215 protein-coding genes, 2 tRNA genes, 2 pseudogenes and 2 riboswitches (1 of these 221 cut by a window edge) are annotated in these 224,159 nt (G+C 67.2%); of the genes and pseudogenes, 128 read left to right on the top strand and 91 right to left on the bottom strand.

Features of this window, described 5'->3' with window-relative positions; translation table 11 throughout:
* The first annotated feature begins 97 nt into the window (after window positions 1–97).
* Entirely contained in the window at window positions 98–1,960 is a 1,863-nt protein-coding gene (locus tag ATO6_RS02570) for a nucleoside-diphosphate sugar epimerase/dehydratase (protein WP_088622368.1), read from the top strand.
* A gap of 41 nt (window positions 1,961–2,001) precedes the next feature.
* On the opposite strand, the gene ATO6_RS02565 is transcribed toward ATO6_RS02570, so the two are convergent.
* Window positions 2,002–2,574 carry a carboxymuconolactone decarboxylase family protein gene (locus ATO6_RS02565; protein WP_088622367.1) on the bottom strand — a complete coding sequence of 191 codons (573 nt, stop codon included), beginning with the start codon at window positions 2,572–2,574 and terminating at the stop codon, window positions 2,002–2,004.
* A 149-nt stretch (window positions 2,575–2,723) separates the two neighbouring features.
* On the opposite strand from ATO6_RS02565, the gene ATO6_RS02560 reads away from it, so the two are divergent.
* Window positions 2,724–3,986 (top strand): FAD-binding oxidoreductase, encoded by a 1,263-nt coding sequence (locus ATO6_RS02560; protein WP_088622366.1) that lies wholly within the window; start codon window positions 2,724–2,726, stop codon window positions 3,984–3,986.
* Between the two features lie 3 nt (window positions 3,987–3,989).
* On the opposite strand, the gene ATO6_RS02555 is transcribed toward ATO6_RS02560, so the two are convergent.
* Window positions 3,990–4,994: an asparaginase gene (locus ATO6_RS02555; protein ID WP_088623377.1), complete on the bottom strand. Its 1,005-nt coding sequence runs from the start codon at window positions 4,992–4,994 to the stop codon at window positions 3,990–3,992.
* A gap of 187 nt (window positions 4,995–5,181) precedes the next feature.
* Between ATO6_RS02555 and ATO6_RS02550 the strand changes: the two genes are divergently transcribed.
* The gene (locus ATO6_RS02550; RefSeq protein WP_088622365.1) at window positions 5,182–5,691 is read left to right on the top strand and encodes an invasion associated locus B family protein; all 510 of its coding nucleotides are present in this window, start codon (window positions 5,182–5,184) and stop codon (window positions 5,689–5,691) included.
* A 59-nt stretch (window positions 5,692–5,750) separates the two neighbouring features.
* Here ATO6_RS02550 and ATO6_RS02545 read toward each other — a convergent pair whose 3' ends face one another.
* Entirely contained in the window at window positions 5,751–6,257 is a 507-nt protein-coding gene (locus ATO6_RS02545; protein ID WP_088622364.1) for a hypothetical protein, read from the bottom strand.
* Window positions 6,258–6,423: 166 nt separating this feature from the next.
* On the opposite strand from ATO6_RS02545, the gene ATO6_RS02540 reads away from it, so the two are divergent.
* Window positions 6,424–6,801, top strand: a complete 378-nt coding sequence (locus tag ATO6_RS02540; protein ID WP_088622363.1) for a DUF1304 family protein — start codon at window positions 6,424–6,426, stop codon at window positions 6,799–6,801.
* 59 nt (window positions 6,802–6,860) lie between these two features.
* Window positions 6,861–8,057 carry a 23S rRNA (adenine(2503)-C(2))-methyltransferase RlmN gene (rlmN, locus tag ATO6_RS02535; RefSeq protein WP_088622362.1) on the top strand — a complete coding sequence of 399 codons (1,197 nt, stop codon included), beginning with the start codon at window positions 6,861–6,863 and terminating at the stop codon, window positions 8,055–8,057.
* 366 nt (window positions 8,058–8,423) lie between these two features.
* On the opposite strand, the gene pcaF is transcribed toward rlmN, so the two are convergent.
* Window positions 8,424–9,617 carry a 3-oxoadipyl-CoA thiolase gene (gene pcaF, locus ATO6_RS02530; RefSeq protein WP_088622361.1) on the bottom strand — a complete coding sequence of 398 codons (1,194 nt, stop codon included), beginning with the start codon at window positions 9,615–9,617 and terminating at the stop codon, window positions 8,424–8,426.
* A 146-nt stretch (window positions 9,618–9,763) separates the two neighbouring features.
* Between pcaF and ATO6_RS02525 the strand changes: the two genes are divergently transcribed.
* The gene (locus ATO6_RS02525; protein WP_088622360.1) at window positions 9,764–10,108 is read left to right on the top strand and encodes a DUF2794 domain-containing protein; all 345 of its coding nucleotides are present in this window, start codon (window positions 9,764–9,766) and stop codon (window positions 10,106–10,108) included.
* Between the two features lie 6 nt (window positions 10,109–10,114).
* Here the strand turns inward: ATO6_RS02525 and ATO6_RS02520 are convergent, their stop codons facing one another.
* From ATO6_RS02520 to ATO6_RS02510, 3 genes are all read right to left on the bottom strand, one after another.
* Window positions 10,115–10,948 (bottom strand): NlpC/P60 family protein, encoded by an 834-nt coding sequence (locus ATO6_RS02520; protein ID WP_088622359.1) that lies wholly within the window; start codon window positions 10,946–10,948, stop codon window positions 10,115–10,117.
* Window positions 10,945–12,327 (bottom strand): M17 family metallopeptidase, encoded by a 1,383-nt coding sequence (locus ATO6_RS02515; RefSeq protein WP_088622358.1) that lies wholly within the window; start codon window positions 12,325–12,327, stop codon window positions 10,945–10,947. The genes ATO6_RS02520 and ATO6_RS02515 overlap by 4 nt, the downstream gene beginning before the upstream one ends.
* 87 nt (window positions 12,328–12,414) lie before the next feature.
* Window positions 12,415–12,798 (bottom strand): hypothetical protein, encoded by a 384-nt coding sequence (locus ATO6_RS02510; RefSeq protein ID WP_088622357.1) that lies wholly within the window; start codon window positions 12,796–12,798, stop codon window positions 12,415–12,417.
* A 162-nt stretch (window positions 12,799–12,960) separates the two neighbouring features.
* Here ATO6_RS02510 and ATO6_RS02505 point away from each other — a divergent pair, with 162 nt between their 5' ends.
* Window positions 12,961–13,611 (top strand): carbonic anhydrase, encoded by a 651-nt coding sequence (locus ATO6_RS02505; RefSeq protein WP_088622356.1) that lies wholly within the window; start codon window positions 12,961–12,963, stop codon window positions 13,609–13,611.
* Window positions 13,612–13,677: 66 nt separating this feature from the next.
* Here ATO6_RS02505 and ATO6_RS02500 read toward each other — a convergent pair whose 3' ends face one another.
* Entirely contained in the window at window positions 13,678–15,318 is a 1,641-nt protein-coding gene (locus ATO6_RS02500) for a DUF4139 domain-containing protein (protein ID WP_088622355.1), read from the bottom strand.
* A 149-nt stretch (window positions 15,319–15,467) separates the two neighbouring features.
* Between ATO6_RS02500 and ATO6_RS02495 the strand changes: the two genes are divergently transcribed.
* The gene (locus ATO6_RS02495; protein ID WP_176440800.1) at window positions 15,468–15,941 is read left to right on the top strand and encodes a hypothetical protein; all 474 of its coding nucleotides are present in this window, start codon (window positions 15,468–15,470) and stop codon (window positions 15,939–15,941) included.
* Here the strand turns inward: ATO6_RS02495 and ATO6_RS02490 are convergent.
* The 9 genes from ATO6_RS02490 to ATO6_RS02450 all read right to left on the bottom strand — a co-directional run bounded on the left by ATO6_RS02490 (window position 15,938) and on the right by ATO6_RS02450 (window position 27,058).
* Window positions 15,938–16,960 carry an aspartate-semialdehyde dehydrogenase gene (locus ATO6_RS02490; protein ID WP_088622354.1) on the bottom strand — a complete coding sequence of 341 codons (1,023 nt, stop codon included), beginning with the start codon at window positions 16,958–16,960 and terminating at the stop codon, window positions 15,938–15,940. The two genes, ATO6_RS02495 and ATO6_RS02490, sit on opposite strands and share 4 nt — an antisense overlap.
* 78 nt (window positions 16,961–17,038) lie before the next feature.
* The gene (locus ATO6_RS02485) at window positions 17,039–18,217 is read right to left on the bottom strand and encodes an MFS transporter (protein WP_088622353.1); all 1,179 of its coding nucleotides are present in this window, start codon (window positions 18,215–18,217) and stop codon (window positions 17,039–17,041) included.
* A 180-nt stretch (window positions 18,218–18,397) separates the two neighbouring features.
* Entirely contained in the window at window positions 18,398–19,135 is a 738-nt protein-coding gene (locus ATO6_RS02480; RefSeq protein WP_088622352.1) for a glucose 1-dehydrogenase, read from the bottom strand.
* A 12-nt stretch (window positions 19,136–19,147) separates the two neighbouring features.
* Window positions 19,148–20,602 carry an aldehyde dehydrogenase family protein gene (locus ATO6_RS02475; RefSeq protein WP_088622351.1) on the bottom strand — a complete coding sequence of 485 codons (1,455 nt, stop codon included), beginning with the start codon at window positions 20,600–20,602 and terminating at the stop codon, window positions 19,148–19,150.
* Between the two features lie 14 nt (window positions 20,603–20,616).
* Window positions 20,617–22,206, bottom strand: a complete 1,590-nt coding sequence (locus tag ATO6_RS02470) for an ABC transporter ATP-binding protein (RefSeq protein ID WP_088622350.1) — start codon at window positions 22,204–22,206, stop codon at window positions 20,617–20,619.
* The gene (locus ATO6_RS02465; protein WP_088622349.1) at window positions 22,203–23,087 is read right to left on the bottom strand and encodes an ABC transporter permease; all 885 of its coding nucleotides are present in this window, start codon (window positions 23,085–23,087) and stop codon (window positions 22,203–22,205) included. The genes ATO6_RS02470 and ATO6_RS02465 overlap by 4 nt, the downstream gene beginning before the upstream one ends.
* Entirely contained in the window at window positions 23,084–24,031 is a 948-nt protein-coding gene (locus ATO6_RS02460) for an ABC transporter permease (RefSeq protein ID WP_088622348.1), read from the bottom strand. Before ATO6_RS02460 ends, ATO6_RS02465 begins: the two co-directional genes overlap by 4 nt.
* A gap of 205 nt (window positions 24,032–24,236) precedes the next feature.
* Window positions 24,237–25,721, bottom strand: coding sequence for an ABC transporter substrate-binding protein (locus ATO6_RS02455; RefSeq protein WP_088622347.1), 1,485 nt, complete (start codon window positions 25,719–25,721; stop codon window positions 24,237–24,239).
* A gap of 38 nt (window positions 25,722–25,759) precedes the next feature.
* A complete protein-coding gene (locus ATO6_RS02450; protein WP_088622346.1) occupies window positions 25,760–27,058 on the bottom strand; it encodes an acetylornithine deacetylase/succinyl-diaminopimelate desuccinylase family protein in 1,299 nt (432 codons plus the stop codon).
* Window positions 27,059–27,172: 114 nt separating this feature from the next.
* On the opposite strand from ATO6_RS02450, the gene ATO6_RS02445 reads away from it, so the two are divergent.
* Together ATO6_RS02445 and ATO6_RS02440 are read left to right on the top strand one after the other, a co-directional pair.
* On the top strand, window positions 27,173–27,709 hold the full coding sequence (locus ATO6_RS02445; protein WP_254919049.1) for a PAS and helix-turn-helix domain-containing protein: 537 nt from the start codon (window positions 27,173–27,175) through the stop codon (window positions 27,707–27,709).
* A 123-nt stretch (window positions 27,710–27,832) separates the two neighbouring features.
* The gene (locus tag ATO6_RS02440; protein ID WP_088622344.1) at window positions 27,833–28,915 is read left to right on the top strand and encodes a sensor histidine kinase; all 1,083 of its coding nucleotides are present in this window, start codon (window positions 27,833–27,835) and stop codon (window positions 28,913–28,915) included.
* 7 nt (window positions 28,916–28,922) lie between these two features.
* Here ATO6_RS02440 and ATO6_RS02435 read toward each other — a convergent pair whose 3' ends face one another.
* The 6 genes from ATO6_RS02435 to ATO6_RS02410 all read right to left on the bottom strand — a co-directional run bounded on the left by ATO6_RS02435 (window position 28,923) and on the right by ATO6_RS02410 (window position 35,218).
* Window positions 28,923–30,104, bottom strand: coding sequence for a hypothetical protein (locus tag ATO6_RS02435; protein ID WP_088622343.1), 1,182 nt, complete (start codon window positions 30,102–30,104; stop codon window positions 28,923–28,925).
* A 32-nt stretch (window positions 30,105–30,136) separates the two neighbouring features.
* On the bottom strand, window positions 30,137–30,898 hold the full coding sequence (locus ATO6_RS02430) for an ABC transporter ATP-binding protein (RefSeq protein ID WP_254919048.1): 762 nt from the start codon (window positions 30,896–30,898) through the stop codon (window positions 30,137–30,139).
* Window positions 30,895–31,668, bottom strand: a complete 774-nt coding sequence (locus tag ATO6_RS02425) for an ABC transporter ATP-binding protein (RefSeq protein ID WP_088622342.1) — start codon at window positions 31,666–31,668, stop codon at window positions 30,895–30,897. Before ATO6_RS02425 ends, ATO6_RS02430 begins: the two co-directional genes overlap by 4 nt.
* A gap of 3 nt (window positions 31,669–31,671) precedes the next feature.
* Window positions 31,672–32,937, bottom strand: coding sequence for a branched-chain amino acid ABC transporter permease (locus ATO6_RS02420; RefSeq protein WP_088622341.1), 1,266 nt, complete (start codon window positions 32,935–32,937; stop codon window positions 31,672–31,674).
* A complete protein-coding gene (locus ATO6_RS02415) occupies window positions 32,934–33,866 on the bottom strand; it encodes a branched-chain amino acid ABC transporter permease (RefSeq protein ID WP_088622340.1) in 933 nt (310 codons plus the stop codon). Before ATO6_RS02415 ends, ATO6_RS02420 begins: the two co-directional genes overlap by 4 nt.
* A gap of 116 nt (window positions 33,867–33,982) precedes the next feature.
* Window positions 33,983–35,218 carry a branched-chain amino acid ABC transporter substrate-binding protein gene (locus tag ATO6_RS02410; protein WP_088622339.1) on the bottom strand — a complete coding sequence of 412 codons (1,236 nt, stop codon included), beginning with the start codon at window positions 35,216–35,218 and terminating at the stop codon, window positions 33,983–33,985.
* 143 nt (window positions 35,219–35,361) lie between these two features.
* Here ATO6_RS02410 and ATO6_RS02405 point away from each other — a divergent pair, with 143 nt between their 5' ends.
* The 10 genes from ATO6_RS02405 (at window position 35,362) to ATO6_RS02360 (ending at window position 46,089) form a co-directional block, all read left to right on the top strand.
* Window positions 35,362–36,570 carry an acyl-CoA dehydrogenase family protein gene (locus ATO6_RS02405; protein ID WP_088622338.1) on the top strand — a complete coding sequence of 403 codons (1,209 nt, stop codon included), beginning with the start codon at window positions 35,362–35,364 and terminating at the stop codon, window positions 36,568–36,570.
* Window positions 36,571–36,579: 9 nt separating this feature from the next.
* On the top strand, window positions 36,580–37,701 hold the full coding sequence (locus tag ATO6_RS02400) for an acyl-CoA dehydrogenase family protein (protein WP_088622337.1): 1,122 nt from the start codon (window positions 36,580–36,582) through the stop codon (window positions 37,699–37,701).
* A gap of 31 nt (window positions 37,702–37,732) precedes the next feature.
* On the top strand, window positions 37,733–38,572 hold the full coding sequence (locus tag ATO6_RS02395) for an SDR family oxidoreductase (protein ID WP_088622336.1): 840 nt from the start codon (window positions 37,733–37,735) through the stop codon (window positions 38,570–38,572).
* A complete protein-coding gene (locus tag ATO6_RS02390; RefSeq protein WP_088622335.1) occupies window positions 38,572–39,033 on the top strand; it encodes a MaoC family dehydratase in 462 nt (153 codons plus the stop codon). The genes ATO6_RS02395 and ATO6_RS02390 overlap by 1 nt, the downstream gene beginning before the upstream one ends.
* Window positions 39,030–39,959: an SDR family NAD(P)-dependent oxidoreductase gene (locus ATO6_RS02385; RefSeq protein WP_088622334.1), complete on the top strand. Its 930-nt coding sequence runs from the start codon at window positions 39,030–39,032 to the stop codon at window positions 39,957–39,959. The genes ATO6_RS02390 and ATO6_RS02385 overlap by 4 nt, the downstream gene beginning before the upstream one ends.
* Before the next feature lie 15 nt (window positions 39,960–39,974).
* Window positions 39,975–41,177, top strand: coding sequence for an acetyl-CoA C-acyltransferase (locus tag ATO6_RS02380; RefSeq protein ID WP_088622333.1), 1,203 nt, complete (start codon window positions 39,975–39,977; stop codon window positions 41,175–41,177).
* A gap of 65 nt (window positions 41,178–41,242) precedes the next feature.
* Window positions 41,243–41,911, top strand: a complete 669-nt coding sequence (locus tag ATO6_RS02375; RefSeq protein WP_088622332.1) for a histidine phosphatase family protein — start codon at window positions 41,243–41,245, stop codon at window positions 41,909–41,911.
* An 11-nt stretch (window positions 41,912–41,922) separates the two neighbouring features.
* Entirely contained in the window at window positions 41,923–42,951 is a 1,029-nt protein-coding gene (locus tag ATO6_RS02370) for a phosphotransferase (protein ID WP_088622331.1), read from the top strand.
* A gap of 13 nt (window positions 42,952–42,964) precedes the next feature.
* Window positions 42,965–43,375 carry a PaaI family thioesterase gene (locus tag ATO6_RS02365; protein WP_088622330.1) on the top strand — a complete coding sequence of 137 codons (411 nt, stop codon included), beginning with the start codon at window positions 42,965–42,967 and terminating at the stop codon, window positions 43,373–43,375.
* Between the two features lie 371 nt (window positions 43,376–43,746).
* Window positions 43,747–46,089 (top strand): Tex family protein, encoded by a 2,343-nt coding sequence (locus tag ATO6_RS02360; protein ID WP_088622329.1) that lies wholly within the window; start codon window positions 43,747–43,749, stop codon window positions 46,087–46,089.
* A gap of 16 nt (window positions 46,090–46,105) precedes the next feature.
* Here ATO6_RS02360 and ATO6_RS02355 read toward each other — a convergent pair whose 3' ends face one another.
* Together ATO6_RS02355 and ATO6_RS02350 are read right to left on the bottom strand one after the other, a co-directional pair.
* Window positions 46,106–46,768: a methyltransferase gene (locus ATO6_RS02355; protein WP_088622328.1), complete on the bottom strand. Its 663-nt coding sequence runs from the start codon at window positions 46,766–46,768 to the stop codon at window positions 46,106–46,108.
* 4 nt (window positions 46,769–46,772) lie between these two features.
* A complete protein-coding gene (locus tag ATO6_RS02350) occupies window positions 46,773–48,749 on the bottom strand; it encodes a lytic transglycosylase domain-containing protein (protein WP_088622327.1) in 1,977 nt (658 codons plus the stop codon).
* Window positions 48,750–48,850: 101 nt separating this feature from the next.
* Here ATO6_RS02350 and dapA point away from each other — a divergent pair, with 101 nt between their 5' ends.
* The 3 genes from dapA (at window position 48,851) to ATO6_RS25385 (ending at window position 50,752) form a co-directional block, all read left to right on the top strand.
* Window positions 48,851–49,726: a 4-hydroxy-tetrahydrodipicolinate synthase gene (dapA, locus tag ATO6_RS02345; RefSeq protein WP_088622326.1), complete on the top strand. Its 876-nt coding sequence runs from the start codon at window positions 48,851–48,853 to the stop codon at window positions 49,724–49,726.
* A 167-nt stretch (window positions 49,727–49,893) separates the two neighbouring features.
* On the top strand, window positions 49,894–50,568 hold the full coding sequence (locus ATO6_RS02340) for an FAD-binding oxidoreductase (RefSeq protein ID WP_088622325.1): 675 nt from the start codon (window positions 49,894–49,896) through the stop codon (window positions 50,566–50,568).
* A 49-nt stretch (window positions 50,569–50,617) separates the two neighbouring features.
* Entirely contained in the window at window positions 50,618–50,752 is a 135-nt protein-coding gene (locus ATO6_RS25385; protein WP_254919047.1) for a hypothetical protein, read from the top strand.
* A 19-nt stretch (window positions 50,753–50,771) separates the two neighbouring features.
* Here the strand turns inward: ATO6_RS25385 and ATO6_RS02335 are convergent, their stop codons facing one another.
* The gene (locus ATO6_RS02335; protein ID WP_088622324.1) at window positions 50,772–51,641 is read right to left on the bottom strand and encodes a glycosyltransferase family 2 protein; all 870 of its coding nucleotides are present in this window, start codon (window positions 51,639–51,641) and stop codon (window positions 50,772–50,774) included.
* 113 nt (window positions 51,642–51,754) lie between these two features.
* On the opposite strand from ATO6_RS02335, the gene miaB reads away from it, so the two are divergent.
* The 10 genes from miaB to ATO6_RS02285 all read left to right on the top strand — a co-directional run bounded on the left by miaB (window position 51,755) and on the right by ATO6_RS02285 (window position 60,806).
* The gene (gene miaB, locus ATO6_RS02330) at window positions 51,755–53,086 is read left to right on the top strand and encodes a tRNA (N6-isopentenyl adenosine(37)-C2)-methylthiotransferase MiaB (protein WP_088622323.1); all 1,332 of its coding nucleotides are present in this window, start codon (window positions 51,755–51,757) and stop codon (window positions 53,084–53,086) included.
* A gap of 249 nt (window positions 53,087–53,335) precedes the next feature.
* Window positions 53,336–53,698, top strand: coding sequence for a hypothetical protein (locus tag ATO6_RS02325; RefSeq protein WP_088622322.1), 363 nt, complete (start codon window positions 53,336–53,338; stop codon window positions 53,696–53,698).
* A gap of 252 nt (window positions 53,699–53,950) precedes the next feature.
* The gene (locus ATO6_RS02320) at window positions 53,951–54,487 is read left to right on the top strand and encodes an OmpA family protein (protein ID WP_088623375.1); all 537 of its coding nucleotides are present in this window, start codon (window positions 53,951–53,953) and stop codon (window positions 54,485–54,487) included.
* Window positions 54,488–54,499: 12 nt separating this feature from the next.
* Complete coding sequence (locus ATO6_RS02315) at window positions 54,500–54,844, top strand: hypothetical protein (protein ID WP_088622321.1); 345 nt, start codon at window positions 54,500–54,502, stop codon at window positions 54,842–54,844.
* Window positions 54,845–54,995: 151 nt separating this feature from the next.
* A complete protein-coding gene (locus ATO6_RS02310) occupies window positions 54,996–56,003 on the top strand; it encodes a PhoH family protein (protein WP_088622320.1) in 1,008 nt (335 codons plus the stop codon).
* A gap of 75 nt (window positions 56,004–56,078) precedes the next feature.
* Entirely contained in the window at window positions 56,079–56,579 is a 501-nt protein-coding gene (gene ybeY, locus ATO6_RS02305; RefSeq protein ID WP_088623374.1) for an rRNA maturation RNase YbeY, read from the top strand.
* 39 nt (window positions 56,580–56,618) lie between these two features.
* On the top strand, window positions 56,619–57,563 hold the full coding sequence (locus ATO6_RS02300; RefSeq protein ID WP_088622319.1) for a hemolysin family protein: 945 nt from the start codon (window positions 56,619–56,621) through the stop codon (window positions 57,561–57,563).
* Window positions 57,556–59,091, top strand: coding sequence for an apolipoprotein N-acyltransferase (gene lnt / locus ATO6_RS02295; RefSeq protein WP_088622318.1), 1,536 nt, complete (start codon window positions 57,556–57,558; stop codon window positions 59,089–59,091). Before ATO6_RS02300 ends, lnt begins: the two co-directional genes overlap by 8 nt.
* 31 nt (window positions 59,092–59,122) lie before the next feature.
* A riboswitch (SAM-SAH riboswitch) is annotated at window positions 59,123–59,171 on the top strand.
* A gap of 6 nt (window positions 59,172–59,177) precedes the next feature.
* Window positions 59,178–60,359, top strand: coding sequence for a methionine adenosyltransferase (gene metK, locus ATO6_RS02290; protein WP_088622317.1), 1,182 nt, complete (start codon window positions 59,178–59,180; stop codon window positions 60,357–60,359).
* A gap of 255 nt (window positions 60,360–60,614) precedes the next feature.
* The gene (locus ATO6_RS02285) at window positions 60,615–60,806 is read left to right on the top strand and encodes a hypothetical protein (RefSeq protein ID WP_088622316.1); all 192 of its coding nucleotides are present in this window, start codon (window positions 60,615–60,617) and stop codon (window positions 60,804–60,806) included.
* A gap of 71 nt (window positions 60,807–60,877) precedes the next feature.
* Here the strand turns inward: ATO6_RS02285 and ATO6_RS02280 are convergent, their stop codons facing one another.
* The gene (locus ATO6_RS02280) at window positions 60,878–61,306 is read right to left on the bottom strand and encodes a DoxX family protein (protein ID WP_088622315.1); all 429 of its coding nucleotides are present in this window, start codon (window positions 61,304–61,306) and stop codon (window positions 60,878–60,880) included.
* Between the two features lie 162 nt (window positions 61,307–61,468).
* Here ATO6_RS02280 and ATO6_RS02275 point away from each other — a divergent pair, with 162 nt between their 5' ends.
* From ATO6_RS02275 to ATO6_RS24960, 9 genes are all read left to right on the top strand, one after another.
* On the top strand, window positions 61,469–62,185 hold the full coding sequence (locus ATO6_RS02275) for a tRNA (guanosine(46)-N(7))-methyltransferase TrmB (RefSeq protein ID WP_088623373.1): 717 nt from the start codon (window positions 61,469–61,471) through the stop codon (window positions 62,183–62,185).
* A gap of 165 nt (window positions 62,186–62,350) precedes the next feature.
* A complete protein-coding gene (gene aroA, locus ATO6_RS02270) occupies window positions 62,351–63,703 on the top strand; it encodes a 3-phosphoshikimate 1-carboxyvinyltransferase (protein ID WP_088622314.1) in 1,353 nt (450 codons plus the stop codon).
* 70 nt (window positions 63,704–63,773) lie between these two features.
* Window positions 63,774–64,277, top strand: coding sequence for a hypothetical protein (locus tag ATO6_RS02265; RefSeq protein ID WP_088622313.1), 504 nt, complete (start codon window positions 63,774–63,776; stop codon window positions 64,275–64,277).
* A 49-nt stretch (window positions 64,278–64,326) separates the two neighbouring features.
* Window positions 64,327–64,941 (top strand): d(CMP) kinase, encoded by a 615-nt coding sequence (locus ATO6_RS02260; RefSeq protein WP_088622312.1) that lies wholly within the window; start codon window positions 64,327–64,329, stop codon window positions 64,939–64,941.
* 109 nt (window positions 64,942–65,050) lie between these two features.
* A complete protein-coding gene (locus tag ATO6_RS02255) occupies window positions 65,051–66,520 on the top strand; it encodes a UbiA family prenyltransferase (protein WP_254919046.1) in 1,470 nt (489 codons plus the stop codon).
* Window positions 66,517–66,936: a GtrA family protein gene (locus ATO6_RS02250; protein ID WP_088622310.1), complete on the top strand. Its 420-nt coding sequence runs from the start codon at window positions 66,517–66,519 to the stop codon at window positions 66,934–66,936. Before ATO6_RS02255 ends, ATO6_RS02250 begins: the two co-directional genes overlap by 4 nt.
* A complete protein-coding gene (locus ATO6_RS02245; protein WP_088622309.1) occupies window positions 66,933–68,258 on the top strand; it encodes an FAD-binding oxidoreductase in 1,326 nt (441 codons plus the stop codon). The genes ATO6_RS02250 and ATO6_RS02245 overlap by 4 nt, the downstream gene beginning before the upstream one ends.
* Window positions 68,255–68,989, top strand: a complete 735-nt coding sequence (locus ATO6_RS02240; protein ID WP_088622308.1) for an SDR family oxidoreductase — start codon at window positions 68,255–68,257, stop codon at window positions 68,987–68,989. The genes ATO6_RS02245 and ATO6_RS02240 overlap by 4 nt, the downstream gene beginning before the upstream one ends.
* A 151-nt stretch (window positions 68,990–69,140) precedes the next feature.
* On the top strand, window positions 69,141–69,302 hold the full coding sequence (locus tag ATO6_RS24960; RefSeq protein WP_176440799.1) for a hypothetical protein: 162 nt from the start codon (window positions 69,141–69,143) through the stop codon (window positions 69,300–69,302).
* A 4-nt stretch (window positions 69,303–69,306) separates the two neighbouring features.
* On the opposite strand, the gene ATO6_RS02235 is transcribed toward ATO6_RS24960, so the two are convergent.
* On the bottom strand, window positions 69,307–69,690 hold the full coding sequence (locus tag ATO6_RS02235; protein WP_088622307.1) for a DoxX family protein: 384 nt from the start codon (window positions 69,688–69,690) through the stop codon (window positions 69,307–69,309).
* Window positions 69,691–69,960: 270 nt separating this feature from the next.
* Between ATO6_RS02235 and rpsA the strand changes: the two are divergent.
* The 6 genes and pseudogenes from rpsA to rnhA form a co-directional block, all read left to right on the top strand.
* Window positions 69,961–71,658 (top strand): annotated as a pseudogene (gene rpsA, locus ATO6_RS02230) (30S ribosomal protein S1); the annotation flags it as partial.
* Window positions 71,659–71,953: 295 nt separating this feature from the next.
* Complete coding sequence (gene ihfB, locus ATO6_RS02225; protein WP_088622305.1) at window positions 71,954–72,238, top strand: integration host factor subunit beta; 285 nt, start codon at window positions 71,954–71,956, stop codon at window positions 72,236–72,238.
* A 4-nt stretch (window positions 72,239–72,242) separates the two neighbouring features.
* Window positions 72,243–72,584, top strand: coding sequence for a lipopolysaccharide assembly protein LapA domain-containing protein (locus tag ATO6_RS02220; protein WP_088622304.1), 342 nt, complete (start codon window positions 72,243–72,245; stop codon window positions 72,582–72,584).
* Between the two features lie 45 nt (window positions 72,585–72,629).
* Window positions 72,630–73,271, top strand: a complete 642-nt coding sequence (locus ATO6_RS02215; protein WP_088622303.1) for a phosphoribosylanthranilate isomerase — start codon at window positions 72,630–72,632, stop codon at window positions 73,269–73,271.
* Between the two features lie 2 nt (window positions 73,272–73,273).
* Window positions 73,274–73,734 (top strand): annotated as a pseudogene (locus tag ATO6_RS02210) (N-acetyltransferase family protein).
* A gap of 41 nt (window positions 73,735–73,775) precedes the next feature.
* Window positions 73,776–74,225, top strand: a complete 450-nt coding sequence (gene rnhA / locus ATO6_RS02205; RefSeq protein WP_088622302.1) for a ribonuclease HI — start codon at window positions 73,776–73,778, stop codon at window positions 74,223–74,225.
* 91 nt (window positions 74,226–74,316) lie between these two features.
* Here rnhA and ATO6_RS02200 read toward each other — a convergent pair whose 3' ends face one another.
* From ATO6_RS02200 to uraH, 3 genes are read right to left on the bottom strand one after another with little or no spacing between them, the layout of a single operon-like run.
* On the bottom strand, window positions 74,317–74,553 hold the full coding sequence (locus tag ATO6_RS02200) for a GlsB/YeaQ/YmgE family stress response membrane protein (RefSeq protein WP_088622301.1): 237 nt from the start codon (window positions 74,551–74,553) through the stop codon (window positions 74,317–74,319).
* 10 nt (window positions 74,554–74,563) lie between these two features.
* On the bottom strand, window positions 74,564–74,800 hold the full coding sequence (locus ATO6_RS02195) for a hypothetical protein (RefSeq protein ID WP_088622300.1): 237 nt from the start codon (window positions 74,798–74,800) through the stop codon (window positions 74,564–74,566).
* Window positions 74,800–75,159: a hydroxyisourate hydrolase gene (gene uraH, locus ATO6_RS02190; RefSeq protein WP_088623372.1), complete on the bottom strand. Its 360-nt coding sequence runs from the start codon at window positions 75,157–75,159 to the stop codon at window positions 74,800–74,802. The genes ATO6_RS02195 and uraH overlap by 1 nt, the downstream gene beginning before the upstream one ends.
* A gap of 73 nt (window positions 75,160–75,232) precedes the next feature.
* Here uraH and puuE point away from each other — a divergent pair, with 73 nt between their 5' ends.
* The 4 genes from puuE to ATO6_RS02170 are packed head-to-tail and all read left to right on the top strand — an operon-like array spanning window position 75,233 to window position 79,361.
* The gene (gene puuE, locus ATO6_RS25300; RefSeq protein WP_217898961.1) at window positions 75,233–76,654 is read left to right on the top strand and encodes an allantoinase PuuE; all 1,422 of its coding nucleotides are present in this window, start codon (window positions 75,233–75,235) and stop codon (window positions 76,652–76,654) included.
* On the top strand, window positions 76,651–77,469 hold the full coding sequence (locus ATO6_RS02180) for a bifunctional allantoicase/(S)-ureidoglycine aminohydrolase (protein WP_217898960.1): 819 nt from the start codon (window positions 76,651–76,653) through the stop codon (window positions 77,467–77,469). Before puuE ends, ATO6_RS02180 begins: the two co-directional genes overlap by 4 nt.
* The gene (locus ATO6_RS02175) at window positions 77,466–77,957 is read left to right on the top strand and encodes an ureidoglycolate lyase (protein WP_088622297.1); all 492 of its coding nucleotides are present in this window, start codon (window positions 77,466–77,468) and stop codon (window positions 77,955–77,957) included. Before ATO6_RS02180 ends, ATO6_RS02175 begins: the two co-directional genes overlap by 4 nt.
* 54 nt (window positions 77,958–78,011) lie before the next feature.
* The gene (locus tag ATO6_RS02170; protein WP_088622296.1) at window positions 78,012–79,361 is read left to right on the top strand and encodes a uracil-xanthine permease family protein; all 1,350 of its coding nucleotides are present in this window, start codon (window positions 78,012–78,014) and stop codon (window positions 79,359–79,361) included.
* A 7-nt stretch (window positions 79,362–79,368) separates the two neighbouring features.
* Here the strand turns inward: ATO6_RS02170 and lpxK are convergent, their stop codons facing one another.
* Genes lpxK through ATO6_RS02155 form a run of 3 tightly spaced genes read right to left on the bottom strand, consistent with a single transcriptional unit; the run spans window position 79,369 to window position 81,818 of the window.
* Complete coding sequence (gene lpxK, locus ATO6_RS02165; RefSeq protein WP_176440798.1) at window positions 79,369–80,349, bottom strand: tetraacyldisaccharide 4'-kinase; 981 nt, start codon at window positions 80,347–80,349, stop codon at window positions 79,369–79,371.
* The gene (locus tag ATO6_RS02160) at window positions 80,349–81,569 is read right to left on the bottom strand and encodes a 3-deoxy-D-manno-octulosonic acid transferase (RefSeq protein WP_088622295.1); all 1,221 of its coding nucleotides are present in this window, start codon (window positions 81,567–81,569) and stop codon (window positions 80,349–80,351) included. Before ATO6_RS02160 ends, lpxK begins: the two co-directional genes overlap by 1 nt.
* 9 nt (window positions 81,570–81,578) lie before the next feature.
* A complete protein-coding gene (locus ATO6_RS02155; protein WP_088622294.1) occupies window positions 81,579–81,818 on the bottom strand; it encodes a DUF4170 domain-containing protein in 240 nt (79 codons plus the stop codon).
* A gap of 154 nt (window positions 81,819–81,972) precedes the next feature.
* On the opposite strand from ATO6_RS02155, the gene aroC reads away from it, so the two are divergent.
* Window positions 81,973–83,076 carry a chorismate synthase gene (aroC, locus tag ATO6_RS02150; protein ID WP_088622293.1) on the top strand — a complete coding sequence of 368 codons (1,104 nt, stop codon included), beginning with the start codon at window positions 81,973–81,975 and terminating at the stop codon, window positions 83,074–83,076.
* Between the two features lie 83 nt (window positions 83,077–83,159).
* On the opposite strand, the gene ATO6_RS02145 is transcribed toward aroC, so the two are convergent.
* Both ATO6_RS02145 and recO read right to left on the bottom strand, forming a co-directional pair.
* Complete coding sequence (locus tag ATO6_RS02145; RefSeq protein WP_088622292.1) at window positions 83,160–84,638, bottom strand: CapA family protein; 1,479 nt, start codon at window positions 84,636–84,638, stop codon at window positions 83,160–83,162.
* Window positions 84,635–85,384 (bottom strand): DNA repair protein RecO, encoded by a 750-nt coding sequence (gene recO, locus ATO6_RS02140; RefSeq protein ID WP_088622291.1) that lies wholly within the window; start codon window positions 85,382–85,384, stop codon window positions 84,635–84,637. The genes ATO6_RS02145 and recO overlap by 4 nt, the downstream gene beginning before the upstream one ends.
* 92 nt (window positions 85,385–85,476) lie before the next feature.
* Between recO and ATO6_RS02135 the strand changes: the two genes are divergently transcribed.
* Window positions 85,477–86,052, top strand: coding sequence for a Pr6Pr family membrane protein (locus ATO6_RS02135; RefSeq protein WP_254919045.1), 576 nt, complete (start codon window positions 85,477–85,479; stop codon window positions 86,050–86,052).
* 1 nt (window position 86,053) lies between these two features.
* Here ATO6_RS02135 and ATO6_RS02130 read toward each other — a convergent pair whose 3' ends face one another.
* Complete coding sequence (locus tag ATO6_RS02130) at window positions 86,054–86,656, bottom strand: class I SAM-dependent methyltransferase (protein WP_088622290.1); 603 nt, start codon at window positions 86,654–86,656, stop codon at window positions 86,054–86,056.
* A 170-nt stretch (window positions 86,657–86,826) separates the two neighbouring features.
* Here ATO6_RS02130 and ATO6_RS02125 point away from each other — a divergent pair, with 170 nt between their 5' ends.
* Complete coding sequence (locus ATO6_RS02125; protein ID WP_369597059.1) at window positions 86,827–87,678, top strand: DMT family transporter; 852 nt, start codon at window positions 86,827–86,829, stop codon at window positions 87,676–87,678.
* 66 nt (window positions 87,679–87,744) lie between these two features.
* On the opposite strand, the gene ATO6_RS02120 is transcribed toward ATO6_RS02125, so the two are convergent.
* Entirely contained in the window at window positions 87,745–88,398 is a 654-nt protein-coding gene (locus ATO6_RS02120; RefSeq protein WP_088622289.1) for a peroxiredoxin, read from the bottom strand.
* A 170-nt stretch (window positions 88,399–88,568) separates the two neighbouring features.
* Here ATO6_RS02120 and ATO6_RS02115 point away from each other — a divergent pair, with 170 nt between their 5' ends.
* From ATO6_RS02115 to ATO6_RS02090, 6 genes are all read left to right on the top strand, one after another.
* Window positions 88,569–90,005: an aldehyde dehydrogenase family protein gene (locus ATO6_RS02115; protein ID WP_088622288.1), complete on the top strand. Its 1,437-nt coding sequence runs from the start codon at window positions 88,569–88,571 to the stop codon at window positions 90,003–90,005.
* A gap of 154 nt (window positions 90,006–90,159) precedes the next feature.
* A complete protein-coding gene (locus ATO6_RS02110) occupies window positions 90,160–90,591 on the top strand; it encodes a PACE efflux transporter (RefSeq protein WP_088622287.1) in 432 nt (143 codons plus the stop codon).
* Between the two features lie 153 nt (window positions 90,592–90,744).
* Window positions 90,745–91,392 carry a hypothetical protein gene (locus tag ATO6_RS02105; protein WP_088622286.1) on the top strand — a complete coding sequence of 216 codons (648 nt, stop codon included), beginning with the start codon at window positions 90,745–90,747 and terminating at the stop codon, window positions 91,390–91,392.
* Window positions 91,393–91,461: 69 nt separating this feature from the next.
* Complete coding sequence (gene modB / locus ATO6_RS02100; RefSeq protein ID WP_088622285.1) at window positions 91,462–92,157, top strand: molybdate ABC transporter permease subunit; 696 nt, start codon at window positions 91,462–91,464, stop codon at window positions 92,155–92,157.
* On the top strand, window positions 92,157–93,236 hold the full coding sequence (gene modC / locus ATO6_RS02095) for a molybdenum ABC transporter ATP-binding protein (RefSeq protein WP_088622284.1): 1,080 nt from the start codon (window positions 92,157–92,159) through the stop codon (window positions 93,234–93,236). Before modB ends, modC begins: the two co-directional genes overlap by 1 nt.
* Before the next feature lie 33 nt (window positions 93,237–93,269).
* Window positions 93,270–94,013, top strand: coding sequence for a tyrosine-protein phosphatase (locus tag ATO6_RS02090; protein WP_088622283.1), 744 nt, complete (start codon window positions 93,270–93,272; stop codon window positions 94,011–94,013).
* A gap of 273 nt (window positions 94,014–94,286) precedes the next feature.
* Here the strand turns inward: ATO6_RS02090 and ATO6_RS02085 are convergent, their stop codons facing one another.
* From ATO6_RS02085 to ATO6_RS02055, 7 genes are all read right to left on the bottom strand, one after another.
* Window positions 94,287–95,222, bottom strand: a complete 936-nt coding sequence (locus ATO6_RS02085) for an AEC family transporter (protein WP_088622282.1) — start codon at window positions 95,220–95,222, stop codon at window positions 94,287–94,289.
* Between the two features lie 4 nt (window positions 95,223–95,226).
* Window positions 95,227–96,024, bottom strand: coding sequence for an MBL fold metallo-hydrolase (locus ATO6_RS02080; protein ID WP_088623368.1), 798 nt, complete (start codon window positions 96,022–96,024; stop codon window positions 95,227–95,229).
* A complete protein-coding gene (locus ATO6_RS02075) occupies window positions 96,024–96,827 on the bottom strand; it encodes a TatD family hydrolase (RefSeq protein WP_088622281.1) in 804 nt (267 codons plus the stop codon). Before ATO6_RS02075 ends, ATO6_RS02080 begins: the two co-directional genes overlap by 1 nt.
* A 20-nt stretch (window positions 96,828–96,847) precedes the next feature.
* Window positions 96,848–97,969 (bottom strand): DNA polymerase III subunit delta', encoded by a 1,122-nt coding sequence (locus ATO6_RS02070; protein WP_088622280.1) that lies wholly within the window; start codon window positions 97,967–97,969, stop codon window positions 96,848–96,850.
* Between the two features lie 112 nt (window positions 97,970–98,081).
* Window positions 98,082–98,741, bottom strand: coding sequence for a dTMP kinase (gene tmk, locus ATO6_RS02065; protein ID WP_088622279.1), 660 nt, complete (start codon window positions 98,739–98,741; stop codon window positions 98,082–98,084).
* Window positions 98,738–99,919 carry a D-alanyl-D-alanine carboxypeptidase family protein gene (locus ATO6_RS02060; protein ID WP_088623367.1) on the bottom strand — a complete coding sequence of 394 codons (1,182 nt, stop codon included), beginning with the start codon at window positions 99,917–99,919 and terminating at the stop codon, window positions 98,738–98,740. The genes tmk and ATO6_RS02060 overlap by 4 nt, the downstream gene beginning before the upstream one ends.
* Before the next feature lie 104 nt (window positions 99,920–100,023).
* A complete protein-coding gene (locus ATO6_RS02055; protein WP_088623366.1) occupies window positions 100,024–101,061 on the bottom strand; it encodes an SPOR domain-containing protein in 1,038 nt (345 codons plus the stop codon).
* A gap of 353 nt (window positions 101,062–101,414) precedes the next feature.
* On the opposite strand from ATO6_RS02055, the gene ATO6_RS02050 reads away from it, so the two are divergent.
* Window positions 101,415–101,504: transfer RNA gene (locus ATO6_RS02050), tRNA-Ser, on the top strand.
* An 801-nt stretch (window positions 101,505–102,305) separates the two neighbouring features.
* Window positions 102,306–103,088, top strand: a complete 783-nt coding sequence (locus ATO6_RS02045; protein ID WP_141101917.1) for a hypothetical protein — start codon at window positions 102,306–102,308, stop codon at window positions 103,086–103,088.
* Window positions 103,089–103,744: 656 nt separating this feature from the next.
* On the opposite strand, the gene ATO6_RS02035 is transcribed toward ATO6_RS02045, so the two are convergent.
* On the bottom strand, window positions 103,745–104,632 hold the full coding sequence (locus ATO6_RS02035) for a LysR family transcriptional regulator (protein ID WP_088622276.1): 888 nt from the start codon (window positions 104,630–104,632) through the stop codon (window positions 103,745–103,747).
* Between the two features lie 143 nt (window positions 104,633–104,775).
* On the opposite strand from ATO6_RS02035, the gene ATO6_RS02030 reads away from it, so the two are divergent.
* The 9 genes from ATO6_RS02030 to ATO6_RS01990 all read left to right on the top strand — a co-directional run bounded on the left by ATO6_RS02030 (window position 104,776) and on the right by ATO6_RS01990 (window position 115,226).
* Window positions 104,776–105,675 (top strand): MaoC family dehydratase N-terminal domain-containing protein, encoded by a 900-nt coding sequence (locus tag ATO6_RS02030; RefSeq protein WP_088622275.1) that lies wholly within the window; start codon window positions 104,776–104,778, stop codon window positions 105,673–105,675.
* Entirely contained in the window at window positions 105,672–106,568 is an 897-nt protein-coding gene (locus ATO6_RS02025) for a CoA ester lyase (protein ID WP_088622274.1), read from the top strand. The genes ATO6_RS02030 and ATO6_RS02025 overlap by 4 nt, the downstream gene beginning before the upstream one ends.
* Window positions 106,565–107,818, top strand: coding sequence for a CaiB/BaiF CoA-transferase family protein (locus tag ATO6_RS02020; RefSeq protein WP_088622273.1), 1,254 nt, complete (start codon window positions 106,565–106,567; stop codon window positions 107,816–107,818). The genes ATO6_RS02025 and ATO6_RS02020 overlap by 4 nt, the downstream gene beginning before the upstream one ends.
* Complete coding sequence (locus ATO6_RS02015) at window positions 107,811–108,575, top strand: SDR family NAD(P)-dependent oxidoreductase (RefSeq protein WP_088622272.1); 765 nt, start codon at window positions 107,811–107,813, stop codon at window positions 108,573–108,575. Before ATO6_RS02020 ends, ATO6_RS02015 begins: the two co-directional genes overlap by 8 nt.
* 90 nt (window positions 108,576–108,665) lie before the next feature.
* Window positions 108,666–109,730, top strand: a complete 1,065-nt coding sequence (locus tag ATO6_RS02010) for a C4-dicarboxylate ABC transporter substrate-binding protein (RefSeq protein WP_088622271.1) — start codon at window positions 108,666–108,668, stop codon at window positions 109,728–109,730.
* A gap of 34 nt (window positions 109,731–109,764) precedes the next feature.
* The gene (locus ATO6_RS02005; RefSeq protein WP_088622270.1) at window positions 109,765–110,451 is read left to right on the top strand and encodes a TRAP transporter small permease subunit; all 687 of its coding nucleotides are present in this window, start codon (window positions 109,765–109,767) and stop codon (window positions 110,449–110,451) included.
* Window positions 110,452–110,453: 2 nt separating this feature from the next.
* Window positions 110,454–111,830, top strand: a complete 1,377-nt coding sequence (locus ATO6_RS02000) for a TRAP transporter large permease (protein ID WP_088622269.1) — start codon at window positions 110,454–110,456, stop codon at window positions 111,828–111,830.
* A 381-nt stretch (window positions 111,831–112,211) separates the two neighbouring features.
* Window positions 112,212–113,666 carry an NAD-dependent succinate-semialdehyde dehydrogenase gene (locus tag ATO6_RS01995; RefSeq protein WP_088622268.1) on the top strand — a complete coding sequence of 485 codons (1,455 nt, stop codon included), beginning with the start codon at window positions 112,212–112,214 and terminating at the stop codon, window positions 113,664–113,666.
* Between the two features lie 171 nt (window positions 113,667–113,837).
* On the top strand, window positions 113,838–115,226 hold the full coding sequence (locus ATO6_RS01990; RefSeq protein WP_088622267.1) for a M20 family metallopeptidase: 1,389 nt from the start codon (window positions 113,838–113,840) through the stop codon (window positions 115,224–115,226).
* Window positions 115,227–115,233: 7 nt separating this feature from the next.
* On the opposite strand, the gene ATO6_RS01985 is transcribed toward ATO6_RS01990, so the two are convergent.
* The 3 genes from ATO6_RS01985 to ATO6_RS01975 all read right to left on the bottom strand — a co-directional run bounded on the left by ATO6_RS01985 (window position 115,234) and on the right by ATO6_RS01975 (window position 118,750).
* The gene (locus ATO6_RS01985; RefSeq protein ID WP_088622266.1) at window positions 115,234–116,190 is read right to left on the bottom strand and encodes a DUF808 domain-containing protein; all 957 of its coding nucleotides are present in this window, start codon (window positions 116,188–116,190) and stop codon (window positions 115,234–115,236) included.
* Between the two features lie 104 nt (window positions 116,191–116,294).
* Window positions 116,295–116,960, bottom strand: coding sequence for a DNA-3-methyladenine glycosylase I (locus ATO6_RS01980; RefSeq protein WP_088622265.1), 666 nt, complete (start codon window positions 116,958–116,960; stop codon window positions 116,295–116,297).
* Between the two features lie 80 nt (window positions 116,961–117,040).
* A complete protein-coding gene (locus ATO6_RS01975) occupies window positions 117,041–118,750 on the bottom strand; it encodes a thiamine pyrophosphate-binding protein (RefSeq protein WP_176440794.1) in 1,710 nt (569 codons plus the stop codon).
* A 314-nt stretch (window positions 118,751–119,064) separates the two neighbouring features.
* On the opposite strand from ATO6_RS01975, the gene ATO6_RS01970 reads away from it, so the two are divergent.
* The 7 genes from ATO6_RS01970 to ATO6_RS01940 all read left to right on the top strand — a co-directional run bounded on the left by ATO6_RS01970 (window position 119,065) and on the right by ATO6_RS01940 (window position 126,607).
* Entirely contained in the window at window positions 119,065–119,457 is a 393-nt protein-coding gene (locus ATO6_RS01970; protein WP_217898959.1) for a response regulator, read from the top strand.
* A gap of 167 nt (window positions 119,458–119,624) precedes the next feature.
* Window positions 119,625–120,104, top strand: a complete 480-nt coding sequence (locus tag ATO6_RS01965) for an NUDIX hydrolase (RefSeq protein ID WP_369597058.1) — start codon at window positions 119,625–119,627, stop codon at window positions 120,102–120,104.
* An 82-nt stretch (window positions 120,105–120,186) separates the two neighbouring features.
* Window positions 120,187–121,671, top strand: a complete 1,485-nt coding sequence (locus ATO6_RS01960; RefSeq protein ID WP_088622263.1) for an inorganic phosphate transporter — start codon at window positions 120,187–120,189, stop codon at window positions 121,669–121,671.
* A gap of 121 nt (window positions 121,672–121,792) precedes the next feature.
* Window positions 121,793–122,950, top strand: a complete 1,158-nt coding sequence (locus ATO6_RS01955; protein ID WP_088622262.1) for a TAXI family TRAP transporter solute-binding subunit — start codon at window positions 121,793–121,795, stop codon at window positions 122,948–122,950.
* A 76-nt stretch (window positions 122,951–123,026) separates the two neighbouring features.
* Window positions 123,027–125,030: a TRAP transporter fused permease subunit gene (locus ATO6_RS01950; RefSeq protein ID WP_176440793.1), complete on the top strand. Its 2,004-nt coding sequence runs from the start codon at window positions 123,027–123,029 to the stop codon at window positions 125,028–125,030.
* A gap of 74 nt (window positions 125,031–125,104) precedes the next feature.
* Complete coding sequence (locus tag ATO6_RS01945) at window positions 125,105–126,136, top strand: histone deacetylase family protein (protein WP_088622260.1); 1,032 nt, start codon at window positions 125,105–125,107, stop codon at window positions 126,134–126,136.
* 171 nt (window positions 126,137–126,307) lie between these two features.
* A complete protein-coding gene (locus ATO6_RS01940; protein WP_088622259.1) occupies window positions 126,308–126,607 on the top strand; it encodes a hypothetical protein in 300 nt (99 codons plus the stop codon).
* 67 nt (window positions 126,608–126,674) lie between these two features.
* On the opposite strand, the gene ATO6_RS01935 is transcribed toward ATO6_RS01940, so the two are convergent.
* Genes ATO6_RS01935 through ATO6_RS01920 form a run of 4 tightly spaced genes read right to left on the bottom strand, consistent with a single transcriptional unit; the run spans window position 126,675 to window position 130,496 of the window.
* Window positions 126,675–127,700 (bottom strand): extracellular solute-binding protein, encoded by a 1,026-nt coding sequence (locus ATO6_RS01935; RefSeq protein ID WP_088622258.1) that lies wholly within the window; start codon window positions 127,698–127,700, stop codon window positions 126,675–126,677.
* A gap of 38 nt (window positions 127,701–127,738) precedes the next feature.
* Complete coding sequence (locus tag ATO6_RS01930) at window positions 127,739–128,542, bottom strand: ABC transporter permease (protein WP_088622257.1); 804 nt, start codon at window positions 128,540–128,542, stop codon at window positions 127,739–127,741.
* Window positions 128,529–129,428, bottom strand: coding sequence for an ABC transporter permease (locus tag ATO6_RS01925; RefSeq protein ID WP_088622256.1), 900 nt, complete (start codon window positions 129,426–129,428; stop codon window positions 128,529–128,531). The genes ATO6_RS01930 and ATO6_RS01925 overlap by 14 nt, the downstream gene beginning before the upstream one ends.
* Window positions 129,429–129,431: 3 nt before the next feature.
* Window positions 129,432–130,496 (bottom strand): ABC transporter ATP-binding protein, encoded by a 1,065-nt coding sequence (locus tag ATO6_RS01920; protein WP_088622255.1) that lies wholly within the window; start codon window positions 130,494–130,496, stop codon window positions 129,432–129,434.
* A 167-nt stretch (window positions 130,497–130,663) separates the two neighbouring features.
* On the opposite strand from ATO6_RS01920, the gene ATO6_RS01915 reads away from it, so the two are divergent.
* The 7 genes from ATO6_RS01915 to ATO6_RS01885 all read left to right on the top strand — a co-directional run bounded on the left by ATO6_RS01915 (window position 130,664) and on the right by ATO6_RS01885 (window position 139,602).
* Window positions 130,664–131,797 (top strand): zinc-binding dehydrogenase, encoded by a 1,134-nt coding sequence (locus ATO6_RS01915; protein WP_088622254.1) that lies wholly within the window; start codon window positions 130,664–130,666, stop codon window positions 131,795–131,797.
* A 91-nt stretch (window positions 131,798–131,888) separates the two neighbouring features.
* On the top strand, window positions 131,889–133,298 hold the full coding sequence (locus tag ATO6_RS01910) for a CoA transferase (protein ID WP_141101916.1): 1,410 nt from the start codon (window positions 131,889–131,891) through the stop codon (window positions 133,296–133,298).
* A 152-nt stretch (window positions 133,299–133,450) separates the two neighbouring features.
* A complete protein-coding gene (locus tag ATO6_RS01905) occupies window positions 133,451–134,635 on the top strand; it encodes a M24 family metallopeptidase (protein WP_088622252.1) in 1,185 nt (394 codons plus the stop codon).
* A gap of 13 nt (window positions 134,636–134,648) precedes the next feature.
* Window positions 134,649–135,818, top strand: coding sequence for an acetylornithine deacetylase (gene argE, locus ATO6_RS01900; RefSeq protein ID WP_088622251.1), 1,170 nt, complete (start codon window positions 134,649–134,651; stop codon window positions 135,816–135,818).
* A 114-nt stretch (window positions 135,819–135,932) separates the two neighbouring features.
* Window positions 135,933–137,636 carry an acetolactate synthase catalytic subunit gene (locus ATO6_RS01895; RefSeq protein WP_088622250.1) on the top strand — a complete coding sequence of 568 codons (1,704 nt, stop codon included), beginning with the start codon at window positions 135,933–135,935 and terminating at the stop codon, window positions 137,634–137,636.
* 1 nt (window position 137,637) lies between these two features.
* Window positions 137,638–138,675 carry a zinc-binding dehydrogenase gene (locus ATO6_RS01890; RefSeq protein WP_088622249.1) on the top strand — a complete coding sequence of 346 codons (1,038 nt, stop codon included), beginning with the start codon at window positions 137,638–137,640 and terminating at the stop codon, window positions 138,673–138,675.
* Window positions 138,676–138,687: 12 nt separating this feature from the next.
* The gene (locus ATO6_RS01885) at window positions 138,688–139,602 is read left to right on the top strand and encodes an SMP-30/gluconolactonase/LRE family protein (protein ID WP_088622248.1); all 915 of its coding nucleotides are present in this window, start codon (window positions 138,688–138,690) and stop codon (window positions 139,600–139,602) included.
* A gap of 9 nt (window positions 139,603–139,611) precedes the next feature.
* Here ATO6_RS01885 and ATO6_RS01880 read toward each other — a convergent pair whose 3' ends face one another.
* A complete protein-coding gene (locus tag ATO6_RS01880) occupies window positions 139,612–140,235 on the bottom strand; it encodes a hypothetical protein (protein ID WP_141101915.1) in 624 nt (207 codons plus the stop codon).
* A gap of 276 nt (window positions 140,236–140,511) precedes the next feature.
* Between ATO6_RS01880 and hemP the strand changes: the two genes are divergently transcribed.
* From hemP to ATO6_RS01865, 3 genes are read left to right on the top strand one after another with little or no spacing between them, the layout of a single operon-like run.
* Window positions 140,512–140,667, top strand: a complete 156-nt coding sequence (gene hemP / locus ATO6_RS01875; RefSeq protein WP_254919089.1) for a hemin uptake protein HemP — start codon at window positions 140,512–140,514, stop codon at window positions 140,665–140,667.
* Between the two features lie 5 nt (window positions 140,668–140,672).
* Window positions 140,673–141,164, top strand: a complete 492-nt coding sequence (locus tag ATO6_RS01870) for a hypothetical protein (protein WP_088623363.1) — start codon at window positions 140,673–140,675, stop codon at window positions 141,162–141,164.
* An 11-nt stretch (window positions 141,165–141,175) separates the two neighbouring features.
* Complete coding sequence (locus ATO6_RS01865; protein WP_088622245.1) at window positions 141,176–142,438, top strand: imelysin family protein; 1,263 nt, start codon at window positions 141,176–141,178, stop codon at window positions 142,436–142,438.
* Window positions 142,439–142,571: 133 nt separating this feature from the next.
* Here ATO6_RS01865 and ATO6_RS01860 read toward each other — a convergent pair.
* Window positions 142,572–142,645: transfer RNA gene (locus ATO6_RS01860), tRNA-Cys, on the bottom strand.
* A gap of 893 nt (window positions 142,646–143,538) precedes the next feature.
* On the opposite strand from ATO6_RS01860, the gene ATO6_RS01855 reads away from it, so the two are divergent.
* On the top strand, window positions 143,539–144,729 hold the full coding sequence (locus ATO6_RS01855) for a hypothetical protein (protein ID WP_141101914.1): 1,191 nt from the start codon (window positions 143,539–143,541) through the stop codon (window positions 144,727–144,729).
* On the opposite strand, the gene ATO6_RS24750 is transcribed toward ATO6_RS01855, so the two are convergent.
* Together ATO6_RS24750 and ATO6_RS01850 are read right to left on the bottom strand one after the other, a co-directional pair.
* Complete coding sequence (locus ATO6_RS24750; RefSeq protein WP_141101913.1) at window positions 144,705–145,040, bottom strand: hypothetical protein; 336 nt, start codon at window positions 145,038–145,040, stop codon at window positions 144,705–144,707. The genes ATO6_RS01855 and ATO6_RS24750 overlap by 25 nt on opposite strands.
* A gap of 32 nt (window positions 145,041–145,072) precedes the next feature.
* Window positions 145,073–145,528 (bottom strand): hypothetical protein, encoded by a 456-nt coding sequence (locus ATO6_RS01850; RefSeq protein WP_141101912.1) that lies wholly within the window; start codon window positions 145,526–145,528, stop codon window positions 145,073–145,075.
* Between the two features lie 516 nt (window positions 145,529–146,044).
* On the opposite strand from ATO6_RS01850, the gene ATO6_RS01845 reads away from it, so the two are divergent.
* The 3 genes from ATO6_RS01845 to ATO6_RS25380 all read left to right on the top strand — a co-directional run bounded on the left by ATO6_RS01845 (window position 146,045) and on the right by ATO6_RS25380 (window position 149,469).
* Window positions 146,045–146,695, top strand: coding sequence for a protein-L-isoaspartate O-methyltransferase (locus ATO6_RS01845; RefSeq protein WP_088622242.1), 651 nt, complete (start codon window positions 146,045–146,047; stop codon window positions 146,693–146,695).
* A gap of 31 nt (window positions 146,696–146,726) precedes the next feature.
* The gene (locus ATO6_RS01840) at window positions 146,727–148,139 is read left to right on the top strand and encodes a TolC family outer membrane protein (protein ID WP_088622241.1); all 1,413 of its coding nucleotides are present in this window, start codon (window positions 146,727–146,729) and stop codon (window positions 148,137–148,139) included.
* A gap of 73 nt (window positions 148,140–148,212) precedes the next feature.
* Window positions 148,213–149,469: a hypothetical protein gene (locus ATO6_RS25380; protein ID WP_088622240.1), complete on the top strand. Its 1,257-nt coding sequence runs from the start codon at window positions 148,213–148,215 to the stop codon at window positions 149,467–149,469.
* Here the strand turns inward: ATO6_RS25380 and ATO6_RS01830 are convergent.
* Together ATO6_RS01830 and ATO6_RS01825 are read right to left on the bottom strand one after the other, a co-directional pair.
* Entirely contained in the window at window positions 149,466–150,920 is a 1,455-nt protein-coding gene (locus ATO6_RS01830) for a cobyric acid synthase (protein ID WP_088622239.1), read from the bottom strand. The genes ATO6_RS25380 and ATO6_RS01830 overlap by 4 nt on opposite strands.
* A 99-nt stretch (window positions 150,921–151,019) precedes the next feature.
* Complete coding sequence (locus ATO6_RS01825; RefSeq protein ID WP_088622238.1) at window positions 151,020–151,340, bottom strand: DUF6280 family protein; 321 nt, start codon at window positions 151,338–151,340, stop codon at window positions 151,020–151,022.
* Between the two features lie 213 nt (window positions 151,341–151,553).
* Here ATO6_RS01825 and efp point away from each other — a divergent pair, with 213 nt between their 5' ends.
* The gene (efp, locus tag ATO6_RS01820; RefSeq protein WP_088622237.1) at window positions 151,554–152,117 is read left to right on the top strand and encodes an elongation factor P; all 564 of its coding nucleotides are present in this window, start codon (window positions 151,554–151,556) and stop codon (window positions 152,115–152,117) included.
* A 201-nt stretch (window positions 152,118–152,318) separates the two neighbouring features.
* Here the strand turns inward: efp and ATO6_RS01815 are convergent, their stop codons facing one another.
* Window positions 152,319–153,053 carry a folate-binding protein YgfZ gene (locus tag ATO6_RS01815; RefSeq protein WP_088622236.1) on the bottom strand — a complete coding sequence of 245 codons (735 nt, stop codon included), beginning with the start codon at window positions 153,051–153,053 and terminating at the stop codon, window positions 152,319–152,321.
* Window positions 153,054–153,137: 84 nt separating this feature from the next.
* Here ATO6_RS01815 and ATO6_RS24950 point away from each other — a divergent pair, with 84 nt between their 5' ends.
* A complete protein-coding gene (locus ATO6_RS24950) occupies window positions 153,138–153,674 on the top strand; it encodes a glycosyltransferase (protein ID WP_088622235.1) in 537 nt (178 codons plus the stop codon).
* 4 nt (window positions 153,675–153,678) lie between these two features.
* Here the strand turns inward: ATO6_RS24950 and ATO6_RS01805 are convergent, their stop codons facing one another.
* Window positions 153,679–154,365 (bottom strand): tyrosine-protein phosphatase, encoded by a 687-nt coding sequence (locus ATO6_RS01805; protein ID WP_254919044.1) that lies wholly within the window; start codon window positions 154,363–154,365, stop codon window positions 153,679–153,681.
* A gap of 133 nt (window positions 154,366–154,498) precedes the next feature.
* Here ATO6_RS01805 and ATO6_RS01800 point away from each other — a divergent pair, with 133 nt between their 5' ends.
* The gene (locus ATO6_RS01800; protein WP_088622233.1) at window positions 154,499–155,698 is read left to right on the top strand and encodes an alanine--glyoxylate aminotransferase family protein; all 1,200 of its coding nucleotides are present in this window, start codon (window positions 154,499–154,501) and stop codon (window positions 155,696–155,698) included.
* A gap of 11 nt (window positions 155,699–155,709) precedes the next feature.
* Here ATO6_RS01800 and ATO6_RS25375 read toward each other — a convergent pair whose 3' ends face one another.
* Together ATO6_RS25375 and ATO6_RS01795 are read right to left on the bottom strand one after the other, a co-directional pair.
* Complete coding sequence (locus tag ATO6_RS25375) at window positions 155,710–155,835, bottom strand: hypothetical protein (RefSeq protein ID WP_254919043.1); 126 nt, start codon at window positions 155,833–155,835, stop codon at window positions 155,710–155,712.
* Window positions 155,836–155,945: 110 nt separating this feature from the next.
* A complete protein-coding gene (locus ATO6_RS01795) occupies window positions 155,946–157,055 on the bottom strand; it encodes a pyridoxal phosphate-dependent aminotransferase (protein ID WP_088622232.1) in 1,110 nt (369 codons plus the stop codon).
* 118 nt (window positions 157,056–157,173) lie between these two features.
* Between ATO6_RS01795 and ATO6_RS01790 the strand changes: the two genes are divergently transcribed.
* Window positions 157,174–157,965: a crotonase/enoyl-CoA hydratase family protein gene (locus tag ATO6_RS01790; RefSeq protein ID WP_088622231.1), complete on the top strand. Its 792-nt coding sequence runs from the start codon at window positions 157,174–157,176 to the stop codon at window positions 157,963–157,965.
* Window positions 157,966–157,969: 4 nt separating this feature from the next.
* Here the strand turns inward: ATO6_RS01790 and ATO6_RS01785 are convergent, their stop codons facing one another.
* The 7 genes from ATO6_RS01785 to ATO6_RS01755 all read right to left on the bottom strand — a co-directional run bounded on the left by ATO6_RS01785 (window position 157,970) and on the right by ATO6_RS01755 (window position 165,971).
* Window positions 157,970–158,836, bottom strand: coding sequence for an NAD(P)-dependent oxidoreductase (locus ATO6_RS01785; protein ID WP_088622230.1), 867 nt, complete (start codon window positions 158,834–158,836; stop codon window positions 157,970–157,972).
* 69 nt (window positions 158,837–158,905) lie between these two features.
* Complete coding sequence (locus tag ATO6_RS01780) at window positions 158,906–159,745, bottom strand: MaoC family dehydratase N-terminal domain-containing protein (protein WP_088622229.1); 840 nt, start codon at window positions 159,743–159,745, stop codon at window positions 158,906–158,908.
* Window positions 159,746–159,749: 4 nt separating this feature from the next.
* Window positions 159,750–160,847 carry a CaiB/BaiF CoA-transferase family protein gene (locus tag ATO6_RS01775; RefSeq protein ID WP_088622228.1) on the bottom strand — a complete coding sequence of 366 codons (1,098 nt, stop codon included), beginning with the start codon at window positions 160,845–160,847 and terminating at the stop codon, window positions 159,750–159,752.
* A complete protein-coding gene (locus ATO6_RS01770) occupies window positions 160,847–161,995 on the bottom strand; it encodes an acyl-CoA dehydrogenase family protein (protein ID WP_254919042.1) in 1,149 nt (382 codons plus the stop codon). The genes ATO6_RS01775 and ATO6_RS01770 overlap by 1 nt, the downstream gene beginning before the upstream one ends.
* A 63-nt stretch (window positions 161,996–162,058) precedes the next feature.
* Window positions 162,059–163,009: a LysR family transcriptional regulator gene (locus tag ATO6_RS01765; protein ID WP_088622226.1), complete on the bottom strand. Its 951-nt coding sequence runs from the start codon at window positions 163,007–163,009 to the stop codon at window positions 162,059–162,061.
* 45 nt (window positions 163,010–163,054) lie between these two features.
* On the bottom strand, window positions 163,055–165,163 hold the full coding sequence (locus tag ATO6_RS01760; RefSeq protein WP_088622225.1) for an acetate--CoA ligase family protein: 2,109 nt from the start codon (window positions 165,161–165,163) through the stop codon (window positions 163,055–163,057).
* Between the two features lie 22 nt (window positions 165,164–165,185).
* Entirely contained in the window at window positions 165,186–165,971 is a 786-nt protein-coding gene (locus ATO6_RS01755; protein ID WP_088622224.1) for an IclR family transcriptional regulator, read from the bottom strand.
* A 126-nt stretch (window positions 165,972–166,097) separates the two neighbouring features.
* Here ATO6_RS01755 and ATO6_RS01750 point away from each other — a divergent pair, with 126 nt between their 5' ends.
* Window positions 166,098–167,264: an acyl-CoA dehydrogenase family protein gene (locus ATO6_RS01750; RefSeq protein ID WP_088622223.1), complete on the top strand. Its 1,167-nt coding sequence runs from the start codon at window positions 166,098–166,100 to the stop codon at window positions 167,262–167,264.
* A 4-nt stretch (window positions 167,265–167,268) separates the two neighbouring features.
* Window positions 167,269–168,861: an AMP-binding protein gene (locus ATO6_RS01745; RefSeq protein ID WP_088622222.1), complete on the top strand. Its 1,593-nt coding sequence runs from the start codon at window positions 167,269–167,271 to the stop codon at window positions 168,859–168,861.
* Here the strand turns inward: ATO6_RS01745 and ATO6_RS01740 are convergent.
* The 3 genes from ATO6_RS01740 to pcaC are packed head-to-tail and all read right to left on the bottom strand — an operon-like array spanning window position 168,858 to window position 170,918.
* The gene (locus ATO6_RS01740) at window positions 168,858–169,643 is read right to left on the bottom strand and encodes an N-acyl homoserine lactonase family protein (protein ID WP_176440792.1); all 786 of its coding nucleotides are present in this window, start codon (window positions 169,641–169,643) and stop codon (window positions 168,858–168,860) included. The two genes, ATO6_RS01745 and ATO6_RS01740, sit on opposite strands and share 4 nt — an antisense overlap.
* Before the next feature lie 13 nt (window positions 169,644–169,656).
* Window positions 169,657–170,532, bottom strand: coding sequence for an NAD(P)-dependent oxidoreductase (locus tag ATO6_RS01735; RefSeq protein ID WP_217898958.1), 876 nt, complete (start codon window positions 170,530–170,532; stop codon window positions 169,657–169,659).
* Window positions 170,532–170,918 carry a 4-carboxymuconolactone decarboxylase gene (gene pcaC / locus ATO6_RS01730; protein ID WP_088622219.1) on the bottom strand — a complete coding sequence of 129 codons (387 nt, stop codon included), beginning with the start codon at window positions 170,916–170,918 and terminating at the stop codon, window positions 170,532–170,534. The genes ATO6_RS01735 and pcaC overlap by 1 nt, the downstream gene beginning before the upstream one ends.
* A gap of 176 nt (window positions 170,919–171,094) precedes the next feature.
* On the opposite strand from pcaC, the gene ATO6_RS01725 reads away from it, so the two are divergent.
* Genes ATO6_RS01725 through ATO6_RS01715 form a run of 3 tightly spaced genes read left to right on the top strand, consistent with a single transcriptional unit; the run spans window position 171,095 to window position 173,719 of the window.
* The gene (locus ATO6_RS01725) at window positions 171,095–172,180 is read left to right on the top strand and encodes an amidohydrolase family protein (protein ID WP_217898957.1); all 1,086 of its coding nucleotides are present in this window, start codon (window positions 171,095–171,097) and stop codon (window positions 172,178–172,180) included.
* A gap of 13 nt (window positions 172,181–172,193) precedes the next feature.
* Window positions 172,194–173,300, top strand: a complete 1,107-nt coding sequence (locus ATO6_RS01720) for an amidohydrolase family protein (protein ID WP_088622218.1) — start codon at window positions 172,194–172,196, stop codon at window positions 173,298–173,300.
* On the top strand, window positions 173,300–173,719 hold the full coding sequence (locus ATO6_RS01715) for a Rieske (2Fe-2S) protein (protein WP_088622217.1): 420 nt from the start codon (window positions 173,300–173,302) through the stop codon (window positions 173,717–173,719). Before ATO6_RS01720 ends, ATO6_RS01715 begins: the two co-directional genes overlap by 1 nt.
* 3 nt (window positions 173,720–173,722) lie before the next feature.
* Here ATO6_RS01715 and ATO6_RS01710 read toward each other — a convergent pair whose 3' ends face one another.
* The gene (locus tag ATO6_RS01710; protein WP_088622216.1) at window positions 173,723–174,937 is read right to left on the bottom strand and encodes a polyhydroxyalkanoate depolymerase; all 1,215 of its coding nucleotides are present in this window, start codon (window positions 174,935–174,937) and stop codon (window positions 173,723–173,725) included.
* 101 nt (window positions 174,938–175,038) lie between these two features.
* On the opposite strand from ATO6_RS01710, the gene ATO6_RS01705 reads away from it, so the two are divergent.
* Window positions 175,039–175,692, top strand: coding sequence for a glutathione S-transferase family protein (locus ATO6_RS01705; protein ID WP_088622215.1), 654 nt, complete (start codon window positions 175,039–175,041; stop codon window positions 175,690–175,692).
* Here the strand turns inward: ATO6_RS01705 and ATO6_RS01700 are convergent, their stop codons facing one another.
* On the bottom strand, window positions 175,693–176,463 hold the full coding sequence (locus ATO6_RS01700; protein ID WP_088622214.1) for a hypothetical protein: 771 nt from the start codon (window positions 176,461–176,463) through the stop codon (window positions 175,693–175,695).
* 212 nt (window positions 176,464–176,675) lie between these two features.
* On the opposite strand from ATO6_RS01700, the gene ATO6_RS01695 reads away from it, so the two are divergent.
* The 4 genes from ATO6_RS01695 (at window position 176,676) to ATO6_RS01680 (ending at window position 184,664) form a co-directional block, all read left to right on the top strand.
* Window positions 176,676–179,657 (top strand): caspase family protein, encoded by a 2,982-nt coding sequence (locus ATO6_RS01695; RefSeq protein ID WP_176440791.1) that lies wholly within the window; start codon window positions 176,676–176,678, stop codon window positions 179,655–179,657.
* Window positions 179,654–181,321 carry an AmmeMemoRadiSam system protein B gene (amrB, locus tag ATO6_RS01690; RefSeq protein WP_088622212.1) on the top strand — a complete coding sequence of 556 codons (1,668 nt, stop codon included), beginning with the start codon at window positions 179,654–179,656 and terminating at the stop codon, window positions 181,319–181,321. Before ATO6_RS01695 ends, amrB begins: the two co-directional genes overlap by 4 nt.
* 58 nt (window positions 181,322–181,379) lie before the next feature.
* Window positions 181,380–183,200 (top strand): hypothetical protein, encoded by a 1,821-nt coding sequence (locus tag ATO6_RS01685; RefSeq protein ID WP_088622211.1) that lies wholly within the window; start codon window positions 181,380–181,382, stop codon window positions 183,198–183,200.
* A 63-nt stretch (window positions 183,201–183,263) separates the two neighbouring features.
* The gene (locus tag ATO6_RS01680) at window positions 183,264–184,664 is read left to right on the top strand and encodes an FAD-binding oxidoreductase (RefSeq protein ID WP_088622210.1); all 1,401 of its coding nucleotides are present in this window, start codon (window positions 183,264–183,266) and stop codon (window positions 184,662–184,664) included.
* Between the two features lie 317 nt (window positions 184,665–184,981).
* Here ATO6_RS01680 and ATO6_RS01675 read toward each other — a convergent pair whose 3' ends face one another.
* Complete coding sequence (locus tag ATO6_RS01675) at window positions 184,982–186,415, bottom strand: lytic murein transglycosylase (RefSeq protein WP_088622209.1); 1,434 nt, start codon at window positions 186,413–186,415, stop codon at window positions 184,982–184,984.
* Window positions 186,416–186,589: 174 nt separating this feature from the next.
* On the opposite strand from ATO6_RS01675, the gene ATO6_RS01670 reads away from it, so the two are divergent.
* Window positions 186,590–186,994, top strand: a complete 405-nt coding sequence (locus tag ATO6_RS01670) for a DUF1801 domain-containing protein (protein ID WP_088622208.1) — start codon at window positions 186,590–186,592, stop codon at window positions 186,992–186,994.
* On the opposite strand, the gene rnr is transcribed toward ATO6_RS01670, so the two are convergent.
* On the bottom strand, window positions 186,991–189,246 hold the full coding sequence (gene rnr / locus ATO6_RS01665; protein WP_088622207.1) for a ribonuclease R: 2,256 nt from the start codon (window positions 189,244–189,246) through the stop codon (window positions 186,991–186,993). The genes ATO6_RS01670 and rnr overlap by 4 nt on opposite strands.
* A 121-nt stretch (window positions 189,247–189,367) precedes the next feature.
* Between rnr and ATO6_RS01660 the strand changes: the two genes are divergently transcribed.
* Window positions 189,368–190,006, top strand: coding sequence for a hypothetical protein (locus tag ATO6_RS01660; protein WP_088622206.1), 639 nt, complete (start codon window positions 189,368–189,370; stop codon window positions 190,004–190,006).
* A gap of 49 nt (window positions 190,007–190,055) precedes the next feature.
* Here ATO6_RS01660 and ATO6_RS01655 read toward each other — a convergent pair whose 3' ends face one another.
* Window positions 190,056–190,913, bottom strand: a complete 858-nt coding sequence (locus ATO6_RS01655) for a TIGR00730 family Rossman fold protein (protein WP_088622205.1) — start codon at window positions 190,911–190,913, stop codon at window positions 190,056–190,058.
* A gap of 132 nt (window positions 190,914–191,045) precedes the next feature.
* Entirely contained in the window at window positions 191,046–191,444 is a 399-nt protein-coding gene (locus ATO6_RS01650; protein ID WP_088622204.1) for a hypothetical protein, read from the bottom strand.
* Window positions 191,445–191,554: 110 nt separating this feature from the next.
* Between ATO6_RS01650 and ATO6_RS01645 the strand changes: the two genes are divergently transcribed.
* From ATO6_RS01645 to ATO6_RS01635, 3 genes are all read left to right on the top strand, one after another.
* Entirely contained in the window at window positions 191,555–192,151 is a 597-nt protein-coding gene (locus ATO6_RS01645; protein ID WP_088622203.1) for a TetR/AcrR family transcriptional regulator, read from the top strand.
* Between the two features lie 82 nt (window positions 192,152–192,233).
* Window positions 192,234–193,061, top strand: a complete 828-nt coding sequence (dapD, locus tag ATO6_RS01640; protein WP_088622202.1) for a 2,3,4,5-tetrahydropyridine-2,6-dicarboxylate N-succinyltransferase — start codon at window positions 192,234–192,236, stop codon at window positions 193,059–193,061.
* A gap of 171 nt (window positions 193,062–193,232) precedes the next feature.
* Entirely contained in the window at window positions 193,233–193,709 is a 477-nt protein-coding gene (locus ATO6_RS01635) for a VOC family protein (protein ID WP_088622201.1), read from the top strand.
* A 48-nt stretch (window positions 193,710–193,757) separates the two neighbouring features.
* On the opposite strand, the gene ATO6_RS01630 is transcribed toward ATO6_RS01635, so the two are convergent.
* Entirely contained in the window at window positions 193,758–194,558 is an 801-nt protein-coding gene (locus ATO6_RS01630) for a crotonase/enoyl-CoA hydratase family protein (protein WP_088622200.1), read from the bottom strand.
* Between the two features lie 164 nt (window positions 194,559–194,722).
* On the opposite strand from ATO6_RS01630, the gene ATO6_RS01625 reads away from it, so the two are divergent.
* The 3 genes from ATO6_RS01625 (at window position 194,723) to dapE (ending at window position 196,616) form a co-directional block, all read left to right on the top strand.
* Entirely contained in the window at window positions 194,723–194,974 is a 252-nt protein-coding gene (locus tag ATO6_RS01625; protein ID WP_088622199.1) for a GlsB/YeaQ/YmgE family stress response membrane protein, read from the top strand.
* 79 nt (window positions 194,975–195,053) lie between these two features.
* Window positions 195,054–195,392, top strand: coding sequence for a hypothetical protein (locus ATO6_RS01620; RefSeq protein WP_088622198.1), 339 nt, complete (start codon window positions 195,054–195,056; stop codon window positions 195,390–195,392).
* A gap of 66 nt (window positions 195,393–195,458) precedes the next feature.
* The gene (gene dapE / locus ATO6_RS01615; RefSeq protein ID WP_088622197.1) at window positions 195,459–196,616 is read left to right on the top strand and encodes a succinyl-diaminopimelate desuccinylase; all 1,158 of its coding nucleotides are present in this window, start codon (window positions 195,459–195,461) and stop codon (window positions 196,614–196,616) included.
* Window positions 196,617–196,620: 4 nt separating this feature from the next.
* Here the strand turns inward: dapE and ATO6_RS01610 are convergent, their stop codons facing one another.
* Together ATO6_RS01610 and ATO6_RS01605 are read right to left on the bottom strand one after the other, a co-directional pair.
* Window positions 196,621–197,382, bottom strand: a complete 762-nt coding sequence (locus ATO6_RS01610; RefSeq protein ID WP_217898956.1) for a sulfite exporter TauE/SafE family protein — start codon at window positions 197,380–197,382, stop codon at window positions 196,621–196,623.
* Between the two features lie 155 nt (window positions 197,383–197,537).
* The gene (locus tag ATO6_RS01605; RefSeq protein ID WP_088622196.1) at window positions 197,538–201,152 is read right to left on the bottom strand and encodes a hydantoinase B/oxoprolinase family protein; all 3,615 of its coding nucleotides are present in this window, start codon (window positions 201,150–201,152) and stop codon (window positions 197,538–197,540) included.
* Window positions 201,153–201,259: 107 nt separating this feature from the next.
* Here ATO6_RS01605 and ATO6_RS01600 point away from each other — a divergent pair, with 107 nt between their 5' ends.
* The 4 genes from ATO6_RS01600 to ATO6_RS01585 all read left to right on the top strand — a co-directional run bounded on the left by ATO6_RS01600 (window position 201,260) and on the right by ATO6_RS01585 (window position 204,843).
* Complete coding sequence (locus ATO6_RS01600; protein WP_088622195.1) at window positions 201,260–202,219, top strand: TRAP transporter substrate-binding protein; 960 nt, start codon at window positions 201,260–201,262, stop codon at window positions 202,217–202,219.
* Between the two features lie 124 nt (window positions 202,220–202,343).
* Window positions 202,344–202,868 (top strand): TRAP transporter small permease, encoded by a 525-nt coding sequence (locus ATO6_RS01595; protein WP_088622194.1) that lies wholly within the window; start codon window positions 202,344–202,346, stop codon window positions 202,866–202,868.
* 1 nt (window position 202,869) lies between these two features.
* Entirely contained in the window at window positions 202,870–204,168 is a 1,299-nt protein-coding gene (locus ATO6_RS01590) for a TRAP transporter large permease (RefSeq protein ID WP_088622193.1), read from the top strand.
* Window positions 204,169–204,258: 90 nt separating this feature from the next.
* Window positions 204,259–204,843: a L,D-transpeptidase gene (locus tag ATO6_RS01585; protein ID WP_088622192.1), complete on the top strand. Its 585-nt coding sequence runs from the start codon at window positions 204,259–204,261 to the stop codon at window positions 204,841–204,843.
* A gap of 3 nt (window positions 204,844–204,846) precedes the next feature.
* Here ATO6_RS01585 and ATO6_RS01580 read toward each other — a convergent pair whose 3' ends face one another.
* A complete protein-coding gene (locus tag ATO6_RS01580; RefSeq protein WP_088622191.1) occupies window positions 204,847–205,362 on the bottom strand; it encodes a winged helix DNA-binding protein in 516 nt (171 codons plus the stop codon).
* Between the two features lie 171 nt (window positions 205,363–205,533).
* Here ATO6_RS01580 and rpsT point away from each other — a divergent pair, with 171 nt between their 5' ends.
* The gene (gene rpsT, locus ATO6_RS01575; RefSeq protein ID WP_088622190.1) at window positions 205,534–205,797 is read left to right on the top strand and encodes a 30S ribosomal protein S20; all 264 of its coding nucleotides are present in this window, start codon (window positions 205,534–205,536) and stop codon (window positions 205,795–205,797) included.
* A gap of 521 nt (window positions 205,798–206,318) precedes the next feature.
* Window positions 206,319–207,698, top strand: coding sequence for a chromosomal replication initiator protein DnaA (gene dnaA / locus ATO6_RS01570; RefSeq protein WP_088622189.1), 1,380 nt, complete (start codon window positions 206,319–206,321; stop codon window positions 207,696–207,698).
* 82 nt (window positions 207,699–207,780) lie between these two features.
* On the opposite strand, the gene ATO6_RS01565 is transcribed toward dnaA, so the two are convergent.
* On the bottom strand, window positions 207,781–208,473 hold the full coding sequence (locus ATO6_RS01565; protein WP_088622188.1) for a glutathione S-transferase family protein: 693 nt from the start codon (window positions 208,471–208,473) through the stop codon (window positions 207,781–207,783).
* Window positions 208,474–208,540: 67 nt separating this feature from the next.
* Window positions 208,541–208,879 (bottom strand): SH3 domain-containing protein, encoded by a 339-nt coding sequence (locus tag ATO6_RS01560; RefSeq protein WP_088622187.1) that lies wholly within the window; start codon window positions 208,877–208,879, stop codon window positions 208,541–208,543.
* A gap of 230 nt (window positions 208,880–209,109) precedes the next feature.
* On the opposite strand from ATO6_RS01560, the gene dnaN reads away from it, so the two are divergent.
* From dnaN to ATO6_RS01540, 4 genes are all read left to right on the top strand, one after another.
* Window positions 209,110–210,228 (top strand): DNA polymerase III subunit beta, encoded by a 1,119-nt coding sequence (gene dnaN / locus ATO6_RS01555; protein WP_088622186.1) that lies wholly within the window; start codon window positions 209,110–209,112, stop codon window positions 210,226–210,228.
* A gap of 319 nt (window positions 210,229–210,547) precedes the next feature.
* Window positions 210,548–211,657, top strand: a complete 1,110-nt coding sequence (gene recF / locus ATO6_RS01550) for a DNA replication/repair protein RecF (protein ID WP_088622185.1) — start codon at window positions 210,548–210,550, stop codon at window positions 211,655–211,657.
* Window positions 211,654–212,085, top strand: coding sequence for a VOC family protein (locus ATO6_RS01545; RefSeq protein WP_088622184.1), 432 nt, complete (start codon window positions 211,654–211,656; stop codon window positions 212,083–212,085). Before recF ends, ATO6_RS01545 begins: the two co-directional genes overlap by 4 nt.
* Window positions 212,082–212,702: a LysE family translocator gene (locus ATO6_RS01540; protein WP_088622183.1), complete on the top strand. Its 621-nt coding sequence runs from the start codon at window positions 212,082–212,084 to the stop codon at window positions 212,700–212,702. The genes ATO6_RS01545 and ATO6_RS01540 overlap by 4 nt, the downstream gene beginning before the upstream one ends.
* A gap of 3 nt (window positions 212,703–212,705) precedes the next feature.
* Here the strand turns inward: ATO6_RS01540 and ATO6_RS01535 are convergent, their stop codons facing one another.
* Window positions 212,706–213,320, bottom strand: coding sequence for a glutathione S-transferase family protein (locus ATO6_RS01535; RefSeq protein ID WP_176440790.1), 615 nt, complete (start codon window positions 213,318–213,320; stop codon window positions 212,706–212,708).
* A gap of 211 nt (window positions 213,321–213,531) precedes the next feature.
* Between ATO6_RS01535 and gyrB the strand changes: the two genes are divergently transcribed.
* Window positions 213,532–215,949 (top strand): DNA topoisomerase (ATP-hydrolyzing) subunit B, encoded by a 2,418-nt coding sequence (gyrB, locus tag ATO6_RS01530; protein ID WP_088622181.1) that lies wholly within the window; start codon window positions 213,532–213,534, stop codon window positions 215,947–215,949.
* A 414-nt stretch (window positions 215,950–216,363) separates the two neighbouring features.
* On the opposite strand, the gene ATO6_RS01525 is transcribed toward gyrB, so the two are convergent.
* Genes ATO6_RS01525 through ATO6_RS01505 form a run of 5 tightly spaced genes read right to left on the bottom strand, consistent with a single transcriptional unit; the run spans window position 216,364 to window position 221,480 of the window.
* Window positions 216,364–216,978, bottom strand: coding sequence for an adenosylcobinamide amidohydrolase (locus tag ATO6_RS01525; RefSeq protein WP_088623360.1), 615 nt, complete (start codon window positions 216,976–216,978; stop codon window positions 216,364–216,366).
* 47 nt (window positions 216,979–217,025) lie between these two features.
* Complete coding sequence (locus ATO6_RS01520; RefSeq protein WP_088623359.1) at window positions 217,026–217,775, bottom strand: ABC transporter ATP-binding protein; 750 nt, start codon at window positions 217,773–217,775, stop codon at window positions 217,026–217,028.
* Window positions 217,772–218,755, bottom strand: a complete 984-nt coding sequence (locus tag ATO6_RS01515; protein WP_088622180.1) for an iron ABC transporter permease — start codon at window positions 218,753–218,755, stop codon at window positions 217,772–217,774. Before ATO6_RS01515 ends, ATO6_RS01520 begins: the two co-directional genes overlap by 4 nt.
* Window positions 218,752–219,615: an ABC transporter substrate-binding protein gene (locus tag ATO6_RS01510; protein ID WP_088623358.1), complete on the bottom strand. Its 864-nt coding sequence runs from the start codon at window positions 219,613–219,615 to the stop codon at window positions 218,752–218,754. The genes ATO6_RS01515 and ATO6_RS01510 overlap by 4 nt, the downstream gene beginning before the upstream one ends.
* An 8-nt stretch (window positions 219,616–219,623) precedes the next feature.
* A complete protein-coding gene (locus ATO6_RS01505; RefSeq protein WP_088622179.1) occupies window positions 219,624–221,480 on the bottom strand; it encodes a TonB-dependent siderophore receptor in 1,857 nt (618 codons plus the stop codon).
* A 133-nt stretch (window positions 221,481–221,613) separates the two neighbouring features.
* Window positions 221,614–221,821: riboswitch (cobalamin riboswitch) on the bottom strand.
* A gap of 119 nt (window positions 221,822–221,940) precedes the next feature.
* Between ATO6_RS01505 and ATO6_RS01500 the strand changes: the two genes are divergently transcribed.
* Window positions 221,941–223,779, top strand: a complete 1,839-nt coding sequence (locus ATO6_RS01500) for a heavy metal translocating P-type ATPase (RefSeq protein WP_088622178.1) — start codon at window positions 221,941–221,943, stop codon at window positions 223,777–223,779.
* A 94-nt stretch (window positions 223,780–223,873) separates the two neighbouring features.
* Window positions 223,874–224,159, top strand: partial view of an NADP-dependent oxidoreductase gene (locus tag ATO6_RS01495; RefSeq protein ID WP_217898955.1) — the beginning only. Its footprint extends 749 nt past the window's final position; the window shows 286 of its 1,035 coding nt (coding positions 1–286); its start codon is at window positions 223,874–223,876; its stop codon lies beyond the right edge, outside the window.

Raw genomic sequence — 224,159 nt, 5'->3', positions numbered from 1 at the left:
CCGTGTCACATATATGTGCGATATTTCGGTCACTAAACTCCGTCTGAAACATGGGCTGCCTAGCCCTGGCGTAATACGGAGCTTCGAGGTCAACTAGATGCTGTTCGAGTGGGCAATAAAGCTGGATGCCTGGCACAAGCGGCTGATCCTCATCTCTGTCGATGCATTTCTGGTCCTCGTGGCCCTTTCCGTGGTGGCGATCCTGGTGCCGTCGAATGCGACGGGCCTGTATATCGACTGGCGTGTCGCAGCGACCTGCCTGGCGACCGGTGTCGGGATGACCATCTATCTCGAACTCGATCGCAAGAAGCTCCTGGCATACGAGGCCAACGGAATCACGGATACGGCGATTCTCGCCCTGGCGATCGGCGCGGCCTGCGGGCTGAGCAATTTCATCCCCGGCGTGCACGTGACGCTTCTGGAGGTGGTCATCACGACCATGGCCTTCATGATCCTGTCCGTTGGCGCACGCCTCGGGATGCTTCACACGCTGAAGTGGATTTATATGCGCCGCGGTCATCGCCGCCGCATCCTGATCTATGGTGCGGGCCAGACCGGGCGGCAGCTGGCAGCGGCCCTGACAACGGACGATGCCGTCGTGCCGGTCGCGTTCGTCGACGACAACCCCCGACTCCAGAGCCTGACGATCTCGGGCCTCAGGGTCCATTCACCGCTCCACATCAAGGAGATCGTGAAGCGGAACAGCGTCGATCGCATCATCCTTGCCATGCCGTCCGAAGGAAGGGCGGTGCAGGCCCGGATCTCTCGCCGGCTGCGCGAGGTCGGTTGCGAGGTCCAGTCGCTGCCTTCGTTTGCGCAGATGGTGGCGCAACAGGGCTTCGGTCATCAGAACGTCCTGACCTTCGACATTCAGGAAATCCTGGGCCGCAACCGGCTGGAAGAGGAACTGCCCGGTATCAGCGACGCTTATGGCGGCAAGAATATTCTCGTCACCGGGGCCGGCGGTTCGATCGGTTCGGAACTGTGCCGCCAGCTGACCGCATGTGGCCCGAAACGGCTGGTTCTGCTCGATCACAGCGAACTGGCGCTCTACAATATCGAACGCGAACTGGCCGAGCTCGAGCCTGATTTTCAGGTGATTCCGGTGCTTGGCTCGATCTGCGAGAAGTCGCTTGTCGTCTCGGTCATGGCCGAAAACGAAATCGACGTCGTTCTGCACGCCGCCGCCTACAAGCACCTGCCCATGGTCCAGACCAACGCGATCGAAGGGCTGCGCAACAACGTGCTGGGGACCAAGATCGTCGCCGATGCGGCGGGCGAGGTCGGAGTCGAACGCTTCGTGCTGATCTCGTCCGACAAGGCCGTCCGGCCCTCGTCCATCATGGGCTCGACCAAGCGTCTGGCCGAGGAAATCGTTCAGGACCTCGCCACCCGGTCGCGCCGCACGCGGTATTCGATGGTCCGGTTCGGCAATGTCATCGGGTCCTCCGGCTCGGTCATTCCGCTGTTCGAGGAACAGATCGCCCGTGGCGGACCCGTGACCGTCACCGATCCACGCGTCACGCGCTTTTTCATGACGGTGTCCGAGGCCGTGCGCCTTGTTCTGTCCGCCGACAGCTTTGCCCGCGGCGGCGACGTCTTCGTGCTGGATATGGGCGAGCCCGTGCCGATTTATCAGGTCGCGCGTCAGATGATCGAGGGGGCCGGATATTCCGTCCGGGACGAGAACAACCCCAACGGCGAGATCGCGATCGAGATCACCGGCCTGCGTCCGGGCGAAAAGCTGCACGAAGAGCTGCTGATCGGTTCCGACATGCTGACCACGCCGCATCCCAAGATCCTGCGGGCGCAGGAAAAGCATCTGTCCGAGATCGAGATGGCGGCCGCCCTGAACGAGATCCGCAAGGCCGTCGAGTCACGCGACGCGCCCGGCGCCGAGGCGGCCATGTGCCGTTGGGTCGAGGAATACAAGGGCGAGAGCGTCAGCGCCGTCGGCTGACTGTGCAGCCCGCGCGTGGCGCGCGGGCCGCAGGGTTCACGTCAGTCCTGAAGTTCCAGCGCGATGCCGTCTTCGGGCATGATGTTGAAGTTGTTCAGCGTCACCGAGACGAGGCTGTAGTAGCCGATCACCCCGACCAGATCGACGACCCGGTCGCGGCCCAGCACCTCCAACGCCTTGGCGAAGGTCGCATCGCTGACCTGCTTGCGCGGGTTGGTGAACGCCTCCAACGTGAAGCGCCAGACGATCTCTTCCTCGGCGTCCGAAAACGCGGGTTCCTTCCGGTCGCGGATCGCGTCGGCGATCGCGGGATCCAACCCTGCTTCGAGCGCGAGGCGTTTGTGTGCGAACCATTCGAATTCCGCGTCCCAGCACCGCGCCGTGGTGATGATCGCCAGCTCCGCCAGTTTCGGCCCGAGCGAGGTGCTGTAGCGCAGGTAGCCGCCCAGTGCCGAGGCATTGGCGGCCAGTTCGGGGCGGTTCAGCCACAGCGCCAGCGGTCCCACGACCCGTCCGCGCGGACCGGCGACGATCATCTCGTGCACCTCTTTCTGGCGCGGGGAATAGGACGCGGGATCGGGCGGGTCGAGCCGCAGCTTGTCTGGGTTCATCATGGCTTGGTGTCTCCTCCTCTGGTTCCGGGCAGGGCCGGACTGACCGGATGGTATGCCAGTCTACCGCCGCTTCGAAAGGCGAAAAGCCCCCCTCGCGCAGCCTGCACGGATGTGGTTCTGTCGCGCCGATCACCCAAGGAGCCGCCGGAATGAAGAACCTCTGGACCGACAGCAGCGCCGAACGGTTCGATGCCCCCGCGTTCAGCGGGCAGGCGGCCGCCGACCTCTGCGTGATCGGCGGCGGGTTCACCGGCTGCTCGGCGGCGCTGGCCGCCGCGGAGCAGGGGGCGAAGGTTGTGCTGCTGGAGGGCGCGACTGTCGGACATGGCGGTTCGGGCCGGAATGTCGGGCTGGTGAATGCCGGCCTCTGGACCCCGCCGGACAAGATCGAGGCGATCCTGCCGGGCGGCACAGGGGAGCGGCTGGTGACGATGCTGGGCGAGGCGCCTGCGCTGGTGTTCGACCTGATCGAACGGCATGGCATCGCCTGCGAACCCCGGCGTGCGGGCACGCTGCACCTCGCGCATGCCGCGTCCGGTCTGGCGGATCTGCGCGAACGGCACCGGCAGCAGTCAGGCCGTGGCGCGCCCGTCACCCTTCTGGACGCAGCCGAAACCGCCCGCCGAACCGGCAGCGACAGGTTCCACGGCGCCCTTCACGATACCCGTGCGGGCACGGTCCAGCCGCTGGCCTATTGCCGGGGGCTTGCCCGTGCGGCCGTGTCCGCTGGCGCTGCGCTGCATGAAAACAGCCCGGTCACCGGGCTACGCCGTGAGGGCGACAGCTGGATAGTCCGCACGGCAAATGGGCATGTGGTGGCCAATTCAGTAGTGCTGGCCTCCAACGCCTATCACACCGGGCTTGCCGACACGGTGCCCGGCCCGATGACGCCGGTGCACTACTTCCAGGCCGCAACGGACCCGCTGCCGGAAGGGGCGGCGGACCACATCCTGCCGGGTGGCGAGGGATGCTGGGACACCGCGATGGTCATGACCTCGGTCCGGCGCGACGCGGCGGGACGGATCATCATCGGTGCCATGGGATCGCTCGAGGCGCCGGGCCGGGCCCTGCACCTCGGCTGGGCGCGGCGGCGATTCCGGCGCTACTTCCCGGACCTGCCCGATCCGGTCTTCACCCATGCATGGTCCGGGCGCATCGGCATGTCGTCGGACAAGCTGCCCCGTATCCTGTACTTCGGCCCCTCGGCCTATGCCGCGTTCGGCTACTCGGGACGGGGGATCGCGCCGGGGACCCTGTTCGGCAAGGCGATGGCCACCGCCGCACTGTCCGGAGACGAAACTGGTCTGCCGCTGGTGCCGGTCGATACGCATGCCGAGGGTTTCACGAAACTGCGCGGCGCCTGGTTCGAAACCGGCGCCGCGCTGATCCACGGTCTGGGTGACCGGGTGTAAATCCTACCAGCCGGTGACGAGCGTGGCGGCAGGACGCACTTCGCCCGCGACCGCGCCGCGACGGCTCAGGATCGGCATGTGACCGAAGGCCCTGGCCGCCGGATGCCCCGGATCCAGCACGCCGAGGCCGATCAGGATCGCCGTGATCGCGCATTCGGAGGCCCGCGTGGTGCCGTCCTCGATCTTGACCGCGACACCCAGACCCTTCTCCGGCAGGATCGCCACGAAAACCGCCTCGGCCCCGGTCTTGACCGCCACGCGGCCCTCCATCGCGCGCATCAGGGCGGTGCAGGACCGCCCCTCGCCCGCGACCAGTTCCGGGTGCGCCATCATCGCCTGCACCAGTCGCGCCTGCGCCGTCTGCCGGGTGCCATGTCCCTCGCGTGCGCCCGCGAAGGCCGCCATCGCCCGCGCCAGCCCGGTCAGCGAAGTCGCGAAGTTCGGGGCCGAGCAGCCGTCGATGCCGTAGCCGGGGCTGGTTTCGCCCGTCACCTCCTCGAAGGCGGCACGGACGGCGGTCTGCACCGGGTGATCGGGTTCGTGGTATTCGCTGCCGCCGCCGATGTGCCGGTTCAGTGTCAGGAAGCCCGAGTGCTTGCCCGAGCAGTTGTTGTGATACTGGCAGGGCAGTTCGCCCGCGCGGATCAGCGCCTCCATCGCGGTTCGGTCGCCCGGCTCCTGCGGGCCGCAGCGCAGGGCGTCGTCGGTCAGGCCCAAGGTCGCCAGCCAGTCGCGCACGGGACCGGTGTGGATCGACGCCCCGTTGTGCGAGGCGCAGGACAAGGCGAGCTGGCGCGAGGTCAGCCCGGCCGCATCCGCCGCGCCGCTTTCGATCAGCGGCAGGGCCTGCACCATCTTGCAGGACGACCGGGGCAGGATCGTCAGGTCCGGATCGCCCCACGATCGGACGATCTGGCCCGAGGTGTCGCAGATCACCGCGTGCCCCCTGTGCTGGCTTTCGACAAATGGCCCGCGTGTGACCTCGACCAATGGCACTGCCGCGCTCATGATCCCCATCCTCAAATCTATGCGAATTTCTGCCATCCGGCCTTTCGCCGGAGGGTCGTTTCACGTTAATGTGCCGGCGTCGAGAAAGGAATGGCCTGCGGGGAACAAGTCCGGTTACACGGTCGCGCGGGTCTCATGAATGAGGCTGAGACAGCTTGGAGGCTGCAGTATGAAGGTTCGGGTTCCTATGGCGGCAGCGATGCTGGGGGCACTCACCATGGCGGGCGGCGTTTTCGCGCAGAGCGCGAGCGAAAATCAGGTCGCGGCCAAGACGGACTGGAGCGTTTTCGTCGAAAACGATCCCAAGGAATGCTGGGCGGTCTCCGCCCCCAAGGAAACGGTGAACACCAAGGACGGGCGCGTCGTTTCGGTGCGCCGGTCGGATATCCTGTTCATGGCGTTCTATCGCCCCGGCGCAGAAGTCGCCGGTCAGGTCACGTTCACCGGCGGCTATCCCTTCGCGGACGGGTCGACCGTGAACCTGAACGTGGACGGGACGGAGTTCGAGCTGTTCACCGAGGGTGAATGGGCGTGGTCCGCCTCGCCCGCCGAGGACACCAAGATCCTGACCGCGCTCAAGCGCGGGACCTCTGCCGTCGTGACCGGCGTGTCCGGGCGGGGGACCTCGACCAAGGACACGTTCTCGCTGTTCGGCTTCACCGCCGCGGTGGAAGAAGCGGAAAAGCGCTGCCAGTGACGCGCATCGGATGAGCGCTCGGGGCCTTCCGCACGCGGAGGGCCCTTCGCGTGCCAGGGTCAGCGTTCCATCTGACCTGGCAGGTTCCGAAATTCGAACCCGGCCCATTCGTAGTGAACTGTCTGCGCCGCGTCGCTGTCGGCGACCAGCGCAACGGTCCCGCTCCGCCGCTGCCCGCCATCGAGAACCGGCAGTGTGACGCCCAGCAGGTCGCCGTCGATGGACCATGAGCCCCTGTGCTCGGTATCCCCAAGCCACATCCGCACCGTGCCGTCCCTGTGAAACGTGATACGCCCGGCCTGCGCCTGCGGCACGGAGGCGGCGGTGAACTCCATCGTCTTCGCGGGCTTGCGAAGCTGAATCACCCGTGCGGAGCCATTGGTCAGGTCCACCGTGTCCAGAACGAGGGCATCGAGGATCTCCGTGCCTGTCAGCCTGAGCGGATTGGCCGGCATCTCGCCCTTCGAGAAGCGCAGAAGGTCGGGCAGGGGGGAAGAGGTCCGCCAGTCGGCAGCCGCCGGGAGCGGGCACAGGATCAGAGCGGGGATAAGGACAAGGTGTTTCAATGCGGCCTCCCTCGGCTGCTTCGATGTGTCGGGTCCAGCATGGCGCATTGGCCCGACCGGGTCGATCCGCAGTTTCGCAGGGCCATGACGTAGCGTTCGAATGGTGCGGAATTGACAGAAACCCGCCGCGCGCAGACCCTTGTCAGGCACAAGCGGAGGACCCTCGATGTCGACTGGCGTTACACTGATCCTGCTGCTGATCGCGGCGCTGCACGTGATCTTCTTCATCGGTGAGTCGTTCCTCTGGAAACGCCCGGATTTCAGCCGCCGGATGATGCGCCGGATGAAGCCCGACAGCGCGCTTGATCCCGCGGTCGAGGCGAAGGCGCTGGAGGTGCTGTTCTTCAACCAGGGGGTCTACAACCTGATGCTCGCCCTCGGCGCGGTCTGGGCGATTGTCGCGGGCTCGGTCGCCTTCGCGGCGTTCATCTGTCTGTTCGTCGTGGTCGCGGGTGCGACACTGGCGGCAACTTCGCGGCTCAGGGCAGGGGCAGTGGTGCAGGCGCTGCCGGGACTGATCGGCCTGATCCTGCTGGCGATCTGACGCCTGTTTCATTTCGCGACCGGATCCCATATATGGCCAGACTTCCACAGGAGCCCGCCATGTCCGATTCCGCGCCCGCGACGCCGATCACGCAAGACGTCCACACCATTCCGCGCAAATTGCCGGAAGGGGATGGCCGCGCGAACCTGATCGGCATGACCCGCGACCGGATGCGCGAGGCGCTGGTCGAGGCCGGTGTGCCCGAGAAACAGCTCAAGATGCGGCTGAACCAGCTGTGGCAGTGGGTTTATCACTGGGGTGTCCGCGATTTCGACGCGATGACCAACCTCAGCAAGGACTTCCGCGCGACGCTGGCCGAGCGGTTCGTGATCGAATTGCCCGAGGTCGTGTCGAAACAGATCTCGGCCGACGGGACCCGCAAGTATCTGGTGCGCATCGCGGGCGGGCACGAGGTCGAGACGGTCTACATCCCCGAGTCGGATCGCGGCACGCTTTGCATTTCCAGCCAGGTCGGCTGCACGCTGACCTGTTCGTTCTGCCACACCGGCACGCAAAAGCTGGTGCGCAACCTGACCGCGGGCGAAGTCGTCGGCCAGATCATGCTGGCGCGCGACGATCTGGGAGAATGGCCCGTGCCCGGCGCGCCCAAGCGCGAGGACCGGCTGCTGTCCAACATCGTGCTGATGGGGATGGGCGAGCCGCTCTACAATTTCGAAGCCGTCCGCGACGCGATGAAGATCGCGATGGACGGCGAGGGGATCGCCCTGTCCCGCCGCCGGATCACCCTGTCGACCTCCGGCGTGGTGCCCGAGATCGCGCGGGCCGCCGAAGAGATCGGCTGTCTGCTGGCGGTGTCCTTCCACGCGACCACCGACGAGGTGCGGGACAAGCTGGTGCCGATCAACAAGCGCTGGAACATCGAGACGCTGCTGAACGAACTGCGCGAATATCCCCGGCTGTCGAATTCGGAGCGGATCACCTTCGAATACGTGATGCTGAAGGGCGTGAACGATACGGACGCGGATGCACGGCGGCTGGTCAAGCTGATCTCGGGCATTCCGGCCAAGATCAACCTGATCCCGTTCAACGAATGGCCCGGCTCCCCCTACGAGCGGTCGGACTGGGACCGGATCGAGAGCTTTGCCGACATCGTGCACAAGGCCGGCTATGCCTCGCCGATCCGCACGCCGCGGGGCGAGGACATCATGGCCGCCTGCGGTCAGCTGAAATCGGCGACGGAACGCGCGCGGAAGTCGCGCCGCGAGATCGAGGCGGAGGCCGGGCTGAACGGCTGAGGCAAAGGGGTCGTCATCCTCGGGCTTGATCCGAGGACCTCCAAACGCCGCGCCGCCTCATGAGGTCCTCGGGTCAAGCCCAAGGATAACATGCGTTCCGAACAATCGAACCACAAGAAACCCGCCCGGAATCAAGCCGAAGGCGCCGGGCGAGCGCCTGCCCGTCCCGGCGGGCTGGTGCTTTGAGGCCCGCGCGCGACGCTCATATTGCGGAGGTTGGTGGCTGGCATAAATCGCCACCGTCCCCAGGTCAGCTGCGCCACCCCACGGGCAGGCGCCCCTCCCGGCTCCGCGCACCGCAAACGAAAAGGGCCGCCCCTCCGGACGGCCCCTTAGGGCGGGTCCACCCCGCCCATGTCATCAGGATCATACCGCTTCCAGCAGCATCGCGATCCCCTGGCCCACGCCGATGCACATCGTGCAGACCGCACGCTTGGCACCCATGTGGCCCATCGAGATCCCCGCCGTCAGCGCCAGGCGCGTGCCCGACATCCCCAGCGGGTGGCCGAGTGCGATCGCGCCGCCGTTGGGGTTCACCCAGTCCGCGTCGTCCGCGATCCCGAGCTGCCGCGTCACGGCGATGCCCTGCGCGGCGAAGGCTTCGTTCAGTTCGATCAGGTCGATGTCGCCGATCGACAGGCCATGCTGCGCCAGCAGCTTCTCGGTCGCCGGTGCCGGGCCGATCCCCATGATCCGGGGCGCCACGCCAGCCGTCGCCATCCCGACGATCCGCGCACGCGGCGTCAGGCCGTATTTCTCGACCGCCGCCGCAGAGGCCACGATCACCGCCGCCGCGCCGTCGTTCACGCCCGACGCGTTGCCGGCCGTCACCGTGCCGCCTTCGCGGAAGGGCGCGGGCAGGGCGCCCAGCTTTTCCATCGTCGTGGCGCGCGGATGCTCGTCCGTGTCCACGATGATCGGATCGCCCTTGCGCTGCTTGATCGTGACCTTCGCGATCTCCTCGCCCATGCGGCCCGAGGCGATGGCGTTCGACGCCCGCTCCTGCGAGCGATAGGCGAAGGCGTCCTGATCCTCGCGCTTGACCTGGAACTGCTCGGCCACGTTCTCGGCCGTTTCAGGCATGGAGTCGGTGCCGTAGTGCTTGTGCATCGCCTTGTTGACGAAGCGCCAGCCGATGGTGGTGTCATAAATCTCGGCCTTGCGCGAAAACGCGCTGTCGGCCTTGGGCATCACCAGCGGCGCGCGCGACATCGACTCGACCCCGCCCGCGATCAGCAGCTCCATCTCGCCCGACTTGATCGCCCGCGCGGCGGTCCCGACGGCGTCGAGGCCCGAACCGCACAACCGGTTGATCGTCGCGCCCGGAATGGTGTCTGGCAGCCCGGCCAGCAGGGTGGCCATGCGGGCGACGTTGCGGTTGTCTTCGCCCGCCTGGTTCGCGCAGCCGACATAGACGTCGTCCACCTCGATCCCCGGATTGCGCGCGACGAGCTGTTTCATCACGTCGGCCAGCATGTCGTCGGGCCGGACGGAGCTCAGCGAGCCGCCGTAGCGTCCGATCGGCGTGCGCAGCCCGTCACAGAGAAATGCCTCGGCCATGTCGTGTTCCTCCCATCCGGCGGTGTGTCATTTCGCGCGCACCGTGGGCAAAAGGCCACCTTCGGTCAAGGCGGCGGAACGCTTTTCCACAAGTCCGAAGTTGCAAGGGGCTTGATTTCATATCCTGTCGAGGCATGATTTTCCCCATGAACATGGTCACGCCCCCGCCCACTGGCGGACGCCAGCCTGCCGAGCAGGTGACGTTCCACAAAACCGAACTGAGAGAGATCGTCGGTCTCTATGGCCGTATGGTCGCCGCCGGGGAATGGCGCGACTACGGGATTTCCTTTCTCAGCGATGTCGCGATCTTCTCGGTCTTTCGCCGCGCGGCGGAACAGCCGCTCTACCGGATCGAGAAACGGCCCAAGATGCGCGAACGGCAGGGCATGTACTCGGTGGTCGGCATGGACGGACGTATCCTGCGGCGCGGGCATGACCTGAAGCAGGTCCTGCGCGTGCTGGAACGCAAGCTGATCCGCGCGGTCGAATAGCGCGACCTACAGCAGCCGCCGACGCGCCGTGACCTTGCCGTCGCCCTGCGCCTCGATCCGGGCGATGGCCGCGTCGATGCCTTCGTAGACCGTCGACATGTCGTGCCCGTTCGCGTGGAAGATGCGGCTCTCGTCCGCCACCCACGCGACGTGACCCTTCCAGAAGATCAGGTCCCCGCGCTGCAAAACCGCGTCTTCGGGCAGCGCCTCGCCCAGCTCGCGCGCCTGCATGTCGCTGTCGCCGGGGCAGGGAATGCCGCAGGCCGCGCATCCGGCCTGAACGAGGCCCGAACAGTCGATCCCGTTCCGGCTGTTCCCGCCCCAGAGGTAAGGCGTGCCGATCAGCCGTTCCGACACCGCCACGGGGTCGGCGTCGGGGGTCGAGATCGGCGACAGGTGCACCGTGGGGATGAAGCCTTCGGGCGTGACGGCGAACTTGCCCTCGGTGCCCGTGACCTCGACCAGCGCGCCGAGGCTCAGGGCCAGCCGTTCGGGCCGCTTGATGTCCGGTTCGGAATAAACATGGGTCGCCGCAGCACTGACACGATGGGTCGGGTCCGGGATGTCGACCAGCGCGAAGGCGTCGATATATCCGGTGTAGCCATCCTTCAGCGCCTCGACGAAGGCCCAGCCGTCGCGCTCCTCCAGCACGTCGAGCGCCTCGCCATAGAGCACCTGCCGGTCGCGACGCCCCTCGGGCGCGTTCAGCAGGTCGGCGACGGGCATCGCGACATGGCGGCGGATCGGATCGACGAAGCGATCGGCCACGACCTGCCCCTTCAGGCGGGAGGAGGCGACACGCCCGTTGCAGGGCCAGCGGCGGCGGTCAGGGGTGCTCAAAGCGACAGCGCCTCCGGCAGCGCGGCAAGGATCGCGCGCCAGCCCTGACCGGCGCCGCCCATGGGGAAGCCCGGCGAAGCCGCAGGTTTCCAGCCGTAGATGTCGAAATGGGCGTAATTCGTGTCCCCGGCAAAGCGGCGCAGGAACAGGGCGGCGGTGATCGACCCGGCGAAGCCGCCGCGCGGCGCGTTGTCGAGATCCGCGATCCCCGGTTCGATCATCGCCTCGTAGGGCTCCCAGAAGGGCAGCCGCCAGACCGGGTCCGCGACCCGCCCCGCCGCCGTCGTCAGAGCGGTGCAAAAGCCCTCGTCGTCGCTGTAGTACGGCGCAAGGTCCGGCCCGACCGCCACCCGTGCGGCCCCGGTCAGCGTCGCCATCGAGATCATCAGGTCCGGCCCCGCCTCGGCCCCGTAGGCCAGCGCGTCGCCCAGAACCAGCCGCCCCTCGGCGTCGGTGTTGTTGATCTCGACCGTCAGGCCCTTGCGCGAGGTCAGGATGTCGCCGGGGCGGAAGGCATCGCCGGAGATCGCGTTCTCTACCGCCGGGATCAGGACCCGCAGCTTCACCTTCAGCCCGAGCGCCATGATCGTCCGGGCGAGGCCCAGCACGTTCGCCGCGCCGCCCATGTCCTTCTTCATCAGCAGCATCGAGGCGGCGGGCTTGATGTCGAGCCCGCCGGTGTCGAAGCATACCCCCTTGCCGACCAGCGTCAGTGCCGGGCCTTCGTCGCCCCATGTCATCTCGATCAGCCGCGGCGCCTTGGCGGCGGCCCGGCCGACCGCGTGGATCATCGGAAAGTTCTGTTCCAGCAGCGCCTCGCCCGTCACGACGGTGATGGCCGCGCCGAATGCGCCCGCCACGTCCCGCGCCGCCATTTCCAGCGCATCAGGGCCCATGTCGCTGGCCGGCGTGTTGATCAGGTCGCGCACCAGCGCCTCGCCCGCCGCGATCGCCTCCTGCCTTGCGGAGTCGACGCCCTCGGGCGCGGCGAGCCGGGCCTTGGCCCCGCCACGGGCCTTGTACCGGTCGAAGCTGTAATGCGACAGCAGCCACCCGAGCGCGGCCTCGTCCAGATCGTCGCCGGCGAGCGCGCCGTCGATCCGCCATGTCCCCTCGGGCAGGGCGTCGGCGGCCTTGGCGAGGTGGAAGCGGCCCCGCTTGCGTGCGCCAGCCGTCCCCAGCCCGAACAGTGCGCCGCCCGGCGCGCCGTCGGCGCCCGGCAGGACCAGCACCTTGCCGAGCCCCGCGTCAAAGCCCATGCCCGCGATCCATGCGGCGACCGAGGCGTCCTGCCCCGCCACCCAATCCGTCAGCGTCTCGGGGGTCAGCAGGGTCAGCGTCAGGGCCTCGGCGTCGGAGGGGGCGAAGGTCAAAGGCATGTGGATCCTCGGGTTGATTTGCCCGGCCAGCCTAGCGGCGCGGCCCGGACCCGCAAGGGGCGACATGCGACCGGCGGCGGTGCAGGCTCAGACCGGCTGATCGTGCAAGTCCCAGATCGCGGTCAAAGACCCCTCGCCGATCCGCATGAGCCGGGCCAGCACCGCCGCCAGCGCCGTTTCGTCACCGCGATCGGCGCAGGCGATGACATCGCCCGCCACGCGCGCCACGGCATTCATGCCGATCTGGTCCGCGATGCCGACCAGCGCCCGCGCGCTTTTCCGCATCTCGATCCGCTTGCCGTGCCGGAACTGCCGTTCGGTGAAGGACAGCCGCACCGCCAGTTCCTCCATCGACCGGCTGACCATATCCTCGGCCTCCACCGCGCCGAGTTCCCGCACCAGCGCCACCAGCCGGTCGGTGTCCAGTCGCACCTTTTCCCGCCGTTCCAGAACGGCCACCTGTTCTGCCATCTCACCCTCGTTCGTATCGCCCCACAGCGCGACACTCTGCGCCCGCAATCTTCCCAAACCATTGAGGTCAAGCGCGGTAATGCGATGCTTTCGGTTCGAATACGTTTCATCCGGCCGACTTGCGCGCTATATGCGAATTCGAAGTCAGCAAGAGGACGCCCGATGGAGTTCGCCAAGCCCCTGCCAGCCTATCTCGCGAAACGGTATCGCGGGTGGAAAGCCACCGCCTTCGCCGAGAACCGCGCATGGTACCGACACCTTGCCGACGAGGGTCAGCATCCCCGCGCCATGATCATCTCGTGCTGTGACTCGCGCGTGCATGTCACCGCGATTTTCGGCGCGGATCAGGGCGAGTTCTTCATCCACCGCAACATCGCCAACCTCGTCCCGCCCTATGAGCCCGATGGCAAGCAGCACGGCACCTCGGCGGCGGTCGAATACGCGGTCACGGCGCTGAAGGTCGCGCATATCGTGATCGTCGGCCATTCCAACTGCGGCGGGGTGCAGGGCTGTCTGGACATGTGCACCGGCCATGCCCCCGCGCTCGAGGACAAGTCGAGCTTTGTCGGCCGCTGGATGGACCTGCTGCGGCCGGGCTATGACCGCATCAAGGACATCGAGGGTACGGACGCGCAGCGCCGTGCGCTGGAGAAGCAGGCGATCCTCGTCAGCCTCGACAACCTGATGACCTTCCCCTTCGTGGCCGAGGCGGTGAAGGCCGACAAACTGACGCTGCACGGCCTGTGGAACGACATCGGCGAGGGCGGGCTGGAAGAGTTCGACGCCGCGACCGGCAAGTTCGTCACGGTCTGACCCCTGAACGACCAAAGGCTCCGCGATCACCTCGCGGAGCCTTTTTCTTTCTCGAAACGCAGCGTGTCAGCGCAGCATGTTCGGCGCCAGCACCTTGTCGCGCGGCCAGTTCAGCGAGAGGTCGAGGTTGACGACCTTCGTCTCGCCCGCCGCCATTTCCAGATCCCACGCCAGGATCCCGCGCTTGCCGTCGACATCCGTGCGCGTCGGCATCGGCGAGGCGGTCCAGTCGATCTCCAGATCCTCCTGCTCGGTGAAGGGCACCTGGTCGATCAGCTCGACCTCCCATGCCTCGCCCGTCAGGTTGCGGATTTCGATCTCCACCCGCTCTTCCTGTTCGTTCGAGCGGCTGATGACGCCCCGGTCGCCCTCCATCCTGTTCAGCAGCGTGCGCTTCAGGCGCAGCCCCTCGATCGGGCCAAAGCTGAACTCCGCCTCGTCGCCCGCCGCGATCAGCGGGGTCGGGCGCAGGCCGACGAAGGTGCCGTTCAGGTAGAATTCGGACTGGTCGGACGGCAGGATGATCTCGTCCGCGCCATTGGTGAAGGAGGCCATCAGGTAGGCGGTTTCGTCCATGATCGGCACCGCGCGGGCCACCAGTTCCGGGTCCGCCGTGACGGTGCCGAGCGCGATGCGCAGCTCGTCGGCATCCGTGGCCAGCGTGACGGGCTGGTTATAGCTGTAGGTCACACTCAGGCCGTCGTACTGGGCGCGGGCCTCCTCCATCATGACCGGTTCCGGCGCGGGCGCGGCCTCGGCGCTGTCGGCGGCACCGGCGGCCGAGTAACGCTTGCTGGCACGCGCGAGGTCCTCGGGATCCACGATGCGGCGCTGGATCGGATAGAGCTCGCCCGGCTGGGTCTGGCCCGAGGGGCGGACGGTCGACAGCGTCATCGCGACGTCCTGCCAGTTCTCGCCGGTCCATTGCGAGACATAGGCGCCCCGCCCGATGCTGAGGCTGCTGTCCGCGCCATGGTCGAGGTGGATGTCGTAGACCGGCCGCCACTGGGCCGCACCGGTGACATAGCGCAGGGTCAGTTCGCCCGAGACCGCCTCGGGCACGTTGACGTTGATGGCGAGGTAGGCCCGGCGTTCGTCCTCGGTGTCGAGCGCGGCGAGGGCCTGTTTCGCGCGGGCGAGGTCCTCGACGATGGTCTTGGCGGCCTGCTCGGCCTCGCGCGCGCGGGCTTCGGCCTGCAACGCCTGACGTTCGGCGGTCAGCGTCTCGGCGGCCACCATGCGGGAGAGGTCGCGCAGGGCGTCAATGCCGGCCGAGAGCACGCCGTCGGAACTGGCCACCTGTTTCAGGAACTCGATCTGGGCGCGGGCGGCCTGCGCCTCGGCCCGGATCGACTGGGCGTCGTCGCGGGCCTCTTCGAGTGCCTGTTCCAGCCGCTCGACCTCGGCCTCGGCGGCTTCGATCTCGGCCGCTTTCGCGGGATCGCGGGGCGGGGTCATGTCGTCGCGGATGGTGACGGAGCCGAGGGTGACGCCATCGGCCTCGATCCGGAGGCCGCTGACATCCATGACGGGCATGTCACCGAGGATCAGCCGGTGCTGTCCGGCGGGCGCGTTGAAGGTCGCGACGCGGGTCAGGGCCGCGCCGGAGGGGAAGACGGTCGCGCCGGTGATCCGGCTGGGAATGGTGATGTCGTCGGCCAGGGCCGGGAACGGCAGAAGAAGCGGCAGGATGAGTGCGGCGCGCATGGGAACCTCCGGGGGTATTCATTCGGGCGGAGGATGGGCGGGCGGCGGCGGAGTGGCAAGTGACATTGCCGTTCATGAATCGCGACCGGCGGAGGCTTGCAGGCGGAAGGGTTTGATTAACCAAGCCGGTGGAGACTGCGGACATGGAGATGGAGCGACTCGAGCTGAAGATGCATGGGGAAATGCTGCGCTGGCTTGGTCGGCTGGCGGCGGAGCGGGACGTGACGGCGGGGCAGGTCGTCCGGGATCTCGTGGCGGCGGAGATCCGGCGCACGCGCGATGCGAGGCCGCCCGTCAGGGCGGATGAGCGGCTCCTCGCGCCCTTGCGCGCGCGCCTCGCCGATGACCTCGCCCATGCCACGGGCTGGGCTGATCTGACCCGCCGCCTCGCCAAGAAGGGCTACGAACTGCGCCCCGCCGGGGGCGGCATGACGATGCACGATCTGCGGAGCGGCGCGCGTCTCTGCAAGGCGTCCGAACTCGGCTTTTCCTACCAGCGCCTAATGCACCGCTTCGGCGCGCCACACCCGGATCATCCGCACACATGGCTGGCCGCCGGATACAGATCGGGCGGCCCCGAGGGACCGCCCGATGAAACCGACCCGCTGCTGGAGGACCCTTAGCCCTTCTTCAGCACCTTCGATCCCAGAACCTCGGCGATCTGCACCGCGTTCAGCGCCGCGCCCTTGCGCAGGTTGTCCGAGACGACCCACATGTTCAGGCCGTTCTCGATCGTGCTGTCCTGACGGATGCGCGAGATGAAGGTCGCGTAATCGCCAACGCATTCGACCGGCGTGACGTAGCCCTTGTCCTCGCGCTTGTCGATCACCATGCAGCCCGGCGCCTCGCGCAGGATGTCGCGCGCCTCGTCCTCGTCGAGGAACTCCTCGAACTCGACGTTCACCGCCTCGGAGTGGCCGACGAACACCGGCACCCGAACGCAGGTCGCCGTGACCTTGATCGAGGAATCGATGATCTTCTTGGTCTCCGCCACCATCTTCCACTCTTCCTTGGTGGAGCCGTCTTCCATGAAGACATCGATATGCGGGATCACGTTGAAGGCGATCTGCTTGGTGAATTTCTTGGGCTCGACGTCGGAAGTCGGGTTGTAGATGGCCTTGGTCTGGTCCCAGAGCTCGTCCATCCCCTCTTTCCCGGCGCCCGAGACGGACTGGTAGGTCGACACCACCACGCGCTTGATCGTGGCGCGGTCATGCAGCGGCTTCAGCGCCACGACCATCTGCGCGGTCGAGCAGTTCGGGTTCGCGATGATGTTCTTCTTGGAATAGCCGTGGATCGCGTCGGCGTTCACTTCCGGAACGATCAGCGGCACGTCGGGGTCGTAGCGGTAGAGCGACGAGTTGTCGATCACCACGCAGCCCGCCGCGGCCGCCTTGGGCGCGAATTCCTTGGTCGGGCCGGAGCCGACGGCGAACAGCGCCATGTCCCAGCCGGTGAAGTCGAAGGTGGCGAGGTCCTGGGTCTTGAGTGTCTTGTCGCCGAACGAGACCTCGGTCCCCAGCGACCGGCGCGAGGCCAGCACGGCAAGCTCGTCCACGGGAAATTCCCGCTCGGCGAGGATGTTCAGCATTTCGCGGCCCACGTTGCCCGTGGCGCCTGCGACGACGACTCGATAACCCATCGAAGAACTCCTTTCGTTCGGCGCGCCTAATAGATCAACGCCCGCCGCCGGAAAAGCGACTTTTGCTGATGGCCCGTATCAGTCGGTGCGATCAGGGGCAAAGAGATAGGCAATGAGCCCTATACCTAGGGCAGCCCCGTAGAAAAGGAACAGGGCATTGTAGGCTTCCGCCGGGGCGCCCCCGCCTTCGGTGATTGCCGTGTGGATCCGTCCGGTGATGATCTGCGATCCGCCGACCCCCAGCATCCCGCAGAGGTTCATCAGCGTCACCCCGCGCCCGATCAGGTGGGGCGGAAAGAACGCCCGCCCGTGCGAGATCATCAGCGGGTAGCAGGCCGAGAAGAAGCAGATCACCGCGATCAGGATCACCGACCGCCACATCGCGTCGTGCGGCAGGGCGATCAGGACAAAGCAGGTCGCGGCGGCGATCAGCGATCCGCCGAAGATCACCCATTTCCGCGTGCGCAGGATGCGCTCGGCCGGTCCGTAGGCCAGCGTTCCGGTGACCACCGCGATGCCGAGGATCAGTGCGACGACACCCACGGTGTCGAAATCCGCGCCGTAGAGCTCGTTCAGGTAGGGCCCGGTCCAGACGCCCCGGAACCCGCCGGCAGGCAGGTAACAGACGGTCATCAGGGGCAGCAGGGCCCACATCGCGGGGATCTTCAGGATGTCGAGCAGCGAGCCGTGGTTCTCCACCACCAGCCGCTGCGGGTCCCGCACGATGGCCAGCAGGCCGAGCGCGGCGGCGATGCTGAGGCCGGACAGTGCGGCCATCGTGCCGCGCCAGCCCATCAGGTCGACGGCCCAGACCAGCGGCAGCGAGGAAAAGATGCTGCCCGAGGTGCCGATGCCGACGATCAGCCCGGCTAGGACCGAGAACTGGCTGGAGGGGAAGTCGCGGGCGAGGATGTAGTAGGCTGCCATCAGCACCGGCGCGCAGCCGATCCCCAGCAGGGCCATGCCGACCGAGATGTGCCAGGGCGCGGTCGCGATCACGAACATCCCCGCACCCCCGCCGCCGCCCGCGAGCAGCAGCCAGGCCGCCGTCCGCCGCGGCCCGATCCGGTCGAGCATGGCGCCCACGGGGATCTGCGAGGCGGCGAAGAACAGGAACCACAGCCCCGAGGCCGAGGCGAGTTGCTCCGCCGTCGCACCGAGGTCGCGTTGCAGCGGAATGGTCAGAACCGACAGGAAGCTGCGGTAGAACTGGCTCAGGACGTAGGCCAGACCCAGCAGGATGATGTCCTTGCGCATCGCGCCTCCCCGCTTTGCCCGACGCCTTGGGTATTTCGGCGGCGTGGCAGAGGCAAGAGGCGCGGTGCGTCGAACAGAAGGGCGGTCGTCCTCGGGCTTGACCCGAGGACCTCCAGACGTTGCGCTTTGTCATGAGGTCCTCGGGTCAAGCTCGAGGATGACCGTTCCCCTGCCGAACCGTCAGATGCAGCGGCCGCCGTCGACCAGCATCGTCACGCCCGTAACCATGCTCGCTTCGTCCGACGCTAGGTAGAGCGTCGCGTTGGCGATGTCCTCGGGCGTCGAGAAGCGGCCGATCGGGATGGTGGACAGGAACTTGGCCCGCACCTCGGGCGTGTCCTCGCCCATGAAGCTCTTGAGCAGCGGGGTTTCACCGGCAACGGGGTTCACCGCGTTCACGCGAATGCCGAAGGGCGCAAGTTCCACCGCCATGGTGCGGGTCGCCGTGTTCACCCAGCCCTTGGACGAGTTATACCAGTTCAGGTTGGGCCGCGGGCTGATCCCGGCAGTGGACGAGATATTGACGATCGCCCCCGATTTCCGCGCCTTCATCAGTGGGACGAGGTGCTTTGCCGCCATGTAGATCGACTTGCAGTTCACCGCGAAAAGGCGGTCGAACATCTCTTCCTCGACATCCTCCATCGGCATCGGCAGGTGCGTCATGCCCGCGTTGTTGACCAGGATGTCGACCGGGCCCAGTTGCTCGCCCGCCTCGATCATCGCCTTGATCTGCGCGCCGTCACCCACGTCGACGGTGAAGGGCGTGCCCATCACCTCGTCCGCCACCCGCTTGGCCGCGTCGCCGTTCAGGTCCGCGACCAGCACCCTGGCCCCCTCGACCACGAAGCGCCGCGCGATTTCCGCGCCGAAGCCGGAACCGGCGCCGGTGACGATGGCTGTCTTTCCCTCGAGTCTCATGGCTGTCCTCCCCTAGCCGTGAAAGGCCGCGACGGTCTTGAGCGAGGTGAAGCCATACATCGCCTCGAACCCCTTTTCCCGTCCGTGCCCGGATTTGCCGACGCCGCCAAAGGGCAGTTCCACCCCGCCGCCTGCGCCGTAGTTGTTTATGAACACCTGACCGGCCCGGATCGCCTTGGCAAGCCGCATCTGCCGCGCGCCGTTCTGCGTCCAGATGCTGGCCACCAGCCCGTAATCGGTGCCGTTGGCGATGGCCACCGCCTCGGCCTCGTCGTCGAAGGGGATGACCACCTGAACCGGGCCGAAGATTTCCTTCTGCGCCAGCGCGTGATCGCCTTTGACGCCTGCAAAGAGCGTGGGCGCGACGTAGTAACCGCCCTCGGGCAGGTCGCGCAGCTCGGGACGCCCGGCGACCTCCAGATCGCTGCCCTGGTCGAGGAAACCCGACACGATCCCGCGCTGTTTGGCGGAAATCAGCGGCCCGACGTCCAGATCGTCCACCGCCCGCCCGACACGCAGCCCGGCGTAGCGTTCGGCCATCCGCGCGACCAGTTCGTCGTAGCGCGACCGCTCCACGAGGATGCGGGAGGAGGCCGAGCAGGTCTGCCCGCAGTTCTGGATTCCGGCGTTCACGAGGAACGGCAGGGCGGCGTCCAGATCGGCGTCGCCGAAGACCACCTGCGGAGATTTCCCGCCCAGTTCCAGCGTCACCGGCACCACGTTGGCCGCAGCCGCCGCCTGCACCGCCGCGCCTGTTGCGACCGATCCGGTGAAGCTGATGTGCTGGATGCCCGGATGCGCCGACAGCGCCGCGCCGGCCTCGGACCCCAGCCCCGGCACCACGTTCAGCGCGCCGTCCGGAAGTCCGGCCTCCTTCGCCAGCGCGGCGAAGGCCAGCGCGGTCAGGCAGGCGTCCTCGGCCGGTTTCAGCACGCAGGCGTTGCCGGTCGCCAGCGCCGCGCCGACGGACCGCCCGATGATCTGCATCGGGTAGTTCCACGGCACGATATGCCCCGTCACGCCGTGCGGCTCGCGCAGGGTGTAGACGGTGTAGCCGTCGAGATAGGGGATCGTCTCGCCATGCAGCTTGTCCGCCGCGCCGCCGTAGAATTCCATGTAGCGCGCCAGTGCCACCGCATCGGCGCGGGCCTGTTTCAGTGGCTTGCCGACATCCTGCGCCTCGATCGCGGCCAGTTCGTCCACCCGCGCCTCGACCAGCTTGCCGAGCCGCATCAGGATGCGCCCCCGCTCGGCGGCAGGTGTCCGCCCCCAGACGCCGTCCCGCGCGGCCTGCGCGGCTGCGACGGCGGCGTCGATGTCGGCGGCGGTGCCGCGTGCGATCTCGCCGATCTGTTCCCCGGTCGAGGGGTCGTAGAGCGGCAGCGTGCCGCCCTGCGCGGGGGCGATCCATTCACCCGCGATCAGGCATTTCGCGGGGTCGAACCAGAGCGAAACAGTGTCTTTCATTGGCCTTTCCTCTCTCAGGCCGCCGTCTCGGGCAGCCTGGGGGCCGCCGCGATCAGCTGTTGGGTATAGGGGTGCTGCGGATCGTCGAAGACGCGGGTCGTCGGACCCTGCTCGACGATCTCGCCGGATTTCATGACCAGCACCCGGTCGGTGATCGACCGCACGACGCTCAGGTCGTGGCTGATGAAAAGGTAGGTCAGCCCGAATTTCGCCGACAGCTCGGCCAGCAGGTCGAGGATCTGCGCCCGCACCTGCACGTCGAGCGCGCTGACGGCCTCGTCGAGGATTATGAGGTCAGGCTTGATGATCAGCGCGCGGGCGATGGCGATCCGCTGGCGCTGGCCGCCCGAGAATTCGTGGATGTACTTGTCCTTGTCCGCAGGCGTCAGTCCGACCGAGGTCAGCGCCTCGTCCACGGCCCGGTCTCTCGCCGCTCCTGTCGGTGGCGTTTCGAGCAGGTGGAAGGGTTCGGTCACCAGCCGCTCGACCCGGTGGCGGGGGTTGAAGCTGCCGTAGGGGTCCTGGAACACCACCTGCATCCGGCGGCGCACGGCGCGGTTGACCCGGTGCCCGTCGAACACCGGCTGCCCGTCGAGGCGGATGGTGCCGCCCTGCACCTCTTCCAGCCCGAGGATCGCCCGCGTGAGGGTCGATTTCCCGCAGCCGCTCTCGCCGACGAGGCCAAGGCTCTCGCCCCGTTCCAACGTGAAGGAGACGCCCTTGACCGCGTGGATCACGACCGGCGCGCCGAACAGCGTCTTGCGCGGCAGGCGGTAGTCGCGGACGACGCGGTTGACCTCCAGCAGTGGGGCATCCGTGGTGCGACAGGCGCGGTCGGGGATGTGCGAGGATGCGGCGAGCAGGGCCTTGGAGTAGGGGTGTTGGAGGTTGGAGAAGATCGCCGGGCAGGCGCCGCGCTCCACTACGCGACCGTGCTGCATGATGACGATCTCGTCCGCCATGTCCGCCACGACGGCGAGGTCGTGGGTGATCATCAGCATGCCCATCCCGTCCTCGCGCACCAGCCGTTTCAGCAGTTCGAGGATCTGCGCCTGCGTGGTGACGTCGAGCGCCGTGGTCGGCTCGTCCGCGATCAGCAGCTTGGGGCGCAGGGCGATGGCCATGGCGATCACCACGCGCTGGCGCTGGCCGCCTGACAGCTCGTGCGGGTAACGCGTCAGGGGGAAGCGGTCGGCAGGCAGTTCGACCCGGTTCAGCGCCTCGCGGGCGCGGGCCATCGCTTCGGCCTTGGTGACGTCCTCATGGATCAGGATGGTCTCGGCCACCTGGTCGCCGATGGTCCGGATCGGGTTGAGCGCGGTCATCGGTTCCTGAAAGACCATGCCGACCTCGTCGCCGCGCAGCTTGCACAGGCGCGCTTCGGGCAGGGCCAGCATGTCGTGGCCGGACAGGGTGACGCGGCCCTTGCAGGTGGTGCCGTTCGGCAGGAGCTGCATGACGGCGAAGGCGGTCATCGACTTGCCGGACCCGCTCTCGCCGATCACGCCGACGATCTGACCCGGCGCGACCGTCAGCGACACGTCGCGCAGGATCGGCGTGCCGTGGATGTCGAGGTCGAGGCTTTCGATCTCCAGCAGGGTCATTGGCGCGACCTTCTGAGCTTGGGGTCGAAGAGGTCGCGCAGACCGTCGCCCATCAGGTTCAGGCCCAGCACGGTCAGCAGGATCGCGAGACCGGGGAACAGGGCCATGTGCGGCGCGAAGGAGATCATCGTCTGGCTGTCGGCCAGCATCCGGCCCCATGACGGGATCGGCGGCTGCGCGCCGAGGCCGACATAGCTGAGCCCCGCCTCGGCGAGGATGCCGAGGCTGAACTGGATGGTGCCCTGCACGATCAGCAGGTTGGTGACGTTGGGCAGGATGTGTTCCACGCTGATCCGGGCGGCGTTCTTGCCCGAGACGCGGGCGGCCATGACGAATTCCCGCTGCCAGAGCGACAGCGCGCCCGAGCGGGTGATGCGGGCGAAGACGGGGATGTTGAAGATGCCGATCGCCGCGATGGCGTTGATGGCCGAGGGGCCGAGCGCGGCGGTGATCATGATCGCGATCAGCAGCGCGGGGAAGGCGAAGATCAGGTCGTTGGCCCGCATGATGACCTCGTCCAGCAGCGACCCCTTGCGTGCGGCGGCCCAGAGGCCGAGGGGCACGCCGAACAGCATCCCGATGCCGACCGCGACCACGGCGACGGCGATCGAGGTGCGGGCGCCGACCATGATCATCGACAGGATGTCCCTGCCGAAATGGTCTGTCCCCAAAGGGTTGCGGGCGGACGGCGACTTGATCTTGTTGGCGATGTCCAGCTGCGTGATGTCGAAGGGCGTCCAGACGAAGGAGATCAGCGCGGCGGCGACGAAGATCAGCGTCAGCGCGCCGCCGATGACGAGGTTGCGGGACCGGAAGGCGAGGTGCCAGAGCCGGACGGGCGCGGCCTGCGGCGGGATATGTGAGACGCGCGGATCGCTCATGACCGGTGCCTCAGGCGCGGGTCGACGAGGGCATAAGTGATCTCAACCGCGAAGTTCACGAGGACCACGGCAAAGACGAGGAGCATGACCACGCTTTCCACCACGATCAGGTCGCGGGAGGAGATCGACTGGAAGATCAGGCGGCCAAGGCCCGGCAGGAAGAAGACGTTCTCGATGATGATCGCCCCGGCGAGCAGGAACGAGAACTGAAGGCCGATGATGGTCAGGACCGGGATCAGCGCATTGCGGAGCGCGTGGCGGCGCAGGGCCTGCGCGCGGGTCAGGCCCTTGGCGCGGGCGGTGCGGATGAAGTCCTCGCTCAGGGTGTCGAGCAGCGACGAGCGCATGATGCGGGCGAGGATCGACGCCTGCGGCAGCGCGAGGGAAATCGCGGGCAGGGTCAGGGACTTGAGGGCGGGGTAGAGGCCCGCGTCCCAGCCGGGGAAGCCGCCGGCGGAGAACCAGCGGAGGTTGATGGCGAAGATCAGCACCATCAGCATCGCGAACCAGAAGTTCGGGATCGCGACGCCGAGCTGGGTAATGCCCATGATCGAGACGTCGGCGGCGGACCCGCGGCGCGACGCGGCGAGGATGCCGGCGGGAAAGGCGATGAGGGTCGATAGGGTCAGCGCGTAGATGGCCAGCGGCAGCGAGACCTGCATCCGGTCGGCGATCATGTCCGCGACGGGCGTGCGGTAGGTGTAGGAGATGCCGAAATCGCCGGTCAGCAGGCCGCCGATCCACGAGGAATAGCGTTCCCACATGGTGCCGTTCAGGCCGAGCTGTTCGCGCAGGGCGGCGACGGTGTCTTCCTGCGCGTTGACGCCGAGCATGTAGGCGGCGGGATCGCCGGGCAGCACCTCGATGGCGAGGAAGATCACCACGGAGGCGACAGCGAGGCTGATCGCGAGGGAAACGAGGCGTTTGAGGGTGTAGCGGAGCATCGGCGTTAACGGGCCGGGCGGGACGTCGGTGCGACGTCTGCATCGCGTCGGTCTTGCGTCGGTGTGTCGGAGCCGCTCATCCGTCCTGACGGACGCCCTCGCATCGCGCAGGCGAGGTCGGAGCGGGACGAGTGCGGGGTGAACCCCGCACCCGCGGAAGGCAGCCCGCCGGAGGTCGTCACGACGTGTTCCGGCGGGCGCTGTGTCATTCGGTCCAGTAGACCCCGGTCATGTCGGCGGCCTGCGTCGGCGCGTTTTCCCACAGACCTTCGAGCTTGGCATTCGCCACGGTCAGAAGCGGCAGCTGGAACAGGTAGGCGTTCACGTAGTCCTTCGCGATCGTCTCCTGCGCCGTCTTCAGTATCTCGGACCGCTTGGCCGGATCGCTTTCGAGGTCGAGGTCCGACATCAGCTTCTGGAAGTCCGGGTTGTCATACTGGAAGTAGTAATCCGGACGCGCGTAGATCCCGATGTCCATCGGCTCGGTGTGCGAGATGATGGTCAGGCCGTAGTCCTTGCCGCGGAACGTCGCTTCGAGCCACTGGGCCCATTCGACGTTCTCGATCTGCGGCTCGATCCCCACGGCGCGGAGCTGGGCGGCGATGATCTCGCCCCCGCGGCGGGCGTAGGACGGCGGCGGCAGGGTCATCTTGACCTGGATCGGCGTGGTAACTCCGGCCTCGGCCAGCAGGGCCTTGGACTTCTCGGGGTCGTATTCCGACAGCCCGGTCAGGTCCACGTAATCCGGGTTGTGCGGCGCGAAGTGAGTGCCGATTGGCGTGCCGTAGCCGAACTGCGCGCCGTCGATGATTTCCTGACGATTGATCGCGTGGGCCACAGCCTCGCGCACCTTCACGTTGTCGAAGGGCGGCAGCTTGTTGTTCATCGCGAGGATGGTCTCGCCCTCGGTCGAACCGACGAGCACCTTGAAGCGCGGGTCGGCGTCGAACTGCGGCAGGTTCTCGGGGGCCGGGAAGGCGCCGAAGGCCTGCACGTCCTCGGCCATCATCGCGGCGAAGGCGGCGGTCGGGTCCGAGATGAACTTGAAGGTCACCTTTTCAAGCTTGGCGGGCGTGCCCCAGTAGTCGGGGTTCTTGACGACGTCGATGTGATCGCCCTGCACCCAGTCCTCGAACTTGAAGGCGCCGGTGCCAATGGGATTCGTCTTGATGTTCTCGATCGACTCGGGCGCGACGATCACCGCGTCGCCCCAGGCCATGTTGAACAGGAAGCCGCCGTTCGGGTTCTTGAGCGTGACCTTGACGGTGAGGGGGTCCACCACCTCGACGTTGTCGATCCCGGCAAACAGCGCCTTCTGCGCGTTGGCGCTGTCCTCGGCGCGGGCGCGGTCGAGGCTGAACTTGACGTCGGTCGCCTCGAAATCGGTGCCGTCGTGATACTTTACGCCCTCGGCGAGCTTGAAGGTATAGGTCAGGCCGTCGTCCGAGATCTCCCACGAGCGGGCGAGGCCCGGCACGACGGAGCCATCGGAGGCGAAGCGGGTCAGGCCTTCGAAGATGTTGGAATAGACCACCGCGTCGATGGCCCCGGCGGCGGCCGAGGTCGGATCGAGGTGCGGCGGTTCAAGCTGCTGGCCGAGGGTCAGGTCGGTGCGCGGCGCGGCCAGCGCGCCGGTCGCGGCGAATGCCAGAACCGAAGCGAGGCCGGTCAGGCGGGCGGTGAGTGTCATGGTGGGCTACTCCCTGGTTGCGCGCCGCTCCGGGCGCTTTATGCGGCCGGTCCGAGAAGGCGTAACAGGCTGAGCGCCATGACCTTCGCGGAATCGACCATGTCGTCCACCCCGACATATTCGTCGGGTTTGTGGGCGAGGTCCAGAATGCCCGGTCCATAGGCGATACAGTTCTTCAGCTTGCCGATCCTGTCGATGTGCTTCTGGTCGTAAGTACCGGGCGACACGACGTATGACGGCTCTTTCCCCAAGGTCAAGCGGATCGCCTCGGTTACGGTCTCCACCACAGGGGCGTCACGCTCGGTCATCGTGGGGATGACGCGGTGCATTTCGCGGATCGAGTAGTCGAATTTTGGGCGGCCGGATTTCACCTTTTCCAGCACCGCCGTGATCTCGGCCTGAACCTCGTCGATGTCCTCTTCGATCAGAAAGCGGCGGTCGATGATCATGCGGCAGCTGTCGGGCACGACGGGCGAGGGCAGGCCGGTGCCGGGTTTCAGGATCTCGGACTGGCCGCCGTGGATCGAGTTGATGTTGAGCGTCGACTGCTTCGCGCCCTCGGGGACGACGGGCATGTCGGTGCGCTTGGCGGCGAGGGCCGGGAAGAGGCTCTCCTCCATCTCCTCCAGAACCGCGCCCATGTGGCGGACGGCGCAGTCGCCGAGGAACGGCATGGAGCCATGCGCGATCTCGCCGAAGGTTTCGATCTCGGCCCACCAGACGCCGCGATGGCCCAGGCAGATGCGGTCCTTGTTCAGCGGCTCGGGGATGATGACGTGCTGAACGCGGGTTGGGGCGAAAAGGCCCAGTTCGGCAAGGTAGGCGACCCCGCCGAAGCCGCCGGATTCCTCGTCGGCGGTGCCCGAGATCTCGATCGCGCCGGCATAGTCGGGAACGGTTTCGATGAACGCCTCGGCGGCGATGATCGAGGCGGCCAGCCCGCCCTTCATGTCGCAGGCGCCGCGGCCGTAGAGCTTGCCGTCGACGACCTCGCCGCCGAAGGGATCCTTGGTCCAGCCCCGGCCCACGTCGACCACGTCGATGTGGGAATTGAAGTGGACGCATTCGCCGGGATGGGCGCCCTCGCGCCGGGCGATGACGTTCCAGCGGGGATACTGGTCGCTGTCGCCGGGCGAGCCTTCGGCGCGGATCAACTGGGTGTCGAAGCCCCGCGCGGCGAGGCGGGCGTCGATGAGGTCGCAGATCTCGCGGTAGTTTTCGCCCGGCGGGTTCAGTGTCGGAATGCGGATCAGGTCCTGGGTCAGCGCGATCAGGTCGTCGCGCTTGGCGTCGATGGCGGCATTGAGGCGGTCGGCGAGCGTGCTTTGCAGGTCCATATCCCTGTCCTTTGGTCTGGACCAGCGTGGCGCGACGCGATTACGGTGTCGATACCGTAGTTTCACGGGGTGCCAGCGGTGGAAGAGTGGAGCCAGACGGACGGAGCGCTTGCCGTGGCGTTCGATCATGCGCCGGTCGGGATCGTGCTGACCGAACGCCGGGTGATCGGGGCGTGCAACCTGACCTTCGCCGAGCTGTTCGGCTGGGAGCGGGACGCGCTGATCGGGCAGTCGTTCCGGCTGCTCTATGAAACCGAACAGGAGTTCGAGGCCATCCGCGACATCGGCCTGGCCCCGCTGCGCGACAGCGGCAGCTACACGGACGAGCGGCTGATCCGGCGCCGGGACGGCGCGCGGCGGTGGTGCCGGTTCCGGGCGCGGACGCTGACGCCCGCGCAGCCGCTGGACCGGCTGGTGATGACATTCGCGCCGTTGCCGCGTCCGGCGGCGCCTGCCGTGGCGCTGACGCCAAGGGAACGCGACGTCATCTCTGGCCTGTCGCGCGGAGAGACGAGTAAGGAGATCGCGCGCAAGCTGGGTCTATCGCCAAGGAGCGTGGAGGACGTGCGGGCGCGGCTGCTGCGAAAGTTTGACGTGCGGAACGCGGCGGAGCTTCTGGCGAGGTTGACAGGGCCCGCTGTTTCCGGATGATCGTGCGCGGCCTGACATTTTCTTCGGAACGGTCGGGAACTTTTCTTGTCGCTGCGCGTTTCTAGCGCTAGGCCCCCGTTTTTTTCAGGGACGGGATTAGGGGACCGGGGATCACGGGCAGAGATGAAGGCAGACAGACACGTTGCGCAGGAAGCACGGCTGGCGGCGTTGCGGGACTTCGACATTCTGGACACACCGTCCGAGCAGGCGTTCGATGACATCGTGCGTCTCGCCTCGCAGATTTGCGGTATGCCGATGTCGGTCATCAGCCTCGTCGATGCGCACCGCCAGTGGTTCAAGGCCGAGATCGGGCTGGGGACACGGGAAACCTCGCTCGAGGAGTCGATCTGTTCGCACGCGATCCTGACAGACGGATATCTGGAGATCGAAGACACAACCCTCGACATCCGCACCCGTGACAATCCGCTGGTTCTGGCCGATCCGCATCTGCGCTTCTATGCGGGTGCGGTCCTGCGGACGAAGGAAGGGCTGCCGATCGGATCGCTCTGCGTGCTCGACAGCAAGCCACGCCGCCTGACCGAATTCCAGCAGGAAGCCCTGCGGGTCCTTGCGGGCCAGGTGATGACCCAGCTCGACCTGCGCCGCGCCCTGCACGAGGCGGATCTGTTGCGGCGCGAGGTGGATCACCGGGTCAAGAACTCGCTCCAGTCCATTTCCTCCCTCACCCGGCTTCAGGCCCGCCGCGCCAAATCACACGAAACGCGCGAGGCGCTGGACATCGTGCAGCGCCGGATCGACACGGTGGCCGCGCTGCACGAGGCGCTGCACAAGGTGGAGGCCGAAGGCGGCGTGGGTCTTGTGCCCTTCGTGGAAAAGGTGGCCGGCCTGATCCGTGGCAGCGCGCCGGAAACGGTGCGGATCGCGACCCGGCTGGACGATGCGGTCCTGACGGCCGATCAGGCCGCGTCGATCGGCGTGATCCTGAATGAATTCGCGTCAAACACCTTCAAGCACGCCTTCCCGGACGGCCGCCAAGGCACGCTGACCTTCGAAAGCCACGTGGGCGAGGACGAGGTGGTCCTGACCTGCCGCGACGACGGCGTGGGCATGTCGGGCGAGCGGCGCCCGGGCTCTCTAGGGCTGCTGGTCATCGACGCGTCCGCCCAGCAGATGCAGGCGACGCAGACCCTGACATCGGATGACGGCGGCACCACGCTGACACTGACATTCTCCCTCGGCGAATAGCCGGGGTTCAGACCAGCCAGATCGTTTCCTCCAGCAGGGTGCGCAGCGCGCCGCCAAGCTCCGCGCCCGTCGTATGGGCCGGACTGATCAGCAGCGCGAGGACCACGAGGCGCAGCGTCATCGCCCGTCCGATCGGAGCGCTCGGTCGCTGGATGCCCGCGGCAAGGCTGGTCATCAGGATCACCGTGACCGAAAAGACGTGGAACGCGATCCACCGGCCCCAGTCCAGCGCGACCGGATAGAGCGGCAGGAAGGGCACCGCCGCGGCCAGCGCCAGAACGAACAGCGTTTTGCGGCGCGGCAGAGTGTGGATCACATGTCCCGCCGCCAGCAAGGACAGTGCATAGGCGATGGCAGAGCCGGCGAGGCGCACGGGATTGAGGTTTTCCATCACCGCCGCCGCGCCCGCCGCAGCGCCGCGTTCGGTCCAGCGGACCGCGGCATTGCACATGTGCTCGGACGTGCCACGTTCGAGCAGCGCCGCGCACACCGTCATGTGGTCGTCCACGGTCGGATGCCCGAGGGCATAGCCGAGGGCCAGGGCCGATGCGACGGCCAGCGCGACCGACAGGACCGTGAGGAACAGGCGCCCGAGGCCGATATGAAGGCCCATCCCGGCAAGGACCAGCCATGTCGGCAGGAAGAGGATCAGCGCTTCGTGCGACCAGACGGCCAGTGCCATGAGCGCGGTGCCGGCCGCGAACGCGACGCGCGATCCTGCCGCCACCCCGGTTCCGGCCAGCGCCAGCGCGAGGAAGGCGATCAGTTCCTTGCGCAGTCCGCCGGTCGGATCGGCGACCCAGAACACCGCGAACATCGCGGGCGACAGGGTCAGGATCAGGGCGGCCCGGCGGTCGGGCATCCTGTTGCCGAGCCTCCAGACCACCGCATAAAGGCCCACGGTCAGCACTGCCTGAAGGCTGGCGACGACGATCAGCGGCGACGTCCCGAGCAGGTCGGCCAGCCCGATCATCGCGGATCCGAAGGGGCCGCGCCGGATCGGGCCCTCAAGGTCGTTGATCAGCCAGTCGCCCTGTTTCCACCCGTGCCCGCCGCGAGAGACATCCCAGGCCAGCAGGCCGAGAACGAACAGCAGGCTTATCACAAGGAAAGCGCCCCGGAACAGGTCTGGCCACCTGTCCCGGAGCGCTGTGTCTTGACCGTCGGTCAGGCTGATCGTGTCCGTCATGTCTCTCGGTCGCAGGTCGCGGGTTGCGCGCCTTATACCTCGAGCCATTCCTTGCGGACATCCTCGCGCGTCTTGAACTCCTCGGGTGTGCCCGAATAGACGATCTCGCCATGGCCCATGACATAGACCCGGTCCGCGATCTTGAGCGCGATCGACAGCTTCTGTTCGACCAACAGGATCGACACGCCGGACTTGGCGATCTCGGCGATCATCTCGCCGACCTGCTGCACGATCTTGGGCGCGAGGCCCTCGGTCGGTTCGTCGATGATGATCAGTTCCGGATCGCCCATCAGGGTCCGGCACATGGTCAGCATCTGCTTTTCACCGCCCGAAAGGACGCCCGCCATGTTGTCCGCCCGCGAACGCAGGTTTGGGAACATGTCGAGCATCTGGTCGACCGTGTACTTGCCCGGATTGCGCAGGTCCTTGATGCCCAGCATCAGGTTCTGCCTGACCGTCATGGTCGGAAAGATGTCCCGGCTTTCCGGCACGTAGCCAAGGCCGAGGCGGGCGATCTTGTGGTTCGGCATGCCGCCGATCTCCTGCCCCTTGAACCGGACGGAGCCGACCGGGGGCACCTCGCCCATGATCGCCTTGGCGGTGGTGGAACGGCCCACCCCGTTGCGGCCCAGCAGGGCGATGACCTCGCCCGGCATGATCTGCATGTTGACCCCGTGCAGGACGTGGGACTTGCCGTAATAGGCGTGCAGATCGGTGACGGCCAGCATCGGCTCGCCCGCCGGGGGCGGGGTGACGTCCGGCTTGTGGGCCGTGTCGACGTGGAAATCGGTCATGCGGATGCTCCTTCGATCTCGTCGGCTTCCTCGCCCAGATAGGCCTCGCGCACCTTGGGATCGCCCCGTATCTCCTCCGGTTTGCCGGTCGCGATGATCTCGCCGTAAACCAGCACCGAGATGCGGTCGGCGAGGCCGAAGACGACGCCCATGTCGTGCTCCACGATCAGCAGCGTCTTGCCCTTGGTCGCCTTCTCGATCAGCGCCACGGCGCGGTCGGTTTCCGAATGCGACATGCCGGCGGTCGGTTCGTCCAGCATGATGACCTCGGCCCCGCCCGCGATGGTGATCGCGATTTCCAGCGTGCGCTGGTCGGCATAGGGCAGAAGCGCGGCGGGCAGGTTGGCTTTGTCCAAGAGGCCGACCTCGTTCAGGATGTGCGCGGTCTTTTCCTGCACCTCCTTCAGGTTGCCGACATTGCGCAGGAACGAATAGCCGTAGCCCAGCGACCAGAGCACGCCGCAGCGGACGTTTTCCCGGACCGACATGTTCGAGAAGATGTTCGAGACCTGGAACGACCGTGACAGGCCCATCCGGTTGATCTCGAACGGCTTCTTGCCTGAAATGACGGCGCCGTTCAGTTCCACCTGCCCCTCGGACAGGGTGTAGAGCCCCGACACGAGGTTGAAGAGCGTCGACTTGCCGGCGCCGTTAGGGCCGATGATCGCGTGGCGTTCGCCCTTGGCGATCTCGAGGTTGACGCCCTGGATGATCTTGGCGGGGCCAAAGCTCTTGTGGACGTTGGTGAGTTTGAGCGCGGGTGTTGTCATGGCTCAGACCTCCTCGGATTTGCGGGCGACGCGGCGCAGCAGCGCCACGCCGAGGGCCAGCGGCACGATGGCCAGCAGCCATGTGATCACACCGTCATGCGGCAGTTCCATGCCCCATGGCTCGAACACCTCGCCGTAGCCTTCGGACCAGCGGAAGGCGACTTCGACGATGACGATGATCGACACGATCATCAGCGCCACGCCGACGGCCTGCTGCGCCCACTTCGCCATCAGATGGCTCCGGTTCGGCGACCGTATGCCGTTCCAGAAGCCGAAGACGAGGCCCGCGATCCCGTCCGGGACGAACATCACCACGGTGATGAACATCAGGCCGAGGTAGAGCAGCCAGCCGACGGTGTAGTCCGACAGGTTCGAGCTCATCCAGGTCATCAGGATCGCCCCCATGATCGGCCCGCTGAAATAGCGGATGCCACCCACGTAGGCCGCGATCAGGATCGCGCCCGAGGGGATCAGCGACATGGATTCCGGGGTGAAGATCTCGTCCTGCACCGCCGCCATGCCGCCCGCCATGCCCGCGAAGGCCGCCGAGAAGATGAAGACGAGGTAGCGGACGCGGGTCGGGTCATAGCCGATGAACTGGACTCGTTCCGGGTTGTCGCGCGTCGCTTCGGACAGTTTGCCCAGCGGGGTGCGCGTGAACATGAACATCGCGACGACGCCGACGAAGGTCCAGAAGGCGACGAACCAGTAGACTTCGTCGAGCGGCCCGAGGCTCATGCCCAGGAACTCCGGCCCTGACATGCGGTCGCCCGAGATGCCCATCTCGCCCCCGAAGAGCGAGTCGAACATGAAGGCGGCGGCCGCCATCAGTTCCGCCACGCCCAGCGAGATCATGGCAAAGGCCGTGCCCGCGCGGCGGCACGACGGCCAGCCGATGACCGCACCGGCCAGCGCGCCCATGGCGAAGCCCCAGATCGGCAGCGAGAACACGGGCAGGTTGCCCCAGAACCCGCCATCCGCCGCGTCGATCCAGTTCAGGATATGGACGCAGAAGTAGCCGGCGAGGCCGAGGTAGACCGCGTGGCCGAAGGACAGCAGCCCCGCACGGCCGAGCAGCATGTTGTAGGCCAGCGCGAAGACGATGTTGATCCCGATGTGGTTCAGCAGGGTCATCGTCGTCCGCGACGGCCCGAAGAACGGGATGATCGCGAGGACGAGCCCGAACAACACGAAGGGCAGGACCCGCTGGCGGAACTTCTCCGCCGAGGTCGGCCCGAGGGCCGTGGATTGCATGGTCATGTCGGTCATACTTCACGGTCCCCCATCAGGCCGGTGGGCTTCACGATCAGGATCAGCACCAGCAGCAGGAACGGCAGCATCGGCGCGAGCGAGGAGATCGTGATCGAGCCGACTTCGGAGGTGGCTGAGAGGCCGAGGAAACCGAAGATGTCCGCGAAGCTCGCATTGACCGAAACGGCCGAGGTCTGCAGCAGGCCGATCAGCATCGCCGCGATGAAGGCCCCTTCGAGCGAGCCGAGGCCGCCGACGACGACCACCACGAAGACGATCGGTCCCATCTGGACCGCCATAGCGGGGTCGGTGATGAAGTAGTTGCCGCCGATCACCCCGGCGAGGCCCGCCAGCGCGCAGCCCGCGCCGAAAACGCCCATGAACACCAGCGGCACGTTATGGCCGAGGTGGCCGACCATGTGGGGATGGCTCAGCGCCGCCTGGATGATCAGGCCGACGCGGGTCTTCTTGAGCAGATACCACAGCGACACGAGCATGAAGATCGCGACGAACAGGATGAAGATCCGGTAGGCCGGGTAGTCAGAGCCGTAGATCGTGAACAGCGTGAAGTTCAGCGAGTCCGGCACCTGGTAGTTCACCGAGACGCGGCCCCAGATGATCTTGACGATCTCGTCGATCAGGTAGGCCAGCCCGAAGGTGAACAGCAGTTCCGCGACGTGGCCATTCGCGTGGACCTTGCGCAGGCCCCATTTCTCGACACCCATGCCGATGACGCCGGCAAGGATCGGCGCGAGGAACAGCGCGAGCCAGAAATTGGTGACGCCCATGATGGTATAGGCGAAATACGCACCGAGCATGTAGAAGCTCGCATGTGCGAAGTTGAGAACGCCCATCATCGAGAAGATGAGCGTCAGCCCGCTGGACAGCATGAAGAGCAATAGCCCGTAGATCGTGCCGTTCAGCAGGGAGAATACGATCGTTTCCATGATCTTCCCCGTCGGCCCCGAAGGCCGTCTGCAAATCCCCTATGCCCCGAGCAATCGGGGCGCCACGCCCGGTCTGAACGTGACGCCCCTGTCAGAGCCCTGTCAGGACGCCGGACTTACTCCGGGCGTTCCATCTTGCAGGTGGTCGGCTCTTCGGCCGATGCGGCCTCGATGGTGCCGTTGTCCACCAGCTTCCAGCCGAGTTCGATGTTGTCGACGCCGTATTTGACGTCGTTCGACACGGTGGAGATGTAGAGGTTCTGCTGTGCCTGATGGTCTTCGGCACGCATGGTCACGGGACCGTATGCGCCTTCGACGGTCAGGCCTTCCAGAGCCTTGGCGACGGGGATCACGTCGGTCGACCCGGCCTTTTCAGCCGCTGCCGCCAGCATGTCCACGGCCACGAAGGCACGGTGGTAGTAGTAGTCGTAATCGGGGAAGCGTTCCTTGTATTCCTCGATCAGCTTGTTCTGCTCTTCGCCGGCGTCGATGTTGGTGATGCCTTCGGACACCTGGTAGAGGGTGTCGATCGAGCCTTCGCCGAGCGCGGCAACCGCGCCGAGCGAGCCGCCGTAGAAGGTCAGGAACGGGATCTTGAGGCCGGAGTCGGCCGCCGCCTTGACCAGCAGGGTCATGTCCTGACCCCAGTTGCCGGTGATGACCGCATCCGCGCCAGAGGACTGGATCTTCTGGATGTAGGGGGTGAAGTCCTTCACCTTGCCCAGCGGGTGCAGTTCGTTGCCGACGATTTCGACGTTCGGGGTCTTCTCCGCCAGCTGCGAGGACGCGGCCGCGGCCACGGCTTCGCCGAAGATATAGTCCTGACCGATCAGGTATACCTTCTTGATGTCATCGCGGGTCCCGATCCAGTCGGTGATCGCGTTCATCTTCATGTCGGCATGCGCGTCGAAGCGGAAGTGCCAGAACGAGCAGGCTTCGTTGGTGAAGGCGGGCGTGACGGCCGCGTAGTTCAGGAACAGCACCTCGTCACCGGGGTTCCGGGCGTTGTGCTTGTTCACCGCGTCGATGATCGCGGCGGCCACGGACGAGCCGTTGCCCTGGAAGATGTATTTCGCGCCGGAGTCGATGGCCTTCTGAAGCTGGACCAGCGATTCCTTGGGGCTGACCTTGTTGTCGTAGCCCGTGAGTTCGACCTGCTCCCCGTTCAGGCCGCCATTTGCGTTCAGATGCTCGAACGCCAGCTTGTAGGATGTGAAGGCTGCATCGCCCGACGGACCGAACGGTCCGGACAGCGGGTCGATGAATGCAACCTTGACGTCGGCCGCTGCGGCGGATGCCATAGCGACAACGGAAACGGATGCCGCGAGAACGGCACGCTTGAAGTTTTTCATTTATTTCCTCCCGTATCGGAAAACCCAGAACCTGAGCAGGCTTTCCTTGCCGGGGATGAAAAGACCTGCTAGCCCCGATGTCAAGTAAACTAGCAAAATTATATTCTGCACTGCAGAAGTGACGTTGGCTGGGGAGGAGCTGCATGTCGCGTTTCAACGAGAATCCGGACATCTTCCGTACCGAAGTTTCTAACTTCATTTCCGAAAACTGTCCTGCATTTCTTCGTGAAATGCCCGCCGACCAGCGCGAGATCTGCTGGGGTGGAAAGCGGTTCGAGTTTTCCTCGGACGCACAGCGCGACTGGATGAATGCCGCCGCATCTGTCGGCCTGACCGCGCCCCGATGGCCCGAGGCCTATGGCGGCGCCGGGCTGTCGCGCGAGCAGGAGAAGATCTTCCGCGAGGAGATGGCGAAGGCCAAGGCGCCCTCGCCTCTCGAGTCGTTCGGGCTGTGGATGCTCGGGCCGGCGCTGCTGGCCTTCGGGACCGAGGATCAGAAGAAACACTTCCTGCCGCAGATCACCCGCGGCGAAATCCGCTGGTGCCAGGGCTACTCCGAGCCGGGCGCGGGGTCGGATCTGGCCGGCGTGCAGACCAAGGCCGAGGACAAGGGCGACCACTGGCTGGTGAACGGCTCCAAGATCTGGACCTCCTACGCCAACCACGCCGACTGGATTTTCGCGCTGGTCCGCACCGACCGCGAGGCGCCCAAGCACAAGGGCATCAGTTTCATGCTGATCGACATGACCTCCGAAGGCGTGTCGACCAAGCCGATCAAGCTGATCTCGGGCCGGTCGCCGTTCTGCGAGACCTTCTTTGAAAATGTGAAGGTCCCCAAGAGCTATGGCGAGGGCCTGTCGTCGGTCGTGGGCGAGGTGAACCGTGGCTGGGACGTGGCCAAGCACCTGCTGACCCACGAACGCACGATGATCGGCGGTGGCGGCGGCTCCGGCAGCATCGGCGGCGTGCTGGGCGGTCGGTCGCTGGGGCAGTTCCTCGGTTCGCTGGACGAGGCCGTGATGGACGATCCGGTCATCCGCACCGAGGCGATGGAGCTGGAGGTCGACAGCCTTGCCATGGGCATGACGATCGAACGCTACCGCGACATGGCCAAGGCGGGCGGCGTCGGCAATGCCAGCGCCATGCTGAAGTATTACGGGACCGAGCTGAACAAGCGGCGGTACGAAATGCTGATGTCGGCCACCGGCGCGTTCGGCGCGGAATGGGACGGGCCCTACGGCACGCTGTCGCCGGAATGGCTGCGCACCAAGGCCAACTCGATCGAGGGCGGCACGAGCGAGGTGATGCTGGACATCATTTCGAAACGTGTTCTCGAACTGCCGAGTAAGTGAGGGCCTGACATGACGACGCTGATGCTGACCGAAGACGAAACCATGCTGCGCGACAGCGCGCGGGGGTTTCTGGACGACGCCGCGCCGGTGAAGAACCTGCGCGAGAACCGCGATGCGGGCCGGCCCTTCGACACCGGGCTGTGGAAGGAAATGGCCCAGATGGGCTGGGCCGGGGTGCTGGTCTCGGAAGAGGCGGGCGGGTCCGACATGGGCCACCGCGCGGCGGGGATCCTTGCCGGTGAAATGGGCCAGACGCTGGTCGCCTCGCCCTTCATCTCGTCCGCCGTGATCGCGGCGACGGCGCTGCGGAACGCGGCCTCGGACCGGCTGTCGGGGATCGCCGACGGCTCCACCCTCTATGCGCTGGCCATCGACGAGGGGGCCAAGTTCGGTCCCGCCCGGACTGCCATGACCGCCTCGCGCAGCGGCAACGCCTTCAAGCTGTCGGGCCGCAAGGTCTTCGTGGCCGACGGATCGTCCGCCGACCGTGTTCTTGTGCTGGCACGCACGGGCGGCAGCGCGGGCGAGGCCGAGGGGCTGACGCTGTTCGACCTCGACGCCGGCCGCGCCGGGATCAGCCGCGACCGCAAGGACATGGTGGACAGCCGCGACTTCGCACAGATCGACTTTGACGGCGTGGACGCCACCGGCGACGACGTCGTGGGCGAGGTCGACGGCGGCATGGCTGCCGTGGCGCGCGCGCTGAATGCGGGGCAGGCGGCCCTGTCTGCGGAATTGACCGGCCTCAGCGCCGGGGCCTTCGCGATGACCGCCGGATACCTCAAGGAACGCAAGCAGTTCGGCGTCATCATCGGCACGTTCCAGGCGCTCCAGCATCGCGCGGCACATATGTGGAGCGAGATCGAAGTGACTGCCTCTGCCATCGCCAATGCCGGTAGGGTCCTCGACGAGACGCCCGACGAGTCGGACCTCGCCGTGTCGGTCGCCAAGGCCCGCGCCACCAAGACCGCGAAGCTGGCGGTCAGCGAGGGTGTGCAGATGCACGGCGGGATCGGCATGACCGACGAGTTCGACATGGGCTTCTTCATGAAACGCGCCCGCGTGGGCGCCGAATGGCTGGGCGACTACGGGTATCATGCCGCGCGGGTCGCCCGCGCACGCGGGTTCTGAGGAGGACCCGCACGGGAGGAGAATCCGAGGAATGACCCCTGACAAACTGTTCGACCTGACCGGCAAGAAGGCCCTGATCACCGGCGCAGCGACCGGCATCGGCTACATGGCCGCCGAGGGCCTGATGGGCGCGGGCTGCGACGTGATGATCGCCTCGCGCAAGGCCAAGAGCTGCGAAGGCGCGGCGGAACAGCTGAACAAGCTGGGCCTGCGCGGCAAGGCCGAGGGCTTTGCCGGTGACGTCGGCAGCATGGAAGGCGTCGAGGCGCTGGTCGAAGAGGTCAAGAAGCGCACCGACAAGCTGCACATCCTGATGAACAACGCCGGCAAGACCTGGGGCGCGCCGCTGGAGGAATTCCCGTGGGAGGGCTGGAGCCGGGTGATGGACGTGAACGTCACCGGCATGTTCCACCTGACCCAGAAGCTGCTGCCGCTGCTGCGCGCGGCGGGCACGGCCGAGGATCCGGCGCGGGTCATCAACACCGGGTCGATCGGCGGCTGGCAGCCGCGCGGCGGGCAGGCGTTCAGCTACTCCGTCTCCAAGGCGGCGGTGCATTTCATGACCGAGTCGCTGGCGGGCCGTCTGGCGCCCGAGCACATCACGGTCAACGCCATCGCGCCGGGGCCGTTCATGTCCAAGATGATGGCCTTCGCCATCGGGACCGAGGAACAGAAGCAGCGCGCGGGCAAGAACCTGCCGCTTGGCCGGGTCGGCACGCCGGAGGACATCCAGGGCGCGGTGCTTTACTTTGCCTCGCGCGCGGGCGCCTATGTGACCGGGCACACGATCCCGATCGCGGGCGGCGCGAACGCGGGCATCCCCGTGCCCTACGATCAAGTCAAGGCAACAACCGTGGTGGACGACGACTGATGAACAGAGAAGACCTGAAGGGCATGATCGGCAAGGAGGTCGGGACCTCCAGGTGGTTCCTGATCGACCAGAGCCGGATCGACCAATTCGCGGATGTCACCGAGGACTGGCAGTTCATCCACGTCGATCCGGAAAAGGCCAAGGCCACGCCCTTCGGGACCACCATCGCGCACGGCTTCCTGACTTTGTCGATGCTGAGCGCGATGGTCTACGACGGCGGCCCCAAGGTGGACGGCGTCGTGATGGGCGTGAACTACGGTTTCGACAAGGTGCGCTTCGTGTCTCCGGTGAAGGAAGGCGCCAAGGTGCGCGCCGTGTTCACGATCCTCGCGGTCGAGGACAAGGGCCCGAACGAAATCCAGACGACCATGGGCGTCACCGTCGAGATCGAGGGCGCGACGAAGCCCGCGCTGGTCGCCGAATGGCTGGGCCGCCGCTATTTCGCGGAGGCCGCGCAATGACGATCAGGTTCGACGGACGTGTCGCCATCGTGACCGGGGCCGGGATCGGCCTCGGACGGTCCCATGCGCTCGGGCTGGCCGAGCGGGGCGCCAAGGTCGTGGTCAACGATCTGGGCGTCTCGACGGACGGCACCGGCCAGTCCAGCGAGGCCGCCCTGTCGGTCGTGCGCGAGATCGAGGAGATGGGCGGCGAGGCGATGGCGCATGGCGCGAACGTCACCGATCCGGCGCAGGTGCAGGACATGGTCGATCAGGCCATCGCCAAGTGGGGCAAGGTCGACATCCTCGTCTGCAACGCGGGCATCCTGCGCGACAAGACCTTCATCAAGATGGAGCTGGACGATTTCCGCAAGGTGCTGGACGTCCACCTGATGGGCTCCGTCGTGCCGACCAAGGCCCTGTGGGAGCATTTCCGCCAGAACGAATACGGGCGGATCGTCTACACCACCTCGGCCTCGGGCCTGTACGGCAACTTCGGCCAGTCGAACTACGGTGCCGCCAAGGCGGCGCTGGTCGGCTTGATGAACGTGCTGGTTCAGGAAGGCCAGAAGTACAACATCAAGGCCAACATCCTCGCCCCCACGGCGGCGACCCGGATGACCGAGGGCCTGCTGCCCGACCAGATCATGGACCTGCTCGGCCCCCAGACGATCACCCCCGGCCTGCTGACGCTGCTGCACGAGGACGCGCCGACGCGGATGATCCTCGGCGCGGGCGGCGGCTGCTTTGCCGAGACGCGGATCTACGAGACGCAGGGCGTGGCCTTCGGCGATGACGAACTCGACCCCGACAGCATCGCCGCCCGGATGGACGACATCCGCAGCGAAGCCGGACAGGAGGTCATGCCGGGCGCCTTCGCCCAGACCCGGAAATACGCGCGGATGGCCGCCGAAAAGCGCGGCATCAAGCTGGAAAGCAAGGAATAGGAGAGGAGACCCACAATGCGTGACGCAGTTATCGTTTCAACGGCACGGACCCCGATCGGCAAGGCCTTTCGCGGTGCGTTCAACAACACACAGGCGCAGGAACTGATCGGCCATGCCGTGAAGAACGCCGTCGCCCGCGCCGGCCTGGAAGGCGGCGAGGTCGAGGATTGCATCATCGGCGCGGCGCTCCAGCAGGGCTCCACCGGCGGCAACATCGGCCGTCAGGCGGCAATGCGGGCCGGTCTGCCGACCTCGGTGTCCGGCATGTCGATGGACCGCCAGTGCGCGTCCGGCATGATGGCCATCGCCACGGCGGCCAAGCAGGTTCTGTACGACGGCATGGACATCGCCGTCGGCGGCGGGGTGGAGTCGATCAGCCTCGTCCAGAACCAGAACATGCGCACCGACCGCCGCACCGACCCGTGGCTGGTGGAGCATCTGCCGTCGCTCTACATGTCGATGCTGGAAACCGCCGAGATCGTGGCGGACCGCTATGGCGTGTCCCGTGACGAGCAGGACGAGTATTCCGCGCAGTCGCAGGCCCGCACCGCCGCCGCGCAGCAGGCCGGCAAGTTCGACGACGAGATCGTGCCGTTCGAAAGCACCATGGCCGTGGTCGACAAGGAGACCAAGGAAGTCTCGATGAAGAAGGTCACGCTGGAAAAGGACGAGGGCAACCGCCCCGGCACCAGCGCCGAGGATCTGGCCAAGCTGCAGCCGGTCTTCAAGGACGGGCAGGTCGTGAAGGAAGGCAAGTTCATCACCGCCGGCAACGCATCCCAGCTGTCGGACGGCGCATCCGCCGCCGTCGTGATGGAAGCCAAGGAAGCCGAGAAGCGCGGCCTGCAGCCGCTCGGCCGCTACGTCGGCATGATGGCCTCGGGCCTCGACCCGGACGAGATGGGCATCGGCCCGATCTACGCCGTGCCGAAGCTGCTGTCCAAGCACGGGCTCAAGGTCGACGACATCGACCTGTGGGAACTGAACGAGGCCTTCGCCTGCCAGGTTCTGCAGTCGGCCAAGGTCATCGGCATCCCGATGGACAAGCTGAACGTGAACGGCGGCGCGATCTCGATCGGCCACCCCTACGGCATGTCCGGGGCCCGGATGGTCGGCCACGCGCTGATCGAGGGCAAGCGCCGTGGCGCGAAATACGTCGTCTGCACCATGTGCGTCGGCGGCGGCATGGGTGCTGCGGGCCTGTTCGAGGTCCTGTGATCCCCGGTTGAACGACTGCCCCCGCCGCGCCACCCCGCGCGGCGGGGTCTTGATGAAGGAAGACCATGGCGACCCTCTATATCGTCCGTCACGGACAGGCGTCCTTCGGCGCCGACGACTACGACGTCCTCTCTCCCACCGGACACAAGCAGGCCGAGGCCGTCGGCCGCGCGCTGGCTTCGCAGGGCGTGACGCCCGACGCGTGGATCATGGGCGACATGCGCCGCCACCGCGAGACGATGGCCGGCATCATGCAGGGCATGGGCGTCGAAGGCGTCACCCCCGAGGTCCATGCGGGCCTCAACGAATACGATTTCGGTGCGCTCAACGCCGCCAAGCTGAAGGCGGCAGGGCTGGTCCCCAAGACGCCGATCGACCGCCGCACCTATTTCCGCACCCTGCGCGACGTCGTGCAGGAATGGCACCGGGACGAGATCCCCGATCCCTACGAAACCTACGGCGCGTTCCGCGACCGGGTCGAGGATGCGCGCCGCCTGTGCATGCGCGAGGGTGTGCAGACGGTGCTGGCCGTGTCCTCCGGCGGGGCCATCGGCCAGATGATCGCCCGCCTTCTGGACGCGCCGCCGCTCACGCAGGTGAAATTGCAGCTTCAGATGAAGAACTGCGCGGTGAACCGGATAGTCTATTCGGCGAACAACTCGTACCTGCACGGGTTCAACGAAACCCCCCATATCGACGCTTCGAACGAAGCCGAGATGCTGACCTATTCCTGAGGGAGGAGAGGATGGCCAATTCAGATCCCACCAAGCTGGATACCGCGGCGGTCGAGGCCTACATGGCCAGGACCATTCCCGGCTTCCAGGGCCCGCTCACCGCGCAGAAGTTCGACAACGGCCAGTCGAACCCGACCTTCAAGCTGACCAGCCCCTCGGGCCAGTACGTCCTGCGCCGCAAGCCGCCGGGGCAGCTGCTGAAATCGGCCCACGCGGTCGACCGCGAATTCCGGGTGCAGTCGGCGCTCTGGGACACCGAGGTGCCGGTCGCCAAGATGTACACCCTCTGCGAGGACGACGATGTCCTCGGCTCGATGTTCTACATCATGGAGGCGGTCGAGGGCCGTAACATCCAGGCCCCCGACATGCCCGACGTCCCGCGCGAGCAGCGCAGGCTGATCAACGAGGAGATGGCGCGGGTTCTGGCCTGCATCCACGCGGTCGATGTCGACGCCGTCGGCCTGTCCGATTACGGCCCGGCGGGGAACTATTACGAACGCCAGATCGGCCGCTGGACCAAGCAGTACCGCGCCTCCGAGACCGACCATCAGCCCGCGATGGAAGAGCTGATGACATGGCTCGCCGCCAACATCCCGGCCGAGGACGGCCTGCGCACGCTGGCGCATGGCGACTACCGGATCGACAACATGCTGTTCCACAAGACCGACCCGCGCTGCGTCGCGGTGCTGGACTGGGAGCTGTCGACCACCGGCCATCCCTATGCCGACGTGGCCGCCGTGGTCATGCAGTGGGGCATGCCGCCGACCAGCCGGGGCCTTGCGGGCGTGAACCGCAAGGAAACCAACGTGATGGAAGATGAGGAATTCATCGCCACCTACTGCAAATACGCCGGTATTCCCGAGATTCCGCAGTTCGGCTTCTACCTCGCCTTCACCTGCTTCCGCATGGCGGGCATCCTGCAGGGCATCAAGAAGCGGCTGATCGACGGCACCGCCTCGAACCCGCAACGCGCCAAGACGGCCGCCGAAGGCGTGCCGCGCTTTGCCGAGGCGGGTCTGGCGGCGGCCAAGACGGTCTGACGGAAGGACGACAATGAAGGACATCGAGCTCGACCCGCGCTTGGTCGAGGACCCCTACCCATTTCAGCGCCACCTGGGATTCTACATGGTGGACTGGCGCGAGGACTATGCCCGCATGGAACTGCCGATGGCCGAGTTCCTGACCAACCGCTACGGCATCCTGCATGGCGGCGTCTACGCCCTGATGTGCGACAGCGTGATGGGCTACTGCGGCTGCTACACCGGCGATCCGGAGACGCGGAAGTTCGGGATGACCCTGTCGCTGACCACCAACTTCATCGGCCGGCTCGAGGGCAAGACCCTGATCGCCGAGGGCTGGAAGGTCGGCGGGGGCCGCCGCAACTACTTCTGCGAGGCGAAGGTGACCGACGAACTGGGCACCCTCGGCGCCACCGCCTCGGGCAGCTTCCGCTACCGCAGCTAGCGCCGGTCCACCTGCTTCATCTGGCCGGATAAACTCCGGGGGGCGAGGGGGCAGAGCCCCCCTCTGCGCTCTCCGTCCGGCGCGACGATGTTTTGGCTGAGCGCCCGCTGCAGCCACACCCATACAATCCGAGAGGTCCGCGCTGAGGGCAGCGACCGACCCGAGGGTGGCGCAATAGCGCCGCCCTGGGGGGCGGGGCGGCGCTGCCCGGCGTGAACACCGGGCGGGACATCTGATCAGCGTTCCTACGCACCATCACGGAAACCGGACAATCCACCCGGCAGGCCGTCGCCACCCCGGCGCTTCCACCCTTTTCCGACCGTCGCCCGCCGTCTATGAAGGTCCTCCGAACACCGAACAGAGGGCCTCACATGGACCGCGCCAGCCGCATCAACCAGACCATCGGGACCGAGATCGGGGCCGCCGCCACGCAGGTCGCCGCCGCCGTCCGGCTGCTGGACGAAGGCGCCACGGTCCCCTTCGTGGCGCGTTACCGCAAGGAGGTCACCGGCGGGCTGGACGACACCCAGCTTCGCACCCTCGCCGACCGGCTGGGCTACCTGCGCGAACTGGACGACCGGCGCGACGCGATCCTCAAGTCGATCACCGAGCAGGACAAGCTGACCGATGACCTCGCGCGCGCCATCGCGGGCGCGGGGACCAAGGCCGAGCTCGAGGACATCTACCTGCCCTACAAGCCGAAACGCCGCACCAAGGCGATGATCGCGCGGGAAAACGGGCTGGAGCCGCTGCGCGACGCGATCTTTACCGACCGAAACGCCGACCCCGAGGCGCTGGCGGCAAGCTTCGTGACCGAGGCGGTGCCGACGGTCAAGGACGCCCTGAACGGCGCGCGCGACATCATCACCGAGGAACTGGCCGAGAACGCCGGTCTGCTGGGCGACCTGCGCGGCTTTCTCCAGCGCGAGGCGATCATCACCGCCAAGCTGGTGCCGGGGCAGGAGGAGAAGGGCGCGAAATTCTCCGACTACTTCGACCATTCCGAGAAATGGGCCACCGCCCCCTCGCACCGGGCGCTGGCCATGATGCGGGCGTGGAAAGAAGGCGTCATCCACCTGGACATCGGCCCCGATGCCGAAACCGGCCAGCCGCGCTGCGAGGACATGGTCGCCGCGCGCCTGTCGATCCGGGGCGAGGGGCCGGGCGACCGCTGGCTGCGCGGGGTGGCGGGCTGGACCTGGCGGGTCAAGCTCGCCTCGTCGATGATGCTGGACCTGATGGGCGACCTGCGCGCCCGCGCGCAGGAGGAAGCCATCGCGGTCTTCGCCCGCAACCTCAAGGACCTGCTGCTGGCCGCCCCCGCCGGGTCGCGCCCGACGCTGGGCCTCGATCCCGGCATCCGCACCGGCGTGAAGGCCGCCGTGGTCGATGCGACGGGCAAGCTGGTGGCGACGGAAACGCTCTATCCGTTCCAGCCCAAGAACGACCTGCGGGGCGCGCAGGCGGCGATCATGTCGCTGATCGCGAAACACGGGATCGAGCTGATCGCCATCGGCAACGGCACCGCCTCGCGCGAGACGGAAAAACTGGTGGCCGACACGCTGGCGCTGCTGCCGTCGGGCGTCCAGAAGCCCACCAAGGTCATCGTCAGCGAGGCGGGGGCCTCGGTCTATTCCGCTTCGGAACTGGCGGCCAAGGAGTTTCCCGGCCTCGACGTCAGCCTGCGCGGCGCGGTCTCCATCGCGCGGCGGCTGCAGGACCCGCTGGCGGAGCTGGTCAAGATCGAACCGAAGAGCATCGGTGTCGGCCAGTACCAGCACGACGTGGACCAGACGCGGCTGGCGAAATCGCTGGAGGCCGTGGTCGAGGATGCGGTGAACGCGGTCGGCGTCGACCTCAACACCGCCTCGGCCCCGCTGCTGGCGCATGTCTCGGGCCTCGGGCCCGGTCTGGCCGAGGCGATCGTGGTGCACCGGGACGAAAACGGCGCCTTCGCCTCGCGAAAGGACCTGCTCAAGGTCGCCCGCCTCGGGCCGCGCGCGTTCGAGCAATGTGCGGGCTTCCTGCGCATCCGGGACGGGTCGGAGCCGCTGGACGCTTCCTCGGTCCACCCCGAGGCCTACGACCTCGCCCGCCGCATCGTCGCCGCCTGCGGGCGCGACCTGCGGGCGATCCAGTCGGAGCCGAAGGTGCTCAAGGGCCTGAACGCCGACCAGTTCGCCGACGAGCGCTTTGGCCTGCCGACCGTGCGGGACATCCTGGCGGAGCTTGAGAAACCGGGCCGTGACCCGCGCCCGACCTTCAAGACGGCGACCTTTGCCGAGGGCGTGGACGACATCAAGGATCTCAAGCCCGGCATGCGGCTTGAGGGGACGGTGACCAACGTCGCGGCCTTCGGTGCCTTCGTGGACATCGGCGTGCATCAAGACGGTCTGGTGCATGTCAGCCAGCTGTCGGATCGGTTCGTGAAGGACCCGCACGAGGTGGTGAAGGCCGGCGATGTCGTGCAGGTGCGCGTGACCGAGGTGGACGTCGCCCGCAAGCGGATCGGCCTGTCGATGAAGAAGGACGGCGGCGCGTCGGCCAAGGAAGACCGGAACGCCCGCGACAATCATCGCGACAAGCCGGCACGGGGCGGCGGCGGGCCGCGCCATCAGGGCAAGCCCAAGACCTCGGCCGGTCCGAAGGGTGGCAGGACCGATCAGCCGGGCGCGTTCGGCGCGGCGCTGCTGGATGCGATGAAGAAGAAATGACGGGCAGGGCGGCGCCTCAGCCCGCGCCGCCCCATTCCATGACGCGGACGGTCCACGGCGGCTGCGAGGGCGCGTCGCCGACATCCCGTACCTCGTATCGGGCCAGTTCGGTCAAGCCGGTTTTCGGAAGGCAGTGCCGCCCGATGTCCCCGACCAGCACCGGCACCCCACGCGACAGGTAAGCGTTCAGGACCGCCGTCGCGACCTCGGCGACCTCGGGGTCGTAGAACACGTCACCCGCCAGCACGATGTCCGCCTCGGGCAGCGCCTCGGGCGCGACCGTGGCGAGCGTGTCGACCGTCACGCCGTTCGCCACGGCATTCGCGACGCAGGCCGCCTGCGCCATCGGGTCGGGATCGACGCAGATCGCTGCCCGCGCGCCCTGCCTGCGGGCCACGAACGCCAGCAGGCCGGACCCGGCGCCAAGGTCCAGCACCACGCGATCGCGCACCGCCTCGGGATGTTCGGAGACATAACGGATCAGCCCCGCGCCGCCGGGCCAGAGCCAGGCCCAGAACGGGGCGAGGTCCTCTGCCGTGGTGCCCAGTTTCTCCGCGAGGCGCGACACCCGCGCTTCGGGACGCGCGGCGTGATGGACCAGCCCCTCGACCCCCGGCACGGGGGCCAGCGGCAGGTGCGCGCGGATCAGCGCGATCCGCTCTTCCGTCTTCGCGTCCAAGGGATCAGTCCGACGCCAGCAGCAGGGTTCCGCCCTTCAGCTCCTGGCTGAAGGGGACGGGCAGGGGATCCTTGCCCAGCCGGGCGCGGTAGACGGGCAGGCTTTCCGCCACCCGCATCACGTAGTTCCGCGTCTCGTTGAACGGGATATGTTCGACCCAGTCCACCGCGTCCACGACGCGCGAGCGCGGGTCCCCGTAGGCGTCCATCCACTGCAGCGAGCGTCCCGGCCCGGCGTTGTAGCCGGCGGAAACCAGCATCACGTTGCCGTCGAAGCGACGCGCAAGCTGTGCGAGGTAGGCGGACCCGAGAGTCGCGTTATAGCTCCAGTCCTCCCACACGGCGCTGGCCTGATGGACCATTCCGAGGTTGCGGGCGACTTCGCGGGCGGTGCCGGGCATCAGCTGCATCAGCCCGCCCGCGCCGACCTGGCTGGTCACGCGCGCGTCGAATTCGCTTTCGCGCCGGGCGATGGTCAGCGCGAGTTCGGCGGGCACTGGCAGCGTCATCTCGCGCATCGGGTGCAGGGCATAGTAATGGCGCGACAGCACGATGTTGCGCTGCGCGGCCTGCTTGCCCAGCATCACCTCCAGGTGGGTCTCGCCCAGTTCCTCGAACATGCCGCCCAGCAGGCCGAGCTCGGGCCGTTCCAGCGTATCGGCCAGTTGCATGAAGAACCGTTCGGCCAGGCTGGCCTGACCGGCGGCCAGCAGCAGCATTCCCGCTTCGCGCAGGTCGGACCGGGCCAGCGGCGACTGCCGCCAATCGCCGAATGTCTCGGTTCCGGCAAGTTCCTTGTCGAAGGCCACGCCCGCCTTTTCGGCGGCCAGCAGCCCGTAAAAGCTGGTCTGATGCTTTGCGCCGTCGCGATAGGCGGCCTTTGCCGTTTCGAGATCGCCTTCTGCCTCATAGGCGCGGCCCAGCCAGTAATAGCCCCGGCCGAGCGAGATCGGGGTCTCAACGGCGGTCAGGAAGCGTGAGAAGTGGATCAGCGCCGTCTCGGGCGCGTTCAGCTTGCGCAGGGCGATATAGCCCGACAGCCATTCGAGATCCGCGAAGTCGGATCCGGTCGTCAGCTGGTGCTGCGACGCGAGGCGATAGGCCTCTTCCGCCTTGCCGGCGCGCATCGCCTCACGCGCGAAGCCGCGGCGGCGGCCGGCCCATTCCTCGGCCAGACCCAGCCCGCCGGGGATCGCGCTGCGTTCCAGCAGCAGTTCCTTGGCGCCGTCGTCCAGCCCCTTGCGCGCGCGCCAGTAGAAGCGGTCGTAGGCGAGGCCCGCGTCCTGCTTCTGCGCGTCGGTCAGACCCTCGATACGCTCGTCCAGACCAGGTTCGTCGCGCTGGATGGCCAGCCGGGTCTCGGCAAGCTTCCAGTCCTGCGCGCTGACCAGCCCGCGCATCCGATCGGCATCGTCCCGCAGACGCCGCCAGAGCGCCATGTCGAGCCGCGCGGTGTGATGCGCCTTCAGCAACGCGCCGTATTGTTCAAGGAAGCGGGCGTGTTCGTCGAGGCTCAGCTCCATGCTGCGCCACGCCAGCACGATGCCGGCCTGCGCCTCGCCGCGTTCGCCCGCCCGTTCCAGCGCGCCGGCGTGGATCAGCACGCCCGACCCGGTCTGCGGCGGATTATCGGTGAAGTATTTCAGAACCTCGGCGTCGCTGGCGGCGGCGAGCGCATGCTCCCCGCGCTTTCGCAGGTAGTCGAGGCCGGGCCAGTCGGGATGGGTGTCGACGAAGCTCTGGACCTCTTCCAGCGTGCCCTCGCCCGAGCGCAGACGGTGCCATTCGATGACGTCCCGCGCCACCTGCCCGTCGCGGGCGGCAAGCTCCAGCGCGCGGTCCCAAGCGCCGCGATCTGCGGCGTGCAGGGCGCTCGACAGCGGGCGGGGCGGGGTCCGTGCGAGGTCGGCCCCGACAGCCGGTACGGCTGCGAGGACCGCAATCGCCATCACGGCGATGTTGCGACGGAACTTTGCTTGCATTTTCTGCGGCAACTCTGGATAGACAGCCTCTAGGATAAACCGATGCCCCCATGTCTCAACTCACAAAATCGGCAGGGGGTGTTACACGAAAGGAGCGTGCCATGTTCAGGGGATCCCTTCCCGCCCTCGTCACGCCGTTCAAGAACGGCGCAGTGGACTGGGACACGCTCAAGAAACTCGTGGACTGGCACATCGAGCAGGGCTCGAACGGGCTGGTGCCGGTCGGCACCACGGGCGAAAGCCCGACGCTGAGCCATGCCGAGCATGACGCCGTCGTCGCCTGCGTGGTCGAACAGGCCGCGGGCCGCGTGCCGGTCATCGCGGGCGCCGGGTCGAATTCGACGGTCGAGGGCATTCGCCTGATCCAGCAGGCCGAAAAGGCCGGTGCCGATGCGGCGCTGGTGGTGACGCCCTATTACAACAAGCCCACGCAGGGCGGGCTCTATGCCCATTTCAAGGCGATGCATGACGCCTGCGATCTGCCGATCATCATCTACAACATCCCGCCGCGCTCGGTCGTCGACATGAGTGTCGAGACCATGGGCGAACTGGCCAAGCTGCCCCGGATCGTGGGCGTCAAGGACGCGACGGCGAAACTGGACCGCGTCAGCCTGCAGCGGGCGGCCTGCGGCAAGGATTTCATCCAGCTCTCTGGCGAGGACGGGACGGCGCTGGCCTTCAACGCGCATGGCGGTGTCGGCTGCATCTCGGTCACCGCGAACGTGGCGCCGAAACTCTGTTCCGAGTTCCAGGCGGCCACGCTGGCCGGGGATTACGCGACCGCGCTGGACTACCAGGACCGTCTGATGCCGCTGCACGAGGCGATCTTCATCGAGCCCGGTCTGGTCGGCGTGAAGTTCGCGATGTCCGAACTTGGCCTGTGTTCGGACGAGGTGCGCCTGCCGCTGGTCGGTCTGCAGGACAGCACCAAGGCGCGGCTGCGTGCGGCGATGCGCCATGCCGGTCTGCTGAACTGAACCGGGCGTGACCTGAAGGTGCGCCTGCGGCGCGCGCCTTTGCCTGTCTGCTGACGAGGGGGCTTTGCCCCCTCGAACTCCCCCAAAGTATTTGAAACCAGAAGAAGCAGGGGGAACCTGTGCGGGGTGTCCAGACTTGTGCCTTTCGAACGGAAGGAGCACCGGACATGACCCATACGCTTACCCTGAAAACCATAGAGCCGGTCACGCCGGACACCTATCACCTGGTCTTTGACCGGCCCAAGTCGCTGAGTTTTCAGCCGGGGCAGGGTGTCGACCTGGCACTGGACCGCGACGGCTGGCGCGACGAGGCGCGGCCCTTCACCCCGGTCAGCCTGCCGGACGAGCCAACGCTGGACTTCGTCATCAAGTCCTATCCCGATCATGACGGCGTCACCAAGCGGATCGCCCGGATGGAACCGGGCGACCGGGTGGTGATCGACGACCCATGGGGCGCGATCCGCGACGAAGGGCCGGGTGTGTTCATCGCGGGCGGCGCGGGTGTCACGCCGTTCATCGCCATCCTGCGGCAGCGGCTGGCGGACGAGGGGACACTGGAGGGCTGCAGGCTGATCTTCTCCAACGCGACCGAGGCGGACATCATCCTGCGCGACGAGTTCGAGGACATGGACGGCCTGGAGTGCGTGTTCACCGTCACGGACCAGCCCGATGCCGGGGTGGAGACCAGCCGAATCGACCGGGACTTCCTTGAGCGGCATGTCGAGCCGGACGAGGGCGTGTTCTACGTCTGCGGTCCGGACGAGATGATCGAGGACGTGGTGGCGGCACTCCGCGCGCTCGGCGTAGAAGATGAGCGGATCGTTACCGAGGACTTCGATTGACCTGAATTTTGTCTCACGCCCGCCCGCATTTTGTTGTTAGACTCAGCCTATGGCAGAGTTGAATTTCAAGAGCAGGAAACGATCCTCGGGCGGGATGGGCAAGGCGCCGAAGATGGCGCTGCGGCTGATCCTTGGAGGAATCGCGATAGCGGGCGTGATGATCCGCCTCGAACTGGGCGCCTGAACGGGCGCCCGGACCCCGGTCAGAACCACTGGCCCGGCTCCATCAGGCCGAGGTCAAGCAACTGACGCGAGTGCCATTCGAACGGCTCCGAGTTGTACCACTTGAACGTGTCGATGTCGAAGCGCGACCCCGGATTCCGCCGGAGCGCCTTGGCCGTCCGGAATGAACAGACCGCCGCCGTCAGGTTGTGGTGCCACGGGCAGGCGTAGGTGTTGTATTCCTGATCGTTGAAGAGGTGCCCCGGCAGCAGCCTTAGCCCAGGCTTGGCACGGAAAAGCGAGATCCGGTCGATCTTGCGCAGGGCCGCGGGCACGTGTTCCTCGAACCGCCAGCGCAGGCCGCCGAAGAAATTCAGCTGGCGTTCGCGGGGGTAGTTCTTGTTCTCGGGATCCGGGCGGGCCAGCGCGTAGTAGCCGGACCGGTCGAGATGCGCGTCCTCGAGCGACACGGCATCGGGATGGCGGCCGAGGTCACCGGCGTAGAGGTCGACCACGTAGGTCAGCATCGCGTCGCGCCGTTCCTCGGTGTGGAAGGTCAGCATCTCGCCCACTGTCCGGGATTCGCAGAACGGGTGAAACAGGAACTCGGCGTTGTAGCAGTAGTAGAGCCACCGCCCCGGCGCGGCGTCGATCACGGCATTCACCGCTTCTTCCATCGCGCCTTCGCGGGTCATGTCGTAGCGCACGCGCCAGCACAGGTCGACAATATCCGCGGGAAGGTCCCAGGCGTCGGGCATGAAGACCACCGTGCTGGCGAAGCCTGCCACGCGGTGGTGGCGGATGGTGGCGGCCAGTTCGACCTCGTCCTCGGCAAAGATCAGGGCGATCGGACCCTTGGCCAGGGCGGCCGATCCGTTGCGCAGGAAATCGGTGAGCGAGGTGAAATGCATCGGCGGCGGTCCGTGGAAAGTCGGGCCAGAGTCGCCCGGCTGCCTGCGCATTGCAAGGGGGGGCGGTTCCGGTGTAGGTCAGCGCCCTGTATCCGAGGCCGGAGGCGCAGCACATGGGCGAACAGACGGGCGATCCCAAGAAGCTCTACATCAGGACCTATGGCTGTCAGATGAACGTCTACGACAGCGAGCGCATGGCCGAGGCCCTGGGCGGCAACGGCTATGTCGAGGTCGCGTCGGCGGACGAGGCCGACATGATCCTGCTGAACACCTGCCACATTCGCGAGAAGGCGGCCGAGAAGGTCTATTCCGACCTCGGGCGGCTCAAGGGGCTGAAGGCGGCCAAGCCGGACCTCAAGATCGGCGTCGCGGGCTGTGTCGCGCAGGCCGAGGGCGCCGAGATCATCGCGCGCCAGCCGATGGTGGACCTGGTCGTCGGGCCGCAGAGCTATCACCGCCTGCCCGAGATGGAGCGCGCCGCCGGGACGACCAAGGTGGTCGACACCGATTTCCCGGAAGAGGACAAGTTCGAGCGGCTGAAGCGGCGCCCCAAGGCGCAGCGCGGGCCGACCGCCTTCCTGACCGTGCAGGAGGGCTGTGACAAGTTCTGCGCCTTCTGCGTGGTGCCCTACACCCGTGGCGCCGAGGTCAGCCGCCCCGCGGCGCGGATCATCGACGAGGCGCGCGATCTGGTCGAGCGTGGCGTGCGCGAGATCACCCTGCTGGGTCAGAACGTCAACGCCTACCACGGTGCGGGCCCCGATGGGGGGGACTGGAGCCTCGCGCGGCTTATCCGGGCGCTGAGCGATGTCGACGGGCTGGAGCGCATCCGTTTCACGACCAGCCATCCCAACGACATGGACGACGACCTGATCGCCGCCCATGGCGACTGCGCCAAGCTGATGCCCTACCTGCACCTGCCGGTGCAATCGGGCAGCGACCGGATCCTCAAGCGGATGAACCGGCAGCACACGGCGGAAAGCTATCTGCGCCTGATCGAGCGTATCCGCACGGCACGCCCCGATATCCTGATCTCGGGCGATTTCATCGTCGGTTTCCCGGAAGAGACCGAAGCCGACTTCCGCGACACGCTGGCGCTGATCGAGGCGGTGAACTACGGCCATGCGTTCAGCTTCAAGTATTCGCCGCGCCCCGGCACCCCGGCGGCGGAACGCGCGCAGGTCGATCCGGCCGAGGCGGACGCGCGTCTGCAACGTCTTCAGGCCCTGCTGACCCGTCAGCAGCGTGCGGTTCAGGACGCGATGATCGGGCGCGAGGTCGGTGTCCTGTTCGAAAAGGCGGGCCGCGAAACGGGGCAGATGGTGGGCAAGTCAGACCACCTGCATTCCGTGTTCTGCGAGGCGCCGGGGATCGTGCCCGGCGACATGCGCCGCGTCCGAATCGTTTCCAGTGCGCCGAATTCCCTGGCCGGCGAAATCCTCTGACCGAATGCCCTAGCGGTTTCAAATCAGGCGATTTCTGGGCAGCAATGGGTTTTGAAACGGGCATGATTGGGCCGTCCGGTTGGCTTTGTTTCGGCTGCCGGGACAATGCCGGAATCCATTTGGAGACTGGCCCCGCCAAAACATATTATGAGCCATGCACCGGCTGCCCCGTGCCGCCATTCAGAATTCCAGGCCGATCCCGTGCGGGTCCGGGCGGCCAGAGGCTCAAGAAATACCGAGAGGACAGTCATGAAAAAACTTCTGCTTGCCGCCGCGTGTCTGGCCGGCTTTGCCGCCCCGGCAGCCGCACACGGGAACAAGGTCTACAAGTACACCTACCAGACGCACACCATCGTGGTCAGCTGCTTCCGCGGCCCGTGGAAAGAGGTGATCTGGGACCGTCCCAACTCGGTCTTCGTCGAGTCGCTGGTCGAGGTCGGCTATGACTATCCCTCCGCCCATGCCATCGCGGAACGCATCTGCCGCGACGACCGTCTCGTCGGCAACCCGGACGGGCTGAAGTCGACGATGGAGAAGATCTTCTACGAGTCTCCGGAATACCGCAGCCACTTCCACAAGAATTCGCTGCACAAGCACGTCAAGAAATACTGACATCCCGCCGGCTTCGCCGGCAGGGAAAGATCGAGGCGCGCCGGCGCGACCGGGGCGCCTCTTTGCATTTCGGGACGGGCGTGGAAAATAGCGCTCTATCCACAGCAAATCCACCATATCTGGTAAAACGAGCTTCACTTTGTGGTCATTCCCGGTAAGGTAGCTATCGGGACAATCCGGGCGCGCGACTGCATTACAGCCGCACCGCCCAAACGACAAAGGATGAGGGACGTGGCCAACCTGTTCACAACGATGATCGCGCGTTGCGGGGGGGCGGCCGTTGCCGCGGCCATCGCGGCGCTCAGCCTCGCGACGCCCGCCGCCGCGCAGAGCGAACCCTACGTGCCGACCATCTGGGTCGACCCGGACGGGTGCGAACACTGGGCGATGGACGACGGGGCCGAAGGCTACATGACCCCGCACGTCACCCGGCAGGGCATCCCGGTCTGCCGCCGCGGGAATGTCTGCGGCGTGATGAATTCCGACCAGTTCTTCGCGACCGACAAGTGGTACATTTCGCCCGCCAACCAGGACCGCCTGCGCCAGTTCTTCCGCAGCGCCTCGGCCTCGGCCTTCATCATCGCGGGCCACACCGACAGCCGCGCCAGCGACGAATACAACATGCGCCTCAGCTACAACCGGGCCAACGCGGTGGCCAAGGTCGCCAAGTCCGTCGGCGCCCATATCTCGGACGTCCGCGGCTATGGCGAGCGGATGCCCGCCGCCCCGAACCGCACCGCCGCCGGCATGGCCAAGAACCGCCGCGTCGAAATCATCTGCATCCGCTGAGAGGACCTCAGAATGACCTTCTTCAAGATCACTGCCGGCCTCTCGCTCGTCGCGGGCCTCGCCGCCTGCGGCCACCCGTCGAACGTGCCGGGCGACAAGAGCATGGACTACGGCATCAATTCCCACCACCTCAGCACCATGAAGGCCGGCATCTGGGTCGATCCGAACGGCTGCGACCACTGGATCATCGACGACGGCCTCGAAGGCTACCTGTCCGCCCGTCTCGATCCCTACGGCAAGCCGGTCTGCTCGGGCACCGCGGGCGCGCCGAACACGGCCAACGGGCCGTTCAAGAAGGGTTCGCCGATCCCCGACCCGGCACGCAGCATCAACAACCAGCCGATCGGCAACACGTGACCGCCGGTCGGATCATAACCGCACAGACCCGTGCCGCAGGCGATCATGCCTGCGGCACTTTTCTTTCCGTCAGGCGTTGTCACACTGAATTGCCTTGCGTGACAGGCCCCGCCTTGGCACCCTGAAACCACGACCCAAGCAGGAGACGTTATTGGCCACCACAGTGCTGCCCCCGCCCGCCGACGACACCCCGCTCACCGAGGTATCGGTCGACTTCCCGGATAATTACCTTCTGATCGCGCTCTGCGGGGAATACGACCGCAACCTGGCGGAGATCGAACAGAAGCTCTCGGTCCAGATACTCAGGCGCGGCAACCATCTGGTTGTCATAGGTGAAAAGGACGGGGCGGATCAGGCGCTGGCGCTGCTGAAATCGCTCTACGCCCGGCTGGAGGCGGGGCGAGAGGTCGGGCTGGCCGACATTGACCGCGAACTCAGGATGGCCGATCCCCGGCCGGCGCGGCCCTCGCGAGACGGCAACCAGTTCGAGATGTTCGGCGACGGCCCGGTCGAGATCAAGACCCGCAAGAAGATGGTCGAACCGCGCACCGACGCGCAGAAGGCCTATGTGCGGAACCTATTCCAGAACGAACTCGCCTTCGGCATCGGCCCGGCGGGCACCGGCAAGACCTACCTCGCCGTGGCGGTCGGCGTGTCGATGTTCATCGACGGGCTGGTCGACCGGATCATCCTCAGCCGCCCGGCGGTCGAGGCGGGCGAAAAGCTCGGCTACCTGCCCGGCGACATGAAGGAAAAGGTCGACCCCTACATGCAGCCGCTCTACGACGCGCTGAACGACTTCCTGCCCGCCAAGCAGCTGCAGAAGATGTACGAGGAAAAGCGTATCGAGATCGCGCCGCTGGCCTTCATGCGCGGCCGGACCCTGGCCAATGCCTTCGTTGTGCTGGACGAGGCGCAGAACGCCACGACCATGCAGATGAAGATGTTCCTGACCCGCCTCGGCGAAGGCTCGCGCATGGTCATCACCGGCGACCGGACCCAGGTTGACCTGCCGCGCGGCATGCCGTCCGGCCTCGCCGATGCCGAGCGCATCCTGAAGGACGTGAAGGGCATCTCCTTCAACTACTTCACCGCCAAGGACGTTGTGCGCCACCCCCTTGTCGCGGCCATCATCGAGGCCTACGACGCGGACCAGTAGCGGGGTCCCCTGCTTCTTCTGGTTCCAAATACTTCCGGGGGTCCGGGGGCAGGCAGCCCCCGGTGCGCGATGTCCATGCTGACCGACGTGATGATCGAAGACGACCGCTGGCACGAAACCGGCCTAGAGGCGCTGTCGGAAAGGGCGGCCCGCGCCGCGCTGAGCCACCTCGGCCTCGACCCCGACGACCACGAGATCGCGATCCTCGCCTGCGACGACGCCCGGATCGCCACGCTGAATGCGGAGTTCCGCGGCAAGCCCACCCCCACCAACGTCCTGTCCTGGCCGTCCGAAGACCGCGCCGCCGACACGCCTGGTGCGACGCCACGTCTGCCCGAGGCCGGCGCGTCAGGGCCGGACGAGGAACTGGGCGACATCGCCATCGCATGGGACACCTGCGCGCGCGAAGCGGTGGACGGCGGTAAACCGCTGGCCGATCACGTCACGCACCTGATCGTTCACGCGACGTTGCATCTTCTGGGCTATGATCACGAAAATGACGCAGATGCCGAATTGATGGAAAATCTGGAGTCGACCATACTTGTCGACATGGGCCTTCCGGACCCATATGCTTGAGTGGCGGGCGTTTCGGCCCGGCCCCACTGGAAAGGAACGATGGGCGACACGACCGACGGGTCTTTGACCGCAGCGCAGGGCGCGCTGCCGCAAGGCCAGACCAGAACCGCGGCGCAGCCGCAGGCCCCGGCGCAGACGACGCAGCCGGTGCCCGCACCCCGCCGGGGACTTCTCTCCCGCCTCTTCGCGCGCCGGTCCGAACCGGCGCAGCCGGTCCAGACCAGCAGCACGCCCGCGGCCCCCGCGCCGCGTCCCACGACGCATGGCATGGTCAACCTCCGCCGCATGCGGGTCGAGGATGTCTCGATTCCCAAGGCGGAAATCGTGGCCGTGCCCTCGACCATCACCCGTGACGATCTGGTCAAGGTCTTCCGCGAAAGTGGCATGACCCGCGTCCCGGTCTACCAGGGCACGCTCGACACGCCGATCGGCTTCGTCCACCTCAAGGATTTCGCGCTCAAGCACGGGTTCAACGGCTCGGGCGGGCGCTATTCGCTGCGCGCGCTGCTGCGGCCGCTGGTTTTCGTGCCGCCGTCCATGCCGATCGGGGTGCTGCTGCAGAAGATGCAGCAGGAACGCCGTCATATGGCGCTTGTGATCGACGAATACGGCGGGGTGGATGGCCTGGTGACGATCGAGGACCTGATCGAACAGGTCATCGGCCAGATCGAGGACGAACACGACGTCGAGGAAGATGCGCTCTGGACGCGCGAGAAATCCGGCGCATGGCTGGTGCTCGCCAAGGCCCCGCTCGAGGAGTTCGAGGCCGAAACCGGCGTCTCCCTGACAGACCATGACGACGTGGACGAGGAAGAGATCGACACGCTGGGCGGCCTCGTCTTCATGCTGTCGGGCCGCGTTCCCGCGCGGGGCGAGGTGGTGGAGCATCCGGCGGGCCACGAGTTCGAGGTCATCGACGCCGATCCCCGCCGCATCAAGCGCCTGCGCGTGCGTCTGGCCGAGCCCGAAACCGTCGATGCCTGACACCAAAGGGACCGGCGACGGTCCGGTCCCGACCCGTGGTGCCGTCCGGCGACGGCTCGGCCTCGCCGCCCTTGCCGGGGCGGTGGCCGCGACCGGCCTCGCGCCATTCGACCTCTGGCCGCTCGGCCTTGTGGGTTTCGCGGGTCTGTTCCTTCTCCTTGATCGAACTTCCGATGCCCGTCAGGCGGGCTGGACGGCATGGGCCGCCGCGACCGGGTATTTCCTGATCGCGCTGCACTGGATCGTGGAGCCGTTCCTCGTCGACGTGGCCCGTCACGGCTGGATGGCGCCCTTCGCGTTGATCCTGATGGCGGGCGGATTGGCCCTGTTCTGGGGGGCGGGCGCCGCCATTGCCGCTTGGGCCGTGCCCGCCCGCCGCTGGCGCACGGTCGCGCTGGTCGCCGGTCTGACGCTGGCCGAGGTCGCGCGCGGCATCGTCTTCACCGGCTTTCCATGGGCCAGCGCCGGGCACATCCTGATCGCCTCGCCGCTGATCCATCTGGCCGCATGGACCGGGCCGGACGGACTGACCCTGCTGGTCTTCGGCTTTGCCGCCGCCTTGTCCCGCGTGCCGACAGGTCCGCTTCGGGCGGGTCTGCCAGTCGCACTGTCCGGCGCGGGCCTGCTGATCGCCGCACCGTTCCTCGCCAGCCAGCCGCCCGAAACCGCTGCCGACGCACCGGTGATCCGCCTGATGCAACCGAACGCCCCGCAGCACGAAAAGTGGGATCCCCGCATGATCCCCGTGTTCCTCGGGCGGATGCTGGACTACGCCGAAGCCTCGCCACAGGTCGCGTTGCAGATCTGGCCCGAAACCTCGGTTCCCAGCTATCTCGGCGAGGACGATCGCCTGATGCAGGTGATCGCCGCACAGGCCGGTGGCGCGGCCAGCGTGCTGGGGATCGAGCGGCGCGACATGGGCCGCTATTACAACAGCCTCGCCGTCCTCGGCCCGGATGCCGTGGTCACCGAGGTCTACGACAAGCATCACCTCGTTCCGTTCGGTGAATACCTGCCCATGGGCGCACTGCTGACCCGGCTGGGGCTCAGCCCGATGGTCGACCGTTTCGGCGGGTTCTCGGCCGGACCGGGGCCGCAGATCATCGACCTCGGCCCGGTCGGCACCGCGCTGCCGCTGATCTGCTACGAGGCGGTCTTTCCCCGCGACACCGTCATCGCGGGCGCGCGCCCGGACATGCTGCTGCAGATTACCAATGACGCGTGGTTCGGCACCTTTTCCGGCCCTTACCAGCATCTGGCACAGGCGCGCCTCAGGGCGGTCGAACAGGGGCTGCCCCTGATCCGCGTGGCCAATACCGGAATCTCCGCAGCCATCGCGGCAGACGGCACCGTGCTGGGGTCGATTCCACTGGGCGAAACCGGCTTTCTGGACATTCCGCGGCCCGAGCCCGCACTATCCACGTTCTTCGCCCAAACCGGACCCTGGCCGATGCGATTTGTGGCTCTTGCGTTGCTATTCATGGCCTTTTTAGGGGCGGGACGCCGGGTCAGGCGCCGGGGGCATTGACCCCCAACCCCCTGCCGTCTACCAAAATCCGATCCTGTCACAACGGCTTCCTGGCGTGGCGGGCTAAACTCAATGGAGCGCTTTTCATGACACGCAAGAACTACATTTTCACCTCGGAATCCGTTTCCGAGGGTCACCCGGACAAGGTCTGCGACCGCATTTCCGACGCCATCCTCGACGCCCTGCTGACCGAGGAGCCACAGGCCCGCGTCGCCTGCGAGACCTTTGCCACCACCAACCGTGTCGTGATCGGCGGTGAGATTGGACTGGCGGACCAGTCCAAGCTGTCCGAGATGCAGGACCGCATCGACAGCATCGCCCGCGACTGCATCCGGGACATCGGATACGAGCAGGACAAGTTCCATTGGAACTCGGTCGAGATCACAAACCTGCTGCACGAACAGTCCGCGCATATCGCGCAGGGCGTCGATGCCCGCGACAACAAGGACGAGGGCGCGGGCGATCAGGGCATCATGTTCGGCTACGCCACGACCGAGACGGACGCGCTGATGCCCGCGCCGATCCAGTTCGCACACGCGATCCTCAAGCGCCTCGCCGAGGCCCGCAAGAGCGGCGAGGAGCCGACCCTGCGCCCCGACGCCAAGAGCCAGGTCTCGCTGCGCTACGAAAACGGCCAGCCGGTCGAGGTGACGCAGCTGGTGCTGTCGACCCAGCATTCGGACGAGGACCAGACCAGCGAGGACATCCGCGCGATCGTCGAGCCCTATATCCGGCAGGTCATCCCCGATGGCTGGCTGACCGACAAGACCGAATGGTGGGTGAACCCGACCGGCAAGTTCGTCATCGGCGGTCCGGACGGAGACGCGGGCCTGACCGGGCGCAAGATCATCGTGGACACCTACGGCGGCGCGGCCCCGCATGGCGGCGGCGCGTTCTCGGGCAAGGATCCGACCAAGGTCGACCGCTCGGCCGCCTATGCCGCGCGCTACCTTGCCAAGAACGTCGTCGCGGCGGGCATGGCCGAGAAGTGCACGATCCAGCTGTCCTACGCGATCGGCATCTCCAAGCCGCTGTCGATCTATGCCGACACCTATGGCACCGGGAAGGTGGACGAGGCCGAGATCGAAAAGGCCGTCGCACGTGTCATGGACCTGACCCCGCGCGGCATCCGCGAACATCTGCAGCTGAACAAGCCGATCTACCAGCGGACCGCCGCCTATGGCCACTTCGGTCGGTCGCCCGACGCGGATGGCGGATTCAGCTGGGAACAGACCGATCTGGTCGAGGCGCTGAAAAAGGCTGTCTGACCCTGTGGGGTCATGACAGACGCCTGTTTTACGGCATCGAAATGCAAGGCCGCGCGGATCAGACCGGGCGGCCTTGCTGATTCCGGGCCCCGACATTGGCCGTGTCAGAGTTCATGCGGGGCGCAAATGCATGACGGCATCAATCATATGATCAGCGCATCCATTTGAAAAGAAACACAAAAAGCTTGATTCCCGGAGCATGTTCAGGCGAATTTGCCCGTCACGCAGACTTCGGGAATCGGGAGGAGGATGGGGATGTTTGTGACCAGCAAGAGCCATGAGTCGTCGGATACTCATGCCATCGGGAATACGCAGCAGATACTGCTGTCCTGCGCGCGCCAGTTGCGGCGCGAGCCGACGCCCGAAACGCTGACCCTTGTCGCTGAGATGCTGGAGCGAACGGCAGTCGACCTGACAACCGGGATCCGGGGCACCCGCGTCGGATAAGACGTGAGCAGCAATGAAAACGGCGGGCAGAAACCTCTGCCCGCCGTTTCCATGTCCGGAGTGTGCTGCGATCAGGCCGCGACCGGGGCGGCCTCGCGGTTGACCGACACGGCACCGGCGCCGAGCGCGACGATCATCAGCAGGCCACCGGCGATCGACACGTTCTTCATGAAGCCGATCATCTGCATCTGTGCCTCCATCCCTTCGGCGGCGAGGCCGGGGATCAGGTGGAACAGCAGGCCGGACAGCAGCGAGAAGCCGGCCAGCAGGACGGCGGCGATACGGGCCTGCCAGCCGATCAGCAGGGCGATGCCGCCGACGAGTTCGACGAGGATCACCAGCGGCAGCAGCGCGCCGGGGACGCCCATGGCCTCCATGTAGCCCTGGGTGCCTGCATAGCCGGTGATCTTCTGGAAGCCGGAAACGATGAAGATGAGTGCGAGCAGCGCGCGGCCTGCGGGGGCAGCGATCTGGCGGATGGTGGAATCGAGCGTGGTCATGGGTCTGTCCGTGTTCGTGAGTGAGTGATTATTCTTGCGGCGGTATATGCTCCTGCAGCCCCTCGCGCACAATTATCGAAAAATCCGCAGGATCTGTGCGAATGCGCGCATGAGCGCCGCCGCCGCTTGCCGGTGCCCGCGCCCGGCGGTAACAGCGCGGCCATGAGCACGGACAAGCATCCCACGGGCGCCCCATGGCGCAATTTCTACGGACGGCTGAAGGGCAAGAGCCTGCGGCGGTCGCAGGAAACCTATATCGACGAGGACCTCGCGGCGCTGGCGCCGGGGCCGGTCGGCTGGGAGGAGAACCCGGATCGCACGCCGCTCGACCTCGGCACGCTGTTCGGCGGGCGGGACGTCTGGCTGGAGATCGGGTTCGGCGGCGGCGAACACGTCGTGCATCAGGCCGCCACGAACCCGCAGGTCGGGATCATCGGCTGCGAGCCCTACATCAACGGCGTGGCCATGCTGCTCGGCAAGATCCGGCAGGCGGGGGTGGAGAACCTGCGCGTGCATCCGGGTGACGTGCGCGACCTGTTCGATGTCGTCCCGGACGGGAGCCTGTCCAAGGCGTTCCTGCTCTATCCGGACCCATGGCCCAAGAAGAGGCATCACCGCCGCCGTTTCGTGACGCCGGAATACCTCGAGCCGCTGGCGCGCAAGCTGAAGCCGGGCGCCGAGTTCCGGGTGGCCACGGACATTCCCGACTACGTCCGCCAGACGCTGGAAGAGGTGCCGGGGCAGGGTTTCACATGGCTGGCCGAAGGCCCGCGCGACTGGCGCGAGCCATGGGGCGACTGGCTGTCGACGCGCTATGAGCAGAAGGCGCTGCGCGAGGGGCGGGTGCCGCATTACCTGACGTTCCGGCGGGACGGCTGACCGGCCCTCCGGGGGCAAAGGGCACATCAAAAAATCTTCGGTGGACGTTTCCAGCCGTGAACGGGCAAAGCCCATTTGCCTGGCCGGATGAAACAGGGGATCGCGCGATGGACGGTCGGCGCGGCCTGCGGTATCTGGCGGTTCAGGTTTTGAGGGAGGCCGCGGATGAGCGCGCATGGTGAACCGGTTCCGATGACGGCCCGCAAGGGCGCGGCGCTGAAAGGCGTGGCGAACGTGCCGGGCGACAAGTCGATCAGCCACCGGGCGCTGATCCTTGGCGCGCTGTCGGTCGGCGAGACGGCGATCACCGGCCTTCTGGAAGGGCAGGACGTTCTGGACACGGCCAAGGCGATGCGTGCTTTCGGGGCCGAGGTCGAACATCTCGGGCCGGGCGAATGGCGCGTGCATGGCGTGGGCGTCGGCGGTTTCGCCGAACCGGATGCCGTCATCGACTGCGGTAACTCGGGCACCGGCGTCCGGCTGATCATGGGCTGTATGGCGACCTCGCCGATCACCGCGACATTCACCGGCGACGCTAGCCTGAACGGGCGGCCGATGGCGCGGGTCACCGACCCGCTGGCGCTGTTCGGCACGCGGGCCTACGGGCGAAGGGGCGGGCGGCTGCCGATGACCATCGTCGGCGCCGAGAACCCTGTGCCGGTGCGCTACAAGACGCCCGTTCCCTCGGCCCAGGTGAAAAGCGCCGTCCTGCTGGCCGGGCTGAACGCGCCGGGCGAGACCGTGGTGATCGAGCGCGAGGCGACGCGCGACCATTCCGAACGGATGCTGCGCGGCTTCGGCGCCGAGCTGAGCGTCGAGGACAGCCCCGATGGCCGGGTCATCACGCTCAAGGGCCAGCCGGAACTGACGGGCCAGACGGTCGACGTGCCCCGCGATCCCTCCAGCGCGGCCTTCCCGGTCTGCGCGGCGCTGATCACCGAAGGCTCGGACGTGCTGGTGCCCAACATCGGGCTGAACCCGACGCGCGCGGGGCTCTACGAGACGCTGCGCGACATGGGGGCCGACCTGACCTATGAGAACCCGCGCGAGGAAGGCGGCGAGCCGGTGGCGGACCTGCGCGCCCGGTTCTCGCCCGAGATGAAGGGCATCGAGGTGCCGGCCGAACGCGCGGCGAGCATGATCGACGAATACCCGGTGCTGTCGGTCGTCGCGGCCTTTGCCGAGGGGCGGACCCACATGCCCGGCGTGAAGGAGCTGCGCGTCAAGGAAAGCGACCGCATCGACGCGATGGCCAAGGGCCTGCGCGCCTGCGGCGTGACGGTTGAGGAAGGCGAGGACTGGTGGACGGTCGAGGGGCGCGGCCCCGGCGGCGTGACGGGCGGTGCGACGGTGGAAAGCCGGCTGGATCACCGGATCGCGATGTCCTTCCTGTGCCTCGGGCTGGCGACGCAGAAGCCGGTGGCGGTTGACGACGGCGGGCCGATCGCCACCTCGTTCCCGGTTTTCGAGGGCCTGATGGCCGGACTCGGGGCGTCTATCACCCGCACCAACCGCTGAGGCACCGGACACCACAGCCCTGACATGCTAGGCTGCGCGCCGGGTGGTTCGGGAACGTGGGTGCGGGATCATGAAAGTCGTCTTCTGGGTGGCGGTCCTTGTGGCTGCCGCGATCTATCTGACGATGACGGTCTGGACGATGCCGCTGCTGATGGCCGAGGGCGAGGGGCTGCGGCCCTTCGACCTTCGGCCCTTTGGCTACACCTCCGCCGAAGCCCGTGAATATCTCGCCGCGATCACCGAGGAGGGTATCGCGGTCTACCTCGGCCCGCAGCACATGATGGACCGGGTCTATCCGGCGGTGCTGGCGCTGATGTTCGTCACGGGCGAGCTGATCCTGTTCCGCCGCTGGCTGGCCGCCGCGCTGATTGCCGTGGCGCTGATCGGTGCGGGGGCGGACTACATGGAAAACGGTCTGGTGGCGCGCTTGCTGACCGAGAACGCGCCGGGCGATGCGCTGATCGGGCGGGCGAGCCTTGCGACGGCGGTCAAGTCGATCTGCGCCACGATCGGTTTCGTGGCGTTGATCGTCGGCGGGCTGCGGGCAGGTGTGGCGCGGCTGCGGGGTGCTTGACCTCGGACGGCGGGCGGGTCAGACCGGACCGGAAGGCACAGGAGGCGACATGGTCTTTACCGTTGCGATCGACGGCCCGGCGGCGGCGGGCAAGGGCACCATCTCGCGCGCCGTGGCGGCGCATTTCGGTTTTGCGCATCTCGACACCGGCCTGATCTACCGGGCGACCGGCCGCCGGGTGCTGGATGGCGACACCCCGGAACAGGCCGCACGGGCCCTGAAGCCCGCCGATCTGGAGGCCGACGGCCTGCGCACCCCCGAGGTGGCGCAGGCGGCGAGCCGGGTCGCGGCAATCCCCGAGGTCCGCGCGGCGCTGGTCGAGTTCCAGCGCGACTTCGCCCGGCGCGAGGGCGGCGCCGTTCTGGACGGGCGCGACATCGGCACGGTGATCTGCCCGAACGCCGAGGTGAAGCTGTTCGTCACCGCTTCGGACGAGGTGCGGGCGGACCGGCGCTATCGCGAGCTGGTCGAGGGCGGGCATGACGTGACTCCGGACGGTGTGCTGGCCGATCTGCGCGCCCGTGATGCCCGCGACTCCGGTCGCGAGGCCGCGCCGATGACGGCGGCGGCGGATGCCCTTCTGCTGGACACATCGGACATGAGCATCGACGCGGCGGTCGAGGCCGCGGTTGCGGCGGTTGCGGCCCGACTGGCACAGGGCTGAACCCGCGTGCCCCGTGCGGATTGCCCGGTCACGAGTTGACCGGTATCCTGCCGCTCGATTGCCATAACCACCGGGTAAGAGTGGGGCGTGTGAGGGCAAGATGACAGCAGTGACAAAACCGACAGTGGCGGACGGGCCCGCCAATCCGGACGACCGTGTGACGGGAGCCGACGTCATTCTCGTCTGCGATCTGGACGGCTCGCTGATCCGGACGGACCTGCTGTTCGAAACGTTCTGGTCCGCATTCTCCGCCAGGTGGACTGCGCCGCTGCCTGCGACATTGGCACTGCTGCGCGGCCGGGCCGCGCTTAAGGCGCATCTGGCAGGGCGTGGGGACATAGACGTCAGCCGCCTGCCCTACAACGAAGAGGTTCTGGCCGAACTGCGGGCATGGCGTGCGTCGGGCGGGCGCACGGCGCTGGTGACGGCGGCGGATCAGGCGCTGGCGGACCGGATCGCGCTGCATCTGGGGCTGTTCGACGAGGTTCACGGCTCGGACGGGCTGGTGAACCTGAAGGGGACCGCGAAGGCCCAGATGCTGGAGACCCGGTTCGGTCGGGGCGGATACGACTACATCGGTGACAGCCGGTCCGACCTGAAGGTCTGGCAGGGCGCGCGCCGGGGGATCAGCGTCGATGCGCCGGAAGCCCTGCAGCGCGGCGCCGAGGCCCTGTGCGACATGCGCCACTTCGGCCGGCCACCTGGCACGTTCCGTCCGTTGATGAAGGCTCTGCGGCCGCATCAGTGGGCCAAGAACGCGCTGGTCTTTCTGCCCGCGCTGGCGGGTCACGCCTTTGGCGCCGACCTCCTGGTGCGGGTTCTGTTCGCCTTCATCGCCTTCAGCCTCGTCGCTTCCAGCGTTTACGTGCTGAACGACCTGCTCGATCTGGAAGCGGACCGCGCGCATCCGCGCAAGCGGAACCGGCCATTTGCCAGCGGCGCGCTGCCGCTTTCATATGGCACCTGGCTTGCGCCCTGCCTGCTGCTCGGCGGCGTCGGGATCGCAGCAATGCTGGGGCCCGTGTTCCTTGCGGTCATGGCCGTATATTACCTGACCACGACGCTCTACTCTCTGCGGCTCAAACGGTTGCCGGTGGTCGACATCTGCACCCTTGCCGCGCTCTATGCGCTCAGGATCGTGGCGGGTGCGGCGGCGGTGCCGATCCCGCTGTCGGTCTGGATGCTGGCCTTCTCGATCTTCTTCTTCTTCTCGCTCGCCGCCGTGAAACGGCAGGCCGAGCTGGTCGACGGGCTGGCGACCGGGCGCGAGGCGAAGGGGCGCGGTTACCAGGTCGACGACCTGCCGCTGGTGTCGATGATGGCGGTCGCGGCGGGCTATGTCTCGATCATGGTCCTGGCGCTCTACGTCAATTCGCCCGAGGTGCGGATCCTCTATGAGCGCCCGGAATGGCTGTGGGGGATCTGCGCGGTGCTGCTTTACTGGATCAGCCGGATGGTCTTCATCACGCACCGGGGACAGATGCATGACGATCCGGTGGTCTTTGCGGCGCGGGACAAGGTCAGTTATCTCGTCTTCCTCTCCATGCTGGGATTCATCGCGGCGGGGACGTTGCTGTGAGCCTTTCGACACTCGTCCTGCGTTACGCCGCCTTCGCCGTGGTCGCGACGCTTGCCAACCTTGCCGCGCAGCGGGTGGTTCTGGCGGCAGGCGAGACCGCCGGGTGGTTCGCACTGGCGGTTGTGGTCGGGACCGGCGTCGGGCTGGTCATCAAGTACTTGCTCGACAAGCGGTGGATCTTCGGCGACCTCGAAACCGGCGCGGCGGCGCATGGACGCAAGTTCTCGCTCTACACCCTTATGGGGGTCGTCACGACGGCGATCTTCTGGGGGACCGAGACGGCGTTCTGGCTGATATGGCAGACCGACCTGATGCGCGAACTTGGCGCGGTGCTGGGGCTGAGCGTCGGCTACGTGGTGAAATACCACCTCGACCGGCGTTTCGTGTTCAGGGCCGTGGCGGGGCAGGCGGCATGAAGAAGAAGCTCTCCGGCTGGGGCCGCTACCCGGTGGCCGAGTGCGAGGTGACCGCCCCCCGCGACGAGGCGGCGGTGCGCGCCGCCGTCGCGCAGGGGCCGGTGATCGCGCGCGGCAACGGGCGCGCCTATGGCGACGCGGCGATGCAGGCGCAGGGCACGCTGGACATGCGGCGGATGAACAAGGTGATCGCCTTCGACCCCGTGGCGGGCCGGGTGGAGTGCGAGGCGGGCATGCTGCTCGGCGACGTGATCAGCGCCTTCCTGCCGCATGGCTGGTTTCCCGCCGTGACGCCGGGGACCAAGCTGGTGACGATCGGCGGCTGCATCGCCTCGGACGTGCACGGCAAGAACCACCGCAACGACGGCACCTTCGCGCGCTATCTGGACTGGATCGACATCATGGACGCCGATGGCGACGTGGTGCGAGCGGATGCGTCCTCCAACTCCGACCTGTTCCGCTGGACACCGGGGGCCATGGGGCTGACTGGCGTGATCCTGAGGGCCGGGTTCCGGCTGCGGCCGGTGGAGTCGGGCTGGATCCGGCAGGAGATGGTCCCGGCGGCCAACCTCGACGCGGCGATGGAGGTGTTCGAGACGACAGACGCCACCTATTCCGTCGCATGGTTCGACTGCCTCGGCCGGGGCGACGCGCTCGGCCGGTCTCTGGTGGTCCTGGGCGATCACGCCACGCGCGATGAACTGCCGTCGGACAAGCGATACCGCCCGTTCCACGTGCCCGCCCGCCGCCGCAAAAAGGTGCCGGTGGACGCGCCCGCCTTCGCGCTGAACCGCTATACGCTCAGGGCGTTCAACCTGCTGTATCACTGGAACGGGTCGCGGCAGGCGGGGTCGTCCTATGTCGACTGGGACAGCTACTTCTACCCGCTCGACGCGCTTCTGGACTGGAACCGGATCTACGGCCGCCCCGGCTTCGCACAGTTCCAGGTGGTGATCCCTCTCGACTCGGCCAAGGCCGGGCTGACGCGCCTGCTGGACACCATCGCGGCCTCGGGGCAGGGGTCGTTCCTGGCCGTTCTCAAGCGGCTCGGTGCCGAGGGTGGACCGTTCTCCTTCCCGATGGAGGGCTACACCCTCGCACTCGATTTCCCGGTCAACGACAGGACGCTGGCGCTGATGCGCGAACTGGACGCGATCACCGTGGACCACGGGGGCCGGTTCTACCTGACCAAGGACAGCCGGCTGAGCGCCGAGACATTGCGCGCGGCGGATGGCCGGGTGCCGGACTTCATCGCCATGCGGGCGGAACAGGGATTGGCGGGGGCGTTCGCCTCGGGCCAGTCGGAAAGGTTGGGGCTTTGAAGGAAACGGTTCTCATTCTGGGCGGACGCTCGGATATCGGTCTGGCCTGCGCGCATGCCTTCGCCGCCGAGGGGCATCCGGTCCAGCTGGCCGCGCGGAACGTGGAGACGCTGGAGCCCGCGCGCGCCGATCTGGCCCTGCGCCATTCGGTCGAGGTCAGCCTGCACGAGATCGACGCGCTGGCGACCGGCACGCACGGGGCCTTCGCGGCGGGACTGGAGCCTGCGCCCGGTATCGTGATCTGCGCCATCGGCGCGCTCGGCAACCAGACGGCGGACGAAGAGGACCATGCCCACGCCGTGGAGGTGATGCGCGCGAACTTCGAGGGGCCCGCGAGCCTGATGGCGGTCTTCGCCAACCAGATGGCCGTCAGGGGCGAGGGCGTGCTGGTCGGCATCTCCTCGGTCGCGGGCGACCGGGGGCGGGCGGCGAACTACATCTACGGATCGGCCAAGGCCGGGTTCACGGCCTACCTGTCGGGCCTCAGGAACCGGCTGGCCAAGCAGGGTGTGCACGTCGTGACGGTCAAGCCGGGCTTCGTCGCGACCAGCATGACCGAGGGCATGGACCTGCCGCCGAAGCTGACGGCGCGGCCCGAGGAGGTCGGGCAGGCGGTGCTGAGCGCGGTGCGCAAGCGCCGGAACGTGATCTACGTCCGGCCGATCTGGCGGGTGGTCATGACGGTGATCTGCGCGATCCCCGAGGCGGTGTTCAAGAAGATGTCGATCTGAGCAGCTTGCGCGGAAACCGGGCACTTTCAGGCCCTCTGTTGCCGTTGCGCCCCGTTCCGAGGTCAGGAATTCGTGACTCGCCCGAATCCGGGAACAAGGGCACGGTGGTTCCGTTGATTTGCCAACCAATGCTTAGAACGGAACGATTGAGATGACCCGCGATAGCGAAAAGACCCCTAGCGAAGCGAGGGCCGATAAGACCGAGGAACCGCCGCAGAACGTCTGGCGCCTGTACGATTTCGCCGAGGACTGCCTGATCCCGCGAAAACCCGAGTCCGACAAGGACGACGGCATGTCCTGGGCCGCCGAGTAGGTCCCTAGCGCCGGACCGGCCAGACCCGGCGGATCGCCGGGTCGCGCAGCCACAGGCCGCCCCACAGGAACACGCCGAGGTAGACGCTGAACAGCGTGTGCGAGAAGAGCGGGCTTTCGGCCCGGATCTGCGTCACCATCGCCCCGCCCAGATAGGCCATCGTCAGGGTCGCGCCCAGAAGGCCGGTCCGGGGGAGCAGGTAAAGCACCGTGCAGACCACCTCGATCACGCCGATCAGCATGATCGGTGCACCCGGCCAGCCGAGGTCCGTCATCGTCTGTGCCGCGATATCCGACAGGAACTTCGGCGTCACCGAAGCCCCGAAGATGAAGAGCGCGTAGAGCCCCGACAGCAGCCAGCCGATGCGGATCATCCAGGTTTCGGACATCTCTGAGCCTTCCAAGTTGCGTTGGTATCAACTCGAATATTTGGCCGGGAATGTCAATGCCGGGCGGGCGGAGCCCTGCCACACAGGCCCAAACCCCTTGCATTCCGCGCGTGGTTCCCCTAGGACGCGCGCGTCGACAAGGCGAAAACGCCGCGAATGAAGCACGAGCAGGGGTCGGGCAATCACCGGCCCTGTTTTGTTTGCGGGACGCGTAACTGACCAACCCAAGACCGGCGGAGACAACCGCTCGGCCAGAAAACCGTAACAAAGGATATCAAAGGCCACATGGCTCAAAACGCATCCATGGAGGAATTCGAGGCCCTCCTTAATGAAAGCCTCGAAATGGACACTCCGGACGAAGGTTCGGTTGTCAAAGGCAAGGTCATCGCGATCGAAGCGGGCCAAGCCATCATCGACGTCGGCTACAAGATGGAAGGCCGCGTTGATCTGAAAGAATTCGCAAACCCCGGCGAACAGCCCGACATCAGCGTCGGCGATGAAGTCGAGGTCTACCTCCGGTCCGCAGAAAACGCCCGTGGCGAAGCCGTCATCTCTCGCGAGATGGCCCGCCGTGAAGAGGCATGGGACCGTCTCGAGAAAGCCTATGCCGACGACGCCCGCGTCGAAGGTGCGATCTTCGGCCGTGTCAAAGGCGGCTTCACCGTCGATCTCGGCGGCGCCGTGGCCTTCCTGCCCGGTTCGCAGGTCGATGTGCGCCCCGTGCGCGATGCCGGCCCGCTCATGGGTCTCAAGCAGCCGTTCCAGATCCTCAAGATGGACCGTCGCCGGGGCAACATCGTTGTTTCCCGCCGCGCGATCCTCGAAGAGAGCCGCGCCGAACAGCGCGCCGAAGTCATCTCGAACCTCACCGAGGGTCAGGAAGTCGACGGCGTGGTCAAGAACATCACCGAATACGGTGCGTTCGTTGACCTGGGCGGTGTCGACGGCCTGCTGCACGTCACCGACATGGCGTGGCGCCGCGTGAACCACCCGTCCGAGATCCTGTCGATCGGTGAAACCGTCAAGGTTCAGGTCATCAAGATCAACAAGGACACCCACCGTATCTCCCTCGGCATGAAGCAGCTGCAGGAAGATCCGTGGAACCTGGTCGCTGCCAAGTTCCCGCTGGGTTCGGTCCATCAGGGCCGCGTGACCAACATCACCGACTACGGCGCGTTCGTCGAGCTGGAGCCGGGTGTCGAAGGTCTGGTCCACGTGTCCGAAATGTCCTGGACCAAGAAGAACGTGCACCCCGGCAAGATCGTCTCGACCTCGCAGGAAGTCGACGTCATGGTCCTGGAAATCGACCAGGCCAAGCGCCGTGTTTCGCTGGGTCTCAAGCAGACCATGCGCAACCCGTGGGAAGTCTTCTCCGAGACCCACCCGGAAGGCACCGTGGTCGAGGGCGAGGTCAAGAACATCACCGAATTCGGTCTCTTCGTCGGTCTCGACGGCGACATCGACGGGATGGTCCACCTGTCCGACCTGTCGTGGGACGAGCGTGGCGAGGACGCGATCCAGAACTACCGCAAGGGCGACATGGTCAAGGCCGTCGTCTCCGAAGTCGACACCGAGAAGGAGCGTATCTCGCTCTCGATCAAGGGTGTGGACGGCGACAAGTTCGCGGATGCCGTCGGCGGCGTGAAGCGCGGCTCGGTCATCACCGTCACCGTGACGGCGATCGAGGATGGCGGGATCGAAGTGGAATACGAAGGCATGAAGTCCTTCATCCGCCGCTCCGACCTGTCGCGTGACCGTTCCGACCAGCGCCCCGAGCGTTTCAGCGTCGGCGACCACGTCGATGTGCGCGTCACGAACGTCGACTCCAAGTCGCGCCGTCTGGGCCTGTCGATCAAGGCACGTGAGATCGCGGAAGAGAAAGAGGCCGTCGAACAGTACGGTTCCTCCGACTCGGGCGCCTCGCTGGGCGACATCCTTGGCGCCGCGCTTAAGGGCGACGACCGCTAAGCTTCGGTTCCGACCGATTTCAGGGGCTCCGGCGACACCGCCGGGGCCCCTTTTTATGTGCCCGAATCATGCATATCCGCGCTGCGGCGCGGCACAGCCGCCGCCCCGCGGCAATCGGCGGGAATCAGGCGGTGCAAGCCATTTTTGCGCGCTGACCTGCCTGCAAGGTCCGGTAAATAACAGAAAATCTCGCCTTTAAGCCATTCCCGGCTATTTCCGATCAGGGTTAACGTCCATATAGTCCATCACGGCGCTGTGACGCTTTCATGCCTCTGCCCTGGGAGACAACCAGACTATGATCCGGTCCGAACTGATCCAGAAAATCGCCGATGAAAATCCGCATCTGTACCAGCGCGACGTCGAGCGGATCGTGAATACGATCTTCCAGGAAATCATCGACGCGCTTGCGAATGGCGACCGCGTCGAACTGCGCGGCTTCGGCGCCTTCTCTGTCAAGAAGCGGGATGCTAGAACGGGGCGGAACCCCCGGACCGGCGAATCCGTTGATGTGGACGAAAAGTTCGTTCCCTTCTTTAAGACGGGCAAGCTGCTGCGGGACAGGCTGAACGGAAAGGCATGATCTGATGCGGTACATCCGCTACGCATTCCTCGCCATCCTCGCGGTGGCGCTGATCTCCGTCGCGCTTGCGAACCGTGACTTCGTGACGCTTACTCTGCTGCCCTCCGGGATTGCCCGGATCGTCGGCATGAACCCCTCGATCGACCTGCCGCTGTTCGTGGTGATCTTTGCCGGGATCGTCGCCGGTCTGCTGATCGGTTTCGTCTGGGAATGGCTGCGCGAGCACAAGCATCGCGCCGAGGCCCGGCGGAACGCCAAGGAAGCCGGCAAGCTGGAACGCGAGGTGCGCCGCCTGAAGGGCGAGAAGCACAAGGGCAAGGACGAGGTGCTGGCGCTGATCGAGTGATCGCGCCGCTTTCCTTTCCGCGCCTGCCGGTCTAACCACACCGCCATGAAGATCCGGGTCAAGATATGCGGGCTGACACGGCCCGAGGACGTGACCGCGTCGGCCGAGGCCGGGGCGGCCTATGTCGGGTTCAACTTCTTCCCCCCCTCGCCACGCTATGTCGACATCGCCGCTGCCCGCACGCTGGCGGTCGAGGTCCCCGTGGGGATCGCCAAGGTGGCGCTGACGGTGGATGCGGATGACGCCACGCTGGATGCGATCGTTGCGGGCGTGCCGCTGGACATGCTGCAGCTTCATGGCTCCGAGTCGCCCGAGCGGGTGGCGGAGGTCCGGGCGCGTTATGGGCTGCCCGTGATGAAGGCCATCGGCATCGCCGATCCCGGCGACCTGGCCGGGATCGCGGCCTACGAGGCGGTGGCTGACCAGCTGCTGATCGACGCCAAGCCCCCGCGCGATGCCGAGCTGCCGGGCGGCAACGGGCTGGCATTCGACTGGCGGCTTCTGGCGGGTCGGAAATACTGGACGAAGCCGTGGATGCTGGCCGGGGGGCTGACCCCTGACAACGTGGAACAGGCGATCCGCCTGACCGGGGCGCGGCAGGTGGATGTCGCCTCGGGCGTCGAGGCGTCGAAAGGCGTGAAGGACGCGGGGCTGATCAGGAGCTTCGTCAAGGCGGCCAGCCTGTGACGGTGGTGTTCCGCCCTGCCACGCGGGGGATGTCCCGGCGGTGGTCGCCCTGCTGGCCGATGACGTGCTGGGCGCCGGTCGCGAGGCGGGCGAGGACATGGTGCCCTACCTCGCCGCCTATGACGCGATGCAGGCCGAGGGGGGCAATCACCTGATCCTGGGCGAGATAGACGGGCGGGTCGTGGCGACCTACCAGCTGACCTTCATCACCGGCCTGTCGCGGCGGGCCAGTCGTCGGGCGCAGGTGGAAAGTGTCCGCGTGGTGTCGGACCTGCGCGGCCAGGGGATCGGGGCGCAGCTTATGGCGGATGCCGAAGCGCGGGCGCTGGCCGCCGGCTGCTCGCTGATCCAGCTGACCACGCAGCGGACACGGCTGGACGCGCACCGGTTCTATGACCGTCTGGGCTACGAGCCCTCGCATTTCGGCTACAAGAAGGCGCTGGCGGCGGAGCACCGGGCCTGAGCCCCGGAAGCGACCTGCAGCGCCCTGGAAAGGAACGAGACGTGCCGGACTACTATGCCTATACCGACGGAGCCTGCTCCGGGAACCCCGGCCCCGGCGGCTGGGGCGTTCTGCTGCAGGCGAAGGACGGTGAAACGGTCCTGAAGGAGCGGGCGCTGAACGGCGGTGAGCCGGTGACGACGAACAACCGGATGGAGCTGATGGCCGCGATCAGCGCGTTGGAGGCGCTCGGCCGCGGGACGGACATCACCGTCGTGACCGACAGCCAGTACGTGAAGAACGGCGTGACCGGCTGGATCCACGGCTGGAAGCGCAACGGGTGGAAGACCTCGGCCAAGAAGCCGGTGAAGAACGTGGAGCTGTGGCAGCGGCTGGACGAGGCTCAGGCGCGGCACCGGGTGACCTGGGAATGGGTCAAGGGCCATGCGGGCCATCCCGAGAACGAGCGCGCGGACGAGCTGGCGCGTGAGGGGATGGCGCCTTTCAAGTAAGTTGCGCGGGCGTGGCCCGCGCCGCGGCGGGGGGCGCTGCCCCCCGCACCCCCCGGAGTTTAGGGACCAGATGAAGCAGGGAGCCTGGTGCCTATTTCGGGCCGTAGCGGTCCCAGAGCCAGAGCAGGACGATCGCGCCGAGCACCGCGCCGATCAGGCCGCCAAGGATGCCGAGGACGGCCAGAACGGTCTTGAGCACGAGGCCGCCGACCAGCGCGCCGGCCATGCCGATCAGGACGGTCTGGACGGGGCCGGTCCGGATGTCGAGCATCCGGGTCGCGGCCCAGCCCGCCGCCGCGCCGATCAGGATCCACAGGATGAAGCCCATTGTCGTCTCCTTACTTCCGGTAGTGGGTGGGCACGATGATCAGCGCCCCGATGGAGGAGATCAGCGCATCGACCCCCGGCGCGCCGAAGCGGAAGCCGAACATGATGCGCAGGAAGAAGAACAGGAAGGCCCCGCCGATGCAGATGATGATCGACGGCAGGTAGCCGTTGTGGGTGAAGCCGGATTTCTCTGAGACGTAGCCCACGATCCCGGCGATCACCACGGTGCCCATCAGAACGAAAAGCATCAGCTGCCCCTGTAGGTCGAATAGCCGTACGGCGAGAGCAGCAGTGGCACGTGATAATGCGCGTCGGGGTCCGACATGCCGAAGCGGATCGGCACGATGTCGAGGAACATGGGTTCATCCCCCGCCTGTCCTGTGGCACGCAGGTAGTCGCCCGCGTCGAAGACCAGCTCGTAGGTGCCCGGTTCGAACGCCGCCTTCGGCAGGATCGGCGTGTCGGTCCGGCCGTCCGCGTTGGTCACCGCATCCGCGATCCGGGTCAGGCCGCTGTCGGTCACGCGGAACAGCGCGATGGCCAGCCCTGCCGCCGGTCTGCCCGTCGCGGTGTCCAGGACGTGGGTTGTCAGGTATCCTTCGGCCATTCCGGCTCCGTTCCACTTGCAAGAGACGCCGGGCAGGGTATCCATGAACCCGCCCCATGCAGGAGACAAGCACATGCAGCGCTATCCGCGCAACATGATCGGCTACGGCCCGACCCCGCCCGATGCGAAATGGCCCGGCGGCGCGAAGATCGCCATCAGCTTCGTGATGAACTACGAGGAGGGCGGCGAGAACAACATCCTGCACGGCGATGCGGCGTCCGAGGCGTTCCTGTCCGAGATCATCGGCGCGGCGCAATGGCCGGGCCAGCGGCACTGGAACATGGAGTCGGTCTACGACTACGGCGCTCGTGCCGGGTTCTGGCGGCTGCACCGGCTGTTCACGCGCGAAAACATCCCGCTGACCGTCTACGGCGTGACCACCGCGCTGGCCCGCGGGCCGGAACAGGTGCTGGCCATGCAGGAAGCCGGCTGGGAGGTCGCCAGCCACGGCCTGAAATGGGTCGAGCACAAGGACATGCCCGAGACCGAGGAACGCGCCCAGATGGAGGAAGCGGTCCGCCTGCACGTCGAGGTGACGGGCGAACGCCCGACCGGCTGGTACACCGGGCGCTGTTCCATGAACACCATGCGGCTGGCCGCCGAGATGGGGTTCGACTGGGTGAGCGACACGATCGACGACGACCTGCCCTACTGGATGGAGGTCGAGGGCCGCGACCGGCACCAGCTTGTGATCCCCTACACGATGGACGCCAACGACATGCGCTTTGCCGTGCCCGCGGGCTTCAGCGAGGGCGATCAGTTCTTCACTTACCTCAAGGACAGCTTCGACGCGCTCTATGCCGAGGGGCAGGAGGGCGCGGCCAAGATGATGAGCATCGGTATGCATTGCCGCCTTTTGGGGCGTCCGGGGCGTATCATGGCGCTGAAGCGGTTCATCGACTACGCCAAGGGGCACGAGGGCGTCTGGTTCGCCCGCCGTCTGGATATCGCGCGCCACTGGGCGCATGTGCATCCGCCCGTCCGCCGGGCGCTGGTGCCGCACCGGATGGAGAAGGCGTCGTTCGTCAAGGCCTTCGGCGGCATCTACGAACATTCGCCCTGGGTCGCGGAGCGGGCATGGGGGCTGGAACTGGGGCCGGTCCACGACCGCGCCGCCGGGCTGGCCAATGCGCTGGCGCGGGTGTTCCGCACGGCGACCGAGGCCGAACGGATGGCAGTTCTGGGCGCGCACCCGGACCTCGCCGGCAAGCTGGCGGCGGCCAAGCGGTTGACAGCAAACAGCACATCGGAACAGGCCTCGGCCGGGCTGGACGCGCTGACCGACGCGGAACGCGCGGCCTTCGAGCGGCACAACGCGGCCTATACGGACAAGTTCGGATTTCCCTTCATCATCGCCGTCCGCGACAACACCAAGGCGAGCATCATGGCGGCCTTCGAGACAAGGCTTGCCAACGACCGCGAAACCGAGTTCAGGACAGCCTGCGCCCAGGTGGAGCGCATCGCCTATCACCGACTGAAGGACCTGCTGCCGTGAAGCGTCGCTATTTCTCCGACTGGGGCGGCCTGCCCGCTCAGCGCAACATCATCACCGGGCGCGCGGCGTTCACCCCGTCCTACGCGATCATCCCGCGCCGGGTTCAGTCCGACATCACCGCCAGCCTGCTGCCGGGATGGGACAGGACCCGCGCATGGATCCTCGCCCGCCCGCTGACCGGCTTTGCCGAGACCTTCGCCGAACTGATCCTCGAGATGCAGCCGGGCGGCGGGTCCGAGACGCCCGAGCCGGATGCGGGCGTGCAGGGCGTGCTCTTCGTGCTGGAAGGCGCGATGACCCTGACCGTGGGCGGCGCCGAGCATCACATGGTGCCGGGCGGCTTCGCCTACCTGCCGCCGGACAGCGGCTGGCAGGTGCGGGCGGGTGACGCCAAGACGGTCGCCGTCTGGGTGCGCAAGCGGTACGAGCCGGTGCCGGGTCTCGGCGTGCCGGAGGTTCTGGTGACAAATGATGCCGACATCACGCCCGCCGCGATGCCGGACACGAATGGCGCGTGGAGCACGACGCGCTTCGTCGACCCCAACGACCTCCGCCACGACATGCACGTCACCATCGTGAACCTGCTGCCGGGGGCCGAGGTGCCGTTCACCGAGACGCATGTGATGGAGCACGGGCTTCTGGTGCTGCAGGGCATGGGCGTCTACCGGCTGAACACCGACTGGGTCGAGGTCGAGGCGGGCGATTTCATGTGGCTCCGCGCCTTCTGTCCGCAGGGCTGCCACGCGAGCGGATCCGAGCCGTTCCGCTACCTGCTCTACAAGGACGTCAACCGCCACCCCAAGCTCTGGTCATGAGCGCGCCGGTCATCACCGCGCGACCGCTGACGGCGGCGGCCTTCGCGCCCTTCGGCGACGTGCTGGAGGTTTCCGGCGCACCGGACAAGGTCATCAACCAGGGCTGGTGCGACCGGTTTCACGACCGGGCGCGGATGGATTTCGGGCCCGGCGGACGCGCGGGGATCAGCATCTTCAAGTCGCGCCCCCGCGTCCTGCCCTACACCTGCGACCTGCTGGAACGGCACCCCGAGGGCAGCCAGGCCTTCATCCCGATGTCCGAAGCGCCGTGGCTGGTGATCGTCGCCCCGGACGACGACGGCGTGCCGGGTGCGCCGCTGGCATTCCTCCCGGCCCCCGGTCAGGGCGTGAACATTCTGCGCAATACATGGCACGGCGTGCTTACGCCTTTGGCGGAACCGGGCCTGTTTGCGGTGATCGACCGCATAGGGGACACGCCGAACCTGCAGGAATGCATACTCGAGACGCCGTTTGCCGTAACATCGTGACGGACCCGCCCGTCAGAGGCTGGCCGCTTTCTGACATGGAACGGGACATATCACATGGCTGGCACGGCTCTCGGCACCCCTGCGCAACTGCGCGATCCGAACTACACTCCTCCTCTCATCGACGCGGTGCCGCTTGGCATCCAGCACGTGCTGGCGATGTTCGCGTCGAACGTCACGCCCGCGATCATCGTCGCGGGGGCGGCGGGCTTCGGCTTCGGCTCGAACTCGCCGGACTTTCCGAACCTTATCTACATGATCCAGATGTCGATGCTGTTCGCCGGCATCGCGACGCTGTTCCAGACCATCGGCATGGGCCCTGTCGGGGCGCGGCTGCCGATCGTGCAGGGCACCTCCTTCGCCTTCCTGCCGGTGATGATCCCGGCGGTGGCGGGGCAGGGGGTCGCGGGCATGGCCGGGCTGATGACCGGCATCGTGATCGGCGGCATCTTCCACTTCTGCCTCGGCACGGTGATCGGCCGGATGCGGTTCGCCCTGCCGCCGCTGGTGACGGGTCTGATCGTCCTGATGATCGGCCTGTCGCTGATCAAGGTCGGCATCCAGTACGCGGCGGGCGGCGTGCCCCTGATGGGCAAGCCGGAATTCGGATCGCTGGCCATGTGGACGCCCGCGCTGGTGGTCATCGTCGTGACGCTGGGGCTCAAGTTCTTCACCAAGGGCCTGATCTCAGTCTCGGCCATCCTCGTCGGACTGATCGCAGGCTATGTCGTCGCGCTGATTCTCGGGCAGGTGAATTTCGGCAACGTGGGTCGGGCGGCGATGTTCGCGCTGCCGATGCCCTTCAGGTGGGGCGTCGAGTTCAACGGCGCGATCATCATCGGGATGTGCTTCATGGCGGTCATTTCGGCCATCGAGACGGTCGGTGACGTCAGCGGCATCTGCAAGGGCGGCGCCGGGCGCGAGGCGACGGACAAGGAAATCACCGGCGCGACCTTCGCGGACGGGGCCGGGACGGCCATCGCCGGGATATTCGGCGGGCTGCCCAACACCTCGTTCAGCCAGAACGTCGGCCTGATCTCGATGACCGGGGTGATGAGCCGCCATGTCGTGACGGTGGGCGGCCTGTTCCTGATCCTCTGCGGGCTGGTGCCCAAGATCGGGGCCATCGTGTCGACCGTGCCGATCAACGTGCTGGGCGGGGGCGTGATCGTCATGTTCGGCATGGTGGCCGCGGCGGGCATCAACATGCTGTCCGAGGTAAACTGGAACCGGCGCAACATGGTGATCTTTGCCGTGTCGCTGTCGGTCGGCTTCGGCCTGCAACTGGAGCCGTCGGCGCTGCAGCACCTGCCGAACACGCTGCAGATCCTGCTGACCTCGGGCCTGCTGCCCGCGGCGGGCCTGTCCATCGCGCTGAACCTCGCGCTGCCGGAAGAACTGGACTGAAGTCAGCTCAGGCCGGGAAAAGCCGGTCGAGCGCCGCGTCCAGCGCGGCGGCTTCGGTAAAGACCAGCCGGACGGGAAGGGTGACGACCTGCTGCCGCCACGCGGGCGGCAGGCGCACCGCGTCCTTCTCGGTCGTGACCAGCTGTGCGCCATGCGCCCTGGCGTCGTTCGCCAGCCGCGTCAGCAGGGCCTGCGTCAGCGGCTGGTGATCCGACAGAGCCTCGCTGTGGACCAGCCGCGCACCGAGGCCGCGCAGGGTGGCGAAGAACTTCTCGGGCGCGCCGATCCCGGCAAAGGCGAAATAGGGCGTGTCGCGCCAGTCCATGCCGGTCTGCAGAGGCTCCAGCGCGGCGCGGATGCGTGGCGGGGTCGGGTCCGTCCAGGCAGTGAAACGGTCCTGAGCCTCGACGGCTCCGACGGTCAGCAACAGGTCCGCCCGCCGCAGACCTGTGGCCACCGGTTCGCGCAATGGCCCGGCAGGGATACAGAACTCGTTGCCGAACCCGCGCTCGGCATCCGCCACCACGATCCCCAGCGAGACAGCGAGCGCAGGATCCTGGAACCCGTCGTCGAGGATCAGCGCCCCGGCCCCGGCCGCCACGGCGGCCCGTGCGCCCTCTGCCCGGTCCTTTGCCACCCATGTCGGCGCAAAGGCCGACAGCAGCAGCGCCTCGTCCCCCGTCTCTGCCGCCCCGTGCCTGCGTTCGTCGACCCGCAGCGGCCCCTCTGCCGTGCCGCCATGTCCGCGCGTCAGCACATGCGCGGTGACACCCCGATCGCGGAGGCGCTCGACCAGCGCGATCACGGTCGGCGTCTTGCCGGTCCCCCCTGCGGTCAGGTTCCCGACGCAGATCACCGGCACGCCCGGATCGAACCGCACCCCGCGCGCCAGCCTGCGGGCCGTCGCGCCCGCGTAGATCAGCCCGAGCGGCGACAGCAGCCGCGCGGCCAGACCCGGCGGGCGGTACCAGAAGCGGGGCGCCTGCATCAGCGCGTGCTCCGGCGGTCCAGAATGTCCTGCACCATGTCGACCACGCGGTCCGTCGCCTCGGCCCCCTCGGTGGCGACCGACCATGCGGCATGGGCCATCGTCGCGGCCTGATCCGGCGCCGTCAGCCGCGACACGGCGGCCGAGAGCGTCGCGGGATCGCGCACGATCCGGGCCGCCCCGGCCTCGGCCAGCCTGCGGTAGCCGGGCAGGTAGCGCCCCATGTTGGGCCCGTAGAGGATGGCGGATCCGAGTGCTGCGGGTTCGTAGGGATCGCTGCCGCCATGTCCGGCGGTCAGAGACGAGCCCATGAAACTGATCGGCGACAGGCGATACCACAGCCCCATGTCCCCGAACGTGTCGGCCAGCAGCACCTGCGTCGCCTCGGTCGGATGTTCGCCATCGGACCAGCGCGCGACGCGCCAGCCCGCGCCATGCACGACCTCGGCAAAGGCCGGCCCGTCCTCGACCCGGTCCGGGACGAGGATCAGCAGCAGCCGATGGATCGAGCGCGATGCCTGCCGGTGCGCCTCCAGCACCTGCTCCAGCTCGTCGCGCTGGATCATCGCGGCCAGCCAGACCGACCGCCCGCCGATCGCCGCGGCCATCGCGGTGCGTTCGTCGTCGTCGCAGGACAGCGCCTGCCCGCCCTGCTGGAGGGGGCCGGAGACGTCGATCCGGTCGGGCGGCATCCCGAGGCGCTGCAACCGCCGGGCCGCGTTGGCGGACTGCGCGAAGGCGTGGCGGAACTGGTTGATGACCCGGCCGGACACGTCCGGCAGCCAGCGCGCGCGCTTGTCGTCCAGCGCGGCCTCGGTCCCGTCGACGAGGATCAGCGGCACGTTGGCGCGTCCGGCGCAGGTCAGCAGCGCGGGGCGCAGGTGGCCGGTGGACCACAGGCCGACATCGGGCGCCCAGTGGCGCAGGAACGCCTCGTCCGCGTCGATATTCTCGGGCGGCACGTCATGCCACAGCACGCCGGGCGGCAGACGGCTGGGACAGACCGCGCCCTCGCCCCCCGTGACCAGCATGTGCGCCCCCGTTTCGGCCGCGTCGAGACGGCAGGCGACCTGCATCAGCGCCGGCAGCCCCTCGGCGCTGCCGGCATGGGCCCAGACCAGCGGCCCGCGCGGACGCGGCACGCTTGGCGGCGTCCAGTCCGCAGGCGGGGCGCGCCGTGCGAGGGCAAGGTAGGCGGCCAGACTGACGGATCGCGCCATCGCCCCTCGTCAGCCGAGTTCTTCGGTCGGGGAGGTCTGCGCCTCTTCGTCCCGCAGGCGGTGGATGTGGGCGATGTAGTAGCGCATGTGGGCGTCATCGACGGTGCGCTGCGCCTCGGCCTTCCATGCGTCGTAGGCGCTGGCATAGTCGGGATACATGCCGACGATGTGGATGTCGTCGACGTTGCGGAAGACATTCTTGCCCGGATCGACAAGTTCGCCGCCGAAGACGAGGTGCAGACGTTGCATGCTGGCTCCTTTCGCTGGTTCGGGGCCGGTATATGACGTGAGACGTTTCTAGGACGTGCCGGGCGGGATGGAAAGCCGCGCGCGCCGATTGCGCGGGGGCAGGGCTTGCGCTAGTCAGGCCGCGTCCGCGCGCATGCGCCTCGGGAGGAAGTCCATGTCGCTCAATACCTTCGGCCACCTGTTCCGCGTCACCACTTGGGGCGAGAGCCACGGCCCCGCACTGGGTGCGACGGTGGACGGCTGCCCGCCGGGGGTCGCGGTCGACGCGGCGATGCTGCAGCAGTGGCTGGACCGGCGAAAGCCGGGAACGTCGAAATACACGACGCAGCGGCGCGAGGCGGACGAGGTGGAGATCCTGTCGGGAGTGTTCGAGGGGAAGACCACGGGCACGCCGGTGCAGCTGATGATCCGCAACACCGACCAGCGCAGCAAGGATTACGGCGATATCGCCGAGAAATTCCGGCCCGGTCATGCGGATATAACCTACTGGCAGAAATACGGAATCCGCGACTATCGCGGCGGCGGGCGGTCGTCCGCGCGTGAAACGGCGGCCCGCGTGGCGGCCGGCGGGCTGGCGCGGGCGGCGCTGGCGCATCTGGCGCCGGAGGTGGAGATCGGCGGCTACATGGTCCAGATGGGCCCGAGACGCATCGACCGCGAGCGGTTCGATGCCGCGGAGATCGAGCGGAATCCGTTCTGGGTGCCTGATGCGGAGGCCGCCGGGGAATGGGCCGAGTATCTGGATTCGCTCAGGAAATCCGGGAACTCGGTCGGAGCGGTGATCGAGGTGGTCGCGCGGGGCGTGCCTGCGGGGCTGGGCGCGCCGGTCTATGGCAAGCTGGACACCGACCTGGCCGCCGCGATGATGTCGATCAACGCGGTGAAGGGCGTGGAGATCGGAGAGGGCATGGCCGCCGCCGAGCTGACGGGCGAAGAGAACGCGGACGAGATCTTCATGGGGAACGACGGAAAGCCGGTCTATTCCTCGAACCACGCGGGCGGGATCCTGGGCGGCATTTCAACGGGCCAGGACGTCGTGGTCCGGTTTGCGGTCAAACCCACTTCGTCGATCCTGCGGCCCCGGCAGACGATCACCAAGTCAGGCGAGGCGACCGAGATCATCACCAAGGGCCGCCACGATCCCTGCGTCGGCATCCGCGCCGTTCCGGTGGGCGAGGCGATGATGGCCTGTGTCATCCTCGACCATCTGCTGCTGCATCGCGGTCAGATCGGGGATGCCGGCGGCAAGATCGGATAAGGCTGCGAATGGCGTGACTGCATCGCGTCGGTGCAGGGGACCGGTGATCGCCGATCATCGCCCGGCGACACGCCTTGCAACGCTCAGCCCTTGGGGCGGCGCATGCAGTCCGGCCCGAGCACGTGTTCGGCATGGGCCGCGATCTGGCCGACGTATTCCTGCGGGAACAGGCTGTCCTGCCGGCCGACGTGATCGGTCAGCTTCTCGATCCGTGTGATCATGTGGCCCTCTTCCTCGACATAGGTGCGGAAGACGGGAACCGCATCGACCCCGGCGATGAAGGTGACGAGGTCGCCTTCGAAATAACCCTTGGCCAGCCGCAGCTTCAGGATCGTGCTGAGCACGATATGCGGCGCCATGAAGGCCCATGTCAGGCTGCCCAGCGAATGCGCGATGACGGCCACCCGCGCCGGGTCGCGTTCGGTGCGGTAGACCTCGACCGGCTGGATGACATGGGGGTGGTGGCAGATCAGGCTGTCGGCGCCGTATTCGACCAGCTCGTGCGCGGCGGCGATCTGGACCTCCCTCGGGAACAGCTCGAATTCCCAGCCCCAGTGAACCGAGGCGATGATGAAGTCGCAGTTCTGCGCCCGCGCGTCGTCGATCTGGCGCTTGAGCAGGGACAGGTCGGGGGGCTGTTTCTTTGACAGCAGCTTGGACACATGGATCCGCCACCGCTCGTCCTCGGGCATCACGCGGCCGTTCAGGCCGAAGCAGTCCGAGACGAAGCCGATGCGGATGTCGTTGCGGTCGACGATGACGGCGCGCCCATGCTGTGCGGGGCTGCGCAGCGTGCCGAGGTTGGCGATGCCTTCCTCGGCCAGCGCTGACTGGGTGCTCTCGATACCTTCGACGCCCATGTCGAACATGTGGTTGTTCGCGGTGTGCAGCATGTCGAAGTTGCGGCCCCGGTGGCCCTTGAAGATGTCGAACTGTTCGCGCGAACAGCATTCGACCGGCGGCCCGGCATCGCCGATCACCTCGTCCACCAGCGGCTGCGTGGTGACGGGGGATTCGAAATTGGCAAAGGCGAGGTCCTGACCGAAGAGGTCGTCGGCCACCTTCTCGAACAGAATGTCCTGCGACCCGTCGATGCCCGGCGACCGCAGCATGTCGCCACAGGCGCCAAGGGTCAGCGTGCGTTCGGGCACGAGGCCCTGCGGCAGGGAGACGCCGCGATAGTTGCGGTCGAGCCGGCTGTCCGGGTCGGCGCCGCCGGGCATCTGGCAGACCGGGTATTTCGATTTGTGGATCCAGTAGAGGTTGTCGAGCGGCCCCATCTCTTCGGTGGCCGTCGCGGCCGAGGTCAGGGGCGTGCGCCACCAGCGGAAGCGTTCGGACAGGCCGGTGACGGTCTTGATGACCAGCCGCAGCGGCGGCGATCCGACCTGCAGGGTGTCCTTGGGGGCGAAGGGCAGGCTCCGCGGCAGGTCGTCGACGGTCAGGGGGGGCAGGGCCTCGGGCAGCGGCCGGGTGGTTTCGCGCGGGGCCAGCCTGGCACGTGGTCGCGGCCTGCGGAAACCGGAGGCGGAACGGGGTGGCAGGGTATCGGAATGCGTCATGGCGGTCCTTCCGGCGCCGGGCCGCGCAGGCGGCGGGCAAACAGGTCGACGTAGCGCTGGCGCGCCTCGGGCAGGGGTTTGGAGCCGAGCTCGGGCGCAAGGCGGTTCATCAGGAAATGGCCGGTGGTGCGGAACGCCTCGGCGATCTCGTGATCGGGGGCGTCGCCTTCGCCCTTGAGCACCGGCGGCAGCGGCAACAGGCGCGCGGCCCATTCCCCCGCGCCCTGGGCCGACACGGCGCGGCCGGTGCGGGGCGAGACGTAGTCGAGCGACACGTTGCGTCCCGTGACCGCGCATTCGGACAGGTCGAGGCCGAAGCCCATCTCGTCCAGCAGCGCGACCTCCCACCTCAGGTAGGCCAGCGGCCAGAGGTCGTCGTCGCCCAAGAGGTCCAGCAGCGCCTCAGTCCGGTGATAGAGCGCCTCGTGCGGTTCACGCTCGGGCAGGCAGAAGGACAGCAGCGCGCAAACGGCGTTCAGCCCGGCCAGCGCCATCCGGTCGGACAGCGCTGCGGCGCGGGATCGGACGGGTTCGACGGTGAAGTTGCCGAGGTGATCCTCGAGCCGCGCGCGCCACGCGATGTCGACCTGCGCGCCGGGCTGCAGGATCGGCGTCAGGCGGCGCGAGGTTCCGCCCCGCACGACACCGGCATGGCGACCGCGCGCAGGGGTGAACACCTCGACGATCGCCGAGGTTTCGCCGTGCCGGCGCACGGCCAGAATAATGCCTTGGTCACGCCATTCCATCGTCACAATCTTCCTGCGCCTTGATCGTCACCGCAAGATCCCGTGATAGTTGTTTTATGGAGATGTCCGATCAGGCCCGCGGTTTTGCCTTAATGATCGCCCTCGCGGCTTGGGTGTCGCTTGGGGCCCAGTTCGCTGCAACCTCTTACGGGACGCCGGACATCGGCTGGCTGGCGGTGGCCTGGCGGCTGCTGCGGTTCTTCACCATCCTGACCAACCTGATGGTCGCGCTGACCTTCTCGCTGGCCGCGGTCGCGGCGGTCAAGCCGGGGGCGTGGTGGGGCGGCGGGCTGACGCTGTGGATCGGAATTGTCGGCGTGGTCAATTATGCGCTGCTCTACCGTCCGCTGACCGGGCTGGATTTCTGGGCCGACACCGGCCTGCACGGGGTGGTGCCGGTGGCGGTGTTCCTGTGGTGGGCGGTCTCCGGCGACAAGCGCGGGCTGCGCTGGCCGGTCGCGGTCACATGGCTGGTCTGGCCCGCGGTCTATGTCGTCTATGCGCAGGCTCGCGGAGCGGTGGATGGGGTCTATCCGTATTTCTTCACCGATCCGGGCCGGGTCGGCTGGGACGGCGTCGTGGTCTGGAGCCTGTTCCTGTGTCTCGCCTTCTTCCTCGCCGGCGTGGTTCTGGTCTGGCTGGCGCGGGTGCTGCCGGACGGGACCTGACTCAGCCCCTGCGGGCCAGCCAGACGGTCGCGCCGCGGCAGGCCGGGTCCGACGCCGTGTGGCGCAGGACGGTGAAGCCGTGGCCGGTCAGCAGGTCGCGGTATTCGGCGGTGTCGAGGCTGCCATGATACAGCGGGCGGCCGTCGAAGCTGCCGGTGGCGGTGCCGCGTTCCGTGCCGCTGGTGAACATCAGCGCGCCGCCGGGAACCGTGAGGCGGGCGAAGGTCGCGAACATGGCGGGCTGATCGTCGGGGGGCAGGTGAAAGAAGCTGTGCCAGGCGAGGATGCCGTCGAACGGGACGAGGGGCGGCAGGGCACGCATGTCGGCGGTCAGCCATGTGTGGCCGGGGAAAGCGGCGCTTGCGTGGTCGATCATCGCGGGCGCGCCGTCGACGCCGGTCAGGGCGCAGCCGTTGGCGATCAGGTGCCCGGCCATCGGGCGGCCGGTGCCGCAGCCGAGGTCGAGGACGCGGGGACCGGGCAACGCCGCGCGAAAGGCATCGAGCCAGGGGCGTTCGAACAGCGAAGTGTCGCGGGCCTTCAGCCATGCGGCGGCGCCGGTCTGGTAAAGGCGGGTGACGTCGGGGTCCGGTGTCTCGGGCATGGGGCCTGCGGTGCTGGGTCTGCCTGGCAGGATGGTCCACGGCGCGGCGGAGGCAAGGGGGCTGGTGCGACTCGGCTCGGGGGGAGATCGTGGGGAGGTGGTTTCGGCATGGTCCCGCCGCTTGCTCTGGGGCAGAAGGCGGATGGACCGGTGTTGAAGGGGTATGAAGTATGGCGATCCGGCTGGCACTGCTGACCGCGCTGACGATGGTGGCCTTTGCGGCCAATTCGATCCTGAACCGGCTGGCCCTGTCGACGCAGGACATCGGTCCTGCCGCCTTCGCCGCCGTCCGGGTGGCGTCGGGCGCGGTGGTTCTCGTGTTGCTGCTGGCCCTGCGGGACCGCAAGGTGCCCGCCCCGGCGCGGCCGGTCCTGCCCGCGATCGGCGGGCTTGCGGCCTATATGCTGGGTTTTTCCTTTGCCTATGTGTCGATGGACGCGGGTGTGGGGGCGCTGACGCTGTTCGGGATCGTGCAGGTGACGATGTTCGCAGGCGCGCTGACCGAAGGCGACCGGCCCCCGGCGCGGCGCTGGCTGGGGATGGCACTGGCGCTGACCGGGCTGGCGATCCTGACCCTGCCCTCCGGGCCGGTGGCGGTCGCGCCGGGGGCGTTGCTGCTGATGGGATGCGCGGCGGTCGGCTGGGGCATCTATTCGCTGATCGGGCGCGGCGTGACCGATCCGCTGGCGGCGACGGCGTGGAACTTCGTCTATTGCCTGCCCGTGGTGGCGCTGGCGCTGATCCTGTGGCCCGATTCCATGGGCACGACCGGGCGGGGGCTGGTGCTGGCTGTGCTGTCGGGCGGCGTGACCTCGGCCCTCGGCTATGCGCTGTGGTATGCGCTGCTGCCCTCGCTGGGCGCGACGCGGGCGGCGCTGACGCAGCTCTCGGCGCCGGTCATCGCGCTGGTGCTGGGGGCTGTCCTGCTGGGCGAGGCGGTTTCGGTGACAGCGGTTCTGTCGGCGGCGCTGATCCTCGGCGGGATCGCGGTCGGCGTGGTGCCGATGCGGCGCGCGCGCTGAGGCCCGGAACGGGAAACGCCCCCGCCGGGTCCGGCGGAGGCGTCCATCCATTTCTGACCTGCCGGATCAGGCGGGGTTCTTGGCGAACCGCAGGTAGGGCAGCTTCTTGTCCAGCTTGCCGTACTTCGCCTCGGCCGCCGCGTCGTCGAGCGCCAGCGCGACGATGACGTCCTGACCGACTTCCCAGTTCGCGGGCACGGCCAGCGGCTGTTCGTAGGTCCGCTGCAGACCGTCGAGGGCGCGCAGCACCTCGGCAAAGTTCCGGCCAACGGTCATCGGGTAGGTCATCATCAGCTGCACCTTCTTGTTCGGCGCGATGATGAAGACGGACCGCACGGTGGCGGAATGCGCGGGCGTGCGTCCGTCGGGCAGGTAGGCGTCGGCGGGCAGCATGTCGAGCGCCTTGGCCAGTTCAAGGCCGTCATCGGCGACGATCGGGAAACCGGCCTTGGTCCCGGCCACGGTTTCGATGTCGCCCTTCCACTTCTTGTGGTCCTCGACGCTGTCGACCGAGATCCCCATGACTTTGCAGCCGCGCTTGGCCCATTCGTCGGTCAGTTGCGCGACGGCACCGAATTCGGTGGTGCAGACGGGGGTGAAATCCTTGGGATGCGAGAACAGGATCGCCCAGCTGTCGCCGATCCACTCGTGCAGGGAAAACGTGCCCTGATCGGTGTTGACGGTGAGGTCGGGGATCGTGTCGTTGATACGCAGTGCCATGTAAGCCTCCGGTTTGGATCGAGCGTTTCGATGCCTACTTAGTGAGTATCCGGCGGCTGTGCACCCCCAATCCCCCGCTTGCGGAGGGGTGTTCCCAGTGACAGAGTGCCGCCAGCACGCGGAACCGCCGCCGATATTGCGGAAGGCCGCGATCGAAAGGGAGACCAAGAATGATCGAGAAACGTCAGTTCTATATCAACGGCGAATGGGTGGATCCGAAGGATGGCCGCGACCACGAGGTGATCGACCCCTCGACCGAGGAAGCCTGCGCTGTGATCTCGCTGGGCGGTCAGGCCGATGTGGACGCTGCCGTCGCCGCCGCCAAGGCGGCGTTTCCGGGCTGGATGGCCACCCCGCCCGAAGAGCGTATCGCCATCGTCGAGAAGTTCCTCGAAATCTACCAGTCCCGCGCCGAGGACATCGCGCAGGCCGTGTCGACCGAGATGGGTGCGCCCATCGACCTCGCCCGGACCGCACAGGTCGGCGCAGGTCTGGGTCACACCAAGAACTTCCTCAAGGCGGCCAAGGAGTTCGACTTCAACCGCCCGCTCAGCGAGAAGTTCTCGGACACCCGGATCGTCTATGAGGCGGTTGGCGTCTGCGCGCTGATCACCCCGTGGAACTGGCCGTTGAACCAGATTTCGCTCAAGGTCATCGCCGCCGCCATCGCGGGCTGCACGATGATCCTTAAGCCCTCCGAGGAAAGCCCGCTGGACGCGATGGTCTTTGCCGAGTGCATGGATGCCGCAGGGTTCCCCAAGGGCGTGTTCAACCTCGTGAACGGCGACGGCGCCGGTGTCGGTTCGGCCCTGACCACGCACAAGGACGTGGACATGGTGTCGTTCACCGGGTCGACCCGCGCGGGCATCCAGATCTCCAAGGCCGCCGCCGACTCGCTCAAGCGCGTGCACCTGGAACTGGGCGGCAAGGGCGCGAACGTGGTGTTCGAGGATGCGGATGACGCGGCGATCAAGCGCGGCGTCATGCACATGATGAACAACTCGGGCCAGTCCTGTAACGCGCCCTCGCGGATGCTGGTGCAGAAGGGGATCTACGACAAGGCCGTGGAAACCGCCGCCGAGGTCGCCAAGTCGGTGAAGGTCGCGTCGGCCCACGAAGAGGGCAAGCATATCGGCCCTGTCGTGAACAAGACGCAGTTCGACAAGATCCAGGCGCTGATCCAGAAGGGCATCGACGAGGGTGCCAAGCTGGTCGCGGGTGGCACCGGGCGGCCCGAGGGGCTGAACCGGGGCTTCTTCGTCAAGCCGACGGTGTTCGCCGATGTGAACAACCAGATGACCATCGCGCGGGAAGAGATCTTTGGCCCCGTGCTGACGATCATCCCCTTCGACACCGAGGAAGACGCGGTCGAGATCGCCAACGACACGCCCTACGGCCTGACCAACTACGTCCAGACCCAGGACGGCGACCGTGCGAACCGCATGTCGCTGAAACTGCGGTCCGGCATGGTCGAGATGAACGGCAAGCCGCGCGGTCCGGGCGCGCCCTTCGGCGGCATGAAGCAGTCCGGCAACGGGCGCGAGGCCGGTGTCTGGGGTCTCGAGGACTTCATGGAAGTGAAGGCAATCTCGGGCTGGACGGTCTGATCACCGTCTGAGGACTGACATGGTGGCGCCCCGGCAACCATCCGGTTCCGGGGCGCTTTCCTTTTCGGGTCCGGCTTTCCGCGCGAGATGCCCGGTGCTAGGGCGATGGCCGAGCAAAGGCGCGGGCCTCATTGGCCCGGACCAAGGTGATGACATGAGAACCGCACGCGACCGAATCCGCCACGCCATTTCCTTCGAGGTGATCGCACTGCTGACCGTGGTCCCGCTGGGGACGCTGGTGTTCGACGTTCATGCGGGCGCTTTCGGTGTCGTGGCGGTGGTCAGCACCTTCCTGGCAATGGCGTGGAACTACTGGTTCAACCTCGGTTTCGACCGGGCGATGCTGCGCAGGCTGGGCACTCTGCGCAAGAGCTTCCCCATACGGATGTTGCACGCGGCGCTGTTCGAAGCGGGGCTGCTGCTCCTGCTGGTGCCGTTCATCGCGTGGTATCTGGATATGCCGCTGTGGCGGGCGCTGGTCGTCGATCTGGCACTTGCAGGGTTCTATTTCGTCTACGCGCTGGCCTTCAACTGGGCCTATGACGTCGTGTTCCCGGTGCCGCTGTCCGACGGCGCGGCCCGCTAGGGCGACTCAAAGCCGGTAGGGCCGCTAAAAGATACATGCTTCGATCACGATTTGCCCCTGACCTGTATTAATGCAAGACAGGGGGGTGCCGAGTCGTTAACACTTCCCCTGTGCCGCAGGGGAGCGGCGCCACTCACATACGGGGATATCGTAATGGACGACCTGCCGCCCTCCGGCGGTTCAGATCTGATTGCCGTGCTGTTCGCAGGCGCCGTGGTCGTACTGGGTGCCGTGACACTCATGCTCGGCTGGGTCGGGGGGTATGACATGGCCACCCGGATTTCCCCCGGCTATGCGGCGATGGTGCCGAGCACCGCTGTCAGCTTCATCTTCCTGGCAGTCGCCCTGATCTTCGGCTGGACCTGCGACCGTGGCTGGCGGGCGCTGTCGGCCTACGTGCTGGTGTTCAGCGTCGTCGGGATCGTCCTCGTGAATCTCGGGCTGTGGTTCTTTGCCTCGGTCCCCGGTCTGGACCAGCTGGTGATGGCGGAACGGATGGGGTCAGAGCAGATGTCCCTGGCCTCGGCGGTCGGGCTGCTGATCGCCTGCTACTGCGTGATCGCACTGATCGCCCCGGACAATCCCGATCCCGAACTGCCGCTCTATGTCTCGACCGGCGGCGTCTCGACCGCCGCGGGGGTGATCGGGGCGCATGTCTTCGACCCCGATACGCTCTATGCCATGCCCTTTTTCGCGGGCATGTCGATCGTATCCGCCCTGTGCTTCACCCTGCTGTTCCTTGCCGTGCTCTGCTATCCGGTGGACCGGCTGGGCACCGAGATCTTCCGCAATCAACCCTGACCCGGCCTTGCCTTTCGCCCCGCTGCGCGGTCACATGCGCGCTCGGTTCAGGCGAGGGGACGCGCGGGCATGGACATTCTGGGACCCGAGGAATGGCAGGCGGTCGGCCTGTCGCTCAGGGTCGCGTTCTGGGCCGTGGTCTGGTCCCTGCCTGTCGCGCTGGCGGTGGCCTATGTGCTGGCGCGGTTCCGGTTTCCGGGGCACGCGCTGCTCAACGCGCTTGTCCATCTGCCGCTGGTTCTGCCGCCGGTCGCGACCGGCTACCTGCTGCTGATCACCTTCGGGCGGCAGGGGGCGGTCGGCGGGTTTCTGGAAAGCGCCTTCGGCCTGACCTTAGCCTTCCGCTGGACCGGCGCGGCGCTGGCGGCTGCGGTGATGGGCTTTCCGCTGATGGTCCGGGCGATCCGCCTGTCGATCGAGACGGCGGACCGGCGGCTGGAACAGGCGGCGGGCACGCTGGGCGCGGGGCCGGGACGGGTGTTCCTGACGGTGACATTGCCACTGGCGCTGCCCGGTATCATCGCCGGATCGATCCTCGGCTTTGCCAAGGCCATGGGGGAATTCGGCGCGACGATCACTTTCGTGTCGAACATTCCGGGCGAGACGCGGACGCTGGCCTCGGCGATCTACACCTTCCTGCAGGTGCCGGGGGGAGAGATGACGGTGGGCGTGCTGATCGGCGTCTCGCTGGTGGTGTCGCTGCTGGCGCTGCTGGCGTCCGAGGCGCTGTCGCGGGCCGTCGCCCGCCGGATCGGGCTGGGCTGATGGGGCTGAGCGTCGGGATCGGACACGACTTCGGGCGCTTCGCGCTCGACATGGCTTTCGAGGCGCCGGACGGGGTGACGGCGCTGTTCGGCCAGTCGGGTGCGGGCAAGACCAGCGTGGTGAACGCGGTGGCGGGCCTGTTCCGGCCCGACCGCGCGCGGATCGTCGTGGGCGACCGGGTGCTTGGCGACACCGACAAGGGCGTCTGGCTGCCGCCGCACCGGCGCGGCATCGGCTATGTGTTTCAGGACGCGCGGCTGTTTCCGCATATGTCGGTGCTGGGAAACCTGTCCTACGGCACGCGCGGCCGGGGCGGGCGCGGGGACTTCGCGCGGGTGGTCGAGATGCTGGGGCTGGGCGATCTGACCGGGCGCAGGCCGCGTGACCTGTCGGGCGGCGAGAAGCAGCGGGTCGCCATCGGGCGGGCCCTGCTGTCGCGGCCCGAGGTGCTGCTGATGGACGAACCGCTCGCCTCGCTCGACACCGCGCGGCGGGCCGAGATCCTGCCCTATCTCGAACGGCTCAGGGACGAGATGCGAATGCCGATCCTCTACGTCAGCCACGCGGTGGAGGAGGTGGCGCGGCTGGCCACCACCGTCGTGCTGATCGACGCCGGACAGGTGGTGGCGACGGGCGCGGCGGAGGATGTCTTTGCCGATCCCGACCTCGCCCCCCGGCTGGGACTGGCCGAGGCGGGCGCTTTGCTGACCGGAACGGTCACGGCGCACCATGCCGACGGGCTGAGCGAGATCGCGCTGTCCGGTGGCAGCCTGTTTCTGCCCCGCGTCGATGCTGCACCGGGCGGGCGCGTCAGGGTGCGGATCGAGGCGCAGGACGTGATCCTGTCGCGCGACCGGCCCGACGGACTGTCGGCGCTGAACATCCTGCCCGCCGAGGTGGTGGCGGTGAAGCAGGGCGAGGGGCCGGGGGTGATCGTGCAGCTGCGGACAGGGGAGGACCTGATCCTCGCCCGGCTGACGCGCCGGTCGGCCGAGGCGCTGGCGATCCGGCCGGGGACCGCCTGCCACGCGGTTGTGAAATCGGTCGCGGTGGCGCGCGGGAATGTCACGCGGCTCTGATACGGGTCGGGGGAAACGGGAAGGGACTGAGCGATGACGAGACAGCCGAGAGGGCCGCAGCTTGGCGGTATTCACAACGTGCGGGACCTGGGCGGGCACCCCCTGCCGGGCGGTGGCGAGACGCGCGAAGGCGTGTTCCTGCGCGGCGATGCGCTGCGCGGTGTGGATACCGACGGACTGAGGGCGCTGCTGGACGGCGGGCTGACGACGATCGTCGATCTGCGCTCGCACGCGGAGGTGGAAGAGGGTCCGAACCCGCTGGCCGGGCATGATGCGGTGACCTACCACCACCTGCCGCTCTACGACGGGCTTCAGACGATCGAGGCGATGGCGCTCGGTCATGCCGGGGGCTTCGACATGGGGCTGCGTTATCGCGCCGGGCTGGAGCAATGTGGTCCGGCCTTCGCGCAGGCGCTGCGCTATCTGGCGGCAGCGGAGGGAACGGCGCTGTTCCACTGCACCGCCGGCAAGGACCGGACCGGGATCATGGCGGCGCTGCTGCTCGGCAATGCCGGGGTCGAGGCGGAGCATGTGGCCGAGGACTATGGCTGGACCGCGACCCATGGTGCCGGGCTGATCGGCGTGCTGCGCGAGAGGGCGCTGGCGCGGGGCAGCGAGCCGGCCCATGCGGAGCGGGTGCTGGCCTCGGCCCCGCCGACCATGCTGGCGACGCTGGTCTGGCTGGAGGACACCTTTGGCGGGGCGAGCGCCTACATGGAACGGATTGGGCTGGATGCCGGTGAGCGCGGGGTGCTGCGCGAGAAGCTGGCGGGATGAGAGTACGTTTTAGTTGCGACGGCTTTGCCGTCGCCGCGGCGGGGGCTCTGCCCCCGCACCCCCGGAGTTTAGGGGCCAGATGAAGCATCGGGCGGAGTGTTTGCGGGCTGTGCTGTGGCCTGCCTCTTCCGTACGAGATGGCCGCGCCGGGGCTTTCGCGTGGCCGCATTCCGAATGAAAGCCGTTGCGCCGGCTGTGCCGTCGCTGCCGCGGGGGCTCTGCCCCCGCACCCCCGGCATATTTTCGGCAAGATGAAGCTGGGGAGACTGCGCCTCAGGGCAGCAGGCTGAGCCAGAGCCAGACGGTCAGGATCGAGCCGATCGTGGTCAGCAGCACGGAGGAGGCGGCGACGCGTTTGGCCCGGCCGTAGATGTTGGCGAAGACGTAGGTGTTCACCCCCGGCGCGACGGCGGCGGTGATGACGGCCGAGCGGAAGGCGCCCTGCGGCAGGTCAGCGAAGCGGCCGAAGCTCCACATCAGGGTGGGATGCAGCATCAGCGTGATGCCGCAGACCATCGCGATTAGGCGGCCGTCGCCTTCGAGCCGGTATTGCGTGAGCACCCCGCCGATGGCGAAGAGGCCGACCGGCACAGCGGCGTTGGCCAGCATGTTGACGGCGGCATAGACCGGCGCAGGGGTGGTCAGGCCGCCGAGGTTCACGACGAAACCGATGGCCAGCGCCACCACCAGCGGATTGGTGACCACCTGCTTGAAGATGCGGTTGCCGAGCGCCGCCGCGTTCAGGCCCTGCCCGCGCGAGCGCACGACCTCCATCGTCACGATGCCGAGCACGTAGCAGAACGGCGCGTGGATCGCGACGATGGCGAAGTTCGAGGCCAGCGCGTCATGCCCGTAGGCGCGTTCGGTGATCGGGATCGCCAGCATCAGCGTGTTCGAGAACAGGCAGCAGAAGCCAACGACGACGCAGTCCTCCCAGTCCCGGCGGAAGATGAACCGCGCGCCGAACATGCCGATGTAGAAACACGCCCCCGCGGCGGCGTAGTAGCTGACCAGCAGCGGCGCGTTGAATTCATGCGCGATGTCGAGCGCGACGACGGCGCGGTAGAGCAGGCAGGGAAAGGCGATGGTCTGCGAGAACTTGGTCAGCGCCTCGGACAGCGCCGGAGGGGTAAGACCTGCGCGCGTCGCCACCCAACCCGATCCGATCAGCAGGAAGACGGGCAGGATGACGGTGATCAGTGCTTGCATGTGGTCAGACCGGGTATGTGATCGTCATGCCGTCATAGGCCGGCACGATGTGGTCGGGCGTTTCCGCCGCGACCGTCGCATAGTCCAGGTCGATGTGCATGTTGGTTAGGATGGCGCGCCGGGGCGCCGCGCGTTCGATCCATTCGAGCGACTGCGCGAGGTGCGAATGCGTCGGGTGCGGATCGCGGCGCAGGGCGTCGAGGATCCAGCAGTCGAGGCCCTTGACCGCCTCCCAGGCCTCGTCGTTCATCTTGGCCACGTCGGGCAGGTAGGCGAGGTCGCCGATCCGGAAGCCGAGCGCGTCGATGGAACCGTGGTTGACCTTGAACGGCTCGAACACGATGTCGCCGCCCGCGCCGTGGATCGTCACCGGCCCGTCGATTGTGTGCATGTTCAGGATCGGCGGATAGGGCGAGCCCTCGGGTTGCACGAAGGCATAGCCGAAGCGCGAGAAGAGGTCGTTCTGGGTGTCGCCGTCGGCCCAGACATGGAGCCTCTTGCGCATGTTGAAGACGATCATCCTCAGATCGTCCAGCCCGTGCACGTGGTCGGCATGGGCGTGGGTCCAGATCACCGCGTCCAGCTTGCCGACGCCGGCGTCGAGCAGTTGCTCTCTCATGTCCGGCCCGGTGTCGATCAGCACCGTGGTCTTGCCCTCGTCGCCCTCGCGCTCGACCAGCATGGAACAGCGGCGGCGGCGGTTGCGGGGTTCGTTCGGGTCGCACTGGCCCCAGTGTCCGCCGAGGCGGGGCACGCCGCCCGAGGACCCGGTGCCGAGCAGGGTGAAACGCAGCTCTCCCATCAGGCGGCGGCCCTCCACTCTGCGGCCTTCCGGAACAGGCGGTCGAAATTGGCCTGCGTGGCGGCGGCGAAGTCCTCGTAGGGGATGCCCATCGTCTCGGCCCCTTTGCGGGCGGTATGCGCGGTATAGGCCGGCTCGTTCCGCTTGCCCCGGTGGGGCGGCGGCGCGAGGTAGGGGCTGTCGGTTTCCACGAGGATGCGATCAAGCGGCGCGGCGGCGAAGATGTCGCGCACCTCGGTCGATTTGGGGAAAGCCGCGATACCGGACATCGACAGGTAGAAGCCGAGGTCGAGCGCGGCCCGCGCCAGTTCGGGACCTGAGGAGAAACAGTGCATCACACAGGAATACGCGCCGTTGCGGTGTTCCTCGGTCAGGATGCGGGCCATGTCCGCGTCCGCGTCGCGGGCGTGGATGATCAGCGGCAGGCCGGTGTCCCGCGCGGCCGCGATATGGGTGCGCAGGTGCGCCTGCTGCGCCTCGGCGCCCTCGGGGGTGTAGTGATAGTCGAGCCCGGTTTCGCCGATACCCACGAACTTGGGGTGCCTGGCCAGCGCGATCAGCGTGTCGGCCTCGATCTGGGGCGTCTCGTGGGCGCGCATCGGGTGGATGCCGGCGGCGTAGAAGACCGGCGCGAACCGCTCCGCGATGGCGCGGACGTTCGGTTCCTGGTCGAGACGGGTGCAGATCGTCACCATGCGGCTGACGCCCGCCTCGAGCGCGCGCGCGACGATGGCGTCATGCTCTCCGTCGAAGTCGGGAAAGTCGAGGTGACAGTGGCTGTCGGTGATCTGGGGCGTGGTCATATGCGGGGGATCGGGCGGGGTCAGGCCGCCGCCGTTTTCTGGAGTCTGAAGAGGGTATCGAGGATCAGCGCGGCAGGGTCAAGGTTGACCGCCCGGCCGTGCCGCGTGCGGCCGCCGATCTCGGCCGCCGTCTCGGCCCATCTGCGCGCGGAACGGGCATCGGGGGCGAGACGCATCAGCAGGTCGAACTCGCCCGGCGCGGCCTCGGTGCCCGGCGGCTGGCCGAGCGCGCCGGTCAGGGCGAGGCGGGACAGGAACAGATCGGTCAGCCCGTGGATCAGGTCGCGCCGGTCCTCCGCGCCGCGCCCCGTGGCGCTGTCGGCCAGGCGGATCGCCGCGGCGCGGTCGAGGCGGGGCAGGGCGGAGAAAGTCTGGATCAGCTCGGCATAGAGCTTGGGCCCGCCGAGCAGCGACAGCCGCACCGCCTCGCCCGCCGAGCCGCCGGAGAGCGCCGAGAGCGCCTCGACCGGGCCCTCGACCTCGACTCCGGACTGGGCCAGCACGGTCTCCAGATCGGCGCGGCCCAGCGGGGCGAGGCGCAGCTCGCGGCAGCGCGACCGGATGGTCGGCAGCAGTGCCGAGGGCTGGTGCGCGACCATCAGGATCGTGGTGCGCGCGGGCGGCTCTTCGAGGATCTTCAGGATCGCGTTGGCGGCGTTCACGTTCAGCTCGTCCGCCGAGTCGACGATCACCACGCGCCGCCCGCCATCGGCGGACGACAGGGCGAAGAAGCCCTTCATCTTGCGCGCTTCCTCGACGGTGATCTCCTGCCGCAGCCGCTTGGCCTTGTCGTCCCACGGGCGGCGCAGGACGAAGAGACCCTGCTCGGCGCCCGACCGCATCCGTCGCGCGACCGGGTGCTCCGGGTCGATGTTCAGACTTTCGACCGGTGGCGGCGCACCGAAAAGCCCGCCCCCGTCATCCGGCGGCGTCGCCAGCAGGAACCGCGCGATGGCCCAGGCCAGCGTCGCCTTGCCGGTGCCCTTGGGGCCGGTGATCAGCCATGCGTGATGCAGGTGGCCCGAGTTGAAGGCCTCGAGAAACGCCGCCTGCGCGGCATCCTGCCCGACGATCCGCACCGAGTCCCGCGGGTGTGGGGCGCCGTCGATCCGGTCCGGTTCTGGAAGCTGTTCGTCGCTCATCGAAATCTCCGGCGCGACCCTACGCGCGCACGCCACGGAACGAAACCCCTGCCAACAGAACCGATCGCGCCGCCTTTCGGCGTCACTCGCGGGTCCCCTGCTTCTTCTGGTTTCAAATACTTCGGGGGTCCGGGGGCAGAGCCCCCGGCGGCGCCGCCAGCGCAGCCGTCACCGTTTCTAGCACATCTGCAGCGACCACTTCCACGTCGCGCGCCCCGTCGATCACGCGAAACCGCGCGGGAAACTCATCGGCCAGCCCGAGAAACGCCGCCCGCATCCGCTCCTGCAAACCGGCGCCAAAGCTCTCGAACCGCTCTTCGGTGCCCTGCCGGCCGAGCGCGCGGCTCAGACCCGTCGCCGGGTCCATGTCGATCAGCACCGTCAGGTCCGGCTCGCGCCCGATCATCAGCGCATGCAGCCGGTCGACCGCGTCGCGCAGGTCCCCTCGCGACACGCCCTGATAGACGCGGGTGGAATCGGCGAAGCGGTCGCAGATCACCACCTTGCCCGCCGTCAGCGCGGGCAGGATCGTGCGCTCCAGGTGATCGCGGCGGGCGGCGGTGAACAGCAGGCATTCCGTCTCGGCCGACCAGCGGTCGGGATCGCCCTCAAGCACCAGCCGCCGGATCTCCTCGGCCCCCGGCGACCCACCGGGTTCGCGGGTCAGCACCACGTCCCGGCCCTGCGCGGCAAGCGCGTCGCGCAGCAATCGCGCCTGGGTGGACTTGCCCGATCCGTCGATGCCTTCGAAGGAAACGAAAAGCCCGCTCAAGAGGCCGCCTCGGGCCCTTCGTTCAGCCGTTTCGCGATATGCCGGGCGGCGCTGCGCAGCTTGACCATGAACCCGCCCCGCGCCACCGCCTCGGCGGCGACCAGCGGCACGCTCATCTCGGGCAGGCCTTCGGGCCGGATGATCAGGCGGCCGACCTCGGCACCCGCGGCGACCGGCGCCTCCAGCGGGCCGTCATAGACCGCCTCGGCCTCCAGTTTTCCGTCCGACAGCACCGGCAGCAGCGCGGTCACGTCGCGCGCGGCGGTCAGCGCCACCTCGGTCTTGTCGCCCATGACCACCTGCGCGGTGGCAATCACGTCGCCCTGTTTCGTCACGGCCTTCTCCGCGAACTGGCGAAAGGACCAGTTCACGATCGAGCGTGCCTCCTCGGCGCGGGCTTCCTGCGTGTCGAGCCCGGTCATCGCGAAGACGACGCGCCGGTCACCCTGCTTGGCCGATCCGACCAGGCCATAGCCCGCTTCGGTCGTATGCCCTGTCTTGAGCCCGTCCGCGCCGATCCCGAGTCCCAGGAGCGGGTTGCGGTTGCTCACGTTCTGGGGCGCACGGCCGTCGAACTCGAACTTCTGCTCCGCGAAAAGCGGGTAGAACTCCGGGAAATCGACGATGATATGCGTCGCCAGCAAAGCGAGGTCGCGCATCGACATCCGGTGACCGGGCGCCGGCCAGCCATTGGAGTTCATGAAGGTCGAATTGGTCATCCCCATCTGCTGCGCCCGCTGGGTCATGTAGCGGGCAAAGCCGGATTCGGTGCCGTCGGGGCTCAGCGCCTCGGCGATGACGGCGCAGGCGTCGTTGCCCGACAGCACGATGATCCCGCGCAGCAGGTCCTCGACCCGGACGTTGTCGGTCGTGTCGAGGAACATCGTCGAGCCGCCGTAGCTCATCGCGTGGCGCGACACCGGCAGGCGTTCGTCCAGCGTCAGCCGCCCGTCGCGCAGTGCCTCGAAGGCGACGTAGAGCGTCATCAGCTTGGACATCGAGGCGGGCGGCAGCGGCTCGTCGGCGTTCTTGTTCAGCAGCACCGTGCGCGTCGTGACGTCGATCACGTAGGCGGCGCGCGCCTTGGTATCGAAGGCGGCGGCGGGCAGGGCAGTGAGGGCGAGGCACGCGAGGGCCGCGACGAGCCGCAGCCCGGCGGTGGTCCGCCGGGCTGCCATACTCGCACGACTGTCGCGGCGTGCAGCGATCTGGGTCATCGGTGTCTCCGTCTGGCCGGGGCCAAGTGCGGCCCCGAAGTCCCGGCCATTCTGACCGGCGGCGATCAGTTTGTCACGGCATAGGCGTCGGTAAAGCCCTGCGCCTTCACTTTCCTGAGAAGCTCACCCTGTTCGGAGGTCGAGGTCGCCGGGCCGATCAGCACCCGCCAGAAGGTTTTGCCCTTCGTGGTCTGTTTGCGGACCGTCGGGATCATGCCTTGCTGGCGCATCGCGGTGGCCGTGTTGGTGGCGTTCTGTTCGACGCTGAAGATGCCGATCTGCAGATACGGCTTGGCCAGCCCGCTCTTGGCCTGCGGACGCGGTGCGGGGACCGACGCCTTCTGCACCGTCGCCGCGGGCGCGGATGCAGCGGCCTGAGCGGCAGGCGCCAGCGGAGCGGTCGCCACGGCGCCCGGCGCCATGGCGGTCAGCGCGACCTCGTTGTCACCCTGCGGCTGCATCTGCGCCTCGGGGGCGGATTTCTTGTTCCCGCCAAAGAGCTTCTGGAAGAAGCCCTGCTTCTTCTCGGGCTCCGGCGCAGGCTCCGCCATGGCCATGGCGGTCTGGGTTTCGGCCGCGGAGGAGGCTGCGGGTGCCGCTGCGGCGGTCTTCGTTTCGGCGGTGGCCGGTTTGCCCTCGGCCTTGTCGATGGCCGATGCGGCGGAAGCGATCGGGTCGAGCGTCTGTTCCTCGACGCCTTCAGCCGGCGGCAGGGACGAGGTCATCGCCTCGGGCGGCTGCTGCACCTCTTCGCGGCGCAGCGCGGTGACGTTCAGGTTCTGCGGGGCGCCCGCAAGGATCCCGAGCGCGGCGGCGGCATCCGACGAGACCTGGAGTCGCGGGCCGGGGTTGTCGCGTTCGCGACGGAACAGCGCGCCGATCACGAACTTGTCGTTGGCGGTGTTGCGGATCAGGACCCGCTCGGGTTCCTTGACGTCGGGATGCGCGACCCAGACGCCGCCCAGCGACGGCCGTCCGTCCCAGAGCCCGGCCTCGGTCACCTGGAACACGTCCGGCGCCTCGACGTCCCGCTCGATCAGCCGCGTCGCGCGCCGCGTCGCGACGTCGTCGCTTGCCTCGGCCGGCTTGTCGGCCTGGAACATCGGAAAGGAACCGCCCTCGACGCAGGCCGAAAGCCCGGTCACCAGAGCGAGAGCGGTCAGGCCACGCAGCCCCCGCGATGTGCCGACGCGCACGGCGCCGCCTTCCAGCGATTTCACTTGCATCATGCCTTGCCCTTTGCCTGCGCGCGGTCTGTTGCCGCTTGTGTGCCGGTCTGTCCGGCGCTGCCGATAGGTCGCCCCTTGGGGGCTTGTTTTGCCGCACTTTAGCGTTTTGCCGTTCACATGGGAAGAGGGCCGTTCCATCCTGCCGGTTCCCACGCCGGTGCGTTGCCCCGATGCACAGCCGACGCATCTTTCCGAATCACAACGCGCACCTTATGCGGGACCGGCCCGGAGGAGTGGCAGAGTGGTCGATTGCAACGGTCTTGAAAACCGTCGTGCGTGAAAGCGTACCGTGGGTTCGAATCCCACCTCCTCCGCCACGGCGCATGTGGTTAATTTTCATAGGTAAATTGCGCTGGCATGAGATTTCAGCTCTGGCCGACTACACACCCAAACCAGGCCTTTCGTCCTCTTGATATCGCTCGGACATCTGGTCCGACCTTCCGTCGTATTTTTTACAGCCATGGGCCGCGTAATTGCTGAGTGAGAGTTGACCTAAGTTCCTGCGGCTTGTCCCAGTACCATTCGCAGTACGCCGCCCACCTCGAACGCTCCATCGGCTCCATGCCCTGCCAACGGACGCCGTTGTCCCAAGCAATGCTGATGTCCAGGCGCTGCCGTTCGATAGCTTCACCGCACTCGGATTCGATCCCGGAGACGTGCCGCTCGAAAAAGTCGAATACGGTGTGATCGCCATCGGTGGTGCATACAAGGGCGGCTTTCCGCCAGCGGTCTCGACCACCGTTTGACAGGCTCAGGTGGTCGGCGCTTCAAGTCGAGAAGAACGGCAAGTCTATCGCCCGTGACCTCGACCTCCGGGCCTCCGCCGACGACGTCACGCCGGACTTCTGGCGACCGGGAAGAACCCGGATCAGGCGTCCCAACGCTGGAGGCAGTGCATGCGAACCCCGAACGTGGACCCCTCATCTGGGGGAGGCGGTCGAAGTCTGGATATGCAACCTTACAACAGACCTTCGGATTGCGGCTCACTTCGGATGACCCGTCTGTGGGCCAATGAACATGGATAACTCAGCGTCTTACCTACAATGCCGGATCGACAGGCCAAGCCCTTTACGAACGCAATCAGAGACTCGAGGACCCACAGGCGAAGATGCTCGAATGTGGCGGCCACGGCAGTCGCGGTCGCCATGGCTTCGCCTGCATGCGCCTGGGACACATCTGAACCCACGGCTGTATGGGGCAAAATTTCGGACGCCCTCTCGCGTTCCCTGGTGGAAGGGACACCCCCCGGCGAGCTGGAACGAATCGTCAGTAATACGATGACGAGCCATCGCCTGATGGTCGGAGACACCTTGTATCGCGGCTTGAAATCGAAAGGTGCTCTCTTGAACATTGCCCTGTCGGACACCGCAGAGTTCATTCGATATGTCCTCGAATTTTCCGCTTCGGCAGATTTTGCTTTGCCCGCTTTTCGAGGCAGCCTGACAAATTGCACGGAAGCGAGCGCTCAGGATTGCTCGCGCCTGCAGCTTGTCGCCCGGTCCGATTTCACGTTGGGCGTTGCGGGCTGCCTGTGCGAAGGCCCGGCGCGCGAGGGAAGATGGGCCGGCAGTGACGCCGTCTTTCTTGGGTGCTGGACAGGCCGGCTGGCCGGCTACATGAATTTCATTCTGGTGTATGACGACCCGGACGGGTCCATTTCGCGGTTCATCACGCAAAACCGGGCATCTGCCAATGGCGCCCTCTGTGCGCCCGCCTCCGCGACCGAGACATACCCGGATCTTCTGAAACGGAGGGCTGCTGCCTCGCGGAGCTCAGTGCAGGCGGACTTTGACGTGGAAGCCTGGCCAGTCGCGGTGAGCGCAGGTCTTCAGGATTGGGACCATTTGATACAAAGCCTGGAAGAACTTGACGAAAGCACCGCATATGCACCGCTCCGATAGGGCATTGGCCACGATATCGCAGGCGCTACCCCTTGCAGCCCTGGCGGTCTGGGGAGCCTCGGCATCGGCGTCCTCCGTGGATCTGCGGGCGTGCAGGCTGACCAGCCTGACGTTCCATAACGCAGCCGGGACCCACAGCTTCAGGGTGACGGAGTTCGGTCAGGAGCGTTTCTTTGCGTGCAATGACACGAACGCGCGGAGCGCGACCGATCGAGGGAACTGCCGGGGGCCTTTCGGTCGGCAGGTTCTCAAAGGTGAGTTCGCGGATTCGACCACAGGGTCGTCGCGCCCTGTCTTCGCCCAGTACTGGACCCTGCTGGCACTTCCATGTTGCGGTTGGGAGGTCTCGGAAGAGATCGACTTTGACGACACAGGGGTCGAGTGGCTCCCCAGAGAAGAAATTCCGCGCCTTGGAACGCAGCCATATGTCTCGATCAAAGGGATCAAGGAGAGCAGCGCGTTTGCGGACGAGATGTTCCCGCTGGAATGCAATGGTGACCCTTGAATGCGGACATGGCTCTTTATTCTCGGAGTGCCGCATTGTCATGACCATCACCTTTTGCCGCTCTGCGAGACCCGGCAGCCATGCTGGCGCAGGCTCTCCCGATCGCACTTAATACAGTTCCCTCCAGACCCTGACGCAGGGCTCCCGCCTGCTACCCGCGCAGGCGGTTGACGATCAGCCGGTGAAGCGTGCTGGCCGGCGACGACAGCGGAATACCGCGTCGACGCAGGGTTCCGATACGCCGTTCGATCGTCGGTGCCCGCAGCCTGACTGTCCGGACCTGCGCCGGAAGAATTTGCGCGACCGAGGCCGGAACGATGGCAATGCCGAGGCCCGCGGCCGCCAGTGGCACGGCGGTGGCGAGATGTTGCACCTCGTAGTGCCAGTGCAGGTCGATGTCCCAGGAACTGAGGGACGTGTCGATCAGACTGCGCGTGCCGCTGGCCGTCCCGATGGAGACAAGCCGCCGTCCCTGCAGGTCATGCCAAGAGATTTCGCCCTGTTCCGCCACGGGATCGTGTTCCGACACAAGCGCGACAATGGGTTCTGAATAGAGCGGGTGCATGCTCAGGTCATCGTGCTGTGCGCCGATGAAGCTGACGGCAAATTCAATGCGGCCCGACCTTACGAGATCCTGCATTGCACTGGCGGAAAGGTCGAATACCTGAACGCCGCAGGCTTCCTGCTCGGCGAAAGCGCCGAGGACGTCGGGAAGCAGATGCACCGCAATGGTGGGGAGACAGCCAATTGCGACGGCGCGCTCTCCAAACCGTTCCTCGTCACGGATTTCAGACAACGCGTCTCCGAGATCGGACATGAGCTTCTGCGCGCGCAGCAGAAACCTCGATCCGGCGGCTGTCAGGGTAACCGTTCGCGTCGTGCGCAGGAAAAGCACGGTGCCGAGGCCGTCTTCGAGTTTCCGCACGCGACGCCCTACCGCGGTCGGCGAGAGGTTCAAGCGGTTCGCCGCGGCCTGGAAGCTGCCCTGTTCCGCCACGGCGACGAAAGCCCGAACTCCGGCAACATCCACATTGTCCATCGGAAACCTCGCCCATCACCGCGCAAATTCGCCCGGATCATTATCGCGTATGACGCAGCAATTGCGCAATACTATGCACTTAAAGTTATAACCAGTTCCGTGAATATTGGCCCGGCACCTTTGGATGCGCGGGAGGACAGAGCTTGACTGAAGAACTGCAGGACGCAGGCCAGCTGATGGAAAAATCCATCGGCCGGACGGAACAGGCCCGTGATCGCGTATCGCTGGAGCAGGTGCGGCGTCTCGCGACGATCCTTGATTTTGATCCCGGTCTGTTTTCCGACGGTGATGTCCTGCCTTTGGGATGGCATGTCGTCCTGTTTCCTCCCATGGCCGCCATCGGCAGTCTGGGACGGGACGGTCACCCGCCAAAAGGCAGTTTTCTTCCCGATCTTGGTTTGCCGCGCCGGATGTTCGCGGGCCGCAGAGTGGAATTTCATGCGCCGTTGCGGATCGGCGAAACGACCGAACGCCACTCGCGTATTGCCGACGTGTCCTTTCGCGAAGGCCGGACAGGACATATGGCCTTCGTGACGATCACGCACGATCTGGTGGGCGCTGGCGGTTCAAGCCTGACCGAGACCCAGACAGTGGTCTATCGCGAGGCCGCAACGAAGGGAAAAGCAGCCCCCGAGAAAGCCGCCGGAAAGCAGACGTCGTCACAGCAACAGGAGCAGCCGGAATTCAAAGTTCATCAGGTTGTGACACCGTCGCCCATGCATCTCTTTCGTTACTCGGCCGTGACCTTCAATGCGCACCGCATTCACTACGATGCGCCCTATGCGAGAGAGGTTGAGGGCTATCCCGGTCTGGTGGTGAACGGGGGTCTTACGGTCTTGTGGCTGACCGAACTCGCCAAGACGCTTCGCAACGGTCCTGTCGCATCCGCGGAATTCTCGAACCGCAAGGCCCTGCACGTCGACCGGCCCATCCGGCTGGAGTCGCGCCCGGCGCCCGGCGATCCGCGCACCATTGATGTCCGGGCGGTGGATGACACCGGGGCCACGGCGACCGAAGGCCGTCTGACCTGGGCAAGCGAATGACACTGCGCGTTGCATCCATGGACGCCGCAAGTTGGCGCGCTCTGCTCTACGTTCCGGCGCATGTTGATCGGTTCGTGACCAAGGCAGCGGCAACATCGGCCGACGCGATTATTCTGGACCTGGAGGATGCCGTTCCGTCCGACCGCAAGGACGAGGCTCGCACCCGACTTGCAGACGCGATCCCATCGCTGAAGGCTGTCGAAAAGGATGTCCTGGTCCGCGTGAATCCGGGTCTGGCACGGGTCGCCGATGATGTAACCGCAGCGATCCGGGCAGGGGCCGACGCGATCATGCTGCCCAAGGCCGACGGCGCCTCTCAGCTGCGGCTTGTCGACGAGTTGATGGCCGAGGTCGAGGTCGAATGCGGCCGGTCGGGCGTCACCCTCGTGCTGCTGATCGAAACGCTTGAGGGGCTGGACCGCGTCGACGCGATTCTGAATGCCAGCCACCGGATCGTCGCGGCGGCCTTGGGCGCGGAAGACATTTCGGCGCGGATCATGGCACAACCGACCGAGGAGGCGCTTCTCTGGCCCCGTCAACAGGTGGTCTACGCCTGCGCCCGTGCCGGTGTCGTGCCCCTGGGCCTTTTGGGCAGCATGGCCTCCGTGAGTGAGGCCGCGCAGATGCGCGATATGGCGGCCCGCGCGCGTGGCTTCGGATTGTGGGGGGCAACCTGCATCCATCCCGATCAGGTCGATCCGCTTCGCGCGGGTTTCATGCCGGACCGGTCCGAATTGATGCGGGCGGACCGCATGGTGCGGGCGTTCGAAACGGCCCAGGCCGAAGGACGCGGTTCGGTGATGGTGGACGGCCAGATGGTCGATCTGCCGGTGGCGGAGCGCGCGCGAGCGATCATCGCCCGAACGGATATGGATTTGGGAGATTTCAGATGACAAGCGACGCACAGACGGCCGAAAGCCCGCTTGCCGGAGTAAAGGTGCTCGATCTGACGTCGGTGGTTGTCGGGCCTGTCGCCACCCAGGTCCTGGCGGAACAGGGCGCGCAGGTCATCAAGATCGAACCGCCCGACGGGGACCTGCTGCGCCGGCTTGGCGGGCAATCGCGGTCCGGGCAGCTGTCACCGAAGTTCCTGCAGCTGAACCGCAACAAGCGATCCCTTGCCGTGGACCTGCGTACGCAAAAGGGTCAGGCGATCGTGAGGAAACTGATCGCCGACAGCGATGTCATGGTGACCAACATGCGTGACCGGGCGCTGACGAAACTGGGTTTGACCTTCGAGGATGCCAAGGCGCTGAACCCGTGGATCGTGCATTGCAGCCTGACCGGTTTCGGCCGCGGCGGCGCCTACGCCGAACGCCCTGCCTACGACACCATCATCCAGGGCGCGGCCGGTGTCGTCGGCGCGAACCACCGGCTTACCGGCGAAGCGCGGTTCGTGCCGATGGTCCTCGCCGATCACGTGGTCGGGCTGATCGCGGTGCAGATGATCCTGCTGGCACTGCGCGCCGCCGAACGGTCCGGGACAGCCCAATCGGTCGAGGTGCCGATGTACGAAAGCATGGCGAATTTCGTGCTGCAGGAACACATGGGGCAGAAGGCCTTTCGTCCCGAGCGGGGCGAAACGGGTGACACGCGGGTCCTCGACCGCAATTCCCGGCCCGCGGCAACCGCGGACGGCTTCATCTGCGTGTCCGCCAACACCGACAAACAGGCCTTTGCCTTCTTCGACCTGATCGGACGACCGGAATTGCGGAACGATCCGCGGTTCGAAAGCGTCGCCGCGCGCTTTCATAACGTCGAGGCGTATTTCGGCCTGCGCAACGAAGCGCTCAGGCAACGGAAAACGGCCGAGTGGTTGACCCTTCTCGACAAGGCGGACATTCCGGCCTTCCCGGTAAAGTCATTCGACGACCTGCTGGAGGACCGGCACCTTGCGGAGGTCGGTTTGTTCGAGTCCCTCGAGTATCCGGACGAGGGCGAGGTGCTGCACATGCGTCCGCCCGCCCGCATCGCGGGGGCCAGCCCTCCGGACCGTGCCCATGCGCCGATGCTCGGGGAACATAGCCGCGGCATCCTGTCGGACATGGGGTTCGGCGACGGGGAGGTCGAGGCGCTGATTGCAGAGGGCATCGTCGTCGAGACGTGCCCCGGAAAAACGAGGCAGGAGAGCCCCGATGAGTGAACCGATCTTCAAGGGCCGGACGGCCATCGTCACCGGTGCGGCCGAAGGCATTGGCCGCGCCATCGCCACGCATCTTGCAGAGTGCGGCGCGAATGTCGTGATCGCGGACAGGCAGGACCCGACCCCGACCGCCGAGGCCCTGAAGGCCCGCGGACTGTCAGCCATTCCGGTCAGCGTCGATGTCGCTGATCCGGAGCAGGTCCGTGCCATGGTCGATGCCGGGATCGCGGCGTTCGGCGAGGTGTCGATCCTCGTCAACAACGCCGGGATCTTCAGCAGCCTGCTGCCAAAGCCTTCGGAGGAGATCCCGCTGGAAGAGTGGGAGCGGGTGATGGCGGTGAACGTAACCGGTGTCTTCCTGTGTTGCACGGCCGTCCTGCCTTCGATGCGCAGGGCAGGGGGCGGCAGCATCGTCAACATCGGGTCGGGAACCGTGTTCAAGGGCACGCCGCTCAAGCTGCACTACGTGACCAGCAAGGCGGCGATCCTCGGCCTGACACGGTCGCTGGCGAAGGAAGTCGGCAAGGACCGCATCCGCGTGAATTCGGTAGCACCGGGCTACACCCTCAGCGACGGCATGCTGCGCAACGAGCATGAAGTTGCGCGAACGCGCGACAAGACGATCGCCGAACGCGCGCTGCCGCGGGACATCTTTCCCGCAGACATCGTCGGCGCCGTTTCGATGCTGGCCTCGGATGCCAGTGAAGCCATCACCGGACAGACGCTGGTGGTGGATGGCGGGGTCGTCATGCACTGACCCCAACCGATCCGGTGGACATGGAGGTGACCGGGCAGACCGGTCCGCGGGTGCTCGCCGACAACACACATGACAAAGGGAGTGACACATATGAATTTCGGAACCAAACGCGGCAAAGGTGCGCCGCGCATCGGACTGGCTGCAGGCATCGCACTTGCGCTCGCTGCGCCGGGGACCGCGTCCGCCGCCGAGGTCGACGGGCCGGCGGTCTTCTGGAAGTGGTCGACCTGGACCACGTCCTCGGCTTTCACGGCGGGCGTGGAATACATGGCCGAACAGCTGGCCGAGAAAACGGACGGCAAGTTCCAGCTGCGGATATTCTACAGCGAGCAATTGGCGAAGGCGCGCGAAAACCTCGACGGGCTCAAGAACAACGCCTTTGAAGGGGCGATGTTCTGCAACTTCTACAATCCCGGCCGCACGCCCGCCTACACGGTCTTTTCTCTGCCGTTCATCGACCTTGCAGGCTTCGACGTTTCCTACCACGCCCGCAACGGGCTGGCGCAGCATCCGGTGCTGCTGGAAGAACTCGCCGCCTGGAACGCGATGCCTTACGCCTCGGTCAATGCGCCGATGTACGAATTCATGGGTGTCGGCGAAGCCCCGACGACGTTGGAAGGCTGGGAAGGTCTGCGGCTCCGTGCGGGCGGCGGCATCGGCGAAGCGATGGAAATTCTGGGCGCGCGGCGGCAGACCGTCCCCGCATCGGAGGCCTATACACTGATGCAGCGCGGCGGCGTTGACGGGGTTGCCCTGCCTTTCACATATGCCTTTGAAACCTACCAGATCGCGGAACTGGGTGACTGGTTCACATCGAACCTGGGGGCGGGCACGTCGGAATGCCCGATGGTCATCAACAAGACTGCGTACGAGGCCCTGCCGCCCCAGTACCAGGAGCTGCTGATGAGCCTTCGCGAAGGCGCCTCGCGGGCGATCTACGAGCAATACCAGACGGCGGACGATCGGCTGCTTCCGGAATTCCGGGATGCGATGCAGGAGATCGTCTATGACGACGCGACGCTGGCGGAGTTCCAGCGGGTCGCCGGGCAACCCGTCTGGGACGCTTGGGTCGAGGCCAACAAGGACAAGTTCGACGCACAGGGTGTGCTGGACGAACTGCAGGCTCTGATCGCAGAGGCAAAGGCCGGACAATGACCGGGGCGATCCGGCATACGAGGATGATGGCGTCGTGACCGGCGCCATCACCACTTCCGCCCCGGACGATGGCTTCGGACTTGTTCTGTGGCGGCTGGACGGCTTGCTTGTTCGGGTCGAGCGGGTGCTGACCCAGGGGGCCGCCGTCGCGATCTGCATATTGATGGCCGTCGGCACCATCCAGGTGTTCATGCGTTCGCGCTATCTCTTCAACGCGCCGATCTTTGGCTACATCGACATGATCGAGCTGGTGATGCCGATCATCGCGGTCCTTGGCGTGTCCTATTGCCAGCGCGAGGGAACGCATATCCGCATGGATATCCTGATGACCCGCCTTACCGGGCGGACGCTTCAGGTGATGGAACTCATCGGGGCGTTGATCACGCTGGTGATCGTGATCCTGCTGGCGCGGTTCTCGTGGGTGTTCTTCCATGACAGCTGGATGAGCGGCGGCACCTCTGCGGATGCAAACCTGCCAATCTGGCCATCCAAACTGCTGGTTCCGATAGCCCTGGGCTTGCTTGCCCTTCGGTTGACCCTGCAATCGGCGGGGCACCTTCGACTGGTCCTCGATCCCTCGCTCGAACCCGTCGCCGTGATACCCGAAGCCTCCGCCGAGGATCTGGCGCAGTCCGAGATCCGGGAGGTGATGGGCAATGCCGATGAGACGACGCCGGACACAACCGGCCACACAAGAACAGACACCTCGGACAGGACCTGACCATGATCATCGGCATTGGCTATTCCAACCCGATCCTTGTCGGGATCATTGCCATCATCCTGCTCTTCGGCCTCGCGCTGATAGGTGTGCGGGTGGCCTACGCGGCGGCGATCGCCGGGTTTCTGGGCCTCGTGGAACTTATCGGTTTCTGGCCCGGCGCGACGACGGCCGGATCGATACCCTATTCCAAGAGCTCGCTCTACTCACTGTCGGTGCTGCCTTCATTCATTCTGATCGGCTTTCTGGCATACCACGCGGGCATGACGGCCAGCCTGTTCGACGCGGGCCGAAAGTGGCTGGGCTGGATTCCGGGAGGCCTGGCCATCGCAACGGTGTTCGCGCAGGCGGGCTTTGCGGCGGTCTCGGGCGCTTCGACGGCAACGGCCGCTGTCTTCAGCCGTATCGCCATCCCGGAAATGCTGAGCAATGGCTACAACCGCCGGCTGGCGGCCGGGGTCGTTGCCGCGGGCGGCACGCTGGCGACATTGATCCCGCCATCGGCCATCCTCGTGATTTACGCATTGGTGGTCGAGGAATCCGTGGGCGCGCTGCTGCTTGCAGGCTTTCTGCCGGGCCTCGTCACGGCGCTGATCTACGCGGCGATCATCTATGTCTGGGCGCTGGCCAACCCCGGAGCCGCACCTGCGGTGCGTGGCTTCACCTGGTCCCAGAGAATGCGCTCGGTGCCCGGCGTTCTGCCCATCGTCGCCGTGGCGGGCATCATCATTTCGTCGGTTTACGCCGGCTGGGCGACGCTCACCGAGGCCGGCGCACTTGGCGCCTTCCTGGTGCTGGCGCTCGCCATTGTGCAGGGCATGCGGTTCGGCGCCTTCAAGGACGCCTTGATGGAATCGGCCCGGCTTACGGTGATGATCTTCACACTGGTCTGGGGGATCTACATCTTCGTGGTGTTCCTGAACTTCTCGGGCGTGCCGCAGGCGTTCTCCGCATGGCTCGCCGGGTTGCCGATCCATCCCTATCTCGTCCTCCTGATGATCCTGCTGGGCTATTCCATCCTGGGAATGTTCATGGATGCCATCGGTATGCTGTTGGTGACGCTTCCGATCTTCTACCCTGCGGTCATGGCACTGAACGGTGGCGCCGGCGCGACGCCCGAGACATCGCCATTCGGACTGACCGAACAGCAGGCGTCGATCTGGTTCGGCATAATCGTCGTGAAGATGGCCGAAGTCTGCCTGATCACTCCACCTATCGGCCTGAATTGCTTCGTCGTCAGCGGGGTGCGTCCGGATATCTCGCTCGGCGAGGTCTTTCGGGGGGTGGCCATCTTCTTCGTGGCCGACGTCATCACGATCGCGGTGCTGGTCTTCTTTCCCGAGATCACTCTCTTTCTGCCCGATCTGCTGAATGGTCGCTAGCGACGCGGGGGCGTTCGGGACGCGATGCCAAAGCGTCCGCCAAACCTCGGCCCGAGGCGACTTCTCCCGGCCGGGATGGATTGGCGGACGGGAGGGAAAAAAGGAACATCGGCAGTGAAATCTGACAAACCGGCCAAAGGTTCCGCGCAGTCCGCAACCGGGATGACATCCCGGTTGGACCTGCCACCACATGTCCAACTCGTGCTGTCCGGCACTGCACATTCGGCCGGTCCGACAAGCATTGCCTTCGTCCGGTCTTCGACCGGATCGCGCCGATGCACGGCGCTTGGATGACCACGGAATAACCAGACAGATCAGACGGAACGCGGGTTCCTGACCCTGCAGGATCTGCTGTCCGCCAGACCAAAAGGAGTGACCAACATGAACAACCGCAACGAGGCACGCGCACGATATCCCGAGGCCGGTCAGATCATCGCGGGAGAATGGGTTCCCGCAGGCGACAGGCAAACCGGAACCGTGATGGACCCGACGACCGGCACGCCGCTTGGCGTTTATGCCATCGCAAGCGAAGCCGATATCAGCACCGCGCTGGCGGCCACCGAGGCTGGTTTCCGGCGGTGGAGCGCGATGTCCGCCCATGCCCGCGGTCGTATCCTGCACGACGTCGCCAGGACCATGCGCGCCCGTCGCGAAGACCTTGCCATGCTGGTGACCCTGGAGCTGGGCAAGCCCTGGGCCGAATCCATCGCCGAGGTCGAACAGGCCGCCGGCATGTGGGAATGGGCAGCCGAAGAGGGCAAGCGCGCATACGGCCGGATCATTCCGGCCCGCGAGGACGGCGGACGCCAGCTGGTCCTGATCGAGCCTCTGGGTCCGGTGGCGGCGTTCGGGTCGTGGAATGCGCCCCTGATCACCCCGTCGCGTAAGATGGCCGGGGCGCTCGGTGCGGGGTGCTCGATCGTGCTGAAGGCATCCGAGGAAGTGCCGGCCTGCGCGCTGGCCATCGGTCGGATCGCGCTCGAATGTGGTCTTCCCGAAGGTGCGCTGTCGATCCTGACCGGCGATGCCGTGCAGATCTCCGACCGGCTGATGGATGCGCCACAGATCAGGGGCATCAGCTTCACCGGCTCGACGCGTATCGGAAAGATGCTCGCGGCGCGGGCGGTCGGACAGATGAAGCGGCCGATCATGGAACTGGGCGGCCACGCGCCGGTGCTGATCTTTGACGATGTGGACGTCGAGGCGCTGGCAAAGACGGCCCTCGCAGCCAAGTTCCGCAACGCTGGTCAGATCTGCATCTGTCCCACGCGGTTCCTCGTTCAGCGACCGATATATGCAGACTTCACCGCGGCATTGACCGAACTGGCGAAGGCGCATCCGGTCGGGGACGGGTTCGACGACGGCGTCAAGATGGGTCCGGTCGTCGATCCGCGCCGGATCGCGGCAATGGACGAATTCATCGTGGATGCCAAATCCCGCGGACTGAGGATCACGACCGGTGGCGGGCAGGTCCAGCGCGACGGCAATTTCTACGCCCCGACCGTGATCGCCGACGTCCCGCCGGATGCGATGATCTCCAATGTCGAACCCTTTGGTCCTATCGCCGCTGTCGCGCCGTTCGATACATACGAGGACGCGATTGCCGAGGCCAACCGCCTTCCGTTCGCGCTGGCCGCCTATGTGCATTCCGAAAATGTCCATACGATCAACCGCGCCCTGAATGATGTGCAGTCCGGCAGCGTCATCTGCAATGGATGGCGGGTTTCGCTGCCCGAGACGCCGTTCGGTGGCATGAAGGACAGCGGGATATTCCAGGAAGGCGGCATCGAAGGTCTTCGCGCGTTCCAGAACGTCAAGTATGGCTATATCGCCTGACAATGGTCCGAGCGCCGTTCTTCGCCTGGCGCTCTCTACGTGTCCCGGACAGTGTGCGGGTGCAGGCTTTTTGCTCTGTCGCCCCCCGCCGGGATTTGCCAACCTGTAACCGGGACGAACCCGGTTCCCCCTGCCGAAGTCTCGGCCGGGCGGCAGGAAAGGCAGGACAGGATGACCCGCGACGACGCAATCGCACATGCCACCGCGTATTTCGAGGCGGGGACGTTCCAGTCCGACCTCGCCCGGCTGGTGACCTTCCGCAGCGAGAGCCAGAACCCCGCGCCCGAGGCGCGCGCGGAATCGCTCCGGTATCTGCAGGAGGCGATGCGCCCGCGGCTCGAGGCGCTCGGCTTCACCTGCGAGATCATCGACAATCCCGATCCCAAGGGTGGCGCCCTGCTGCTCGGCGAGCGGCACGAGGGCGACGGGCTGCCCGTCATCCTGACCTATGGACACGGCGACACCGTGCGGGGTCAGGACGACATGTGGCGCGAAGGGCTGGAACCCTGGGTGCTGACCGAGGAGGACGACCGGCTCTATGGCCGAGGCTCTGCTGACAACAAGTCGCAGCATCTGATCAACATCGCCGCGCTCGAGGCGGTTCTGGCCGCGCGTGGCAGCTTGGGGTTCAACACCCGCATCGTCATCGAGATGAGCGAGGAGGTCGGCTCGGTCGGTCTGCCCGAGGTGTTCCGCGCCCACAGGGACCGGCTGACCGCGGACGTGCTGATCGCCTCGGACGGGCCGCGCCTGCAGCCCGAGGTGCCGACGATGTTCATGGGGTCGCGCGGAGGGACGACTTTCGACCTGATCGTCGAGACGCACGATGGCGCACATCACTCCGGCAACTGGGGCGGTCTGCTGGCCGATCCGGCGATGATCCTCGCGCATGCGCTTGCCTGCATCACCGATGTGCGCGGTCAGATCAAGGTGCCCGAATGGCGCCCCAACAGCCTGACCAACAGCGTGCGCGAGGCACTGCACGGCCTGCCGGTGACGGGGGGCGAGGGGCCCGCGGTCGATCCCGATTGGGGCGAGGAAAGCCTGACCCCGGCGGAACGGGTCTTCGGCTGGAACAGCTTCACGATCCTCGCAATGGTGTCGGGCGTGCCCGAGGCGCCGGTGAACGCGATTTCGGGCTGGGCGCGGGCGACCTGCCAGTTGCGCTACGTGGTCGGCACCGAGCCCGAGGACATCGTGCCGGCGCTCAGGCGGCATCTGGACGCGCACAGGTTCGAGCGGGTGCAGATCCGGCTGCACGACCGGGGTTTCTTCGGCGCGACACGGCTGGATCCCGATCATCCCTGGGCGAAATTCGTGGGCGACTCCATCCGCCGGACGGCGGGGCAGGTGCATGTCCTGCCGAACCTCGCCGGGTCGCTGCCCAACGACAGCTTCACGGACATACTGAACGTGCCGACGATCTGGGTGCCGCACTCCTATCGCGGCTGTTCGCAGCACGCGCCGAACGAACACGTGCTCAAGCCGCTCTGCCGCGATGCGCTGCGGGTGATGGCCGGGGTGTTCTGGGACGTGGGCGAGATCGGCGCGCCGGGCTGATCGCCGGTCAGTGCTGTCCCGCCGGAGCGCTGCGCCAGCGGATCAGCGCCATCGCGGCGGTCAGCACGCCCCCGATTGCCAGCGCCGCGATGCCGGACAGCGCGGTCACGACCAGCCATTCGACCGCCGGTCCGATGGCGGGCACCGCATGGGCCGCTGCTTCGGCGGTGTGTTCGATCCAGTGCTCGGGCGCGTCGTAGCCGTATTGCGCCAGCCCGTGGATCAGCAGGCTGCCCCCGACCCAGAGCATCGCCAGTGTGCCGACGACGGTCAGCAGCTTCAGGAACGGCGGCACGCCAAGCACGATCCAGCGCCCGATCTGCCCGAGGAACCGGCCCGCGTGGCGCTTGGCCAGCGCGATCCCGAAATCGTCCGCCCGCACAATCAGCGCGACCACGCCGTAGACGCCGATGGTGAAGATCACCGCGATGGCGAGCATGACCCCGATCCGGGTCACCATGGGGATGTCGGCCACCTGAGACAGGGTCAGGACCATGATTTCCGACGACAGGATGAAATCCGTGCGGATCGCCGATTTGACCGTCTCGTTCTCGATCGCCTCGGGCGTTCGGGGGTCCTGTTCCGCCGAGGGCCCGTGATGGTCGATCACGCCCACCATCTCGAGGAATTTCTCGGCCCCCTCGAAGGCGAGATAAAGCCCCCCCAGCATCAGCAGGGGGGTGATGATCCATGGGGCATAGGCGCTCAGCAACAAGGCGGCGGGGGTGATGATGACCACCTTGTTGAACATCGACCACTTGGCGATACGGAAAATCGTGGGGATTTCGCGCTTGGGATTGATCCCGGTCACGTATTTCGGCGTCACCGCCGCATCGTCGATCACGAGGCCAAGCGACTTGGTGCTCGCCTTGAGCGACTGCGCCGCGACATCATCGAGCGAGGCGGCCGCCATTTTCGTCAGGGCCGCGATGTCGTCCAGAAATGCCAGAATGCCGTAGCTCATGTCGCCCTGCGAATAACCTCGTCCCGGATCAAAATAGGCAAATCGAAGCGGACTGCCAGTCACAGGGGCAGATCTTTGCACCTGCAGCGTCCGTTATCGCCCGGTCACACCGAATAGGCCAGCACCCGGCTGATCTCGGTCATGCTGCGGCCCGATTGTCCGACCCAGGTGTCGAACGCCGCCTGAACGGCCTTCATGTCGCGCGCCGAACTCGGCGGCTTGTCGACCACCCCTTCGGCCACCAGCCGGGCCGAGACGTCCTGCGACAGGATGAAACTGTCCAGCCCCATACTGCGCAGTGCCCGTTGGCCGGTGTTCCCGCCAAGCCGCGACCCGCGTTTCTGCAGCATTGCCAGCAGGCCGATGTAATCAGTGCGCGGCCAGTCGGCGAAGGCTTTCGACGCGCTCCCGTGTTCGGCGGCCAGTTCGGTCAGCAGGCGGGCGTTGTCGATCACCGAGGCGATCTTGGCGCCGTTCCGGACGATGCCCTTGTCGGCCAGCAGGCGGTCCATGTGCTCGTCGTGGTAATGGGCGACGCGGACCGGGTCGAACCCGTCGAAGGCCGTTTCGAACCCCGGCCACTTGTTGTCGATGACCGTCCAGTTGAACCCCGCCTGAAAGATCGCCTTGGCGAAGGCCGACAGCCAGCGGTCGTCCGGGATCACCGCGATTTCCTCTGTCGGCTTCGGCTTGCTCAGCAACGCCTCGAGCTCGGCATCGCCGCCCTTCCGGTCGGCCGCGATCCGGTAGATCTCGTCGAAACTCCGCATCGGTTCCTCCCTGCGCGGCCCGCCTGTCACGGCTGAGCCTAGGCGCGGGACACGGTCCGCGTCCAGCGGTCTCGATGCGGTCAGAGGTCGGCCTGCATCTCCAGAAACGACTGCCCCTCGAACGAGATCGCGACGTCGATCACGCTGGGCCGGCCCGAGGCGATGGCGGCGGTCAGCGCCGACTGCAGGTCGGCGGGGTCCTCGACCCGCCACGCCTCGCATCCCATGCCCGCCGCGATGGCGGCATAGTCGAAATCCCCCAGCACGGTGGTGAAATCGCCGCGCAGCTTGCGCGACCAGCCGAGCGAGCCGTTGTTGAACACGATGACGGTGATCGGGATATTTTCGCTGATCGCCGTCAGCAGGCCGTTCATCGTCATCCCGAACCCGCCGTCGCCGCAGACCGCGACAACCGGGCTGTCCGGGAATACCAGCTTGGCCGACAGGGCGGCGGGGATGGCGTAGCCCATCGGACCCGCGCCGCCCGCCATGATGAAGCGTCCGGGCTGCCGGGTCTGGTAGAGGCTCATCAGGAAGATGCGGTTCTCGCCCGCGTCGGCGGTGACGACCACGTCATTGGGCAGCGAGCGCATCATCTCGCCGATCACCCGCTGCGGTATGATCTCCTCCGTATCCGTCCAGTATTTCGGGGAATCGAAGTGCCCGTGCCTGTCGCGCAGCGCCTTCAGCCGCGCCTCGGTCGCAGGACCCCGGTCCGGCGGGTTCGACGCGGCCATCAGCTGGGCCAGCACGTCCTTGGCATCCCCGACGAGCGCGTGCTGGACCGGCTGGGTCCACCCGGCGTTCCGGGCGTCGATGTCGATCTGCACGATGGTCTGCCGCTCCGGGTCCAGCAGCTTGTAGGTCCCGCCGAGGAAATCGGTCGAGCCGAGCTTGGAGCCGACGACGACGACGCAATCCGCATCCGCAAGGCAGAAGCTGGCGGCGGGCGCGCCGAACCGGCCGCACACGCCGAGGGCAAGGGGGTGGGTTTCCTCCAGCATCCCCTTGCCGTTCTGCGAGGACACGACGGGGATCTGCTCGGCCTCGGCATATTTGCGCAGCATGTCGAAGGCGCCCGACAGGCGCACCCCGCCCCCCGCCACGATGACCGGGCGCTCGGAGGCCGCAATGGCCGAGACGGCGGCGCGGATCGCCTCGGGATCGGCGGCGGTGTTGGGTTTCTGCAGGTAGTACTTCGTGGAATAGAGCCGTGGCTCGGACGCGGGCGACACGGTGCCGGTCATCGCCTGGCCGCCGAAGATCAACGCCACCGGGCCGGGCTGGCCGTCCGTCGCATGCTTGATCGCCAGCTGCGCGCCGTGCACCATCTCGGCGGGTTCGAGGACCGAGAAGACCTGCTTGGTCACGCCCTTGAAGCTCAGCGCCGCGTCCCATCCGCCATGATGCCCGCGCCCCGACTGGTAGGCCCCGTGCAGGACCGCACCGGGCTTGTCGCTGAAATCGACGAGGATCAGCATCGGTGTCGCGGACAGGTGCGCCTCCAGCACGCCGACGAGGCCGTAGCCCAGCACCCACGCGCCCTGTCCGATGGTGACGCCCGGCTTGCCGGTCAGGCGGCCATAGACCTCGGCCATGACGCCGGACAGGGATTCCTGCCGGACCAGAACCGTGCGGATGCGATCGGTGTGGTTGCCGAGGTGTTTGAAGAAGGTCCCCGTATGCCCGCCGGAGACGCCGAAGACGAACTCGATCCCGGCCTCCTCCAGCACCCGAACCAGTGCCTCGCCTGCCGGGGTGTCCTCGGTCACGAGAAGATCGACTGCCATTGGGGGCCTCCTGCGCTGAGATTTCACCAGCCTGCGGCAGGGGCGCCGTGGGGCATAGATCACGGGCTGAAATGACACAAATGGCGCAGGGCCTGGCCGCGATCCGGGCGCGCGGGACGTGAGGCGCGGATGCAACGGGGGGCGCGACATAATGGCAAAGTTTCGCCTAGATGGAACGAATCCGGCGGTTCGGGCATTGACTGAGCGGACGAGGGATGGGGCAGATGCCCTGTCCTGCGTCCTTGTCCGTTTTGCAGCCCTCTAAGAACCGGGCCGTACCGGGCGGTCGAATGAATGCAGGATGTATCTGAACCATGAGCCTTAACCCCGAACCTGAGGTCAGTCCGAAAGCCCGGATCATGGTCTGCGAGGATGAATTCATCGTCGCGCTCGATCTGCAGCTGCTGATCGAGGAATTCGGGTACGAGGTGATCGGTCCCTTCGCCTCGGTCGAAAAGGCGATCGAGATGATCGAGGTCATCCGCCCCGACGGTGCCGTGCTGGACGTGCGGCTGCAGGACGGAGAGGTGTTCCCGCTGGCCGACAAGCTTGCCGAACTGGGCGTGCCGCTGGTGTTCCACTCGGGGCATGTCAACGCAGACGAGATACGCGCCAAGTATCCCGATGCCGCCTGCTGCCAGAAACCCGTGAACACGCGGCAGCTGGAGCTTGAGCTGAAGCGCCTTCCCGGCGAACGGCTGGTGTGACGGACTGCACGCGGAAGGGCAATATCTATGGTTTGTGGGCCACGGCGCCGCTAAATCGGCGTGCAAACGTTGGTTTCACGCGAGTTTGACCTACATAACGGGTATTGAGTGTCACGCTGCGGCAGCATCCCTGTGCTAAGGGGACTCCGGGGCGGGACGCGACGCATTTGACCATCAAGAGCATGTTCGACTATCTCAAGACCACATGGACAGACTACATCCAGCCGATGATGCGCCGCCCGCGCCGGCTTCAGGTGGCTGCCCTGTGTTTCCGCAGGACCGGCGAGGAGGGATGTCAGATCCTGCTGATCACCAGCCGCGGGACGGGGCGGTGGATCATCCCCAAGGGCTGGCCGATCACCGGGCGCGACGCGCCGGGATCCGCGATGCAGGAAGCCTGGGAAGAGGCCGGGTTGCTGCGTGGGCGGGTGGAACAGGAACCAGTCGGATCCTACTTCTACGACAAGACCTACAACTCGGGTTTCGCCCTGCCGGTGGAAACCCTCGTCTATGCCGTCGAGGTCGGGGAACTGGCCGACAGCTTTCCCGAAGCCAGCCAGCGCGACCGCGCATGGTTCACCCCGGCCGAGGCCGCCGAGCGGGTGAATGAACCGGATCTCAAGACCATTCTGCGCAATTTCTCCTGAATAGGAGCGGGTGCGCCCGAGACGGACGGTTGCGCCAATGTGACCGATCCCCTAAGGACACAGCCGCTCAGGGAGGAGCGATATGGCGCACAAGGACCTCGAGGCCCGGCATCTCGACACGCTGGACCGCGATCTCGGACGGTTTTCCAATCTCGAAATCGCCGCCGCTGCGGTGGCCCGGCCCATCGTCGGGATTGGCATCTCGTTCATCTTCGTCGTCTTCGCCGGGCTCGCGGCGATGCTGTTCTTCGGGCAGACGCCGAATGCGCTGATCGTCGTCATCGCGGCCGTCTTCGGCGCCTACATGGCGCTGAACATCGGCGCGAACGATGTCGCCAACAACATGGGCCCGGCGGTCGGGGCGCAGGCCCTGACGATGGGCGGGGCGATCGCCATCGCTGCCATCTTCGAAAGCGCGGGCGCGCTGATCGCGGGCGGCGATGTCGTGTCGACGGTCGCCAAGGGCATCGTCGCGCCGGACAGCATCGGCGAGGAACTGGTGTTCGTGCTGGCGATGCTGGCCGCGCTGCTGTCCTCGGCCCTGTGGGTCAATCTGGCGACGCTGGTCGGCGCGCCGGTGTCGACGACCCATTCCATCGTCGGCGGGGTCATGGGCGCGGGTATCGCCGCCGCGGGCTTCGCGGCGGTCAACTGGGGCACGATGGGCGGCATCGCCGCCAGCTGGGTCCTGTCGCCGCTGCTTGGCGGCGTGATCGCGGCGGCGTTCCTGTGGTTCATCAAGTCGCGCATCGTCTATCGCGACGACAAGATCGCCTCGGCGCGGGTCTGGGTGCCCGTGCTGGTCGGCATTATGGCGGGCGCCTTTGCCGCATATCTGGCGCTTAAGGGGCTCAAGCACCTGTTCGACGTCAGCCTTGGCCATGCGCTGGCGATCGGCCTGGCGGTCGGTATCGGCGTCTGGCTGGCGATGATCCCCGTCATCCGCCGCCAGTCGGTCGGGTTGGAGAACCGGAACAAGTCGCTCAAGGTGCTGTTCGCGATCCCGCTGATCGTCTCGGCCGCGCTGCTCAGCTTTGCGCACGGGGCCAACGACGTGGCGAACGCGGTCGGCCCGCTGGCGGCCATCGTGCAGGCGCTCGGCACCGGCGGGGTTTCGGGCGCGGTCAACATTCCGCTCTGGGTGATGGTGATCGGCGCGTTCGGCATTTCCTTCGGCCTGTTCCTGTTCGGGCCGCGGATGATCCGCATCGTCGGCACGCGGATCACCAAGCTGAACCCGATGCGCGCCTACTGCGTCGCACTGTCCGCCGCCCTGACCGTGATCGTCGCCAGCTGGCTGGGTCTACCCGTCAGTTCGACCCACATCGCCATCGGCGGGGTGTTCGGCGTCGGCTTTTTCCGGGAATGGGACGCCGAGCGGCGGCTGCGCTCCGCCCGCCTGACCGTGCCCGACCGTCCGCAGCTTGCCCCCGAGGAGCGGCGCCGCCGCAAACTGGTGCGGCGATCGCATTTCCTGACCATCGTGGCGGCCTGGGTCATCACGGTTCCGGCGGCCGCGCTGCTGTCCGCGCTGCTGTTTCTGGGGATGCGGGCACTGGTCATGTGAGCTCGCCGGATCGGCGCGTTACCCGGCGGTCAAATTTTCGACGACATGGTTGTGTAATCTGGTGTCCCATGTAATCTGCCTGCCGACAGGATGAAATTCCTGCACGATGGGAGGATTACCAATGCGCTATTTCACGCTACCGGCGGTAGCTTGTCTTGTCGCGTCCACAGCTGTGGCCGCTGACTTCGAACTGCCCAAGACCGTCACGATGTCGGCCTATGCCACCGGATCGTCTGGCTACAACCAGGCCGTCGCCATCGGCGCGGCGATGCAGGAGGCCGCGGGGATCAACCTGCGCATCCTGCCCGGCAAGAACGACCTGTCCCGCCTCGAGCCGGTCCGTCAGGGCAAGGTTCAGTTCTCGGCCAACGGCGTCGGGTCCTACATGGCGCAGGAAGGCGTCTTCGAATTCGGTGAAAAGAACTGGGGCCCGCAGCGCGTGCGGCTCCTGCTGAACAACGTCGGCAGCGGCTCGGCCCTGTCCACGGCCGTGACGATGTCCGCCTGCGAACGTGTCGGCAAGCCGAAGTGCGAAGGCTTCACCTTCGCCGACCTCAAGGGCCTCAAGATCGCCTTCATCAAGGGCGCCCCGGCGCTGAACACCAACATGGAAGCCTACCTCGCCTATGGCGGGCTGACCTGGGATGATGTCGAGGTCGTGGAATTCGGCGGCTACGGCGACAGCTGGAAGGGCTTCATCGACGGCAGCGTCGATTCCGCCTACGGCATCACCACCTCGGGCAACGCCTACGAAGCCGCGTCTGGCCCGAACGGCCTGTTCTGGCCGGCGATCGACGCGAACGACAAGGAAGCGATGGACCGTTTCCTGGGCGTCGCGCCCTACTTCGTGCCGACCAACGCGACCCTGGGTGCAAACCTCGACGGGACCGAGGGCAAGGAAATGGGGACCTACCCCTATCCGATCCTGATGGCCTACGACACGCAGGACGCCGACCTGGTCTACAACATGACCAAGGCGATGGTCGCGCTCTACGACAACTACAAGGAAGGTGCACCGGGGGCCAACGGCTGGGCGCTGGACAACCAGGTCTATGACTGGGTCATCCCCTACCACGAGGGCGCAATCCGCTACCTCGAGGAAGCGGGCAAGTGGTCCGAAGAGGCGAAGGCGCACAACGACATGCTGATCGAACGTCAGGACGTCCTGACCAAGGCATGGGAAGAGCTGACCGCCGAAGACCCGGCCGAGTGGGAATCCGCCTGGTCCGAAAAGCGCAAGGCGGCGCTCGAAGCGGCAGGGATGGCCGTTTCGTTCTGATCCTCTGAGATCGTGTAGGGGCGGACCGGGTGGTCCGCCCCCGTTTCAGTAAGCATGCTAAGTGTCGGGGATGAGCATGAGCCAGCAGGAAACGACCACGCGCGATCGTGGCGCGGCGGCGATCGAGGCTGAACTGGCGGCTGAAAAGGGCCGCTTCACTGGACTGGCCCGCTGGGTCATCGTCGTTTTCACGCTGGTCGGCATCGGTGCCGCGATCAACCAGCTCTTCAACCTGAGGCTCGGCGGGTCCGCCATCCTCGAAGGCACCTACCTGAACCTTCTGGCCGCGCTGTTCCTGTGCCTGACCTTCATCACCTTCCGGGGCTGGGGGGCGCATTCGACCAAGGTGCCGCTGTTCGACTGGGGGCTGGTGATCGTCACCCTGCTGGTCGGCGGCTACATGGTCTGGAACGCCGAAGAGGCCACGGAATACGGCTGGGAATACGCCGCGCCGGATACGGCAGTCTGGGTCTCCATCGCGTTCTACGCGCTGATCCTCGAAGCGACGCGACGGGCGGGCGGCAATGTGCTGTTCTTCGTCGTGCTGATCTTTTCGATCTACCCGACCTTCGCGGAAAGCGTGCCGGATCCGTTGTCCGGCTTCTCGCAGCCCTTCACCGACGTGATCCCGTTCTTCATGTTCTCGTCCGAAGCGTCGTTCGGTATCCCGATGCAGTCCTTCGGCTCGCTCGTGATCGGGTTCATCCTGTTCGGCGGGGTGCTGCAGTTCACCGGCGGCGGCAAGTTCTTCAACAACCTTGCGCTGGCGCTGGTCGGTCACTACCGCGGCGGCTCGGCCAAGGTCGCGATCTTCGCCTCGGGCTTCATGGGCTCCATGTCCGGTTCGGTCATCTCGAACGTGCTGACCACGGGCGCGGTGTCGATCCCCGCGATGAAGCAGTCGGGCTTCTCGGCCCGCTATGCCGCGGCGACCGAGGCCTGCGCGTCCACCGGCGGGGTGCTGATGCCGCCGATCATGGGGGCGACGGCGTTCGTCATGGCCTCGTGGCTGGGCCTGCCCTATTCGGAAATCATGCTGGCCGCGGCGATCCCGTCGGTGCTCTACTACTTCGGCCTCTTCGCACAGATCGACGCCTACTCGGCCCGTCGCGGCCTCAAGGGCATGCCGCGCGACCTGCTGCCCAAGCTGGGCGAGACCTTCAAGTCCGGCTGGATCTACATCTCGGTCTTCGTGCTGTTGGTCTACCTGATGGTCGCGTTCCGCTGGGAACGCACCGCGCCGTTCTATGCGATCGCCCTGCTGATCGTGGTGAACCAGATCATCGGACCGGACCGGTTCTCGGTCTCGGGCTTCCTGGACATGATCGTCTCGGTCGGCCGGATCCTCGCCGAACTGGTCGCGGTCCTGCTGGGCATCGGGATGATCGTCGGTGCGTTCCAGGCGACCGGGCTGACCGGGCCGCTGGCCGGTGAACTGGTGTCGATGGCCGGAAACTCCGTCGCGCTGCTGCTCGTAATGGGCGCGGTGACGGCCTTCATCTTCGGCATGGGGATGACGGTGACGGCCTGCTACATCTTCCTCGCCGTCATCCTGGCCCCCGCGCTGGTGCAGGGCGGGCTCAACGAACTGGCCGTGCACCTGTTCATTCTCTACTGGGGGATGGTCAGCTACATCACCCCGCCCGTGGCGCTCGGCGCCTTCGCGGCGGCGTCGATGGCCGGGGCCGATCCGATCAAGACCGGGTTCGAGGCGATGCGCCTCGGCGGGGTGATCTACATCACGCCGTTCTTCTTCGTGCTGAACCCGGCGCTGATCGGGCAGGCAGGCGCGGGCGAGGTGATCTTTGTCCTCAGCTGCGCGATCATCGGTGTCTGGTTCATCTCGGCGGCGCTGCAGGGCTTCATCAGCCTTGTCGGCACGCTGGGGTCCGGCGCGGTCGGGATGGCGGCCCGGTTCATGCTGTTCTTCGCGGGCCTGCTGATTGCAGCCCCGATGGGCGGCGTGATGGGGCTGAACCACACGATGACCACGATCCTCGGCTTTGCGCTGGCGATCCCGCCGTTCCTGCTGGCGTGGAAAAACGGCGACAACGCGGACAAGCGGCAGGCGGCCGCCTGACCGCGCATCCCCCCGTGACGGGGGGCGACAAATCGCTAGTCTGGGGCGGAAACGCCCCGGACAGGTGACCCAAGATGCGCACATTCCATTCCGAAACCCACAGGCTCCACTTCCCGCAGGCCGAACTGAGCGGCGGGCAGTTCGTCACGCCCTACGAGCGGCCCAGCCGGGTTGAATACGTTCTGAACCGGCTGGCCGAGCGGGGCTTTCCCAAGGTCGAGGCGCCCGGCGCGGTCGACGTGGCGCCGATCCGCGCGATGTGCGACGCGGGCTATCTGGAGTTCCTCGAAACCGCTTGGGAGCAGTGGAAGGCAGAGGGCATGGAGGGCGAGATCATCGCCGCCTCCTTCCCCGCCCGGCGAATGCAGATCGCCCGCCCCCCGCGCAACATCGACGGCAAGGCGGGATATTACGCGCTGGCCTCGGAAACCGCGATCACCCGCGGGACGTGGGAGGCCGCGCAGGGGTCGGCCGCCTGCGCACAGGCCGCGACAAGGGCGGTGATCGGCGGCGACAGGGCGGCCTTCGCGCTGTGCCGTCCACCGGGCCACCATGCGACGGCGGACATGTACGGCGGCTACTGCTTCATCAACAACGCCGCGCTGGCGGCGGACCAGTTCCGCGCGTCGGGTGCCGCGAAGGTGGCCGTGCTGGACATCGACTTTCACCACGGCAACGGCACGCAGGACATCCTCTACGACCGGGGCGACGTCTTCTTCGCCTCGCTGCACGGCGCACCCGAGGACGCCTTTCCCTACTTCCTCGGCTACGCGGACGAGACCGGTACCGGCGCGGGCGAAGGGGCGACGGCGAACTACCCGATGGCCCCCGGCACCGCCTATGACCTCTGGTCCGGCGCGCTGGACGATGCGCTGGCACGCATCCGCGCGTTCGGGGCCGAGGCGCTTGTGGTCTCGCTCGGGGTGGACGCCTACAAGGACGACCCGATCAGCTTCTTCAAGCTCGACAGCCCCGACTTCATGGATGCCGGGCGGCGCATCGCGACGCTGAACCTGCCCACGGTGTTCTGCATGGAAGGCGGCTATGCGATCGAGGCGGTCGGTGTGAATGCGGTCAACGTTCTCGAAGGTTTCGAGGGCGCCTGAACCGATCACATTTCCGGCCCTGCCGCAGATTTCATTCGGAGTGAGCGTAGCCCGGTGTTAACCTGCGCCCCATGCGCGGCACCGCTCACCATTTTGGACCGCCGCGTTTTGATATAAAGCTATCGTGCCGGATCGTTGCGGCGGCCGGCGCTCGGACATTTGGATGAAGCCATGAAAAAACTCGCACTCGCGGCCACCCTGACATTCGGTTCGGCCATTCCCGCGGCGGCAAGCTGTGAATACCTCGGCGGTTATTACGGAGAAGGCAGCGTCGTCTGCGCGGCCGGCGGCTGGCTGCAGCAATGCACCATCGCGGGCTACTGGGCGGCGATCGGCCACTGCAAGGAACAGGACATGACCCCCGCGAACGGCGGCGGCATGGAGGGCACGACCGACGTGTTCTCGTTCTCCGGCGAATTCTCGCCCCTGAAGGACACCGAGGACAGCTCCTCGAATGCCGCCAAGAACTGATCGCACATTGCGCTGAAACGAAAACGGGACCCCGAGGGGTCCCGTTCTGCGTTCCGGGCTGGCCGGATCACTTCTGCAGGTCGGTCCAGATCGCCGTGTAGAGGTCCTGAGCCTCCTTCGGGCAGGACGAGGTGAACTTGCCCGCCGCCTTCAGCTCTTCCGGCACCACGATTTCGGGCGCGCCCTTCATGTCCTCGGGCATGAAGTCGTCCGAGCCGTCGATCCCGTTCGCATAACGCGCGAAGGCCGAGATCATCGCGGCATTCTCCGGGTCCATGATGAAGTTCACGAACTTCTTGGCGTTCTCGACGTTCTGCGCGTCCTTCAGGATCGCGACATTGTCCATCCAGACGATGTAGCCTTCCTTGGGATAGCCATAGGTCACGTCCGGGTTGTTCAGCCGCGCGCGGAAGGTTGAACCGTTCCAGTTGACCGAGGCCATGACGTCGCCGTTGCCCAGCTTTTCCGTCATGCCATAGTCCATCGACATCCAGTCGGCCTTGGCCTCGACCAGCTTGTCGCGGACTTCCTTCAGCTTGGCCTTGTCGGTCGTGCAGGGCTCGCCGCCCATGTACATCACGGCAAGGTTCATGACGTCCTGCATCTCGGGCACGACGTTGACCTTGCCCTTGAGCTCGTCCGGGGTGTCCAGCCAGATGGCGCTGGTGTTGACGTCGCCGGAATAGGCCGACTTGTTCACCGCGACGCCGGTCGTGCCCCACTGCCACGGCACCGTGTATTCGCGGCCCGGATCCCAGTCGACGTTCTTCCAGACCTCGGAGATGTTGCCGTAATTCTCCATCTCCGGGATGCCCGGCTTCATCAGCAGGTCTTTTCCGACGTAGATCTGCACGTAGGAATGCGTCGGCACCACGATGTCGAACCCGTGGCCGCCGGCCTCGATCTTGGCCAGCGCGGTGGTGTTGGAATCGTAGTCGGTGATGGTGACCTTGACGTCGTTCTCTTCCTCGAACTTCTTGATCAGGTCGGGGTTGGTGTAGTTGCCCCAGTTGTAGATGTTCAGCTCGCCTTCGGCGGCAGCGGCCCCGGTCAGGGCCATCAGCGCGATGGCGGATGTCATGAGATTTTTCATATTAGCTCCAACTGTTGGTTTTTGTTTGGGCGCGGGGTTCAGCCCCGTCTTCGTGTCAGCAGAAAGAATGCCGTCAGCAGCAGCACCGTCAGCACCAGCAGCGCGGTCGAGATCGCGTTGACCTCGGGCGTGACGGCGCGGCGCAGCTGACCCAGCATATAGGTCGGCAGTGTATCCTGACCGGCGGATTTGACAAATTCGGTGATGATGACGTCGTCCAGCGAGATCACGAAGGACAGCATGGCCCCCGCCGCGATGCCGGGCGCGAGCAGCGGCAGGGTGATCCGGCGGAACGTCTGCCAGGGCGAGGCGTAGAGGTCGGCGGCGGCGGTTTCCAGCGTCATGTCCATGCCTTCCAGCCGCGCCCGGATCGGCAGGTAGGCGAAGGGAACGCAGAAGGCCGAATGCGCAAGGATCAGGTAGCCGAGGCCCTGGATGCCCGTCGCCACCTTGATCGCGGCGAAGAAGATCAGCAGCGCCACGGCGGTCACGATCTCGGGCACCATCAGGGGCTGATTGATCATGATGTAGATGATCGTCTGCCCCTTGAACTTGCCCCGTCGCGTCGTGCCGAGCGCGGCCATCGTGGCGACCGTGGTGGCGATCAGCGCGGCGGAGACGGCGATGATCAGCGACCGGATCGTCGCCTCCTGGACCTGTGTGTTTTCCCACGCCGCCGCGTACCAGCGGGTCGAGAAGCCGCCCCAGAGCGCCACGCTCTCGCTGTCGTTGAAGGAATAGATCACCATCGTCACGATGGGCGCATAGAGCAGCACGAAGGCGATCACCGCGATTGTGCCGAACCCCGGCAGGGCCGAGACGGAAAAGTCACGTCTGGCCATCGCGCCCTCCGTCGTTCGAGGTCACGCGGACATAGGCGATCAGCGCGACCAGCACGATCAGCAGCAGGATCAGCGACAGCGCCGCGCCGAGGGGCCAGTTCCGGCCCTGTCCGAACTGCAGTTCGATGAAGTTGCCGATCATCATGTTCTTGCCGCCGCCGAGGATGCGCGGCGTCACGTAGGCGCCCAGCGAGGGGACGAAGACGAGGATCGAGCCAGCCACGATCCCCGGCCGCACGATGGGCAGGATCACCCGCCGCAGGACCTTGGTGCGGGACGCATAGAGGTCGTATCCCGCCTCGATCAGCTTGAAGTCGAACCGGTCGATGGCGGCGAACAGCGGCAGCACCATCAGCGGCAGATAGACATAGGCCATGCCGATCAGCACCGCCGTGTCAGTGTAGAGGATCTGGAGCGGCCGCCCGATTACCCCGGTCCACATGAGGAAGGAGTTCAGCAGGCCCTGATTGCGGACAACCTCCATGATCGCGAAGGTGCGGATCAGCAGGTTGGTCCAGAAGGGAATCGTGATTAGGAACAGCCAGATCGCCCGCTGTGTCGGCGGGCGGGTGGCGATGAACCACGCGGTCGGAAAGCCGATCACGAAGGTGATGAAGGTCGTCAGCAGCGACAGCTTCACCGACCGCCAGAAGATCGTCAGATGCGCGTCGGCCATGCTGACCGTGTCGTCGAAGATGTCCCGCTCGAAGAACACGCGGAACCATGCCTCGGTCGAGAAATTCCAGACCACGCCGGAATATTCGCCGGGTTCGAGGAAGGCATAGACCACCACGATCGCCAGCGGCCCGAGCGCGCCGATGAACAGCAGGATCAGCGCGGGTGTCGACAGCAGCCAGCCGGTGCGGGCGGGAGAGGAGCGGGCCATGCCTCAGCCCTCCAGCATCTGGACCGCGCCGGGGACGAATCCGATCCTGACCTTCTCGCCCGCCTTCAGCCCGATGTCGCCCGACGGCGGGCTCTGCAACCGCGCGACCAGTTCGGTCCCGTCGGCAAGGCGCAGGTGGCAGTGGGTGTCGGTGCCGAAATAGACGGTCTGGGCGATGGTGGCGTGGATCGGCCCCTCGGGGTCGATGCGCACCTGTTCGGGCCGGACCGCCAGCGTCACCGTCTTGCCGTCCAGCCGCGCCGGGCCCTTGGCCTGCACCGCCTCGCCGTTCGACAGGCGGGGGATGCCGTTGCGGATGGTCGCGGTCAGGAAGTTCGTCTCGCCGATGAAATCCGCGACGAAGCGGTTCACGGGGCGGTTGTAGATTTCGCGCGGGGCGCCGACCTGCAACAGGTTGCCCGCGCTCATCACGCCGATCCGGTCGGACATGGTCAGCGCTTCTTCCTGGTCGTGGGTGACGAAGACGAAGGTGATACCCGTCTCGGTCTGCAGGCGCTTCAGTTCCAGCTGCATCTCCTTGCGCAGCTTCAGGTCCAGCGCCGACAGCGGCTCGTCCAGCAGCAGCACCTCGGGTTCCGGCGCCAGCGCGCGGGCCAGTGCCACGCGCTGTTGCTGGCCGCCCGAAAGCATCTGGGGACGGCGGTCGGCCATCTTCTCCATCTTCACCAGCGCCAGCATCCGGGCGACGGCGTCCTTGATCTGCGCGCGGGGCCGGCCCAGCATTTCCAGCCCGAAACCGATGTTCTGCGACACGGTCAGGTGCGGGAACAGGGCGTAACTCTGGAATACGGTGTTCACCCGCCGCTGGTTCGGCGGGGTCTGGGACACGTCCTTGCCGTCGATCAGGATCTGCCCGGTCGTCGGCGTCTCGAACCCCGCGATCAGGCGCAGCAGCGTGGTCTTTCCGCAGCCGGACGGCCCGAGAAGGGTGAAGAATTCGCCGCGCCGGATTGTCAGGCTGACCTCGTCCAGCGCCCGGACGGCGGATGATCCGGCCCCGTAGACTCGGCTGGCTTTCTGGACTTCGACGGCGGCGTTTTCGGTCACGGGCGACCCTCCTGCACCGATGAAAAAGCGTAAAGGGAGCGGCTTTCAAGTCATTTCCGATCCGAAAGCGCAAAGCGGGCGGGCCTGCCCAAGCATCTGGCAAGCGTGAAAAAACGCTTTCCGCACGCAAAGGCGCCGCTCTAGGCTCCGCGCCGGGAGGACCTGTCATGCAAGCCAAAGCCGTTATCCTGCGCGAACTCGCGCGTCCCGCGCCCTACGCGGAAAGCAAACCCCTGTCGGTCGAGGACGTGACGCTGCTGCCGCCCGCGCCGACCGATCTGGTGGTCAAGGTGATCGGCGGGGGGCTGTGCCATTCGGACCTGTCGATCATCAACGGATCGCGGGGCACGCCGCTGCCCATGGCCCTCGGCCACGAGGGCGCGGGCGAGGTGGTCGAGGTCGGGTCGGCGATCATGGACATCAAGGTGGGCGACCCGTTGGTGTTCCAGTTCTCCGTCTCCTGCGGGCGCTGCCGAAACTGCCAGTCGGGCCGGCCGCAGATCTGCGAGGAAGCGCCCAAGGCCCGCGCCAAGGGCGAACTGATCTCGGGCGGATCGCGCATCCGGGGGGACGGGGGCGAGGTGATCCGCCACCACGCCGGGCTATCGTGTTTCTCCAACTACGTGGTGGTGAACCGGGGCTCGGTGGTGAAGATCGACGACTCCATATCGATGGACGATGCGGCGATCTTCGGCTGCGCGGTGATGACCGGGGTGGGCGCGATGCTGAACACGGCGAACATCCGTCCGGGGCAGAGCGTGGCGGTCTTCGGGCTTGGCGGCGTGGGCCTGTGCGGTCTGCTGGGCGCGCGGGCGGCGGGTGCGGGCACGATCATCGCCTGCGACGTGGACGACCGGAAGCTGGCGAAGGCCAAGGGCATGGGCGCGACCCACACCTTCAACGCGGCGGACCCGGAGCTGAAGACAAAGGTGATGGACCTGACCGGCGGCGGCGTGGACGTGGCGGTCGAACTGGCGGGCGTGGTCAAGGCGATGGAGGCGGCCTATTCCGTGGCCGTCCGTGGCGGCCGGGTGGTGACGGCGGGGCTGCCGCCGACGGGGGCCAAGTTCGCCTTCGAGCAGGGCGATCTGGTGTCGAACGAGAAGAGCATCCTCGGCAGCTACATGGGATCCTGCGTTCCGGTCCGGGACATCCCGCGCTTCCTCGCCATGTATCGCGCGGGCGCGCTGCCGGTTGACGGGCTGATCGACCGCAAGATCGGATATGACGAGATCAACGAGGGCTTTGACCGCCTCGCCTCGGGCGACGCGCTGCGGCAGATCCTCGTCCCCCACGGCTGAGCGCCGCCGCGTTCCTGTCAATGCGCCCGAGGCGTTTGGCGCGACTCGGGCGGGCGCGCTAGGCTGCACGGACTCGGAGGAGGAGGACCCCATGAAGGACCAGATGATCGCCGGGCAGGCGCTCGAGGATCTGGCCGCTCTGCGCGGCAGGCCGATCAAGACGCCGATCCATATTCCCGAAACCGGCGCCAACGCCCCCACGAAGTTCCGGGTGGAACAGACCGTGGCGGCCGTGATCGGCACCATCGGCGGCGTCGTGGCCGACATCGTCGCGGAGCGCGGCGGACCCGCACAGGAGGTGACGGTCGATCCCCGCCACGCCATCGGCGCGCTGATGCATTCCAACATCGCGTTCGAGGATGACGGCAAGGGCGGCTACAAGCGGCCCGACCCGGTGCCCGAGCGCGAGGTCGCGCGGCAGTGCATCCGTGGCTGGCCGACGAAGGACGGGCGGCACGTGCTGCCGCACCTGAGCCTGCCGAACCTGCAGAAGCGCATACTGGAGGTGCTGGATTGCGAGTTGCAGCCCGACGCCGTGCGCGACGCGGTGGCGAAATGGACCGCCGACGATCTGGAAGAGGCCATCGCCCGTGCCCGCGTCTGCGGCGGCAAGGTCCGGACCGAGGCCGAGTGGCGCGCGCATCCGCATGGACAGGCGCTGGCCGCGCGGCCCGTCATCACCATCGAGCGGATCGGCGATGCCCCTGCGGAACCGATCCCCGGCACGGTCGAGCGTCCGCTGGACGGCCTCCGCGTGCTGGACCTGACCCGCATCCTCGCCGGGCCGGTCGCGGCGCGGACGCTGGCGGAACACGGTGCGGACGTGCTGATGATCGCCAAGGAAGGCATCCCGCAGGTCGAGGAGTTCGTGCGCGACACCAGCCATGGCAAACGCTCGACCTACCTCGACCTCGCCGACGCCGGAGATGCCGAGACGCTTCGCGGTCTGATCAAGGACGCCGACGTCTTCTCGCAGGGCTACCGGCCCGGCGCGCTCTCCAAGCACGGTTTCGCGCCCGAGGATCTCGCGAAGCTGCGGCCGGGGATCGTCTACCTGTCGGTGTCCTGCTACGGCCATGGCGGCCCGCTGTCGGACCGCGCCGGATGGGAACAGGTGGCACAGACCGTCACCGGCATCCTCGACGAGCATGGCGAACCGGGCCAGCCCGAGCTGATCCCGCTGCCCGCCTGCGATTACATGACCGGCTATCTCGGCGCGCTCGGCATCCTGCTGGCGCTGGAGAAGCGGGCCGAGGAGGGCGGCAGTTGGCACGTTCAGGTGTCGCTCTGCCGCTCGGCGATGTTCTTTCAGGACCAGGGGCGATGGCCGGAGAAGGGCGATTTCCCGGCGCTGGCCGATCTGGAGCCGGTGTTCGTGGAAAGCGACGGCTCGCGCGGGCGGATGCGGCACATCGGGCCGGTCGTGCAGATGCCCGCGACGCCGCCCCGCTGGGACCGGCAGTCGCCGGTGCTGGGCGAACACGCGGCCGAGTGGCTGTGACCGCGGCTCATCCCGCCTGACGGCGGGCCTCGCCCGCTGCCCGATCTGGCGGCGCCACGGGGGCCTGCGGGCCCCCGTCTGCTGTCGTGCGTGTTTACATCACGCGCCGCAGCGCCGATGACTGGGGCAGACCGCAGGATGAGGGAGGCCCCATGCCGATCCAGAACGCCCCGTTCGCCCGTGAGGAATACGACCGCCGTATCGCCCTGACCCGCGCCGCCATGGCCGAGCTTGGCGTCGATGTCCTGTTCGTCACGAACCCCTCCAACCAGTTCTGGCTGACCGGCTATGACGGCTGGTCCTTCTACGTCCACCAGGGCGTGATCCTGACGATGGAGGGCGATCCGATCTGGTGGGGCCGCCTGATGGACGCCAACGGCGCGCGGCGCACGGTGTGGATGGAGGACGAGAGCATCATCCACTACGCCGATCGCTACATCCAGGCCCCGGATATCCACCCGATGGAGGACCTCGCCTCGCACCTGCGGATCATGGGCTATGGCGACAAGCGCATCGGGATCGAGATGGAGACCTACTACTTCACCGCCCGCGCTTTCGCCGTGCTGGCCGAGGGGCTGCCGAACGCGCAGTTCGTCGACGCCACGACGCTGGTCAACTGGCAGCGGCTGATCAAGTCGCCCGCCGAGATCGACTTCATGCGCCGCGCCGCGCGGATTTCCGAGCTGGTGATCCACCGCGCCGTCGAACTGGCCGAGCCGGGGATGCGCAAGCACGATCTGGTGGGCGAGCTGTTCAAGACCTCGGTGCAGGGCGAGGACGACAGCTGGGGCGATTACCCGGCCATCGTGCCGCTGCTGCCCTCGGGCGAAGACGCTGCCGCGCCGCACCTGACGTGGAACGGCGAGGCGCTGAAGAAGAACGAGGCGACCTTCATCGAACAGTCGGGCTGTTACCGCCGCTATCACGCGCCGCTCTGCCGTTCGATTTTCTTCGGCAAGCCACCCAAGCACATGTCGGACGCGGCGCAGGCGCTGACCGAAGGTCTGAATGCCGGGATCGAGGTCGCCCGCCCCGGCAACCGGGCCTGCGACATTGCCCGCGCTTTGGACACGGAGCTGATGAAGGTCGGCATCGAGCGCCCCGCCCGCTGCGGCTATGCCGTCGGCCTGTCCTATCCGCCCGACTGGGGCGAACACACCGTCAGCCTGCGCGCCTTCGACGAGACGGTGCTGCAGCCGGGCATGACCTTCCATTTCATGCCGGGCCTGTGGATGGAGGGCTGGGGTCTTGAGACCACCGAGACGATCCTGATCCGCGAGGATGGCCCGGCAGAGCCGCTGTGCAACGTGCCGCGCCAGCTGTTCGTCAAGGACTGAACCGGGGGGCGTGATGTCCGACCTTTCCGCATGCCGCGCGATCCTGGGTAACCTGATCGCGATGCCGACCGTTTCGGCGGACAGCAACCTTGCGATCATCTCGTATATCGCGGACCGGCTTGAACATGCGGGTGCGCGGGTCGAGGTGATGCCGAGTGCCTGCGGGACCAAGGCGAACTTGTTCGCCACGCTGGGCCCGGACCGCCCCGGAGGGCTGATGTTCTCCGGTCACACGGATGTGGTGCCGGTGGCGGACCAGCCGTGGACCAGCGATCCCTTCCGGATGGAGGAACGCGAGGGCCTGCTCTACGGGCGCGGCACCTGCGACATGAAAGGCTTCATCGCCGCCTGCCTCGCGCGGCTGGACGACATGGCCGAGGCCGCGCAGAGCCGGCCGATCCATTTCGCCTTCACCCATGACGAAGAGGTCGGCTGCCTCGGCGCGCGGTCGCTGGCCGGGGTTCTGCGGGATCGCGAGGCCCGCCCGTCGCTGGCGATCATCGGCGAACCGACCGACATGGCGCCGATCGAGGGTCACAAGGGCTGCTGCGAATATACCGTCACTTTCACCGGCTCCGAAGGGCACGGCTCGGCCCCCGAACGGGGTGTGAATGCCGTCGAATACGCCGCCCGCTATGTCGCCCGGCTGCTGGAGCTGCGGCAGGCGCTGATTGACCGGGCGCCTGCCGGATCGCGCTTCGACCCGCCGCATTCGACGATCAACGTCGGCGCGCTCAAGGGCGGGCATGCGCACAACGTGATCGCCGGTCACGCGGTGCTGGACTGGGAAATGCGGCCCGTGGTGCCCGCCGACATGGATTTCGTGAAGGCCGATCTGGCGGCGCTGGTCCGCGACGGCCTGCTGCCCGAGATGCAGCGCGTGTTTCCGGGTGCCGGGATCGCGACCGAGGTGATCGGCGAGGTGGCCGGGCTGATCCCCATGGACAGCAATGCGGCGCGGGACCTGATCCAGCGGCTGACCGGCGCGAACGGCGCGGGCGTGGTGCCCTTCGGGACCGAGGCGGGGCTGTTCCAGGAGATCGGGATGGAGGTGGTGATCTGCGGCCCCGGCTCCATCGCGCAGGCGCACCGGCCGGACGAATTCGTCTCGCTCGACCAGCTGGGCCAGTGCCTCGACCTGCTGGGCCGCATCTGCGGCGCGGTGCGCAGCGGCACCGTCTGAGGCCCGGACCGGCGTTTCAGGGATGTGGCCGCGCGTGATCGCGTCTGGCGCTTCGCCGCGCGATTGCCCATGCTCGCCTCGCGGCAGGAGGGCCGCGCAGGGAGGACAGGCGCAATGGACGGAAATCCGGGACAATCGCCGGTGGCGGTCACGCTGGCGGCGGCACTGAAACGCAACGGGGTCGAGGTGCTCTTCGGACAGAGCCTGCCGACCGCGCTGCATCTGGTCGCGCCGGATTTTGGCATGCTGCAGGTGAATTACCGCGCCGAGAACGCGGGTGGCGTGATGGCCGACGCCTATGCGCGGATCTCGGGCAAGATCGGTGTCGTCACCGCCCAGAACGGCCCTGCCGCCACGCTGCTGGTCGCGCCGCTGGCCGAGGCGATCAAGGCCTCGGTCCCGGTGCTAGCCATCGTGCAGGAGGTCAACCGCGACCAGACCGACCGCAACGCATTTCAGGAATTCGACCATTTCGGCCTGTTCCAGTCCTGCGCCAAGTGGATCAAGCGGATCGACGTGGCCAGCCGGGTCGAGGATTACGTCGACATGGCGATCACCGCCGCGACGACCGGTCGTCCGGGGCCTGCGGTCCTGCTGTGTCCGGCGGACCTGCTGGTGGAGCTGCATTCCTCCATCGACACGCGGCAGGAGGTTCTGGGCACCTTCCCGCTCGACCGGTCGGTCCCCGATCCGGCGCGCATCGCCGAGGCCGCCGCGCTGCTCGCGCAGGCGAAGAACCCGCTGGTCATCGCGGGCGGCGGCGTGCACCTGAGCCAGGCGACGGCGGCGCTGAGCGCATTGCAGGACGAGGCGCATCTGCCGGTTGCGACGACGAACATGGGCAAGGGCGCGGCGGACGAAACGCATCCGCTGACGGTCGGCGTGCTGGCCAACGCGCTCGGGTCGCATTCGCCGTTCCGGCATCAGAAGCCACTCTTGGACGAGGCCGACGTGGTGCTGCTTATCGGGACGCGGACCAACCAGAACGGCACCGACAGCTGGAAGCTCTATCCTCCCAAGGCCCGGTTCATCCACCTCGACATCGACGGGATGGAGATCGGCCGCAACTACGAGGCGCTGCGCCTTCAGGGCGACGCGCGGCTCGGGATCGAGGCGCTGTTGGCTGCGCTGAAGGACGCGGGTCTGGATCAGCGCAAGGCCGCCCGCGCCGGGATCGAGGCGCGGATCGCCGAGGGCCGCGCGAAAGGGCGGGACGAGGCCGCCCCGGTCACGCAAAGCGACTCCGCGCCGATGCGGCCCGAGCGGATGATGGCGGAGCTCGACAAGCTGATCGACGCGGACACCATCGTCTGCGCCGACGCGTCCTATTCCTCGCTCTGGATCGTGAACTTCCTGACTGCCAAGCGCGCCGGGCAGCGGTTCATCACCCCGCGCGGCATCGCCGGGCTGGGCTGGGGCATGCCCTTCGCGCTCGGCGCCAAGGTGGCGGATCCGGCGAAGAAGGTTGTCGTGCTGGTCGGCGATGGCGGGTTCGCCCACACATGGGCGGAGCTGGAGACGGCCCGCCGCATGGGGCTGGCCGTCACGGTGATCGTCCTGAACAACGGCATCCTCGGGTTCCAGAAGCACGGCGAGCTGTCGAAGTTCGGCGACCACACCGGGGCGATCTTCTTTACCGAGGTCGATCACGCGAAGATCGCAGAAGGCGCGGGCGTGCGGGGCATCCGCTGCGAGAACGTCGAGCAGTTCGTCGCGGGGCTGAAGGAAGGGCTGGCCTCTGACAAGCCGGTGCTGCTGGACGTCATGACCTCGCCCGACGCGCATCCGCCGATCGCGGCCTTCGAGGGGAAGCTCTGACATGAAGGCGCTGAGAAAGATCGCCGCCCAGGCCGGTGTCGCGCTGGAAGAGGTGCCGGAGCCGTCCGCGCCGCAGGGGACCGACGTGATTGTCGAGGTCGAGGCGGCGGGCATCTGCGGGTCGGACCTGCATGTCGACGACTGGACGCCGGGCTACGAATTCATGGTGCCGCTGCTGCCGCTGACGCTGGGCCACGAATTCGCGGGCCGCATCGTGGCGGTCGGGCCGGATGTGGAACACGTCAAGGTCGGCGACCGGGTCACCGTCATGCCCTCAGCTCCCTGCAACGCCTGCCCGGCCTGCCGGGCAGGGGACAGCGAGAAATGCCAGAACAAGCAGACCCTCGGCCTGCGGCGCGACGGCGGGTTCGCCCCGCGCGTCACCGCCCGCGCCTCGGGCTGCCTGCCGCTGCCGGACGCGGTGGATTACGAACTGGCCGCGCTGACCGAACCGCTCGGCGTCGGCGCGACGGCGGTGCGGGTCGGCGGCGTGGGGCAGGGCGACCGGGTCGTGGTCCTCGGCCCCGGCACCATCGGGCAGGCGCTGGCGATCTTTGCCCGGCTGTCCGGCGCGACCGACGTTGCCGTGGTCGGCTTCGACGACGCACCCCGGCTGGAGACCTGCCGCGCGCTCGGCTTCGATCAGGTTTACGACCTCAAGGAACCGGGGGCGATGGACCGTCTCAAGTCGGATTTCGGCGGCTGCGACGTGGTGTTCGAGGCGACCGGCAAGGCGGTGTCGATCACCGACGGTCTGGCCCTGCTCAGGATGGAGGGCGTGTTCGTCATGGCCGGCATCCACGAAGAGGATGCCCGCTTCCCCGCCACCGACTTCGTCCGCCGCCGGTTGCAGATCCGTGCCAGCCACGGTGCGCGCGGCCCGGAATGGCGGCGGGTGCTGGCGGCGATGGCCAAGGAGCCGGAGATTTTCCGCAAGATGATCACGCACCGCCTGCCGCTGGACGAAGCGGTGCGCGGCTTCGGCCTCGCCCATGAACGGGGCGCGTCCAAGGTGATGATCCTGCCGGGTCAGGGATAGGGAGGAACGACGATGAAATTCACCAAGGTCTGTGATGGGCTGGAGTTCCCCGAGGGCCCGATCGCGATGGACGACGGATCCATCGTGCTTGTCGAGATCAAGCGGCAGACGCTGACGCGCGTGACACCGGACGGCAAGAAGGAGGTCATCGCCGAACTGGGCGGCGGCCCGAACGGCGCGGCTATCGGGCCGGACGGGGCCTGCTACGTCTGCAACAACGGCGGCTTCAACTGGCGCACCGACGGCGGGCACACGCGGCCCACGGGGATGGCGGACGACTACGTCACCGGGTCGATCCAGCGGGTCGACCTGTCCTCGGGCAAGTTCGAAACGCTTTACACCGAATCCGACGGCCGGCCGCTGCGGGGCCCCAACGACATCGTCTTCGACAAGGCGGGCGGGTTCTATTTCACCGACCTCGGCAAGTCGAATTCCGAGATGATGCACCACGGCGCGTTCCACTACGCGCAGCCCGACGGGTCGTCCTGCCACAGGGTCTTCGGCCCGCTGGTCACGCCGAACGGCATTGGCCTGTCTCCCGGCGACACCGAGGTCTACGTGGCCGAGACGCGCACCAGCCGGATCTGGGCCTTCGAGGTTACCGGCCCCGGCAAGGTCAAGCCGCCTGTCGCCCCGCGCCCCGGACGGCTGGTGACGACGCTGCCGGATTTCCAGCTGCTCGACAGCCTCGCGATACAGGAGAACGGGCATATCGCGCAGGCGACGCTGGTGCGGGGCGGGATCAACATCGTCGACCCCATCACGGGCGCGGCGGAGTTCGTGGAATGCCCCAGCGATCCGTCGATCACCAACATCTGTTTCGGCGGGGCAGACATGATGGATGCGTGGATCTGCGCCTCGGCCACCGGCGCGCTCTATCATGCCCGCTGGCCCTATCCGGGCCTGCGGCTGCACTTCAACGCCTGACGCGGCCGGTCAGGCCGCGCTGGTGCCGATGCAGCGGGTGGCGATGACCGAGGTGTCGGTCATGTAGCCCCGCCTGCGGGCGAAGCTTTCCACCCACGCCGGTTTCGGCGCGTTCGGGTCCATGTTGTAGTAACGCGAGTTCGACCATGCGAGCAGGTCGTCGTATCGCGCGACGAGCAGGTAGCTGGTGACGCCGTCGCGAGGCGCGGTGTGCCACAGGCCGATGACGTTGCACTTGGTGTCGTGCTCGAACCCGTCCCAGACCGGGATGGTGTCCTGTTCAAAGGCCTCGGCCTTGTCGGAAAGGACGTGGAACCAGCGGTTGGTGAACATCGCCGGGCTGTCGCCCAGCATGTCGAGGTTCCGCTCCGCCGCCGGGGTGAGCGCCTGCCGGTCGACCGAGGTCACATCCGCGATCGCCCCGATTTCGCCCGCCGCCCGGTCCAGCGCGGCACGATCCTCGCCCGAGACGATGGCGAACACGGTGTTCACGCTGGCCCCGATCTGGGGCGAGAACAGGCCGATCGCACGGGCTGCGCCATCGGCCAGCCGGGTCGCCGTCAGCGCGGCGCCGACCGAGGCGGACTGGTTCGAAGCGGTGCGGATTGTCAGGTATTCCTTCATGTCGGGCACACTGTGTCTGCCTGGATCCTTTGCGACATGGTCTCTCCTCCTTCGGGCAGGGCGGGCCCGTTTCTCCGCTGTCAGCCTAGCATCGGTCACAAGGCAGGGAAGCCGAATTCAGATATGCCGGAAATCCGATGAAAAGACTCGGATTGACAATTCCGACTTAATCACTCAGCTTTGATGTGAAGCCCCAGCCAACCCCGTCGCCTCTGCGCGAGCACGGGTCAGCCCGGCAAGCGACCCAGGACGCAGACGATGTCAGGCGACAGGAAAAGCGGCATGATGAACGAAACGGACCAACAAACGGACGCCGGACAGGCGCCTTCGCATCAGGCGGAACAGCTGACGGGGGGCGGAAACACCGCCCAGATCGAACACCTCGGGCAGACTTACACGTTGCGGATCACCCGCGCGGGCAAGCTGATCCTGACGAAATGACCGACATGAGCACCCCTGAAACCACACCGCCACGCGGCGGGGCCCCGGTGGGCTTCCTGTCGGAACTGCCGCCGGTCGAAGCGGGCGCCGTGCTGTGCCTGCGCCAGTGGTGCGACGGCGCCGAAGGCCGCCGTCGCATGTCGCAGGACTTCGCCGCGGCCCTCGGCTCGCGCAGCGGCGAGGCCGCGATCCGCGCGTTCGAGGACCTCTGCGACCTTTGCACCCGTCACGGCCGCCGCCCGCTGATGCGCCACCACCTGGGGTGCAAGTGCCTCGGCGCGGACGAGGCCTGTTTCGCCAACTTCATCGCCGCCGCCAGCGAAGGCAGCCGCGAGGACGCCCTGTTGTTCGCGACGCTGATCGTGCGGGCCGACATGGCCCCGTGGCTGGCGCATCTGGCGGAAACCTTCGGCCTGTCGCTCAGGCGTATGGCAGCAACGCCCGCTCACGGGCCAGCAACCGAAACCGGCTCCGGACTCCCCCGGACCCTGCACTGAAAGGCATCCCGATGCACACCCTCTCCCGCGCCACATTCATCCTCGGCCTCGCGCTTGCCGGTCCCGCCGTCGCGGCCGACCGCGGCGCCGTCCTCGACACCTACGCCGACATCGCCGCCGCGAAATACGCCGACAGCCTGACCACGGCGCAGGCCCTGCAGGGCGCCGTCGATGCGTTGGTCGCCAGTCCGTCGGAACAGACGCTCGCCGCCGCGCGCGAGGCATGGCTGGCCGCGCGGGTGCCCTACCAGCAGACCGAGGTCTACCGCTTCGGCAACCCGATCGTGGACGATTGGGAAGGCAAGGTGAATGCCTGGCCGCTGGACGAGGGTCTGATCGACTATGTCGACGCGTCCTACGGCGGGCCGACCGACGCCAACGAATTCGCGGCGCTGAACGTGATCGCGAACCCGCAGATCACCATCGCGGGGCAGGAGATCGACGCGACCGAGATCACCCCCGCGCTGATCGCCGACAGCCTGAACGAGGCGGACGGGATCGAAACCAACGTCGCGCGCGGCTATCACGCGATCGAATTCCTGCTCTGGGGGCAGGACCTGAACGGCACCGGTCCCGGCGCGGGTGACCGGCCCTATACCGACTACGTTCAGGGCGATGGCTGCACCGGCGGCAACTGCGATCGCCGCGCCAACTACCTGACCTCGGCCACGGCGCTGCTGATCTCGGACCTTGAGGAAATGGCGACGGCATGGGCCGATGGCGGAGAGGCGCGCGAGGCGCTGATGGAGGACGAGGGCACGGGCCTCGTCGCCATGCTGACCGGTATGGGCAGCCTGTCCTACGGCGAGCAGGCGGGCGAGCGGATGCGCCTCGGCCTGATGCTGAACGATCCGGAGGAGGAGCACGACTGCTTCTCCGACAACACCCACAACTCGCATTACTACGACGGTCTGGGCGTGCAGAACGCCTATCTCGGCCGCTACGTCCGTCCCGATGGCAGCGTGGTCGAGGGCGCCTCGCTCTCCGATCTGGTGAAGGAGACCGACCCCGCGCTGGACGCCGAGATGCGCGGCAAGCTGGACACCACGATGACCGCGCTGGACGCGATCCGGACCGAGGCCGAGGGCGGCTATGCCTATGACCAGATGCTTGCGGCGGGCGACAAGAAGGGCGAGGCGCTGATCATGGCCGCCGTCAACGGCCTGATCGACCAGACCCGCAGCATCGAACGGATCGTCACCGCGCTCGGACTCGACGCCATCGCGTTCGAAGGCTCGGACAGCCTGGACAACCCGTCGGCCGTTTTCCAGTAAGACGACTGTGTCCCGACAGTGCCACGGCCGGCGGCCCGCCGGCCGTGGCGCCGTTGCGGCGGGTCCGGCCTGCAATACCGCGTGCCACCCGGGTCATGGCGGGGCTTAGTCTGAAACCGATGTAAGGTGAAATTGGAGGCGAGTACCGGAATCGAACCGGTGTGCACGGATTTGCAATCCGCTGCGTAACCACTCCGCCAACTCGCCTTTTCAATGGCTTAGCCTGATGACGGAGGGGCTTGCCACTCGCCCTGCCGCGCATTCGCGATTCGGGCACGGCTCGTTCTATCGCCTCTTCTTCTGGGCCTCAACCGCTCTCGCGCGCTGACGAACCTGCCGCGTGTCGTACTGCGCCATGGCGGGACTCTGCCCTGTCACCGCTGCGATCAGGTCGTCGCTGCAGTCGCACAGGAACAGCTGGACGGCGGCCGTGCAACGCAGGGCGCGTAGGTCCAGCGCTTCGGGCCTGATCGCCTGCCTAGCCCACCACGCACCACGCGGGATGAGGGCATAAAAGCGGGCCGTCTGCCTCCGAAAGCATGCTCAGATGTCGCCGGGCGCTTGTTCCAGCGCGGCGGCCAAGTGCGGGGTGAGAGGCAGCCAGAGCAGCTTCCCGGACTTCCCCTACCTCAGCCTGATCCCGCCATCCTCGATTTCGCTCCATCGCATGCGCTGCACGTCGTCTATCCTCTGGCCTTAGCCGAGGCAGAGCACCAATATGATCCGCCCGCCCTTCACGGCTTGTAGCGCCACGCGAGCCTTCAAGCCCGCATCCCGTCTCGCCGAAAATCAATGCTGGGTGTCGAAGTCGGATGCGATGACTTGTGGCAGTGGTGCGATTGCATCGACTTCGGCCCGCGCCTGGATCACCTCCGGCTCATGCACCACATCCGGACGATGCGCTCGGGCCGGATTGCGGCCGAGGCCGGTTTCCGGTCGTCGCGACAGAATGATCGCTGCATCACACCGGGCTTTGCAAAATTGACTTGTTGCGACGTGACGCTAACACCCGATATCACCGGTCCGCGGGCATTCCTGCAAATCGGTTAATTCACCAAACCTTGCCCGGACCAGTCATCCGGGGAATAGTGTGCGCCGCCATGACTACCGAAAGCTCATCTGCCGCCGCACTGTTGGAGATCGCTGCATTGGCCATCAGGGCGGTGACATCCGCAGACCGGATGAACGATGTATGCGACCGAATATCCGAGGCGCTCTCGCTTCCGGGGGTGGCGATCTTTCAATACGATTTGCGCCATCGCACGTCCCCCGTGTTCTTCGGATCACATGTTTATCAGACGCAGGAGGTGGCGCACCTGCGCTCGGAGTTCTTCTCGGGTCAGGTCTGGCAGGACAGCGGGGCCTACAAGGTTGCCGCTCGGGCGCCGGTCGGTGCGGTGATGACCGAGGCGGCCCTCATGGGCCTGGATGACGCTGCCGAACTTCCGCCCAACTCTTTCCGCGAGCGTCTGCTGCAGGCGACGGGTGCGCGCGCAAGGACGGTGACGAAGTTGAATTCCGTGGGGCCGTTTCTCGACTGCGTCATCACGAATGACGCGCTGGAACCGGCGGTCGCTTCGCCGGCGTTCCGGGCCTGGGCCCCGAACCTGGTGCCGCTGCTGGCGCTTGCGATGGAAGGGCAGCGGGTCGTCACATCACTGGCCGACGGCTATGCGGCTCTCAAGACCCTGTTTGACAGGTTGAACATCGGGGTCGCGTTCATGGCGCCCGACGACCATGTGTTGCTGGCCAACCCGACCTTTCGAGCGATGGCCGCCGAAGGTGATTGCGTGACGCTCTCGGGTGAACGGCTTGAATGTGCCGATATCGACGACGCGCGCGCTCTGGCTGCCGCGCTCAACGGGGCGCTACGAGGCGACCTCCCGGCAAATCGGACAGTTCTGATACTGCGACGTCGCTCCGGCGGGCTGCCGATGATCGCGCGCGTTGTCCCGGTCAAGGACGGCGATTTGGGACATGCCCACATGGCCATGCTCGTACTCATCGATCCGGAAGAGGACACGCATGTCACGGCCCGCGGCCTCGACGCGTTCCACCTGCTGACCCCGGCCGAACTCGAGGTCTGCGATCTGATCGTCAAAGGGTTTCGCACCGACGAGGTCGCCGAACTGCGTCAAACCAAACTTCAGACCACCCGGTCCCAGATCAAGGATGCGATGGCAAAGCTCATGTGCGATACGCGGCTCGACATGCTGAGGCTGGCGCTGGCGACCTCACCCAATCTGATCCGCCAGGAGTCCGAGCCTCACTTGCAGGCAAAGGTCCAATAGGTGAAAGCGCGTCCGTTGTGCACGGTGTAGGTGCCGTTGGCACGTACGCCTGTAAACTGCGTCGGCTCTCCACCGCTTCGCCTGCAGCTATGGTTTCCGGAGTCGCGATAGCACCAGTAGAAATTTACATATTCGCCGCAGTTATTGACGAGCGTGCCGTTCCTTGCCCGTGCGCAGTACGATCTGTCCTGATACTGCCCGCTGTCGCACCAGCGGACGTTGGACGCCGAGGCTGCGGTGCTGCCGAAGCTCAACACGGGCGCTACGCAGAATACTGCAAGAAGGGCATTGGTGATCCGGGTCGTTGGCATGTCGGGGTCCTTTCGGCGAACGGGCAGGCGAATTACGTACAGCGAATGATGAAGCGGTTCCGGGCACTCATCATGAAAACGGCGATGTTTTCCGATATTCGCCCCGCGCCCAGGGTCATGTTGAGCTTGTGGCCTCGGGCATTTAGTACCTCGATCTTGAGCGACCGGCGGGTCAGGTTGGTCAGGGTGAAATATGTGTACTGCCCTGACAGGCTCTGTCGGTGGGCCGCTTGCAGCTGTGGCCCGCTCCGGGTCTTGCACATGTAACTGAAGCCCGCATCAGCATCGTTTGGGACGATGAAGAACGAGATCGCCATAAGCAGGATGCCGGCGAGGCGGGGCGGAGTTGGAATGGGTCTTTTCAACATGGCCTGTATCGCGGTTTTCGTGAAACGGTGGTGATCGTACCAGGCGCGGGATGTCGTCGCGGCGCCGCTTTGCACAATCGGATTTCGGGTTCGACCTCCCCACTTGTCAGCGGAGTGCACGATACCTTCTGAGGAAGACGAGCCGCCCGCATACCCCACGTGGGGGTTGTGGCTTTGCACGTGGTGATCCGTTCGCGTGCTCCTGCGAGGGACGATTGGCTTGACCGGACCGCGCGGCGCCGCCCCGTGAGCACGCTCCTGAATTTGGTCGAGTGCCGGCCCGGCCCGCGGCTGCAGAGATGCCAGTCCGCAGCTGCTATCGCGTTTCGCGGTCGCGGTTTTCTCTGCATGGCGACAGGAACGCTGTCGACATGCGGGTCACCTGGCACATGCCCGGCAACGCGCTCGACGGCGTGCACCGGCTCGCCGGGCCGGACAGGCGAATGGACTGGTGGCCCCGCCGCACATTCACGACTTCATAAGGTGTCGCGGCCCCTAGGTTGATCCGCCCGACCCTCGCAAGTGTCATGGGTGTGGCAAACGGAACAGGGCTTGCGGATCAACGTGCCACGGTGCGTTGCCGCCCTCGGACATATATGGCAATACGAACCAAGGATTCTGCAGGGGACAGGTAGAATGGCAGATTACGCAGCGCGACGCACCACCATGGTCGACGCTCAGATCCGTCCCTCGGACGTGACGAAATTCCCGATCATCGAGGCGATGCTCGCGGTGCCGCGGGAACTCTTCGTGCCGACGGAAAAGCGAGAGGCGGCCTATCTGGGCGAGAACCTCGATCTCGGTGGCGGACGGGTGCTGCTGGAGCCGCGGACGCTGGCCAAGATGCTGGACGCGCTGGACATCCGGTCGGACGAGCTGGTCATGGACCTGGGCTGCGGCTCGGGCTATTCGGCCGCCGTCATCGCACGCATGGCCGAGGCCGTGGTCGCCGTCGACGAACCCGACCGGCTGTCGGGCGCGCAGGACGTGCTGTCGCAGATCAATGCCGACAACGTCATCCTGCACGAGGCCACCCTGACCGAGGGCGCCGCCGAACACGGACCCTACGACGCGATCGTGGTCGAAGGCGCGGTCGAGGAACTGCCCGAGGCACTGACCGCCCAGTTGAAGGACGGCGGGCGGATTGTCTGCCTGTTCATGGAGGGCCGGCTCGGCGTGGTGCGGATCGGTTACAAGAATGACGGGACGATTTCCTGGCGCTTCGCTTTCAACGCGTCCGCGCCGGTGATCCCCGGTTTCGAGAGGCAGCGGGCCTTCTCGCTATAGTCAAAACAAAGAAAAGAGGCAGGGCGGTACGATGAAAGGACTGAAGACAGGACTGAGAGTTGCGGCGCTGGCTCTTGCGACCGGGCTTGCGACGCTTCCGGCGCGGGCCGAAACGTTGGCCGATGCGCTCGTGTCGGCCTACAACCAGTCGGGACTGCTTCAGCAGAACCGGGCGCTGCTGCGGGCCGCGGACGAAAACGTGGCGCAGGCCGTGTCGGCCTTGCGGCCGATCATCAGCTGGTCGGCGGGTATCGACCAGTCCCTGACCCGGACGTCCTCCGCCGCCAATGGCTTCACCGCCACGAACAGCGATTCCGCCAGTGCAACACTGGGGATCACCCTGCAGCTGCTGGTGTATGATTTCGGAGCCTCCAAGGTCGATATCGAGATCGCCAAGGAGTCGGTGCTGAGCGCGCGCTACACGCTGCTGCAGGTGGAACAGTCGGTTCTGCTGCGGGCCGCGACGGCGTTCTTCGAGGTCCGCCGGGCAACCGATACGCTGGCCCTGCGCCAGAACAACATGCGCCTGATCACGCAGGAACTGCGCGCCGCGCGGGACCGCTTCGACGTGGGCGAGGTGACGCGCACCGACGTGTCGCTGGCCGAGGCCCGGCTGGCCGCCGCGCGCAGCGGGCTTGCCGCCGCCGAGGGCGCGCTGAACGCGGCACGGCTGGAATATCTGGCCGCCACCGGGCGCGAGCCGGGCAATCTGGTGCCGCCGCGCAGCCTGCCGCGGCTGCCCGCTTCGGTGCAGGACGCAATGGCCGTCGCGGTGCGTCAGCACCCGAACATGCTGGCCGCGCAGAAGGACGTGACGGTTGCGGAGTTGAACGTGACCGCGGCCGATCTGGCGCTCAAACCGACGATCAGCGCCTCGGCGCGGTATGGCGTGACGCGGAACCTGAACAACGACGGGTATTCCAACGGCGTGACGCTGGGGCTTCAGGCCACGGGTCCGATCTATTCCGGCGGGCGGCTCAGCTCGCTGCAGCGGCAGGCGATGGCCCGGCGCGATGCGTCGCGGGCAAACCTGCACACGGTCGCCCAGGGCCTGCGCCAGCAAGCTGGCACAGCCTACTCCAACGTGCTGGTCGCACGGGCCAGCCGCCTTGCGGGCGAGGAACAGGTGCGCGCGGCGGATGTCGCGTTCCGCGGCGTGCGCGAGGAAACGACGCTGGGTGCCCGGACCACGCTGGACGTGCTGAACTACGAGCAGGAACTGCTGTCGGCACGGACCACCTTCATCTCGGCCCAGATCGACGAATACGTGAACGCCTACAACCTGCTGGCCGCAACGGGCCGGATGACGGCCCGGGACCTGGGTCTGGGTGTCCAGCTGTTCGACCCGGCGGGCTACTACAACATGGTGAAGGATGCGCCGGCCGGCCTCAGCGAGCGCGGGCAGAAGCTGGACCGTGTGCTCCGCAAGCTTGGAAAAGATTAAAACTGACAGCGGTCAGTTGAGAAATCGACGTCTGCAGGCTATTCTGCGGGCGAGGCGAGAGTGGTGACCTGTCATGTCCGATCCCGTGACCAACGTGCAGATCGAGGATGTTCTGTCCTCCATTCGCAAGCTCGTGTCCGAAGAGGTCCGGGCACAGACCCGGCAGGGCCGCGATGCGGCGCCCCGTTCGACCCCTGAGGACCACCGCGCGGCTGAGCCTGAACAGCCGAAACCGGTCGACAAGCTGGTGCTGACGCCGGCGTTGCGCGTGCACGATCCCGAGGACATGGCGGATGAAGGTGAAGCGGGCAGTGCCCTGGATCTGTCGGCGTTCCAGGAGGACGAGTTCGACGAATCGCCCTTCCCGCCCGAGGTCCTGACCGAGTCGGATGAGGCAGAGCCGGTCGCCACGACGGGCCGGGACCGGAACGCGGGTGACGATGCCGACGTGGACGGGGCATTTGACATGGCCTCCTTCAACGACTGGCTCCAGGACGCCGACAAGGATGACGACGCCGCCGGAGGTGCGCATCAGTCGGACTACGCGCGCGACAGCGACGCCCTGATGCGTGAACTGGCCGCCGCGGAGGCCGAAGACGATGACCTCGGCTACGAGGACGAGGGCGGCAATGTCGCCGGCCCCGTTCTGGGGAGCTATGACCCGCGCAACGACGACATCGGCGAAGAGGAAGGTGCACAGCTTGACCCCGCCGATTTCGAGGAGGAGCCCGACGAAGAGGCTCTTGCGGATGATGACGACGCGATGACGCCGGAAGAGGCCGCGCCCGAGCCGGCCTTCCTGCATCGTGAGCCGCGCCCCGACAGCCCGATCCCGTCCTTCCTGCGGTCGCGCGGTGTCCTGTCGCTCGAGGAACGCATCGCCGGTCTGGAACGCGGCGCAGGCCAGGCCAGCGCGGACCTGTCCGCTGCCGGTGCACAGGATGCAGACACTGCGCTTGCGGGTGATGCGGCCAGCGAGGCGCTCTTGTGGGAAGATCATCTCGATCCGGCCGATGACGACGAGGTCGCGGACCTGCTGGATGACGATCAGCCCGGCATCGGACCGGCGGATGACGAGCTGGACCACGGCACGTTCCAGACCTCCGCAGGCGCGGGGTGGCAGCATTCCACCACATCCCGCACGGAGCCGGATCGGAACGAATTCTACGACGACGCACCGATGATCGACGAAGAGGCGCTGCGCGACATGGTTGCGGAGATCGTGCGGCAGGAACTGCAGGGCGCCCTGGGCGAGCGGATCACGCGGAACGTGCGCAAGCTGGTCCGTCGCGAAATCCAGCGGGCCCTGACGGCGCACGACCTGCTTTAGGCCGTCACCTCGGCCGCCAAAGCCAGTATCGCATCCAGATCCAGATGCGCCGCCACATGCGCGGCCAGCCGGTCCAGCGTCTGTTCCACCTCGTAATCATGGCTGAGGCCCGAGGCGACACCTGCCTCCGACAGCCACGCGCGCCGGAACGTGTCCGAGGCGAATAGCCCGTGCAGATAGCACCCCATGATCCGCCCGTCGCGTGACGCCGCACCTTCGGGCCGCCCGCCGATCTCCAGCCAGGCCCGCGCGCAGTCCGGCCCGGCCGTTTCGCCCAGGTGGATCTCGTATCCCGACAGCGCCGCCCCGCTGGCAAGGTGGCGCGCGTCGGACAGGGCAAGCCGCTTGGCCGGGCGCATCACGGTGGTGACGTCCAGCAGCCCAAGACCCGCGACGGTGCCGGGCGGCCCCTCGATCCCTTCGGGATCGGCGATCTCGCGCCCCAGCATCTGGTAACCGCCGCACAGCCCCAAGACCAGCCCGCCGCGCCGCACGTGGGCCTGCAGGTCGATATCCCAGCCTTCCGCGCGGAAACGGGCGAGATCGGATATTGTGGCCTTCGATCCGGGGATCAGCACAAGATCGGCATCGCCGGGCAGCGGGCGGCCCGGCCCGATCATCTGGACCGAGACGCCGGGCTCGGCGCGCAACGGGTCCAGATCGTCGAAATTCGCGATCCGCGGCAGATGCGGCACCGCGATGCGGAATGCGCCGTCGCCGCGCGATGCGATGTCCATCACATCCTCGGCGGGCAGCCGCCACGCATCCTCGAACCACGGCAGCACCCCGAGCGAGGGCCAGCCGGTGTGACCGGTGATCGCCGTCAGCCCGCCGGTGAACAGCGCCGGGTCGCCACGGAACTTGTTGATCGCGAACCCGTGGATCCGCGCCGCATCGGATGGCGCGAGAACAGCCCTGGTCCCGACGATCTGCGCGATGACTCCGCCGCGGTCGATGTCGCCGATCAGGATGACGGGCACGCCCACCGCCTCGGCAAAGCCCATGTTGGCGATGTCGTTCGGGCGCAGGTTGACCTCGGCCGGACTGCCCGCCCCTTCGACGACAATCAGGTCCGCCACCCCGGTCAGGTGATGGAACGACTGCAGGACGGAGCCCAGAAGCCCCTTGCGCAGCCCCATGAAGTCAGCCGCCGCCGTCGTGGTCAGCCGATGCCCCTGCACGATGACCTGCGCGCCGATGTCGGATTCCGGCTTCAGCAGCACGGGGTTCATATGCACGGTCGCATCCACCCGTGCCGCCAGCGCCTGCAGCGCCTGGGCGCGCCCGATCTCGCCTCCGTCGACGGTCACGGCCGCGTTGTTCGACATGTTCTGCGGCTTGAACGGCCGGACGCGCAGGCCGCGATCGGCAAAGGCACGGCACAGGCCGGCCACGATCATCGACTTGCCGACGTTGGACCCGGCGCCCTGGATCATGATCGCCCGTGTCATCGGGACCGTTTCCTCATGCGCGCCATTCGGCACTCCCAAAGAGAAAGACGCGCCCCGAGCGAGGGGGCGCGTCTTTCATGGCAGCAGTCTGTAACTGGTTCAGGCGGCTTCGGCCTGTTCGGCGGCATGGCGACGCTCGCTCTCTTCGCGCGACAGCGCGACCGAGGTGCGCACACCCTTGGACACGAACTCCATCAGGCCCTGAACAACGCGTTCGTTCGGGTCGATGCCGGCACAGCTCAGAACCTCGCGGCCATCGCGCGAGCGCGCCCAGCGGGCGATCTGATCCGGGCCGTTGCCGTATTTCTTGTCATCGGCAATAGCATCGTCGAGCGCGGCAAGAACAACGGCCGCGAAGAGTTTCCGCGCCCGGTTTCCCTGTTCGTTGTTGAAAGCCGTGCCGTCCACGAAATCCTTCATCTTGCGTCCTTTTGTTATTGCTCTTGCGTTTCTGGCGTCCGGCGACTTATGGCGAAAGGGTGACGATTCGGATAGCGCTTTAAAGCAAGTCCGTCATGCGTCTTTTGCATGGCTTCCGGGTCTGCCTAGCGAACGGTCGTCATATTGCCTCAGCCGTTCCGCCGATATATAGGTCCGCCCTGATTCAGATCAACCTACTTCGCGGAAAGTGGTATGCCGAAAATTAACGGGAACGAAATCCGGCCCGGTCACGTGCTGGAACATGACAACGGGCTCTGGGCGGCGGTGAAGGTCGATCACGTCAAACCCGGCAAGGGCGGCGCGTTCGCACAGGTCGAGCTGCGCAACCTGCGCACCGGCTCCAAGCTGAACGAGCGGTTCCGCTCCGCCGACAAGGTGGAACAGGTCCGGCTCGAGCAGAAAGACCAGCAATTCCTATATGAAAACGACGGGATGCTGGTGTTCATGGACGCCGAAACCTACGAACAGATCGAGTTGCCCGCAGACCTGCTGGGCGAGCGTCGTCCGTTCCTGCAGGACGGCATGACGATCCTGGTCGAGTTCTACGGCGAAGAGGCGCTGAACGCGACCCTGCCGCAAAAGGTGACCTGCAAGATCGTCGAGACGGAGCCGGTGGTGAAAGGCCAGACGGCCGCCAACAGCTTCAAGCCGGCGATTCTCGACAACGGCATCAAGGTGATGGTCCCGCCGTTCATCGGACAGGACGAGGACATCATCGTGAACACCGAGACGATGGAATATTCCGAACGCGCCTGACGTCGCGTTATGCGGAAACTGCAAGGCCGGGCTTTTGCGCCCGGCCTTCGTGTTTTCGGGGGTGCGTCGGCCCGTCAGGCGGCCCGGATGCCCGGGATACGGGCGGTCCGGCTGCCCGGATTGTTGCACGGGCGCCTCAGTTGCCCAATCCGCGGGCAGTCCCCCCGGCATCCGGAATGCACGCTCGAAATTTGCGGCCGATTACTGCGGCCAGACGACCCGCGCGCCCTCGGCCGACATCGGCCCTGCCGCGCGGTCGAACCGCAGATAGGCGATCGCCCGGTCGCCCGCCCGCGTGTGCAGCACACCCGCAGCCTTCCCGTCCGCGACGATCTCGGCGCCCGGATCGGCCGGTCCGTCGACATCGACCACGGCCAGACCCTTACGCAGCTCGGTCTTGTGCTTCATCCGGGCCGTGACCTCCTGACCGACGTAACAGCCCTTGCGGAAATCGACGCCGTGCAGCCGGTCGAACCCGGCTTCCAGTATGAAGGTGTCGGCGGTCAGCTCGATTCCCGTCTCGGGGATGCAGTGCGCCACCCTGACGGCGTCCCAGTCGGTGCCGTCATCGGTCGGCGCCGCGTCGTACCGCCGCCAGCCGAGCGCCGGGTGGCGCGGGTCCGCAACCGCCCCCTCGGGCGGCGTGCCGCTGCCGCGCGAGACGCCCAGCCCGGTCTCCTCGATCTGCACCTTGGACCGCAGCTTGTACATCGTCAGCCGCTGCACCAGCCCGGCAGCGAGGCTGTCATCCACGTCCAGCAGGATCGACTCGCCGTCCTTCACGAGGAAGAAATCGGCAAGGTATTTCCCCTGCGGCGTCAGAAGCGCGGCATAGACGATCCCCGCACTGTCCAGCTGCCGGACGTCGTTGGTCACCAGATTCTGCAGGAAGTCGCGGGCGTCGGGCCCGGTGATGCGGTAGATTGCGCGTCCCATGGGTGGCAGCTTTCTCTTCGGTCTTGTCAGTCAGGTGTCATGGGTCAATATAGCCAGCCTAGACGCAGGTAACAGGGGGGAGCCGTGCGCGCGCCTGTCTCCGTCATCATTCCAACCCTCGACTCGGCCACCGATCTGCCCGGCTGCGCCGCCGCGCTGTTCGAAGGGCTGGAGGCCGGTTTGATCCGCGAACTGATCGTCAGCGACGGCGGATCAGGGGACGCGACCCGCAAGGTGGCCGCCGACCTTGGCGCGATCTGGGCCGAGGGCGCGTCAGGCCGTGTCGCGCAGATGCGGCGCGGGGCGACCGAGGCGGGCGGCGAATGGCTCATGTTCCTGCCGCCGCGCGTCCGGCTGGGGCCCGGCTGGGCCGAGGTCGCCCTCCAGCATCTCGTGACGGACCGGCCCGCCTGCTTCCGCCTGGGGGCGGGGGGCGGACCACTGGCGCGGATCGGGGCGGGGGTCGTGAACCTCGCCGTCCGCGCGGGCCGTGCGCCGCGCCCCGTGCAGGGGCTGCTGCTGCCGCGCCACGTCTGGGCGGCGCTGGCCACCGACCGGCCCGAGGACGCGCTGCGCAAGGGCCTGCACCTGCTGCCCGCAGAGGCCGTGGCCGCGCGCTAGTGGATCAGCGCTGACGGCGGCGCTGATCGAACTCTGCCTGTATCGCCTGCGGATCGTAGTCCTTGCGCAGCCAGGTCTCCAGCGGCAGGCCTGATGCGGCGTGACGGTCGAGGATCAGTCCCAGCACACCCGCGCGGCTGCGGGCGAAATGCAGGTGCCTCGCCGAAAGCTGCCGCCGCGCTTCGGCAGGGCTGCGTCCTTCGCAGGTCATGAGGTAGATCGCGGCGGCAAACCCGCTCCGGTCCGCGCCTGACTTGCAGTGCATGAAGAACGGCCGTTCGATATCGCGGAAGATCGCGATCAGGGACAGGATGTCCTCTGCTGCAGGCGCACGGCGGCCCGGCAGGTGCGCGACCACATGATGCAACCGCAAAGCGGCGCAGGCCTCCCGCGCCATCAGCAGTGGCGGGCCGTCGCCCTCGTCCCCGCGCAGGTTGAGAACCGAGCGCACACCGGCCGCCTTCATAGCGGCATAGCGCGCCCGCGTCGGTTGGTTGGACCGGAACACGCCCGGCGCGATCTCGGCCCCGTTGGTCCAGCGGCCGCGCAGGATGCCGTGGTCGAACCAGCGGATGTAGATCTCGGCCCGGCGCCGGTCCTCCGGCGTCGAGAAATCGGTGCGGTAGCCGTAGCGCCACCGCCGTTCCCATTCCCGCAGCCGTTCGAGCCATCCCATTGCCGTGCCATCCACCGGAAGATCCTGCGACTTAGCCGCCCTGCGCCAGCGCACGCAAGGTTTCCGCCGAAGTGGATCGCGGGCAATTGACCCTCCCGAACGCCACGCTAAAGCTGCGCGGGTTGAATATTCCGCCGGAGTCCTTCCCATGTCCCTCGCCGCTGGCCGCCCCTACCTCGCCATTCCCGGCCCGTCCGTCATGCCGGACCCGGTGCTTCAGGCCATGCACATCCCCTCGCCCAATATCTACGAGGGCGAGATCGTCGACCTGATGGCCTCGCTGCTGGTCGACCTCAAGAAGGTGGCGCGGACCGACGGCTATGCGGCGATGTACATGTGCAACGGCCACGGTGCATGGGAAGCGGCGCTGTCGAACGCGCTGCGGCCCGGTGACAAGGTGCTGGTCGCCGTCACCGGCCGCTTCGGCCATGGCTGGGCGGATCAGGGCGTCGGCGTGGGGCTGGAGATCGAGAAGGTCGACTTCGGCCTGAAAAGCCCCATCGACCCCGCCCGGATCGAAGAGGCCCTGCGCGCGGACAAGGAGCACCGGATCAAGGCTGTCCTGTTCAGCCACGTCGATACCGCGACCTCGGTCCGCAACGAGGCCGGCGTCCTGCGCGCCGCGATCGACGCGGCGGGCCACCCGGCGCTGCTGATGGCCGACTGCATCGCCTCGATGGCCTGCGACCGGTTCGAGATGGACGCCGACGGCGTCGACATCGCCGTCACTGGCAGCCAGAAGGGCCTGATGGTCCCGCCGGGCCTCGGCTTCGTCTTCTACAACGAAAAGGCCAAGGCCGCCGCCCGTGCCCGCAACGGCGAGGTCTCGCGCTACTGGGACTGGGGCCCGCGCGCGGAACCCGACTGGGCCTACCAGTATTTCGGCGGCACCTCGGCCACGCACCACGTCTATGGCCTGCGCAAGTCGCTGGACATGATCCACGCCGAGGGGATGGAGGCGATCTGGCATCGCCACGCCGTTCTGGCCGAGGCGATCTGGGCCGCCTGCGAGACATGGGGCCAGGGCGGGCCGATGACGCTGAACATCGCCGACCGCAAGGATCGCAGCCATGCGGTCACCGCGCTCGGCCTCGGCGGCGACAACGGCGCGCGGCTGCGGAAATGGACCGAGACGCAGGCCGGCGTCGTGCTGGGCCTCGGCATCGGCATGGCGGAGCGCGACGATCCCAAGGGCGACGGCTTCTTCCGGTTCGGCCACATGGGCCACGTCAACGCGCACATGATCCTCGGCCTGCTGGGCGTGGTCGAGGCGGGGATGCGGGCGCTGGACATCCCGTTCGGCGCGGGCGCGCTGTCGGCGGCGGCCGAGGTGATCGCGCGGGGCTGAGCGCCCCGCCGTCAGCCCATCCGTGTCGACAGCCAGCTGATCCCGCGATTGAGCGCGTAGCCGGTCGCGAGGACGGCGGGCATGCCGAACATCGCCCAGATCACGCCGAGCATCCACAGCAGGTTCACGAGCCCCATCCACAGCACCGCTGTCGTATAATCTGGGGCTGACGGCCGCTTGTCGTCCATGGCCACCTCATCCAACCACATATGGATAAGAATAACGCGGACGCGGCGTCTGTCACCTGTCAGGCGCGACGCGCCTCGTCCAGGGCGGCGGGCAGCGCGGCTTCGAGCAGGGCAAGGTCCGCCTCGGTCCCGCACGTGATGCGGATGCAGCGGTCCTGCAGCGCGACGAAGGGCATGCGGATGAACACGCCGCGCTTGGCCATCGCCGCGACGGTCGCGCGGGCCAGATCGCCGGTGCCGCCGAGGTCGACGGTGACGAAGTTCGTGGCCGAGGGCAGGGGCGTCAGGCCATGCGCCCGGACGATCCGCCCGATGTGCTCACGCGCGCCGATGACCATCGCCTGCGTGCGTGCCAGCCAGTCCTGATCCTGAAGCGCCGCAAGCGCGCCGATCTGCGCGGCGCGGTTCATGCCGAAGTGGTTGCGCACCCGCTCGAAGCCGCCGATCAGCTCCGGATGGCCGAGCGCATAGCCGACCCGTGCACCCGCCATGCCGTAGGCCTTGGAAAAGGTGCGCATGCGGATCACGCGCGGATCGTCCACCGGCAGCGGCAGGGCCGCGTCAGCCGGAGCGAACTCCGCATAGGCTTCGTCGAGGATCAGCAAGGTGTCAGCGGGCAGCGCGTCCAGCGCGGCGGCCACCGCGGCGCCGGTCATGTAGCTGCCCATCGGATTGTCAGGGTTGGCGAAATAGATCAGCCGCGCGCCGGTCGCGCGGGCCTTTTCGATCAGCGCCGGCAGATCCTCGGCATCGTCACGATACGGCACCGTTTCCAGCCGTCCGCCGTAGCCGACCACATGGTAGTTGAACGTCGGATAGGCCCCGGCCGAGGTGACGACCACGTCGCCCTCGGCCACCAGCATCCGCACGAGGTATCCGAGCAGTCCGTCGATCCCTTCGCCGACGACAATGTTCTCCATCCCGCAGCCGTGATGCGCGGCCAGCGCCGTGCGCAGGTCATGGCTGGTCGGGTCGCCGTATTGCCAGATCGCACCGGCCGCCGTCTCCATCGCCGCGATGGCCTTGGGCGAGGGCCCGAAGACGTTTTCGTTCGCCCCGAGGCGGGTGTCGAAGGGCGCGCCCCGGCGGCGTTCCAGTTCCTCCGGGCCCACGAAGGGAACGGTGGCGGGCAGCGAGGCGACGAGGGGTGTCAGGCGAGGTCCGGTCATGGCGCGAATTAGATCCGGTCCGGGGCACTCGTCCAGTGAAATCCGCATGCCGGGGCTGGACCTTGGCGCGCGGATGCGGTGCAGTCGCGCCAACGTCAGGTTGCAGGAGGACAACAGAATGAACGATCGCGTTTCCGTGGTGGTCGAGGACCATATCGCAAAGGTCACGCTGATCCGGGCGGACAAGATGAACGCCGTGGATCCCGAGATGAAAAAGGCCATCGTCGAGGCGGGCGAAAGCCTGATGGACCGCGACGATGTCCGTGTCGTCGTCCTGTCGGGCGAGGGCCGTGCCTTCTGCGCCGGGCTCGACATGGCGAGCTTCGGCTCGATGACCAAGGAAGACCCGGTACGCCGGATGATGGTGCGGACGCACGGGCTGTCGAACATCAGCCAGCGCGTCTCGACCGTCTGGCGCGAACTGCCGGTGCCGGTGATCGCGGCGGTGCATGGCGTGGCCTTCGGGGCCGGGATGCAGCTGGCCATCGGGGCCGACATCCGCGTCGCCGCGCCGGACGCCAAGCTGTCGATCATGGAGATGAAATGGGGCCTCGTCCCCGACATGGGCGGCATGCCGATCTTCCGCCACATCCTGCGGTCCGACGTGCTGCGTTACCTGACCTACACGGCGGACATCATTCCCGCGACCAAGGGGCTGGAACTGGGTCTCGTGACCGAGCTGGCGGACGATCCGCTGGCCCGCGCGATGGAGATCGCGCAGGTGATCGCGGGCAAGTCGCCCTCCGCCATCCGGGCGGCCAAGCGGCTGATCGACTTCATCGAGAGCGGGGCCGACGAAAAGGCCGTGCTGCTGGAGGAAAGCCGCGAGCAGGCGAACCTGATCGGCGGCGATCACCAGAAGGAAGTGATCCGCGCCAACATGGAAAAGCGCCCGGCCAAGTTCGGCTGAGCCCCTAGCGGGCGAGGCCCGAAGCATAGGACGAATAGCGCGGGGCCCAGTTCAGCAGGTTCCGCGCGCGTTCGTTGCTGACCCGGAACGACCCGAAGCCCGGCCGGTCGCCGGGTTCCGGCGCCTCGGCCCCGACCTGCGTGCAGACATGGGTGAACAGCCGCCGCCACGTCGTCGGCTGATCGTCCGTCACCGCGATGGTTTCGCGCGCCTGCCAATGGCGCAGGGCTGAGACGGTAGCCTCGGCCATGTCCGAGATGTGCACCAGCGTGACCCAATTGTCGGGCTCCGCCGGCAGCCGCAGCTTGCCCGCCACGGCCTGCGCAACCCATGCCTCGTCGAACCCGGTGCCCGGACCGTAGAACAACCCGCCCCGCAGGATCATGTGGTCCAGCGGCGCGCTGCGCACCGCCGTCTCCATCTCCAGCGCCGCGCGCAGGGCCTCGGTGGCCAGCGGGTTGCCCTGCGGCTCGGGGCTTTCGTTGCCGCGCATGACGCGGTCGCCCCCGTTGCAGACCATCGCGATGGACTGCTGCACCAGCCGCGCCACACCCGCGTCCTGGCAGGCCGAGATCAGCACGGGCACCCCGTCACGCCTGAGCCGGTCGTTGGCCGCGAAGTCACCGCGACCCGAGGGGCCGGGCAGAGAGGTGGCAAGGTTGATGCAGGTGGAACAGCCGTCCAGCGCGCGGACGAGGCTTTCGTGGTCGAAGATATCCGCCTCGGCGATCTCGGCCCCGGCGGCGCGGGCCGCGCCAGCGGCCTCGGGGCGGCGGACGATGGCGCGGACGCGGATGCCGTCCTCGGTCAGCCGGGGCATCAGGTGACGGGCATAGACGCCATTGGCGCCGAGTATCGCGATGTCGGGCACTGGAACCTCCGGGACCGGAGGTTCCAGTAATGGCCGCTTTCGCGAGCCGATCAATCCGCTATTTGCGACTCACCATTCGGCGCGGGCTTCCATCGCGACCGGCCCGCCCTCGGCGGCGGTCCACAGGCGCAGCGCATCGCCGTCCTCTTCCGCGTTCAGCGTCACGGTGTCGACGTCGAAGAGCGGCCCGAGGCTGCGGAACGTGAACTTCGCGGGCGGCTTGCCCTTCAGACGTTCGGCGAGGTGGCAGAGCCATGTCGCCTGCAGCGGGCCGTGCACGATCAGGCCCGGATAGCCCTCGACCTGCGTGACGTAGGGCTGGTCGTAGTGGATGCGGTGCCCGTTGAAGGTGATCGCCGAGTAGCGGAACAGAACCACGGAATCCGCGCGGACGACCTCGTGATGCGCGCCGGGCGCGGCGGCGGGGCGCGTCGGCGCGGGGCCCGACGTCGCCTCGCGATAGACGATGTCCTGCCGTTCCTCGATCGCGACGCCCTGGCTGTCCTTGATCCGGTGCCTGACGGTGACAAAGCACAGCGGCCCCGTGCGCCCCTGCTTCAGCACCACGTCCTCGATCGTGGAATGGCGCTTCACCATCCGCCCGGTGCTGAGTTCGCGCAGGAACCGCATCTCGCCGCCCGCCCACATCCGGTTTGGCAGCGGCACCGGCGGCAGGAAGCCGCCCCGCGCCGGATGGCCGTCGGGCCCGAGTTGATCGTTGGGTGCTACCGGCGGGGCGAGGCACAGATGCACCAGCTGCGGCGCCGGGCGGCCGCCGGTCCTGTCGGCGGGCGCGGCATAGCCGGTGACGGCGTTGAACCGGCGGACGAGGTCGTCGGAGAGCAGTTCCTCGACCGCCTCCTCCTTGCCGATCCACGTCCGCAGGTGGTCGATGTCGATGTCGGTCATTGCCTCACTCCTCCGGGGTTTCGCCGATGGCCGGAACCGGCCCGAGCCTGCGCGTGCCGTCACTGAAGATCGCGGCAGGCGCCGGCAGGTTGACCGGCCCGTTCGGCGTCGCGACCGTGACGCGCCGCAGGTGCGGATGCGCCGAAAGGCCCGCCATGTCGTTCACCTGCGCAAAGGCCGTGTCCGCACGGGTCAGGTCGGCGACCAGCTCTTGGCCCGTGCGCCTGGCGAAGGCGGCCGCAACCAGCGCGTCCGTTTCGGCCCGGTTGGTGACCCGCGCAACGGTCGAGGCAAAGCGGGGATCCTTGGGGATGTCGCTGTCACCCAAAACATGGGTGCAGAGGCTCTGCCACTCCCGCTCCGACTGGACCGAGATCAGAAAAACCGACCCGTCGCTGCCCGAGAAGGCGCCGTAGGGCGCGATGGACGGATGCGCGAGGCCCACGCGTTTCGGCGTCTTGCCGCCCTCGTGCTGCAGCAGCGGCACCGCCATCCAGTCGGCCATGACGTCGAACATCGAGACATGGATGCCGACGCTCTTGCCGGTGATGCTGCGCTGGATCAGCGCCTCGAGGATCGCGGCATGGGCCGTGGCCCCGGTGGCGATGTCCACGATGGAGACGCCGACACGCGATGGCTCGTCCGGGCCCCCGGTAATCGAGGACAGGCCCGATTCCGCCTGAATCAGCAGGTCATAGGCCTTGCGGTCGGCCATCGGTCCGGTCTCGCCATAGCCCGAGATGCAGCAGGTGATCAGGCGCGGATAGGCCGCGCGCAGATCGGCAGGGTCCAGCCCCATCCGGGCCATGGCGCCGGGCTTGAGGTTCTGGACCAGCACGTCGGCATCCGCGATCAGGGCCCGCAGCGCCTTGCGACCCTCGTCCGAGGCAAGGTCCAGCACCTCGGACCGCTTGCCCCGGTTGAGCCAGACGAAATAGCTCGACTGGCCCGCTGCGGTGTCGTCGTAACCCCGCGCGAAATCGCCCGTGGGCCGTTCGATCTTGATGACCTCGGCGCCCGCATCGGCCAGCCGCCCGGTGGCGAAAGGTGCAGCGACCGCCTGTTCGACGGCCACCACCTTCAGTCCCTTGAGGGGCTGCATCAGTAGCTCCGCGGCATCCCGAGGACGTGCTCGGAGATGAAGCTGAGGATCAAGTTGGTCGAGATCGGCGCGACCTGGTAGAGGCGGGTCTCGCGGAACTTGCGCTCCACGTCGTATTCCTCGGCAAAGCCGAAGCCGCCGTGCGTCTGGACGCAGCTCTCGGCTGCCGCCCACGAGGCTTCTGCCGCCAGCATCTTGGCCATGTTCGCCTCGGGCCCGCAGTTCTCGCCCGCCTCGAACTTGCGCGCCGCTTCCTTCACCATCAGTTCCGCGGCGCGCATCTGGGCATAGGCCCGCGCGATCGGGAACTGGACGCCCTGGTTGCGGCCGATCGGCCCGCCGAAGATCGAGCGTTCGTTGGCGTAGTTGGTCGCCTTCTCGATGAACCACTTGGCGTCGCCCACGCATTCGGCGGCGATCAGGATCCGCTCCGCGTTCATGCCCGAGAGGATGTAGCGGAAGCCCTTGCCCTCTTCGCCCACGAGGTTCTCCGCCGGAACCTTGACGTTCTCGAAGAAGACCTCGGTCGTCGAATGGTTCATCATCGTGCGGATCGGGCGGATGGTCATGCCATCCTTCAGCGCCTCGCGCATGTCGACGACGAAGACCGACAGGCCATCGGTGCGTTTGGTCACCTGGTCCTTGGGCGTCGTCCGGGCCAGCAGCAGCATCAGGTCTGAATGTTCGGCGCGGGAGGTCCAGATCTTCTGGCCGTTCACCACGTAATGGTCGCCCTGCTTGACCGCGGTCGTCCGCAGCGAGGTCGTGTCGGTGCCGCTCGTCGGTTCGGTCACGCCGAAGGCCTGCAGGCGCAGTTCGCCGGTGGCGATCTTGGGCAGGTATTCCTGTTTCTGCTTTTCGTTCCCGTGCCGCAGCAGCGCGCCCATGATGTACATCTGCGCGTGGCAGGCGCCGCCGTTGGCGCCCTGCCGCTGGATCTCCTCGAGAATCGCGGCGGCGGCAGAGAGCGGCAGGCCCGACCCGCCGTATTCCTCGGGGATCAGGGCGGCGAGCCAGCCCGCCTCTGTCAGCGCGTTCACGAAATCGGTCGGATAGGCCATGTCGCGATCCAGCTTGCGCCAGTATTCGCCGGGGAAGTTCGCGCAGAGCTTGGCCACCTCGGCGCGAATGTCGTCGTAATTTTCCATGAGGCCCTCCATTTCCGCGCGGTTATCGCGCCGCGCGGGCCGGGGATCAAATCCCGCTTATGGCTAAGGGGTATAACTTTCCGATATGGCCCCCGCGCCGGTCAGCCATCTGCCCTCAGCGATCAGTTCTTCCAGCGTCTCGACACACAGCGCCCGGACCGCCAGCGCGGCCTTCGACGCGGGCCGCCCCTCGGGCTGGACGATATGCACCGTGCGCCGGATCGGCGGGGTGCCGAGCGTCCAGCTCTGCAGCTCTCCCGCCGCTTCCTCGCGCGCGATGGCGTTCACCGGCAGGACGGAGAACCCGGCCCCCCGCGCCACGAGGTCCTTGATCGCGTTGTAGCTGTCCACCTCGGTCACCGTGCCGAGCGCGGAGCCCGCCGCTTCGACCTCGCGGTCCATCTGCGCGCGCAGCCCGTGGGTCGGGCCGGGCAGGATCAGGGGCAGGGCGGCGATGGTGGCCGGATCGACCGGTTCGCTGGCCGGGGCATCGGCACGGCCGGGCGCTGCGAACAGGCGCAGTTCCTCGGTCAGAACGGGGGTGGACCGCAGGCCGTGGCCGGAAACGGCGGTGTAGATCAGGCCGAGATCCAGATCGCCCTCCTGCAGCCATGACAGGACGAAGCCGCTCATCGCCTCGGCCACGCGCAGGTGGATCTTCGGATGCCGCTCGCGGACCTTCAGGATCAGCGGCACCGACAGCAGTTCCGAGATCGTGCCGGGGAGGCCGATATGCACCTCGCCCGCCGGTTCCTCGGCCAGATCGCGGACCTCCTGCAGGGCGCTTTCGAAATCCGCCAGCAGCATCCGCGCCCGGTCCAGCAACAGCGTGCCCGCCTCGGTGGGCGTGACACCCTGCGGCGTGCGGATCAGCAGCTCGGTCCCCAGTTCCGCCTCCATGTTCCGGACGTGCAGCGACAGCGCGGGCTGGGCCACGTTCAGGAACATCGCGGCGCGGGAAAAGGACTGCGCCTCGGCGATGGTGACGAAATATCTGAGTTGCCGGAAATCCAACTGGTTTCCTCCCCGCCCCACGGTTTGCGCGGGGCGGGGGAAAGGTCAAGTCGCCGGGTCGCGCGGGACGATCAGCGCATCCAGCGCGACGGGGCCGTCCGGACGGGCGAGCAGGGGGTTGATCTCGATGCTCTCGACCGTATTGGCATTGGCGGCGGCGAGGACGGACAGGCGGCTGATGATGTCCGCGATGGCGTCCCGGTCCACGGGCGGGGCACCGCGCACGCCATCCAGCATCGCCGCGCCACGCAGGCGGGACAGCATCCCGAGCGCCTCGGCCTTGGTCACGGGCGCACGGGCCAGCGCGACGTCCTTCAGCACCTCGGCGAGGATGCCGCCGAGGCCGACCATCACCATCGGCCCCATGCTGGCGTCCTGCTGGGTGCCGACGATCAGCTCGACCCCCGCGCCCGCCATCGGGCTGACGAGGACGCCCTCGATCTTCGCTTCCGGCTTCAGCTTCGGGATCTCGGTCAGCATCCGCTCCGCCGTCCGCCGCACCGCCTCGGCGTCCGCAAGGTTCAGCGCCACGCCACCGATGTCGGTCTTGTGGGCGATGTCGGGTGACACGATCTTCATCGCAACCGGATAGCCCATGACCTCCGCCGCCTGCGCGGCCTCGTCGGCAGTCGGGGCGACGACCTCGGGCAGGATCGGCACGCCTGCCTCGGCGATGATCGCCTTGGCCTCGGCCTCGCCCATGGTCCGCGCCGGGATCGGCGCGACGTTCACCTCGGGCAGGGCGCCCTGACCCTGCGCGGCCGTATCGAAGCTGCGCCCGAACTTCGCCAGAGCTCCGAGCGCCGCGACGGCCCGCGAGGGATCCTCGAAGGTCAGCACACCATCGGCGTCATAGGCCGCCGAGACTTCCGCATCGCACAGCCCGACCAGCGCGAAAGGCCGGTCGAACCCCTTCAGCTTCGACATCAATGCCTCGCGCAGACGCGGGCCGAGGCTGGCCGATCCAACCCACGAGGTGAAGAAGGCGACGTAGCTGTCGAAGAGCCCGATGCGGATCATCTCCTCCAGGTTCTCGGGGATCAGGTCGAAGTCGTTCAGCGCATGTGCCGTGACGTCCACCGGGTTGCGCGGCGAGGAGAACGGGTTCCGCTCCATCAGCTTGGCGACCGACGCTTCCGGCATCGGCGGCACTGACAGCCCGTAGGTCGCGGCCGCGTCGGCCATCAGCACGCCCGCGCCGCCGGACACCGTGATAATCCCCAGCCGGTCGCCCGGCGGGATCGGCGCGATTGAGGCGGCGTAGAGGATGTCGAACATCTCTTCCGTCGTCTTGGCCCGATGCGCGCCGAACTGCTCGATCACCGCCTGCACGCTGGCGTCCGACCCGGCCAGCGACGCCGTATGCGATTGCGCCGCCTTTGCGCCGACCTCGGATGCGCCGACCTTCATGATCACCACCGGCTTGCGCAACTCGCGCGCCTTCTTCAGCGCCGCGATCAGCGTGTCGGCGCGGTTGATCCCCTCCAGATAGAGCCCGACCGAGGTCACGTCGTCCCGCTCGACCATGTATTCGAGGCACTCCGCGACGCTCACATCGGCTTCGTTCCCGGTCGACACCCAGCCCGCGATCCCCAGCCTGCGGTCCTTGGCGAGGCACAGCAGATGCGTGCCATACGCGCCCGACTGGGTGATCAGCCCGATCCCGCCCCGCTTGGGCATCTCGCCCTCCAGCGCCGAGGAGAACGTCGCCCCCGCGCCCACGGACGCACCATAGAGCCCGAGGCAGTTCGGCCCCAGCAGGCGGATCCCATGCCGTCGCGCCACCGCGATCATCTCGTCCTGCGCCGCGACGCCATCGCCCCCGATCTCGGCAAACCCGGCAGAGAAGCAAACGGCGGCCTTCACGCCCTTCGCGCCACAGGCCTCCAGCGTCTCGATCACCCGCGCGGCGGGGATGGCGAGGATGGCCATGTCCACCGGTCCGGGGATCGCGGCAAGGTCGGGATAGCTCTTCAGCCCCTGCACCTCGTCCCGCGTCGGGTTCACCGGATAGATCGCCCCCTTAAAGCCACCGCGCTTGCAGAAGTCGATGGGCCGCCCGCCGATCCGCTGCGGATCGCCGGACGCGCCGATCACCGCGATGGACTTCGGTTCGAACAGGGCGGAAAGCCCTGCCGCGTCGCTGTCGTTCATCATGTATCCTCCCTGTCGCGGATCAGTCCCGGCGCGACCCTCCCGTCACGCCGAATACCCCGCGTTCGATCGCCTGAACCGCCGTCGACAGGTCCCGCGCCACGTCGGCGAGCCTATCGTCTTCGATCTGCTGCGCAATGGAGACCGCGCTCAATCCCAGCCTGGGTGCGCCCTGCGCATCGCAGGCGACCGAGGCGATCAGCGTGATGCCCCGGAAAAGCTGTCCGACCTCAATGGCATAGCCGTCCTGCCGGGCCTGCTGGACCTCTGCCCAGTATGTGTCGAATGACGGCGGGTTCTGCCATCTGAGCGCGGCGAACTCCCGTTCCAGCGTGTCGCGGTCGTACTCCCGGTGCGCGGCCACGCAGCGGCCGACGGCCCCGGCGAGGTCGGGGAATCGCGCGCCCGGTCGCAGCACCGCATGGACCACGCGACTCGGCGCGACATGGTCCGACATGACCACCCGCCGCGCGTCGGTGACGTGCCACAGCGCGACCGAGGTCTGGTGCCGCTCGGCGATCTCTTCCATCAGCGGTCGGATCAGCTCGGCGGGCGGGCGGCCCATCACCGGCATCGCGATGTCCAGCACCCCAAGCCCCAGGTCATAGGCCTTGGTCCGGTCGTCGAAGGTGACAAGGCGTTCTTTGGTCAGCGTTTTCAGGATGTTGAACGTGGTGGACACGTTCAGGCCCGTCGCCCTCGCGATGCTGGCCACGCCTTCGGCCTGATCGACCTCGGCCAGCCGCCGCATGATCTTGACCGCCGCTTGGACGGCGCCGACGAATTTCTGGTGCTCTGCGGGCTTCATCTTTTTTCTTTCCAGAATATGATTCTTTATAAAGAACGGCTTTGACGGCGCAAGGCGTCCGTGGGAGTGACAGTGAAAGACCGCCCCGCGGGGCGGGACGCGATGAGTGCAAGTAAGGAGAGAGACATGGCCAAGGGTGTCGACGCAGACGTATTCGAACAGATCCTCAGCACGGTGCAGCGGTTCGTCCGCGACCGCCTGATCCCGGCCGAGGACCGGGTCGAGGCCGAGGACGACATCCCCGAGGAGATCGTGCAGGAGATGCGCGACATGGGTCTCTTCGGCATGTCCATCCCCGAGGAGCGCGGCGGTCTGGGCCTGTCCACGCTGCAGGAAAGCCGTCTGGTCGAGGCGCTGTGCTATGCCTCCATGTCCTTCCGGTCGCTGATCGGCACCAACGTCGGGATCGGCAGCCAGGGCATCGTCATGGACGGCACCGATGCGCAGAAGGACGAATACCTGCCGCGCCTTGCCACCGGCGAGATGATCGCCAGCTTTGCCCTGACCGAGCCCGACACCGGCTCCGACGCGGGCAGCGTCCGCACCTCGGCCAAGCGTGACGGCGGCGACTTCGTCATCAACGGCACCAAGCGCTACATCACCAACGCCGTGCGCGCGGGGGTGTTCACCGTCTTCGCCCGGACGAACCCCGACATCGCGGGTGGCGGCGGCGTGACGGCCTTCCTCGTCCCCGCCAACACGCCGGGCCTGACGGTTGCCAAGCCCGACCGCAAGCTGGGGCAGCGCGGGACCAAGACGTCGGATGTGATCTTTGAAAACGTCCGCGTGCCCGAAACCTCGATCATCGGCGGGCCGCAGAACGAGAACAAGGGCTTCCGTACGGCGATGAAGGTTCTGGACCGGGGCCGCGTCCACGTGGGGTCGATGGCGGTCGGGACGGCGCAGCGGATGCTGGATATCGCGACCGGCTACGCGCTGGAGCGCAAGCAGTTCGGCGTCGAGATCGGGCAGCACCAGCTGGTGCAGGCGATGCTGGCCGACAGCGCGGCGGAACTGGCGGCGGCACGGGCTCTGGTGCGGTCTACGGCGCAACAATACGATACCGAAGGGCAGGCGATCCTGAACGCTTCGGCGTCGAAATACTTCTGTTCCGAGATGGCCGGGCGCGTGGCCGACCGGGCGCTGCAGATCCACGGCGGGGCGGGCTACATGGCCGAGTATCCGATCGAGCGGCTCTATCGCGACGTCCGCCTGCTGCGCATCTACGAAGGCACCAGCCAGATCCAGCAGATCATCATCGCCCGCCGCCTGATGGCCGAATACCAGGGCTGAGGCGATGTCTGACGCGCTGAGCTTCGACAGCCTGATCGCCAGCGGTCTGGACATGGCGAAGGCGGGCGATCCACGCCCGCTCTTCGTCACGCCCGAGGGCGAGGCGATCAGCGCGGCAGCCTTCGACGACCTCGTCGGACGTGCGGCGGGATGGCTGCGGGGGCAGGGGATCGGCGCGGGCGACTGTGTGGCGGTCTGGCTACCGAACCGCATAGAATGGCTGGCGCTGATGTTCGGCGCGGGCCGCATCGGGGCGATGATCGCGGCGGTCAACACACGCTACCGCACGGCAGAGCTGCACCACATCCTTAAGAGCTCCGGCGCGCGGATGCTGGTGTTCGAGCGGCAGGACCGGCACACCGACTTCCTGTCGCTTGTCGAAGGGCTGGACTGCACCGATCTGCCCGCCCTCGAAACCTTCGCCGTCATGGATGACGGCGCCGCCGACCCGCTCCATGAGCGCCCCGTCGTGAACGTCGCTCTCGACACGGCCCATGCGGTGGCGGATGGCGCGGGCAGTGCGGACAGCCCCGCGCTGCTCTTCACCACGTCCGGCACCACAAACCTGCCCAAGCTCGTCCTGCACCGCCAGCGCAGCCTGACCCTGCACGCCCGCAACTCCGCACGCGCCTACGGCTTCGATGCCGAGGGTGCGGCGCTGCTGGCGATCATGCCGCTCTGCGGTGTGTTCGGGCTGAACACGGTGCTCGGCGCGATGGCCGGCGGCGCGCCGGTCTGGCTGAACGCCCAATGGCGGCTGGAGGACGCGCTGAGCACGGCGCGGGCCGGACAGGTCACGCATTTCTTCGGCTCGGACGAGATGTTCCGCCAGATGTGGCGCGCCGATTCCGGCGTCTTCGACGGCGCGCGGCTGTGCGGGTTCCCGACTTTCACGCCGGGGATCGAGGGCGACCTGCGCGAGATGGCCGAGGCGGGTGTGCCCATGTGCGGCCTTTATGGCGCCTCCGAGGTCAACGCGATCTTCTCGATCCAGCCGATGACCCTGCCTTTGACCGAACGGCTCAAGGGCGGCGGCCTGCCGGCCGGGGGCGACAGCACACAGGTCCGCGTCCGCGACAGCGAAAGCGGCGCGTTGTTGCCGGATGGCACGCCCGGCGTCATCGAGATCAAGGCGCCGACCAATTTCGCGGGCTACTACCTGAACCCCGAAGCGACCGCCAGGGCGGTGGATGGCGAAGGCTACTTCCGCTCCGGAGACGCGGGCTACCTGCGCGGCGACGGAACCTTCGTCTATCTCGGGCGGAACGGCGATTTCCTGCGGCTCTCGGGCTTCCTGACCGACCCGCGCGAGATCGAAGAGGTGATCGAGCAGGTCGAGGGCATCGAGAAGGCGCAGGTCGTCGGCGCGGTCGACGGCATACGGGTGCGTCCGGTGGCTTTCGTGACCACCGAGGCGGGCGCGCCAGGGCCCAACGAGGGCGCGGTCATCGCCCATGTCGCGGACAGGCTGGCGCATTACAAGGTGCCCGAGCGTGTGGTCACGCTCGACGCGTTTCCCGCGACCGAGAGCGCGAACGGGCTCAAGATCCAGAAGGCCAAGCTGCGCCAGATGGCCGAGGCGCTCTTCCGCGCCTAGGCCAGCGGCCTGGTCAGGTCGAAGATCAGCGGATCGTCGGGGATCGCCTCGAAGCTCGTGTTCACGCGCGGATCGTGGCCCGGCACCAGCAGTTCGGGCCGCGACGGCAGCCGCCGCACGGTTTCATGCCCGTCCAGTTGCCCGGCGATGTTCGCGGTGATCGGGAAGGGCAGGCCATAGGCGATGTTGTCGTAGAAATGCGCCACGTCCGAGGCGAGGCAGATGCGCCCGGCCTCCGTCTCGACCGTCACGGCCTGAAGCCCCAGCGAATGCCCCGGCAGGTGATGCACCCGCACGCCCGGCGCGATCTCGCCGTCGCCGTTCATCCAGTCCACCCGCTCGGCGTAGTTCAGCGCCACCATCAGTTGCACGTCGCCCAGTTCGAACGGATGGCGGATCAGCGCGTGGCGCATGTGGCGGCCGGTGGCAAAGCCCATCTCGGCCTCCTGCAGCACGAACCGCGCGTTCGGCAGCTTGTCCATGTTGCCCGCGTGATCGTAGTGCAGGTGCGTGATCACGACGGTGTCCACGTCCCCCGCCGCAACGCCCAACTGGCTCAGCGCCTCGATCGGGCAGCGGTCGATGGTCCGGTTCCGCCGCGCCGCGCGTTCCGCGTTGAAACCGGTGTCGACGAGGATCGTGCGCCCGTTGCCGCGGATCAGCCAGACGTAGAAGTGCAGCGGCATCGGCGCGTTCTCATGCGGGTCGCCGCCCAGGAAATTGCCGGCCGAGGTCCGTTCAGGGACCAGACCGTACTGTATCGCATGGACCTGGTAGGTCATAGGCTTCTCCCCCTCAGCCCAGTTGTTCCAGATAGCGGTGGATCTCGGTGTGATCCGCCTGCGGGTCGAGCCGTTCCGCCGCATCCGCCCAGATCGCCGAGACGGCGGCGAGGCCGGGGAAATCGTGTCCGGTATGCCGTCCCAGTCCGGCCGCCAGACCGACGTCCTTGCTCATCAATCGCAGTGCAAAGCCCGCATCGCGATAGGCACCCGAGAGGACGAACTGGGCGATCTTGTTCTCGGTCGAGTTGTTGCGCCCGGTCGAGGCGTTGACGATCTGCGTCAGAACCGCCGGATCGAGACCGAAGTCGCGCCCGACGATCACCGCTTCGCAGGCGGCCACCAGACCGGCGGCGGAAACGTAGTTGTTCAGCGCCTTGGTCGCGTGGCCCGCCGCCAGCGGTCCGGCGCGGAACACCTTGCCCATACCGGTCAGTATCGGCTCCACACGGTCCATCGCCGCCGTGTCGTCCCCGCCCAGCATGATCGCCAGCGTGCCGTCCCGCGCCTTGCGCACGCCGCCCGAAACCGGCGCGTCCAGCAGGGTCAGGCCCATCTCCTTCAACTCGGCCCCCAGCTTGCGGGTCTCGATCGGATCGGAGGAGGACATGTCCACGATCACCCCGCCCCGCGCCATCGCGGCGGCCAGTCCGCCGGTGCCGAGGCAGACGTCACGGACGATGCGGCTGTCGGGCAGCATCAGGATGACCACGTCACAGGCCGCACCCACATCGGCGGCGGCCAGCGCGGCGGTCAGCCCGTCGCGGTCCGCCACGGCGGCGGCTGCGGCGGGATTGGCGTCGTGGATCATGGCCTTGTGCCCGGCCACGGCAAGGCAGTGCACCATGGGATCGCCCATGGTGCCGATGCCGACGAATCCCATCGTCATCACTTGGCCTCGGCGTCGATCTCGGCCAGCACGGCCTTTGCGGTGCGGAAGCTGTCGACCATCGCCGGTACGCCCGCGTAGATGCCGACCTGCAGCAGCACTTCCTTGATCTCGTCGCGGCTGACGCCGTTGTTCAGCGCGCCCCGGATATGCGCGCCCAGCTCGTGCTGGCGGTTCAGGGTGGCGATCATCGCGATGTTGATGATCGAGCGCGTCTTGCGGGGCAGCCCGTCGCGGCCCCAGACCTCGCCCCAGCAATAGGTGGTCACGATTTCCTGGAACTCGCGGGTGAAGTCGTCGATACCCGCGACCGCCTTGTCGACATAGGCGTCGCCCAGGGTCGCGCGCCGGATTTCCATGCCCTTGTCGTAGGTTTCGCGGTCCATCCCAAATCCTCCCGTGTTGGTTCCGGGCGCAAGGTGGCCGCGATTCCGGGCGGTTTGCAAGGGCATGTCAGAGACGTGTCGGCGGGTCTCCTCCGCATATATGCGAGTCTGCGTCCTGATGGTGTGGACAGACGGCGGCGTTGGTATACTGTTTCTAGTTACCGACGGAGGAGCCTTTGGACACCCTGCTGGACCCCGAAACGCGCGGCGCGAACCGGATCATTCCGGGCGCTGTCGATTGCGACGTCCATCCCGCCAGCCCGGCGATGAAAGAGCTTATGCCCTATCTCGACGACTACCTCTCCCAGTCGGTGGTGGATCGCGGGATCGAGCAGCTGACCAGCGTCCACTATCCCCCGAACGCCCCGATCACCTGCCGCGAGGACTGGCGCGGGCCGGGCGATGCGGCCTCGGCGCTGAAACGTATGCAGACGCATCTGCTGGACGGCATGGGCGTGGGCACGGCGATCCTGAACCAGATGCTGGGCATCCAGATCCTGTTCAACGCGGACATGGGCGCCGCCTTCGCGCGCGGCCTCAACGACTTCATGGCCCGCGAATGGCTGGACAAGGACGACCGCCTGCGCGCCTCGATGGTCCTGCCGCAGCAGAGCCCCGAGCTCTGCGTGGACGAGATCGAGCGGCTGGCGGGCGACAAGCGCTTTGTTCAGGTGATGATGCTGGTGATGGGCGACCGCCCGCTCGGCCACCAGATGTACTGGCCGATCTACCGCGCCGCCGAGAAGCACGGCCTGCCGATCGCGATCCACGCCGGGTCGATGTACCGCCACCCGCTGACCGGCGTCGGCTGGAGCAGTTACCATTCGCAGGATTATGCGGCCAATGCCGTGAACTTCCAGACCACAGTGACCAGCCTGATTGCCGAGGGCGTGTTCACCAAGTTCCCGAACCTCAAGGTGGTGATGTCGGAAAGCGGCTGGACCTGGCTGCCCGCCTACCTGTGGCGGATGGACAAGTACTGGCACGGCCTGCGGATGCTGACCCCCTGGGTCGACCGTCTGCCGCGCGAGATCATCGCCGACAACTTCCGCTTCACGCTCCAGCCCGTCGATGCGCCGCCCGACCGCGCGGTGCTGGAAAAGCTGATGGAGCATGTCGGGACCGAGGACCTGCTGCTGTTCTCGACCGACTATCCGCACTGGCAGTTCGACGGCACCGAATGCGTGCCGGACGGATTCTCGGACAGCCAGCTCCGCAAGATGATGATCGACACGCCAAAAGCCACCTATTCCCGACTCTGAGGGAGGAGCCGTCATGAACGTCGAAGCCAGACCGAACCCGCTCAAGACCCAGTCCGTGGAGCTGGGCATCGCCGATTGCGATGTCCACCCGAACCCCGCCTCGCTCGAGGACGAGGTGTTCCCGTTCATCGAACAGAAGTGGCGGGACTACATCGCGACCTATGGCATGGTGCAGCGCATCGGGTTCGCAGGGGGCACCCAGTATCCCAAGGGCCAGCCCCGCGCGTCCCGCCGCGACAGCTATCCGCCCGAGGGCGGCCCGCCCGCCTCGTCCCTGTCGTTCTTCCGCGAACAGCACCTCGACGCGCATAACGTCGACATGGCGGTGATGATCCCGCTCAGGATCGGGCAGGCGTTGCAGAACATGGACCTCGCCGTCGCCGTCTGCGCCGCGATCAACGAATGGCAGACCGAGTTCTGGACCTCGAAGGAGCCGCGGATCAAGGGCTCCATCGTCATGGCCTACGAGAACGCGGACGCCTGCGTGCAGCAGATCGAGAAGCACGCCCACAAGGACGACTTCGTCCAGATTTCCATGCTGTCCCGGACGCCCGATCCCATGGGCCACCGCAAATACTGGCCGATCTACGAGGCCGCGGCGGCAAACGGCCTGCCGGTCGGGGTGCATGCCTTCGGCTACGGTGGCAACCCGCCGACCGGGGGCGGCTATCCGTCCTACTATATCGAGGACATGATGGCGCACGCCCAGAGCTGTCAGGCGCTGATCACCTCGATGGTCTACGAGGGCGTCTTTGACCGCATCCCCGATCTCAAGCTGGTGATCGTCGAAGGCGGCATCGCGTGGCTGCCCTCGCTGATGTGGCGGCTGGACAAGATCTGGGAAAAGAACCGGCTGGAACTCAGCCACGTCAAGCGCCCGCCGTCCGAGATCATCCGCCAGCACGTCTGGCTGACCTCGCAGCCGATCGAGGAGCCGGACAACCGCCAGCAACTGGTCGAGGCGATCGAGTGGATGGGCTGGGACCGGGTGCTCTATGCGTCCGACTACCCGCACTGGGATTTCGACGATCCCAAGCGCGCGCTGCCGGTGCAACTGACCAAGGAGCAGCGCGACGGCTTCTTCCGGGGCAACGCCTACAAGGCTTACGGGCTGTCCTGATGGCCGAACGTCAGAAGCACGTCGTGGCCAAGGTGTCCGATTTCGAGGGCACCGACCGCAAACTGGTCGAGGTCAAGGGCCGCCCCATCGTCATCTTCAAGAAGGGTGACGAATGGTTCGGCATGCTCGACCGCTGCCCGCACCAGGGCGGGTCGCTGTGTTCCGGCAGCCTGATTTCATGGGTCGAAAGCAGCGGACCCGGCGATTACCGCATGTCCCGCAAAGACGAGATCGTCCGCTGCCCATGGCATGGCTGGGAATTCGACATCCGCACCGGCGTCGCCTGTGCGCGTCCGACGAAATATCGGGCGCGTCCCGTGGGCGTATCGGTGGTGAAGTCCGAGGAGACCGAGACGGTCGGCAACCTCGAACTCTACGATGTCAGCCGCGAGGGCGACCTGGTGGTGGTGGAGCTATAGGGCTCACTCCATCGCCAGGATCATGTTGCGCACGACCGGGTAGATCTCCCGCTCCCACCTCTTGCCGTTGAACACGCCGTAATGGCCGACGTTCGGCTGCAGGTGATGGGCCTTGAGGTGCGGGCGGAGCGAGGAACACAGCTCGTGCGCGGCCGCCGTCTGGCCCATGGAACAGATGTCGTCGCGCCCGCCCTCGACCGTCAGCAGCGCGGTCTTGCGGATCGCGCCGGGATCGACCCGTTCGCCGCGGAAGGTGAATTCGCCCTTCGCCAGCTCGGCCTTCTGGAAGATGCGTTCGATGGTTTCCAGGTAGAACTCGGCGGTCAGGTCCAGAACGGCGAAGTATTCGTCGTAGAACTCCATGATCCGCTCGGCCTCTGCCGTCTCGCCACGGGCGAGATGCTGGTAGAGCTTGCGGTGCTGCGACTGGTGCCGGTCCATGTTCATGTTCATGAAGGCGAACAGCTGGATGAAGCCGGGATATACCTTGCGCCCGCCGCCCGCGAACCGGCGCGGGACCGTGGCGATGACGTTCTTCTCGAACCACTCCAGCGGATTGTCGAAGGCGAGGTCGTTCACCGTCGTCGGGCTTTCCCGCACGTCGATGGGACCGGCCATCAGGGTCATCGACCGGGGTGTGCAGGGGTTGTTCTGCTGCGACATCACCGACACCGCGATCAGCGCCTGCACGCAGGGCTGGCAGACGGCGAGGATGTTGTTGTCGGGCCCGATGTGTTCGAGGAACTTGATGAGGTAGTCGACGTAATCCTCGACCCCGAATGGTCCCGCATCGGCGGGCACGTCGCGGGCGTTGACCCAGTCGGTGATATAGACGTCATGGTCGCGCAGCATCACCTCGACCGTGCCGCGCAGCAGCGTGGCGAAGTGGCCGGACAGCGGTGCGACGATCAGCACCTTGGGCTGCGGCATGTCCACGTCGGGCTTGGTGAAGTGCAGAAGCTGGCCATAGGGCAGGTCCAGCGCGACCTCCTCGACCACCTCGACCTCGCGGTTGCCGACGGGCACCCGGCGGATGCAGTAGTCCGGCCGCTCATGGGTCAGCCGGAATCGCGAAATCATCTCCATCGTCGCGTCGTAGGGCCGCCCGAAGCCGTTGATGATCTGCCCGAAAGGCGAGCCTTCGATCTTTGCCCGTGACGCCAAATGACGCATCGGTGCGATCAGATCGTCCTGAAATTGATACATTTCGTAGAGCATTGTCACACCCAGCTAGTCCCCCCACAGAAAATGCTAGTGCATCTCTTGCCGCAGTGCGACAGAATTATCTGCAGCGCAGCATCAGACCCGGAGGTGTGGCAATGCCGCAGGCAACACTCACGATTTCGTCCAAGAATTACTCCTCGTGGTCCCTGCGGGGCTGGTTGATGTGCAAGATGGCGGGCCTGAAGTTCGAGGAGAAGCCTGTCGATCCCGACGATCCGGACAACCGGCAGGAGCTTCTGCTGCTCGCCCCCTCGGTCCGCGTGCCCCGTCTGACCCACAACGATGTCGAGGTCTGGGACACGCTCGCGATCGCCAACTACCTGAACGAAACCTTCCCCAAGGCGCAGCTTCTGCCCAAGGACCTCAAGGCGCGGGCGCATTGCCGGTCGATCTCGGGCGAGATGCATTCCGGCTTTCACAACCTGCGCTCGGCCCTGCCGATGAACCTCAAGGCGCGGCACAAGTCGTTCAAGATCTTCTCGGGCGCGCGGCCGGACGTGGCGCGCATCAAGGAGATCTGGACCGACTGCCTGACCACCTACGGCGGGCCGTTCCTGTTCGGCGAGCCGACGATGGCCGATGCGATGTACGCCCCCGTCTGCACCCGGTTCCGGACCTACGCCGTCGAACTGGACCCGCTGCTGCAGGCCTATTGCGACACGGTTCTCGACTGGGCGCCGATGAAGGAATGGACCGCCGCCGCGCTGGAAGAGCCGGAGGAGATGGTCGAGCTCGAGGTCGAGTTCTGATCAGCCCTTCAGGTTGAACTGCACGCCGCAGATCGTCACGCTGTCCTGAGTCGTCGCAAGGTCCCGCGCATCCGCGCGCCCGAGGATCGCGTCGGCATCCTTGACCGTCACATCCAGCGCCGACAGGCACTGTGCCTGCCCGTCCGCGGGCACGAAGCGGATGCGTGCGTTGTCCAGATCGTAACCCGGCACGCCCTCTTCGATCGTCATGTCCCGGCCCGCGACAGCCGCCCAGTGCCGCGCCAGCGCCTCGGGGTCCTTGGCCCGCAACTCGGCGGCGGTGAAGCCGGTCGTCTCGCTCTGGCCTTGCTTGTCCATCCACGCGCGGTCGCCCGCGAAGGGCCAGCGCCCGACCGGATCGCCCCCCTCGACCCACGGGGCCGAGAAGAAGGATGCGCCCATGTCGCCCGGATGCAGCTGGAACAGGCGATACCATTCGTGGTCGCGTTCGTTCGCCACCCGCACGTTGTTGGCCTTGGCGTTGGCGCGAATCTGCTCCTGCACCTCGCGTGATCCGGACTGGGTGATGACCATGTAGCCGCCGTCGCCGCCGATCCGGTCCATGAACCGGCCCGCCGCCGTGCCCTCCTCGGTCGGGGCCACGACCTCCAGGAACTGGGTGCCGACCAGCAGCAGGGCGTTTTCCAGCCCGTAGCGTCCGACCGCGGGGTCGTGGAAGACCGACGGAATGCCCAGCACGTCTTCGAGCGTCTCGACAACCGGGGCAAGCTCGCGCGCGACGAGGCAGATCTGGCGCAGGTGGATGGTCATGGCGGTCTCCTTTGCTGGGGCCGGATCGCCGACCACGGGCAACCTACCGGCAGCCGCCGTTCCGGCGATGCCGCGGCCCGTGTTTTTCAGAAGCATGCGATGCCGCCTGTGCCGGGTCCGGCATTTACAGTGCGCGGGGCATGACCCATGCTGCCCCCGCAATGTGGACAGGTTTCAAATTTGATCACGGAAAGCGCTCCGGTTTCAGTGCCTTGAACCGGAGGCTGCGGCTGGTGCTGCCGGTTGTGGCGGCGCTGCTCTCCGTCATGCCTGCCGTGGCACAGGACACACCCGATTTCCGGCTGGAGCTGGACACCGGCGGCCACCGTGCCGTGATCCGCGCCCTGTCGGCGGATGCCGAAGGGCGGCGGATCGCCTCGGTCTCGGATGACAAGACGGTGCGGATCTGGGACCTGAGCGGTGCAAGCGCGCCCTCGGTCCTGCGGGGCTTCATGGGCGACGGGAACGACGGGCTGGTCAATGCCGTGGCACTGTCGTCCGATGGCAGCAGGGTGGCCGTCGCCGGATATTTCGGCCCGCACAATGCGGCGCAGGGCCCGTTCGGCGACATCCGCATCTTCGACACAGGCACGCGCGCGGTGACCGGCGTGCTCAAGGGCTACCCCCTGATCGTCGACAGCCTGAGCTACTCGGCCGAGCGCGACGAACTGGCCGTCGGCGGGCAGGGCGGTGTGATCCACCGCTGGCGGGCCCCGTTCTCGGACGCGCCCGAACAGCTCGCCCCGCTCGACAGCTACGCGTCGCGGGTACTGCGCGTGGCCTTTGCGGCGGGCGGCACGCGGGTGGTGGCGGTCACGACGGACTACGGCCTGCGCATGTGGACCGCCGAGGGGGACGAGATCGAGCCGCCCGAGGCCGAACCGCTGTGGGACGTGGTCCTGACCGGCCTCGCCATCAGCGCCGACGGGTCGCGATTCGCGCTGTCCGGCGCGGACGGGCGGGTCGAGGTGCGAGCGGCCGAGGACGGCGCGGTGCTGACCCGCCTGCCGGACCGCCCGTTCCGGCCCGACGCGCTGGCCTTCGATGCCGAGGGGCGGCTGATCGTCGGCTGCACCTACCTCTGCGCCGGAGCGCACGGGGCCGAGGTCTGGGACCTGAGCGGTCCGACCCGGACCGCCGACTACGCCGGCCACAAGGGCGCCATCAGCGCGGCGCTCGCCCTGCCGAACGGTTCCGTCCTGACCGCAGGGGGCGCCGCGCCCGCGATCCATCTCTGGCGCCCCGGCACCGGGCAGGCCAGCCGCGTGCTGGCGGGCGAGGGCGCGCCGGTCACGGCGGTCGGTATCGCGCCCGACGCCAGCCGCATCGCTTGGGGCACCGGCGATCCCTGTCCCGACCGGCCCGTCTGTCCCGAGGTGCCCGGCACCCTGACGGCCAGCCTCGAACTACCGAACGGCGACCGCGGCTTTGGCAAGCCCGAGAGCACCGTGCCCGGCGGGCTGGACCGGGCCGTGCTGTCCGAGGGCGATACCGCGCTCTCCGTCACCGACGCGCCGGGCGGTGTGTTCGCGGGCGACGTGCTGCGGATCGAGGGCCCGGACGGGGCGGCCAGCATCCGCAAGGGCCCGACCGACGGCTACTACCACAGCGCCGCGACGCTGCTGCCGGACATGGAGGAGGCGCTGTCGGGCGGCGCGAACGGCCTGCTGATCGCCCACGATCTGACCGGCACGGTCGCCGGGGAATACGTCGGGCATACCGGCGACATCCTCGCCCTCGCCGCCGCCGAAGGCGCGAACCGGTTGATCTCGGGCAGCGCGGACCAGACGATGGTCCTGTGGAACCTCGAAACCCGCGAGGAGATCGCCCGTTTCTTCTTTGCGGGTGAAGACTGGATCATCTGGACCCCGCAGGGCTACTTCCATTCCTCCCCCGAGGGCGACCGGCTGGTCGGTTGGCGCGTGAACCGGGGCCGCGACGAGGCCGCCCGCTACATCCGCGCCCGCGAGCTCAAGCGTCACCTGCATTCGCCCGAGATCGTGCGCCGCGCGATCCTCACCGGCGACCCCGCCGCCGCCGCCCGCGACCTGCGCGGCACCGACAGTGAACTGACCGACCTGCTGATGCGCGCGCCCCCCGATTTCGACCTGCGCATCGCCGAGGAGATCGACGCGCCCGACGGCATCGCGGTGATCGAGCTGACAGGCGCGCGGGCGGACGAGGTGGAGGACTGGGGCTACACCATCCTCGTCAACGACCGCCGCGTGCCGCCGGTGCCCTATGCGGATCCGACGGGTCAGGGCCGGTCGCTCTACCAGGTGCCGCTCGGGCCGGGCGAGAACGCGATCCGGGTCACGGGCGAGGACGATTTCGGCTATATCACCGAACGCGGCGCCGTGGCGCTCAACGCCCTCCGCACCGCCGCGCCCGAGAAGCGCGGCAAGCTCTACGTCGCGGTGATCGGCGTGGCAGACTATCCGAACCTGCCCGACGCCTGTAACGGACGGTCCTGCGACCTCGCCTATCCGGTGAACGACGCGGTCGAAATCCTCGCCACGCTCGCTCGCACCACCGCGCCGCTCTACGAAGCGATGGAGACGCTGGTCATCGTCAGCCCCTCGCGGATCGACGGATCGGACAGCCTGATGACCACACTGTCCGCCGTCACCCCCGCCGATGCCATCCTGCCGCCCGAGGGGCGGGTGGTGGAGGACGAGCTGATCGACTTCCTCGCCCGCCCGACCGAAGAGGACACGACCATCGTCTTCGTGGCGGGCCACGGGCTGAACATCGACGAGGATTACTTCCTCGTCCCCGGCGACGCGCGCAGGCGGGGCGAGGAATGGCGGCGGTCGTCGCTGTTCGACTGGCGGATCCTGCAGGACGAGATGGGCTATGCCCTCGGCCGCCGCATCCTGCTGATCGACACCTGTCACGCGCAGGGTGCGTTCAACGCCCGGCTGGAAAAGGACGCCGCCGACGCGCGGATCGCTGTGTTCTCGGCCACCGCCGCGAACAACACCGCCGCCGAGCGGCGCGACCTTGGGCATGGCATCTTCACCTACGCCCTGCTCGAGGGGCTGCGGGGCAAGGCGGCGACCGGGGATGACGGCGTCCGACTGCTGGGGCTGGCGGACTACGTCTATCGCGAGGTGATACGCCTGTCGGACCAGCGGCAGGAGCCGTTCTATTCGCTGCTCGACACCTCCAACTACGTGGTGTCCCGCCCGTGATCCGCGCGCTGGTGCTGTGGCTGGCCGGTGCTGCGGCCGCCGTCGCGGCCTGTCCCGAAGGCGATGCGCCGTTCCCGGTGTTCTACGGCGATCATGCGCTGTTCGAAGGCGCGCTGGAGTCCACGTCGGACGAGCGGCCCGCTCCCGACCCGGTCCACGGCGTGACCGTCCCGCATCATCTGGAGGCGCCGGACCTCATCGCGCTCGGGTTGAAGCGGGCGGCGGGCAGGCGCCCGGACCGGATCGTGGTCATGTTCCCCGACCATTTCCGCAAGCTGCGTGGCCGGTTCGGCACCACACCGCGCGGGTTCGACACCCTGCTTGGCCCGGTCCTCGGCGACCCCGAGGGCGCGGCGCGTCTGACCGGATCGGGCGAGGTCGCGGTCGAGGACAGCTGCCTGTTCCAGACCGAACACGGGCTGCGCGCCCTGCTGCCCTTCATCGCGCGGCTCTTCCCGGACGTCCCGGTCCTGCCGCTGGCCATTGCCATCGGCAGCGGGCGCGACGACTGGGACCGGATGCTGCCGGTCCTGTCGCCGCTGATCGGGCGCGACACGCTGCTGGTGCAGGCCACCGACTTCTCGCATTACCTGCCGCACCATGCCGCGCGGCTGCGGGATCAGCAGGTGCTGAACCTGATGGCCGAGGGCGATCCCGACCGGATCGCAGCGCTGACCCAGCCGGGTCATATCGACAGCCCCGGCGCGCTCTACCTGATGACCCGCCTGATGGCCGCGCGCGGGGCGGAGCCGGTGGTGATCGCCAACCGCAACCTGCAGGAAAAAACGGACCGCTTCATCGCCGAGACGACCAGCTATGTCGTCGCGCTCTACCAGCCGCCGGGGTCCGATCCCGGTCCCGCCCCCGGCGCGGCCCCGGTGCACATGCTGGGCGGTGACGTCTTCGTTGGGCGGTCGCTGGTGCGTTACCTGAGCGACGACCTGGCCGCGGACCGGGTCGCGCAAGCGGTGCTGGGGGCCACCCGTGGCCTGCCGCTTATCGCGAACCTCGAAGGCGTGCTGCTGCCCGAGATGCCGGGCAACCTCGAACACCTCACGCTCGGGATGCCCGCCGATCTGGCGGTCGACATGGCGCGGCGGATGAACGTCGCCGCCTTCGGGCTGGCCAACAACCACGCCAGCGACATCGGCGCCTCGGGCCGGGCCGAAACGCGCCGCGCGCTCGATGCGGCGGGGATACCCCATGCGGGGCCGGGCGAGGCGCTGGATCTGCCCGGCCTCAGGATCGTCGCGCTGACCGATCTGGACGGATCGCTGCCCGCCCCCCGTGACCGGCTGGACGACGCGATGCTCGACCGGGCGATCTCGGACGATCCGACGGTGCCGGTGGTGGCCTTCATCCACTGGGGCGAGGAATTCGTCACCACACCCGGCCCGCGCGAAGAGGCGCTCGCGCTGGCCCTGTCGCGGCGGGGCGTGGTGGCGATCGTCGGCGCGCATCCGCACCGGGCCAGCGCTGGCGCGGCCACGGTAAACGGCGGCGACACGGTGATCTTTCATTCGCTGGGCAACCTGCTGTTCGACCAGTTGCCGCCCGAAAGCAACGGCGCGCTGGTCGAGGTTCGGAGCTTTCCGCAGGGCACGGTCTTTCTGCGGCAGATGCCGCTGCCGGACCTCTACCCGCTGGCGCGCCTGCCGCGATGAGGCTTGCGGCGGCGACAATCCGCCGACTAGTCTGACGTCGACGTAAATGAGGTCCGCCATGCCCCGATCCCGCCTGCTCTCGCTCCTGCTCGCCTCCACGCTGACCTTTGGCGCGGTGGCCCCGGCGCTGGCCGAAGGGTCGGGCGAGATCCGGGAACGGCTGCACGTCCTCTATGACCCGCAGACGCGCGAGGTCGTCCGCCGCATGGTTCGCATGGCCGATCCGGAACCGGAACTGGGCCTCGATTTCCAGTGGGAACCGGCGCAGGGCAACTGGCCGGGCGTCACGGACGACGGGCTGGCTGAAGGCCCCGGCGTCGCCGTCTGGCGGATCGCCGGGCTGGCCGCCTACGATCCCCGCGCGGTGCATCACCGCTACGAGGGCACGCTGAAGGCCGGCCGGTTCGACGGGCGGGGGACCCTGAGCTACCGCAGCGGCGCGAGGCTGTCGGGCACATGGCGGGCGGGGCTGTTGCAGGGCGAGGGGGAACACCGCGACGCGGGTGGCAACCTCTACGAAGGGCAGTTCACCGACGGTCGCGCCGACGGCGCGGGCATCTGGCGCGGGCGGGACGGTTTCGTCTATGCGGGCGCCTTCCGGCAGGGGCTGCGGCACGGCGCGGGACGGATCACCGAACCCGGCGGGCTCAGCTATGACGTAGCCTACGACATGGGCCGGCTGATCCGGTCGGAGCGGCCAGAAACGGGCGACCCGCTGATCGGCGGCCTGCTGCCCGCGCAGGGTGGCGAGGCGGCGTCGAACAGCCAGATGGCGGTCTATGTCGACCAGCGCGTGACGCAGGAACAGTCCACCCAATACGCCAGCGCGCCTCAGAACGGGGCGATCATGATCTTTCCGGCGGACGAGGACATGCAGGCCGCATGGACCGGCACCGGCGATGTCGGGCAACTGCACTACATGCTGAACGAATCCATGCAGAGCGACTGGGACGAAACCCGCGCCTTCGTGGTCATGGACCTCGCCACCATCGACGGTCAGCGCGAACGGGTCGACAGCGTCGATCTGGTCGTCAACCAGAGCGTCGTGCACAACCAGCCCATGCTGAGCGTCGAGGAGCATTCCGGCTGCGTCGGCTTCCGCCCCAGCTTCAGCCTGACCAACCACGGCTGGGGCGCGTTGGAATCGGCCGAGGCGAATGTCCGCTTCATCAATCCGAACTTCTACGACCCCAATGTGAAGTGGGGCGACGAACCGGGCACCCGGTGGCACGCGCTGTCGATAGGCGGCTTCGATCAGGGGACCGACGTGATGGTCCGCGACCTGCTGGCCGCCGCCGGTGTCGATGTCGCCCGGCTGGAGAACGAACGCTTCACCTGCCCCTCCGCCGAGATGATCGACCAGTGCCGCGCCGACCTCGCGCAGCGGGTGAATTTCGGCGAACTGCAGGGCTTCGTCGATGGCTGGAACGGGCTCAGCGCGCAGATGCAGGCGTTCCTGACCTACACATGGCGCGATGCGACCGGCGAGATGCAGTCCTCGCAGCAGACATTCAGCGCGACGATACCGCTGCTGTTCATCGAAACGCCGCGCGAACTGGCCGAATGCGGCGGGGCGGGGGCCTTCGCGACCGAGGCGCCGCAGTTCCAGGAAGTGGAGCTGACGCCTTCCCCCCAGCCGTTCCGGGTGAACATGCCGTTCCGCGGTAACCCCAACATCAGCCGCCTGATGCAAGGCCTCGCGCTCTGGTCGCGGCAGACCTCCTATTACGACATGTCGATCGAGGCGAAGTTCGCGGACGGCAGCGTCCGCTCCTCGCCGCCGCTGCAGCTCTATTTCATCCACCCCCGCGAAAACACCTTCGTCAGCCAGACCCGGCCCGCCACCTGTTATCTGCCGACCGAGGGGCCCGGCTGCTGACCGGGGACTTGCCGCCGCGCGCCTGACCGGCCATCAAGGGCGGACGCAAGGGAGGAGCCTGCGATGATCGACCGTCTGACCGCCGTCGTGGGCGACAAATACGTGCTGACCGGCGCGGACTGCGCGCCCTGGGCCACCGATTTCTCGGGCAAGGTCACGGCGCAGCCGATGGCCGTCGTCCGCCCCGCCGACACCGCCGAGGTCGCCGCGCTGATCCGGCTGGCGAACGAGACGCGGACGCCGGTTGTCCCCGCAGGCGGGCGGACCGGGCTGACCGGGGCGACGGTGGCCGAAGGGGCGCTGGTCATATCGCTCGACCGGCTGAACCGCGTCCGCGACATCCGCCCCGAGGCGCGGGTCGCCGTGGTCGAGGCAGGTGTGGTCCTGTCGAAACTGCACGAGACGGTCGAACAGCACGGGCTGGTCTTTCCGCTGACCTTCGGGGCGCGCGGCTCGGCCATGGTGGGCGGGTTCCTGTCGACCAATGCGGGCGGCTCGAACGTGCTGCGTTACGGCAATGCCCGTGATCTGGTGCTGGGGATCGAGGCGGTCCTGCCCTCGGGCGAGGTGCTGGACCTGATGAACGGGCTGCACAAGAACAACTCGGGCTACGACCTGCGGCACCTGATGATGGGGGCCGAGGGGACGCTGGGGATCATCACCACCGCGGTGGTCAAGCTCTACCCCAAGCCACGGGCCTATGCGACGGCCATGCTGGCGCTGCCCGACCTGCCGACCGCACTGCGCCTGCTGAACCAGGTGCAGGAGGATACCGGCGGTGCGGTCGAGGCCTGCGAGTTCATGCCGGGCGACTACTGCCGCAACTACGCCGACATCCACCCCGAACACGGCATGCCCTTTGACCGGGGTTACGATGTGACAGTGATGATGGAGCTTGGCGCGACCGCGCCGCGCGATTGCACACCGGGGCCGGATGGCGAGGTGCCGCTGGTCGCGCGTTTCGAGGAGATCCTCGCGGACTACATGGAGCAGGGCCTGCTGCTGGACGCGGTCGTCGCCCGGTCCGAGGCGCAGCGCAAGGTGATGTGGGCCCGGCGCGAGGCCGCGGCCGAGGTCGCCGCCACCCGCAAGCCGCGCGTGACCAACGACATCGCCGTTGAACTGGACCGGGTGGGTGAGTTCCTGACCCGTGCGGACGCGGTGCTGGCGCAGGTCGATCCCGGTGCGGACCGGTCGATCGTGGCGCATCTGGGCGACGGCAACATCCATTACACCGTCTGGCCGGGCTCGACCGACCCGGCAGCGCATGACCGCATGGTCGAGGCGATCGAGGAGATCGTGACCGACATGCGCGGCAGCTTCTCGGCTGAGCACGGGATCGGGACGTTCAAGCTGAACTCCATGGCCCGCCGCAAACCGCCCGTCGCGCTGGAGGCGATGCGGGCGATCAAGGCGGCGCTCGACCCGAACGGGATCATGAATCCGGGCAAGCTGATCCCCTGAGAGGCAGGGGCGGCGCATCTGCGTGCGCCGGGACCGACGTCGGGTGAACGACCTGGCGTGGCGTCCATTTCTGGCGCTGCCACAAGGTCCCATCCAGTATCCGCTGCGGCCGCCGGCGAAAACCAAGTGTCGGATTTGCGGCTGAGTGGCTCTCTCCGGTCTGCGAGGTATCCGGGCGAAACGTCTCTGCCGCGCGTTTCCCGCCCCGAAATGGCGAGGGGGCGGTCAGTCAACCGCCCCGCATACCGTTCATCACTGTCCCCGCGGTCCGGCCCGCGCGTCTGCCACCCGGCTTCGGTCCGTATCGGACTGCCGGTTCAGTTCCTCAGGCGTTTGAGCAGGTGCACCGACGGATAGCCGTCCGCATCCAGCCCCGACGCCATCTGGTAGGCACGGATCGCGGCGATGGTGTTGCCGCCGATCCAGCCGTCCACGCCGCCGGTGGAATAGCCGCGCCGCGTCAGCAGCGTCTGCAACTCTTCCCGCTCGGCACGTTTCAGCGAGCGTTCGCCCTCGGGCCAGGTCCCGGCAAAGGCGCCGCCGCCCGCGATCCGGTCGCCCAGATGCCCGACCCCGAGCGCATAGGCATCGGAGTTGTTGTAGCGCTTGATCACGTCGAAGTTCTTGAAAACGAGGAAGGCCACGCCGTCCGCACCGGCGGGCAGCAGCAGCCGCGCGCTGCCGTAATCCGGCACGGCACGGCCGATCACGTCCTTTACGCCGAGCTTGGCCCATTCGGACGGCATTCGCTTGTCCCCGGCCTTGGCAAAGTCGAAATTCGGCGGCAGCGCCACCTCGACACCCCAGGGCTGCCCTGCGATCCAGCCGGCATTCGCAAGGTAGGCGGCGGTGGAGGCCAGCGCGTCGGCCGGATCCTCGGACCAGATGTCACGCTTGCCGTCGCCGGTGTGGTCAACCGCGTAGGCAAGGTAGGAGGTCGGGATGAACTGGGTGTGCCCCATGGCCCCGGCCCAGCTCGCCATCATCTTGTCCTCGGTCGTGTCGCCGTGCTGCAGGATCTTGAGCGCCGCGATCAGCTGTTCCTCGAAGAACGCGCCGCGCCGACCTTCATAGGCCAGCGTCGCGAGGGCCGAGATCAGATGCGTATCGCCCCGGTTCGCGCCGTAATTGCTCTCCATCCCCCAGACGGCGGTAACGTATTGCGCCGGCACGCCGTATTTCGCCTCGACCGCACGCAGGGTCGACCGCTGCGCCGAAAGGCTGGCGCGACCGTTGGTGACCCGGCTGTCGGACGCCGCGCGGCCCAGGTACTGGCCGACGGACAGTGTGAATTCGGTCTGGTTCCGGTCGCGGCGGATGACCTCGGGCAGGAACCCGGCATGCGAGAAAGCGGCGTCGAGCGTCGCGGCGCTGATGCCCTGCGCCATCGCGCGGGCGCGGAAGCCGCGGACCCATATGTCGAAACCTGCGTTCGGCTCGGTCTGGCGGATCGCCGGAACCTCGGGCTTGGCGGATTGAACGGCGACGGCCACCGCCCGTGCGTCGGGCCGCAGCCGGGGCCGCAGGCTGCGCGTGACGGTGATCGTGTCGCGCCGGACCGCCGGTTTCGGGGCGGGCGCGGTCAGCGAGGTGTCCAGCCGGGTCGCCGCGTCGATCGCCTGCGCGGCGCGCGCGACGATTTCCAGCGATTTCGGCCGCGCCTCGGGCCGCTGGCTGGTGTCCGTGGGACCGGCAAGGGCCGTCCCCGCCAGAAATGGAATCGCAATTGCCGTGAAAAGTGCCTGCCTCATGTCACCACCGTCTGCTCGTGCGGTTTATTTTTCGCTAACAATACTCCGATTGTTTCCAAATCGAAAGCATCGCGCCCTGTCCGTGGTCATGAGAGAATCCGGACTGGCGGATATGCAACTGACGCAATGGTGTCACCAGCGTTCCGGCATATTGCCGCGCATGAGGAGGAAGACATGCTGGACGAAAGCTTTGATCGCACCGACGTTGCTGCATATTTCCAAAACGCCCCCGAACCCGCGCGGACCGGGCTGATGACCCTGCGCCGCCTGATTCTCTCCGTCGCGTCGGAAACGCCCGGCGTCGGTCGACTCGACGAGGCGCTGCGCTGGAACCAGTTGGCCTACCTGACGCCGGACACGAAATCCGGATCCACCCTGCGCCTCGGCGTCACGCCCGGTGGCTTCGCGCTCTACGCGCATTGCCGGACGTCGATCATCCCCGATTTCGCGGCGGCATTTCCTGGACTGGACCGGATCGAGGGCACGCGCGGGGTCCATTTCCAGACCGCCGCCGACATCGACCCGCCGCGTCACGCACAGCTGATCCGCCACGCGCTGACTTATCACCTGCGCCGCTAGCGGCGGTTGCGGGTGACCTTGCGCTTGATCTTGGCGCCCTTCTTCTTCGACGCCTCAAGCTTGCGGCGCTGTGGCCGCGACCGGCCCCGCTGCGGACCGCGCGGGGTCGCCTTGCCGTCGAGCGCCAGCAGCTCCAGCTCCAGCCCGCCCGTCACCGGTGCGGCCTGTGCCAGCCGGACGGTCACGCGCTGGCCGGGGGCGATCAGGATGCCGCTGTCGGCGCCCATCAGGGTCTCGCCCTCGCGGTCGTAGTGGAAATACTCGCCGCCGAGGTTGCGCATCGGGATCAGCCCGTCCGCCCCGGTCTCGTCCAGCCGGACGAAAGCGCCGAAGCGGGCGATGCCAGAGATGCGGCCGGTCAGTTCGTCGCCCACGCGTTCCGACAGGTAGGCGGCAAGGTAGCGGTCGGTCGTGTCCCGCTCGGCGGCCATCGACCGGCGCTCGGTCTCGGAGATGTGCTGCGCGGTCTGTTCCAGCCTCTCGACCTCGTCCGGCGACAGGCCGTCCTTGCCCCAGCCATGGGCCGAAACCAGCGCGCGGTGCACGATCAGGTCGGAATAGCGCCGGATCGGCGAGGTGAAATGCGCGTAGTTCTGCAGGGCGAGGCCGAAGTGGCCGAAGTTCTCGGGGGAATAATACGCCTGTGTCATCGACCGCAGCGTCGACATGTTGATCAGCTCGGCATGTTCCGTCCCCGCCGCATCGTCCAGCAGGCGGTTGATCTGGCGGGTGTGCAGCACCTGCCCCTTGGCGAGGTTGAAGCCCGCCGCCTGAGCCGTCTCGCGCAGGGCGTCGATCTTTTCGGTCTTGGGCTCCTCGTGGACCCTGAACAGCAGCGGCGACTTCTTCGCGATCAGCGTTTCGGCGGCCGCGACGTTGGCGAGGACCATGAATTCCTCGATCAGCTTGTGCGCGTCGAGGCGGTCCTTGAAGTTCACCGAAACGACCTTGCCGTCCTCCGACAGCACGATCCGCCGCTCGGGCAGGTCGAGGTGCAGCGGCTGGCGCAGCTCACGCGCGTGGTTCAGCGCGAGATAGGCGTCGTGGAGCGGTTTCAGCACCGTCTCGAGCAGCGGCGCGGTCTTGTCGTTCGGGTTGCCGTCGAGCGCGTCCTGCACGTCTTCGTAGGCCAGCGACGCGACGGAGCGCATCAGTCCCCGGTGGAAGTCGTGCGACAGCTTCTTGCCCTGCGCGTCCAGCTTCATCCGGACGGCGACACAGGCGCGCGGCACGTCCTCGTGCAGCGAACACAGATCGCCGGACAGCCGGTCGGGCAGCATCGGCACGACGCGGTCGGGGAAATACGTGGAGTTGCCACGCTTGCGCGCCTCGCGGTCCAGCGCGGAACCGGGGGTCACGTAATGGGCGACGTCGGCGATGGCGACCCACAGGATGTGGCCGCCGGGGTTCTTGGGATCGTCGTCGGGCTGCGCCAGCACCGCGTCGTCGCGGTCGCGCGCGTCCGAGGGGTCGATGGTCAGCAGCGGCAGGTCGCGCAGGTCCTCGCGGCCCTTCAGCCCGGCGGGCTTGATGCTGTCGGCCTCGGCCAGAACCGCGTCGGGGAAATCGTCGGGAATCCCGTGCTGGTGGATCGCGATCAGCGAGACCGAGCGCGGTTCGGTCGGATCGCCCAGCCGGGCGACGATACGGGCGCGCGGCAGGCCCATCCGGGCCTTGGGGCCGGACTGTTCCGCCTCGACCAGTTCGCCGTCCTTCGCGCCGTGCAGCGCGCCGGGCGGCACCATCCATTCGAGGTCCGCGCCCTTGTCGATCGGCATGATCCGCCCGCCCTCGGCCCCCTTGCGGAAGATGCCGAGGATCTTGCGGGGCGAGGTGCCGATGCGCCGGATCAGCCGCGCTTCGTAATGGTGATCGCCGCCGGGAATGCGGGTCAGGCGGGCGAGGATGCGGTCGCCCTCGCCAAGCGCCGGATCCGAGGCGCGGGGCAGCAGCAGCACCTTCGGCTCCACCCCTTCGCCCTGCCATTCCAGCGGGCGGGCGGTCAGGTCGCCGTCATCGTTCGGGCCGTTGACCAGCAGGACCGAAACGGGCGGCAGGCTTTCGGGGTCGCGGTAGGTCTTCTTCCGCTTCTCCAGATGCCCCTCGGCCTCCAGCTCCTTCAGCGTGCGCTTGAGGTCGATGCGGGCCGCGCCCTTGATCCCGAACGCCTTGGCGATGTCGCGCTTGGCGGTCAGGGTCGGGTTGTCGGCGATCCACTGGAGGATCTCTTCCTTGGTGGGCAGGGTGCTCATGTCCGCTGGACTATCACGCGGGCGGGGCGGCGTCATCGGGGGAAATGCCGGCCAGACGCGCTGGAACCTCCCCGGCGCGCATGTGTTCACCGCCTGACCGCAGCGAAAGGAGGGCGGGCAGATGGACTGGATCGCCAACCACAGTGGCGCACTGAACTTTGCCGTGAACCTCGGCATGTTCTTCGTGTGGGTCGCCTACCTGCAGCTTTTCCTGATGACCTACCTGCGCGCCCGCAAGCCGCGGCTGATCATCAACCGGGGCACCGGGTCGGATGTCGACTCGCTCTGCCTCGTGTCGAACATGAGCGAACAGCCGGTCTATCCGCAGAACGTGTTCTGCACGATCCACCATGCCGGGGGCGCATGCTCCGCCACCATCACCGACCGCGACCTGCTGCAGAAGTCGGCGGGCGACGAACGTCCGCGGGGGATCACCAGCCAGGGCCCCCTGTCGCGCGGCGGGTTCATGAGCATGGGCACCTTCCGCAACATGCTCGAGATCACGGCCGAGATGTCGGACGACTGTCCGGGCGACCTGATGTCCGAGCCGGACCAGATCGAGAGCATGGAGATCCTAGTGATCGCGGCCTTCGGCGGCGACGACCTGGAGATCGCGGCGAAGCGCACCTACCGGATCGACACCGGCACCGACCCGTGGGAGGTCATCCCGATAGGCCCCGACACCAAGCAGGTGGCCAGCCGGTCCGAGCGCAAGCAGATCCGGCGGATGATCGAAAGCGAACTGGCCGACGCGGCGTGACCGGTCGCCGGGGGCAGGGGGACGGCGGAAAAACCGAAGCTGTGTCCGGTCAGTTGTCCCGGCCCGGAATGTGGCGCCGCTTTTCGCCCGCGCCCTCCCACGTGTCGATCGCGGCGATGGCCTCGTCCGCCGTTTCGACGAACCGGAACAGCTTCAGATCCTCGTCCGAGATCGTCCCGGCATCCGCCAGCGCCTCCCAGTTGATGATCTTGTCCCAGAACGCGCGACCGAACAGCAGGAAGGGCACCCGCTCCATCCGGCCGGTCTGGATCAGCGTCAGCGCCTCGAACATCTCGTCCAGCGTGCCGAACCCGCCGGGGAACACGCAGACCGCGCGGGCACGCATCAGGAAATGCATCTTGCGGATGGCGAAGTAGTGGAAGTTGAAGCACAGGTCCGGCGTGACCCATTCGTTGGGCGCCTGTTCGTGCGGCAGGACGATGTTCAACCCGATCGACTGGCCGCCCGCATCGTCGGCCCCACGGTTCCCCGCCTCCATGACGCCGGGGCCGCCGCCGGTGCAGATGACCCATTCGCGGCCGTAGCTCTCCAGCGACTTCTCGGTCATCTTCCGGGCAAAGACCCGCGCCTCGTCGTAGAACCTGCTCAGTTCCTTCAGCGTCTCGGTGCGGGCCTTTTCCTTGAGCGCGGGCCGCGGGATGCGGGCGCCGCCGAACAGGACGACCGTCGACTCGATCCCGCGTTCGTCCATCACCAGCTGAGGTTTCAGCAGTTCCAGCTGCAGCCGGACGGGACGCAGTTCGTCGCGGCACAGGAAATCGTCGTCGGCAAAGGCCAGACGATACGCAGGCGCACGGGTCTGCGGGGTGTCCGGCACCTCGGTCGCGGTGCGGATGTCGGTGCCCGCATCGCGGAAGGGGCTGTGGCTCTGGCGGTCCTCGGTCATGACGCCCTTCCTTGGTCGGCGGTCCTGTTGTCCCGAGTGTTCTAAGCGCGTAGCGCCCCGGCCACCATGCCCGCGCGCCGAAAAAACGGACGCCGCGCCCGGTTCGCAACGGGCGCGGCGTGATGACCGGGGTCAGGCGGCAAGACGCGCGGCGTTCGCCCGCCCGTCCGGCGCAGGGGCACGGACGAGCCGATAGCCAATCGTCAGCACCGAGATCTGGGCCGCGATGACGGCGGGCCAGATCAGCGGGAACTGTGCGTCGAGGTATTTCTGCGGCCCGAACGAGGCCAGCGCCATGAGCGCGGCGAGCCCCGCCAGACCCCGCCCGGCCCGCGTGCCGGTCCCCAGAACCAGCGATGCGGCACAGGCAGCCACTGCGGCGCCGAGGAAGGGTGCGATACCGAAGACGGGTGTCGCCTGAGGCGGATGCGGCGGCACGCCGGCGTAAAGCGCGCCGAGCATGACGAGTTGCAGAAGGACGAGGGCCGCAAGCGCGGCCGAGACGGGGCGGTCGGTGTGAAAATCGGTCATCGTTCTCTCTCAGTTGAAGAAGCTGCAAATCCGTAACCATCATTACGGTTGCTCATATACGTAATAACGGTTACGGATTCCGTCAACAGGTTTTTCCAGAGTTGAGCGACATGAAGGAACAGGCCCGAGCCAGGAGGCAGGAACAGATCGAAGCCGCCGCCTACGACCTGCTCGAGAAGAAGGGCTACGACGGCACGACGATGGCCGCCGTCGCGAGGCAGGCCGGCGCCTCGATGGAAACGCTCTACCGCTGGTATGGCGACAAGCAGGGGCTGTTCCGCGCACTTGTCACACTGAACACGCAAGAGGTGCGGGCCCGCCTGGACACCGCGCTGTCGGGCGGCGCGGACCCGGAAGCGGCGCTGAGGGTGGGTGGCGCGGAACTGCTGGCGATGCTGACCGGCGCGCGTGCCGTCGCCCTGAACCGTGCTGCGGCCGCGGATCCGTCCGGCGAGCTCGGGCGGGCCATCGCGGAAGAGGGGCGCGACCTCGTCCTGCCGCTGATCGCCGAGACCTTCGCGGCACTTGCGGCGACCGGCGTGCTGGGCGCGATGCCGCCCGCCCGTGCGGCGGAACTCTTCATCACCCTGCTGGTCGCCGATCTTCAGATCCGGCGCGTGGTGGCGCGTATCCCCGCCCCTGATCCAGACACGTGCCGGGCCCGCAGCGAAGCGGCGATGGACCTTGTGCTCAGGCTTTCCGCGTGATGCCGTGAAAACGCGACGATTGTCACCCGGCCCCTTGCTGGCTATGACACCGCGAACGCAATTCCAGACCGGAGAGCCCCCGATGAACCTCGCCCAGCTCGAAACCGCCATCGAAGCGGCATGGGACGCCCGCGACAAGATCACCCCCGCCACCACGGGCGAGACCCGCGAGGCGATCGAGGACACGCTGAACGCGCTCGACAGCGGTCAGCTCCGTGTCGCGGAAAAGCAGGTGGACGGCAAATGGCACGTGCACCAGTGGGCCAAGAAGGCGGTGCTGCTCGGTTTCCGTCTGAAGGACATGGAACAGCAGTCGGGCGGCCCGCAGGGCGGCGGCTGGTGGGACAAGGTCGACAGCAAGTTCGAGGGCTGGGGCGACAACCAGTGGAAGGCCGCCGGTTTCCGCGCCGTGCCGAACTGCGTCGTCCGCAAGTCGGCATTCATCGCCAAGAACGTGGTGCTGATGCCGTCCTTCGTGAACCTCGGCGCCTATGTCGACGAGGGCACGATGGTCGACACATGGGCGACGGTCGGCTCCTGCGCGCAGATCGGCAAGGGTGTGCACCTGTCCGGCGGCGTCGGCATCGGCGGGGTGCTGGAACCGATGCAGGCCAATCCGACGATCATCGAGGACAACTGCTTCATCGGCGCCCGCTCCGAGGTGGTCGAGGGCGTGATCGTCCGCGAAGGCTCGGTGCTGGGCATGGGCGTGTTCCTCGGCCAGTCGACCAAGATCTTCAACCGCGAGACGGGCGAGACCTTCTATGGCGAGGTGCCGCCCTATTCCGTCGTCGTCTCGGGCTCGCTGCCCTCGTCGAACGGGGTGAACCTCTACTGCGCGGTGATCGTGAAGACGGTGGATGAAAAGACCCGGTCCAAGACCTCGATCAACGAGCTGCTGCGGGACTGATCCCCGCCCGGCGACGTCTATCAAAGGCCCGCGTCATGGACGCGGGCCTTTTGCGTTGGCGTTCCCGGATCGTCTGAATGGCGCGGGTCCGCCGATCCCCGAGTTGGGGCTGGCAGAATCGGATCGCGACGCTAGGTTGATATTCAACATATCAAGGCGAGGCCCGGATCCATGACCCCCAAGAACACCATCTGCATCTGGTACGACAGCGAGGCCGAGGCGGCCGCCAACTTCTATGCCGAGCACTTTCCGGACAGCGCCGTCCGTGCGGTTCACCGCGCGCCCGCCGACTTTCCCTCCGGCAAGAAGGGCGATGTGCTGACGGTCGAGTTCACGGTCTTCGGCATCCCCTGCCTCGGCCTGAACGGCGGCCCGATCTTCCCGCATACCGAGGCCTTTTCGTTCCAGATCGCCACCGACGACCAGGCGGAAACCGACCGCTACTGGAACGCCATTGTCGGCAACGGCGGCGCCGAAAGCGCCTGCGGGTGGTGCAAGGACCGCTGGGGCATCAATTGGCAGATCACCCCGCGCACCCTGACCGAGGCGCTGGCGGCGGGCGGCGACGAGGCGAAGCGGGCGTTCGAGGCGATGATGCAGATGCGGAAGATCGACGTCGCGACCATCGACGCGGCGCGGCGCGGCTGATGCCTGTCCGCCGGGGCGCGGGGGGCCGCGCTCCGGCATTCGGCGGGGTTATTCCCCGGTGAACCGCGGCTCCCGCTTTTCCCGGAAGGATGCGACGCCCTCGGCCGCGTCCTTGGTCTGGCGGATGGCGCGCTGTTTCTCGTCGATCCACTCGATCACCGCGCGCTCGCCGCTGCGCTGGAAGACGCGCCCGGCCTCGAGGATCGCCTGAACGGCCAGGGGGGCGTTCTTGCCGATCGCCTCGGCGATCTCCAGCGCGCGGTCGACCTCGGTCCCGGCGGGCACGACCTCCTGCACCAGCCCAAGCCTGTGTGCTTCGGCCGCGCCGATCTCGGGCGTGGGCAGCAGCAGCATCATGGCGTTGCCGTAGCCCGCCCGCTCGATGAAGCGCTGGATCGCGCCGCCGCCGGGGATGATCCCGCGCTTGGCCTCGATCTGGGCGAAACGGCAGTCGTCGGCGGCGATCACGATGTCCGCCCCCAGCATCAGTTCGATCCCGGCGGTGTAGGTGATGCCCTGAACGGCGGCGATCACAGGCTTCTTGCAGCGCCGCCAGCGGGCGTAGGGGTCGATCCGGTCCTTGGTGACGTGGTTCTTCTTTTCCTTCCACATCGCGGCGATCTTGGGCAGGTCGAGCCCGGCGGTGAAGTGCCCGCCATGTCCGAAGACCACACCGCAGCGCAGGTCGTCATCCTCGTCCAGTAGCTCGTAGGCGTCCTGCAACTGCCGGAACATCGTCGGGGTCAGCCCGTTCAGCTTTTCCGGCCGGTCGAGGCCGATCAGCAGGATGGACCCCCTGCGTTCGACGGAAATCTGCCCGTCCGGGTCGCGCTCGGCTGCGTCTGCCATGTCGTCGTCTCCTTTTGCTGGTGACGCGCAGCCTGCCACAGGTCCGGGCGGGGTGAAGGGACGAAATGATTTCTTCACGGATGCGCAGTGGCTTCGGAACTTCGCGCCCCCGCGCGCCGTTGACACGCGAAGGCCCAGTATGGGCATGGATACAGGAGACCATCATGGAAGGACTGGGCTGGATCGCGGCGATCATCGTCGGCGCCCTCGCGGGCTGGATCGCGGAAAAGATCATGAAGGCGGACCACGGTCTGCTGACCAACATCATCCTCGGGATCATCGGGGCGGTCGTCCTGAACTTCCTGCTGATCACCATCCTCGGCGCCACGCTCGGCGGCTGGATCGGGCAGCTGATCATCGGCATCATCGGTGCCTGCCTGCTGATCGCGGGCTACCGGGCGATCCGGCGCGCCTGACGGCGCGATCATCGTGGGACTCGACAGCCCCCGCGGTTTCTGAAAGGTGCACCACCGATCAGACACCGCGGGGGCAGCCATGTCCAAGGACGACAAGCCGAAGAAGAAACAGCAGGTCTACACCCTCCTCGTCGAGGTGGGGCGCAAGGCCGGGGACGGTTTGCCCAAGGGCGCGACCGGCGCGGCGCTGATGTGCTACGCCTCGGGCGTGGACGAAGCCGAGGCGGTGCGCGAGACGGTGGCGATCCTCAAGCAGGCTGACATGAACCCGCTCGACGTCTCGGGCTACGGCACGCTGGACGAAAGACTGGCCGAGGGGCACGAGATCGACGAGGACGAGCGCGCGTTGATGGAGCGTGCGCTGCAAGAGAACTCGGTCATCGTCGCGCAGATGACGCCGTTCTTCGACAAGGCGTGACGCCCCTTCCGCTCTTTTCGCCGCTGGGCTAGGTCTGACCGGAGCCCCAGTCGAGGATCCGAAGTCATGACCGCCGAGCACCCCCAGACCGATCCCGTCGCGCTGACCGCCGACCTGATCCGCTGCCCCTCCGTGACGCCGGACGAGGGCGGCGCGCTGGTCTTGCTCGAAAAGCTTTTGTCGGAAGCCGGGTTCGACTGCACCCGTGTCGACCGCGGCGTCACCTCCAACCTCTTCGCCCGCTGGGGCGCGAAAGGCGCTGCGCGGACCTTCGGGTTCAACGGGCACACCGATGTCGTGCCAGTCGGGGACGCAGCCGCCTGGACCGTCGATCCGTTCGGAGCGGTGGAAAAGGACGGCATGCTCTGGGGCCGGGGCGCGACCGACATGAAATCCGGCGTCGCCGCCTTTGCCGCCGCGGCGATCGACTTCACCCGCGCCACACCGCCGGACGGGGCGGTCATCCTGACGATCACCGGGGACGAGGAGGGCGACGCCACCGACGGCACCGTCGCCCTGCTGGACTGGATGAAAGCCAATGACGAGGCGATGTCGGTCTGCCTCGTGGGCGAGCCGACCTGCCCGGAGAACATGGGCGAGATGATGAAGATCGGCCGCCGCGGCTCGGTCACCGCCTTTTTCACCGCGACCGGCGTGCAGGGCCATTCAGCATATCCGCACCGCGCCAGGAACCCGCTCCCCGCGATGGCCCGGCTGATGGACCGCCTCGCCTCGCACACGCTGGACGAGGGCAACGACCACTTCGACGCCTCCACCCTCGCCGTCGTGCAGTTCGACACCGGCAACGCGGCGACCAACGTGATCCCGGCCCAGTGCCGCGCGGCGGTCAACATCCGCTTCAACGACATGCACTCCAGCGGCAGCCTGTCGAAGTGGATGCAGGACGAGGCGGACCGCGTGGCGAAGGACTTCGACCTCAAGATCGAGATGCGCGTGAAGGTGACGGGCGAAAGCTTCCTCACCCCGCCGGGCGCGCTGTCGGACCTCGTGTCGAAATCGGTGGCCGCCGAGACGAACGTCGTCCCGGTCCTGTCGACCACCGGCGGCACCTCGGATGCGCGCTTCGTCAAGGATCACTGCCCGGTGGTGGAATTCGGCCTCGTCGGCCAGACCATGCACCAGGTCGACGAACGGGTGCCGGTCGACCAGATCCGTCAGCTCAAACGCATCTACACCCGGATCCTGCGCGACTACTTCGCCTGACGGCTCACAGGTAGCCGCCGATCCCGTCCCAGAGCAGCTTGACCCCCGCCAGCGCCAGCAGGCCGTAGCACAGGCGATAGACCGTCGCCTGGTCCAGCCGGTTGTGCAGCCGCCACCCGGCCCAGATCGCCAGCGGGATCACCGGCGCGGCGGCGGCCATCAGCCACAGCATCGGCGCGGTCGGCGGCTTCAGCCACAGCCATGGCGCGACCTTGGCGATGTTGCCGATGGTGAAGACGATGCTGGTGGTGCCCGCGTAGACGCCCTTGGGCAGGCCCAGCCCCAGCAGGTAGATCGCCAGCGGCGGCCCGCCCGCATGGGCCACCATGGACGTCACGCCCGATCCGAACCCCGCCGCCATCGCGCCCGGTGTCGAATGATCATGCCGCGCCCGGCCCGATCCGCGCAACCAGAGCAGGAAGAACGCGATACTCACGATCCCCAGCAGGACCGAGATCGCCCGGTGATCCAGCACCGCCAGCAGGAACGTCCCCGCCACCGTCCCGGCCAGCATGGCGGGCAGGATCGGCACCACCTCGCGGCGCGACCATGTCGACGGGCGCCAGACCAACAGGGCGCAGGCGTCCATGACAAGGAACAGCGGCGCCAGCACCGCGCCTGCTACGAGCGGATCCATGGCCAGCGACATCACCGGTATCCCGACCATCGCCAGCCCGCCGCCAAAGGCGCCCTTGACGAAGGCGATCAGCACGACCGCCGCCCAGGTCACCGCCAGCACCGCCGGGCTCAGTTCGATCAGTTCCACCGCGCACCTCCGAAGACCGCGCCATCAAACCCGCACGAACGGCAGGCACAAGGGCAATCCACCCGCTTCATCTGGCCGGATAAACTCCCGCCGGAGGCCGCGCCGTCCGGGCTCGATGCCCGGACGGCGCGTTCCCTTTCTCGGCAGACGCCGTGTCACCGCGACCCGCCGGTCCCCCAGCCACCGCCACCGGGCGTCAGCATTTCGAACGCATCGCCTGCCTTCAGGCTGGATTCCGAATTCCCCGGCACCACCTCGCGCGATCCGTCCCCGCGCAGAACCGCGTTCTCGCCGCAGGCGCCCGGCGCGCCGCCGTCGCCGCCCGGCGGCGGGACCTTGCGGTGCGAGGACAGCGTCGTGACCGTGACGTCGTCGAGGAACCGGACGATCCGGTGGATCCCGTCGCCGCCGTGATGCCTGCCGTCGCCGCCCGAGCCCTTGCGGATCGCCATCCGCTCCACCCGGACGGGGAAGCGGGTTTCCAGCACCTCCGGGTCGGTCATCAGGGTGTTGGTCATGTGCGAATGCACCCCCGAGGCCCCGTCGAACTCCGGCCCCGCGCCGGTGCCGCCGGCGATGGTCTCGTAATTCTGGAACCGCGCGTTGCCCCAGACGAAGTTGTTCATCGTCCCCTGGCTGCCCGCGATCACCCCGAGCGCCCCGAACAGGCAGTCCGCGATGGCCTGCGACACCTCGGTGTTGCCCGAAATGACGGCGGCCGGGTGGACCGGGTTGATCATCGAGCCTTCGGGCAGGATCAGGCGGAGCGGCTTCAGGCAGCCCTCGTTCATCGGGATGTCGCGCCCCACGAGCGTCCGGAAGACATAGAGCGTCACCGCCATCGTGATCGAGCGCGGCGCGTTGTAGTTCATCGGGTGCTGGTCGCTGGTGCCGGTGAAGTCGAGCGTCGCCTCGCCCGCCTCGCGGTCCACGGTGATCTTCACCCTTATCTGCGAGCCGTCGTCGAGCGGATAGGTGCAGTCGCCGTCCCTGAGCGAGCCGATCACATGGCGCACGGAAGCTTCGGCATTGGCCTGCACATGGGCCATGTAGGCCAGCACCGTCTCGCGCCCGAAGGTGTCGATCATCCGGTTCACTTCGGCGATGCCGGTGGAGTTGGCAGCGACCTGCGCCTCGAGATCGGCGAGGTTGTCGTTCACGTTCCGGCAGGGGTAGCGGCCCGAGCCGAGCAGGGCGCGGGTCTCTTCCTCCAGGAGCTTGCCGCCTCGGACCAGCAGGAAGTTGTCGATCACGACGCCCTCTTCCTCGATATGGCGCGAGTCCGGCGGGGCGGAGCCCGGGGTGCGGCCCCCGATGTCGGCGTGGTGGCCGCGCGAGCCGACCCAGAACAGGATCTCCTCGCCCGCCTTGTCGAAGACCGGGGTGATGACCGTCACGTCGGGCAGGTGCGTGCCGCCGTTGAACGGGTTGTTCAGCATGTAGGCATCGCCGGGCCGGATGTTGCCCGCGTTCAGGCGGGCGACGGTGCGGACCGAGTCGGACATGGAGCCGAGGTGGACTGGCACGTGCGGCGCGTTGGCGACGAGGTTGCCCTCGGCGTCGAACAGGGCGCAGGAGAAATCCAGCCGCTCCTTGATGTTCACCGAATAGGCGGTGTTCCTCAGCGTCGCGCCCATCTGTTCGGCGATCGACATGAAGAGGTTGTTGAATACCTCCAGCAGGATCGGATCGGCCTCGGTCCCGAGCGCGGTTTCACGGGCGCGGGCCTGCGTTCGGTCGAGGATCAGGTTGCCCGCCGCGTCAATCCGGGCGGACCAGCCGGGTTCGATCACGTTGGTCCCGGTGGATTCGGTGATGATCGCCGGGCCGTCGACCGACGCGCCCGCAGGCAGGTCGTCGCGGACGTAGAGCGGCGCGTCGTGGGTTTCACCGTTCATGACCACGGGCAGGGTGGCGGCGGGGGCGAAGTCGGCGCGGCCCTCGGGCGCCGGGGCCTGCGCGTCGTCGGTTTCGCCAATGGCCTCGACCGTCAGCATCTCGATCAGCAGGTCGCGGTCGGGCGAGGCGAAGCCGAAGCGCGTGGAGTGCAGGTCGTTGAACGCCCTGTGCATCTCCTTGGCGGTGCCGAAGGGGATGTCGAGCGTCTGGTGGCTGCCCTTGTACCGCAGGTGCGCGCGGGCCTCGGTGCGGATCTGGCCGGCGTCGATGCCTTGCTTGGCGACCTCGGCCTGTGCCTCCTGCGCCATCGCGTCGATGCGGGTTTTCGCATCGGCGGTGTTGTCCAGCGGCTGTCCGAACTGTGCTTCGCGGGTGGCGCGGATGTCGGCGAGGCCCATGCCGAAGGCCGACAGGACGCCAGCATAGGGGTGCACGAAGACGCTTTTCATCCCGAGCGCGTCGGCCACGAGGCAGGCGTGCTGGCCGCCCGCGCCGCCGAAGCAGTTGAGCGTGTAGCGGGTGACGTCATAGCCGCGCTCGACGCTGATCTTCTTGATCGCCTGCGCCATGTTCTGGACGGCGATGCGGAGGAAACCGGCGGCGGTATCCTCAGGCGACAGGGCGGGCTGGCCGGTGGCCGAGGCAATCTCCTGCGCCAGCGCCTCGAACTTCTCGCGCACGATGTCGGCGTCGAGCGGCTCGTCGCCGTCAGGTCCGAAAACGGCGGGGAAGTGGGCGGGCGACAGCTTGCCCAGCATGACGTTGCAGTCGGTGACGGTCAGCGGCCCGCCCCTGCGGTAGCAGGCGGGGCCGGGGTCCGCACCGGCGGATTCGGGGCCGACCTGGTAGCGGCCTTCACGGAAGTTGAGGATCGAACCGCCGCCCGCCGCGACCGTGTGGATGTCCATCATCGGCGCGCGCATCCGGGCGCCCGCGACCTCGGTCTCGAAGCTGCGTTCGTAGGCCCCCGCGTAATGGCAGACGTCGGTCGAGGTGCCGCCCATGTCGAAGCCGATCAGCCGGTCGAACCCCGCCGCCTCGGCGGTGCGGACCATGCCGACGACGCCGCCCGCCGGGCCCGACAGGATCGCGTCGCGGCCCTGGAACAGCGCGGCGTCGGTCAGGCCGCCTGAGGACTGCATGAAGAACAGCCGTTCGCAGGCGCCGCCTTCGCCCAGATCGAGGGCCGAGGCGACCTGATCCACATAGCGGCGCAGGACGGGCGAAAGGTAGGCGTCGATCACGGCGGTGTCGCCGCGCGAAACCAGCTTGATCAGCGCGCTGGCCTGATGCGACGGGGTGATCTGGGTGAAGCCCACCTCTTTCGCGATCTCGGCGGCGCGGAGTTCGTGATCGGGATTCAGGTAGCCGTGCATCCCGGCGATGGCGACGGAGCGGAGACCGTCGTCGTAGGCGGACTGAAGCGCGGCGCGGGTGGCGTCCTCGTCCAGCGCCTTGAGCACCGTTCCGTCTGCGGCGAGGCGTTCGGGCAGTTCCGCGACCTGCGCGTAGATCGCCTGCGGCAGGCGGATGGCGAGGTCGAAAAGCCGGGGCCGGGCCTGCGTGCCGATGCGCAGGAGATCGGCGAATCCCTCGGTGATCAGCAGCAGCGTGGGCGTGCCCTTCCGCTCCAGCAGAGCGTTGGTGGCGACGGTCGTGCCCATTTTGACGGCGTCGATGGAGCCTGCGGGGAAGTCGCGGACATCCATCAGGCGGCGAATCCCCTCGATGGCCGCATCGGCGTAGGATTCGGGTTTTTCCGACAAAAGCTTGGTCGTCACCAGCTGTCCGTCGGGCGCGCGGCCCACCAGATCCGTGAAGGTGCCGCCCCGGTCCACCCAGAACTGCCATTTGTTTGTGCGGTCTGTCATCGGCCCTAGATCCTCTCGCAGAAATCTGTTGCTTTGGTTTCAGAACGCTGGCAATTTGTCAACGTAATACAAACGAAGTGACCTAGTCACAAACAGGGAGACACCTCATGATACGCTTTGCCCTTCCCTTTACCGCGATGCTGGCCGCAGCGCCTGCCGTGGCAGAAACCTGGGACATGCCGACCCCTTATGGCGATACGACGTTTCACACCGTGAATATCCGCCAGTTCGCGGATGACGTGAAGGCGGCGACCGACGGCGCGCTGGAAATTACCGTGCATTCGGCGGGTTCGCTGTTTCCGCATGCGGAAATCAAGAATGCCGTGCGCTCGCGTCAGGTGCCGATCGGGGAATTCTTCCTGTCGACGCTGGCGAACGAGGACGCGGCCTTCGGCATGGATTCGCAGCCGTTCCTCGCGACCTCCTACGATGACGCGGAGAAGCTCTGGGCCGCACAGAAGCCCGCGGTGGAAAAGCTGCTGGCCGATCAGGGCCTGATGCCGCTGTTCTCGGTCGCATGGCCGGCGCAGGGTCTCTACACCAAGAAGGAGATCGCCTCGGTCGCCGACCTGAACGGCCTGCGCTTCCGCGCCTACAACGCGGCGCTCGAAGAATTCGCGACGCTGGCGGGCGCGGCCCCGGTTCAGGTCGAGGCGCCGGACATCCCGCAGGCCTTCTCCACCGGTCAGGTCGAGGCGATGATCACCTCTCCCTCCACCGGCGCGAACTCCAAGGCGTGGGATTTCCTGTCGCATTACTCGCCGATCAACGCGTGGGTGCCGAAGAACATCGTCGTGGTGAACAAGCGGGTGTTCGACGGTCTGGACGCAGGCGTGCAGGAAGCCGTGCTGAAGGCCGCCGCGGATGCCGAAGCGCGGGGCTGGGACATGTCCAAGGCCGAGGCCGAGGCGAAGACCAAGGAGCTGGCCGACAACGGGATCACCGTCTACGAGCCGAGCGCGGAACTGGTCGAGGGCCTGCAGGAGATCGGTGCGAAGATGTCCGAGACCTGGAAGGCCAAGGCGTCGGACGACGCGAAGGCCGCGCTGGACAGCTACATGCAATGAGACTGGCAGGGCGGGGTGATCCCCGCCCTTCGTCTGTGGCGGTAGGGTGCGTGCTCGTCACGCACCTGTGGCCGGGGTGGACCGGGGCCGGTGCGTGACGAGCACGCACCCTACGGAGTGTGACATGCGGCGTTTCCTTGATTTCATATACCGGCTGTCCGGCGGCATCGCGGCGGCGCTGATCGTGGCGATCTGCCTGCTGATCTCCGCCCAGATCCTGCTGAACGTCACCTCGCGCCTGATGGGGCCGGGGTGGAGCTATACCATCCCCTCCTACGCCGATTTCGCGGGCTTCATGCTGGCGGGCGCGTCGTTCCTCGCACTGGCCTACACGCTCAGGATGGGCGGGCACATCCGGGTGTCGCTGGTCACGCAGAAGCTGAGCGGCCGGGTGGCGCTGGTGGCCGAGGTGGTGGCCCTTGCCGTCGCCATCGGGATCGCCGGGTTCGCGGGGGTCTACCTGGTCGCGCTGGTGCAGGAGAGCCTGCATTACGGCGACACCTCGTCCGGCATCGTGCCGATCCCGCTGTGGATCCCGCAGAGCGTCGTGACTCTCGGCATGGGGCTGCTGGTCCTTGCGCTGGTCGACACGCTGGTCGAGACGCTGCGCAACGGCGCCCCGGTGCTGCCCGAAAGCGCGGAGGAATAAGATGTCGGATCCGCTGATCGCCCTCGTCCTGCTGGCCGTCCTGATCGGGCTGCTGGCGCTCGGCGTCTGGGTCGCCTTCGCGCTGATCGTGGTGGCGCTGGTCGCCATCGTCTTCTTCTCGAACGCGCCCGTGGGCCTTGTCATGGCGACGACCCTGTGGGGGCATTCGCATTCATGGGCGCTGGCGGCGCTGCCGCTGTTCATCCTGATGGGGGAAATCCTGCTCAGGTCTCGGCTGAGCCAAGACATGTTTTCCGGCATCGCGCCGTGGATCGGGCGGTTTCCGGGGCGTCTGCTGCATGTCAACATCCTCGGCTGCGCGATCTTCGCCGCCGTTTCGGGGTCGTCAGCCGCCACCGCCGCGACCATCGGCAAGATGTCTGTGCCGGAACTGAAGGAACGCGGCTATCCCGAGAGCATGATCCTCGGCACTCTTGCCGGCTCCGCCACGCTCGGCCTGCTGATCCCGCCCTCGATCATCCTGATCGTCTATGGCGTGGCGACCGAGCAGTCGATCGCGCGCCTCTTCATCGCGGGGGTTCTGCCCGGCGCGATGCTGGTCACGCTCTTCGCGCTCTACGTCGCGGGCTACGCCTGGGTGCGTCCGGCGGCGATCCCGGAGGAGCCCTCGCACACCTGGGGCGAGAAGTTCCGCGCCTCGCGCAGGCTGATCCCGGTGGCGCTGCTGATCGCGGGTGTGATCGGGTCGATCTACACCGGGATTGCCAGCCCGACGGATGCCGCCGCGCTCGGCGTCGTGCTGGCGACGGTGCTGGCCTTTGCCACCGGCGGGTTCGGCTGGGCAGACATGAAGGACGCGCTGCTGGGGGCGACCAAGACGTCCTGCATGATCGCCTTCATCCTCGTCTCGGCGGCGTTCCTGTCGATCAGCATGGGTTTCACCGGCCTGCCGCGGAACCTGGCCGCATGGATCGGGTCGCTGGAGCTGAGCCAGGGCGCGCTGCTGGCGGCGCTGACGCTGTTCTTCGTGGTACTGGGGTGCTTCCTAGACGGGATCTCGGTCGTGGTGCTGACCACCTCGATCATCATGCCGATGGTGCAGGCGGCGGGGATCGATCCGCTGTGGTTCGGCATCTACCTCGTGATCGTCGTGGAGATGAGCCAGATCACCCCGCCGGTCGGCTTCAACCTGTTCGTCATCCAGGGCCTGACCGGGATCGACATCCTCCGCGTGGCCAAGGCGGCGCTGCCGTTCTTCTTCCTGCTGGTGCTGGGTGTCGTGCTGATCACGGTATTTCCGCAGATCGTGACCTATTTGCCGGGTCTAATGGGCCGCTGAAGCGCAATACCTGGCCGGCCGCAGGGAACCCTGAGGCCGGTCGAGCCGTTTTCCCCCGCAATCAGTAGGTTAACCATCGGGGGATTACCAATGCATCGCAGACATCTTCTGGCCGGCGGGGCCGCCCTGGCCGCGACCGGGTTTCTCGGCGGCGCGGGCCGGGCCACGGCGGCGACCGGGGTGATGATCCCGCCGCCGCAACTCGTCACGCTGCCCTACGCGATGACGCCGTACGAGGTGCATGTCTTCCCGGACCAGTTCCGCCTTTACTGGACGCTGCCCGATGCGCAGGCGTGGGAGTATCCGATCCGGGTCGGGCGCGACTATCTCTATGAGGACGGCGAGTTCTATGTTGGCGCCAAGAAGGAATGGCCGTCGTGGACGCCGACGCCCGACATGATCGAGCGCGAGCCGGAGAAGTACGGGAAATACGCGGACGGCGGGATGCCTGGCGGGCCGAACAACCCGCTCGGCGCGCGGGCGCTCTACCTGTTCCAGGAGGGGCGCGGCGACACGTTCCTGCGAATCCACGGGACCAACGAGCCGGAAACCATCGGGCGCGCCGTGTCGAACGGGTGTGCAGGCCTGATCAACGAACAGATCACGCTCCTCTACGATCAGGTGCCGATCGACACGCGGGTCAAGCTCTATCCCAAGCTGCAGCCCGGCGGCTGATCGCTAGAGCGAGGCTGCGGCGCGGCTGGCCTGGTCATACTGACCGGACAGGGCCCGCAGCCGGGTGGCGATGTCGCGCAGTTCGTCGCCCGACAGGTCCATGTGCTGGAGCCCCTCCAGCAGGCACTGATTGCGCACCTTGCGATAGGCCTCGCACAGCGACTCGCCCTCTGCGGTGGTGCTGTAGAACACCTCCTTGCCCCGCTTGTCGCCTTCCAGCAGCCCGGCCTTGAGCAGCTTGCGCAGGGCATAGTTGACCGTGTGCGTGTCTTCGATGTTCAGCAGGAAGCAGATGTCGGTCAGGCGCTTGTCGCGGCCACGCGAGTTCACGTTGTGCAGGACGAGGATTTCCAGCGCGCTCAGCTCGCCCCCGCCTGCGGCGCCCATGCACTTGACCATCCAGCGCGAAAAGGCGTTGTAGGCGATGATGAGGCCATATTCGAATTCCGATGCCTCCCAGCCCTCGCCCTCGGCGAGGTGTCGTGAGGAAACGATGCGGCGGCTTTCGGTGCTGGTCATGGCGATCTCCTGAGGATGCCAGCGTAACACCGGCGAAACGCCCGCGAAAGCACAGTGTCGCCGCAGCGCCAGAAAGCCGTCCGGGGGCTGTTGACTTACTTCCGAGTCGGGCCTAAAGACGCGACTTCAGAATTCCACCGAACCGAACCGCAGACACGGGACGAAGACGACATGGCAAATACGCCCCAATCCAAGAAACGCGCCCGCCAGGCTGATGCCCGGCAGGCTGTGAACACGGCGCGCCGGTCGCGGATCCGCACCTTCCTGAAAAAGGTCGAAGCGGCGATCGCATCCGGTGACAAGTCGGCAGCAGAAACCGCCCTCCGCACCGCCCAGCCCGAGCTGATGCGTGGTGTCACCAAAGGCGTCTTTCACAAGAACACGGCAGCACGGAAAATGTCCCGTCTGTCCGCACGCGTGAAGGCAATCGCCTGAGCTCAGGCTAAGCCTGCCGAGACTAAAGAGAATAGGGCGCTGCACTCGCAGCGCCTTATTTTATTGGGGCTGAGCGCCTTTCGACCCACCTCGGGATTCTTTTCCCGGTAAGCTTCTGTCAAGCGATATGTGTGCTTGCCGGTCGCAGTGGGGGGTTGCTACGTTCGGTCTTGCGAGAGACTCGCCTTGGGGGGACATGGTGAACCGACTCCGGTTCCGCGCTTGAGAAACCGAAAGGGCCGTTCTGCTTCGGTCCGGTGACTTCGGCGCATGTCGACAGGTATGCCTGCGGGCAGGGGATGAATAAAAGGTAGGGCGACGTGCTGCGCGTCGTCAAGCCGATAGCTGTTGCCAAAGGCAACACCCGAACCTGTGACACCGGAGATGACGCCGCCGCGCGTAAGCGCGGTCACGTGTCCGTGTCATGTGTCCCGAAGGCATGTCTGGGTGCCCGTATACGCCACGGGTTCGCGCTTGGCGTGCAACATGAACTGGTACTCACTGGGGGCAGGACCGAGAATATGACAATTGAGCAATGGGGTAAGCTCAAAGAGCAGCTGCGCGACACGATCGGACAGAGCAACTTCAGAAACTGGATCGAGCCACTGCAATTTGCAGGCGAAGAAAATGGTGTCGTGCGGATAACCGCCCCCACCAACTTTGCCGGAACCTATGTCACGCGCACCTATGGTGACATGATCCTGAATCACATCGCCGCCGCGGATTCCCGCGTCCGGCGGATCGAAATCTCGGGGATGCCGGCCAACATGGCGCGGCGGCCCGAACAGGCCCGGCCGCCCGCTGCCACGGCGCCCGCGGCTCAGCCGGCACCTCAGCGTGCCGCAACCGGAGCAGGCGTGATGCCGCCGCCGGCGCCGCTGGACCAGCGGTTCACCTTCGACACCTTCGTCGTCGGCAAGCCGAACGAACTGGCCCATGCCGCCGCGCGCCGCGTGGCCGAGGGCGGGCCGGTGACGTTCAACCCGCTGTTCCTGTATGGCGGTGTCGGCCTCGGCAAGACGCACCTGATGCATGCCATCGCGTGGGAGCTGCGCCAGTCGCAGCCCGATCTGAACGTGGTCTACCTGAGCGCCGAGCAGTTCATGTATCGCTTTGTGCAGGCGCTGCGCGAACGGAACATCATCGAGTTCAAGTCGCTGTTCCGTTCGGTCGACGTGCTGATGGTGGATGACGTCCAGTTCATCGCCGGCAAGGACAGCACGCAGGAAGAGTTCTTTCACACCTTCAACGCGCTGATCGACCAGAACAAGCAGATCATCATTTCGGGTGACCGCGCGCCGGGCGAGATGGAACTGGAGGAGCGGATCAAGTCGCGCCTGCAGTGCGGTCTGGTGGTCGACCTGCACCCGACCGATTACGAGCTGCGTCTCGGCATCCTTCAGTCCAAGACGGAAACCTTCCGTGCGCAGAATCCCGGTCTGGTGATCGCGGACGGCGTGCTGGAGTTCCTTGCGCATCGCATCAGCACCAACGTCCGCGTGCTGGAAGGCGCGCTGACCCGGCTGTTCGCCTTTGCAAGCCTCGTCGGTCGCGAGATCACGCTGGATCTGGCGCAGGAATGCCTCGCCGACATCCTGCGGCTGTCCGAGCGCAAGGTCACGGTCGAGGAAATCCAGCGCAAGGTGGCGGATCACTACAGCATCCGCCTGTCCGACATGCTGGGGCCCAAGCGGGTGCGCTCGCTGGCGCGGCCGCGGCAGGTGGCGATGTATCTGGCCAAGACGATGACCTCGCGCTCGCTGCCCGAGATCGGTCGCCGGTTCGGCGGGCGGGATCACACCACGGTCCTGCACGGCGTCCGCCGGATCGAGGAGCTGATGGCGATCGACGGTCAGGTGGCCGAGGATCTGGAACTGCTGCGCCGCATGCTCGAGGCGTGAGCGCAGGGCGAAAGTGCGTGTGGTGTACGCACCCTACGGCCCGCCGGAATACGGCGGGCTTTTTGCTGCCTTAAGGCGTGGGTCAGGTTTCGGCGCGGATCGGGGTGCCATCGGGCTGGTAGCCGGTGACGCCGGGGTCCCACCACCATATCGGGTTGGCGCGGAAACTCGGCCGCGCATCGAGTCGCTCCAGCAGGGTTGCGATCCTCGGGAACCGGTCAAGCTGCAGGTCGAGGCCGAGCGGCCGGGCCTGCACGAACCGGACATGCGCGGCGAGGAAGATGTCGTGCAGCGATACGACGCCCGGCTGGAACCCTTGATCCGGGCTGTCCAGCCGCTCTTCCAGCCAGCCCAGGATATGCGCCAGCTTTTCGGCGGACCGGTCGAGATGCGTGTTGGTCCCGACCGAAACGCCGGTCCATGTCATCTGAGAGATCGTCGTCGCGGCGGTGCCGAAGGTCTGGATCGTGGCAAAGGTCAGCTTGTCCTGCCACACCGCGTCCTCCCGGAATGCCAGCGGCGCGAGCGGTGGTTCGGTAACGGTCCGCTGCGGATAGGTGGCCAGCAGGTATTCCGCGATCGTGCCGCTTTCCCAGAGGGTCAGGTCGCCGTCCCACAATGTCGGAACCTGTAACGTCGGCGTGGCCTCGGCCCGCTGCGCGGCGCTCGGCGTGGTAATCTCCTCGCGCCGGTCGTAGTCGAGGCCGATTTCGTCCAGAACGATCCGCACGGCCCGGGCGAAGGGAGATCCGGTGGTGAAGAGCAGGGCGCGCATGCAGTCCTCCTTGACGTACCGGCAAGGGTAACAGCCTGCATCGCGTCATGTCGTGTCGTGAATCCGGTCAGCTTCCGGGCAGGATCAGATGGCTGTCGGGCACCCAGCCGGTCTGCCCGCGCGCATTCCGGCAGAGCGTCCAGCCATGCGTCCGGTCGAGCACCTGCAGGCCGTCGCCCGGAAAGCAGGACAGTTCCATGGCCGAATAGTCAAAGTTCGCCAGCCCATCCGACGAGACGAGGCTGTCGGGCACCCAGCCCTCGCGCCCCTGCGGATCGCGCGCCCAGAGCCAGCGGTGACCCTCCCAGTCGTCGCTGCGGCCCGACAGCGTAAGCGGGTCGCCGGACGCGACCGAGACCGGATCGGGATAGCTGGCAGTCCATGCGGTGCGGACGGTGACGTTCATCTTGGCCTCGGGCGGTCGGTTTCCGTGAAAACTAACGGAAATAGCGCTGTAACCAAGGTCTTCCGCCCCGGTTGGGCAGGATTGCACGGCGGGTATGCTTGACGCCCTTGCGCTTCACCCCGTAAACGCAAGAAAACGCTTGAGCCGGGGGCGGAAACCGCTAGCGTGAGCGTCCCGGCGACAGGCCGGGCCGAGACACCGGCCGGGCCGGAAACGGACAGGAGCGAGGGATGAAACTCAGCATCGAGCGCGCGGCGCTGCTCAGGGCTGTCGCACAGGCGCAGTCGGTCGTCGAACGCCGGAATACCATTCCGATCCTCGCCAACGTCCTGATCGAAGCCGATGGAGACACCGTGCGGTTCCGCGCGACCGACCTCGACATCGAGGTGGTCGACAAGGCCCCCGCCATGGTCGAGCGTGCGGGTGCGACAACGGTCAGCGCGGTGACGCTGCACGAGATCGTCCGCAAGCTGCCGGACGGGTCGCTGGTCAGCCTGTCCGACGACGGCGCGTCCGGGCGGCTGGTGGTCGAGGCGGGGCGGTCGAACTTCTCGCTCGCGACGCTGCCCAAGGAAGATTTTCCGGTCATGGCCTCGTCGGAATACACCGCGAACTTCTCGGCCCCCGCGCCGGTGCTGCGGCGGCTGTTCGACAAGTCCAAGTTCGCCATCTCGACCGAAGAGACGCGGTACTACCTGAACGGCGTCTACATGCACATCGCCGAGGCCGAAGGCGGCCGGGTGCTGCGCTGTGTCGCCACCGACGGGCACCGTCTGGCGCGGATCGACGCGGACCTGCCTGCTGGCGCCGAGGCGATGCCGGGCGTGATCGTCCCGCGCAAGACCGTGGGCGAGATGCGCAAGCTGCTGGACGATGACGAGACCGAGATCGCGGTGTCGGTCAGCGAGACCAAGGTGCGCTTTGCCACGCCGGACATCACGCTGACGTCAAAGGTCATCGACGGCACCTTCCCGGATTATTCGCGGGTCATTCCGCAGAACAACCCCAAGCGGCTGGAGGTCGACGCCTCGGATTTCGCCAAGGCGGTGGACCGTGTGGCGACCGTGTCGTCCGAGCGGTCGCGCGCCGTGAAGATGACGCTGGACGAGGACCGGCTGGTCCTGTCCGTCAACGCGCCGGACAGCGGCGCGGCCGAGGAAGAGCTGGCCGTGGCCTATGGTGACGACCCGCTGGAGATCGGCTTCAACGCGAAATACCTGCTGGAGATCGCCAGCCAGGTGGATCGCGAGAACGCGGTGTTCATGTTCAACTCCGCCGGGGATCCGACCCTGATGCGCGAGGGGAACGACACGAGCGCGGTTTATGTCGTGATGCCGATGCGGGTTTGACGGTTTGTGCAGGGACGGGCTGAACGCCGCCCTGACTAACGTGAGATGGCCGGGCCGGGTGCCCGGCTTTTTCATGCCCGGACCTCGGAGGCGGTGAGCGCCGGACCGGGGGCTGGCGCTGCACCGGGCGAGGTCCGGGCTTTATGCCAGCCGCCTACCTCCCCATTCTGAACGCCGCGCGCGGGTGACACAGCGCCAGACCGTGGGGCCGGTCTGGCGCTCGCCCTGCACCTTCGGTGCTGTCCGGGCGGGATGCGCGAAGCTCGGGGGCATGGTTTTCCCGGTGGTGGCAGGCGGTTGGCCGCGTTAGGACTTTCGCATGACCCTCCACCTGACCGACCTCACCCTGTCGCACTTCCGCTCGCACCGGCGCGCGGCGGTGGCGCTCGACGGGCGGCCGGTGGCGATCTGGGGGCCGAACGGGGCGGGCAAGACCAACCTGATCGAGGCGGTCAGCCTTTTCTCGCCCGGACGTGGCCTGCGCCGTGCCGCGGCGGAGGAGATGGCGCGCCGCCCCGAGGCGCTCGGCTGGAAGCTGACGGGTGTCCTGCGCTCGCTGCATCAGGTCCACGAAGTCGAGATCGTGACCGAGGCCGGACAGGCCCGGCAGGTCAGGATCGACGGCAAGGCTGCGGCTCAGGTCGCGCTCGGGCGGATCGCGCGGGTGCTGTGGCTGGTGCCCAGCATGGACCGGCTGTGGATCGAGGGCGCGGACGGGCGGCGGCGGTTCCTCGACCGGATGACGCTCAGCTTCTTCCCCGGCCATGCCGACGTCTCGCTGGCCTATGACAAGGCGATGCGGGAACGGAACCGCCTGCTCAAGGACATGGTGCGCGACGGGCACTGGTACGTTGCACTGGAACGGCAGATGGCCGAGGCGGGGGCCGAGATCATGGCCAACCGCCGCCGCGCGCTGGACCTGATCGCCGAGGCCACGCAGGCCGCCGAGACGGCCTTTCCCGCCCCCGACCTTGCCCTGACCCATGCCGAGGGCGAGTTGCCCGTGGAGGCGTCCGACCTGCGCGACGCGCTGTCGGAGGGCCGCAACCGCGACATCGCGGCGGGGCGGACGCTGATCGGCGCGCACAGGGTGGATATGGAGGCGCACTGGGCGGCCAAGGGGATCGCCGCAAAGGACGCCTCGACCGGCGAGCAGAAGGCGCTGCTGATCAGCCTGATCCTCGCCAATGCGCGGGGGCTGGCGCAGGACTTCGGCGCGCCGCCGATCCTGCTGCTGGACGAGGTGGCGGCGCATCTTGACGCCGGTCGGCGCGCCGCGCTCTATGACGAGATCTGCGCGCTCGGGGCACAGGCGTTCATGACCGGCACCGGGCCGGAGCTGTTCACCGATCTGGGCGGCCGGGCGCAGTATCTGGAAGTCACCGAGGACAGCGGCGCCAGCATGGTCGCGGAAAGGGATGCCCCATGAAGACGCAGCGCGTGACGCTCATCACCCTCGGGGTGGAAGACCTGGAACGGTCGCGGACGTTCTACGCCGCGCTCGGCTGGGAGCCGGTGCCGGGCCCGCCCGAAGTGATCTTCTACCGGATGGACGGCATGGCCCTCGGCCTGTTCGGGCGGACGGCGCTGGCTGACGATCAGGGGCGGCCCGGCGCCGCGCTCGGCACCGGAGCCGTGACGCTGGCGCAGAACTTTGCGACCGAGGCGGAGGTGGATGCGGCCTATGAACGGGCGCTGAGCGCAGGGGCCGAGGCACTGAAGCGGCCGCAGAAAGTCTTCTGGGGCGGCTATTCCGGCTATTTCGCCGACCCTGACGGGCATGTATGGGAACTGGCGATGAATCCCTTCTGGCACCTCGATGACGAGGGCCGCCTGACGATACCGGACCCCGCATGACGATTTCCCTGACCGAGATCGGCTTTTACGCCGGCGCGCTGCTGATCCTGTTCTTCACCCCCGGCCCGGTCTGGCTGGCGCTGACCGCCCGCGCGCTGTCGGGCGGGTTCCGCTCGGCATGGCCGCTGGCGCTCGGGGTCGTGGTGGGGGACATGCTGTGGCCCTTCCTCGCGATCCTCGGCGTGTCGTGGATCGTCTCGGTGTTCTCGGGCTTCATGACCTTCCTGCGTTTCGTCGGCGCGGGGATGTTCCTGGTGATGGGTTTCCTCCTGATCCGCAATGCGGACAAGACCATCGCGTCGGACAGCCGCCTGACGCGGCCCGGCATGTGGGCCGGGTTCCTTGCGGGGGTGGCGGTGATCCTCGGCAACCCCAAGGCGATCCTGTTCTACATGGGCGTGCTGCCGGGGTTCTTCGACATCACCCGTGTCACCACGTGGGACATGGCGGTGATCGTCGGCATATCCATGATCGTGCCGCTGATCGGCAACCTGTGCTTCGCGCTGTTCATCGACCGGATGCGGCGGCTGATGGCCTCGGGCCGGGCGATCCGGCGCACCAACCGGATCGCCGGTGCGTTGATGATCGGCGTGGGGCTGCTGATCCCCTTCATGTGAGCCTCAGCCGAGCCGGGCCGTCTCCTCGGCATCCCGGGCCGCGCCTGCCTTGGCTGCGGGCCGGGCGGCGCAGCGGTCGGCATAGGCCTGCTGGCGGGGGCTGAGCTTGGCCATATTGAACTGGCTGATGAAGCCGAGCGCGCCGCCGACCATGTAGTCGGCCACGGTGAAATCGTCCCCGACCAGCCAGTCGCGGCCCTCCAACCGGTCCTCGATCGCGCTCATCATCCGGTCGAAGCTGCCCCACGGGTAACTGGCCGGGTTCGGCGGGATCTGGAGGAACTTCTCGGTCATCGCGGGTTCCATCGCGGACGGGCTGTAGAACGTCCAGAACAGGAACGGCCCGCGGTCGGGATGGTCCGGCGCGGGGGCGAGCCGGCCGGGCGCGTAACGGTCGGCGAGGTAGAGGGCGATGGCGGCGGTATCGGCCAGCGCGGTGTCCCCGTCGCGGATCGCGGGCACCTTTCGCAGGGGGCTGGCGTCGGCGAAGCCCTCGGGGTGAACGGGCGGGTCGGAGCGGAAGTCCACGACCGAAATCTCGTAGGGCTGGCCGATCTCCTCCAGCAGCCAGAACATGCGGCCGGCGCGCGAGCGCGGGGCCCAGTAGAGGGTGATCATGCCGGCGGCTCCTTTTGTCTGCGACAGGCTATTTGTAGGCCGATCATGCCGGTCTCCAAAGCCATGTTTCGGCCGATCGGCGGAGATCGTGCGCGCGGTGCGTCGGTCACCCCTGCAAACCCTCGGGAAACCGCTAAATATTGTGTCCCGGACGTGACATTCCCCCCATGGACCGGTATAAAATGGGCAACTGGAAAGAGGTCCATCACGCATGTCCGAACCGCAAGAGCAGCAACCGCAATACGGCGCTGATTCCATCAAGGTTCTCAAAGGCTTGGATGCGGTGCGAAAGCGTCCCGGCATGTACATCGGCGACACCGACGACGGGTCCGGTCTGCACCACATGATCTACGAGGCGGTGGACAACGGCATCGACGAGGCGCTGGCGGGTCACGCGGACTTCGTTCGGGTCAAGATTCACGCCGACAACTCGGTCTCCGTCCGCGACAACGGGCGCGGGATTCCGGTCGACATCCATGCCGAGGAAGGCGTCAGCGCGGCCGAGGTCATCATGACCCAGCTTCACGCGGGCGGTAAGTTCGACCAGAACTCCTACAAGGTCTCCGGCGGTCTGCACGGCGTGGGCATTTCCGTGGTGAACGCGCTCTCCGACTGGCTGGAGCTGCGGATCTGGCGGAACAACAAGGAACACTACGTCCGTTTCGAGAACTCGGTCACCGTCGCGCCGCTTGAGGTCGTCGGCGACGCCGAGGGCGAGAAGGGGACAGAGGTGCGGTTCCTGTCCTCGGACAAGACATTCTCGAACCTGAACTACGACTACGCCACGCTGGAAAAGCGCCTGCGCGAACTGGCCTTCCTGAACTCCGGCGTCCGCATCGTGCTGGAGGACGAACGTCCCGCCGAGGCGCTCAGGACCGAGCTGTTCTACGAGGGCGGGGTCAAGGAATTCGTCAAATACCTCGACCGCTCCAAGTCGCCCATGTTCCCCGAGCCGATCTATATCGACGGCGAGCGCGACGGCATCGGCGTCGAGGTCGCGATGTGGTGGAACGACAGCTACCACGAGACGGTGCTGCCCTTTACCAACAACATCCCGCAGCGCGACGGCGGCACCCACATGGCGGGCTTCCGCGGGGCTCTGACCCGGACGCTGACGAAATACGCGCAGGAAAGCGGGATCGCCAAGCGCGAGAAGGTCAACTTCACCGGCGACGACGCGCGCGAGGGGCTGACCTGCGTGCTTTCGGTCAAGGTGCCTGATCCCAAGTTCTCCTCCCAGACCAAGGACAAGCTCGTGTCCTCCGAGGTGCGCCCGGCGGTCGAGAACCTCGTCAACGAGAAGCTGAGCGAGTGGTTCGAGGAGCATCCGAACGAGGCGAAGTCGATCGTCGGCAAGATCGTCGAGGCCGCGCTGGCCCGCGAGGCGGCGCGCAAGGCGCGCGAACTGACCCGGCGCAAGACGGCGCTCGACGTGAACTACCTCGCCGGCAAGCTCAAGGACTGCTCCGAGAAGGACCCGAGCCTGACCGAACTGTTCCTCGTCGAAGGTGACTCCGCCGGCGGATCGGCCCAGACCGGGCGGGACCGCAAGACGCAGGCGGTGCTGCCCCTGCGCGGCAAGATCCTGAACGTGGAGCGGGCGCGGTTCGACCGCATGCTGTCGAGCCAGGAAATCGGCAACCTCGTCATGGCACTCGGCACCGGGATCGGGCGTGACGAGTTCAACATCTCCAAGCTGCGCTACCACAAGATCGTCATCATGACGGACGCGGACGTCGACGGCGCGCACATCCGGACGCTGCTGCTGACGTTCTTCTACCGCCAGATGCCCGAACTGATCGAGGGCGGGTTCCTCTACATCGCGCAGCCGCCGCTCTACAAGGTCGCGCGGGGCCGGTCCGAGGTCTATCTGAAGGACCAGACGGCGCTGGAGGACTATCTGATCCAGCAGGGCACCGAAGGCGCCGTGCTGCGGCTGAAGACAGGCGAAGAGCTGACCGGTCAGGACCTCGTCCGCGTGGTCGAGGGCGCGCGGCACGTCAAGCGCATCCTCGAGAGCTTTCCCACCCACTACCCGCGCCACATCCTCGAGCAGGCGGCCATCGCTGGCGCCTTCGTGCAGGGACAGGCCGATGCCGACCTGCAGGGCGTGGCGGACTCCGTGGCCGCCCGGCTGGACCAGATCGCGGTGGAATACGAACGCGGCTGGCAGGGTCGCCCGACGCAGGACCATGGCATCCGCCTGTCCCGCGTGCTGCGTGGCGTCGAGGAACTTCGCACGCTCGACGGCGCGGTGCTTCGCTCCGGCGAGGCGCGGCGCCTTGGGCAGATGACGCAACCGCTGCGTGACGTCTACACCAACCCCGCCCAGCTTGTCCGCCGCGACCGGTTCCAGGCGATCCACGGCCCGCTCGACCTGCTGGCGGCGATCCTCGAGGAAGGCGAGCGCGGGCTCCAGCTGCAGCGCTACAAGGGCCTGGGCGAGATGAACCCGGAACAGCTGTGGGAAACCACGCTGGATCCCGAGGCGCGCACGCTGCTGCAGGTCAAGGTGGACGACATGGCCGAGGCGGACGATCTCTTCACCAAACTCATGGGCGACGTGGTCGAACCTCGGCGGGAATTCATCCAGCAGAATGCGCTGAACGTGGCGAACCTGGACGCGTGACGAGTTTGTAGGATCGCAGATATTCTTTCGCGGCGCGTATGTTTATTGGCGCCGCGAAATCTTGAAAGTTGTAATTTTTATCAAGGGCTTGCGTGACTTGCAGCCTTCGAGCGTGGCATGACCTATCTACGGCTTGCTATGCTCGCGCTCCAGCGGCTTCCACTTCAGTTCGCACGTATCGATCCCTCGAATCCGCCATTCCCCATAAACCAGCCCGGCCACTGGCATAACGATGCATGGGCTGCCGCGGGTCGCGGCCACTCCGGTTCGTCCCCGAACGCTGCGAGCACATGACACCGGATGTGGTCGGGACCCTCTGTTTCGCGCGTGGCCTGCCGGGACCCGGACATGGCCAGATTCGACTGCGTCCGGGAATGCCTACGTTCCGCGCCTGCCTTGCCGCATCGCCGCCGTTCAGGCGGGCGGCGGGACTTTGCGGCGGTGCGCGGTCTCGGCCATCCAGTCGCGGGCGCCGGTCAATACGGCGTCGTAGACCGCCGCGCCGAGGGCCGCGCCGATGTCGGTGTGCAGACCCGCGTAGTCCGCCGGGCCCGATGGCGCAGCGACCGCGGTGCAGTCCGTGCCGGTGCCGGTCGCGCGGCCTGTCGGCAGGTCCAGTGCCGTCTCGATCACGGCAGCGGTGCGGGCCTGAACGGCGATGGTCAGCGCCTCGGTCAGCGCGTCGGGCGTCATCCCGGCGCTCAGTCGGACGGCGACGTTTATGGTGCCCCAGTCGTAGCCGCTCCGGTCCAGCCGGGTGCCCACGCGTTCGGCATTGGACAGGCCGACGGTCGCGACCGCCGTGGCATGGACCTCGCCCGCAAGCGCCTCGCGCACGATATGGGCGGCGATGTCGCGCGAGGTCAGGAAACCGACCGCGTCGGCGGCACCCAGCCCCGCCATCTCGCCGGCCAGCCAGTCCCGCGCGTCCAGCGTTTCGGGCAGGTCGGCATTGCGGACGCCGCGCCACAGGATCCGGTTGGTCGTGACGAAACCGGGCCGGTGCGGCGCGTGGCTGAGAATCTGCATCCGCGCGCCCAGGTCGAACTCCAGCCAGGGGCCGTGTGCCCGCACGCTCACCGGGTCACTCCGGTCGGCTGGAACACGGGTCCCTCGGGCGTGTCCGCCTGGAACGCCCGGATGTGGAACGCCTGCGCCAGCAGCTCCGGGGTCAACACGTCGGACGGGGCGCCGTCGGCCAGTATGTCGCCCCCGGCCAGCAATATCAGCCGCGTGCAGTGCCGGGCGGCAAGCCCGAGGTCGTGCAGCGACAGCACCACGCCGCGCCCGTCTCGGGCCAGCGCGTCGAAGGTTTCCAGCGTGGCGATCTGATGTTCCGGGTCCAGCCCGGCGGTCGGTTCGTCCGCCATCAGGAGCGGCGTCTCCTGTGCCAGCGCGCGGGCAATCAGCGCGCGGGCCTGTTCGCCGCCCGAAAGCTGCGTTGCGATGCGGTTGCGCAGGGGGCCGAGCGCCATGTGAGCGATGGCCGCCTCGACCGCCGCGCGGTCGGCGACGGTGCCGCGCTGGCCATGCGGCATCCGCCCCAGCGTCACCAGGTCCTCGACCGGGACCGGCCATGCGATCTCGCGCGATTGCGGCATCCAGGCGGCATGCCGGGCACGCGCGTTTCGGGGCAGGGCGGCCAGCGAACTGGCCCCGCCGTCCGGGATCAGTCCCAGCACGGCGCGCAGCAGCGTCGTCTTGCCCGCGCCGTTCGGGCCGATGAGGCCGACCAGCTCTCCGGCTTCGACGCGGAAGGACAGGTCGCGCAGCACGGGACGTCCGCCAAGAGAGACCGACAGGTTCCGAACGGTCAGCAGGCTCATGTCCCGCGCCTCCCCGTCCGCCACACGAGGTGCAGGAAGAACGGCGCGCCGATCAGTGCCGTCAGCACCCCGAGTTTGAGGTCGCGCCCCGGCAGGACGACCCGCACCGCGATGTCGGCGGCCAGCAGCATCGCCGCCCCGCCAAGCGCCGAGGCCAGCAGCAGCGGGCCGGGCCGCGAGCCGACCAGCGGGCGCAGCAGGTGCGGCACCACGAGGCCGACGAAACCGATGGCCCCGGCCACCGCCGTGCCCGCCCCGACGACAAAGGCGGTGCCCAGCACCACCTGCCAGCGCACCCGGCCCAGATGCACGCCCATCGAGGACGCCGCGTCCTCGCCCAGCGTCAGCGCCTCGAGCGGGCGGGCCAGCGGCAGCAGCAGCCCCCAGCCGACGGCCATCAGCGGCAGCGCCAGCCAGACGTGCACCATCGACCGGTCGGCGAGCGATCCCATCATCCAGAACACGATCTCGTTCGCCGCGAAGGGATTGGGCGACAGGTTCAGCACAAGCGAGGTCAGCGCCGCCGCCATGGCCGAAATCGCGATGCCCGCGAGGATCAGCGTCAGCGATCCGCCGCGCGGCCCGGCCAGCGCGAGCAGCAACATCACGGCGACGCTCGCCCCGGCCAATGCCGCCAGCGGCAGCCCCAGTGCAAAGGCCGCCGACAGGCCGGTCTGGATCGCCAGCACCGCACCGAGCGCGGCCGAGGCCGAGACGCCGATCAGGCCCGGTTCGGCCAGCGGGTTGCGCAGGTAGCCCTGCATCGCGGCCCCGGCGAGGCCCAGCGAGGCGCCGATGGCTAGGGCGAGTATCATCCGCGGCAGGCGGATTTCCCGCATCACCATCGGCAGCGGCCCGTCCCCGCCGGTCAGCAGGGCGATCAGGCTTTCGCCCGGACCCGTGTCTGCGGGTCCGATCAGCAGCGATCCGAGGCACAGTGCCGCGACCAGCAGCGTCAGGATGATATAAAGTCGCCTCATTGCCCCTGCATCCGGCGCCGCAGGTCGCGCATGTCCGCGATCGCGCGCAGGACGTGTGGCGTGCCGCAGACCCAGTCGCGGTCGGTCAGCACCGCGCCTGCGGTGCCTTCCCGCAGCATCTGCACGACGGGGTGGTCGAGGACCTCTTCGGCGCGCGAGGCGCCCGGATAGGGGCGACCCGAGATGACCGCTTCGGGCGCAGCCATCGCCAGCAGTTCCAGCGGCAGATGGCCGCCGGCGGGCAGTCCGGCCTCGGCCGCGATGTTGTCGAAGCCTGCGGCGGCGATGATCTCGCCCGACAGGCTGCGTTCGCCGGGGGTATAGCCGTTCGCGTCATAGAGCGCGGCGCGCGGGCGGTCGCCTTCGGGCGTGTCCAGGCCGGACAGGGTGGTTTCGAAAGCGGTGGCCGCCGCCTCGGCCGCCGCGCTTCGGTTCAGCGCCGCACCGACGCGGCGCAGGCGGTCGGGGATGTCAGTCAGCCCGTAGGCGGGTTCCATGACCAGCACCGGCACACCCAGACGGCGCAGCATCTCGACAGTGGCGATGTTCGAATAGCTCCCCGCGATGACGAGATCGGGCTCCATCAGCCAGATCTCCTCGGCCCGGCCGTGATTCAGGCGATAGCCCCCGGCCGCAGCCGCCCCGGCCATGGCCGAGGCGCGCGGTTCGGCCGCCAGATGGCTGACCGACACGAGTTGCCCCGGCGCGGCCAGCATCATTGCCAGCTGGTCGGTGCACAGGTTCATCGACACGACACGCTGCGGCGGCGCATCCGCGGCCCGCGCCCTTTCGGACACGGGCCCCGCCAACGCCAGAAGAATGGCGATACCGGCGGAATATGCCTGTCGCAGGCGTGTCATGGCCACTCTCAGAAGTTCGAGCTCAGCCCGACATAGACCGTCCGCCCGCGCGAGGCATAGCCCCAGCTGTCGGAATAGTCCTTGTCGAACAGGTTTTCGACCCGCGCGTTCAGCATCAGGTTGGGCGTCACGTCATAGGTGGCGGCCAGGTCGACGGTCCAGTAGTCCGGCAGTTTCGCCGTGGCGAAGGTGCCGAAGTTCTGGGTGTCGTAGTTGCCCGCAATGTAACGCGCGTCCGCCGACACCGTCCCGCGACCGCCCATGGTCCGCAGCGTGGCGCCCATGGTCAGCGCGTGCTTGGGCCGCCGCAGTTCGATCGAACCGTTGGGATTGTCCGCATCCAACCAGGTGTAACCGAGGCGCAGGTCGAGGGTGTCGGTCGCCGCGAATGTGGCCGCGACCTCGACGCCCCTGCGGTCGCTGTCGCCGGTCTGGTTGACGTAGCTGAACGTGCCCGGTCCGGTGCTGACGGCGGTGATCTCGTCGGTCAGCGTTTCCCGGAACAGGGTGACGTCGACGCTGCCGCGGCCCTGCGCGAAGGGCACCTCGACGCCGACGTCGAAGGACTGGTTGCGCTCCGGGTCGAGGCCGGGGTTGCCGGTATAGCCGAAGGCGGCGGCGTAGAGTTCGAAGTAGCTCGGGTTCACGACCCCGGTGCCTGCCGAGGCGTGCAGCCGGACACCGTTCTGCAGCGTGTAGGAGGCCGCGGCCGTCCATGTCACGCTGTCCCCGAAGACTGAGTTGTCGTCGAACCGGCCGCCAAGCTGCAGATCCAGCCCGTTGCCGAAGCTGCCCCGGTATTCCAGCGCGATCGAGTTGTTCTTGCGCTTGTAGAGCGGGTTGGTGGTGGAGCTGTCCCGCTCATGCTCGGCCAGCAGGTTCACGACATGATTGCCCGAGGTCACCGGACCGTCCAGCCCGTAGGACAGGCGCAGTTTCGCGGTTTCGCCGACCGTCTCGGTCGGGGCGCCGCCGCTGTAGCTCTGCGTGTTTTCCGTCCGCGCGAAGGCGAGCCGGCCCGAGACCCGGCTGTCCGGCCGCTCGAACTCGGCGTAGACCTGCATGGTCTGTTCGTCCCGGTCGCTGAACTGGGTCGGATCGTCGACCACGTAGCCCTGCGGGGTCGTCGCGGTCCAGTCGGTGCCGTCGGCGTCGTAGTGCTCCTCGGACATCCGCCAGGTGAAGCCCAGCGTCAGGCCATCGACCACTTCGTAGTCACCGGCCAGCGTCATGGTCCAGCGGTCGATCCCGTCCTTTTCGCCGCCGGAGCCGGAATAGTCCCAGCCCTCGTCGTCGCGGCGGGTCAGGCCGAAGGACAGGCCGCCCCGGTCGTCACGCACCGCGACGAAGCCCGATGCCGACCAGCCGGCGCCGTATTCGGCGGTCGCGCCATACTGAACGCCGCCGCTGCCCTTCTTGGTGATGATGTTGATGACCCCGGCCGAGGCGTCGGAGCCGTAGAACACCGACTGCGGGCCGCGCAGGACCTCGATCCGCTCGATGTTGGCGGTTTCCAGCCCGGTCAGGATATATTCGCTGTCGCCGCCCGCGGCCTCGACCCCGTCGATCAGGATCAGCGTGTGGTTCGCTTCGCCGCCGCGGATCCGCACCTGGGTGAAGCTGTGGCCGTTCGAGTTGACGGCGACGCCGGGCACGGCGCGCAGGGCGTCCTGCACGGAACGGATGCCGCGCTCTTCGATGTCGCGCGCGGTGACGACCGACACGGAGCGGCCATAGCGGGCCGCTTCGATCGGGGTCAGGCCGCCCGAGACGATGATCGGGTCGAGCGTAAAGCTCTCTTGTGCGTGAACGGGCGCGGCTACGGCGCAAGCTGCCGCAACGGCGGCGGGAATCCTGGTCTTCATGTCTGTCCCTTCCCTGCGCTCTCTGGCGCATGGCGATACACTGATGCCGGAGAAGGGAAGGATTGCCCCGCCGCCGGCTGCGAAATGCCACCACGACGGAAAGGTCCGCAGCCTCGAACGCGCCCCGCGTCCGGACAAGGTGATCGGCTTCGGCAGGTCTCCTGACTCGCGGGTCGATGCTTGGCCGGGTCTTCCCATCCCTCATGCGGGGACAGTGACATTGTCCGGCTTCGCTCTCCGCCTACAGTTGCGGGGGCAGTCGCGGAATATGGCCTGGGCCGGTACCGCGTTCCCTTTTCACCCGGCGCGTGAACGCCGGGACCGAAGCGAGGCGGACACTAACCAGATTCACCCGGCGCGGCAATGGGGGTCGGGCATCGACCTGCGGTGCCGTTTGGGCCATTGTTGCGCGGTGCCGCGCTGCGGCAACACCCCTGTTCAGACCATACGAGTGCCCGCCTTGGACCAGACTTTCAGCGACCGGATCAAGGTCACGCTCCTGCTGCTTGCGCTCGCCGGTCTGGCGACCGGGATTGTCCTGCACCTGTCCGGTCATCCGGCGCAGGCCGCGCTTGCCTGGACGGCCGGTGTCCTGCCCGCGCTGGCCGCCCTGATCGTGGAGATCGTGCGCAGCCTCGCCCGCGGCGAGATCGGGCTGGACATCGTCGCGGCCCTGTCGATGACCGCCGCGCTGGCGTTCGGCGAGACGCTGGCGGCGGCAGTGGTCGCGGTGATGTATTCCGGCGGGACGTTCCTGGAGAGCTTTGCCGAGGGCCGCGCCCGGCGCGAGATGCACGACCTGCTGTCCCGCGTGCCCCGGACGGCCACGAGGTATACCGGCGACGGGATCGAGGAGGTGCCGCTCGACGCGATCGTGCCGGGCGACCTGCTGCTCATCCGGCAGGGCGACGTTGTGCCGGTGGACGGGAGCGTCGCTTCCGATGGTGCTTACCTGGACACCTCGGCCCTGACCGGGGAATCACTGCCCCGGCGGGCGGTGCGGGGCGACGATGCGCTCAGCGGGTCGACCAATGCGGGCGACGCTTTCGACATCACCGCGCTCCGCCCGGCGCGGGACAGCACCTATGCCGGGATCGTGCGGCTGGTGGAGGAAGCGCAGCAATCCAGGGCGCCGATGGCGCGCATGGCCGACCGCTGGTCGCTGGGGTTTCTGGCGGTCACGGTGGCCATCGCCCTCGCGGCCTGGTGGTTCACCGGGGACCCGATCCGGGCCGTCGCGGTGCTGGTCGTCGCCACCCCTTGCCCGCTGATCCTAGCCGTGCCGGTGGCGCTGGTCGCGGGCCTGTCGCGGGCCGCGCGGTTCGGCGTGCTGGTCAAGGGCGCGCGACCGCTGGAAGCCATGGCGCAGGTGCGCACCCTGATCCTCGACAAGACCGGGACGCTGACCGATGGCCGCCCGCAGATCGTCGCCATCGAACGCCACGGCGCGCTGTCCGAGGACGACATCCTGCAACTGGCCGCAGCTCTGGATCAGGCATCGAAACACCCCGTCGCGCAGGCTGTCGTGGCGGCGGCGCGGGCGCGGGGTCTGACGCTGCCTGTGCCGGCCGAGGTCGAGGAACGTCCGGGCGAAGGTGTGACCGGGCTGGTCGCGGGGCAGCGGGTAATCGTCGGCGGGGCGGCCTTCGCCGCCGCCCGGACGGGCGGTGAGGCATGGCAGCCCGGCCGGTTCCCCTTCGGATCGGTGCTGGTCGCCTTGGCCGTGGATGGCCGGATCGCCGGGCACCTCGTGATGGCCGATCCGCTGCGCGCGGAAGCGGCGCAGATGATGACCCGTCTCCGGGCGCAGGGCGTGGACCGGATCCTGCTGGCCACCGGCGATCGCGCGGACGTCGCGGATCAGGTCGTGGCGGGGCTGGGGCTCGACGCCGTCCGGTCCGAGCTGGCGCCCGAGGGCAAGGTGGCGCTGGTGACCGAGGAACGGCGGGCCGCGCCGGTCATGATGGTCGGCGACGGGGTGAACGACGCGCCCGCGCTGGCCGCGGCGGACGTGGGTGTCGCCATGGGGGTGCGCGGCGCGGCGGCCTCGGCCGAGGCGGCGGACGTGGTGCTGCTGGTCGACCGGGTGGATCGGCTGGCGCAGGGGATCGAGGTCGCCCGGCGGTCCCGCGGCATCGCGATGCAGAGCGTCGTCGTCGGGATCGGCCTGTCAGTGGCGGGCATGGTCGCCGCCGCGTTCGGGCTGCTGTCCCCGGTGCAGGGCGCGGTCCTGCAGGAGGTCATCGACGTCGCGGTGATCCTCAACGCGCTCAGGGCGCTCAGGATCGATCCCGCCTGACCCCGCGCGCTGCGTATGGGAAATGCGCTGTCGCCGTATTTGGCAGCGGCGCGCGGCTCCTGTAGATCCGACCGGAAACGGGAGGAACGTTGTAATGTCAGTCAACCGCCAGTGGATCCTGTCCGACGCGCCGGTAGAGCGCATGCCGGTGCCGGAGAATTTCGTCCTGAACGAGGCCCCGGTTCCCGTGCCCGGCCCGGGTCAGGCACTGGTGCGGACGGTGTACATCTCGCTCGATCCCTACCAGTGGGGCTACAAGGTGCGCGGGCTGGAAAAGCCGGGCGACCTGATCCATGCCCGCACGGTCGTGAAGGTGATCGAGAGCAACACCGACGCCTTCAAGGTCGGCGACTTCGTGCATTGCACCAACGGGTGGCAGG

This window comes from Oceanicola sp. 22II-s10i (assembly GCF_002210105.1).
In the GTDB taxonomy this organism is placed as follows: Bacteria; Pseudomonadota; Alphaproteobacteria; order Rhodobacterales; family Rhodobacteraceae; genus Pseudooceanicola.
Note: the sequence above shows the minus strand (reverse complement) of the source record. Positions and strands in the feature narration are given on the sequence as shown.

Bases quoted from the DNA above. Each gene is read 5' to 3' on its own strand.
- ATO6_RS01885 (WP_088622248.1), top strand. From the start codon at position 138,688: ATGAAATTCACCAAGGTCTGTGATGGGCTGGAGTTCCCCGAGGGCCCG.
- efp (WP_088622237.1), top strand. From the start codon at position 151,554: ATGCCGAAAATTAACGGGAACGAAATCCGGCCCGGTCACGTGCTGGAA.
- ATO6_RS01625 (WP_088622199.1), top strand. From the start codon at position 194,723: ATGGAAGGACTGGGCTGGATCGCGGCGATCATCGTCGGCGCCCTCGCG.
- ATO6_RS02410 (WP_088622339.1), bottom strand. From the start codon at position 35,218: ATGAAAAACTTCAAGCGTGCCGTTCTCGCGGCATCCGTTTCCGTTGTC.
- ATO6_RS01830 (WP_088622239.1), bottom strand. From the start codon at position 150,920: ATGACACGGGCGATCATGATCCAGGGCGCCGGGTCCAACGTCGGCAAG.
- ATO6_RS01975 (WP_176440794.1), bottom strand. From the start codon at position 118,750: ATGGCAGTCGATCTTCTCGTGACCGAGGACACCCCGGCAGGCGAGGCA.
- ATO6_RS02460 (WP_088622348.1), bottom strand. From the start codon at position 24,031: ATGCTCCGCTACACCCTCAAACGCCTCGTTTCCCTCGCGATCAGCCTC.
- ATO6_RS02475 (WP_088622351.1), bottom strand. From the start codon at position 20,602: ATGAAAGACACTGTTTCGCTCTGGTTCGACCCCGCGAAATGCCTGATC.
- ATO6_RS02335 (WP_088622324.1), bottom strand. From the start codon at position 51,641: ATGCATTTCACCTCGCTCACCGATTTCCTGCGCAACGGATCGGCCGCC.
- ihfB (WP_088622305.1), top strand. From the start codon at position 71,954: ATGATCCGGTCCGAACTGATCCAGAAAATCGCCGATGAAAATCCGCAT.
- ATO6_RS02160 (WP_088622295.1), bottom strand. From the start codon at position 81,569: ATGGCGCGATCCGTCAGTCTGGCCGCCTACCTTGCCCTCGCACGGCGC.
- lnt (WP_088622318.1), top strand. From the start codon at position 57,556: ATGCCTGACACCAAAGGGACCGGCGACGGTCCGGTCCCGACCCGTGGT.
- ATO6_RS01930 (WP_088622257.1), bottom strand. From the start codon at position 128,542: ATGGCCAGACGTGACTTTTCCGTCTCGGCCCTGCCGGGGTTCGGCACA.
- ATO6_RS01890 (WP_088622249.1), top strand. From the start codon at position 137,638: ATGAAGGCGCTGAGAAAGATCGCCGCCCAGGCCGGTGTCGCGCTGGAA.
- ATO6_RS02370 (WP_088622331.1), top strand. From the start codon at position 41,923: ATGGCCAATTCAGATCCCACCAAGCTGGATACCGCGGCGGTCGAGGCC.
- aroA (WP_088622314.1), top strand. From the start codon at position 62,351: ATGAGCGCGCATGGTGAACCGGTTCCGATGACGGCCCGCAAGGGCGCG.
- ATO6_RS01585 (WP_088622192.1), top strand. From the start codon at position 204,259: ATGCATCGCAGACATCTTCTGGCCGGCGGGGCCGCCCTGGCCGCGACC.
- ATO6_RS01510 (WP_088623358.1), bottom strand. From the start codon at position 219,615: ATGACACGCCTGCGACAGGCATATTCCGCCGGTATCGCCATTCTTCTG.
- ATO6_RS02075 (WP_088622281.1), bottom strand. From the start codon at position 96,827: ATGACCACGCCCCAGATCACCGACAGCCACTGTCACCTCGACTTTCCC.
- ATO6_RS02280 (WP_088622315.1), bottom strand. From the start codon at position 61,306: ATGACCACGCTCGATTCCACCATCCGCCAGATCGCTGCCCCCGCAGGC.
- ATO6_RS02400 (WP_088622337.1), top strand. From the start codon at position 36,580: ATGACGACGCTGATGCTGACCGAAGACGAAACCATGCTGCGCGACAGC.
- ATO6_RS02450 (WP_088622346.1), bottom strand. From the start codon at position 27,058: ATGGACCTGCAAAGCACGCTCGCCGACCGCCTCAATGCCGCCATCGAC.
- ATO6_RS01960 (WP_088622263.1), top strand. From the start codon at position 120,187: ATGGCGCACAAGGACCTCGAGGCCCGGCATCTCGACACGCTGGACCGC.
- ATO6_RS01945 (WP_088622260.1), top strand. From the start codon at position 125,105: ATGCGCACATTCCATTCCGAAACCCACAGGCTCCACTTCCCGCAGGCC.
- ATO6_RS02035 (WP_088622276.1), bottom strand. From the start codon at position 104,632: ATGGACAATGTGGATGTTGCCGGAGTTCGGGCTTTCGTCGCCGTGGCG.
- ATO6_RS02120 (WP_088622289.1), bottom strand. From the start codon at position 88,398: ATGGCACTGCGTATCAACGACACGATCCCCGACCTCACCGTCAACACC.
- ATO6_RS02000 (WP_088622269.1), top strand. From the start codon at position 110,454: ATGATCATCGGCATTGGCTATTCCAACCCGATCCTTGTCGGGATCATT.
- metK (WP_088622317.1), top strand. From the start codon at position 59,178: ATGACACGCAAGAACTACATTTTCACCTCGGAATCCGTTTCCGAGGGT.
- ATO6_RS02025 (WP_088622274.1), top strand. From the start codon at position 105,672: ATGACACTGCGCGTTGCATCCATGGACGCCGCAAGTTGGCGCGCTCTG.
- ATO6_RS02215 (WP_088622303.1), top strand. From the start codon at position 72,630: ATGAAGATCCGGGTCAAGATATGCGGGCTGACACGGCCCGAGGACGTG.
- ATO6_RS01720 (WP_088622218.1), top strand. From the start codon at position 172,194: ATGAACGTCGAAGCCAGACCGAACCCGCTCAAGACCCAGTCCGTGGAG.
- ATO6_RS01700 (WP_088622214.1), bottom strand. From the start codon at position 176,463: ATGACCATCCACCTGCGCCAGATCTGCCTCGTCGCGCGCGAGCTTGCC.
- ATO6_RS01650 (WP_088622204.1), bottom strand. From the start codon at position 191,444: ATGACCGATTTTCACACCGACCGCCCCGTCTCGGCCGCGCTTGCGGCC.
- ATO6_RS01515 (WP_088622180.1), bottom strand. From the start codon at position 218,755: ATGAGGCGACTTTATATCATCCTGACGCTGCTGGTCGCGGCACTGTGC.
- dapA (WP_088622326.1), top strand. From the start codon at position 48,851: ATGTTCAGGGGATCCCTTCCCGCCCTCGTCACGCCGTTCAAGAACGGC.
- ATO6_RS01645 (WP_088622203.1), top strand. From the start codon at position 191,555: ATGAAGGAACAGGCCCGAGCCAGGAGGCAGGAACAGATCGAAGCCGCC.
- ATO6_RS02200 (WP_088622301.1), bottom strand. From the start codon at position 74,553: ATGGGCTTCATCCTGTGGATCCTGATCGGCGCGGCGGCGGGCTGGGCC.
- ybeY (WP_088623374.1), top strand. From the start codon at position 56,079: ATGCTGACCGACGTGATGATCGAAGACGACCGCTGGCACGAAACCGGC.
- ATO6_RS02195 (WP_088622300.1), bottom strand. From the start codon at position 74,800: ATGCTTTTCGTTCTGATGGGCACCGTGGTGATCGCCGGGATCGTGGGC.
- ATO6_RS02495 (WP_176440800.1), top strand. From the start codon at position 15,468: ATGGAGCGACTCGAGCTGAAGATGCATGGGGAAATGCTGCGCTGGCTT.
- ATO6_RS01790 (WP_088622231.1), top strand. From the start codon at position 157,174: ATGAACGATCGCGTTTCCGTGGTGGTCGAGGACCATATCGCAAAGGTC.
- ATO6_RS01840 (WP_088622241.1), top strand. From the start codon at position 146,727: ATGAAAGGACTGAAGACAGGACTGAGAGTTGCGGCGCTGGCTCTTGCG.
- ATO6_RS01795 (WP_088622232.1), bottom strand. From the start codon at position 157,055: ATGACCGGACCTCGCCTGACACCCCTCGTCGCCTCGCTGCCCGCCACC.
- ATO6_RS02565 (WP_088622367.1), bottom strand. From the start codon at position 2,574: ATGATGAACCCAGACAAGCTGCGGCTCGACCCGCCCGATCCCGCGTCC.
- aroC (WP_088622293.1), top strand. From the start codon at position 81,973: ATGTCGCTCAATACCTTCGGCCACCTGTTCCGCGTCACCACTTGGGGC.
- ATO6_RS01985 (WP_088622266.1), bottom strand. From the start codon at position 116,190: ATGAGCTACGGCATTCTGGCATTTCTGGACGACATCGCGGCCCTGACG.
- ATO6_RS02405 (WP_088622338.1), top strand. From the start codon at position 35,362: ATGTCGCGTTTCAACGAGAATCCGGACATCTTCCGTACCGAAGTTTCT.
- ATO6_RS01685 (WP_088622211.1), top strand. From the start codon at position 181,380: ATGCCCCGATCCCGCCTGCTCTCGCTCCTGCTCGCCTCCACGCTGACC.
- ATO6_RS01815 (WP_088622236.1), bottom strand. From the start codon at position 153,053: ATGGGACGCGCAATCTACCGCATCACCGGGCCCGACGCCCGCGACTTC.
- ATO6_RS01780 (WP_088622229.1), bottom strand. From the start codon at position 159,745: ATGACCGACATCGACATCGACCACCTGCGGACGTGGATCGGCAAGGAG.
- ATO6_RS02105 (WP_088622286.1), top strand. From the start codon at position 90,745: ATGGACGACCTGCCGCCCTCCGGCGGTTCAGATCTGATTGCCGTGCTG.
- ATO6_RS01870 (WP_088623363.1), top strand. From the start codon at position 140,673: ATGAGCACCCCTGAAACCACACCGCCACGCGGCGGGGCCCCGGTGGGC.
- ATO6_RS02480 (WP_088622352.1), bottom strand. From the start codon at position 19,135: ATGAGACTCGAGGGAAAGACAGCCATCGTCACCGGCGCCGGTTCCGGC.
- ATO6_RS02350 (WP_088622327.1), bottom strand. From the start codon at position 48,749: ATGCAAGCAAAGTTCCGTCGCAACATCGCCGTGATGGCGATTGCGGTC.
- ATO6_RS01620 (WP_088622198.1), top strand. From the start codon at position 195,054: ATGTCCAAGGACGACAAGCCGAAGAAGAAACAGCAGGTCTACACCCTC.
- ATO6_RS02265 (WP_088622313.1), top strand. From the start codon at position 63,774: ATGAAAGTCGTCTTCTGGGTGGCGGTCCTTGTGGCTGCCGCGATCTAT.
- ATO6_RS02145 (WP_088622292.1), bottom strand. From the start codon at position 84,638: ATGACGCATTCCGATACCCTGCCACCCCGTTCCGCCTCCGGTTTCCGC.
- ATO6_RS02055 (WP_088623366.1), bottom strand. From the start codon at position 101,061: ATGTTCCAGGCCGACAAGCCGGCCGAGGCAAGCGACGACGTCGCGACG.
- ATO6_RS02550 (WP_088622365.1), top strand. From the start codon at position 5,182: ATGGCGGCAGCGATGCTGGGGGCACTCACCATGGCGGGCGGCGTTTTC.
- ATO6_RS02360 (WP_088622329.1), top strand. From the start codon at position 43,747: ATGGACCGCGCCAGCCGCATCAACCAGACCATCGGGACCGAGATCGGG.
- ATO6_RS02340 (WP_088622325.1), top strand. From the start codon at position 49,894: ATGACCCATACGCTTACCCTGAAAACCATAGAGCCGGTCACGCCGGAC.
- ATO6_RS01710 (WP_088622216.1), bottom strand. From the start codon at position 174,937: ATGCTCTACGAAATGTATCAATTTCAGGACGATCTGATCGCACCGATG.
- ATO6_RS02465 (WP_088622349.1), bottom strand. From the start codon at position 23,087: ATGAGCGATCCGCGCGTCTCACATATCCCGCCGCAGGCCGCGCCCGTC.
- ATO6_RS25375 (WP_254919043.1), bottom strand. From the start codon at position 155,835: ATGGGGCTCGTGAACCTGCTGTGGATGCTCGGCGTGATCTGGGCGATG.
- ATO6_RS02560 (WP_088622366.1), top strand. From the start codon at position 2,724: ATGAAGAACCTCTGGACCGACAGCAGCGCCGAACGGTTCGATGCCCCC.
- ATO6_RS02090 (WP_088622283.1), top strand. From the start codon at position 93,270: ATGACGAGACAGCCGAGAGGGCCGCAGCTTGGCGGTATTCACAACGTG.
- ATO6_RS01560 (WP_088622187.1), bottom strand. From the start codon at position 208,879: ATGAACGTCACCGTCCGCACCGCATGGACTGCCAGCTATCCCGATCCG.
- dnaA (WP_088622189.1), top strand. From the start codon at position 206,319: ATGACAATTGAGCAATGGGGTAAGCTCAAAGAGCAGCTGCGCGACACG.
- ATO6_RS01800 (WP_088622233.1), top strand. From the start codon at position 154,499: ATGTCCCTCGCCGCTGGCCGCCCCTACCTCGCCATTCCCGGCCCGTCC.
- ATO6_RS02500 (WP_088622355.1), bottom strand. From the start codon at position 15,318: ATGCGCGCCGCACTCATCCTGCCGCTTCTTCTGCCGTTCCCGGCCCTG.
- ATO6_RS01705 (WP_088622215.1), top strand. From the start codon at position 175,039: ATGCCGCAGGCAACACTCACGATTTCGTCCAAGAATTACTCCTCGTGG.
- ATO6_RS02060 (WP_088623367.1), bottom strand. From the start codon at position 99,919: ATGGCAGCCCGGCGGACCACCGCCGGGCTGCGGCTCGTCGCGGCCCTC.
- pcaF (WP_088622361.1), bottom strand. From the start codon at position 9,617: ATGGCCGAGGCATTTCTCTGTGACGGGCTGCGCACGCCGATCGGACGC.
- ATO6_RS01735 (WP_217898958.1), bottom strand. From the start codon at position 170,532: ATGACGATGGGATTCGTCGGCATCGGCACCATGGGCGATCCCATGGTG.
- hemP (WP_254919089.1), top strand. From the start codon at position 140,512: ATGAACGAAACGGACCAACAAACGGACGCCGGACAGGCGCCTTCGCAT.
- ATO6_RS02125 (WP_369597059.1), top strand. From the start codon at position 86,827: ATGGCGATCCGGCTGGCACTGCTGACCGCGCTGACGATGGTGGCCTTT.
- ATO6_RS01925 (WP_088622256.1), bottom strand. From the start codon at position 129,428: ATGGCCCGCTCCTCTCCCGCCCGCACCGGCTGGCTGCTGTCGACACCC.
- ATO6_RS01905 (WP_088622252.1), top strand. From the start codon at position 133,451: ATGCCGATCCAGAACGCCCCGTTCGCCCGTGAGGAATACGACCGCCGT.
- ATO6_RS01580 (WP_088622191.1), bottom strand. From the start codon at position 205,362: ATGACCAGCACCGAAAGCCGCCGCATCGTTTCCTCACGACACCTCGCC.
- ATO6_RS02320 (WP_088623375.1), top strand. From the start codon at position 53,951: ATGATCGCGCGTTGCGGGGGGGCGGCCGTTGCCGCGGCCATCGCGGCG.
- ATO6_RS02115 (WP_088622288.1), top strand. From the start codon at position 88,569: ATGATCGAGAAACGTCAGTTCTATATCAACGGCGAATGGGTGGATCCG.
- ATO6_RS02220 (WP_088622304.1), top strand. From the start codon at position 72,243: ATGCGGTACATCCGCTACGCATTCCTCGCCATCCTCGCGGTGGCGCTG.
- ATO6_RS01545 (WP_088622184.1), top strand. From the start codon at position 211,654: ATGAAGACGCAGCGCGTGACGCTCATCACCCTCGGGGTGGAAGACCTG.
- ATO6_RS02325 (WP_088622322.1), top strand. From the start codon at position 53,336: ATGAAAAAACTTCTGCTTGCCGCCGCGTGTCTGGCCGGCTTTGCCGCC.
- ATO6_RS02135 (WP_254919045.1), top strand. From the start codon at position 85,477: ATGATCGCCCTCGCGGCTTGGGTGTCGCTTGGGGCCCAGTTCGCTGCA.
- ATO6_RS25385 (WP_254919047.1), top strand. From the start codon at position 50,618: ATGGCAGAGTTGAATTTCAAGAGCAGGAAACGATCCTCGGGCGGGATG.
- argE (WP_088622251.1), top strand. From the start codon at position 134,649: ATGTCCGACCTTTCCGCATGCCGCGCGATCCTGGGTAACCTGATCGCG.
- ATO6_RS01990 (WP_088622267.1), top strand. From the start codon at position 113,838: ATGACCCGCGACGACGCAATCGCACATGCCACCGCGTATTTCGAGGCG.
- ATO6_RS01655 (WP_088622205.1), bottom strand. From the start codon at position 190,913: ATGACCGAGGACCGCCAGAGCCACAGCCCCTTCCGCGATGCGGGCACC.
- ATO6_RS02235 (WP_088622307.1), bottom strand. From the start codon at position 69,690: ATGTCCGAAACCTGGATGATCCGCATCGGCTGGCTGCTGTCGGGGCTC.
- ATO6_RS01675 (WP_088622209.1), bottom strand. From the start codon at position 186,415: ATGAGGCAGGCACTTTTCACGGCAATTGCGATTCCATTTCTGGCGGGG.
- ATO6_RS02490 (WP_088622354.1), bottom strand. From the start codon at position 16,960: ATGGGTTATCGAGTCGTCGTCGCAGGCGCCACGGGCAACGTGGGCCGC.
- ATO6_RS02455 (WP_088622347.1), bottom strand. From the start codon at position 25,721: ATGACACTCACCGCCCGCCTGACCGGCCTCGCTTCGGTTCTGGCATTC.
- ATO6_RS01525 (WP_088623360.1), bottom strand. From the start codon at position 216,978: ATGCAGATTCTCAGCCACGCGCCGCACCGGCCCGGTTTCGTCACGACC.
- ATO6_RS01660 (WP_088622206.1), top strand. From the start codon at position 189,368: ATGGACTGGATCGCCAACCACAGTGGCGCACTGAACTTTGCCGTGAAC.
- ATO6_RS01740 (WP_176440792.1), bottom strand. From the start codon at position 169,643: ATGACCTACCAGGTCCATGCGATACAGTACGGTCTGGTCCCTGAACGG.
- gyrB (WP_088622181.1), top strand. From the start codon at position 213,532: ATGTCCGAACCGCAAGAGCAGCAACCGCAATACGGCGCTGATTCCATC.
- ATO6_RS02110 (WP_088622287.1), top strand. From the start codon at position 90,160: ATGAGAACCGCACGCGACCGAATCCGCCACGCCATTTCCTTCGAGGTG.
- ATO6_RS02175 (WP_088622297.1), top strand. From the start codon at position 77,466: ATGAGCGCGCCGGTCATCACCGCGCGACCGCTGACGGCGGCGGCCTTC.
- ATO6_RS02375 (WP_088622332.1), top strand. From the start codon at position 41,243: ATGGCGACCCTCTATATCGTCCGTCACGGACAGGCGTCCTTCGGCGCC.
- ATO6_RS02515 (WP_088622358.1), bottom strand. From the start codon at position 12,327: ATGCCTTTGACCTTCGCCCCCTCCGACGCCGAGGCCCTGACGCTGACC.
- ATO6_RS01825 (WP_088622238.1), bottom strand. From the start codon at position 151,340: ATGAAGGATTTCGTGGACGGCACGGCTTTCAACAACGAACAGGGAAAC.
- ATO6_RS02315 (WP_088622321.1), top strand. From the start codon at position 54,500: ATGACCTTCTTCAAGATCACTGCCGGCCTCTCGCTCGTCGCGGGCCTC.
- ATO6_RS02420 (WP_088622341.1), bottom strand. From the start codon at position 32,937: ATGACCGACATGACCATGCAATCCACGGCCCTCGGGCCGACCTCGGCG.
- ATO6_RS02020 (WP_088622273.1), top strand. From the start codon at position 106,565: ATGACAAGCGACGCACAGACGGCCGAAAGCCCGCTTGCCGGAGTAAAG.
- ATO6_RS01505 (WP_088622179.1), bottom strand. From the start codon at position 221,480: ATGAAGACCAGGATTCCCGCCGCCGTTGCGGCAGCTTGCGCCGTAGCC.
- ATO6_RS01715 (WP_088622217.1), top strand. From the start codon at position 173,300: ATGGCCGAACGTCAGAAGCACGTCGTGGCCAAGGTGTCCGATTTCGAG.
- ATO6_RS01535 (WP_176440790.1), bottom strand. From the start codon at position 213,320: ATGATCACCCTCTACTGGGCCCCGCGCTCGCGCGCCGGCCGCATGTTC.
- ATO6_RS02470 (WP_088622350.1), bottom strand. From the start codon at position 22,206: ATGACCCTGCTGGAGATCGAAAGCCTCGACCTCGACATCCACGGCACG.
- ATO6_RS01755 (WP_088622224.1), bottom strand. From the start codon at position 165,971: ATGAAGCCCGCAGAGCACCAGAAATTCGTCGGCGCCGTCCAAGCGGCG.
- recO (WP_088622291.1), bottom strand. From the start codon at position 85,384: ATGGAATGGCGTGACCAAGGCATTATTCTGGCCGTGCGCCGGCACGGC.
- ATO6_RS02390 (WP_088622335.1), top strand. From the start codon at position 38,572: ATGAACAGAGAAGACCTGAAGGGCATGATCGGCAAGGAGGTCGGGACC.
- ATO6_RS02015 (WP_088622272.1), top strand. From the start codon at position 107,811: ATGAGTGAACCGATCTTCAAGGGCCGGACGGCCATCGTCACCGGTGCG.
- ATO6_RS01540 (WP_088622183.1), top strand. From the start codon at position 212,082: ATGACGATTTCCCTGACCGAGATCGGCTTTTACGCCGGCGCGCTGCTG.
- ATO6_RS02080 (WP_088623368.1), bottom strand. From the start codon at position 96,024: ATGGGAGAGCTGCGTTTCACCCTGCTCGGCACCGGGTCCTCGGGCGGC.
- ATO6_RS02155 (WP_088622294.1), bottom strand. From the start codon at position 81,818: ATGCAACGTCTGCACCTCGTCTTCGGCGGCGAACTTGTCGATCCGGGC.
- ATO6_RS02010 (WP_088622271.1), top strand. From the start codon at position 108,666: ATGAATTTCGGAACCAAACGCGGCAAAGGTGCGCCGCGCATCGGACTG.
- ATO6_RS02170 (WP_088622296.1), top strand. From the start codon at position 78,012: ATGGCTGGCACGGCTCTCGGCACCCCTGCGCAACTGCGCGATCCGAAC.
- ATO6_RS01970 (WP_217898959.1), top strand. From the start codon at position 119,065: ATGAGCCTTAACCCCGAACCTGAGGTCAGTCCGAAAGCCCGGATCATG.
- ATO6_RS01635 (WP_088622201.1), top strand. From the start codon at position 193,233: ATGACCCCCAAGAACACCATCTGCATCTGGTACGACAGCGAGGCCGAG.
- ATO6_RS02285 (WP_088622316.1), top strand. From the start codon at position 60,615: ATGTTTGTGACCAGCAAGAGCCATGAGTCGTCGGATACTCATGCCATC.
- ATO6_RS01680 (WP_088622210.1), top strand. From the start codon at position 183,264: ATGATCGACCGTCTGACCGCCGTCGTGGGCGACAAATACGTGCTGACC.
- ATO6_RS01770 (WP_254919042.1), bottom strand. From the start codon at position 161,995: ATGGAAAATTACGACGACATTCGCGCCGAGGTGGCCAAGCTCTGCGCG.
- ATO6_RS02130 (WP_088622290.1), bottom strand. From the start codon at position 86,656: ATGCCCGAGACACCGGACCCCGACGTCACCCGCCTTTACCAGACCGGC.
- ATO6_RS01745 (WP_088622222.1), top strand. From the start codon at position 167,269: ATGTCTGACGCGCTGAGCTTCGACAGCCTGATCGCCAGCGGTCTGGAC.
- recF (WP_088622185.1), top strand. From the start codon at position 210,548: ATGACCCTCCACCTGACCGACCTCACCCTGTCGCACTTCCGCTCGCAC.
- uraH (WP_088623372.1), bottom strand. From the start codon at position 75,159: ATGGCCGAAGGATACCTGACAACCCACGTCCTGGACACCGCGACGGGC.
- ATO6_RS02260 (WP_088622312.1), top strand. From the start codon at position 64,327: ATGGTCTTTACCGTTGCGATCGACGGCCCGGCGGCGGCGGGCAAGGGC.
- ATO6_RS01940 (WP_088622259.1), top strand. From the start codon at position 126,308: ATGAAAAAACTCGCACTCGCGGCCACCCTGACATTCGGTTCGGCCATT.
- rnr (WP_088622207.1), bottom strand. From the start codon at position 189,246: ATGAGCACCCTGCCCACCAAGGAAGAGATCCTCCAGTGGATCGCCGAC.
- ATO6_RS02485 (WP_088622353.1), bottom strand. From the start codon at position 18,217: ATGCGCAAGGACATCATCCTGCTGGGTCTGGCCTACGTCCTGAGCCAG.
- ATO6_RS01935 (WP_088622258.1), bottom strand. From the start codon at position 127,700: ATGAAAAATCTCATGACATCCGCCATCGCGCTGATGGCCCTGACCGGG.
- modB (WP_088622285.1), top strand. From the start codon at position 91,462: ATGGACATTCTGGGACCCGAGGAATGGCAGGCGGTCGGCCTGTCGCTC.
- ATO6_RS01910 (WP_141101916.1), top strand. From the start codon at position 131,889: ATGAAGGACCAGATGATCGCCGGGCAGGCGCTCGAGGATCTGGCCGCT.
- ATO6_RS02245 (WP_088622309.1), top strand. From the start codon at position 66,933: ATGAAGAAGAAGCTCTCCGGCTGGGGCCGCTACCCGGTGGCCGAGTGC.
- ATO6_RS25380 (WP_088622240.1), top strand. From the start codon at position 148,213: ATGTCCGATCCCGTGACCAACGTGCAGATCGAGGATGTTCTGTCCTCC.
- ATO6_RS02430 (WP_254919048.1), bottom strand. From the start codon at position 30,898: ATGACCGATTTCCACGTCGACACGGCCCACAAGCCGGACGTCACCCCG.
- ATO6_RS01950 (WP_176440793.1), top strand. From the start codon at position 123,027: ATGAGCCAGCAGGAAACGACCACGCGCGATCGTGGCGCGGCGGCGATC.
- ATO6_RS02440 (WP_088622344.1), top strand. From the start codon at position 27,833: ATGAAGGCAGACAGACACGTTGCGCAGGAAGCACGGCTGGCGGCGTTG.
- ATO6_RS01845 (WP_088622242.1), top strand. From the start codon at position 146,045: ATGGCAGATTACGCAGCGCGACGCACCACCATGGTCGACGCTCAGATC.
- ATO6_RS01865 (WP_088622245.1), top strand. From the start codon at position 141,176: ATGCACACCCTCTCCCGCGCCACATTCATCCTCGGCCTCGCGCTTGCC.
- ATO6_RS02525 (WP_088622360.1), top strand. From the start codon at position 9,764: ATGAACATGGTCACGCCCCCGCCCACTGGCGGACGCCAGCCTGCCGAG.
- puuE (WP_217898961.1), top strand. From the start codon at position 75,233: ATGCAGCGCTATCCGCGCAACATGATCGGCTACGGCCCGACCCCGCCC.
- miaB (WP_088622323.1), top strand. From the start codon at position 51,755: ATGGGCGAACAGACGGGCGATCCCAAGAAGCTCTACATCAGGACCTAT.
- ATO6_RS01760 (WP_088622225.1), bottom strand. From the start codon at position 165,163: ATGAACGACAGCGACGCGGCAGGGCTTTCCGCCCTGTTCGAACCGAAG.
- ATO6_RS02435 (WP_088622343.1), bottom strand. From the start codon at position 30,104: ATGACGGACACGATCAGCCTGACCGACGGTCAAGACACAGCGCTCCGG.
- modC (WP_088622284.1), top strand. From the start codon at position 92,157: ATGGGGCTGAGCGTCGGGATCGGACACGACTTCGGGCGCTTCGCGCTC.
- ATO6_RS02365 (WP_088622330.1), top strand. From the start codon at position 42,965: ATGAAGGACATCGAGCTCGACCCGCGCTTGGTCGAGGACCCCTACCCA.
- ATO6_RS01630 (WP_088622200.1), bottom strand. From the start codon at position 194,558: ATGGCAGACGCAGCCGAGCGCGACCCGGACGGGCAGATTTCCGTCGAA.
- ATO6_RS02510 (WP_088622357.1), bottom strand. From the start codon at position 12,798: ATGGCAGAACAGGTGGCCGTTCTGGAACGGCGGGAAAAGGTGCGACTG.
- ATO6_RS02505 (WP_088622356.1), top strand. From the start codon at position 12,961: ATGGAGTTCGCCAAGCCCCTGCCAGCCTATCTCGCGAAACGGTATCGC.
- ATO6_RS02300 (WP_088622319.1), top strand. From the start codon at position 56,619: ATGGGCGACACGACCGACGGGTCTTTGACCGCAGCGCAGGGCGCGCTG.
- ATO6_RS02395 (WP_088622336.1), top strand. From the start codon at position 37,733: ATGACCCCTGACAAACTGTTCGACCTGACCGGCAAGAAGGCCCTGATC.
- dapE (WP_088622197.1), top strand. From the start codon at position 195,459: ATGACCGCCGAGCACCCCCAGACCGATCCCGTCGCGCTGACCGCCGAC.
- ATO6_RS01775 (WP_088622228.1), bottom strand. From the start codon at position 160,847: ATGCAGCCCCTCAAGGGACTGAAGGTGGTGGCCGTCGAACAGGCGGTC.
- ATO6_RS01595 (WP_088622194.1), top strand. From the start codon at position 202,344: ATGCGGCGTTTCCTTGATTTCATATACCGGCTGTCCGGCGGCATCGCG.
- rpsT (WP_088622190.1), top strand. From the start codon at position 205,534: ATGGCAAATACGCCCCAATCCAAGAAACGCGCCCGCCAGGCTGATGCC.
- dnaN (WP_088622186.1), top strand. From the start codon at position 209,110: ATGAAACTCAGCATCGAGCGCGCGGCGCTGCTCAGGGCTGTCGCACAG.
- ATO6_RS02540 (WP_088622363.1), top strand. From the start codon at position 6,424: ATGTCGACTGGCGTTACACTGATCCTGCTGCTGATCGCGGCGCTGCAC.
- ATO6_RS24750 (WP_141101913.1), bottom strand. From the start codon at position 145,040: ATGCCAACGACCCGGATCACCAATGCCCTTCTTGCAGTATTCTGCGTA.
- ATO6_RS01565 (WP_088622188.1), bottom strand. From the start codon at position 208,473: ATGCGCGCCCTGCTCTTCACCACCGGATCTCCCTTCGCCCGGGCCGTG.
- dapD (WP_088622202.1), top strand. From the start codon at position 192,234: ATGAACCTCGCCCAGCTCGAAACCGCCATCGAAGCGGCATGGGACGCC.
- ATO6_RS02380 (WP_088622333.1), top strand. From the start codon at position 39,975: ATGCGTGACGCAGTTATCGTTTCAACGGCACGGACCCCGATCGGCAAG.
- ATO6_RS02275 (WP_088623373.1), top strand. From the start codon at position 61,469: ATGAGCACGGACAAGCATCCCACGGGCGCCCCATGGCGCAATTTCTAC.
- ATO6_RS01895 (WP_088622250.1), top strand. From the start codon at position 135,933: ATGGACGGAAATCCGGGACAATCGCCGGTGGCGGTCACGCTGGCGGCG.
- ATO6_RS01605 (WP_088622196.1), bottom strand. From the start codon at position 201,152: ATGACAGACCGCACAAACAAATGGCAGTTCTGGGTGGACCGGGGCGGC.
- pcaC (WP_088622219.1), bottom strand. From the start codon at position 170,918: ATGGACCGCGAAACCTACGACAAGGGCATGGAAATCCGGCGCGCGACC.
- ATO6_RS02425 (WP_088622342.1), bottom strand. From the start codon at position 31,668: ATGACAACACCCGCGCTCAAACTCACCAACGTCCACAAGAGCTTTGGC.
- ATO6_RS01600 (WP_088622195.1), top strand. From the start codon at position 201,260: ATGATACGCTTTGCCCTTCCCTTTACCGCGATGCTGGCCGCAGCGCCT.
- ATO6_RS24960 (WP_176440799.1), top strand. From the start codon at position 69,141: ATGACCCGCGATAGCGAAAAGACCCCTAGCGAAGCGAGGGCCGATAAG.
- ATO6_RS01955 (WP_088622262.1), top strand. From the start codon at position 121,793: ATGCGCTATTTCACGCTACCGGCGGTAGCTTGTCTTGTCGCGTCCACA.
- ATO6_RS02570 (WP_088622368.1), top strand. From the start codon at position 98: ATGCTGTTCGAGTGGGCAATAAAGCTGGATGCCTGGCACAAGCGGCTG.
- ATO6_RS01750 (WP_088622223.1), top strand. From the start codon at position 166,098: ATGGCCAAGGGTGTCGACGCAGACGTATTCGAACAGATCCTCAGCACG.
- lpxK (WP_176440798.1), bottom strand. From the start codon at position 80,349: ATGCAGGCGCCCCGCTTCTGGTACCGCCCGCCGGGTCTGGCCGCGCGG.
- ATO6_RS01995 (WP_088622268.1), top strand. From the start codon at position 112,212: ATGAACAACCGCAACGAGGCACGCGCACGATATCCCGAGGCCGGTCAG.
- rlmN (WP_088622362.1), top strand. From the start codon at position 6,861: ATGTCCGATTCCGCGCCCGCGACGCCGATCACGCAAGACGTCCACACC.
- ATO6_RS01670 (WP_088622208.1), top strand. From the start codon at position 186,590: ATGCTGGACGAAAGCTTTGATCGCACCGACGTTGCTGCATATTTCCAA.
- ATO6_RS02555 (WP_088623377.1), bottom strand. From the start codon at position 4,994: ATGAGCGCGGCAGTGCCATTGGTCGAGGTCACACGCGGGCCATTTGTC.
- ATO6_RS01915 (WP_088622254.1), top strand. From the start codon at position 130,664: ATGCAAGCCAAAGCCGTTATCCTGCGCGAACTCGCGCGTCCCGCGCCC.
- ATO6_RS02070 (WP_088622280.1), bottom strand. From the start codon at position 97,969: ATGAGCGACGAACAGCTTCCAGAACCGGACCGGATCGACGGCGCCCCA.
- ATO6_RS01980 (WP_088622265.1), bottom strand. From the start codon at position 116,960: ATGCGGAGTTTCGACGAGATCTACCGGATCGCGGCCGACCGGAAGGGC.
- ATO6_RS02085 (WP_088622282.1), bottom strand. From the start codon at position 95,222: ATGCAAGCACTGATCACCGTCATCCTGCCCGTCTTCCTGCTGATCGGA.
- ATO6_RS01855 (WP_141101914.1), top strand. From the start codon at position 143,539: ATGACTACCGAAAGCTCATCTGCCGCCGCACTGTTGGAGATCGCTGCA.
- ATO6_RS01520 (WP_088623359.1), bottom strand. From the start codon at position 217,775: ATGAGCCTGCTGACCGTTCGGAACCTGTCGGTCTCTCTTGGCGGACGT.
- ATO6_RS02385 (WP_088622334.1), top strand. From the start codon at position 39,030: ATGACGATCAGGTTCGACGGACGTGTCGCCATCGTGACCGGGGCCGGG.
- ATO6_RS01590 (WP_088622193.1), top strand. From the start codon at position 202,870: ATGTCGGATCCGCTGATCGCCCTCGTCCTGCTGGCCGTCCTGATCGGG.
- ATO6_RS02415 (WP_088622340.1), bottom strand. From the start codon at position 33,866: ATGGAAACGATCGTATTCTCCCTGCTGAACGGCACGATCTACGGGCTA.